The sequence below is a fragment of the Limnohabitans sp. 15K genome (assembly GCF_002778285.1).
GTDB lineage: Bacteria > Pseudomonadota > Gammaproteobacteria > Burkholderiales > Burkholderiaceae_C > Limnohabitans_A.
The window spans coordinates 1,320,172-1,542,658 of the sequence record NZ_NESM01000001.1 but is presented as its reverse complement, the minus strand read 5'-3'; the positions used below and the strand labels follow the sequence as shown (position 1 = coordinate 1,542,658).

Here is a 222,487-nt window from a genome sequence, read left to right as displayed (position 1 = left end):
CGAACACGGCGTCGTCGATGCCCGAACGGCGTGCGCATGCGGCAGCTTCGGCCAGCAGCGTGACCGAACCGAGCGAGACAAAGTTGTGCAGCAGTTTCATGCGGTGGCCCGCACTCACAGACCCCGCGTGAACGATGTTTTCGGCAAAGGTAGACAGCAGCGGGCGGCAGGCTTCCAGCAAGGAGGCATCGCCCCCGACCAGCAGGTTCAACCGGCCTTGCATCGCCTCATTGGGGGTTCGGGTCATGGCCGCGTCCATGAAGCGCACGCCGCGCTGCGCCAATTGCGCGGCCACTTGCAATGTGGACTCGGGCATGCTGGTGGAGCAGTCGATCACGGTCATGCCTTCGCGCAGACCGGCCAGCAAACCGGTGTCGCCCGCCAAAATGGCCTCGACCTGGGCCGAGCCGTTGACGCACAAAATCACCACGTCGCTGGCTTGCGCCACCGCCTGGGGCGTCTCGGCGGTTTGGGCACCCGCTTCGATCAATGCCCCTAAAGGCTGATTGCCAGGATGCGTCAAGGCGGTCAGGGCATAGCCCTTTTTGACAATGTTGGTGGCGATGCCCAGACCCATGAGGCCCAGACCGATCATGCCGATGCGAGGGTTTTGCATGTGCGTTCTTGGTAAGTGGTTGACGGTGGTGAATTCAGTTTACAGCTTGCACGCGCGCGAGCTGAAGCTGTTGCAGAATCCACGGCAATGGACAAACTCGATGCAATGCAAACCTTTGTGCGTGTGGCGGAGGCCGGCAGCTTCACCGCCGTGGCCGACCAACTGCAGGTGGCCCGCTCGGCAGTCACGCGCCAAATTGCGGCGCTGGAAAAAGGACTGCACGTCAAACTCATCACGCGCAGCACACGCCGCTTGGCCCTCACGCCAGCGGGTGCGGCCTACCTTGAAAAGTGCCGCGTCATTCTGAACATGGTGGACGCCGCAGAGGTCAGTCTGAACGAAGAAAAAGCCGAAGCCCGGGGGCGCATCCGATTGGGTTTACCGATCAGCTTTGGACTCCAAAGGCTCATGCCTGCCTTGCTCGAATTTGCGAAGGCCCAGCCCCATGTCGAGCTGATGATGGATTTCTCGGACCAACGGGCCAACCTGATTGAAGAAGGCATTGACCTGTCGATCCGCATCACCGGCAATTTGCAGCCCGGCGACATCGTGCGCCAATTGGGGCAGGTGCGCTTGCTCACGCTCGCTTCACCGGCCTATTTGTCAGCCCATGGCCAGCCGCGGGAGCCCCAGGATCTGACCCAGCACACATGCCTGCTGTATGGCATGACCTTGAATGCTGCGTCCTGGGGCTACAGGGTCAATGGCCATTTGCAAACGGTGGCCGTGCGTGGCCGAATACACGCCAACAATGGCTTGGCCTTGACGCAGGCTGCAGCCCAGGGCATGGGCATCACCTTGCAGCCAGACTTCATTGCCGAGCCCTTTTTGGCGACGGGTGAAGTGGTGGAGGTTTTGCAGGATTTCAGACAAGACCCCATCGGCATTTATGCGGTGTTGCCCAGCAATCGGTACATCCCACACCGTGTGAATGTGCTGCTGGAGCATTTGGCCGCACGTTTGCGTTCATCGTGAGCCAAAGACGCTGTCCCGAGGTTGACGGGGCTGTCGTGAAATCAGGCCACAATTTGCCTGCGCTGTGACCAACGGACTTATTGCTTTTCCCTTTTCTCTCTCAAGACCCTCTTTTCAGGACCTCGCCATGACTTATCCCAACACCCAACTCTTCATCGATGGCCAGTGGTGCGATGCCGAAGGCGGCCGCACACTGCCCGTGTTCAACCCCTCTACCGGCACCGAAATCGGTCGCCTGGCCCACGCGGGCATTCCCGATTTGGAGCGTGCCGCACAAGCCGCACAAAAGGGCTTTGAGATTTGGCGCGACACACCCGCCAACGAGCGCAGCGTCATTTTGCGCAAAGCTGCCGTATTGATGCGTGAACGTGCCCCGCAAATTGCCGAGCTGCTCACGCAAGAACAAGGCAAGCCCTTGGGTGAAGCCAAAGTCGAGGCCATGTCGGCGGCCGACATCATCGAGTGGTTTGCCGAAGAAGGCCGCCGCGTCTATGGCCGCATCGTGCCGCCACGCAACGTGAATGTGCAGCAGCAGGTTTTGAAATTACCGGTCGGCCCCGTGGCTGCCTTCACGCCCTGGAACTTCCCCATCAACCAAGCGGTGCGCAAGATGTCTGCCGCATTGGCCACCGGTTGCTCGATCATCGTCAAGGCCCCGGAAGAAACCCCTGCCGCCCCAGCCGAATTGATTCGCGCTTTCCATGATGCGGGTGTGCCCGCTGGCGTGATCGGTTTGGTCTATGGCACGCCCGCCGAAATCTCGAACTACCTGATCGCCCACCCGCTGATCCGCAAGATCACCTTCACGGGTTCGACCCCCGTGGGCAAGCAATTGGCCGCCTTGGCGGGCCAGCACATGAAGCGCGCGACCATGGAGTTGGGCGGCCACGCCCCCGTCATCTTGGCCGAAGATGCCGACATCGGTCTGGCCTTGAAGACCGCCGGTGCCGCCAAGTTCCGCAACGCGGGCCAGGTGTGCATCTCGCCCACCCGCTTTCTGGTGCACCACAAGATTGCCGACGAGTTCGCCCAGCGCTTTGCCGAGCAAGCCCAAGCGCTGAAGGTGGGTGATGGCCTGACTGCAGGGACCCAAATGGGGCCGCTGGCCAACGAGCGCCGCTTGGCGGCCATGCAGGCCATCGTGCAAGATGCCCGCGCCAAAGGCGCCAAGGTGCTCACCGGTGGTGAGCGCATTGGCACACAAGGCAACTACTTTGCGCCCACAGTGCTGTCACACGTACCGCTCGACGCCGATGTGGTGAACAACGAGCCGTTTGGCCCCATTGCCGCGATCCGCAGTTTCGAGAACATCGATGATGCGATTGCCGAGGCCAACCGCCTGCCCTTTGGTTTGGCCGGCTATGCCTTCACCAACAGCATGAAAACCATGCACCAGCTGAACCAACGTTTGGACGTGGGCATGTTGTGGGTCAACCAGCCCGCAGCGCCTTGGCCAGAGTTGCCATTTGGCGGCATGAAGGACTCGGGCTACGGCTCCGAAGGTGGCCCAGAGGCGCTGGAGGCCTACCTGAACACCAAGACGGTGTCGATCTTCCACGCTTGATGGCAAAGGCGCGCGTCTGGGCGCGACAGCGCACAGACGTGGCCAAAGAACAAGCCGATGATGGGCCGATGGACAAACACCGGAGCCCTTCATGACCCAGCACAACATGTGTCAATGTGTGATCGCCAGCATGCTGAGCACCACGGCCACGGCTTGGGCGCAAAAACCGGTGGATTTCCCGCCATTGGAGAACACCGAGCACAGCGTGCCGGCGAGACTGCAAGGCGCGGTCAAGTTTTCGGACTCAATTTTTTCGATCCGATTCAGCCACGTCGAATTTGGCTGCCATGCGTTGCTTGGCCCGCGCTGCTACCCCAGTGTCGGCAAAAGCCCAGGCGAGTGACGCACCCATACCTTGCAAGGCCGTGCGCACAGCGGCTTGCTCCACAGCGCAAGCACGCTCGCGCTCCAGCAGCGACAGCGCCCAGTCGGGCAGTTGGTGAAAGGCGGCTTTCACGATCAGGCTGACCAAGGGGCGGTCCAGCGGTGAGCAAGGGTAGTTCTCGATCAAGTGCAAAGTCTCGCGTGTGCGCTCGTCCACCCGCAAATCAGAGCGGTAATCTTGCAATTGCATCAGCGCTTGGTGTTGGGTCTGCGACAGGTCGTGCGCGCCTAAAAGCTGCCCCACTTGCGCCATTTCAGCAAAGTACTGGTCTTGCTGAGCAGAGGCCAAAGGCTGCAGTGACAAAGCTTGGTAAGCCCGCAAAAAACTGGTCGTCTCGCCCAGGTGCACCCAGCGGATCAGTTCGGGGTCATTGGCCACATAAGGCGTGCCGTCAGGCAGCGTGCCGCGAATGTGTGCATGGATGCGGTTGACCCGCTCAATCGTTTGCATGGCCGCTGCTTTGCCGCCATAGGTGGTGGTGGCCACAAACAGCGCAGTGCGCCCCAACCGCGCCTGCAACTGGGTTCGAAACTTGGAATGGTCCCAGACCGCGGCCAAAGCCCTGGGGTGCAGGGCTTGCAGCATGAGCGAGGACAAGCCGCCGGTCATCATGGCCACAAAATGGGCGTGGACTTGCCAGGCCACCGAGTTGGGACCAAACAAGCCGGGGTCGCCAGCGGGCTCCAAAAAGTCACGCGCATCGCCCGTGGCCCCGGTCATGGCCCGCACGCGCTCACCCAGCTGTGCTTTGAGCTGAGCGCTCAACGCAGTCTGGATCGGTTCAAGCCAAGCTGGGCAGGGCGGCAAAAAGGCAGGGTGTGTGAACATGGTTCAAACAAAGTGCTTTGGTGGCGGTTTGAAGCAATGCGTAGAGGCCGGTGACGATACCTAGGACCGACCGCATGTCGAATTTGCGTTTTTTCAGGGTGGGGAGGCTTCGATTTTTTTCAGATCAAACCCCAGCACTTCCAACTTGCCCAGCAAGGCTTGGTAAGTGGCTGCAGGCATTTGGGGTGTGCGCGACAAAATCCACAGGTACTCCCGTCGGGGTTCGCTGACCATCACCCATTGGTATTGCGGGTCCAGATCAATGATCCAGTAATCGCCCCAGACCATGGGAATGAACGACAGCCACTCCGGTGCAAAACGCACCTTCAGCTTGGCCGATGTGGGTCCGTCAATCTGACGCGCTGCACCCAGTGCCTCGGTCCACTCGCCCTTGTCGGTTTTGCAGCGGTTGAGCACCTGCACCCGGCTGTCGGCTTGCAGGCTGTAGGTGGCCTGCGTGCTGCTGGCGCATTTTCTTTGAAACCAATTGGGGTACTTGGCGATTTCGTGCCAGGTGCCCATGTAGCGAGGCACATCGACCGAGGGTATGGCTTGTAAAGAGGCGGTTTCCGCCTGAGCCGAAACAAAGCTGGCCAAGACAAAAAGGGTCGCCCACAACAGGCGAAATTGACAGGTGAGTTTCATACAACGATCGGGTTGAGTGCGCCGTCCATGCTCATGCATATGCCGGTCACGTAACTGGCTTTGGACGAGGCCAAAAACAACACGGCGTTAGCGATTTCTTCGGGCTCTGCCATGCGGCCCAGCGGTATTTTGGCCACGGCCTGTGCCATGGCCTCTGCGCTGTCGACCCCTTTGAGGCGGGCGTCGGCGGCCAGGCCCTCTTGCAATCGATCTGTGAGTGTCAGACCCGGGTTGATGGCATTGACCCGAATGCCTTGCGGCCCATAAGCGGCTGCCAAGCCTGCGCTCACAAGCATCAACGCCGCGTTGGCCGCACCGCCAGGCAAGTGGATGGGGCTGGCCACTTTGCCGCCATTGCCCACCACGTTGACCACGGCCCCCGCACCGCGCGCGGCCATGCGCTGGATGGTGGGCGTGATCATGTGGACATAGGTGAAGTACTTGGCCTGCATCGCATCGGCAAAAGCCTCTGGGGTCAGTTCAGGGGCGGGTGTGCGTTTGGCCGCACCCGCCGAGTTGACCAAAACATCCACCGCACCGAAGGCGGCTTCGGCCGAGTCGAGTGCGGCCAAGGCGGCCGTGGCATCCCGCAAATTGGCGGCCACCGTGTGGATACGGTCGGCTGAGAAGGTCGCTTGCAGCGTTTGCCGCGCAGCGTTGAGGTTGGCCGTGTCGCGTGAAACCAGGGTCACTTTGGCCCCCTCTTCAAGAAAGGCTTGTGCGCAAGCCAGGCCAATGCCTTTGCTGCCGCCAGTGATCAAAACATGCTTGTCGCGAAGGTGCAGGTCCATGGTGTTCTCTTCTGCTGAAATGACGAAATTGATTCTCACGATTTAAACACCCTTCACCCCTTTTTGCTCCATGAATCCGAAAACCTCTGCTTTGCGTGCGCGTTTGAACCAACCCGGCCTGGTGGTCGCCCCTGGTGTCTTTGACATGGTCTCCTTGCGTTTGGCCGACAGCTTTGGCTTTGACGCCCTCTACATGACCGGCTATGGCACGGTGGCCTCGCACATGGGTCTGCCCGATGCCGGTTTGGCCACTTATTCCGACATGGTGGGGCGCGTCACAGCCATGGCGGGCATGGCCCGCACACCGCTGATTGCCGATGCCGACACGGGCTACGGCGGCTTGCTCAACATGCGCCACACCATTCGGGGTTATGAGGCGGCTGGCGCTTGCGCCATCCAGCTCGAAGACCAAGAGTTCCCCAAGAAATGTGGCCACACCCCCGGCCGCCGCGTGATCCCCACCGCCGACATGGTGCGCAAGATCCAAGTGGCGGTCGATTCGCGCGCGTCCAAAGACTTTTTGATCATCGCCCGCACCGATGCGCGCACCACCTTGGGACTGGACGAGGCGCTGCGCCGGGCCGAGGCCTATGCCAAAGCGGGCGCCGATATTTTGTTTGTCGAGTCCCCCGAGTCCGAAGAAGAAATGCGCCGCATTGGCCAAAGCTTTGACCTGCCACTGGTGGCCAACATGGTCGAGAAAGGCCGCACGCCCGTGCTGACCCGCCCTGAGTTGGAAGCGCTGGGCTACAAAATCGCCATCTTCCCGGTGACGGCCTTGCTGGCCGGGGTCCAGGCCATGACGCAGGTGTACCAGCAGTTCAAGGACACGGGCTCGTCGGCCAACAGCCCAACGCCTTTGTACGACTTTGCCGACTTGACCCAGCTCATGGGTTTTGAAGACGTGTGGGCTTTTGAAAAGCGCTACGCCGAGACCGAATGACTTTTCTGAAGAGCTGACAAACACTGTTCAAACAAGGAGGAGACCACGATGAAAACCCCGAAACCCCTGTCACGACGCCCATGGCTGCAAACCGTCCTGAGCACAGGCCTGCTGCTGGGCGCCTTGGGCACTGTGGCTTTGAGCCCCAACACGGCTGCTGCGCAATCGGCCTACCCCAACAAGCCGATTCGCTTGGTGGTGCCCTTTGCGGTCGGTGGCGTGACCGACACCAGTGGCCGTCTGATCGCCGAGCAACTGTCCAAGCGGCTGGGCCAACAGGTGATCGTCGACAACAAGCCCGGTGCTTCAGGCAACATCGGCACCCAAATGGTGGCCGCGGCCGCGCCCGATGGCTACACCCTGCTGCTGGGTTTTGACGGCACCTTGGTCATCAACCCGCATGTGTTTCCCAAAGTGGGTTTTGACGCGGCCAATGACTTTGCACCGATCGGCAAAATTGGCGATGCGATTTTGATTTTGGTGTCGCACCCCAGCGTGCCGGCCAAAACGCTCAAAGAAGTGATTGCCCTGTCCAAAACCCAAGCGGGCGGTTTGTCGTATGGCACCTCGGGCACGGGCGGCACCCCGCACATCGCGGGCGAGTTGCTCAAGCAGCGCACCGGGGCCAACCTCACCCACATCCCCTACAAAGGCGGTGGCCAGGCTTTGACCGATGTGTTGGGCGGCAACATTCCGCTGGTCTACACCGCTGTGGCAGGGGCGATTTCGCACGTCAAGTCGGGCAAGTTGCACGCGGTGGCGGTGTCCAGCGCGCAGCGGGCCCCATCCATGCCCGACGTGCCCACCTTCATTGAAAACGGCGTGGCGGATTTCGACATCAATTCTTGGGTGGGGCTGCTGGCCCCAGCCAAAACGCCCCGAGCGATCGTGGACAAACTCAACACCGAACTGAACGCGGTGCTGAACGACCCGGCTGTGCGCGAGCGCCTGAACATTTTGGGCATCACCGCCAGCCCCGGCGGCTCAGAAAAATTTGGCCGCGACATGGCGCGCGATTTGGCGCGTTACGCCGCTGTGGTCAAGGCGGCCGACATCAAGGCCGAATAAATCAGCGTTTGCGCCTGACGCGGGACTTCAACCGCGCAGGCCTTTGACCAGCGGCTGGGCCAGTCGCTCGCCTTCTTGTAGCCAAAAGTCGGGGGGGGCGCGCTGAATGCGCACGATGGCATTGCCCATGTGCGCAGCTGCTGCTTGCCTTGCGGCTTCGGCATCACCTGCCTCTACGGCTTGCAAGATGGCCTGGTGCTCCGTTTGCACTTCGGCCGCAAAGTCCACCCGCCGGGCTTCGTTCGCCCGCGTGACTTGGGTAGCGCCGTGAAGAAACTGGCCCAGGTATTCCAGCGTCTGAATCAAAAAGGGGTTGCGCGTCGCGTCGGCGATGGCGCGGTGAAATTTCACGTCCTCAGCCACGCCGTTGCCGCCCGTTTCAACCGCAGCATTCAGTGCTTTCACGGCTTGTTGGATGGCGCGGATGTCGTCCGCACTGCGCCGCTCGGCCGCCAACGCCGCCACTTCCGCCTCCAGCGCCCGGCGCACTTCGACCATCTGCACCACGGCTTCTTGGGATGCTGCTTGCCGCACCTCAAAGTGCAAAGGTGCAAAGGGCAGTTTCTGGCTCACAAATACCCCGCTGCCTTGGCGGGAGTCGACCAAGCCCAAGGACTTGAGGCGCGAGACTGCCTCGCGCACCACGGTTCGGCTGACCTCAAACTGTTCAACCAATCGGGCCTCGGTGGGCAACTTGTCGCCGGGCATCAGCCGGCCTTGCTTGATTTCGGCCGTCAGTTGTTCGGCAACTTGGTCCGACAAGCGCGCACCACTGGAGACGGGGGTGAAGTTTTGGGGCATGAAGTTGTCATACAAAAGACGGGCCTTGAGCATAGCGCGACTTGCCTGCACCTGCTGAACCCGGTGGTTTTTGATACGGGGCTGGTGTCCGCCGCTGCGTTCAAAAATTACGGATAAGTAAACTGATTTATCTATAGTAAATTACGCCCTGTCACACCCGAGGGTGTTCTTTGATCTGACCGGAGTCCAAACATGGGTGCTTACGTCAACCCGATTTATCCCTACAAGTCGCCTGCCGACCTGATGTCGACGCCCCCGCAGCGCAAGCCTTTGATCGTCATTGGCGCAGGGCCTGTGGGCTTGGCCGCCGCGATCGACGCGCGTTTGCAGGGGCTCGACGTCCTGGTGTTGGACGACGACAAGACCGTTTCGGTCGGATCGCGGGCCGTTTGTTACGCCAAACGTTCGCTCGAAATTCTGGATCGCTTGGGCATCGCCGAGCAGGCCTGCAACATGGGTGTGAGCTGGAACATCGGACGCACCTTCTTGGAAGAGGACGAGGTTTACCAATTCAACCTGGTGCCCGACGCCGGCCACAAGCGCCCTGGCATGATCAATTTGCAGCAGTACCACGTCGAAGAAATGCTGATCGCCCGTGCATTGGCGTTGGGCGCTGACATCCGCTGGCAGCACAAGGTGACCGCGGTCACGCGCCACGACGCGTACGCCACGCTGACGGTGGAAACACCCGAAGGCACGTTTGACATCGAGGCCGACTGGCTGGTGGTGGCCGACGGCGCTCGCAGCCCGATCCGCCGCCACTTGGGGCTGGACATCGAAGGCCGCGTCTTCCAGGACCGCTTTTTGATCGCCGATGTGATCATGAAGGCCGACTACCCGGCCGAGCGCTGGTTCTGGTTCGACCCGCCGTTTCACCCCAACCAGAGCGTATTGCTGCACAAGCAGAGCAACAACGTCTGGCGCATCGACTTTCAGCTCGGCTGGGACGCCGACCCCGAAGAAGAAAAGAAGCCCGAAAAAGTCATCCCGCGTCTGCAGGCCATGCTGGGCGACGACAGGCCTTTTGAGCTGGAGTGGGTCAGCATCTACACCTTCCAGTGCCGCCGCATGACGGACTTCCGCCACGGCCGCGTGCTGTTTGCGGGCGACGCGGCGCACCAGGTCTCGCCCTTTGGCGCACGCGGGGCCAACTCGGGCTTTCAGGATGCGGACGATCTGATGTGGAAACTGGGTTTGGTGATCAAAGGCCAAGCCAACGAGAAGTTGCTGGACACCTACGCGCACGACCGCCAGTTTGCGGCCGACGAGAACATCATGAACTCGACGCGCTCGACCGACTTCATCACGCCCAAGAGCCGCACCAGCCGCACCTTCCGCAACCAGGTGCTGGCGCTGGCCAAGCACCACCCGTTTGCGCGCAAGCTGGTCAACTCGGGGCGCCTGTCCATGCCGTCCTTCTTGACCGAATCGGTGCTCAACACGCCCGACACCGACGCGTTTGAAGGCCAGATGGTGCCCGGCGCACCGATGGACGATGCGCCCGTGCAAGTGAATGGTCAAGACGCTTGGTTGCTCGACCAAGTGGGCAAGGGATTTCAGGTCATGCTGTTCGCCGAGGCCCCGCCTTCGCCCGAAGTGTTGGCGCAACTCGCATCCTGTGGGAGCTTGCCCCTGCAAGCGAATGAGCCCGTCCAAGTGACTCCCCTCATCGTTGCGTCCAGCCCCATGAACATCCCCGGCATGAACGTCATCGTCGACAGCCAAGGCCTGGTCGCGAAACGATACGACGCCAAAAACGGCACCACTTACCTGCTGCGCCCCGACCAGCATGTGGTGGCCCGCTGGCGCACCTTGGGCACCGTCCAGCTGCAAGCCGCATTGGCTCGCGCCTTGGGCGCTCAAATTGGCCAAGCCTGAAATGCACAAAGGACTGACATGAGCAACGACACACAAACAGCCCTGAAAACAGACCCTCACTTTCACGAAACTGGCCGCCGATTTTTCCGTGACTTTTCACCGGGTGATGAGTTTTACGAAAACTTGATCGACGCGCACAGTGGTCTGAGTGACGAGCAAAGTGAAGCGTTCAACGCGCGCTTGATCTTGCTGCTGGCCAACCACATCGGCGATTTGAAGGTGTTGCGCGAGGCCTTGCAACACGCGCGTGCGAGTGCTTAAAAGCCGGGTTGCATGCGCAGCGCCAGCATGAAAAACAGGGCGGTTTTACACACGGTCTGTGACCTGTCTTCACGCCACTACGTAATGTCCCTATTGACAGTTTTTCTGACGCACCGAGAATCACGCGCAAAGCTGAATGAAGAAAAATCAGCGCTTCTGAGCACCCTTCAAACCTTGAGATTTCAATGAATTTTCGATCCTCTATTTGCTTGCTGGCGGCCACCTTGCCGATCGCCTTGGCACCCTTGACCGTTTTTGCCCAAGACGCCGCTTGGCCCACCAAGCCGGTCAAAATCATTGTGCCGTTTGCTGCGGGTGGCAGCTCGGATGCCTTGGGTCGATTGGTGGCCAATGGCTTGGGTGACATCTTCAAGCAGACCTTCATCATCGAAAACAAAGGTGGCGCTGGCGGGGTCCTCGGATCCCAAATGGTGTCAAAGTCAGCCCCAGATGGCTACACCTTGGTGGTGTCTGGCGTGGCCTCGCACGTCATTGCGCCCCTTGAAAACCCCAAAGTCTTTGATCCCATCAAAGACTTCACCCACATTGCGATTTTGGGTGGCCCGCCGATCGCATTGGCGGTCAATGCCAGTGTCAGCGCGACCGACGTCAAAAGCTTTATCAGCATGGCCAAGGCCACACCCAAAGGCATCAGCTGGGGATCACCCGGCCAAGGCACCCACGGCTATCTGATCGGCGAGGCCTTCGAAGTCTTGACCAAGACACCCATGCAGCACATTTCCTACAAAGGTGCGGCGCCTGCGGTGGCGGACTTGGTGGCAGGTCACATTCCCGCTTCTTTCACCACTTTGAGCACCGCGGCCACCCAGGTCAAGTCCGGCAAAGTGCGTTTGCTTGCCGCATCTTCTTCCAAGCGCTTGCCCGCATTCCCCGATGTGCCGACATTCACGGAGCTGGGTTACCCCTCGCTCACCGGTGTCACTTGGTTCTCGTTGTCCGGCCCTCCTGGCATGCCGCCCGAGTTGGTGGCGCGCCTGAACACCGCCGTGCGAAAGGTCATGAGCTCCCCTCAAGCACAAGAGCAACTGAACAAAACCTCGATGGAAACATTTGATTTTGATGTGCCACGTTTTAACCAGTTCATTGCCTCTGAGATGAAGCAGTGGGCGCCCATGGTGAAACAAGTCAAAACCGATTGATGGGTTTTGATGCGACAAAGCAAAACGGCCCTGTCAGGGCCGTTTTGGTGTAGCGGGATTGTGCTTTCAGCTCTCGATTTCTACAGCGCCATCATTGAGGCGCGCTTTGTAGGTCTTCAGCGGAATCATGCAAGGTGGGGACACCACTTCACCTGTTTTGATGTTAAACGAACCGTTGTGAAAATCGCACTCCACCACGTCGCCGTCGATTTCACCTTCAGACAAAGAACCCGGACCGTGTGTGCAAACGTCGTCGGTGACGAAGAACTCACCTTCAATATTGAACACGGCCAGCGTCAGTCCATCCTTCTCAATCTTGATGGCTTTGCCCGGTGCCACTTCCGATGATTTGCAGAGTGAGAGATATTTGCATGGACCTGTCATAGTGAATCTCCGGTTGACAACAACAAGTTTGCAATGATAACCTTGTTTCGAATGAAAGAACCATGTTCCTTCATGAAGAACGATTTTTTATCCCGCCCGGGCACCCCATCAGGGTGCTGTTTTTTAAGTACCCGTATTCAGTATCAGGAGATACAAGCATGTTGAAAAAAGAACAAAACGACTTGGTCACGCAAACTGGCCCCGGCACGCCGATGGGCGAAGTTTTCCGCCGTTATTGGTTGCCCGCTCTCTTGTCCGAGCAGCTGCCAAGCCCTGATTGCGAGCCCGTGCGACTGGAGTTGTTGTCCGAAAAAATGCTGGCTTTCCGCGACACAGAGGGCCGCCTGGGTTTGGTCGATGAGTTTTGTGCACACCGTGGTGTGTCACTTTGGTTTGGCCGCAACGAACAAGGCGGTATCCGTTGCCCTTACCACGGCTGGAAATACGACATCACGGGCCAGTGCATAGAAGTGCCTTCCGAGCCCAACAGCGGTTATGCCGATCGCATCAAGCTCAAGTCCTATCCCATGGTCGAGCGGGGTGGCGTGATTTGGGTTTACATGGGCCCACCCGAGCGTCAACCTGCATTGCCTGAGTGGGAGTTCGCCACCTTGCCTTTGTCTCACTCCTACATGTCCAAGCGTTTGCAGGCCACCAACTGGTTGCAAGCCTTGGAAGGCGGCATCGACTCCAGCCATGTGTCCTTCTTGCACAGCGCCTCGCTCAGCCGTGACCCCTTGTTCAAGGGCGCCAAGGGCAACCAGTACAACTTGAACGATTTGAGCCCAGTCTTTGAGGTGGTGGAAGCCGATGGCGGTTTGCTGGTGGGTGCGCGCCGCAATGCCGAGGACGACCAGTACTACTGGCGAGTGACGCCATGGATCATGCCTTGCTTCACCATGGTGCCTCCCCGCGGTGATCACCCGGTGCACGGCCACTTTTGGGTGCCCATCAACGACACCACCTGCTGGACATGGAGCTTTGACTACCACCCCACACGTCCGCTGACCGACGCCGAGCGCCAAGCCATGATTGGCGGCGCCAGCATCCACGTTTTGGTTGACAAAAACTACGTGCCTTTGCAGCGCGCAGAAAACGATTACCTCATGGACCGCCAAGCGCAACGCGAAGGCAGCTTGTACAGCGGCATCGAAGGCATTGGCATGCAAGACGCCTCTTTGCAGGAAAGCATGGGCGCCATTCAAGACCGAACCAAAGAGAACTTGGTGTCCACAGACAACGGCATCATCATGACCCGCCAACGCCTGATGAAAGCCGCCAAAGCGCTGGCCGCTGATCCGGATTTCAAATTGCCAGGGCTCGATCCTGAGCATCAAAAAATCCGTTCCGTGGCTGTTTTGCTCAAGCGCGATTTGGTCTTCAAAGAGGCTGCCAAAGACGCATTCCGTGCGGAACCTGGCAAACCACACGCCACCGTTTGAAGCCATTTTCTGAACTGGAGCTCTCCCATGGGTCTTAGCTTTAAAGCCGCTGTTGCGCTGCAAGACAGTCGCATCGACATTCGCAACTTCGAAACCCCCGAACCACAGCCCAATGCGGGCTTGCTCAAGGTGGCGATCACCGGCGTCTGCGGCAGTGACTGGATGTTTTTCCAAGACCTGCCCAAGATGAAAGGCCCCACCATTTTGGGTCACGAAACCGTGGGCTATGTGCAAGAGGTGGGCGCCATTGCCGGCCCGAAGTGGGGCGTCAAAGAAGGCGACTTGGTGGCTTTGGAGGAATACCTGCCTTGCGGACATTGCGACTTTTGTCGCAGTGGTGATTTCCGCTTGTGCAACGCCACCGACTGGCGTTTGGGCGGCCCACGGTATGGCGCGACAGGTTTGAGCGTGGGCTCTGGTTTGTGGGGTGGTTTTGCGCAGTACCAAGAGCTGCACATGAACACGGTCTTTCACAAAGTGCCGCAAGGCGTTGATCCCAAGTACGCCGCACTGGCTTTGCCCATGTCGAACGGCATCGAGTGGACCTATCTGCAAGGCGGCGCAGGACCCGGCCAAACCGTGCTGATCCAAGGCCCGGGTCAACAAGGCTTGTCGTGTGTGATTGCGGCGCGCGAAGCCGGTGTGGCCAACATCATCGTGACCGGTTTGAACAACCCCACCGACCTCAAGCGTCTGGCATTGGCCAAGCGTTTGGGTGCACACCATACCGTGGCGATTGGTGAGCAGGACCTGCTGGAGACCGTGGCGGACATCACGGGGGGTCAGATGGCCGATCTGGTCATTGACTGCGCTTCAGGGGGCACCGCCTCTGTGGTCAGTGCTTTGCAATTGGCCCGTAAAAAAGGCACCGTGATTTTGGGCGGCATCAAACGACAAAAAGTGCCCATGTTCGACAGCGACATGATCATTGCGAAGTTCCTGAACGTCAAAGGCATGCGGGGCCACAGCTACGAGTCGGTCGAGTTGGCTTTGCAACTGATTGCGGGCAACCGACACAACGTCAAAGAAATGAGCACCCACACCTTTGGTTTGGACCAGACCGAATACGCCTTGCGCACGCTGGTGGGCGAAGGTGCGTCCGATGCGATTCACATGACCATTGACCCTTGGCTTTGACCGCTGTCAAACTGAAAAAATTAAAAACCAGGTTGTCGGACCTGGTTTTTTTTCGCTGAAAATTTCAGGAACCCAGCAGTGCCGTCAAGCGCTGCTGTTGAGCGGGGCTCAAAGGCAAAGCCACGATCAAGGTCAGCCCTTTGGGCTCTTGTGGTGCCGTGGACAAGTCATCGGCTGTGATGCAGGCCAAGGGTTCGAAGGGTGCGAGCTGAACCAAGCGAGGACCCTCAGAGGTTTCAATCCTGCCTTTTAAGCGCAACAAACGATCGCCAAGGCATTGCTGCAATTCAGCGATCCGTGATGGCAAAGTGAGTGGCGTCAGGGCTTCGGGCATGGGCCAAAAATAGGCTTCAGCCGAGTGTTGGTGATCATGCGTGTGACCATGGTCGTGGTCGTGGTCGTGGTCGTGATCATGTTCATGTTCATGTTCATGTTCATGTTCATGTTCATGTTCATTTTTGGCCGATCCCTTGCTCAGAGCGTGCAGCATCTGATCGGCACTGAAGTTGGCATGGGCGGATGTGGCGACCTGTGTGCGTCCCGCCTCATGGCCATTCAAGTGCACCAGCTGGTGCTCAATTTTCAGCGTCAATTGGCGCAGTGCTTCTGGGCTGACTGTGTCGGTTTTGGTGATCACCAACAGGTCGGCACCTTGCAGCTGTGCGCGTGCTTCAGCATGGCGTTCCAGGACTTGGTGTGCCGTGGAAGCACTCAAACAGGTGATCACGCCTGCCAAGCGGTAACGCTCTTGCAGCAAATCGTTGTCCAGCAAAACCTGGCTGACGGGCCCGGGTTCTGCCAATCCTGTGGTCTCGATGACCAAGTTGGGAAAGCGTGGAATGCGCCGTTCTAGGCGCGCCCAAAACAAATCCTCGAGGGATTGCGCCAAGCCAGGCAAACCGGTGCAACATACACAGGCATTGGCGATCAAGGCGGCGGAGCTTTCGCTGGCGCTGCTCAGCAATTGGTGGTCCAAACCCACCTCGCCCAGCTCATTGATCACCAGTGCAGCATCTTGCAACAATGGCGAGGTCATCCAAGACTTCAACAAACTGGTTTTGCCACTGCCCAAATAGCCGGTGAGCAAGTAAACAGGGATTCTCCGGTCAGTCTGCGTATCATTCATCAAAAACAGATCCTGAAGATGGGCGACGGTCGCCGCACAAGGGGTTTGTCAAAAGGGAAAGCACCTGCATGGAACGCATCACCATCTCCATTGAGCCTGAGTTGGCCACTATTTTGGATGAACTGACGCAGCGACACGGTTACGCCTCCCGCTCTGAAGCCATGCGCGATTTGATTCGAGGATGGCATTCACAAGACGCGGTGCAAAAAAACGAAACGCTCCATTGCGTGGCCTATATGGGTTATGTGTACAACCACCACGACCGAACCGTGGCCGAGCGTTTGTCACACATTCAGCACGACCAGCACGACTTGAGCATTTCCAGCATGCACATGCACCTGGACCATGACCATTGCTTGGAAGTGGCATTTTTAAAAGGCCGCACCCAAGAAGTCCGTCAATTTGCACACAAGGTGATCGCTCAAACGGGTGTACGCCATGGCCAGGTCCAAATTTTGCCGATGCACCGAAGTGAAACCGATGCGGGGCACGACCATGGCGATGGTGTTCACCATGCCCATTTGCAGCCAACGAGTTGAACGGCCATTCGCCAAGCATTGGCCAGGTCCAAGGTGTTCAATGGGCGCTCAGTGCGGGCGATTTGTGCTGGAAGTGCCAACGGCCAAGGGCATAAGCCAGCAGCAGGGTCAAAGTCAAACCTGCGCCAATGTAGCCACCCCAGGCATCCCAAATGCTGTCCAGCGTAGGAAGGTAAGCGCTGGTGTGGCCAACAAAAACCACCATCAAGGACATGACACCCACCAGGCCGCTCATCCAACGGCCCACCTGATTGGCCATTTGATCGCTTCGCTGGACCAGCCAGTGCATGAGCAAACCGTTGCCGGTATCGGCCAGCATCATGCCCAGACCAAAGCTGACCGACAGCAAGACGATCATCCACAAGCCACCCAGCTCATGCCCTTTGGCCGCCATCAAACCCGCTTGGGCCAAGGAGTCAAATGAGATGGCGAACGCAAAGCCAACCCCCATGGGGTGCGCAAACGGACCCAAGGCTTTCAAGATGATGCGTTGCACGGGGCTGCTGATGTGTTGATGTGGATGAGGCGAGAAAAAGTTGCGCAAATTGGCCAAGCCCAGCCAGACCAAAAATACCGTCGACACCCAGAGACCCACTTGGTCCAGCCACTGTGGCAACTGCAGACCTTGCCAATAAAAGATCAAGGTGGCCAGCAAAATCGTCAAGCTGTGACCACAAGCGAACTGGAATCCCGTCAGGCGAGCCGACCAATAAGCGTTGGCCTTGTAACGCATGCGTGTCAGACCATCCACCGTGGCAATGTGGTCGGGGTCCAGGCCATGTCGAAAGCCCAAAGCCATCAACAAACTCAATGTCACCCAAAGAGAAGCTGTTGTGTCCATGATGTGATGATCCTTTAATTTGTCACACTTCAAGTGAAAAAAACGCCCGGCCAATCCCGCCGGGCTGAAGCGTTTGTTTATGTCTTGGGCTTGTGATCGTGCGCATGGTCATGGTCATGGCTGTGGTCATGGCCGTGTTCATGCGCGTGCGGGTGGTGGTGGTCATGCCCGTGGTCATCATGACCGTGTGCGTGCTCATGACCGTGTGCATGGGAGTGACCGTGATCGTGTCCGTGGTCATGTGTGTGCGCCTTGGCATGGCGGTGCATGTGGCCATCTTCGTGGGCATGCCATTCACCAGCGTCCGACTTGCCATGGGCTCTGGGGTCTTCATTAAAAACCAGCGACTTGACCGTCACGGGCACAGTCCATGAGGGCATGCGGATGCGGCCCAGGTCCACAAAGTCAAAGCCCCACAAGGTCACGCCGTCAATGACCAAGACTTCGCTTTGCATGCGCTCGTCTTCTTTGAGCAAATGCCCCAAATTGTGCGCAATGTCGCCATCCGCCACCACATAAATGGGTCGCTTTTGAGCCAATGACTCAGGCAAGGCATCCAGAAGACCTCGCGCCAACGCCGACAGGCGGTCAAACGATGGGGCGCCCGCCCAGCGCAGAGACACCGCAACGTCTTGTGCACCTTCAACCAAGTCGTGTCTGCGGAAAGATTGACGCAAAGCCGTGGCGATCTCGTCACTGGAAATCACAGGGCCCAGCGCGAGATTGAGCGGGATCACCTGCAGGTTTTTGCGGGGCAGCAAGATGGCGGGTTCAGAAATGTAGGTCGTGTTGCCACTGAGCTGCACACTGTATTCAGAGGCCCCCAAAACCGTCGCGCGAATGCACTCACCCGCTGGCAGCAAAGGCGCAGACAAGGCCGATTGGTCAATCCGGTTTCGCACCGATTCGCCAAACAATTTGCCCAGGTCGCCGAAGTCGCGCATTTCGCGGCGGTACACGTATTCACCGACACCGCCAGAGAACATGATGCCGTCCAACTGGCCCCAGTCTTCCACCGGGTCGGTCAAGAACAGGTGTTCCAGATCTTCGCGTGTGAAGCGTTGGGTCAAGACGCGCATCAAGGCGTCTGCCATCCAGCCTGCCACTTGGGCCAGTTGGTTTCGGCTGACCTGTTGGCCGACCGCCCAATCAAAGCCCGCCTGTTTGGCCAAATATTGACCCGCCGGGTCCAAGCGGGTGAGGGTATTTTTTTCGTCCACCACCATCAGACGGCCGCCCAAGTGAACCGCTGCAGTGGCCACCAATTCACCGTTTTGAACCAAACCCAACTTGGTGGTGCCACCGCCAATGTCGATGTTCAAAATACGTTGCTTGTCGTCGTAACTGCGTTTGGCTGCGCCTGAACCGTAAACCGCCAGCATGGACTCCATGTGGTGACCGGCTGTCGCGCACACAAACTCCCCACCTTGTTCTGCCAGCACGGCCGCAATCGACTCGCTGTTTTCGCGGCGCAAGGCTTCACCGGTGAGGATCACCGCACCCGCGTCCACTTCGTCCGGGTGCAAACCCGATTCTTGGTAAGCCTTGTCGATGATGGCGCCCAAGGCCTTGGCGTCCATCAAGGTGTCGCTTTGGTAAGGCGTCAGGGAAATGGGTGACTGGTAAATCGGTGTGCGTTCGACCACCGTGTAACGGCTCGACAAATCTTCGGCGATGCGGCGCAGGTGGATGCGTGAAAACACCACCTGCGTGCCCGAAGAGCCCACGTCGATGCCCACACTGTGCAAGATCACATTGTCTTGACGCCACAAGGATTCTTGAGAGGGGTCATCGCCCGCGAAATCGTGGTCATGGTCGTGGTCTGACTCACCATCGTGCGTATGGCTATAGTCCTGCCCATATTGATGGTCCTGCACAGAATGGACGTTGGGCTTGGGGGTGTCTTGTGAACTCATGGGAAAACGTGTTGGGCGGTAAAAAGAAGATTCAAGAATCAATAAAACTGGTCGAAGTGCACTTGGTCCATCGGCACTTTCCGGTCCACCAACACCTTGATCAAAGATTGCGCCATCAAAGGCGGTCCAGCAAAATAAATTTCCATGTCGGCCAGGCGGTCCCCCCAGATGTCATTGACGGCATCGTGGGCGAACCCTTGCAATTGACCTGCTTGCAGGGGCGCATCTGCCGTGGCACCTGAAATGACCGCTTGGTAATGGCCGCGTGTTGACCAAGCGTCCAGTGTTTCCAGCATGTCCAGGCCGCAGACGTCGCGAGTGGTGCGCGCACCATAGACAAAATGCAACCGTTGATTTTCCAATTGGGGGCTGTTCAACGCACCGCGCGCCACAGACACCATGGGCGCCAAGCCCGAACCGCCCGCAATGCACAAAATATCCCGTGGTGCATCTTCTCGGAGGTAAGCCATGCCATAAGGCCCATCGATCTCAACGCGTTCACCCAAAGGCAAGTTAAAGAGTGCTGAAGAGCCCACACCCTCAGGGGTGCGGCGCACCTGGAAGTCGATGACCTTCGCGTTGCCGCCTTGTGTGCTCATGGAGTAAGCACGCGGCCCCTGAATGCCGGCCATCTGAAGCAGTGCGTATTGCCCAGATGAGAATGCCATGGGCTCGGCCAGCTCAAAACGGAACTCGGACAGGTCGTGGGTGATGGGGCGTGAACCTCTGAGCCAGCCCTCGGTTTTCAAGGGCGTGTGCACCGGTTTGTATTTGTCGGCCGTGCGCAGCTTGATTTGCAAATCACCCAAGGCGTGGGTTTGGCAACCCAGCCATTTGTTTTTGAGTTTGTCCTTTTCACTCAAGCCGGGCGCTTCAGCCCAAGAAGACTTGACTTCACCTTCCAGCAATTCGAATTTGCAATTGCCACACGAGCCCACATTGCATTCGTAGGGAAACGCCAAGCCTTCGCGCAAAGCCGCACGCAAAATCGTGTCGCCGGGTTGGCAAGAAAAAGACAGGTCACTGCCTGCAATGTGGACGCGTTGAGAACAATTGGACATGGCTTGTAACGGTGGCTGTGGCGGTGGAGAAAAAGCCCTCAAGGGCGATAACCCAGTTGCGTAGAAATGGCGTCGGCGGTGTTGATCAATTCGGTCGACAGGCTGCGCAGCTTTTTAAGGGTCAAACGCTGGCTGGGCCCACCAATGCCAATGGCCGCGACCACATTGCCTGAAACGTCACGGATCGGTGCCCCGATTCCCCGCATGCCTTGCTCAGATTCTTCGTCGTCGATGGCATAACCGTTGTGCCGCACGGCGTCGAGCATCTTGGACAACTTGACCGGGTCAATCTCTGTACCCGGGGTTCGCTGAACCAAGGGACCCGACAAAATCTTGCCAATCATGGCCCCGCCCGAAAAAGCCACAATGGCGCGGCCTTCACAGGTCACGATGGCGGGCTTGATGGTGCCGATGTAGCTTTTCATGCGAATCGCTTGACGGCTTTCGAGGTTGTAGAGGTAAATGATGTTGGTGTCGGTCATGACCGCCAAGTGCACCGTCTCGCCCGTGCGCTCCCTCAAAACATTCAAAAACGGCTGTGCCGTGTTCGACACATCGAGCCTGCGGCGAACCAAAGCGCCCATCACGAACAAATTGATGCCGAGTCGGTACTTGCCGGATTCTGGGTTTTGCTCGAGCAGGCCTTCGCTGGTCAAAGTAACGGCCAAGCGGTGAACCGTGCTTTTGGCCAAATCCAGGCGCTTGGCCAAGCTGCTGATGCCGATTTCTGTTTCTACCTCTGAAAAGCATTTCAGAACGCGTACGGCCGCTGTCACAGAAGACAGGCGGGGGCTTTGAGAAATTTTGGGTTCCATGGGGCAATAAAAACTCGTTTTAACCATCATACTCAAGTTCCACTTTAAAGAACATCGTTCTTCATGAAAGAATTCAAGAGAGTGTTATTTTTTTGCACTCAAGGTCCATGTGGGTCTCAAAAACAGAAATTCATACAAGGGAAAACCCGGAATTAAACGTGTTGACTTCAAGCGGGAGATCAAGCTTAATTGAGAATGTCCCTGTATGTGGATCTTGGTTCCGCATACAAGAACATTCAATTTCAGTTGTTGAAACTCAAAAATGCAGTCGTTACTGCGAGGAGAGCAATTCGTGCAAAGCTTTGAAGCGGGAACTGCGCCGCCGCCCTGGTGGCAAAGGTTCGATGCCAAGTGGTTGGTGATTGGTGGGTGTTTGGCCGTTGTCGCCGTGTTGGCCTTGGTGCCATTCGGGTTCATGATTTGGCAAAGCTTTCACACGCCTGAAACCAATTCAGCACCGTCGGTTTTCACCTTGGGCAACTATGCCACCGCCTATTCGAATCCCGAAACGGTGGCCATTTTTTGGAATTCCGTTCAATTTGCATTTGGGGCCTCGCTGGTGGCTTTCGTTTTGGGCACCACATTGGCTTGGATCAATGAGCGAACCAACACGCCCATGCGGCGTTTGTTTTATGCCCTGTCCATCGTTCCGCTGATCATTCCGGGCATTTTGTTCACCATCGCTTGGATCATGTTGGCCAGCCCCAAGATTGGCTTGATCAACTTGGTCCTCCAGTCATGGTTTGGTTTGGACACGCCACCTTTCAACATCTACTCCATGTGGGGCATGATCTGGGTCGACGGTTTGCACTACTCGCCCATGGCGTTTTTGTTGATGTCATCGGCCTTTCGTGCCATGGATCCTTCGCTCGAAGAGTCCGCGACCATGAGCGGCTCCAGCGTCCTCAATACCTTGTATCGAATCACGCTGAAGCTCGCCTTCCCTGCGATTTTGGCCACCGTGCTGACACTGTTCATCCGCGCCATTGAATCGTTCGAAGTCCCAGCCCTGCTGGGTTTGCCTGCCGGCATTCAGGTCTTCACCTCCGCCATTTACCAGGCGATCCACCAGTACCCGAGTCAAATCGGTTTGGCAGCAGCGTATTCCGTCATTCTCTTGTTGATGACCACAGGCGGCATTTATGTGCAGGCCCGTATTTCGTCGAGTGGTAACAAGTACTCCACTGTGACGGGTAAAGGCTTTAGACCCCGGACGATTGATCTGGGCCCATGGCGCTACCTGACACTGGGCATTTTCATCGTCTACTTTTTGTTGATTGTGGTTTTGCCCTTCTTGGTTTTGTTGTGGTCATCGCTTCAAAAGTTTTATGCACCGCCCTCCATGGAGGCGATGAAAAACATCACCTTGGACGGTTACCGCTACGTGCTGGGCTCTGACAACATCCGGGCAGCCGCTCTGAACAGTTTGTGGATGTCCGTGACAACGGCCACAGTGGTCATGCTGATTGCATCGGTCATCAGCTGGATCGTGGTGAAAACCAAAATTCCAGGCCGTTGGTTGCTGGACAACATGGCTTCATTGCCCATGGTGTTCCCGGGCTTGGTCTTGGGTGTCTCGATCATGATTTTTTATCTGACCTTTGACATCGGCATTTACGGCACGTTCTGGATCATTTTGTTGGCGTACATCACGCGGTTCATGCCCTACGGCATGCGCTACACCACAACCTCCATGATCCAAATCCACAAAGACCTCGAAGAGTCGGCAGGCATGAGTGGTGCCAGTTGGCTCACCGTGTTCCGCCGCATCATTTTGCCGCTGCTCAAACCGGGCCTCATTGCGGGTTGGATCTACGTGATGATTGTGTCGATTCGCGAACTGTCCACGTCCATCTTGCTTTACAGCCCTGGCAATGAAGTGATCTCCATCAGCATTTGGGAGCTGTGGGAAAACGGTCAATACGTCGAGTTGTCTGCGCTCAGCGTGTTGTTCATCTTAATTTTGCTGGTGTTGGTGGGCCTGGCTCAGGCCGCAGGTAAACGCTTTGGCGTCAAAGAGGGCTGAGCCCTTTTCGCAACAGACTTGAATAGGAAAAAAACGTGTTAACAGTTAACAGCCTTTTTACAGAATACGTCAGCGACAAGGGTGCCATCGTCAAAGCCGCACAAGATGTGAGCTTTGAGGTCCCTGAAGGCAAATTGTTCACCCTGCTTGGCCCCAGTGGTTGCGGCAAAACCACCACCCTGCGCTCGATTGCCGGTTTGGAAAAGCCCACAGCGGGTCAGATTGAGGTCGCAGGGGTAGCGGTCTACAGTTCCCAAAAAAATGTGTTTGTACAGCCCAACAAACGCGGCTTTGGCATGGTCTTTCAGTCCTACGCCATTTGGCCGCACATGACGGTGTTCCAAAACGCCAGTTTCCCGCTGGAGGTGGGCAACAAAAATTACACGGCCAAAGAAATTGAAACCAAGGTCATGCGCACCTTGGAGGCCGTGGAGTTGGCGCAATACCGCGACCGTGATGCCACCCGTTTGTCCGGTGGCCAACAACAACGTCTGGCTTTGGCGCGCGCTTTGGTCATGGAGCCCAAACTCTTGTTGCTCGACGAACCCTTGTCTAACCTGGATGCCAAGTTGCGCGAAAAAATGCGCTTTGAGCTGAAAAAAATCCAGCGCGAGATGGGTATCACCACCATCTATGTCACACACGACCAGTCGGAAGCCTTGGCGCTTTCGCACGAAATCGCTGTGATGCGCGATGGCCGCATCGTCCAGCGCGGCACACCCCGAGAAATTTACGAAACACCCAACAGCGAGTTTGTGGCCGACTTTGTGGGCAGCATCAACTTCGTCAAGGGCACGGTCAAAGACCTGAACGCCCCCAACAGCATGATGGTGATCGACACCGAAATTGGTGTCTTGCAAGCGCCATTGCGCAGCGGTTTTGTGGTGGGTGAGCAAGTCCAGGTTTGCGTTCGGCCGGAGGACGTCTTCTTGAGTGAAGAGGTGCCACAACTGGCGCACAACAACCATTGCCACGGCACCGTATTTGCCAAGATTTTCTTGGGCGAAGTGCTGGATTTCCAGGTCAAAGTCGGTGAAAAAGTCATGATGGCGCGCGTACACCCCAGCCAGATGACACCGGTTGATCACCCCATCCACATTGTGCTGGACCCCAAAGATTGCATCGTGATCAAGGGCCATGCCTGAGGCATTATTTTTTGAAAAGGAGAATCACCATGAGTGATGACAAGCAACAAGCGGCTTCCGCGGAATTCGTTCCCAATGAATCGCATTACCACAGCAAAAAAGACCGCACGTTTGTGCGCGCGATTGCGGGCCCTTACAACCTGAACGATGAGCTCAAGCGCTTGCGCGCCATGCCACGGGTTCGCAAAGGCAAAGACATCAAATTCAACGATGGTCCTCAAGCTTTCAGCCGTCACTATGTGGAACCCAAGGATGGCATCACCCAGACTTTCCACATGCACTTGGAAGAGTACGGCCCCGGTGGCAATTCTCAAAAGCACGGCCATGTGAACGAAGCCGCGTTTTACATTTTGGATGGCACGGGCTACGAAATCCACGACGGCATCCGTTACGACTGGAAAGCCGGTGACATTGCTGTGGTTCACAACAACTGCGTGCACCAGCACTTCAACGCCAGCAGCGAGCGCCCTGCCCGTGCCCTGGTGATCAAAACCAAGCCGATGTACATGTTCATGAACATGTTGTTCCAGCACCAAGTGGAACCACGCCCCAGCGAACCCGCACCAGGCGGCGAGGGCTTCAAAGCCCGCAATGACGAAGATGACTTCAATCACCCAAAGGGAGGTTACTGAAATGGCTTGGGACGAATCAAAATCATGGCTCAAAGGCAATGAGCAGGGACAGTATTACCAAGGTCTGCTCAACGATGCAGAGCAAATGCCAGCGCGCAACTCGAAGCGTCACAAAGTGGTGCACCCCGAGAACATGCCTTGGGAAATGGCCCGTCAAGGCCTGCTCAAGCACTTGCTCAACGAGTCGATGAACACGCGCATTGAGACGGTTGACGCTTACATGCAAATCATTCCGCCAGGCAGCAAGTCCGGTAAGCACCGCCACTTGGCCGAAGAGTGTGTGTACATCTTGGAAGGCCGTGGTTATGACCTGCACCAAGATTGCGATGTGGAAATCACTGACACGTACCACTGGAAACCTCAGGACGAGATCAAGCGCTACGAATGGGAAGCCGGTGATGTGGTCTACATCCCACCAAACACCATTCACCAGCACTTCAATGCCGACCCAGACCGCCCAGTGCGCATGATTTCATCTATCAACCGCATCTTCAAGTATTGCGGCTTGAACGACTTGGAGCAACTCGAAAATGCACCCGAGTTCGACCCCTCGGTGGTGTTGGATGGCGAAAAAATCCTGAAATATCTGCGCAAGTAAACAGGTCTGGCAGGGATCTCCTTTTAAATAATAAATTCACGATATGGCAAAAGACGCTCTCGTATCCGAAGACTTGGCTTCGAAGTTCGCTACTGAAAAAGAAACGCCTTACACCCGTTGGGTGAAAGACGAGGGGCTGGACATCATCAGCGCCCACTATGTGCGAAACCTCAACACGGTGGACCTCAAGCCCTGGGCTCGCCGTGGTGGTAAAGGTGTTTACATCAACCACGAGGCTTCACGCACATCCAACGATTGTTATGTGGTTGAAATCGCCCCCGGAAAACAACTGGAGCCACAGCGCCAGATTTTCGAGGAAATGATTTATGTGCTTTCAGGCCGTGGCTCCACCACAGTCTGGAATGACCAAGGTCACCGCATCACTTTCGAATGGCAAGCGGGCGCTTTGTTCGCCATCCCGCTCAACTGCTCGCACCAGCACTTCAACGGTTCTGGCAAAGATGCGGCACGGTTTGTGGCCGTGACCAATGGCCCACCCGTGATCAACTTGTACGAAGACCTGAACTTTGTCTTCAACACCAAGCACGACTTTGACAACCGCTTCAGCGGCGAGCCCGACTACTTCAGTGGCAAGGGTGAGCAAAAAGGTTTGTTGCTCGAGACCAACTTCGTGGCGGATGCCGTGAATTTGCCTTTGATCAGCGCCAAAGAGCGTGGCGCAGGGGGCGGTCACATCCGCTTCAACATGGCGCGCGGCTCCATGAACAGCCACATTTCGCAGTTCCCCATTGGCACCTACAAAAAAGCCCATTGCCACGGACCCGGCGCTCACGTCATCATTTTGAGTGGTGAGGGTTACAGCTTGATGTGGCCAGAGGGCGAAGAGCCTCGCCAATACGACTGGGAAGTCGGCTCCATGATCGTGCCGCCCAACATGTGGTTCCACCAGCACTTCAACACGGGTGCCACGCCTGCGCGCTATTTGGCGTTCAAGCACGAAGTCGTCTCGGTGCGCAATGCACAAGGTGTTCCCAAGGCCTGGATCAGCCGCCGAATTGGGGGTGATCAAATCGATTACGCCGACGAAAGCCAAGCTGTGCGCACGCGTTTTGCCGACGCATTGACCAAGCACGGGATGACACCGCGCATGGACGAGGCCTACCAAGCCGAATTGCCCACATTGCCCCCGAAGAACTGAAGCAGCCGACGGACAGGAAACACCATGAACGCATTCAATTTGACGCGCAGGCAGTTGGTTCAAGCGGGCGCTTTGGCGCTGGGAACCGGTGCTTTCGCTTCGGCGCAAGCCCAACCATCACCCGCTTTGTTGGCCCGTTTGGCCAGCTTGACGGGCCAAGACCGCCTGAACAAACTGGTGGAAGGTGCGCGCAAAGAAGGTCAAGTGAGCATCTACACCTCGATGCCTGTGGACGACATCGGTGCTTTGACCAGCGCGTTTGAGCAGCGCTATGGTGTCAAGGCCAAAGTCTGGCGCAGCGGTTCTGAAAAAATCCTGCAACGCGGATTGTTGGAAGCACGAGCCAAACGGTATGAGGTGGATGTTTTCGAAACCAACGGTCCTGAGTTGGAAGTTCTGTCCCGTGAAAAGTTGTTGCAAGAGTGCAAGTCACCTCACCTGGTCGACCTCATTCCGCAAGCCATCCGCCCCCACAAGGAGTGGATTGCCACGCGTCTCAACATCTTCACCTGTGCCTACAACACCAAGCTGGTCAAAAAAGAAGACCTGCCCAAGACCTACGCCGATTTGCTGGACCCCAAATGGAAAGGCAAGTTGGCGGTTGAGGCCGAAGACAGCGACTGGTTGGCCGAAACCGTCATGAAAATGGGCGAAGAAAAAGGCATCGCCTTGTTCAAAGAAATCGCACGTAAAAATGCGATTTCGGTGCGCAAAGGCCATACCCTGCTGGCCAACTTGGTGGCTTCGGGTGAGGTGCCGCTCGGCTTGACGCTGTACAACTACAAAATCGAGCAGATGAAAAATACGGGAGCACCCGTGGAGTGGTTCTCTTTAGATCCAACCGTTGCGCGCCCGAACGGCAACGGCGTGGCGAAGAACGCCCCCAACCCCCATGCGGCGATCTTGTTCCATGATTTTGAGCTGTCTGAAGGCCAAGCCATTTTGGGCAAGCGGGACTTCATTCCCGTCAGCACCAAAGTGCCCTCCACATTGAACAGAATGCCTTTGACATTTGCCGACCCCAAAGTCACGTTGGACGACGGCAACAAATGGAGCCGTATTTACGAAGAGGTGTTCAGCCGTAAAGGTTGATTCACCGAACTTGAATTGGGAAAGAAACCTCTGGCTTCTTTCCCTTTTTTCATTGGACTGGAGACACAGATGAGCCAAGCACAATCTTTCAAGCAACGCGCCAAAAAATGGGCCATCTGGAGCCTCTTCGCCTTGCCCATGTGGGCACAGGCGCAGGCCTTTGATCCGGCCTTGCTGACCAGCACCGCCCCGGACCGTGCAGCCAAGCTGCTTGCAGCGGCCAAAGCCGAGGGCTCCTTGACGATGTACACATCGATCGCCGAAAAAGACCTCAAGCCGATCATTGAGCCGTTTGAGAAAAAATACGGCATCAAGGTCAACACTTGGCGTGCCAGTGGCGACAGCGTGCTCAACCGCACGCTCAATGAAAACAGAGCCAGGCGCTACACGGCCGATTTGGTGCACGCGGGTGCTGTCGAGCTGGAAGCCTTGTCGCGAGAAAAAGTGCTGCAAAAAGTGTCTTCGCCACACTTCGCAGACCTGATGCCAGGCAGTGTGCCGGAGCACCGTGAGTGGGCGTCCACCATTTACTCACTGTGGGTGCAAGCCTACAACACCAACGCGGTCAAAAAAGCCGACGCACCCAAGACCTATGCCGATTTGCTCGACCCCAAGTGGAAAGGCAAATTGGGTTATGAGGTTGAAAACATCGATTGGTTTGTCACGGTGGTGAAGTCCATGGGCGAAGCCAACGGTTTGAAGTATTTTCGCGATTTGGCCACCGTGAACGGCATCTCGGTGCGCAAAGGCCACACCAACCTGACCAACATGGTGGGCGCCGGTGAGGTGCCCTTGGCCATGACGGTTTACAACTACATGCCTGAGCAACTGAAGAAAAAAGGCGCGCCCATTGACTGGGTGGTCTTGCAACCCGCTGTGGCACGGGCCAATGCGGTGGGCATGATGCGCAACGCACCCAAGCCAGCTTCTGCAGCCCTCTTCATGGACTACCTGTTGGGCGAGGGTCAACAAGCCTTTGCCGATTTGGAGTACTTGCCCAGCAACACCAAGGTCACATCGGACCTGCGCAAATTCAAGATCAACTTTGTTGACCCGGTGGAAAGCTTGGACAACCGGGAAAAATGGCGCAAGCTTTACGATGAAATCGTCATGCGTGGAGGCAAATCATGAGCACTGCTTTATTGACCGGGATGACGCGACTCGAATCGCGCAACATGGGTTTGATCATTTTGGGTCACGCACTGACCCACTGGTACCCCGCCACCTTTTACATGCTGCTGCCCTTGATTGGCAGTGAGATGGGTTTGAGCTACAGCCAAATTGGTTTCATCATGACTTGCCAATACGCGGCGGGTGCCATCTCGAATGTGCCAGGCGGCATGTTGGTGGATGTGTGGGGCAAAAAAGGGCAGCTCATGGCCTTGTCCCTTTTCTGGGTCGGCTTTCCCTATTTGCTGATGGGTTTCACGACCGCTTACTGGATGCTCTTGCTGTGTGTCATGTTGGTCGGCATTGGCAACAACCTCTGGCACCCGACCGCTATTCCGTTGCTGGGCCGCATGTTCCCTAGCCGCAAAGGCTTTGTTTTGTCTCTGCATGGCATGGGCGGTAATGTGGGTGATGCCTTGGCGCCCTTGGCGGTTGGTGTGCTGTTGACCACGCTCACCTGGCGAGAGATTGTGGTGCTGAACGTGCTGCCTGGTGCTGCGATGGCCTTTTTGATCCTGTACTTTTTGGGAGCGCTGACCCTGGCACCCAAAAACAAGCCCTTGTCTGAACCTGTTGCCAGCAAAGGTGCTGTCGAGCCTCGCTCAACCCCACCCTTGAATGAAGCCAAAGACGGTCAGAGCATGACGAGTTACGTTGCCGGCTTGAAAAGCCTGATGCGTACGCCGGGCTTGTTCATGTTGACCCTGAGCTCTTCGTTCCGCTCCATGACGCAAGGCACTTTGCTCACCTTTTTGCCCTTGTATTTGGCCAAAGAGATGAACTACGACATCTTTTGGGTTGGCGTGATTTTGGCCATGCTGCAATTGGCCGGTTTCATCGCAGCGCCCATTGCAGGGCACTTATCAGACACCATGGGGCGTAAAACGATTTTGGTGTCTTGTTTTGGCGTCAGTGGCGTGGTGTTGTTGCTCATGACCTTTGCTGGCGGCACCCCTCTGTTTGTGTTCTTGATTGCGGTGTTGGGTTTCTTCTTGTACGCGGCCAGGCCCATCATGCAAGCTTGGATGTTGGAAGCCACGCCCAAGAACATGGGTGGCACCGCCATTGGCTTGATGTTTGGCATGCAATCCGGTGCACAAGCCATCGCCCCCGTCTTGGGGGGCATCGTGGCCGACCAATATGGCTTGCTGGCCGCTTTTTACCTTTTGGCCGCCACCATCATCTTGGCCAACATCATGGTGATCTGGATCCCTGCGCAAGGCGAAAAAACCGTTTGATCGGACTGTCTGCGGCATCAACGCATTAAGAGGTGGAGTGCCTCTTGATGAAGTAAGGGATACCCAGTTCAAACCTTTAAACGATCTCTACGCGTTGACCGTTTCGCCAAGCTGACGTGGCATCAAATCTGACATCGACATAAAAAAACGGATGCCCTGTGAGGAGCATCCGTGTCAATTGAACTTTGGAGTTGCTAGATCAGAACTTGAACTGTACGCCGACAGCCAAGTCGGTCAAAGAACCGCCGAACATGGTTGCAGCTGAACTGTTGTAGGAGGCATTGGCATTCGCTTTTTTCTTGCCGTAGAGCATGAAGATGCCAATGTCTTTGTCGTAGTTGTAACGTGCACCCAAGCTGACCATGTTGCCGCCCAAACCATCGGTCAAGCAAGAAGCGTTGCTGACCAATGTGCAGCTACCTTTATTGCCCTTGGCATAGTTCGCCGCAACGACCCATTGCTCAGTCAGAGAGTATTCACCAGTAACTTGCCAAGTGGTGGTCTTGTAGTTGCTGACGGTGGCGCTGGGATTGTCATACGAGAGGTTTGAAAAATCCATACCGATGCGCACTTTGCCAGCGTTGTAGCCCAAGCTCAAACGATTGCCCGTGTCTTTGTCGTTGCCGGCAGCAAGGTAAGCTTTGTGTGTCTCTTGTGCCAAACCTACGTAATATGTGCCGTTGGTCCAGTTGGCGCCCACCGAAGACAATTTTTTCGAGGGGACTGCAGCACCTGCATTCCATGGCTTAGCTTCTGAAAAACCAGCTTGGAAACCGTTCAGGCGTGGTGTTTCATAGGCCAGCTGTTGACCAATGCGGGTATTGAAGTTGGCAGTACTTTTCCAACTCACATCCGAGGCAACCGTACTTGTTGATACAAAGTTGGAAGAGCTGACGCCCAGCATGCGGACACGGTCGCCGTACTTTTTGTAAATGGTGTCCATTTGACCCATGGAGACCGTACCGAGTTTTTCGTGCTGTACAAACGCAAAAGCATCGCGGGGTTTGGTCGTGAAGCCAGCATCTTTGGCATTTTCGTCGATGCTGATGTTGCCTTGAAGGTCAAAACCTGCACGAACTTCGCCAAACTTGCGTGAAGCCTTGAAGCCGATGTAGGAGTTCACAGGTGTGACTTGGGTTTTGTCGACCAATGCGGTTGATTTACTCGCTTTGGGCAAAGCGCTGGTTGCAGTGCTTGTGCCACCATCATATGAACTGCTTTGGTACTGGGGGTACAGGTTACCGTAGACCTCAAAATCAGCGCCAACTTTGGCAGCATGTGCAGTTGTAACGATGCCGAGAGCAGCCAACGATGCGATGGCCAAGGCGTGATGTTTCAATTTCATGATGTCTCCAATGCTTTGCAATAAATGAACCCATAAAGGGATCGGGTGGACCGCCTGGCGTTCTTTTATTTGGAACAGTGTTCCTTCAAACGCGACAGTCTTGATATTAAGCAAAAAAAAGTGAGCGAATCGTATCGGTGATAACCCGCAAAATGTGGCGTGCTTGCATCACAGTGCGCCATTTGCACATTTTTCTCACACACAGATTTCAAGAAATTAAAGAGACTCCGGGCTTTACCTGTTGACGCTTCACGTTCGCTTGATCTAACATGAAAAGAACGCCGTTCCATATGAGGGAACGATAAACAGGAGCCAATATGCCGCACGACAAAGACAACTCTCACTGGCACGAGCCAGCAGGTCACAAAAAAGCCGGCTACGGCGTTTTTAAAAAACAACCCACACCTTATGACGCTTTCATGGAGCAAGAAGGTTTGCCGGTGTTCCGTGACGTGGGCATCGACAAAGTACAAAACTTGCCTTTGGTGGATTGGAAACGAACCGGCGGTAAAGGCCACTTCATTCAACTCTACGGCACAGAAACCAAGTGGGGTTGCTATGTGGTCGAGGTGCCTGGCGCAGGCGCGTTGCACCCCGAAAAGCACATGTACGAAGAGATTTACTTGGTTGTCGAGGGGCGTGGAACCACCGAGGTTTGGCAAGAGGGTGACACCAAAAAGCATGTGTTCGAGTGGCAAAAGGGCTCGATGTTTTCGATCCCAATCAATGCTTGGCACCGCATTGTCAATGCCACCTCCAGTGGTGCGTTGTTGTTGGCGGGCACCACCGCCCCCAACGTGCTGAACATGCTGCAAAGCAAAGAAGCCGTGTTCAACAACCCCTTTGTTTTCCGCGATCGCTTCAATGGTGCCGATGATTTTTACAAGGCCAGTGATGAGATCGAGGCGGATCCAGTTCGTGGCTTGGCCATGCGTCGGACCAACTTTATTCCGGATGTGATGACCTGTGATTTGCCGCTGGACAACCGGCGCTCACCGGGTTACCGCCGCATTGAACCGTTCATGACCAACAATTGTTTTTACTTTTGGATTGGGCAACACGAAAACGGGCGTTATTCGCGTGCGCACGCCCACACCTCTGCTGCAGTGCTCATTTGCTTGAACGGCAAAGGCTACACCTACACCTGGCCGGAAGATGAAGGCGAAACACCCTGGAAAGATGGCAAAGAGCATTTGGTTCGCCGAATCGACTATGAGCCGGTCGGCTTGGTGTCCGCAGCGCCAGGAGGGGCTCGCTGGTACCACCAGCACTTCAGCTCGGGATCGGAGGCCTTGCGTTTGACAGCCTGGTTTGGCCCGCACAACCCAGGACGAGACCCCGGCGCACCAGGATCTAAACACACCGACTACACCGCACAAGATGTGACGGAGGGCGGTACCACCATTCCTTATTGGTTAGAAGACCCACACATCCGAAGCGAATACCAGGCCTTGCTCAAGCGAAACAGCGTGCCCGATCGCATGGATCCAGACTGGTACAACATACCGGCAGAATTCATGGAAAAGTTCGGCCCCAAAAAGTGAGCCGGAGACCATGAGCGAAGTGCCAGAAGGCGGTCGGATCTTTTTCAGCCATGTTCGGCGAAGCCTGGAACAAGAGGATGAAATCGAGCTGACCAGTGTGGGTGTGGACATTGGATCGTCCACATCTCATCTGGTGTTTTCAAAATTGCTCATGGAGCGCTTGGACAACCGCTACATCGTCAGTGAGCGGACGGTGTTGCACGAATCGGCGGTGTTGTTGACACCCTATACCGCCGATCAGAGCATCGATGCGCAGGCGCTGAAAGTCTTCATCGATGCGCAATACGCAGGAGCGGGTCTGCGACCGGAAGACATCGACTCGGGCGCCTTGATTCTCACAGGCGTTGCTGTTCGCAGAAAAAATTCCCGTGCCATCGCCGACTTGTTTGCAGGTCAGGCTGGTAAGTTTGTGTCGGTCAGTGCCGGAGATGCGCTCGAAACAACTCTGGCCGCTTTTGGCTCTGGCGCTGCAGCGCGCTCCATTCGCGAAACCGCACGGGTGATGAACATCGACATCGGTGGCGGCACCACCAAAATTGCTGTTTGCGAGGCCGGGGAGTTGGTGGATCTGACCGCCATTGACATCGGTGCTCGCCTCTTGGCTTTAGACGCAGAGTCACGGGTGGTCCGCATGGAAGAAGCGGGACGCCATTTTCTACAAGAAGCTGGTTTGGGCGTAGCCCTTGGTCAAACTTTGACCGATGCAGATTTGCAACGTGTCACCGATTTGATGGCAGGCAAAATTTTGGAAGCTTGCGGTCAGGGCACCATGTCGATAGAAACGGCGCAGTTGCTTCGCTTGCCAGAATTGACAAGCCGCAGCTTGCCAGATGTGTTGACATTTTCGGGCGGCGTCTCTGAATACATTTATGGCCGAGAGCCGCAGGCCTATGGCGACTTGGGGCCTTACTTGGCGAAAGCTGTTTTAGCCAAAGCAAAGGCTTGGGGTGCCAACATTGGCCAACCTGACCAAGGCATTCGCGCCACGGTGATTGGTGCGTCACAGTACACCGTTCAAATCAGCGGCAGCACCATTTACGTTGAACCCGCAGGACAGTTGCCTTTGCGCAATGTGCCCGTCATCGCACCGGCGCTGGACTTGCAGGCCGAGGTGCTCGACGTGCCCACCATCTCGCAGGCGATACAAGATGCCCTGAGAAAAGTTGATTTGCACCATGGCGAGCAAGCGGTAGGCCTGTGTTACCGCTGGCAGGGATCGGCCACATTTGCAAGGTTGGATGCGTTTTGCCGTGCGGTGGCACTCGGTATGAAGGCCATCACCGACCAAGGCCACGCCTTGTTGTTGGTGGGTGATGCTGACTGCGGTGGTTTGATCGGCATCCATTGTCACGAAGAATCGCACATGACGTGCCCGGTGATATCCATCGATGGTGTCCATTTGAAAGCACTGGATTTCATTGATGTGGGGGCCATGTTGGAAACTTCAGGCGCTGTGCCCGTGGTCATCAAATCATTGGTTTTCCCTGCCACGGCGGCATTGGGTCAGGTGAGCAAAGTTTGAACCATGGGCATGCTTTACCCTCCGATTGAACCCCGCAGTCAAGGCTTACTTGATGTGGGAGATGGTCACCACCTTTATTGGGAAGAGTGTGGCAATCCGCAAGGTCAACCGGTGGTGTTCCTGCACGGCGGACCTGGTGCTGGTTGCTCGGTTCAGTCCAGGCGATTCTTTAACCCCGAGAAATACAGAGCCATTCTTTTCGATCAAAGAGGGTGTGGGCGTTCAACGCCGCACGGCAGCACTGAGCACAACGACTTGGCCCACCTGGTAAAAGACCTGGAGCGGTTGCGACAGCATTGTTCGGTGGAGGCTTGGGTTCTGTTTGGTGGCTCTTGGGGCAGCACCTTGGCTTTGGCCTATGCCCAAGCGCATGCCGATCGGGTGACAGGCTTGCTGCTGCGGGGGGTGTTCACAGGCAGTGCTGCGGAGTTGGACTGGTTGTACGCCGAAGGGGGTGCCAGCCGTTTGTTTCCTGAGGCGTGGGCCAAATTTTCCACCGCATTGGGTGATGACCATTCAGGTGATTTGTTGGCCACTTATGCGAACCACTTGAGCCGTGGTGATCGCGCCGACCAAGTGCAGGCCGCGTTGGCTTGGTGCGCTTGGGAAGACAGTTTGTGCAGCATTGAATCCGAGGTGCCCAGCCGCTTGGACCCTGATGCTTGCTGGGCCATGGCGCGCATTTCGGCGCACATGTTTGTCCATGATGCCGATTTGAAAACAGGTTTGGCGTGGCAAAAGCCACATGGACAAGCTTCACCACCTTGCAGCACTGTGCCTTGCACCGTGGTCCAAGGGCGGTTTGATGTGGTCACACCCATGGCCACGGCCTGGGGCTTGCATCAAGCATGGCCTGGAAGCAAGCTTCGTGTCGTGCACAACGCAGGGCACAGCAGCTCAGACCCAGCCTTGCAACAAGCCTTGGTTGAAGCCCTGGACGGTTTGGTATTTCATTGAATTTCAATTCACAAGGAGACAAGATGGCAGTCACACAATTTCAGGTGGATGGTAAAAAAGTCAAAATTGACAGCGATCCGCAAATGCCCTTGTTGTATGCGTTGCGCGACGATTTGAAACTCAACAATCCCAAATTTGGTTGCGGCTTGGCGCAATGTGGTGCTTGCACGGTGCATCTGGACGGGCAAGCTGTCCGCTCTTGTGTGATCCCTGTGTCGCTGGTCAAGGACAAAAAGGTCACGACCTTGGCAGGCTTGGGGACACCCGAGAAGCCGCACCCCATTCAGGTGGCCTTTGTCGAAGAGCAAGTGCCTCAATGTGGCCATTGCATCAATGGTTGGGTCATGACAGCGGCGGCGTTCTTGAAGAAAAACCCCAAGGCCAACGATGCCCAGATTCGCGATGCGCTGCAAGGACTGAAGTGCCGTTGCGGCACCCATGTCTCCATTTTGCGTGCCATCAAGCGTGCCCAAACCCAGATGGCCTGAAGGAGACAACATGACACATGAATCCAAAAACCAAACAACGGCATCTACTGAGTGGGGCACTTCGCGCCGAGACTTTCTTTCAGCTGCAGGCGCCTTGGTCGTTTCGGTCACGGGCGCTTTGCCCGGCCTGGCAGCAGCCCAATCTGCAACAGCGCCCGCTGCAGCGGGTGCTGCTGGTGCATCAGGTGCCGCGTTGGCCGCAGCCATCGGCGCAGTCAAGCCCGCGCTGAAAGCCGACGAGCTCGACTCGTGGGTGGCCATTGGAACCGATGGCAAAGTGACCGCTTATTACGGCAAGGTTGACTTGGGCCAAAGTCTAGACGTGGCCATTGGCCAGATCGTTGCCGAAGAATTGGATGTGGCTTACAGCAAGGTCAAAGTGGTGATGGGCGATTCGGCCAGCTCGATGAACCAAGGCGGTGCCTCCAGTGCCTTGGGGATTCAGGCCGGTGCCAAGCCCTTGCGCAGCGCCGCAGCAGAAGCCCGTCGCATTTTGGTTGAGTTGGCGGCCTTGAAATTGAACGTGCCCGCTGACCAACTGAGGGTCAACAACGGCGTGGTGGCGCATGCCACAGACGCCAGCAAATCGGTCAGCTATGCCGATTTGATCGGTGGCAAATACTTCAACAGCAAGGTCGAGTGGAACAAGCGGATTGGCAACCCACTCGACATCAAGGTGCAAGCCAAACTCAAGCCAGTTTCTGAGTACAAGGTGGTTGGCCAGTCGATTCCGCGCAACGATGTGGCCTGGAAGCTCTATGGCACCGAGGGCAACATCGGCGATGTGCGTGTGCCTGGCATGTTGCATGCGCGGGTGGTGCGGACCCCTGTGGCGGGCAGTACGCCCGAGAAAGTCGATGTGGCCTCGATTGCGCACATCAAGGGTGCACAAGTCGTTCAGGAGAAACACTTCATTGCCGTGGTGGCTGAAAAAGAATGGGATGCGGTGCGGGCAGCCCGCGAGTTGAAGGTGACATGGTCAGCCTCAACCCGGCCTTTTCCGGAGTACAGCCAACTGTTTGACCACATCCGCCAGGCGCCCACGGTTAAACAAGACCTGTCTGAAAAGAACGGTGACCTGGATGTCGCCTTCAAAAATGCAGCGCGAGTGGTGGAGGCCGAGTATTACTGGCCGTTCCAGTCGCACGCCAGCATGGGCCCAGCCAGTGCGGTGGCCGATGTCAAGGCCGATGGCATCACCCTGTGGACGGGCAGCCAAAAACCACATTACGCACGCGATGGTGTAGCCGCTCTCTTGAAGGTGCCGGTCGACAAGGTGCACGCCATTTGGGTTCAAGGCCCTGGATCGTATGGTCGAAACGACGCGGGTGACGCGGTGATGGACGCTGCGATGATTTCGAAGATGACGGGCCGTCCTGTGCGTGTGCAGGGCATGCGCCATGACGCCACAGCGTGGGACCCGAAAGCCCCTGCGTCGATCCACCGTGCCCGCGCGGCCTTGGATGCCAATGGCAAAGTCACCGGTTACGAGTTCATTTCTCGGGCCTTTTCACGGGCCACCATTGAGAGCAACGAGTCGGACCCTCGCGACAGCTTGGTCGGTATGCAGCTGGGTTTGCCCCCTAAGGCAGGGGTGGGTTTTGGCACACCCGCAGAGAGTTATGGCTTTGACGGCAAGCTTCTGGGTTGGGAGGTCATCCCGGATTTGATCGCCAGTGCTTCGCCCATGCGCACCTCGCACATGCGTGATCCGGTGGGTTTGCAGATCCAGTTCGCCAGCGAACAATTCATGGATGAATTGGCTTACGCCACAGGCGATGACCCGGTGGCGTTCCGACTCAAATACGCCAAAGCCCCACGCGACTTGGCCGTGCTGAAAGCTGCGGCCGACAAGTCAGGCTGGCAAGCGCGGGGCAACACACCACGCGACCGAACGGGCAATGTGTTGACCGGTCGCGGCATTGCCTATGCGCAGCGCGCAGGCACCATCGTGGCCGTGGTGGCAGAAATCGAGGTCAATCGCCAAACGGGCCGCATCTGGGGTCGCAAGTTCACCGTGGCGCACGACTGCGGTTTGATCGTTAACCCACAAGGCCTTCGTTACACCATCGAGGGGGCTTTGGTGCAGGCTTTGTCACGCTCTTTGTTTGAAGAGGTGCAGTTTGCCCCTGACAAGGTGGTCAGTACGGACTGGAACACCTACCCGATTTTGGACATGCAAGATGCACCCGAAAAAATCGAGGTGGTGCTGATCAACCGTCCTGAGGCAGCGCCCACCGGTGCAGGTGAAGCCACCTGCCGCGTCGTGCCAGCCGCCATGGCCAATGCATTCTTCGATGCCACAGGCGTTCGGGTGCGACAAGCTCCCCTGTCGCCTTCCCGTGTTCGCACTTTGCTGGCCAAGGCCTGAGAAAAGGGGTTGCCATGTTGAACTTGTTCAATCTGTCGCGGCCATGGGCGCGGCGTCAAATGGTGCGTGCTTCGATCTTGGCGATGGCTTTGTCGGGCCTGTCATCGATGCCCACCTTGTCTTTGGCGCAAACAGGATCCGCGGCCAACCCGCATGAAGCCATTTACATGTACAAAGGCGCTGACCGTGAGGCCTGGCTTTTGGAGCGGGCGCGCAAGGAAGGCGGGGTGGTGACTTTCTACTCATCTCTGTCACCCACCGAGGCCGCGCCATTGATGCGTGAGTTTGAGAAGAAATATGGCATCAAGGTGGAGGTCTGGCGAGGCCTGAGTGAAGGGGTCGTCCAGCGGGTGGTCAACGAGGGCCGAGCAAGGCGGCATGTGGTGGATGTGATCGAGACCAATGGCCCCGAGATGGAGATGATGGCGCGTGAGCGCATGTTCAGCGAGTTTCACAGCCCGCACATTGAAGATTTGCCGCAGGGCATGATTCCCAAGCACCGCCTGTGGATGCCTGACCGTGTGAACTTTTTTGTGGTGGCTTACAACACGCAAAAAATCAAAGCTTCTGATTTGCCCAAACACTACGAAGGCTTTCTGGAGCCCAAGTGGAAGGGTTTGCTGGGCATTGAGTCCACCGATGCCGAGTGGATGGGCGGCCTCGTCAACACCTTGGGTGAAGAGCGTGGGATGAGCTTTTTCAAGAAATTGGCCGAGCAAAAGCCGGACGTGCGCAAGGGCCATATTTTGTTGGCGCAAATGGTGGCGGCTGGTGAGGTGCCTGTGGGCCTGACGATTTACAACGCCAATGCCCAATCCATCAAGCAACGCGGTGCGGCCATCGATTGGGTGGCCATAGAGCCCACATTGGCCAGACCCCAGGGTGTGGCGGTGGCCAGAAATGCACCGCGTCCCCACTCGGCCGCTTTGCTGGCGGACTTCATGATTTCGCCAGAGGCGCAAGCACTCTTCAACAGTTTGGGCCGACCACCCGCGAACATGAAGGTCCGATCCACGTTGAACAATTTCAAATTTGTGATGACCGACCCCAGCCTCGTGGTGGATGAAGCCGAAAAATGGCACAAACTTTGGATGCAGCTTTTCTTGGTGAAATGACGGTTTTAAATGAAAGTGAACACGATGTTGAATGTCTCGAAGGGTTTGTTGGACGACTTGGTCAGTGCCAACCATATTTTGGTGAACGAAGGTGTCTTTGATGGTTTTGGCCATGTCTCAGTTCGGCATGAAAGCCGCCCTGACCGTTTCTTGATTTCGCGCAGCTTGCCGCCTTCCATGGTGCAGGCAGAAGACATTTTGGAATGCGATTTGGATGGGAATGTGCACGATGCACAAGACCGCAAGTCTTATCTGGAGCGCTTCATCCACAGTGCGGTTTACAAGGCGCGGCCAGATGTGGTGGCGGTGATTCACAGCCACTCTCCGGCCATCATTCCCTTTGGTGTGACAGGGGCACGTTTGCGCCCGATCTGTCACATGAGTGGTTTCTTGGGAAGCGTCACGCCCGTTTTTGAAATCCGCAATGCGGCAGGTGAATCGAGTGACATGTTGATCCGCAACCAAGCCTTGGGTGAATCTTTGGCTGCAACCTTGGGCCAAAGCGCCGTGGCTTTGATGCGTGGTCATGGCAGTGTCACGGTGGGCAAATCATTGCCGCAAGCGGTGTTTCGTGCCATTTACACAGAGTCGAATGCGCGCTTGCAAGCCCAGTCGATGATGCTGGGTGAAGTGACGTACTTGACCGACGATGAGGCCTTCAATTCTTCGGAAATCAACGATCTGCAAATCGAACGCCCATGGCAACTGTGGAAACAAAAACTCAAGGCCGTTGAGCTTTGACCGAAAGAACGCCATGAAAAAAATCCATGCATTGGCCCTGTCGACCGCCTTATTGACAGCTTTTTGCCTGCCCGCTTGGTCGCAGGCACCGGCTGCTGGCGCGGCTTATCCATCGCGGAATGTGACATTCTTGGTGCCGTTCTCGACAGGCACGGGGGCTGACTTGTTGGCCCGCCTGTTGGGTCCTAAATTGGCAGAGCGCTGGAAAGTCTCGGTGATCACCGACAACCGTGTGGGCGCGAGTGGGGCCATTGGCACCGAGTTCGCTGCCAAAGCTGCCCCGAACGGCTTGACCGTTTTGTTCACGGCCACAGCGCACGGCACGGTGCCTGCCCTGAACCGCAAATTGGCTTACGCGCCTTTGCAGGCGTTTGATCCGGTGGTGTTGTTGGGAACCAGCGCCATGGGGGTGGTCACCTCGGGTAAATCGCCTCTGACGAATTTCAAAGACTTTGTGGACGCATCCAAAAAGAATCCGGGGCAGCTGAACTATGCTTCGCCGGGTTTGGGGTCGCCTCAACATTTGGCCATGGAATTTCTGACCCAAGAAACGCACATCAAGCTTCTGCATGTGCCTTACAAAGGCACCTCGGGTGCTTTGACCGATTTGATGGGCAACCATGTGCAAGCGAGTGTGGTGGCCTTGCAAACCGCAGCACCCCATTTGCAATCGGGTGCCTTGCGCATGCTGGCCATCATGAGTCCTGAGCGCACGCCTGCTTTCCCCAATGTGCCCACACTCAAGGAACTTGGTCTGCCCAATGCTGTGGTGGAAACTTGGTACGGCGTTTTTGTGCCGGCCGGAACCCCTGCCGATTTGGTTCAAAAGCTCAATGCCGACATCAACAGTTTGTTGCAGACCGCCGATGTCAAAGACGCCATGAACCGCCAAGGCTTGGTGGTGGCGGGCGGCAAGCCAGAGCGGCTGCAAGTGCTGGTCAAAGACGAGCTGGCCCGCTGGGTGCGCGTGGTGGACACTGCGGGCATTCAAGCCGACAAATGATTTTTAAAATCCACATGCTGACAAGCATTCATCCCTGAGAAAGAAAAACATGTCTCTTTTAAAACTGTCGATCGCCACCACCGATTACGACCACTTTCGCGACTTGCGCATGGGTTTTGTGCAAGCCGAAGGCATCGATCTGAATTGGCTCAACCTGGGTCACCACGAGTGTTTTGCGCGCTTCACGGCCAACCGTGAATTTGACATTTCCGAGCTCTCATTTGCGAAATTCTCGACCCAAGTGACCCGGCCTGACAGCGACATCATAGGGCTGCCCGTGGTGTGCTCTCGTTTGTTCAGGTTCAGCTCTTTTTATGTGAACCGCAAAAGTGGCATCAAGACCGTCAAAGACCTGATTGGCAAGAAGGTGGGCTCGCCCGAGTGGGCGCACTCTGCGGCGGTGTACATGCGCGGTTGGTTGCACAACGAAATGGGCGTCAAACTCACCGATGTGCATTGGTACCAAGCCGGTGCCAACGCGCCTGGGCGCGAAGAAAAGGTGGAAATCACTTTGCCCGAAGGCGTCAACTTGACGCGGGTGTCTGACAAGTCTTTGAGTGAAATGCTGGCTTCTGGTGAGATCGATTGCGCGATCATTGCGCGGCCTCCAACGTGTTTCTTGGAAGGCAACCCGGACATCGTTCGCCTGTTCCCCGATTACCTGGAAATGGAAGAGGCGTACTACACGCGCACCAAAGTCTGGCCGATCATGCACATCATCGCGATGAAGAAAAGTGTGGTCGAAGAGCACCCTTGGGTGCCGCGCAATTTGTACAACGGTTTCCTGGAGTCCAAGCGTCGCAGCATTGAACGCCTGATGGACCCGGCGGTGTCACGTTACCCCCTGCCCTGGTTGGCAACCTATGCCCGCAAGATGCGTGACATGTTTGACGGCGACACTTTCCCCTTTGGCATCGAAGAAAACCGCGCCACTTGGGAGCAGATGGCGCTGTACACTTTCCAACAAGGCATTGCCCACAAGCAGTTCACCCCCGAAGAAATTTTCCCCAACGGCATGATGACCAAGGTGGTGATATGAGCCAAGCACTCAAGCAACAACTGGTCGATTGCATCCGCATGCTGGAGCAATCGGACATCATCGACTACAACGGACACGCCAGCATCTTGTTGGACACGGGTCACATGCTGATCAATGCGGGCTCGTGCCAGCGCAGCTGTCTGACAGTGGACGACATTTGCACCATTGACATGGAAGGCCAGGTGGTGGACGGTGGTTCGTTCAAGCCACCCCTCGAATTCCATCTGCATGCTGGCATTTACCGTGCCAGGACCGATGTTAAGGCGGTGGTGCATGCGCACCCCAAATGGTCGACCTTCTTGAGCATGGCCGGAAAACCCTACTTGCCGGTTTATGGCCAAGGCTCTCTGGTGTACCCCATGCCGGTTTTGGATTCGCCCAACTCCATCAACAACAAGGTGATGGCCGACCGTTTGGCCGCCACTTTAGGCGACCGTTCAGCCGCCATGATGAAAGCCCACGGTGCTGTGACGGTGGGCCCGAACATTGTGGAGGCGTTTGTGTTGGCCAACTACATGGAAGAAAACGCGTACCGCCAATACATGGCCATGCAAATTGGTGAGCCTTACGTGTTCAATGACCATGAACTGGCCATGTGCCGCGAGAAACTTTGGAATGAAACCTTGTTCAAGCGGGCCTGGGACCACTTCAAGGCAAAGCTGAAGTGATGCTGTTTTCCAGCAAGCTGCGCAAAGCGGGTGTGACGGCGGGTTCCATCCCACACCACGCTTTCCAGGCCAGCGGGCCTTGGTGCAGCAGCATCCCCAGCCCATTGACCGTCGCGTTGCCGCGCAGCCTGGCTTCGGTCAAAAACGGGGTCTCCAGCGGGATGTAAACAATGTCGGCGACCAAAGCCGACGTGGGCAGCTCATGGAGTTGGACGTCCAGCGCGGTCTGACCGACCATGCCTTGGCTGGTGGTGTTCACGACCAGCGCGGCATCGGCCAAGATGTCGTGGCGTTGTGACCAGGGGTAGGCTTGGATAGGCCCGCCAAAGTCAGCCGCCAATTGCTCTGCCCTTTCAAAGTGCCGGTTGACCAATCGGATTTCTCGGGCGCCTTCTTGCATGAGGCCGTAGCAAACGGCTCTGGAGCCGCCGCCGGCACCGATGACCACAATCGGCCCCTTGTCTGCCCGCCAGTCAGGCTGTGCTTCCTTGAGGTTGCGGATGAAACCTGCTGCATCGTTGTTGCTGCCGGCCAAAGAGCCATCGGCGCGAACGGTGACACAGCTGATGGCACCAATGCGTTGGGCTGCATCGTCCACCTCATCAACGATCAGCATGGCAGTTTGTTTGTGCGGGATGGTGAGGTTGCAGCCTGCAAAACCCAAGGGTTTGAGGGATTGCAGTGCCGCCGCCAAGCCTTCTGGCGCAATGGCCAAAGGCACATAAGCCCCCGCCATGTGGTGTTGCTGCATCCAGTGGTTGTGCATCAGCGGCGAGCGCGAGTGCATCACGGGCCAGCCCATGACGCCAGCCAATAAAAACGGGGGATTGTGTGACATAAATTTTGGAGTAAGAGGGCCAAACCCAGAAGATTCAGCGGCAGCACAAGTGCACAGGATAAATCAGGTTTTGATCCAATGGAGGCGGATGAGCCAACGCCCCAAAACTTGTGTGAAGAGCAAAGCAAACACCATGCGCAACAGGTGGAAGGTGATCACCGTTGGCACCGCCAAACCGAAGAGTTTGGCAATCAGGCCCATTTCGGTCATGCCACCGGGGGCCATGGCCAAAAATGCAGTGATCAAGGGGATGTTGATCTGTTGCGACAAAACCCAGGCCATGCCCATGCACCCGGCCATCAGCAGCAGGGTGGACCCTGCCATGGCGAGCATGGCCAGGGGTGCACGCGTAAAAAATGAACGGGTCATGTTCTGACCCAAGCCCCAGCCAATCACCATCTGTGCGACCACAACCCCTTCTTGGGGCCAGCGTCCTTGCAAGCCTGACAGGGCAAACAAAGCACCGACCAGCAATGCGCCGAGCTTCCAGGCACTGCCTATGTGCAGCCTGACAAACAACATGCCCATCAGGTAAGAGCCGACCAGCAGAATGGCGGCGTTGTTCAGCGACAAGTGATGCGCCGTTGTGTTGGGCAGGGGCATCGCACCACCACTGGTGCCTGCGATCAGTGAGGTGGTCAGCATGACCAGCACGATGCGAACGGTGTGCGACAGGGCCACCATGGGGGCGTCTGCACCTGCCTCCTGGGCTTGTGCACTCATCTCGGAAGCACCACCCAAAGCGATGGCATAAAGGGTGGTGGCCCCATCCAAACCAGCCATCTTTTGCAACAGGGGTGCGACCAGCAAAGACATCAGGATGACCGATGCAGCGCCGACGGTGATCCAGGGCAAAAGCCCCCAAAGTTGCTGAAAAATCAAGGGGGTGAAGAACAGACCCAGCGCACTGCCAATGAACACTTGTGCGCTTCTTCGTGCCCATTTGGGTTGGGGGTACACCTGACCGGCCAAGGTGATGCAGGCCACGCCAAACATGGAGCCGAGCATCCAGGGCAAGGGAATGTGCATGAGATAAGCCGCTTCCGCACCGCAGAAAGCGGCCAGTGCAGTCAGCACAGGGCGTAGCCATACGGCCGGTTTCAGCAGGCTTGAACCCATGGATCTGGCTTAACGCAAGGGCGTGAACACTTCAGAGGCCCGTTTGGCGGGCAAACCCATCTCTTGGGCCAAACGTTCAATGCCGATCATCATGTCGTCGCTCAAGCCCTGTGGGTGGTGGTAGACCTCCATCCAAGTTTCAATGCCCTCGGGTGTGGCTTGTGGGCGTTGTAAGAGCTCGCAGCGCAGCTCTGGCCATTCCAGCTGAACCTGTTGCTGAAATTTTTCAGCCAAAGGGCGAAGGATGGCGTGTTGATCGATCGCCACTTTGTAATAAACGAACAGTGATTTCATGGTGCTTGGCGATTACAAATCAGGTTTTGTCGACACTCTTGCCCATGCCAGACCAGCGTTTGACCAGCTCAGTTTCAATGTCAAACAAGTCCAGGCAGCGCCCCACGGTGTGGTTGACCATGTCATCCAGTGATTGAGGGCGTGCATAGAGTGCAGGAACGGGGGGCATCAAAATGGCACCATTTTCGGCTGCCTGCAGCATCGACTTCAGATGCCCTGTGTGCAATGGCGTTTCGCGCACCATGAGCACCAAGCGCCGACGTTCCTTCAGGACCACATCGGCGGCTCGGGTGAGCAAGCCGCCGGTCATGCCATAGGCAATTTCAGACAGTGAACGGATCGAACAGGGTGCAACCACCATGCCCATGGTCTTGAACGAGCCAGAAGAAATCGTCGCGCCAATGTTTTTGGCGTTGTGCACTTCGGTGGCAAGGGCTTCGACCTCTTTGAAGCTCATGTCTGTTTCCGTGGCCAAAGTGAGCTTGGCCGAATCGCTCATCACCAAATGGGTTTCGATGCCGGACCCTTGCAACACCTGCAAAATTCGGATGCCGTAAATGATGCCGGAGGCGCCGCTGATACCGACAATCAGGCGGCGCGGTGGGGCGATGGTGGCGTTTTCCATGGGCGGCCTCAAACTTGATCTGGACGGAATTTGGATTCGGCCTTGACGTCATTGCGTTGTTGGCCAAGACTGATTTTGCCGTTTTCCAAGTACCGACCTGTGGCTGCCCGCAAGGCTGATTCGTCCCATTGGGGTAACCAATCGCCCAGCGAGTAGCCAAACCAAGGTGCTTGCGGCCGCAGTTTGGGCAAGCCGAGTTGCTCCCATATGGCTTTGGAGCGTTCCATGTAATCTTTGGTGGGCAAAGCCAAGGGCGGCATGTCCCCTTTCATGGTGGCATCCATCAACAAGGTGGAGTCTTCTTCACCATCGTTTTCTCGTTTAGGACCATGCCCTTGACCCCGATGGTCCAGGGTGCGCACATCGGCCACCGGGTTCATGCGGTAGGCCATGGCCCACAGCAGTGCGTCGGCGTTGTCTGGATCGATGTCCTCGTTGACCGCAATGCAGATCTTGCCGCAGTCGCCTTTGAAAAAGGCCGAACCATACAAAGCGCGCCAGATTTCCGTCTTGGGTGTGTTCTTTTCAAACGTGATGATGGTCACGCGCAGCAAACCCGTCAACGGCTCGTGCAGCGACACCCGCTTGACGCCTTTGATCCCCAGTGCATTGCGCAGGTGGGCCAAGAACAAGGGCTCATAAGCCACGCGTTTGATCACGCTCGACTCGCTGGGTGCCACTTGGCTGATGTAGGAGGGGATCACCGGCTTGAAGCGATGGGTGATGGCCGTGATCTTCATGGGCAGGTTGAACTCTTCCAGTGCAACGTGTCCGTGGGACTCGCCAAATGGCGCTTCTGGCTCCAGAAATTCAAGGTCAATCAAGCCTTCGAGAACGATTTCGGCTTGCGCGGGTACGCGCAAGTTCACGGTGCGTGCCTGGGTCACTTCGATGGGCACACCTGCGAGACCGCCTGCCACATCGAACTCGTCCATGCCGATGGGTAATTTTTGAGGACCCATGAAGGCCACGAAGGGCGGGCAGCCTAAAACGATGGCGCACGGCATGGTTTTGTGCCCCGCTTTTTTCCAGGCTTGGTAGTGCAGGTAACCCCCGGCACCCCCCACGCGTGTGGCCATGCGAACCACCAGCCGGTCTGGGGCTTTGAGTGCGCAGCGGTAAGTGCCCATGTTTTGCACCCCCGTTTCGGGGTCCATGGTGATCACATTGGTGGCCGTGAGCGTGGGCGCGCTGTCAAAGCCCGGTGTTGAAATCGGAATGGGCAGCATGTCCAGGCCATGGCCTTCGCCTTGCAAAGCGTCACCTTCGTGGATGACCTCTTGGCATTCGGCTTGGGTCACCATCTTGGGGGCAATGGGGTGTGCAATGGCATGGTCCCAACGGGCTTGGATTTCTTCTACGCTGGAGCCCATGCCGACGCTGTAGATTTCGCGGTTGGCGGCCAGAGCGCCGACCACCACAGGCATGTCGTATTTGCGCCCTTGCGCATTGACGATGTTGGTGAACAAAAAGGCTTTGCGCTCTGCCTCATCCATGCCACCCACAAATTGCCAGCGCACCAGGGGATGGAGCTCGGAATCCTTGTCGATGGGGTGGTCAATGACTTGGAGTAGGCCGCGCTCTTTCAGCTGGGCCAAATGGTCGTGCAAGTCGGGGTAGCCGGTTTTGTTTTTGCTCATGGTGATCGAAACAATGGGTTGAACGTCGGATGATGCCCGCAAGTTAATTTTTGCGCATCAGGATGCCGTTGCAGGTTGGAGGAAATTTCACAAATCGGAACTCAGGTTTGCCATCCCATGGTGTGGGACAGCAGCTCAATGGATTGTTCGGTGTCTCGACCCTCGCGCAGCAGCCACTCCACAAAACTGGTCATGGCGGGGTTTGAATGGGCTGTTGCCGGGGTGTTGGCAAAGTATTGGCGCTTGCGTGCGCCGGTCAAACCAAAAGGCGCGCACAAACGCCCGGCAATGATGTCGTCGGCCACCAAGAACAAGGGCACCAACACCACACCCAAACCTTCGGCGGCGGCTTGCAAGGCAAAAAACATTTGCTCCAACTCCAGCTGCTGAGTCTGTAGGGGGGCCTTCAGGCCGGCCTCGGGCAACCACTCAGCCCAAGACAGGGGTTCCGTGGAGTAGCTGATCAGTGTCTGACCTGCCAAATCTGCCGGGGATTGAAGCCGCCCATTTTCCAGAAGGTCAAGGTGACAGATGGGCACGATGATTTCGGTCATGAACGGGACCGACGTCAGACCTGGTAAGGGATGGTGTCCAGCACGTATGGCGACATCGTAGGCGTGCTCTTCAAAATTCACCGGTGCTGTGGAAGTGGTCAGTTTCACCTCAATGCCGGTTTGTTTTCTTTGAAAAGCCGAGATGCGAGGAATCAACCAACGCATGGTGAAGGTCGGTGGCGCATTGATGCGCAAGGCGGTGGGGTCGCTTTGCTCCAGCAGTTGCATGGAGGTCACGGCGATGCGGTCCAGCGCAGGGGTGACGGCGGCGAAAAATGTGCGTCCCGCCTCGGTCAATGTGACTTGTGATTGCGAGCGGTTGAACAAAGGCGTGGCCAGCCAGCTTTCCAGTGTGGCGACTTGTTTGCTCACAGCACCGTGGGTCACGCACAACTCTTTGGCCGCCTTGGTGAAGCTGACGTGACGGGCCGCGACTTCAAAAGCGCGAACAGCGTTGAGTGGAGGAAGTTTTCTCATGACTGGCCCACATTTTGTCCTTAAATAGTCGGTAATTATGTGAGAAAAACTCTTGGTATGTGAGTTAACTTGGATTGCGTGGAGTTTCGGGCAGCATCAAAATTAAAACGATAAAAAAGGAGTTCGGCGTGATAAATGATCCCACTTTGAGGCGGGAAACCCGATGAAGGCGGCACCATTCGACTATGTGCGCGTGGACCATCTTGATGCGGCATTGACCCTGCTTGACGCGCATGGTGGCGACGCCAAACTGATCGCCGGCGGCCAAAGTTTGGTGCCCATGATGGCCATGCGCTTGGCGCGTCCGGCCTTTTTGGTGGACATCCACCGGTTAACCGACTTGCAAGGTCTTGTTCGCCACACCGATGGCATCTCAACCGGTGCGGGTGTGCGGCAAGCGCAAATGGAAAGCCATGCCGATGTGATCACGGGCTTGCCCTTGGTGAAACAGGCGCTTCGTTGGGTGGGGCATCAGCAAACACGCAACCGTGGCACGGTCGGTGGCAGTTTGGCTTATGCCGATCCTTCTGCCGAACTGCCCTTGGCGGCCATGGTGCTGGACGCACAAATCCACATTCAAAGCCTGGCTGAAAAAAGGGTGGTGCCTGCGGCCGATTTCTTTCTCGGTCCCATGTTCACAGCGGTGGGTGATGCCGAATGCCTCACCCGCATTGATTGGCCTGTGTGGTCGGGTGGGCGCGTGGGCTGTGCGTTTGAAGAGACGGCCATTCGGCACGGCGATTTCGCCATGGCTTCTGCGGCGTGTCAGATCCAGCTCAACGCGGAAGGTCAAATTTTGCGTTTGAGCCTGGGTGCGGGGGGTGTCTCGGGAACCCCCTTGGTCTTTGGCGCATTGACGGATGCCATGATCGGAAAAACCCTGACCTCAGACATGGCGAAAGATTTGGCCCAAGCGGCGGCACGCTTGTGTGACCCCGGCAGCGACATGCATGCTGGAGCAGCTTACCGGACACATTTGGTCGGTGTTTTGCTGGAACGTGTATTGATTCAGTCTGCACAACAGGCGTCTTTGAACGCCGCGTGACCAGACATGAGAGTGAAAAAATGACAACTCAACATGACATCGAGATTCGGGTGAATGGCGTGCTGCAACAGCGCCGGGTCGAACCTCGGACCACGCTGGTCGACTTTTTGCGCGATGAACTGGGCTTGACGGGCACCCATGTGGGCTGTGAGCACGGGGTGTGTGGCGCCTGTACCGTCATGCTCGACGATCAGCCTGTGCGCTCTTGTTGCATGTTCGCGGTGCAAGCGGACGCATTGAGTGTGACCACGGTGGAGGGCCTGGCGCCCGAGCGCGGCCAGTTGTCCAAAATTCAAGATGCTTTTTGCGAAAAACATGCTTTGCAATGCGGCTATTGCACGCCCGGGATGCTGATCGCCTGCCAGTCCCTGATCAACCGTCATCCCCATCCCACCGAAGCGCAGGTGCGAGAGGCCATCAGCAGCAATCTGTGCCGCTGTACCGGATACCAGCAAATTGTGGATGCTGTGATGCACGCCACTTCGCCACAAGGACACACCCATGGCTGAGCCCTCGAGCAATTTCCGTTTTATTGGCAAGCACCGCCGGGCTGTTGAGCACAAACGTTTTGTGGTGGGCAAAGGCCAGTACGCCGCTGACATTCAAAAAGTGGGCATGCTCCATGTGGCCTTGGTGGCCAGTCCTTACGCCAGCGCCAAAATCGTGTCCATCGATGCCAGCCGCGCATTGGCCATGCCGGGGGTGCACGCTGTGCTCACGGGGGAAGAGCTGCGCCAAGGCACCGAGCCCACCTTGCCGGGCGTGGACGCGCCACAGGTCACGCGTTACCCCATGGCCTTCGATGTGACCCGTTACGCGGGTGAATGGGTGGCTGCTGTGGTGGCCGAAACCCGTGCCTTGGCAGAAGACGCAGCGGAGCTCGTCGCCGTTCGGTACGAAACCTTGCCTTTTATCGTCGACCCCGAGGCCGCGATGGCACCAGGTGCGCATTTGGTGCATCCGGCGCACGGCTCGAATGTGATTTTTCAACGCAAATTCTTGTGGGGTCCGGTGGACGAAGATTTTGCGAAATGTGACCACCAGTTGAGTTATCGCGTTCGCTGGGCGCGCAATTCGACCGTGCCCATTGAGACCTTTGCGGTGATGTGCGACTGGAACGATGCCACAGGTGTTTTGGATGTGTGGGCGTCGATTCAGATGCCCAAATTCCCAGATCAGTTGGCCAAGGCCTTGCGCTTGCCGGGCAATGCCGTTCGGGTGCATTTCGATGTGGATGTGGGCGGAAGTTATGGCGTCAAGCGCGGACTCAAGCATTCGGTGCTGGTGGGGTTTTTGGCCCGCAAGCTGGGTCGACCCGTGCGCCTCATCGAGGACCGCATTGAGAACATGCGCGGTGGTGACATGCAAGGCCCGGACCGCATTTTTGATGTGACTTTGGGATTCCAAAAAGATGGCACTTTGCGCAGCATGCGCATGCGGGCCTTGGACGACATCGGGGCGTATTCGGGCCGCTCACCTTTGCAGCTGGGCAAGCCTGTGGGCGCGATCGTGGGTCCGTATCGGATTCAAAGTGTGGAGTACGACGCCATTGCCGTCATGACCAACAAAACCCCGCAGGAAGCGGTGCGTGGTTTTGGCCAAGCCCCCACCAATTACGCCATTGAAACCGGGCTGGACAAAGTGGCGCGCTTTTTGAACATGGACCGGATTGAATTGCGCCGTCGCAACATGATTGGGAAAGACGAGTTCCCTTACCTGATCCCCAGCGGGACCCATTACGACTCGGGTGATTACGATACGGTGATGACCAAGGCCTTGAATGCGGCCCCTTTTGACAAAATTGTGGCCGAGCGCGATGCCTTGCGCAGCCAGGGCTGGTTGGCCGGGATTGGCATTGCCACTTGCCTTGAGCCATCGGGTGGCAATTCGTCTTTCGAGCCGCTTTTTAACCCCAAGAATCAAACCACCACTTGGATGGATTCGTGCCTGGTGCGGGTGGACTTGGCGGGCACTGTCACGGCACTGATGGGGACTTCGACGTCGGGGCAAGCCCATGAAACCATGGTGTCCACGGTGGTGGCTGAAATCTTGCACCGCGAACCCGACAGCATCCGTGTTTTGCACGCCGATTCGCTCAATGCCTTGCCCTCCAACAGCCCGGTGGGCAGCCGGATGGCCATCATGCTGGGCGGTGCTGCGGCCGGTGCGGCCAAAAAAATCAGGTCAAAACTGCTCCACATTGCTGCTTTCAACTTGGGCGTTGCGCAGGAAGACTTGGTCTATGAGGGCGGACATGTGGCCGCCCGAAACGATGAGAAAAAGTGCTTGAGTTGGGATGCCTTGATCGAGATCGCGCACCGCAAGTTCCATCTTTTGCCCGAGGGCATGGAGCCTGGTCTGCAAGAGAAGTTTGTGTGGGAGGTGCCCACGGGCGGCATGTTGCCTACAGAGGATGGTCGGGTGCAAATGTACCCCTGTCATTCGTTCGAAGCCCATGTGATTTTGGCCAGCATCGATCCGGGGACCTGCAAGGTCAGCATTCGGCGCTATGTCTGCGGCCACGATTGCGGCGTGATGATCAGTCCGGATGTGGTGCACGGCATGACCTATGGTGGCATTGCCCACGGACTGGGGGCAGCGCTGATGGAAAAGTTTGCCTTCTCAGAAGAGGGGCAGTTGATGTCGGGCACCTTCATGGATTACCTGTTGCCCAGTTCGGCCGAAGTCCCGGCCATCACCATCGTGGACCATTGCACGCCCTCACCTTTGACCGAATTTGGTCAAAAAGGCTCAGGTGAAGCGGGTTATTTGGGTAGCCCCGCCGCCATTGCCAGCGCCGTCAATGATGCGCTCGCGCCTTTGGGGGCTTCGATCGATCACCTGCCCATGACGCCCCAAGCCATTTGGACAGCATTGCAAAAAACACAAGGAGCGATCGCATGAAGTTTGCCGTTGAACACCTGCGCGTGCGGGGGGCAGCCGGAGATATCGCAGTCCATGTACAGGGCCCTGATGCCGGTACCCCGGTCTTGATGACCCACTCCATTTTGTCCTCGAGCATGATGTGGGAGGCGCAAGCCCAACTGCTGGCCGATCGGGGGATGCGTGTCATTCGTGCCGATACGAGAGGCCATGGGATGTCTCAAGCCTCTGTTGCGCCTTACACCATGCAGGACCTGGTGGATGACAGCTTGGCCGTGCTGGATGGCCTACACATCACGCGCGCGCATTACGTGGGCCTGTCTTTGGGCGGCATGAGTGGATTTGGCTTGGGCTGTCTGCATCCGGATCGTTTGTTGAGTTTGTGTTTGTGCGATGCACGGGCAGACATGACGCCTGCGATGGCAGTGCCTTGGGATGAGCGCATTGCCCTCGCTCAGGCTGCAGGTTGCCAAGCTTTGGCCAGTGCCACTGCCGAACGTTGGTTTGGGCGCGCATTTTTGGATGCACACCCTGCCATTGAGCAGCAATTCCTGCAGGCGATTGGCATCACATCGGTGGCCGGCTTTGAAGGCTGTGCCCGAGCCATCCAAGGCCTCGATTATTTAGGCCAGGTGGGCTCGATTCGAGTGCCCACCACCCTGATTGTGGGCGCCAACGACGGCCCCTTGCCACAAGCCATGCAAGGACTGAAAGACCTGATCCCCTCGGCTGTGCTGGAGATCATTGCCGATGCCGGACACCTTCCCAACATCGATCAGCCTGCTGCTTTCAATGCAGCTTTGCTGCGGCATTTTGCCGCCTTCTTTTGAACATCAAACCCTGAAAGGAATCCACCATGAACCCTCAAATCCTGATTGAACAAGATGGCCGCATTCTGCGTGTCAAATTCAACAGAACACAAGACAATGGTGTCTCGGACAGCATGGCCGGCGCACTCGCTGAGGCTGTGCTCAAGGCACACGAAACCTCCGATTGCGTGGTGCTTTCGAGTGTGGGCCCAGATTTTTGTACCGGCCGCATTCGCGATGCTGCCAACCCACCTTCGCCAGAAGCTTACTCGCGTCGCCCAGAGTACGACCATATTTTCAACAGTTACAAAGCCTTGCGCAGCTGCCAAGTGCCGGTGATTGGCGTGATTGAGGGGCGTTGCATGGGTTTTGGTACGGCGATCGCGTCCTTGTGTGATGTGTCCTTTGCCAGTGACCAGGCCACCTTCAACATTCCTGAAATCGCGCACAACGTCATGCCCACCATGGTCATGTCCGCGATTTATGACCGGATGAACCGGAACGCCATTTTGTGGATGGCCTATTCCGCCGACTTCATCGATGCCAAGCAGGCTCAAAATTTTGGCATTGTGAGCAACGTGGTGGCGGCGGACAAACTGCATGCAGAAGTCGACCGATTCACGGGTTTGTTGCTCAGCCGACCCCGCCCAGCGATCTTGGGCCTCAAGGAGTATTTGCGCGTAGCGCCACGCATGGACGAGCAAGGCGCTATCGATTACGCACGCAGCATGCATTCCATGGTGAATACGGCTGCTGAAATGAAGAAAAAAGCGCACTGAGCAGGCCATGGACATCATTGGTCAACAAGTCATTCCAGCATCGCGTGAGGTGGTCTGGACCGCACTCAACGATCCTGTCGTTCTGAAGGCCTGCTTGCCAGGTTGCGAATCGGTGGAGCAAGTCAGTCCCGATGCGTTTCAGGTGGTCATCAAGACCGCTATCGGCCCCTTGAGGGCGCGCTTTGAGGGCAGTTTGAAAATGACGGACGTCATGGCTCCTGAGTCATGCGTCATGCATTTTGAAGGCCAAGGTGGCGCTGTGGGTTTTGGCAAGGGCACATCGGTTGTGCGTTTGCGAGAGACGGCCGATGGCACCGAACTCTCTTACGAGGCCAAAGCGCAAATTGGTGGCAAATTGGCGCAAGTCGGATCGAGACTGATCGACAGTGTGGCCAAAAAAATGGCCGATGATTTTTTCAAAGCTTTGCGGAAACAGCTGTTGCCACCTGAGCCCGAGGCGCAGGTCCATGCGGTGCCCGCTTTGAAGGCCGGTCCCGCATTGCTCGAACCCTCGTCACCGGTTCAAGGCGATGCGCCCGCAGCTGCCGTTCAAACTGTGAATCCGTACCCGTCTTCGGGTCATGGTCCTGCCATGGTTCCTGCTTGGTGGTTGGCACCCGCCGCTGTTTTGGGTGCTGCGCTGGCCATTGCCGGTGCCAACCTCATTCGCTGATTCCCCTCATTAGGATGCGCCATGAATGCTTTCCACTTTTCCAGACGGACACTGTTGGCTGCTGCGGCCAGCACAGCCTTGAGTCCCCTGGCTTTTGCCCAGACATCCGGTTCTGGCAAGGTTGTGAAAATGATCGTGGGCTTTCCCGCTGGGCAAGCCACAGACATGGTGACACGCGTGCTCGCTGAGCGCTTGCGCGCTCTGACCGGGGACAGTTACATCGTTGAAAACCGGCCGGGCCAGGGGGGCAGTTTGGCACTGAGCCAATTGGCCAAGTCACCCGCCAACAGCTTGACACTGATGGTGGCCCACATGTCTGCGGCAGCCACCAATCCGCACATTTATGGCTCGGTGGGCTACGACACATCCAAAGATTTTGAGGCCTCAGGGCTGGTCGGTGACCTGCCCTTTGTGCTGGTGTGCCACCCCTCTTTGCCGGTCCAAAATTTGCAAGAGTTGGTGGCGTATGCCAGAGCCAACCCTGACAAACTCAACAACGCTTCTTCTGGCAATGGCACGGTGTCGCATCTGGCGATGGAGGAAATCAAGCGCAAGGCGGGTTTGAAAATCATGCACATTCCTTACAAGGGCAGCGTCGCCGGGCTCACCGACGTGATTTCTGGCAACGTGTCCATGGCCTTAGAGACCGCCTCGGCTGTGCGCAGCCATGTGGAGTCTGGCCGCCTGAGGGCGCTGGCGGCGGGCAGTGCCAAGCGTTTGGGTGGTGTATTGGCGAATGTGCCCACCCTCATGGAACAGGGCTTTCAAGACTTCACGGCCACCACTTGGTTGATGGTCCTTTACCCGGCAGGAACGCCCAAAGCCGTGGTTGAAGCCACCCATGCCGCGTTGAATGCGGTCGTGTCTCAGCCCGAGGTAGAGCAAAAGTTGGTGTCTTTGGGGCTGCAACCGCGCTTAAGCAAAACCACGGATGAAGCTGCGGCCTACCTGCGCAGCGAATACAAAAACTGGGGCGAGATCGTCAAACGAAGTGGCGTGCCGAAGGAGATGTGATCGTTCTGTGCTCAGTGGGCTGGGGTTGTATACAGAGGAGACAAAAATGAAAACTTTTCAACACGCCAAAAAGCTTCGTTTGGGCTTGTACGTCACAGGCCTTTTCTGGGCGTTGCAGTCGGTGTCTTGGGCGCAAACCGCCACACCTTCTGCGCTGATGCAATATGACAAGCCGGATCGCCAACAAAAGTTGCTGGATGCGGCCAAAGCTGAAGGCAATTTGACCGTTTATACGGCTTTCAGACCCTCTGATCTGCCGTTGATCTTGGCCCCTTTTGAAGCCAAATATGGCATCAAGGTGAAGGCTTGGCGGTCCGGCAGCAACAACGTGACGCAGCGTGTGCTCCGTGAAGGGACGAGTAAGAAGTCTGAGGTCGACTTGATCATGATGCCAGCGAGTGAGATGGCTTATGTTTGGAGCGAGAAGTTGCTTCAGCCCGTGAGCTCGCCTTTTCACAAGGACATGATGGCCTCCACCTTGCCTGCACACAACGGTTGGGCCGTCCCATTTTTGAACGTCACGGTGCACTCGTACAACACCAATTTGTACAAAAAAGAGGACCTGCCGAAAACTTACCAAGATTTGTTGCACCCGAAATGGAAGGGCAATCTGGGCGTGGAGGCCAAAGCTGAGGAATGGTTCACGCGTGTCGTGGCCAGTTATGGCGAAGAGCAGGGCTTGAAATTGTTCAAAGACATTGTGGCGCGCAATGGCATCACCCCCCGCGTTGGGGCCTCGCTCTTGCACAACATGGTCATTGCAGGCGAGGTGCCTTTGGCACTGACAACCTACATTGACCTGCCTGCCAAAGACAAACGTGCCGGCAAACCGGTGGACTGGTTCGCCATGTCGCCCGTGGTGGCTCAGGGTTTTGCAGTGGCGGTGGCCCAGAGAGCACCAAATCCTCATGCGGCTTTGCTTTTCTATGACTACATGCTGTCACCAGAAACCCAAAAACTGTTGGCGAGTTTGCACTTCTTACCGACCAACACGCAGGTGCCATCGCCCTACCCTGAATTGAAGGTGGACATCGTGGATCCGGTGGCGACACTGGCCAACTTCACCAAGTGGAGCAAGTTGTTCGAAGACACGGTGACCAAACCGATCAAGTAATACCCATTGACCGCTGAACAAGGTCTGAAAGCGTTTTGCCATGAAAAAAAATCCATCTCCAACATCTACCGCAGCCAAAAAGCCAAGTGCCAAGAAAACAACGGCCACGACGAGCCAGCACCCTGCGCGCGCTTATCGCGATTTGCATGAACACATCAAAGCGCTGGATGAGGCCGGCCTTCTGGTGACCATAGACCGGCCGATCAACAAAGACACCGAACTGCATCCGCTGGTCCGTTGGCAGTTCAGAGGGGGCATTGCCGAGCCTGATCGCAAAGCCTTCTTGTTCACCAACGTGGTGAATGGCAAAGGAAAAAAATACGATATTCCCGTGGTGGTCGGGGCCTTGGCCGCCAATCGAGAAATCTACAGTGTGGGCATGGGTTGCAAGATTGAGGACATCGGTAAAACATGGACCCATGCCATCAACAACCCGATCCTTCCCAACGTGGTGACCAGCGCGCCCTGTCAAGAGATCGTGGTGCAAGGCAAGGACTTGCTCAAGCCGGGTCAGGGCGTGGACAGCTTGCCCATCCCGATTTCCACGCCAGGTTGGGACAATGCGCCCTATACAACCTTGTCGCAGTACATCTCCAAAGATCCGGAGACCGGCATTCAGAACATGGGCATTTACCGTGGCCAGGTCAAGTCACCCACACGCCTGGGCATGAACCCTTCTCTTGAAAACCAACCGGGCATTTACACCCATTGGGAGAAGGCCAAGGCCAAGGGGCAAAAACTGGCGGCTGCTGTGATTTTGGGTTGCCCGCCCAGCGTGGCTTTTACCTCTGCACAAAAGTTGGCAGAAGACACCGATGAGCTGCATGTCGCGGGCGGGCTGGCCGGCTCACCCATCAATGTGGTGAAGTGCAAAACGGTGGATTTGCTGGTGCCCGCCGAAGCTGAAATCGTGATTGAGGGTTACATCAATACCGAGTGGCTGGAGCCTGAGGCCCCCTTTGGTGAGTCCCATGGGCATGTGAATTTGCAAGAGTTCAATGCGTACATGGAGGTCACGGCGATCACCCGCCGAAAAGATGCTATTTTGACCTCCATCATTTCTCAGGTCACGCCCTCAGAGTCCAGTTTGATCAAACGCGTTGCACTCGAGCCGGTGTTTTTGAACCACTTGAAAAAGCAGTTGGGTATCAAAGGCGTGGTCAAGGTGTCGATGCATGAGCCTTTGACCAATTTGCGCAAAGTGCTGGTGGTGGTGGTGAGCCGAAAAACACCACCCACCGAGGTTTGGCGTGCCTTGTATGGCGCAGCCGCTTTGCTGCGCTCAGGCGGCAAGATGGTGGTGGCCGTGAACGAGGACATTGATCCAGACAATGCCGATGCCTTGTTGTGGGCCATGAGTTACCGGGCGAACTTTGCGCTTGACCTGCAGGTTCTGCAAGGGCGAGACCCGGGACACGGTCCACGCAGTCCACGCAACAACGGGGTTGATGGCTCTTTGTTGATTGACGCGACTTTGAAAGACGATTTCCCACCCATCGCTTTGCCCAAACGGGAGTTCATGGAAAACGCCAAAGCCATTTGGGAAGAGTTGGGCTTGCCCAAACTCAAGCCGGAAGCGCCATGGTTTGGCTACTCCCTGGGCGACTGGAGCGAGCGCAATGAGCAAATGGCACAGCGTGCCGTCAAAGGCGATTACTTCATCACGGGTGAAGAAATCGCTTTGCAGCGCCGCCGGGATGTGGCGATGAACACGGAGATCAAACACCTCATGGAAGATGGCAGCAGTTTGGGGCAATTGGTGACCCCAGCTGCCGCCAAGCGGCGCAGACCAACAGCTTCTGGGGTGGTGCCGAAAAAAGCGAAGGTCGAGGTCAAGGCCAAGGCCGCCAAGACCGAGAAGACCGTGAAAACCTCTAAAGCGGTCAAACCTGCTGCCCGAGTCAAAACAAAATGAACCGAAGGCTGATGTTTTAAGCACAGCGCTACAGGCCAGTCAAATGAATAGGAGTTCGTGTGGAAAGCCCTGAACAAAACCAAATATTGACCCAAGTCGGTCGGGGAACGCCCATGGGCGAATTGATGCGGCGTTATTGGCAGCCGATCGCCGCCGCGGTAGAGATGCAGGACAAGTGGACCAAGCGCGTGCGGTTGTTGGGAGAGAACCTGGTCTTGTTCAAGGACCGGCAGGGGCGCTTGGGGCTGATTGCCGAACAATGCCCCCACCGCAGGGCTTCGTTTGCCCATGGCATTCCAACGCAAAACGGCATCCGTTGCCCTTACCACGGTTGGGAGTTTGGACCCCAAGGCGAGTGTCTGAACCAGCCCAACGAGAAGGAAAATCCGGCTTTTCGTGCCACGGTTTCGACCGATGCCTATCCGGTGCAGGAGTTGGGGGGATTGCTGTTTGCTTATATGGGCCCTCAGCCCCAACCTTTGCTGCCGCGTTTTGACGGTTTTGTGGCCGAGGGCACGATCCGCATGATGGGCCGTGTCATCTTGCCGGTGAACTGGTTGCAGGTGATGGAAAACTCACTCGATCCCATTCACACCGAATGGCTGCATGGCCATCACTACGAGTTCCTCAAAGAGCAAGAGGGGGTCAAAGTGGCGATCAGTGCGCACCACGAAAAAATCGACTTCAAAGAGTTTGAATACGGCATCACCAAACACCGTTTGCTGGCAGGCCATTCGGAGGACGATGACGATTGGAAAATCGGTCATCCCATTGTTTTTCCGAACATGCTGGCGGTGGGCAACGGTGATGAGAAATCCCGCTATTACTCCTTCCAAATTCGCGTGCCGGTCGATGATGAGCACACCATGCACCTTTGGTACAACGCCTATGTCCCCCCAGCGGGTAAGGCTGTGCCACCGCATTTGCTGGAGAAGGTGCACATCTATGACGTGCCCTATTTGGATGCCGACGGTGAATTCATCGTCGACAACGTCGATGGTCAAGACATGATGGCTTGGGTGTCACAAGGCGCGATTGCTGACCGCAGTCGTGAGAACCTGGGGGCCACAGACAAAGGCATCGCCTTGTACCGCCGGACACTGCGGCGTGAAATGAAAAAGGTGGAGGCCGGTCAAGACCCGATGGGTTTGGTGCGCGATCCTTTGCGCAACGCGCGCATCGACTTGCCCAACGAGAAAAAGAAGCACCACAACAGTGACGGTTTTTCGAGTTTCATGATGCGCACGCACGCGAAATATTCACCGATCGCCAAAGACTTGTCTCAACTTTTTGATTGAACTGGAAATGCCCCTCATGGACAGCACTGTTGCCAAACAAAAAGTGATCGATTCGGGTTTGATCCTGGATGCCGAGGGCTTGGGTGATTTGACCCGTGGCCATATGAGCATCAGGGTGCCGGGTGATCCCACGCATTTCTTCATGAAGCCTCACAGCATGGGCTTTGACGAAATCACCATGGACAACATGGTCCTGTGCGACCTGGACGGCGAAAAGGTGGGTGGTGGCGGACGCAAGCACAGCGAGGTGTACATCCACTCTGAAATTTTCAAATGCAGACCGGATGTCAACAGCGTCATTCACACCCACCCCAGCCATGCCGTGGCTTTGTCAGCAACTGGGCAAAACCTGCAACCCATCAGCCAGCCCGCTGTGGCTTTTTCAGATGGCTTGCCCTATTTCCGCGACACGATCGATCTGATCCGGTCTCAGGCGATGGGTGCCGGCGTGGCCAAAGCTCTGGGCATGCACAAGGCGGTGCTCATGCGCAACCATGGCGTGGCTGTTGTGGGCGCCAGCATTGAAGAGGCCACCATTTTGACCATCATGCTGGAAAACGCGTGCCAGATTCAGTTGGCTGCGCAATCTGGGGGGGGCATTGGTGAACAGTTTGATGCCCAAAGCATCGAGCGCTTGCACTTCAACATCACCCGGTCGGAGCAGTACATCGTGAACTTCGAGTACCTCAAACGCAAAGCGTACCGCGCGTTGGGACGTGCCAGAACATCCTAAGAAGGGAAATGAAATGGCTTCTAATTTTCGCCAAATTCACAAGACTTTTTGCCTGGTCTTCTTGGCTGTTTTGAGTTTGAGTGGCGCGCCAACGCTGTGGGCGCAGAGCACTGAAGGCTCCAAAGCCGCTGCATCTGTGGCTGAATTGGCCACTTACACTGGCGCAGACCGACAGGCGCGCTTGATCGCCGGGGCCAAAAAAGAAGGCACGCTCACGGTCTACCATGTGTACCCGGCGCTGTCCAAGGTGATGGCCGCATTCACCCAGAAATACGACATCAAAACCAAGGCTTGGCGAGCGGGGTCTGAGGCTGTTCTGCAGCGGGTCATTTCCGAGGCCAGGGGCAACAAGTTCGAAGTGGACATCGTGCAAAACAATGCACCAGAAAATGAAGCCGCTTCGCGTGAAAAATTGTTGCAAGAAGTGCGCTCGGTATTTCACCAAGACTTGATCCCCCAAGCTGTTCCTGCACACAAAGAGTGGGTCGGCATCACCGTTGACGTTTGGATGGCCGCCTACAACACGGGCAAGATCAAGAAGGAAGATTTGCCAAAGACTTACGAGGATTTGCTCTCGCCCAAATGGAAGGGGCAACTGGGCATTGAAGGCAACAACCATGCATGGTTTGGCGCCTTGATGGCTCAGATGGGTGAAGACAAGGGGTTGGCACTCTTTAACAACATGGCGGCCAACAACGGGATTTCAGTGCGCAAAGGGCATTCGCTCCTGACCATGTTGGTCTCTTCAGGAGAGGTGCCTTTGGCGCTCACGGTTTACAGCTGGAATCCGGAGCAAGTCAAAGCCAAGGGGGCCCCCGTCGAAGGCCTGGCACTGCAGCCTTTGATGGCGCAACCCAGTACCATTGCCCTGCTCAAAAAATCACCCAACCCGCATGCAGCCTTGCTGTTTTACGAGTTCTTGTTGAGTGATGGACAAAAGCTGTTGGCCGATGACAAATTTGTACCCACCAGCAAAAAGATTGAACACCCTTTCACCCAAACCCCTGTCAAATACATCGACCCTGCCATGGCCATTGACATGCAAGCCAAGTGGACCAAGATGTTTGAGGACACCGTGACCAAACGGGCCAAGTGACCGACAAGACAAGGCCATGATGGACCACCCTGTTGTACGCATTGGCTTGGTCGGTTTCGGGGCCGCTGGGCAGGCTTTTTTGCCGGCGCTTGACAAGCATCCGGGGTTCAAACTGGTGGCCATTGCTGAGCCTGTGGCGCATGTGCGTGAAGGCTTGCAAAACCGCTTCCAGGTGGCGCTTTACGACAGCCTGGATGCGTTGTTGGCGCATTCAGGCTTGGACGCGGTTTACTTGGCAACACCCACCGAGTTGCACGCCAGTCAGGTGGTGATGTGCGCTCAACACGGCAAGCATGTGCTGGTGGAAAAACCCATGGCCACTGGCCTGTCGGACGCGCGCACCATGGTGAGCGCTGCTGAAGAAGCCAAGGTGGTCTTGTTGGTGGGACATTCCCACAGCTTTGACCGACCTGTTCAGGCCATGAGGAACATCATTGATTCTGGCGAGCTGGGGCTTGTCCGCATGGTCAATACCTGGTGCTTTACCGATTGGATGTACCGGCCCAGACGATCTGACGAGTTGGATGTTGCCAAAGGCGGTGGTGTCACCTTTCGCCAAGGCGCACACCAGTTCGACATTTTGAGATGGTTGTGTGCGGGTCAAGTGAGCTGTGTGAAGGCGCGTGCTTTTGACTTTGATCCAGACAGGTCCTCCGTAGGGGCGCACACGGTGTTCCTTGACTTTGACAACGGCGCAGCGGCCACAGCCGTCTACAGTGGCTATGCAGGTCTTTCGAGCATGGACCTGGGGTTTTCAATCTCGGAGTGGGGATTTGCGCAAAGCCCTGAAGACCGCCCTTGGGCACGCAAACTGCAAGTCGCACTGGACCCTCAGCAGGAGCGTTTGGCTAAAGAAAAACGGGCGGTTCACGCCATTCCTGACCGTGCGCCCTTTCAGCCCTTTTTTGGTTTGACGGTGGTGCATTGTGAAAAAGGCGACATCCGGCAAACGCCAACAGGCTTGAGAATTTCAACGGCGATGGGTTCGCGTGAGGTTCTGCTGCCCAATGACCTCAGCCCCAGAGATCTGGTCTTGATGGAGTTTCATGACGCCATCTCAGGTCGTGCAGCGGCTGTGCACGATGGCCGATGGGGCTTGGCCACTTTAGAAGTGTGCGAGGCCGTGATGGCCTCCAGCGTTTCGGGCCGTGAAGTGGTTTTGCAACCTTCTGATTGAAGGTTTAGCCCAATTTAAATTGGGTGGCTTTGATGGCCGCAGACCAACGCTTGACTTCCTCGGCCATGAACTGATCGGGGTCCGTCAGGTTCATGGCTTCCGAACCGGAGCGCTCCAACTCCTGCGTGAAAGCCGGCGTGGCGTGGACTTTGGCGTGGGCTGTTTTCAAATAATCCAGCACGTCTCGCGGGGTATTGGCGGGGGCAAAAATCGCGTTGAAGACCTGAACACGCATTTCGGGGAAGCCTGCTTCTACCGAGGTCGGAATGTCGGGTGCCACTTTCAACCGGTTGTCACTGTTCACACTCAAGATCTTGATTTTGCCGGCACGGTGTTGGGCCAGGACGGCCGAGGACATGATGGTCGTGATCAGTGGAATGTGACCAGCAATCACGTCTTGCAAGGCAGGGCCACCGCCTTTGTAGGGCACATGCTGCACATCCAGTTTGCCGCCCAATAACTTGAACAGCTCACCGGTCAGATTGGTGATCGTCCCTGGACCGGCCGAGCCGTAGGCGTATTTGCCGGGATTGGCTTTGAACAGGGCCACCAGCTCACGCGTGTTGTTCACAGGCAAATTGGGGTTGACGATGATGCAGGTCGGATTTTGGCTGATGGTGCCGACCATCACGAAATCCTTGACGGGATCATAAGTCGGCGATGAAGAAGCCAGTGGGTTGATGATTTGCGTTGTCGATGTGCCCAGCAGCAGGGTGTAGCCATCGCTCTTGGCGCGTGCAACGTCACTGGCACCAATGGCGCCGCCTGCCCCTGCTTTGTTGTCCACGACCAGGCTGGCCCCACTCGCGGCCGTGATGTGTTTGGTCCAGATGCGGCCAATGATGTCGCCGTCACCACCAGGTGCAAATGGCACCACCAATCGAATCGGGCGGTCTGGGTATTTGCTTTGGGCCTGCAAAGCGGTGGTGGAGAGCAGGCATGCGCCACCCCAAGCCAAGAACGTGCGTTTTTTCATAGGGCGAATATAAAAACAGAACGTCCTTGTAGGCAATGGCGATTACACCAGTTGTGAACTTATCTCATGCCGTAGGCCGACTGATTCATGTCCAGCAAACCTCAAGAGGTGACATGGGCGACCGAACGTTTGAAAACCAGCGGTTTGGCGTCGTATTTGATTTTGCACATCCAGTGCGACAAAGCCGAATCCAGGTGGTCTGCGTGCGACGGGAACCAGCGCGCCAATTCATTGGCCAAAGGCAGGCATTTTTCGGGGGCACCTTGGATGGCCAGTTCGCGCACGCCCGTGATGGAGGCCAGTACAGCGGCATGCTCGTCCATGTGGCAAGTACGGGGTGGAAATTCGGTGGCCATCATCCAATCGTCTTCTTGCTGGAAATGTGCGGTGGCGTGTTCCAGCAATTGGTCCATCAAAACCAGACAGTCTTGGGGTGCAGCGTTTTGAATGGCTGCAATGCAGGAGACAAATTCTTGATGGGTTTCGTCCATGGGACCAAAGCCCAAAAGAAAGTCATCTGACCAGTGGATGCTTGTCGTTGAGGTGTTCATGGTGGTTTATTTCAAGGTCAGCACAATGGCCAACACAAACAGGTAAATCAAAAGGAGTTTGCGAAACGTGTCTTCGGACAGTCGGTGACGCAGCGCTTTGCCTATTTTGAGCCCTAAAAACATGGGAATCAGGCCTAAGGCGGAAAGTCCTACCTCGACCCATCCAAAGCGTTCGTACCAGAGCATGGCCCCGTACATGGGGATGCTGCCCGCCAAGTAAATGATGCTGATGCTGCCAATGAACTGTTCACGGCTCAGCTTGAGGGCCATCAACAAGGTGATGATGAAGGGCCCCGTGAGTGAGGAGATGCCCCCCATCAAACCCGCCAAAGCACCGACCACAATGCAGGCCAAGTTTTCGAAGCGGGCTGGAACTTGCACGTTGGGTTTCAGACCCATCCAAGCCACTGCCACCAGCAAGCTGATGCCGATCAACAGGTTGAGGTGGCCCACACTCAAGCCAGAGCTGAATTTGACCGTCAGCAAGGTGATCACCATTTGCACCAAGATCAAACGACCAAAGCGTCGAATGCTGTAGCGGATGTTGCCGCCTTCGATGGCTTGCCACAAATTCGAGACCAGCACGGGCACCACCAGCAGGCCCATGGCTTGAGGGGCCGGTATGAGAAGGCTGAGTGTAGGGACCACCACGAGGGGCAAGCCGACCCCCATCGTGCCTTTGACGAAGCCGCCCATCGTGAAAAACAAGGCACAAAGCGACCACAGCACGACTTGTGCTGTGCTGAACTCCACGTTCATTGATCGGCTTTGAGGTCCGCTGCTTTCCCGGCCTTGGCCATGGCAGCGTTTTCAAGCTCAATGACTTTGGCATAGGCCTCGGGGGTAGAGCCCACCGGGTCGATGCCCGCGGTGGTGAGTTTCTCAATCACCTCCGGTGCTTTGACGGCCTGGGCAATTTCATCGCTGAGTTTTTTAACGATGTCGGGCGGTGTGCCTGCACGGGCCAAAACACCAATGGCGACAGAGAAGTCAAATTTGGGCACGGCTTCGGCAATGGCCGGGACATCCGGGGCCTGGTTGGAACGTTTGGCGTCGTTGCTGGCAATCAGTGTGACTTGGTTGGTTTTGACAAAACCGAGCATGGAGGGCAAAGCGGAGAACAAAAAGTCCACTTGCCCACCTACCAAAGCCGGGACCGATTGGCCCGATCCTCTGAACGGGATGTGGCGCAAGTCGAGTTTCATTTCGGCTTTCAAAGCCTCCATGGTCAAGTGGTGTGAGCTGCCAATCCCGGAAGAACCATAGGTGTAGTGGCCCGGCTTTTCCTTGACCTTGGCAAAGAAGTCTTGCAAATTTTTGACGCCACTTTTGGGGTGTGCCACCAAAAACAAAGGCGAGCGAGCAATCAAGGAAACCGGCATCAGTTCTTTGCCGGCGGTGTACTGCGCGCTTTTGTTGATTTGTGGCGTGATGGACAGCATGGAGCCGTCCGACACGATGAAGGTGTAGCCGTCGTTGGGTGCGCTCACCAGGTTTTGGTAAGACACAACACCGTTGCCGCCTGGTTTGTTGTCGACCACAAACGATTGCCCCAAGCGCTCCGTGAGCTTCTGGGCCACGATGCGGGCGACCGAGTCGGGCAGGCCACCGGCTGCGTAGGGAACAATGAACTTGACAGGCTTGTTCGGAAAAGTTTGACCTTGTGCGAGGGCCCATGAGGGCGAGAAGGCCAAGCCCACTGCCAGTGCAGCGAGTGCGCGACGGTTCATATCCATATCCTTGAAGCAGGTGAAAAGGTTCAGGGTGAGTGCGGTCTATTTTTTCTTAGCAATCTAAGATAAACTGATTTCATGAAATCATTGGCACTTTGTCAATGGTGTTTACCCACCTTGGTTGAAAGGCTTGAGACATGGACCCCACATCCGGCTGGATGCGACTCAAAATCACGGAGAAACGCGTGATCGCCAAGGACACCTATTGGTTGGCTTTGGCACACCCTGAAGGTTCAGCCTTGCCTGGGTTCGAAGCGGGTGCGCATGTGACCATGAAGATGCCCAATGGGGTCAACCGCCCCTATTCTTTGTGCGGAGACCCAGCGGACACGGGCCATTACGAAGTGGCCATCAAGCGTGAAGCGAACGGGCGCGGGGGCTCCATCAGCCTTGCCGATGGCACACAGGTCGGTGATTGGATGGATGTCTCTGCCCCCGTCAATGCGTTCAGCTTGGATGCAAAAGCCAAAAGCTTTTTGCTGGTGGCCGGCGGCATTGGCATCACGCCGATGCGCGCCATGTTGCAGCAATTGCAAGCCGAGGGTTTACGGGCATTCAAGCTGGTTTACCTGACGCGAGATGCAGACAGCACGGCGTTTTTGGATGAATTGAATTCCGAGGCCTGGGCCGGCAAAGTGATGGTTCACCATGACCAAGGGGATGCCCAGAAGGCATTTGATTTGTGGAAGTTGTTTGATAAGCCTGTTACAGGATGTCATGTGTATTGCTGCGGCCCCCAGCGGCTGATGGACGAGGTCAAAGACATGACGGGCCACTGGCCCAGCAGCTCGGTGCATTTCGAAAGTTTTGGCTCAGGCAACGCACTGCAGACGGATGACCGTGAGTTCACAGTGGAGTTGGCGCGCACTGGCAAGACAGTCCGGGTGGGCGCAGGCCAAAGTTTGCTCGACGCCTTGCGAGGCGAACGCGTGCTGGTGCCCAGTTCTTGCGAAAGCGGCACCTGTGGTTCTTGCAAAGTCACCTTGCTCGAGGGTGAGGCCGATCACCGCGACTTTGTGTTGATGGACGACGAAAAGAGCCAGCACATCATGGTGTGTGTTTCCCGGGCTTGCAGTGCGCATTTGGTGCTGGATCTATGAGTGTTGAACAGCCATTGAGGGTGGGTGTTCTGGGTCTGGGCCGTGCCTTTACTTTGATGCTGCCCACTTGGGCCGCAGATCCGCGCATTCAACTGGTGGCTTGTTGTGACCCCCACGACAATGCCACCGCACTTTTCCGTGAACAATTTGGCGCGCAGGCGCATGAAAGTGCGCAGGCCTTGTGCGCAGACCCGAACGTGGAGTGGGTTTACATTGCGACGCCGCATCCATGGCACGAGGCACATGCGGCCTTGGCGGCGGCGCATGGCAAACACGTCTTGGTTGAAAAACCGATGGCCTTGAGCTTGGCCGAATGTGATCGCATGATCCATGCGGCCAAGCAAGCGGGGACGCACTTGGTGGTGGGGCACAGCCACAGTTTTGACCGTCCAGTGGGCTTGGCTTTGGACCTGATTCGAAGTGGTCGTTACGGGCAGGTGCAATCGGTGCTGGCATTCAATTTCACCGATTTTTTGTACCGCCCACGCCGACCGGAAGAACTGAACACGGCGCAAGGCGGCGGTGTGGTCTTCAGTCAAGCGGCCCATCAAATTGACGTGGTCCGTTTGTTGGCCGGTGGCTTGGTGACTTCTGTGTATGCCCGAACGGGTGCATGGGACAAGGCTCGAGCCACAGAAGGTGCGTATGGCGCATTGTTGAATTTTGAGTCCGGCGCTTTTGCACAGGTTCATTACAACGGTTATGGTTTTTTCGATTCGGACGTTTGGATGGACCAGGTGGGGGAATTGGGCCAAATCAAAAAGCCCTTGACGCACCAAGCCACGCGGCAAAAGCGCATCGGCGCGAGCGATGAAATGCGGGAGGTCGCACAAAAGGCAGAGCGCAATTACGGCGGGCCTGCTTACACTCCGAGCGCTTCGCATGACACCGCAGGATTTCAGCACTTCGGGCCTGTGCTGGTGTCATGCAGCCAGGCCGATTTGCGCCTCACCCCACAAGGTGTGGAGGTGCATGATGTGCACGGCGTGCAGTTGGTGCCTTGCGCTGCCATGGACATCCCGCGTCAAGAGGTGGTGGATGAGCTGTGGTCGATTGCACGCCACGGCGCTTCGCCTGTGCATGGTGGCGCTTGGTCCAAAGCCACCATGGAGGTGTGCCTGGGTATCTTGGCGTCCGCCCAACAAGGTCAGCCGATCACCATGCAACACCAGACGGCTTCCTATTCACCCGTTTAAGCCATGTCTTCACGATCCAACGAAACCCAAAAACTGTTGCAGCATTGGCGCGAGTCTGTCCCCAATGACCGCTTGGCCCACTTGATCCGAGATGTGGGGCGTGCTCAGATGCGCGCCTTGCAATTGAGGCTGAGTGCTCACGGTGTTTCTTTTGGCCATTGGACGTTTTTGCGCATCCTTTGGATCAAGGACGGGTTGACACAAAAAGAGTTGAGCGATTTGGCCGGGGTGATGGAGCCCACAACCTTCAGTGCGGTCAAGGCCATGGAAGGCATGGGCCTGATTGAGCGTCGCCAGATGTCGGGCAACCGCAAAAACATGCATGTGTTCTTGACGGTTTCAGGCCGCGCGCTCGAAAAGGACTTGGTGCCCTTGGCCGAAGAGGTCAACCGCATCAGCGTGGAGGGCATCAGCGAAGCATCGATCGCCGAATTGAGGAGCACCCTGCTGACCATGATTGAAAATCTGGTCAAGGCAGAGGCTCAAGCGATGCTGGCGGATGCCGGCACTTCAGATGCTGTATGACTCGTAAGTCGAGGGGTCAAACAGCTCTTCGATGGCCATGCGTTTGCTGGACAGGCCTTGAGCATGGTGGTGGTGCAAAAAGGCATCCAAAGTCTTGCGGTTGCCTTCGACGCCATAGGACCAGAAATCATGGCCGAGGGTGTCGCGCGCCGCTTTGAGTTGCTCCTCCACAAAGGGCAGCGTGACTTTGGTGGCCGAGGTGTCTTCCAGCAACTCCAGTGCTTTTTGTTTGGATTGACTGAAGGCCTTGAATACCGCGCCCGGCAACCAGCGGTGCTGCGCAGCCAGTTCTTTGCGAATGCCCACCACATGCATGATCGGGAAAATGCCTGTGCGGCGGTAGTAATCTTTGGCCACAGCGGTCGGGTCATCAAACAACCAACCCACGTTGGGGTTGCTCATGGCCGCACCACTGGGTGGACGAGGCGCAATGAAGCCATCGATCTCGCCTTCGTTGAGCAAATCCGAAATGGTTTTGCCTTCTGGGGCGCTTTCAATTTTCACGCCGGGCGGCAAGTCGAGTTTGATTTTCTCAGGCCGTCCGGGCGTGTCGATGCCGCCGCGCACCCAGGTCACATCTTCCGGGCTGATGCCGTAGTCGTCTTGCAAAATCGAGCGTGCCCAAACGATGGCAGTGAGCTGGTATTCAGGGATACCAATGCGCTTGCCTTTGAGGTCTGAGGCTTGGCGAATCCTGTCTTTGCGGACGTAGATCGAGGTGTGGCGAAACGCGCGCGACAGGAAAACCGGCACTGCAATGTACGGACATTCTCCGCGTGAGTGTTTGACCAGATAGCTGGAAAAAGACAGCTCTGTGATGTCAAAGTCGCGGCTGCGCATGGCCCGGAAAAACATCTCTTCAGGACTCAAGAGCATGTAGACGGGGTCGCAGCCGTCGATCTGCACGCGCCCGTCGTACAGCGCACGGTTGCGGTCGTAATCGCCCATGGCGATCGAAATTTGAAGTTGGTTGGTGGTCATCATTTCCTCACAGAGTAAGCGGTGTCGAGTTCCGGATTGACGGGGCTGTCTTTCCAGATGTAATGGGCTTCGTATTCCCGCCAATCGGTCGTTTTGGGAATCACGTTTTGAAAAGAGCAGACCGACTCAGGGATGTGTTGATCGCCTGTGCCCATGGCCGGTGCACCTTGTTGAAAGTCTTTCACGGCTTGCACCATCAGCTTGCGGAACTCCACAATGGCCAAATCGCTGGCGCCCAAGCGGTCTTGGGTTCTGTCGGCAATCGGACCCATCGTGATCCACATGGCCATGTCTTGGTTGGGGATGCCCTGGATGCCCGTGAAGTTGCCGGCCTTCATGGCTTGGCGGTCTTGCCAAAAGCGGTTGCCGTAGTTGCGCAGCGGTTGGTAATAAGCGTCCAGGTCGACGCCCAGGGACATGCCCAAAAACTTACGCCAAGTTTCCGTTTCGGGGGTTTGGCTGGCATCCCCCCAAGCGATGAAATAAAAGCAGGTGTGCGTGTCGTCCATCGGAATGTTGACGTTCGCCACGTTGTAGAGATTGTTGGGCGGGATCAACACCGTCCAAGGAGCGACAAACACGGTGGTCCGGATGTAGTCGTGTGTCTGTGCATCAAAAATCGGGCGGCGAATCGCTGCATAGCGAAAACCGTAAGCGGTTTTTTGCACCTGCATGCGGGGCGCTTTGTCTGTGGAGGGGCGTAGCCAATTTTTATCGGTGGCCTGCGCGCCATGCACTCTGGCGGGCACCATGTCGGAGCTGTGCAAGCTGGAGCTGTGCGCCGAGTCGATGGCCCCTTCCAAAATCTGCGCCCAATTGACCGGCAAGATGGCTTTGCCCACACTCACGCGCGTTTGTGCTGTGGGTGCCCAGCGCGGTGGCACGAACTCGGGGATGTTCTCTTGGGGTCCTAAAAACGCCCAAACAAAAGAACCCCACTCTTTCACCGGATACGCTTTGTGTTTGATTTTTTCAGCCATGTTGCTGGCTTGAGGTTCGGACACCATCTCCAGCACGTTGCCCTCCACGTCCATTTTCCAGCCGTGGTACAGACAGCGCAGGCCGCCTTCTTCATTGCGGCCAAAAAGCAAGGAAGCCCCGCGGTGCGGGCATTTCTCGTCCACCACACCCACACGACCATCCGTGTCACGAAACACCACCAAATTTTCCCCAAGGATTCGGGCTTTGACGGGCGTGCCATCGGCTTCGCTCACTTCCTCTGACAGGCAGATCGGGATCCAATGACGTCGCATCATCTGCCCAGCGGGTGCTTGGCCTTCAACCTGGCAAAGCAGCAGATTGTCCTCGTGCGTGATCATTCAAGAATCCTCAGTGAAGCGTGGAATGGACCGTAATATACTTTGGTATCTAAGAATATTTGCATGGGGTAAACCCTTGCCTTGACTGGTGTGTGACCGCCCGACGGGCGTGACCGGCAGCGTTGCGTTGTTCAGCGCCTGCGTAGGAAAAACTGCGCTGTCGCGCCAGTCAGGGCAAAGCCCAGCATCATCCAGCCCAGATTCACGGCGCCTTCGTGTGGCACCAAGCCCACCAGGTAGCCGCCCGTGGCACCGGTGAGTTGCTGCATCAGCCCGGCCACGGCAGCGGCCGATCCGGCCAAGGCGGGCAACACACCCACGGTGCCCGCCAGCGCAGGGGGGTTCAACAAACCGTGTCCAAAACCCAGCAAGAGCAGCGGCAAAGCCACGGCCAGCGCCGTCTGCACACCCCCTAACCCCAGCGCCAGCATCACCACCAGGCCACCCAGCGTCATGGCCTGGCCCCAGGCCATCACGCGCGATTCGCCCGCCTGCGCGATGAGCCGTGAGGTCATGAAATTGCCCAAGATGTAAGACACGGGCACGGCCATGATGAACCAGCCAATACCGTCTGGTCCGATGCCATAACCTTTGAGCACGATGGGTGCCCCGGCCAGGAAGGCATAGAACGTGGCCGTGGTTGCGGCGAGGATGGCGACATAGAGCAAAAAGCGAGGCTCACCCAGCAAACGGGCATAAGCGCTCAGCATGGCCCGCAGCCAGTGGCCATCAGCGGGTATGGGTTTGACCACACGCGGCAAGCCCAGCCAAGCTGCCACCAAGAGCAGTACCGCCAATAGGGCCAGCAACACGAAGTTGGTTTGCCAGCCCAAGCGCACATGGATCTGACCGCCGATGAGTGTGGCCAGCGGTGGGCACATGCCCAGCGCCATGCCGATGTAGGCCATGACGCGGGTGCGTTGCGGCCCACTGAACAGGTCTTGCACCATGGAGCGGCCGACCACCATGCTGGCGGCGCTGCCAGCGCCTTGCAGCACCCGTGCCGCGGTGAGGGTGGTGATGTCGCTGGCCAGTGCGGCCATGACCGACGCCAGCCCCGCCACCACCAGACCCAGCATCAAAATGGGTTTGCGCCCGTGCCGATCGGACAGGGGGCCATAGACCAGTTGCAAAACACCATAGGCCACCACGTAGCCGCTGAAGGTCAACTGAACATCGGCTTGGTTCGTGTCAAAAATAGCGCCCCACTCTTGCATGGACGGCAGGCACAAGGTCATGGCCAAGAGACCAAAAGAAATTTGGGCCAGCAAGTTGGCGATCAGCCAGGGGCCATGGGGTGGGTGCGCGCTCACCTTGGCGGGTGTGTGCGGCATGTCAGCCGCGTTGCAATTTATAAACCGCCGTGCCCGCCATCAGGTTGGGCAAAAAGCGCACTTCTTGGCCTTGTTGCAAGCCAAAGGCATCCATCACGCGCAGGTCGTTTTTGCGAGCCAGGTCGCCAAAGTCGGCAAAGGTGCCCACGCGGATGTTGGGCGTGTCGTACCACTGGTAGGGCAGGCGCTTGGTCACGGGCATGCGCCCACGCAACACGCTCAGGCGGTTGAACCAATGGCCGAAGTTGGGGAAGGCGACGATGCCAATCTTGCCCACGCGGGCGGTCTCGCGCAGCATGACCTCGGCGTTGCGCAGGTGTTGCAGCGTGTCGATCTGCAGCACCACATCAAAAGACTGGTCAGCAAAAACCTTCAGGCCTTGGTCGAGGTTGAGCTGCAGCACGTTCACGCCGCGTTTGGCGCAAGCCAATACGTTGGCATCGTCCAGCTCCACGCCGTAGCCCGTGCAGCCCTTGTGCTCTTGCAGGTGGGCCAGCAGGGCACCATCACCGCAGCCCAAGTCGAGCACGCGCGCGCCTTGCGGCACCAAGCGGGCAATGGCTTGCATGATCAAGGGGTCGCTCATGCGGCACCTCCGCTGGTGGTCGTCAAGGTTTGGGCGATTTGTTCAAAGTAGGCACGAACGAGGTTCATGTAACGTGCATCGTCGAGCAAGAAGGCGTCGTGCCCGTGGGGCGCGTCGATCTCGGCGTAACTCACATCGCGGCGGTTGTCGATCAGGCCTTTGACCATTTCGCGGCTGCGCGCAGGTGAAAAACGCCAGTCGGTGGTGAAGCTCACCAGCAGGAATTTGCAGATGGCGCGTTCCAGCGCTTTGGACAAGTCGCCGCCAAAGGCTTGGGCCGGGTCGAAGTAGTCGAGCGCTCGGGTGATCAGCAAATAGGTGTTGGCGTCAAAGTACTCGCTGAACTTGTCACCCTGATAACGCAAGTAGCTCTCGATCTGAAACTCGACATCTTGTGTGGAGTATTTGTAGCCGGTCGCGCTGTTCACGGCATTGCGCAGCTCGCGTCCGAACTTCTCGTTCATCACGTCGTCGCTCAGGTAGGTGATGTGGCCGATCATGCGGGCGATGCGCAGGCCGCGCTTGGGCACCACGCCATGCTCGTAAAAGTGGCCGTTGTGAAAGTCCGGGTCGGTCACGATGGCGCGGCGCGCCACCTCGTTGAAGGCGATGTTCTCGGCGTTCAGGTTGGGGGCGCTGGCCACCACCACCGCGTGCTTCATGCGCTCGGGGTACTGCAGCGTCCAGCTCAGCGCCTGCATGCCACCTAGACTCCCGCCCATCACGGCGGCCAGTTGTTCGATGCCCAGTGCGTCCAACAAGCGGGCTTGGGCGTTGACCCAGTCTTCCACCGTGACCACCGGGAAGTCGGCACCGTACACACGGCCGGTGTCCGGATTCACATGCATGGGGCCGGTCGAGCCAAAGCACGAGCCCAGGTTGTTCACGCCAATGACAAAAAACCGGTCGGTGTCCAGCGGTTTGCCGGGGCCAATCATGTTGTCCCACCAGCCCACGTTGTTCGGTTGGTCGGCGTAAACGCCCGCCACATGGTGCGATGCGTTGAGCGCGTGGCAGATCAGGACCGCGTTCGACCTGTCGGCGTTGAGCGTGCCGTAGGTTTCGTAACTGAGCGAATAACCACGGATGGACGCGCCGCTTTGCAAAGGCAAGGCTGCTTCAAAGGTCATCGACTGTGGCGTGGCGATCAAACTCATGGCGAAAATGAAAAAACCCGATAACGCTGAAGAAGCGATACCGGGTTGGGCTCTGCCTCTTTAGCTGCATTTTGGAATCTGAGATTCCTGCGCCCGCAAGCTGGAGCAAATCGGCGCAGCGCAAGTATAAATCAGCCCCAGCCCAGCAATGCCAGCGTCCCCAACACGGCAAAAATGCCTGCCGAGATCAGGTGCACCAGACGCAGCGGCACGCGCTGGGTGATGGCATCGCCCAGCCACACGACAGGCGCGTTGGCCAGCATCATGCCCAGCGTGGTGCCCGCCACCACGGCGAACCAAGCGTTGTATTGGGCAGCCAACATCACGGTGGCGATTTGTGTTTTGTCACCCATTTCGGCCAAGAAGAAAGCCACCACCGTGGTCAAGAAAACGCCCATGCGCGGGGCGCTGTCGCCCTCATCGTCGTCCAGTTTGTCGGGGATCAGCATCCACACCGCCATGGCGATGAACGAGGCGCCCAGCACCCAGCGCAAGACATCCGGGCCCACCATGGTGGTGACCCAGCTGCCGACCGCACCCGCCAAGCCGTGGTTGGCCAGTGTGGCCACCAAAATGCCCAAAACGATGGGCCAGGGTTTGCGAAAACGGGCCGCCAGCACCAGCGACAAGAGCTGGGTTTTGTCACCCATTTCGGCCAGAGCCACGATGCCGGTAGAGACGAGGAATGCTTCCATGGGGAATGAGTGGTTCGGAGTTCAAAGAGGATGCATCTTACGGGAGCGTTTTGGCGCACGGGTTTGATGCGCATCAATTTGGGCTTATTTCTTGCTTGCAATTGGTGCGTGCAGGGTTTTCATGCCCTTGATGCACCAATTTGATCCATAAATCACCAAGAGACCTTCATGGAAGCACTGAAACAGGGCGCGGACGCGCTATTTATATTGTTGGGCGGCATCATGGTGCTGGCCATGCACGCGGGTTTTGCCTTTTTAGAGTTGGGCACAGTTCGTAAAAAGAACCAGGTCAATGCCTTGGTCAAGATCTTGGTCGACTTCTCGGTCTCCACTGTGGTGTACTTTGTAGTCGGCTACAGCGTGGCCTATGGCACGACTTTCTTTGTGGGTGCCGAGCAATTGGCCGCCAAGAATGGCTATGAGCTGGTGAAGTTCTTCTTCTTGCTGACCTTTGCAGCGGCCATTCCAGCCATCATTTCGGGCGGCATTGCCGAGCGCGCCAAATTCTGGCCTCAGCTCATTGCCACAGCGGTGATTGTTGGCTTTGTTTACCCCTTCTTTGAAGGCATCGCCTGGAACCAGCACTTTGGCGTGCAGGCTTGGATCAAAGCGTTCACGGGCGACGAGTTCCACGACTTCGCAGGCTCGGTGGTGGTGCACGCCATGGGCGGCTGGATCGCTTTGCCGGCCGTGGTGTTGCTGGGTGCCCGTTACAACCGTTACCGCAAAAACGGTGAAGTTTCGGCCCATCCGCCTTCCAGCATTCCGTTTTTGGCCTTGGGCTCTTGGATCTTGATCGTGGGCTGGTTTGGCTTCAACGTGATGAGTGCCCAAACACTCGACAAGATCTCGGGTTTGGTGGCGGTTAACTCCTTGATGGCCATGGTTGGCGGCACGTTGGTGGCTTTGTTGATGGGCAAAAATGACCCCGGCTTTGTGCACAACGGCCCCTTGGCGGGCTTGGTCGCCGTGTGCGCGGGCTCTGACTTGATGCACCCGTTTGGTGCATTGGTGGTGGGCGCAGTGGCCGGTGGCTTGTTTGTGGTCATGTTCACCCTGACCCAGAACAAATGGAAGATCGACGATGTGTTGGGTGTTTGGCCCTTGCACGGTGTTTGTGGTGCTTGGGGCGGAATCGCAGCGGGTATTTTCGGATCGGCCAGTTTGGGTGGTCTGGGCGGGGTCAATGTATCAGCCCAGCTCATCGGTACGGCCATGGGCGTGGTTTGGGCCCTTTTGGGTGGTTTCGTGATTTATGGCATTTTGAAAATCACCTTGGGTTTGAAACTCAGCCAAGAAGAAGAATACGACGGTGCTGATTTGAGTATCCACAAAATCAGCGCTTCACCCGACCGTGAGGTGAGTTGGTAAAACAACACATGTTCTATGCAAGTCCTGCTTTATCAGGGAAAAGGGGATTCCCCTCTTGCATTTTGGTTTGTTTTCTCACTCATAATTAATTGACCTCGGTGCAACAAGCGCCGAGGCCATGTTTGCGGTGACCCCATCAGTTTCGCTTTTCATGAGATGTTTTCAGGTATATCGAATGCGTTGTCGGAGCTCCATCGCTTTTATCTCTGTGTTTTGAGGAGTCCCTTTCATGGGCAATAAACTTTACGTCGGCAACCTGCCTTATTCGGTTCGTGACAGCGACCTGGAACAAGCCTTCGGTGAATTTGGTGTTGTCACCAGCGCCAAAGTCATGATGGAACGTGACACGGGCCGCTCGAAAGGCTTTGGCTTTGTGGAAATGGGCAGCGATGCTGAAGCACAAGCAGCCATCAATGGCATGAATGGCCAGCCTTTGGGTGGCCGCAATGCGGTGGTGAACGAAGCGCGTCCCATGGAAGCACGCCCTCCCCGTACCGGTGGCTTTGGTGGTGGCGGTTTTGGTGGCGGTGGTCGTCGTGAAGGTGGCGGCGGCTATGGCGGCGCTGGCCGTGAAGGCGGCGGCGGTTACGGTGGTGCCCGCGAGGGCGGTGGTGGTTATGGCGGCGGCCGCGAAGGCGGTGGCGGCTATGGCGGTGCCCGTGAAGGCGGCGGCGGTTACGGCGGTCGCCGTGAAGGCGGCGGCGAAGGTGGTGGCGGCGGTTTCCGCAGCCCCTATGGCGCTGGCCCCCGTGGTGGCGGACGCCGTGAAGGTGGTGGGGGTGGTGGTTATGGCGGTGGCAACAGCTACTGATCTGTGCCCAAGCCGCTCTTTGAGAGCGGCCCTTGCTTGAAAACAAAGCCCTGCCCGCAGGGCTTTGTTGTTTCTGACGAGAATGACTGGTCTTTAAGGCTTCGGGGGTTTCGCAACCAAGCTGCCTCGCACGCGGCCTTGCAAGGCGTATTCGCCGGTCTTGCTGCTGAAATCCATGCTGTTTGCCGTAAAAACGTCGCGGCCACGGGTGATGTGAACCGGGTCGTCTGACACCACCCGGTCTTCGTCGGGCAAAGCCACCAAGCGCTCGCCACGCAGTTCAATCTGTGGACTGTCTGCTTGCGGGTGCTTGATGGCCTGCGCTTGACCGATCAATGTGACCTTTGCGCCATCGTCACTTGAAACGCCCTGCTGGGCTTGCGCATTCATGGTGCCGCCACTTTCATTTTGGGCAAAGATGCGGATCTCTTCGATGTGAAGTTCTTCTGTCGCGGGGAAATGCTTCGCGGTCTGGCCGGTCACCTCGCGCGTCATTTGTCCCTTGGCGTTGAAAGATTTGACTGAGAAATCACGCAGCCGGTAATCCGGGTCTTGGCGCACGGGTTTGTTGGCTTGAGGGTTACTCAAAGTGGGCATGCTGCGCACCAACCACCAGCTGCCGCATGCCAACAAGGCCAACACAATCAAGGGCAGGTAAGCGCTCAGGACATCCAACAGGCGTCGCAGTTTCATGCAGACGGTCCGGTGTGGGCGCTGACGCCGACCTGTGCCAACAGCTTGGCGTAATGGCCCGTGGCGACCAGCAGCAAATCACACAAGGCGCGTGCAGCACCTTCTCCGCCGCGTTCGGCCGTGATGTGGTGGGCCAAGGCTTTGGCTTGGGCATGGCCGTTGGCTGGCGAGCAAGCAAAGGCCACCCGCTGCAGGACCGGCAAGTCGGGCCAGTCATCGCCCATGGCGGCCGCTTGTGACCAGTCGAGCCCCAGTGCCTGCAAAAATTCTTCGGCGGCGGGGCGCTTGTCTTCGGTGCCAAAACGCGCGTGGGTGATGCCCAGGGCTATGAGGCGCAAGCGCAGCGCGGGCGAGTCGCGCCCGGTGATGACCACTGGGGTGATGCCTACCTGCTGCAGCAATTTAAGGCCTTGCCCGTCCAGCACATGAAAACGTTTGAGCGCTTCACCGGATTCGGAAAAGTAAAGCCCACCGTCGGTGAGCACACCGTCCACGTCAAAGAACACCACACGGATGCCTTGTGCTTGCAGCAGCAACTCGGGCGGGAAGTTCAAAGCGGGGGTCAGTGTTTGCATGTCAGATCACTTTGGCCCGCATCAGGTCGTTGGTGTTGAGGGCGCCGCACAGCACGCCTTCATCGTCCACCACCAGTATGCTGGTGATGCGGCGTTGCTCCATCATCTCGGCGGCTTCGACGGCCAATGCGCCTACGCGGATGGTGTGCGGGTTGGCGTGCATCACATCGCAGGCTTTGAGGCTGCGCAGATCCGCGCCTTTTTCAATGAGGCGGCGCAAGTCGCCGTCGGTGAACACGCCCAACACGCGCCCATCGGCATCGGTGACCGATGTGGCACCCAAGCCTTTGCTGCTCATCTCGCGCATGAGCGCGGTGAATTCGGCATCTAGGCCGACCTGGGGTACGGCGTCGCCTTGGCGCATCACGTCGGCCACATGGGTCAGTAGGCGGCGACCCAAGGCACCACCGGGGTGTGAGCGGGCAAAGTCTTCGGGTTTAAAGCCCCGTGCATCCAGCAGGGCCACCGCCAAGGCATCGCCCATGGCCAGTTGTACCGTGGTGCTGGCGGTGGGGGCCAAGTTCAGGGGGCAGGCTTCTTTGTCCACCGAGCAATCGAGCACGATGTCGGCGTGGCGAGCCAGTGAAGAGGTCAGTCCGCCGGTCATGGCCAACAAGGGCACGCCCAAGCGTTTGAGGACCGGCAAGATGGCCACCAGCTCGTCGCTCTCGCCACTGTTGGAGATGGCCAGCACCACATCGATGGCTTGGATCATGCCCAGATCACCGTGGCTGGCTTCGCCGGGATGCACAAACATGGCCGGGGTGCCGGTGGAGGCCAAAGTGGCCGCAATTTTGTTGCCAATGTGTCCGCTCTTACCCATCCCCGTCACAACCACTCGGCCTTGCACGCCCAGCACCAGATTCACGGCCTTGACAAAACGATCGTCCAACCGGCTTTTGGCTTGCAGCAAAGCGGCCGCTTCGATGTCCAGGGTCTCGCGTGCGAGTTGAAGGGTGTGGGCGGAATTGACTGGCATGTGTGCATTTTATCGGGCGCTGTGTGCTTGTTACCATCAAGGCATGGGCGCTTTGGAATTGACCTTGTTGTATTTGCTGGCCGCCGTCCTTGGCGTGGTCGGCTGCCGCATGCTCAAGTTGCCACCCATGCTGGGTTATTTGGCGGTCGGCGTGGTCATTGGCCCCAATGCTTTGGCCTTGGCACAAAACTCCGAAGGCGTGAAGCACTTGGCCGAGTTCGGTGTGGTGTTTTTGATGTTTGTGATCGGGCTGGAATTCAACCTGCCCAAGCTGCGCTCCATGCGCAAACATGTGTTTGGTTTGGGCCTGTTGCAAGTGTTGTTGACCTTGGTCATCGTGACCGTGTTGTCTTTGTTTGTGGCCACACTGGCCCCCACGCTCTGGAAGATGGAGTGGCAAACCGCCTTGGCTTTGTCGAGCGCCATGGCCATGAGCAGCACGGCGATCGTGATCAAGCTGGTGGCCGACCGGCTCGAGTTGGAGTCCGAGCACGGCAAGCGCGTGGTCGGCGTTTTGTTGTTCCAAGATTTGGCGGTGGTGCCGTTGATCGTCATGATCCCGGCCTTGAGTGCGCCAGCAGAAGAGATGTTTTCGGCCCTGCTGCTGGCGGCCGCCAAGGCCACGGTGTTGATCACCGTGTTGATGACTGGAGGCCAAAGGGTCATGCGTTGGTGGCTGACGCTGGTGGCTCGGCGCAAAAGCGAAGAGCTGTTTGTGCTGAACTTGCTGTTGGTGACGCTGGGCCTGGCTTGGATCACCGAGCTGGCAGGCCTGAGTTTGGCGCTCGGCGCCTTTGTGGCGGGCATGCTGATCTCAGAGACCGAATACAAGCACCAGGTGGAGCTGGATATTCGGCCATTCCACGATGTGTTGCTGGGGCTGTTCTTCATCACCATCGGCATGATGCTGGACTGGCACATCGTCGTGGACCGGTGGCCACTTCTGCTGCTTCTGACCACCTTGCCTGTGCTGTTCAAGTTGATTTTGGTGACAGCCTTGGCCAAGATGACCGGGGCCAGCAACGGGGTGGCGCTGCGCACGGGTTTGTACTTGGCGCAAGCTGGTGAGTTCGGGTTTGTGTTGCTCACCTTGGGCGCGCAAAGCCAAATCATCCCTCCCGCTTTGCTCAACCCCGTGTTGGCCAGCATGGTGTTGTCGATGATGGCCACGCCCTTCATCATCATGCACAGCGACCGGATCGTGCTCAAAGTGGTGGCCAGTGAGTGGTTGCAACAGTCCCTGCAGATGACCACCATCGCCCGCAAGTCGATCAACACCAGCAAGCACGTCATCATTTGCGGCTATGGGCGTTGCGGCCAAAACCTGGCCCGCATGCTGGAAAAAGAAAACATTCCCTACATGGCGCTCGATCTGGACCCGGACCGGGTGCGTCAGGCTGCAGCGGCCGGTGATTCGGTGGTGTTTGGCGATGCCGGGCGTTTGCAGGCGCTCATGGCCGCAGGCCTGGCCCGCGCCAGTGCCGTGGTCATCACTTACTTGGATGTGCCCGCCGCCATGAAGGTGCTCGACCACACCCACAGCCATGCGCCCCAAGTGCCGGTGATCGTGCGCACACAAGACGACCTGGACCTTGAAAAGCTTCAATTGGCTGGAGCGACCGAGGTGGTGCCCGAGGCCCTGGAAGGCTCGCTCATGCTGGCCAGCCATGCGTTGGCGCTGGTCGGCGTGCCCATGCGGCGCGTGATCCGCATCGTGCAAGACCAGCGCGATGCCCGATACAACCTGCTGCGCGGTTACTTTCACGGCGCAGACGACGACACGCTGGATGAAATTGACCATGAGCGTTTGACCACGGTGGGGCTGCCGCAGGCATCGCCTTGGTTGGGCAAACAAGTGAAAGACTTGGCATTTCACGCCATCGGCGTGCGCGTGGTGAACTTGCGCCGTGCCAACGGTCAGCCTGAAAAAGTGACCGATGACACCGAACTTTTTTCAGGCGACACGCTGGTGCTGTCCGGCAAATCACAAACACTGGCTGTGGCCGAAGAAAAACTTTTACGCGGTTAAAAAGTGACATCCGCACCGTGCCCCAATGGCACGCGGCGGGTGCGCCTTCTCTCGACCGTTGCCGCGTGCTTCAGCAACCGAGTTGATCGGCCAGGGCGTTCAAATCCATCGCATGCAGGTCATTGCCCGCTTGGGGTGAGACATCTTTGGGGTGAGCTGGGCCAAACTCCAAGGCTCGTTCAATGTAGGCGGTGCGCAAGCCGCAGGCACGAGCGCCTGCCAAGTCATCATGGTGCGCGGCCACCAGCATGACCTGCTCAGGGGCCAGGTTGAACACCTTGGCCAAGCCGAGGTAGGTGGCTGGGTCTGGCTTGTAGGCGCGAAACACTTCTGCGCTCAGCACACAGTCCCAAGGCAAGCCGGCCTGCTTGGCCATGTTGGTGAGCAATCCGATGTTGCCATTCGACAAGCTGGTGATGGTGAATCGGCGCTTTAACCGCGTGAGCCCCGCCACACTGTCGGGCCATGCATGCAAACGATGCCAGACGCGGTTGAGGTGTTGGCGTTCGGCCTCACTCAAATGCGACAAGCCAAATTCGGGCAGCAAGCTGTCCAGAATCATGCGGTTCAAATCATCGATCAAGGTCCAGCCGAGTTCGCCGCTCATCACCCGCTGCATGGCCGGTTTGTAGCCCGCCCGCCAGGCCAGTGCAAAGGCATCGCCATCCACTTGGGGGTGCAGGGCCTGCATCTCGCGCACGATGCTGCCATGCCAGTCGACGACGGTGCCGAAAATGTCAAACGCCAGAACCTGGACGCTGTCGGGGGAGAAGTGATGTGTTTGCATGACGCCATTGTTCCATGCACCGCAGGAGTGGCTGTCACCCAAAGTGCAGGCACGCGGCCTTGTGGGCATTAAGCTGAGGGAATGTTGAATGGAGATTTACCCATGAGCGACGCTGACGACCGCCAGCCCTATGCCAAACCGCAGCCTTGGGGCATGTCCCCGGACATGGTCATCCCCGATGTGGACACCGACGATGAGCGCCTGTGGGCGCCGATTGCCCCGGGCATCTGGTCACGCCCTTTGCATTTGAATACCTCGGGTGGTTTTTACGTTCACCTGCTCAAGGTCAAGCGTTCGGGTTTGCTGCAGCGGCACCGCCACTCCGGCATGGTCCACGCCTATGTGTTGCGTGGCAAATGGCTGTATTTAGAGCACGACTGGGTGGCCGAAACCGGTGGCTATGTCTTTGAGCCCCCGGGTGAAACCCACACCCTGGTGGTGCCCGATGATTGCCAGGACATGGTCACCATGTTCACGGTGCATGGTGCACTCATGTATGTGGACACGCAGGGCAACGCGACGGGCTACGACGACGTCTTTACCCGCATCGAAAAATACCGCGCACACTTTGAAAACGTGGGCTTGGGCGCAGATTACGTGAAAAACTTCATGCGCTGATGCGTCGGTTGCAGCAAACTGCTGACCATGAAAAAACCGCCCTTTGAGGCGGTTTTTTCGTGGAGCCCTGAAGCTCGATGCGGCAAGTCAAAGACTCACAAGGGCTTTTTGATCCAGTTGGCGATCTCGCCAATGATGCCGCGACGGAAGGCCAGCACGCAGATCACAAAAATCGCACCTTGGATGATGGTGACCCATGCCCCAAATTGGGCCAAGTAGTTTTGCATGCTCACAATCACAGCCGCGCCCAACACGGGCCCAAACAAAGTGCCCAAGCCGCCCAGCAGCGTCATCAAGACCACCTCACCCGACATGGACCAATGCACATCGGTCAGCGAGGCCAACTGGAACACCAGCGACTTGGTGGCCCCGGCAGTGCCTGCCAAAGCGCCCGAAATCACAAAGGCAATGAGTTTGAACATGTCGGTGTCGTAACCCAGCGAAATCGCGCGGTCTTGGTTTTCACGGATGGCCTTGAGGATCTGACCGAAAGGCGAATAAATGATGCGCCAGATGAGGGCGAAACCGCTCAGGAAAATGGCCAGTACAAACATGTACATGGCTGTGTTGTCGTTCAGGTCGAAGACGCCAAACAACTTGCCGCGTGGCACCGACTGGATGCCATCTTCACCGCCTGTGAAAGGCGCTTGCAGGTAGAAAAAGAACACCATCTGCGAAAACGCCAGGGTGATCATCGCAAAGTAAATGCCTTGACGGCGGATGGCCAGCATGCCGGTCACCAGCGCCAACAAGGCCGAGCAGCCGGTTGCAAAGAGCACAGCCAACTCAGGGTTCCAGCCCCAAACTTTGGCCGCATGTGCCGCGGCATAGCCGGCGGTGCCCAAAAACATGGCGTGGCCAAAAGACAGCAGACCACCAAAACCGATCAGCAAGTTGAAGGCGCAAGCAAACAAGGCAAAGCACATGACCTTCATGAGGAAGATCGGATAAACCCAGATGGGCGCGATGGCCAGGACCAGCACCATGATGGCAAAGGCCACCCACTGGTGCGTGAAAGACTGGGTCTTGAAGGAGGGTGTCGAGACAGTGGTCATGGTCTTACTTCTGCGTGCCGAACAACCCGGCGGGCTTGATCAAGAGAACAATGGTCATGATGATGAAAATCACCGTGCTGGAAGCTTCGGGGTAGAACACTTTGGTCAGACCTTCGATCAAGCCCAGACCAAAACCCGTCAGGATGGCACCCATGATGGAGCCCATGCCACCAATCACGACCACGGCAAACACCACAATGATGATGTCGGCGCCCATGGTCGGATTCACCTGGTAAATGGGGGCGGCCATGACGCCGGCAAAAGCAGCCAAGCCCACGCCGAAGCCATAGGTCAGGGTGATCATGCGGGGCACGTTGATGCCGAAAGCCTGAACCAGGCTCGGGTTTTCGGTGGCGGCGCGCAAATAGGCACCCAATTTGGTGCGCTCAATGACATACCAGGTGGTCAAACACACCACCAGCGAGGCCACAATGACCCAGGCCCGGTACTTGGGCAGGAACATGAAGCCGGTGTTGTAAGCACCCTTGAAGACTTCGGGCACCGGATAAGGCATGCCCGAAGAACCGAATTCGTGTCGGAACAAACCCTGAATGATCAAGGCCAGACCGAAGGTGAGCAGCAGGCCATACAGGTGGTCCAACTTGTACAGCTGCTTGAGCATGGTGCGCTCAATCAGCATGCCGGTGGCGCCCACCAGTATGGGCGTCAGGATGAGTGACGCCCAATAGTTGATGCCCAGCTTTGTCAATGACAAATAGGCCACAAAGGCGCCCAGCATGTACTGGGCGCCATGGGTGAAGTTGATGATGTTCAGCAAGCCGAAAATCACGGCCAGGCCCAGCGAGAGCAATGCGTAAAAAGAGCCGTTGATCAGCCCGATCAGCAATTGCCCGAACAGGGCTTGCGAGGGTATGCCAAAGATTTCCATGATGATTCGACTTGCTTGAACAAAGGGGTGTGATTACTTCTTGACCAATGGGCAATCGCTCTCAGCCAATGGGCGGAATGCCTCGTTGGCTGGGATGGTAGCCACCAGCTTGTAGTAGTCGTATGGGCCCTTGGACTCGGCAGGCTTTTTGACTTCGAACAGATAGGCTGGGTGGATCTTGCGACCATCAGCGCGCACGGTGCCTTTGCCAAACAAAGGATCGTCTGTGGGCAGCTCTTTCATTTTGGCGGCGACTTTGGTGCCGTCATCGGTTTTGGCTGCGTCCACGGCCTTCAGGTAGTGGATCACGCTGGAGTAAACGCCCGCTTGCACCATGGATGGGTGCTTGCCGCCCTGAGCTGCTGCAAAACGCTTGGTGAAAGCGCGGGTGTTGTCGTTCAGGTCCCAATAGAAGGTTTCGGTCAACTTCAAACCTTGCGCGATGTTCAGACCCAGCGAGTGCACGTCGGGCAGGAACACCAACATGCCTGCCAGGTTCTGGCCACCTTTGGTGATGCCGAATTCGGCGGCTTGCTTGATCGAGTTGGTGGTGTCACCGCCTGCGTTGGCCAGACCAATGATCTTGGCTTTGGAAGCTTGCGCTTGCAGCAAGAAAGAAGAGAAGTCTTGTGTTGGGAAGGGCGTGCGCACCTTACCGACCACCTTTCCGCCGTTTTTCACCACCACAGCTTCGGTGTCGCGCTCCAGGGCTTGGCCGAAAGCGTAGTCAGCGGTCAAGAAGAACCAGGTGTCACCACCGCTTTTCACAATGGCTTTGCCTGTGCCATTGGCCAGCATCCAGGTGTCATAAGCCCAGTGGATGGTGTTGGCGTTGCAGGCCTTGCCAGTCAGGTCGGCTGTGGCCGAACCGGAGTTGACGTGCAGCTTGCCCTTGTCGGCAGACAGTTTGGCAATGGCCAAACCCACGGACGATGTGGGCACGTCAGCGATCATGTCGACCTTGTCGGTGTCGTACCACTGGCGCGCCACGTTGGAGCCCACATCGGGTTTGTTCTGGTGGTCAGCACTGACGATTTCCACTTTGAGCGTGCTCTTGGTGGCTTTGATGTAGTCCTCGACAGCCATCTTGGCGGCTGTCACCGAGCCGGGACCGGTGATGTCGGAGTACAGGCCTGACATGTCGTTGAGCACGCCGATCTTGACGATGCCGTCAGAGATCTGGGCTTGTGCACCACCAGCAAAGGCGCAGGCGGCCATGGCAGCGAGGGAAAGAAGTTTGCGTTTCATCGTGTTGTCTCCAGTTAGAAAAAAATCAGACGCCCAGGTACTCGTTCAACATGCCCATCTTGGAGGACAGCTCTTGCGAGCTGAAGGTTTCCACCATCTGACCATGTTCCATCACATAAAACCGGTCCGCCAAGGGCGCGGCAAACCGGAAGTTCTGCTCCACCATGATGATCGTGAAGCCCTTGGCTTTCAGGGCCGTGATCATGCGCGCCAGCGTCTGCACGATCACAGGGGCCAGGCCCTCGGAAATTTCGTCGAGCAGCAAGAACCGTGCACCTGTGCGCAGAATTCGGCCGACCGCCAGCATTTGCTGCTCGCCGCCTGACAGCCGTGTGCCGGGGCTGTTGCGGCGCTCCAGCAGGTTGGGGAACATGTCGTAAATTTCTTCGACCGACATGCCGTTGGGGGCAATCACGGGCGGCAGCATCAGGTTTTCTTCGCAGGTCAATGCCGAGAAAATACCGCGCTCTTCAGGGCAATAACCCAGGCCGAGTTTGGCGATCTGGTGAGGTGCCCAGTTCACTGTTTCTTGGCCATTGATGGTGATGGAGCCGGTGCGTCGGCCCACCAGACCCAGTATGGATTTGACGGTGGTGGTGCGCCCGGCACCGTTGCGTCCCAGCAGTGTGACCACTTCGCCTTGGTTGACGGTCATGTCCACCCCGTGCAGGATGTGCGATTCGCCATACCAAGACTGGAGGTTGCTGATGCGCAGGAATTCTTTGGACTCAGCCATGGGCGCCCTCCAGTTGGTTGTCGGCGGTGCCCATGTAGGCTTCAAGCACTTGAGGGTTTTGTGAGACCACGGCGTAAGGTCCTTCTGCAATCACTTGTCCACGTTGCAAGACACTGATGGTGTCTGCAATTTTGGACACCACATTCATGTTGTGCTCCACCATCAAAATGGTGCGGTTGGCACCGACTTTTTTGATCAGTTGCGTCACGCGGTCCACGTCTTCGTGGCCCATGCCTTGTGTGGGCTCGTCCAGCAGCATCAGCTCAGGGTCCATCGCCAGCGTGGTGGCGATCTCCAGGGCGCGCTTGCGGCCGTAGGGCAATTCCACCGCCGTCAGGTCGGCCATGTTGCCCAGATCGACCTGGTCGAGCAATGACATTGCCTTGTCGTTGAGTTGGTTCAAACTGCGCTCGGAGCGCCAAAAGTGCATGGAGGTCCCCGTGGCACGCTGCAGACCAATGCGCACGTTTTCCATGACGGTCAAATTGGGAAAGGTCGCCGAAATCTGGAAGGACCGAACAATGCCCCTTCTGGCCACTTGCGAGGGCTTTTCTGCGGTGATGTCTTGGCCATTGAACATGATCTGTCCCTGTGTGGGGATCAGAAATTTGGTCAACAGGTTGAAGACCGTGGTTTTGCCCGCGCCGTTGGGCCCGATCAGAGCGTGAATTTGTCCTCGCTTGACGCGAAGGTCCACACCGTTGACGGCAACAAAACCCTTGAACTCTTTGATGAGACCCCGGGTTTCCAGAATGATTTCGTCAGCCATTGAATTTTGTACCAGGACAAAAAAAGAAAATTACCTTGCTATTCTTTGTTTAAAAGATGAACTGCGGATACATGGTTATCCCGATGTCATGTCTCTTGCGTGACGATGGAAGTCGCCTAACCGATTCGCTGCGCTCAGCTGAGCACCATGCCGCCGTCGACGTGGATACTCTGGCCGGTCATACCGCTCGATTCGGATGAGCCCAAGTAAACGGCTAAGCCCGCAATTTCCGAAGGGTTTAATACCCGTCCCAAGGGCACTCTGGTCAGCGCCGCCTTGACCATGTCGTCGCCGCTCATGCCTGTACTCTGCGCCACCTGCGCCTTGAGTTCTTCGACCATGTCGGTCTGGATGAAGCCAGGGCAGATTGCGTTCACGGTCACCTTGTACGGGCTGGCTTCCAGTGCTACGCAGCGCGTGAGGCCCACCACCGCATGTTTGCTCACGTTGTAGGCGCTTTGGTTGCGCGAGCCCCATTTGCCTGCGGTGGACGCCATGTTGATGATGCGGCCGTGCTGGCGTTGTTGCATGCCCGGCAGGCACGCTTGTGTGAAGTGCAGCACGCCAAACAGGTTGACATCAAGCATGTCCTGAAAGTCCTGTGGGACGTATTCCATGAAAGGCTTGGCCCGGTAGACCCCGGCGTTGTTGACCAGCACGTCCACACGCCCGAAGCGTTTTTCTGCCGCTGACACGGCGGCAAAACAAGCGTCCCGGTCGGTCACATTCAGGCCCACGGTCATGACGCGGTCCTCGGGCAGGCCCAGTGCATCCTTGACCTCTTTGAGGCGAGCCTCATCGGTGGCGATCAGGCACAGGCTGGCGCCCTCGGCTGCATAAGCTTCGGCGATGGCGCGGCCAATGCCACGGCTGGCGCCGGTGATGATGGCCGCTTGTTGGCTCAGGCGGTTGGCCATGTTCAGTCCTTGTGTGGTTGATTCAGATGAGTGCAGCGCTTTTGCGTTGCCCTTTGGGTGTGCCGTGGTGGCTGTCATCGTGCGGTTTGGAGACCGCTTTGCGCAGCACCTGCAGGTAGCCGTCTGCCAGCTCCATGCGTGGCCTGAAACCTTGCGCCATCAGCAAGCGGTGCGCGGCAGGCAGCTTCCAGCAGGGTGTGAACACAAACAAGTGGTGCTCTAGGTGGTAGTTGACCCAGTAAGGTGCCAACACCATGCGCATGCCCCAATTCGTCAGTGTCGTGCGCGTGTTGCGCAAGCGGTCATCGTTGTCGCCTACCACCGCATGCTCGGCGATGTTGCGGACACGGCTGATGACTTGGTACCAAGTCAATAGAGGCAACAACCACAGCGCAAAGTAAGCCCACCAAACGCCCGTTGCAGTGGTGATGGCAAAGATGGCCAAGTTACTCAGAGCGAAATATTTTTCCGCGGCGAACAGATTTTTCCAACGTTGCCAAGGGCTGGGGTCTTGGCCCATCTCCATGCGGAAAAATTCCATGCGACGTTGGTAGCCGGTGATGCCCAGAATGTCGCGCCGCATCTTGCGCCAAAAGCTCCCCTTGCTGATCGGAAAAGGCGCCGACAAAATCAGGTCGGGGTCTTCTTTTTGCTGTGTGTGCCGGTGGTGGCTCAGGTGATAAGGGCGGTACAAGGCGAGGCTTGCGCCCACTGGCCAGCCGCACAAAAAAGCCCCCAGCGTGTCGTTGAGCCGGGTGTTTTTGAACAAGGCACGGTGGGCAGCGTCGTGCATCAAGATGGCCAGCCCCAACTGCCGCCCGCCAATGATGACCACGGCCACGACAAAGCTCAAGGGGTTGGGCCAAGCGATGAAAAACGCCATGGCCAGTGCAATCACACCCCAAGCGTGCAGCACCAGATAAGCGCCCATCCAGTCCGAGCGCTCACGCAAATAGCTGTCTTGCTCGGGGCTGAGGGTGGGTTGTGTGGCTGTGGCCATGGTCTGAAATGAAAAAAAGCAAAGGAATCATCTTGTGATGAAACCTCTGCCCTATCAGTCTCTGAAGTGACCTGTTTTGAGGCGATCAGCGTTGCCCGTCGTGGACCGAAACCTTGTCCTTGGTCAATCCGCCCAACCGAGAGTGGACACGGGCCCCTGTGCCCATGACCAGGGCAAACAGGATTTCATTGGGTCGAGGGGCGTCCTGGATGCCCACTTCCATGCTGTTGAAGTGGCTGCGCACATAACTGGCATGGATGTAATGCACCGGCACCATCAGGCGATAACCGGTGTGCGCCACCGCCTTGCTGGCAGGCACCATGGCTTTGGGCTCGCCCAGAACTGTGCGCATGGCCCAACCGCCCGCTTCGTGCCACACTGCGCCGTGTTCCATTTCGCCGTTGACGCCCACGATGGCTGCCTTGCTGTACACCTCGATTTGGTCTTTGCCCAGCGTGTCCACCAACTCCTGCGCTAGCAGTGTGCCCAAGGACCGCAACTCCGCCATGAAGGGCATCAGATCAGGCTCGTAACGCCCAGCGTAAGGATTTTTGATCACTGCGCATGCCGCAGCAAGCTTCAGGGGGGTGTCCGTCACCGGCCCCCCTTCGTGGTAGGTGGTTTCGATCGTCAGGCTGCGTTTGCGAATTTCAATCAATGACATGCGGGATCCTTGTTTCAGATGGGTTTATTGCTTGGGAATTTTGGCTTCGTTGACGATCTGAATCCACTTTTGGGTCTGACCGGCCACCATGGTTTTCATGTCTTCAGGGGTGCTCCCTCTCACCTCGCCGCCCATGTCTTCCAGGCGCGTTTTCACGCCGGGCACCAGCAGGGCTTTTTGCAGTTCGGCATTGAGGCGGTCGATCACAGGTCGGGGTGTGCCTGCGGGCGCCATCAGGCCAGCCCACGAGCGTACGTCATAAGCGGCCACGCCTTGCTCAGCCACAGTGGGCACCTCGGGGAGGCCCGGCCAGCGCTGTGGCCCTGTGGTTGCGATGGCGCGCAATTTTCCAGCTTTGATGTTGGCCATCACCGCAGTGGGTGGCGCAATGATCATCGGGATGTCACCTGCCAGCAAAGCCGTGAGAGAGCCCGAATCGCCTTTGTAGGGCACATGCAGCAATTGCGTTTTGGACATGCTGGCGAGCAGTTCGCCCGCCAAATGGTGGGTGGAGCCAATGCCTGCTGTGCCGTAAGTGATTTGCTCGGGGTTCGCTTTGGCCGTGGCCAACAAAGCCGACAAATTGGCGAACTTGCTGTTGGTCGGCACCACGATCAAGAATGGGAAATACGTGATGGTGCTGACCATCTCGAAGTCTTGCACAGTGCGGTAGGCCAGGTTGTTGTAAAGCGCCCCAGCTACCGCGTGTCCACCCGTTGCCAAGAGCAAGGTGTAGCCATCGGGCTTGGCTTTGGACACAGTGGTCGCCGCAATCGTGCCACCTGCCCCGGCTTGCGCCTCGACCACCATGGACTGGCCCAAGCCCTTGATCATTTCCTGACTGACCGATCTGGCGATGGCATCGGCATTGCCACCAGGTGCAAAGCCCTGCAGAATTTTGATGGGGCGTTCTGGATAGGTTTGAGCCAGAACTGTCATGGGCAAGGCCAATGACCCAGCACTCAAAGCGATGACTAAATGTCGACGAAGCATGTTTGTCTCCTCAAAAATGAACAAAGCATGCAGCACCTTCTTCGGACGCTTGCATGCACGAACTTCACGGTTGCATCACCAACTTGCCGCTGACGCTGCCTTGATCGAGCAAGGCATGGGTTTGGCGGACTTCGCTGAGTTTGAATATCTGGTGAACAGGTGCCTTGACATGCCCTTGAGCCATCAATTCGATGGCCTCGTGCATCAGTGCACGCCGCGCCTTTGGGTCTTCATCGAAGGTGTGCATCGAAAAACACCGCACGGCCAGGCTCTTGCCCAGAAAGTTACGAAGTACTTGAAATACGTCTTCAGTGGGCATGCCTTGAACGATGTTGTAAGACACCAAGGTACCCAGTGGCGCCAAGCTGTGCAAGCCATCGACCAAGCTTTGCCCACCCAGGTGATCGAACACAAAGTCCACACCACGGCCTTGCGTGAGGGTTTGAATTCGGGTCTTCAGATCGTCTTGTCCAGTGCAGACCATATGGTCAAAGCCATGGCCGAGTGCATAAGCGCTTTTGTCGGCTGTCCGGCTGGTCCCGATGGTGCCGAAGCCCCGGTATCGGGCGACCTGAGCCAGCATGCCGGCCACGCCGCCAGAGGCACCCGTGATGAGCACATTTGGCTGTGGGCGATGGCTTGGCTCAGCCACTCGCATGAGCGCTAAAGCCAGTTGCAAGTTGGGCAGGCTGACCGCGTCTTCAAAAGCCACGGCGGGCGGCAATCGGTAGGGCGCGTCTTGTGGCACCACGATGGCCTCGGCGTAGCATCCACCCCGCTGTGACAGTTCGCGTGCGCTCACCAGCACTCGGTCACCCAGTCGCCATTGCGTCACGCCTTCACCGATGGCGTCGACTACGCCGGCCAATTCTGCGCCTGGTATGGCAGGCAGAGGTGGCATCCATTTGTAGGTGCCTTGGCGAATCAGCACATCGGGTCGACCCACACCAATCGCACGGGCTTTCACGCGCACCTGTCCAGGGCCGGGCTGTGGATCGGGCAGATCCACATGCATCAAGCGCTCGGGCCCGCCGGGCACCTGGACTTGGATGGCTTTCATGTTCAGACTTGCGCGACGATCGGGTTGACCAAAGTGCCGATGCCTTCGATTTCCACTTCACACACATCGCCCGGCTTCATGAACCATTGCGGCTTGCGGCTCCAGCCCACACCAGCCGGCGTGCCGGTGGCGATCACGTCGCCGGGCACCAAGGTGAAGATGGTCGATGCGTAGCTGATCAGCTTGGCGATCGGGAAAATCATGTGCCCGGTGTGGCTGGACTGCACCACTTCGCCATTCAAGCGTGTGATCAGCTTCAGCTCTTGGTTGGGTGCAATTTCATCAGCCGTCACCATCCAGGGGCCAAAGCCGCCGGTGGACTCGAAGTTTTTGCCCGAAGCAATTTGCTTGGCGTGGAATTGCCATTCGCGGATGCTGCCATCGTTGTAGCAAGAGTAGCCCGCCACATGGTCAAACGCATCGGCTTCCGAAATATTGCGGCCTTCTTTGCCAATGATCACGGCCAATTCGCCTTCCCAGTCGAGCGAACCCGAGACCTTGGGGCAAATGATGGGTTGGCCATGCGCGACCTGTGAGCGCCAAACGCGCAGAAAAATCGGCGGCTCTTCGGACAGTTCGCGGTGCATGCCCGCAGCCAAAACCTCTTGGTGGTGGTCCATGTAGTTGCGAACAGCACACACGATCTTTTCCGGTTTAGGGATGACCGGCAAGAAGGTGATGTCGCCCATGGCGATGGACGTCTTTTGTTGGGTTGCATCGTGCTGCGCTTGGAGGTAAGCACCGGTGGCAATGTAGTCGGTGAGCGTAGCGAATTGCGGCATCGCTTGGCCCAGATCCACCACGGTGTCTGGGCCTGTCACGGCGCCCCATGTTTCGCGGCCTTGGTGAACGAAGGAGAGTAATTTCATGAAAGTTCCTAGGGTGAAATGGGTTTAGATTTTTTGAACGAATTGCGCTTGCCATTGGTCAATCGGCATGAAGCTGGGGTCACTGCGGCAGATCGCTTCGGTTTCGCGCAGGATGGTGGCATCGTCTAGGCTCAGGTCAAGCGGATCACCGTGTGGCTGTGAAATGTAGAAAGGCATGTCGATGTAGGTCTCCACCGTGTTGCCTTCTGGATCCGCAAAGTAAACTGACAGCGCATTGCCGTGGTTCATGGGCATCACCTTGGTCGCGCCCAAGGCCATGGCTTTGTCACGCAAATCGCGCAGCGACTGAATGGACGGCACAGCAAAGGACAGTTGCATCACCGTGCTGAAGGTTGCCTCTGGCGGACGTCCACCCGCGATGACCAACTGATGGTGCTGGTCGGGTGTCGAACTTAAAAAAACCAAGGGGGCTTTGAAGGTTTTGCCTACCCCTCGGTCATTGACCACCATGCCAAAAACCGAGGTGTAGAAGTTCACCATTTTGTCAACATCCCAAACATAGATGCCGAAATGAGAAGGGGTGGGTTTGCTAACTTTCAGCATGTGGTCTTTGGGTTGAATGTTAAAAAAATTAGGTGCGATTTTTTTGCATCAGCGCAAAAGCAGCCAAAACATTCGTTTGTGTCCCCGCAATGTGTTCGGTCAGCATTTGGGCAGCGGTCGCTGCATCGCGCCTCACCACGGCTTTCATCAGAGCGCGGTGCTCGGCGTCTTTCTTTTTGAGCACAGTTCGGTTGCGTGCGGCGAAATGGCGATAGCGCTCGGCCTGGTCAAACAAGCTCATGCTCCAAGCCAGTTGGCGTTCAGAGGGGCAGGCCGCGATCAGGGACATGTGAAAGTCCCGGTGGCGCTGGCTCCACTCGGCGTCGAGGACGACGGGGCCTTGTGGCAAGCGGGACTCTATTTTTTCGAGTCGGTGAAAGGCCGCCACAATGTTGGCTTCCCAAGCGTCATCACCGTGTTGGATCGATTCGTGCAGGGCGGTCACGTCGAGCAGCAGGCGCATTTTGGTGATATCGGCCAGATCGTCTGGCGAAATGGCGGCGACTCTGAAGCCGCGACGCTCATCCGCCTTGACCATTCCCTCTTGCACCAAACGGTTCAGTGCTTCGCGAAGCGGGCTGCTGGAAAACCCATATTGTTGCTGCAGTGCTTCAACTTTGAGTTTGGTTTCTGGCACATGGCGGCCGGACAAAACGTCCAGCCTTAAAGCTTGGAACGCTTGCTCAGAGACGGTGGTGCTGGAGGCTATTTCTTGCATGATTTTCAAATTGTGCACAAAAATAAGCGCGGACGCACCCACGAAAACCCTAACTCAATGGGTTGCCGAGTGAACATGGAAAGTCTAAAGGGGCGTTGATGTCGAGCGTTACAAGCTCGGTAGGCGAAAACCGAAGAGGCTCACTTGCCGATGCAAAAACTCGAGAAGATCACGCCGAGCAAGTCGTCTGCGCTGAACTCGCCGGTGATCTCGTTCAGCGCGTTTTGGCCCAAGCGCAGTTCTTCGGCCAGCAGGTCCAGGTTTTGCGCTTGCGCGGCCAAGTGGGCATCGGCCATTTCCAAATGCTCGCGCACGCGATGCAGCGCCTGCACATGGCGCTCGCGGGCAATGAAGAGGCCTTCGCTGGCTTGTTGCCAGCCTGCTTGTTGCAGCAGTTGCTGGCGGAGGGCTTGCAGGCCTTCGCCCGTTCGGGCCGACAAGGTCAGTCCTGTGCGTTCGCCTTCGGTACTGGCTGCATCGGCTTTGTTCCAGACATCGATCACGCTCACGCTGGCGGGCAAACGTTGTTTCAATGCTGCGGCAATGTCGGCATCGGCGCTGTCGTAATCGGTCTGGCCTGTGCGTGTCAGGTCGTGCAAAAACAGCACTGCGTCGGCGTTGTCGATCTGGCCCCAAGCGCGGGCAATGCCAATTTGCTCGACTTCGTCCACACCTTCGCCCTCGCGCAGCCCGGCGGTGTCGATCACATGCAGCGGTACACCTTCGATTTGGATGGTTTGCTGCACCACATCACGGGTGGTCCCTGCAATGGGCGTGACGATGGCCAACTCGGCCCCAGCCAGCGCGTTGAGCAGCGAACTTTTGCCCGCATTGGGTTGGCCCGCGATCACCACCTTGATGCCTTCGCGCAGCAACGCGCCTTGTTTGGCCTTGCCCAGCACGGTCACCAAGGCCGCTTGCAGGCGTGTCAATTGCCCCTGTGCATCGGCTTTTTGCAAAAAATCGATTTCTTCTTCCGGGAAATCCAGCGTGGCCTCGACCAACATGCGCAGGTGTATCAAGGCGTCGCGCAGCACATGGATTTCTTTGGAAAAGTCGCCCGCCAAAGAGCGGCTGGCGCTGCGCGCAGCGGCTTCGGTACTGGCGTCAATGAGGTCGGCAATCGCTTCGGCTTGTGTCAGGTCGATCTTGTCATTCAAGAACGCACGCTCAGAAAACTCACCTGGTTGCGCCACACGCAAGCCTGCCAGACGTGGCAGTCCAGTGCTTGGGTTCACTTCTGCCGCCGCCTGCAGGCAACGCGTCACCAGCAGTTGCAACACCACCGGTCCGCCGTGCGCTTGCAGCTCCAGCACGTCTTCGCCTGTGAAGGAGTGCGGCGCTACAAAGTGCAGCGCCAGGCCGTGGTCAATGGGGCTGCCATCGGCATCGGCAAAGGGCAGGTAAGTGGCTTCACGCGGCTTGAGGGGCCGCCCGCACAGCGCATCGATCAGCGAGGCCAAGTTGGGGCCCGAGACCCGCACAATGCCCACCGCGCCGCGTCCCGGTGCGGTGGCGATGGCGACGATGGGCTCTTGGTGTCTGGCAAGCATGGGCAGTGTCAAATGGGGTGAATGAAGAGGGGTTATTGACGCGTGGGTAAGCCAAAAAAAGGCCGCTTGCGCGGCCCTTTGGATTTACTTGAACGATGGCAGATTGAACTGCGGTGGAACGCCCATTCGGGTGTTGATCATCCACTGCTGGGCAATCGACAAGATGTTGTTGGTGATCCAGTACAAGACCAAGCCGGCAGGGAAGAAGAAGAACATCACTGAGAAGATCAGCGGCATGAACCACATCAATTTGGCTTGCATCGGGTCTGGTGGTGCGGGGTTAAGCGCAGTCTGCAGCAAGGTGGTCAATGTCATGACTATGGGCAAGATGAAGAACGGATCGGGCGCTGAAAGGTCTTTGATCCACAAGATCCAAGGCGCGTTGCGCATTTCCACACTGGAGAGCAGCACCCAGTAAAGGGCAATGAACACGGGAATCTGAATCATGATCGGGAAGCAGCCACCCATGGGGTTGACCTTTTCTTCGCGGTAGATCTTCATCATCTCTTGTTGCATCTTTTGCGGATCACTCTTCAAGCGTTCACGCATTTCCATGATCTTGGGGTTGATGGCTTTCATTTTGGCCATGCTGGCGTAAGCCTTGGCGTTGAGCCAGTAGAAAGCAATCTTGAGCAAGAGCACCAAGGCCACGATGGACCAGCCCCAGTTCTGAATGAAGCTGAACAACTTGTCCAGCAACCAATACAAAGGCTTGGACAACATGGCCAACCAGCCGTAATCCTTCACCAAGTCCAAGCCTGGGGCCAAAGCCTCCAGCACTTTTTCTTCTTGGGGGCCGCTGAACAGTTGCGTGCTCACGCTCTTGGACTGGCCAGGGGCCACATCGGCCAAGGGCGTGATCATGCCCACGGCATACAGATTGGTGTCCACCTTGCGCACGAAGTTTTCGCGTTGAATGCCGTCGGCCAGCAACCAAGCGGATGCGAAGTAGTGCTGCACCATGGCCACGTAACCATTGGGTGAGGTCTTGTCGATTTCAGCTTTGTTTTTCTCGATGTCGCTGAACTCGACCTTGTGGTACTTCTTGGCTTCTGTGTAAACAGCAGGGCCTGTAAAGGTTGAATAGAACGACGATTCGCCCGCAGGCTTGTTGCCGTCACGCACCAATTGCAAATACAGCTGAGGCGACACGTTGGTGGTGCCGGAGTTGACCACTTCGTGTTTCACGTCAATGGCGTAGCTGCCGCGCTTCAGCGAGTAGGTCTTGACCAGTTTCACGCCATTTTGTGCATCGGACTCGAAGCGCAAAGTCAGCTCATTTTGGCCGTCTTTGAGGCTTCGCTCACCGCTGAACTTCATCGGCGATTTGTGTGTGGGAAAGTCGCCGCCAATCAGACCGGTTTGTGCCATGTAAACACGGTTGCTGCTCTGGTCGAGCAAAACCAGCGGCTTGGTGCTGTCAACAAAATCGGCGTGTTGGGTGAACTCTGTGCGCACCAAAGAGCCACCTTCGGTGTCAAAGCTGAGCTTGAGCACATCGGTGGTCACTTCGATTTTTTCGCGAGCGGCAGCCGCTGCTGCAGGCACAGATGAGGGCACCTGACCGGGTGTGGCGGCCACGGCAGCGGTGGCCGCTGTGGGCACTGCGCTGGCGCTGGCCGCAGGTGCTGCCGACGTTTTGGCAGGTGCTGCAACTTCCGGTTTCGGAAAGAAAGTGGCCTTCTGGCCGTTGGACAGTTGCCACTGGTCCCACAACAGGACCATGGAAAAACCAAAAATCACCCAAAGGATGGTGCGACGGATATCGTTCATGGGGTCTTCTTTGACGAAGTAGGGGAAAACAAAGCAGAGAACAAGCGGGGTGCTTGAGGTGGAACAGGGTCGTGACCACCGCTGCACCAAGGGCCGCACCGCACCAGGCGGTGAGCCGTCAGATAAGCGCCATGAGCAGCACCATGCTGCTCCAGCGCTTGCAAAGCGTAGGCCGAGCAAGTGGGCTCAAAACGGCAGGACGATCCAAGCCATGGGCTCAGCAGCAAGCGGTAACCGCGCACTACACCCAACAACAAACGCTGGATGATCATGCGCGAACCTCTGGTGTTTGTGACCGAACGGCACGCTCGAACAGTTGCTCGAGCTCCTGCCTCACGGCCAGCTTCAGGTGCTCGGAGGTGGCGCTGATGAATTGCTTGCGGTCAAACGTGCTGCGCAGACGAACCACATGGGCAGCCACAGGCAGGCGATCACCGAAATGCTCGCTCACGTTGTAGATCTGGCGTTTGATGGCGTTGCGCGTCACAGCCCGTTTTGCCCAGCGTTTGGGCACCATCGCGCCCAGCCAAATGTCAAACAAGTCAAAAAGGGCCTGCTCCGATGAGGGTGCAGGCCCAGTGTGTTCAGCAGGTGCCAAGGGAGTGTCTGCGGGTCGGGTCAGTGTCAGGCGGTGCAATGCAAAGTGCGTTGTGCGCGAGACTGTTCCACCCGCCAGGGCGGCCTGAAACTGTGGGCGTGTTTTCAAACGCTGCACGATGGCCAAACCCTGAGATCAACCGAATGCTGTGGCAACGGGCCACAGCCACACGGTCGAAAAGGCATTAGACAGCCAGACGCTTGCGGCCTTTGGCGCGACGTGCATTGATCACAGCGCGACCGCCACGGGTTTTCATGCGAACCAGAAAGCCGTGGGTACGGGCGCGACGTGTCTTGGATGGTTGGTAGGTGCGTTTCATAACTCTTCCTTTGTGCCCAAGGCCATGAATCAGCTTTGGGCGAAACCCAAGATTATCGCAAACTTTCGGGCACTCGGCAAATAAACCGTCATTTAGGTTTCGGGTGTTCCCTGATCCCAACCAGAACCGATGTGGTTTATGATGGGCTTTAGAACTCGTATCGGCATGTGGATAAGCTCTTGATAAGCCTTATTTCCTTGCTGCATCCTCTCACAACTGTCCACAAAAAATAAATACAACATGCCCGAGGGACTCACCCCAGAATTTTCGATGGATGCCGGCCAAGCCTTGTGGCAGGCGTGCGTGGACGAGCTCTCACGCGAGCTGCCAGAGCAGCAGTTCAATACCTGGATCAAACCGCTCACTGCGCAGATGTCGGAAGACCAATTGCGCATGACTTTGTTTGTGGCCAATCGGTTCAAACTCGACTGGATTCGCGCGCAATATGCAGGCCGTTTGGCTGCGATGCTTGAAAGTTTGCAAGGTCACCCAGTTCAAATAGAGTTAGTGATTACTCCGCGTGACAGCGGCATCAGAACTGTGCGTCAGTCCACGCCATCGTCGATGGAAAACGGGCCTGAGCCCATCGATTTGCCCGAAGAGCCGGCCACCAATAGCTTCCGCAGCCGACTCAACACCGCTCTGACTTTTGACAACCTGGTCGAAGGCACCGCTAACCGCATGGCGCGTGCCGCGGCCATGCATGTGTCGGGCTCGCCGGGCCACCTGTACAACCCCTTGTTCATCTATGGCGGCGTGGGTTTGGGCAAGACCCACCTGATGCACGCCATCGGCAACAAGCTGTTGGCCGACCGGCCCGAAGCCAAAGTTTTGTACATCCACGCCGAACAGTTTGTGTCGGATGTGGTTAAAGCCTACCAGCGCAAGACGTTTGACGAGTTCAAGCACCATTACCACTCGCTCGATTTGTTGCTGATCGACGATGTGCAGTTCTTTGCCAACAAAGACCGCACGCAAGAAGAATTCTTCAACGCCTTTGAGGCTTTGCTGGCCAAAAAGTCGCACATTGTGATGACCAGCGACACCTATCCCAAGGGCCTGGCCGATATCCACGAGCGACTGGTCTCGCGATTCGATTCGGGCCTGACGGTGGCCATGGAGCCGCCCGAGCTGGAAATGCGGGTGGCGATCCTGATCAACAAAGCCATCAGCGAAGGCAGCGAAATGCCCGAGGAGGTGGCGTTTTTTGTGGCCAAAAACGTGCGCTCCAACGTGCGTGAGCTCGAAGGCGCGCTGCGCAAAATCCTGGCTTATTCGCGCTTCAACCAGAAGGAAATTTCCATCCAGTTGGCCCGTGACGCCCTGCGCGATTTGTTGTCGATTCAAAACCGCCAGATCAGTGTCGAAAACATCCAGAAAACGGTGGCCGACTACTACAAGATCAAGGTCGCCGACATGTACAGCAAGAAGCGCCCGGCCAGCATCGCTCGGCCGCGCCAGATCGCCATGTACCTGGCCAAGGAAATGACCCAAAAGAGCCTGCCCGAGATCGGCGAGCTGTTTGGCGGGCGCGACCACACCACGGTGTTGCATGCCGTGCGCAAAATCAACGCTGAACGCCTGCAAATGACCGAGTTGAACCAGCAGCTGCACGTCTTGGAGCAAACCCTCAAGGGATGATGTCAGACCATTTCTCACTTGTGGGAGGCTGCCCCTGCAGCCGAATGCCGGCACCCCGGTTGTGCGGGCATTCGCGAGCGGGGGCTCGCTCCCACAAGGCCCCTGGCCGATCCCCGGCAAAAGAATGCCCAATCGGGGGTTTTGGACAAAAAAACAGCCGAAAAACGGCGAAAATGTACCCTGTTTGCATCCATCTGCCCATCTTGGGCTGATGCCTGAAAAGAACCACCAAAGGTAGACAAATGATCGTCCTGAAGGCCACCCAAGACAAATTGCTGTCGGTCCTGCAATCCGTGTCCGGCATTGTCGAGCGCCGCCACACCTTGCCCGTGCTGGCCAACGTGTTGATCCGCAAAACTGGCCACGCCGTGCAGCTGACCACCAGCGACCTCGAAATTCAAATCCGCACCACCGCCGAGATGGACGGTGACCCAGGCGACTTCACCACCACCGTGGGTGCGCGCAAACTCATCGACATCCTGCGCACCATGCCCGCTGACCAAACCGTCAGCCTTGAATCGTCACAAGCCAAGCTGATCTTGAAGGGCGGCAAGTCCAAGTTCACCTTGCAGACTTTGCCCGCAGAAGACTTCCCGCTGGTGCAAGAAGCCGCCAGCTTCGGCCCCGTATTCAGCGTGCCGCAAAAAACCCTTAAAACATTGCTCAGCCAGGTTTCGTTCGCCATGGCCGTGCACGACATCCGTTATTACCTGAACGGCATCTTGTTTGTGGCCGAAGGTAACCGCCTGAGCTTGGTCGCCACCGACGGTCACCGCTTGGCCTTCACCGCCGCCACGCTCGACGTCGAAGTGCCTACCAAACAAGAAGTCATCTTGCCGCGCAAAACCGTGCTCGAGCTGCAGCGCTTGCTCTCGGACGCCGACGGCGCGATCGAGATGCAATTTGCGAACAACCAGGCCAAGTTCAGCTTTGACGGCATGGAGTTCGTGACCAAGCTGGTCGAGGGCAAGTTCCCCGACTACAACCGCGTGATCCCCAAAGGCCACAGCAACAACCTGACCCTGGGCCGCCAAGCCCTGCTGTCTTGCTTGCAGCGCACCGCCATCCTGACCAGCGACAAGTTCAAGGGCGTGCGCCTGAACCTTGACCCGGGCAGCCTGCGCGTAGCCTCGACCAACGCCGAACAAGAAGAAGCCGTGGACGAACTCGACATCGATTACGGTGGCGACAGCATCGAAATCGGCTTCAACGTCACCTACATCATCGATGTGCTCAGCAACATGGGCCAAGACATGGTCCGCATCGATTTGGCCGACGCCAACAGCTCGGCGCTGATCACGATCCCCGAGAACGACAACTTCAAATATGTGGTGATGCCCATGCGCATTTAAGGCGAAAGCCCTTGATGCCCACTTAAGGCCCCATATCGAAACCCGCGACCCCTCGCGGGTTTCGGCCATTCAAGCGACAGAGAAAATTGAACATGACCGACGAAATCAACCCCAGCGAAGACGCTTTCACCACCGCTCAACCCAAGATCGACGCCAACCAGGCGGGCGCATCTGAAGGCTACGGCGAAGGCTCCATCCAGATTCTGGAAGGCCTGGAGGCCGTGCGCAAGCGCCCCGGCATGTACATTGGTGACACCTCTGACGGCACGGGCCTGCACCACTTAGTGTTCGAGGTCGTGGACAACTCGATTGACGAAGCGCTGGCGGGCCACTGCGACGACATCGTGGTCACCATTCACAGTGACAACTCCATCAGCGTGACCGACAACGGCCGCGGCATCCCCACGGGCGTGAAGATGGACGACAAGCACGAGCCCAAGCGCAGTGCCTCCGAAATCGCTTTGACCGAACTGCACGCAGGCGGCAAGTTCAACCAAAACAGCTACAAGGTCTCTGGCGGTTTGCACGGCGTGGGTGTGTCTTGCGTCAACGCTCTGAGCAAATGGCTGCGCCTCACGGTGCGTCGCGAAGGCAAAGTGCACCAGATCGACTTTGCCAAAGGTTTTGTGCAAAACCGTTTGCTCGAAACCGTGGATGGCGTCGAAATTTCGCCCATGCGCGTCACGGGTGCCACCGACAAGCGCGGCACCGAAGTGCACTTCTTGCCCGACGTTGAAATCTTCACGCAGAACACCGATTTCCATTACGAAATTCTGGCCAAGCGTTTGCGTGAACTCTCATTCCTCAACAACGGTGTGCGCATTCGTCTGAAGGACGAGCGCAGCGGCAAAGAAGACGACTTCTCTGGCGCAGGTGGCGTCAAGGGTTTTGTGGACTTCATCAACGCCAACAAAAAGGTGCTGCACCCCAACGCTTTTCATGCCAACGGCGAGCGCCCAGCGGACAGCTATGGCGGCATCCCCGGCACCAGCATCGGTGTCGAAGTGGCCATGCAGTGGAACGACGGCTACAACGAGAGCGTGCTGTGCTTCACCAACAACATTCCCCAGCGTGACGGTGGCACCCACCTCACCGGTCTGCGCGCCGCGATGACCCGCGTGATTGGCAAGTACATCGAGAAAAACGAGATCGCCAAAAAGCAAAAAGTCGAAGTCAGCGGCGACGACTTGCGCGAAGGCCTGTGCTGCGTGCTGAGCGTCAAAGTGCCCGAGCCCAAGTTCTCCAGCCAGACCAAAGACAAGCTGGTGTCGAGCGAAGTGCGCGCCCCGGTGGAAGACATCGTGGCCAAAGCCCTGAACGACTACCTCGAAGAGCGCCCCAACGACGCCAAGATCATTTGCGGCAAGATTGTCGAAGCCGCCCGTGCCCGCGAAGCCGCCCGCAAAGCCCGCGAAATGACACGCCGCAAAGGCGTGCTGGACGGCATGGGCTTGCCCGGCAAACTGGCCGACTGCCAGGAAAAAGATCCGGCCCTGTGCGAAATCTACATCGTCGAGGGTGACTCCGCTGGTGGCTCGGCCAAGCAAGGTCGCGACCGTAAATTCCAGGCCATCCTGCCCCTGCGCGGCAAGATCCTGAACGTCGAAAAAGCCCGCTACGAAAAGCTGCTGACCAGCAACGAAATCGTCACGCTGATTACCGCCTTGGGCACCGGCATCGGCAAAGCCACTGCCGAATCCGGCAAGAGCGGCACCGACGACTTCAACGTCGACAAACTGCGTTACCACCGCATCATCATCATGACCGACGCCGACGTAGACGGCGCGCACATCCGCACCCTGTTGCTGACCTTCTTCTACCGCCAGATGCCTGATCTGGTCGAGCGTGGCCACATCTACATTGCCCAGCCGCCGCTCTACAAAGTCAAGGCCGGCAAAGAAGAGCTGTACCTCAAAGACGGTCCGGCGCTCGACGGCTTCTTGCTGCGCATCGCGCTCAAAGACGCCAGCATCAGCACGGGCGGCGCTGCCCCACAAGTGCTGTCAGGCGAAACGCTCGAAGCCTTGGCCCGCAAACACCAAGTGGCCGAACACGTCATTGCACGCTTGTCCAACTTCATGGACGCCGAAGCCCTGCGCGCCATGGCCGACGGCGTGTCCCTGAACCTGGACACGCTGGAGCAAGCCGCCGAATGCGCCCCCGCGCTGCAAGCCAAGCTGCGCGAACTCAACACCACCGGTATCCCTGCCGAAGTGGCAGCCGAGTTTGACGTGCGTACCGACAAACCGATTCTGCGCATCAGCCGTCGCCACCACGGCAACATCAAGAGCAGCATCATCACGCAAGACTTTGTGCACGGTGCCGATTACGGTGCATTGGCCGAAGCCGCCAATACTTTCCGCGGGCTCCTTTCCGAAGGCGCCAAAGCTCTGCGCGGTGAAGGCGAGCGACAGAAAGAAGAAAAAGTGGGCGACTTCCGCCAGGCCATGCATTGGCTCATCAGCGAAGCCGAACGCACCACCAGCCGCCAGCGTTACAAGGGTCTGGGCGAGATGAACCCCGCCCAGCTGTGGGAAACCACCATGGACCCCACTGTGCGCCGCCTGCTGCGCGTGCAGATCGACGACGCCATCGAAGCCGACCGCGTGTTCACCATGCTCATGGGCGACGAGGTCGAGCCACGCCGCCATTTCATCGAAAGCAACGCGCTGCGGGCGGGGAACATTGATATTTGATCGATAAAAGCCATCATGTCGTCAAAATGATATTCTGGCGACATGACTGGGCTGACGTGTACTCGCCAAGAACATGAGGCTGCTCTCATGTTCGAAAAATTGAATTATTGCAACACGTTTGCTTGACGTGTCGCTCTTGAGAACATATTCTTCGAACATGTTTCAATAATTTAATTTCAAGTACATGTACGACATCGAACCCGTTTGGCAGCCAGACCGGGCGCATAACCAGTTACCGACACTGCCTCCGGGGCACGACCTGGAAAGCAAAGCAGTGCTGCGTGCCTGCATTACGGCGCGCGCTGCATTGGCCGAGCTGAAACAAGCCGCCGAGCTGATCCCCAACCAGACCATGCTCATCAACACCATTCCGTTGTTGGAAGCCAAAGACAGCTCGGAAATCGAGAACATCGTCACCACCACCGACCAGCTGTTCCAACACGTGGATGGTGATGGGCAAGCGGATCACGCAACAAAAGAAGCCTTGCGTTACCGAACTGCACTCCACCAAGGCTATCGGTCACTCCGATCCAGGCCCCTGTGCACGGCCACTGCGGTCGAGGTGTGTCGCACCCTCAAAGGTGCGGACATGGATATCCGACGAACACCCGGCACCCAACTGGCCAACGACCGGACGGGCGAAGTGATCTACACACCGCCGGAAGGGGAAGACCGGTTGCGGACCTTGCTGGCCAACTGGGAACGGTTTCTGCACAACGAAACCGAACTGGACCCATTGATACGCATGGCTGTTGGGCATTACCAATTTGAAGCCATTCACCCCTTCACGGACGGAAACGGACGCACAGGCCGTGTCGTCAACATCCTGTTTCTGATCCAGCAAGAGCTGCTGAACCTGCCCATCCTCTATTTGAGTCGGCACATCATCGCGAACAAAGCCGACTATTACCGCCTTTTGCTGGAAGTCACACGGGACCAGGCTTGGGAGCCTTGGGTCTTGTTCATGCTCAAAGCGGTAGAAGAAACATCGCGATGGACCACCGGAAAGATCGCGGCCATCCGGCAATTGGCCGAGCACACTACCGAACACGTACGGCTGAGCTTGCCCAAAATCTACAGCCGCGAACTGGTGGATGTGATCTTTGAACAGCCTTACTGCAGAATTGGCAACCTCGTGGACAAGAGGATTGGGCAACGGCAAGCCGCATCACGGTATTTGAAAGAGCTCGTGGCCTTGGGTGTGCTGCGCGAAATGACCTATGGGAAAGAAAAGCTCTTCATCCACCCCAAACTGATGCAATTGATCAGCCGCGATAGCAACGAATTTCAAGCGTACTAGGCGGTCAGCCCAAACACGATGCTCATGGGCCTGCTGCCCTGGTGCAACTGGTAGCGCACCCGGCCGTGGTACGTGAACGGTGCGGCCTTGCCAGCGGCCAGCTTGGTGTCGCGCACAAAGAGGTGGATGTCGATGCCTAAAGCGGCGTGGCGGATGATTTCGTCGCCGCGTCTGCTGCTCGGGTCGGTGGCGTTTTGGCTTTGCCAGTGAAAGTGCGTGTCATCGATCCAGTGGTCCATGTACTTGTGCTCGTCAGCCCGGCCTTGTTTGTTGAGCGTGACCAGCAGGATGTGCGCCTTTTTCTGGGCCAGCACCACATGGCCAATTGAGAACATTGCGTTGCTAACTCAGGTGGTTGAGTATCAAGCTGGCATCCCTGAATCATCATCAATCCGTTTAAGATCATCTCAATTTAGAAATAAGTACTTTAGGTAACGCGTGCAATATTCCAATCGTTCCTTCTATTCGGCAGACATCAAGCAATTTGTGACATCAGACCCCAACTTGGTGCTGGGTGTCTTGACTGAGAACAGTGGTTTTTCCATCGAGATGACCCAGCGCGATGCATGGCGGTCACAGATACAAATTCTTCAGAAAGAACTGAAATCGTTCACAGGCCGCGGCGCAGTTTTCTTTGAGTTCATCGTGCCGCGTTTGGGCAAACGCATCGACGTGTTGGCGTTGATCGACCACGCCATTTTTGTTATCGAGTTCAAGGTGGGTGAAGCGCTTTTCAACCGTGCTGCGGTGGATCAGGTTTGGGACTACGCGCTCGCCCTCAAAAACTTCCACGAGACCAGTCACCACTGCGTGATCGCACCCATCTTGATCGCCACCCAAACACAAGGCACCCGCGGTCAGATCGTCACCAGTCACCATAACGACGGTTTACTTTTCCCCATCAACACATCATCTGCCTTCTTGGCCTCCACCATCGAAGATGTGTTGGCCTTTTCGTCGGGTGCCCAACTGGACTCCGCCGCTTGGGCCAACGGGCGTTACCGTCCCACCCCCACCATCATCGAGGCCGCGTCAGCGCTATACGGCAACCACTCGGTGGCCGAACTCTCGCGCAACGATGCGGGTGAAAAGAACTTGGCGCAAACCTCGGTTGCCATTGCGCAGCTGATCCAAGACTCAAAACAACGGAAGCAAAAGGTCATCTGTTTTGTGACAGGTGTTCCCGGTGCGGGCAAAACCTTGGTGGGTTTGGACATCGCCACCAAGCACATGGACGCTGAGAGCGATTTGCACAGCGTGTACCTATCGGGCAATGGCCCTTTGGTGGCCATTCTGCGTGAAGCCTTGGTCCGGGACGAGGTGGCACGAAAAAAAGCCGTGGGTCAAAAGTTGCGCAAAGGCGAAGCCAGAAAAGCCGTTGAAGCCTTCATTCAAAACGTTCACCATTTCCGCGATGCGTATTTGTCGGACGAGCGGCCGCCAGTGGACCACGTGGTGATCTTTGATGAAGCGCAGCGCGCTTGGACGCTGGAACAAACCACCCAGTTCATGGCCCGCAAAAAGGGCTACCCAGACTTCAACCGCTCCGAGCCCGACTTCTTGATTTCTTGTCTTGACCGTCACCCCGACTGGGCGGTGGTCGTGTGTTTGGTGGGCGGTGGTCAAGAGATCAACACGGGTGAGGCGGGCATTGGCGAGTGGCTCAAGGCCATTCACGAGCACTACCCCGATTGGGCGGTGCACATCTCGCCGCACCTTCAAGACTCAGAGTACGGTGCAAACGAAGCGCTGACGCAGCTGAAGTCGCGGGACAACGTTCACCACAACGACGATCTGCATTTGTCGGTGTCCATGCGCTCCTTCCGCGCAGAACATGTGTCCACCTTCGTGAAGCACTTGTTGGACCGTCGTATCGATTTGGCCCAAGCCATGTTCCAAGACGTTCAGGCGCGCTACCCGATCGTGGTGACCCGCGATTTGGATAAGGCCAAGCGCTGGCTGCGCGAAAAAGCTCGGGGCAGCGAGCGCTTCGGCATGGTGGTTTCTTCGCAAGCCGTTCGCCTGCGCCCACACGCCATCGACGTTCGTTCACCCATGGACCCCATCCATTGGTTTTTGGACGACCGCGATGACGTTCGGTCTTCTTTTTACTTGGAAGACGTGGCCACCGAGTTTCATGTTCAAGGTTTAGAGCTCGACTGGGCTTGTGTGGTCTGGGATGCCGACTTGCGCTTTGGCGAAGCCGAATGGGAATACCGTTCGTTTGTGGGCAACAAATGGCAAAAAATACACCTGGCGCATCGCCAGATGTATTTGAAGAATGCCTATCGGGTCTTGCTCACCCGCGCTCGGCAAGGCATGGTGATCGTGATCCCCCCCGGCGATCCCGAGGATCCCACCAGAGATCCGGCTTTTTACGACCCTATTTTTGGTTATTTGACCTCTCTTGGAATTCAAGTTATCTAACGAGTTCATGGACTGCACTCGCCGCTAAAGGGTTCCTTGAGTTTGGCTTGTCTGCGCAAATCGTTGGGGCGGGTGTTTTGCCGGAAGGTGTCGGGTGGCCTGAAGCATTCTTCAGGCGAGACCCAATACACCGTCCAATCGCCGTACAGCTTGCCGTCAAAGCAAAGCAGGTCACCGTTGATGGCCAAGTCCATGAGCGTGTCGTGGGTGCCTGTGAACAGTTGGGCGTCTGTGGGGCTGACGAATTCCACATTCACCGAGCAGGCGTAGGTGGTGTGAAAGTACCTGAGCGGCCCGATGGCCGGACCATCAAAGCCCCAGCCGTTCATGACTTGGTTGGGCGTGTCGCGGCCATGAAACAAGCCCAAATACAAGCCGGGCTTGCTGGGGCGAACGCCATAAACAGGCGTGGTGCTTGGGTCTGTTGCGGGGTGCATGTTGCCTCCATGTGAGTGAGGCAGTCAGCTTAAGAAAAGGGTGTGGCTTTGTGTACCAGGGCTTTGCCTGGGTTACCTTGCAAAAATCAAAAGACCGAGATGGGCTTTGAAAGGATGTCTGCATGGGCCTAAGACGCACTTGCGTCAAAAGGCAGGATTCTTTGCTCTAGGCCAAGGTGCAGGGTTTCTTTTCTTTCGCCCACAGGCAGCTTAAGCGACTCAGAGATGACGCTGGTTTCGAACAGGATCATTCAAATACGATGTGTTTTGCTGGTGTCTTGTCTCGCTCAATGACCAACTCAAAGCCGCCTGCTTCTTGGCCAATTTCGGCCAGCAGCGATCCCAGTTGGATGCGGCCTTCCGGGCGGGCAGCTTGCTCCAGAATGGCTCGCACTTCGGCTTCTGTGCTGCGCCCGGCCAATGCGGCACGCACGCGCAGTGCCCTGAGGGTTTCTTCGGGCAAGTTGCGGATGGTGATGGACGACATGGCAAAGTCTCCTTGGGCAAGGTGTGAATGATATGAAAATGAAAATTTCATATCAATCAATCCACCACCATCACCCCCCGCAGACCCACCCCATAACTTTCAAACCCTTGCTCAGCCCAGCGCGCGCTGCTGTCGATGTTGTCGTGTTGGTGTCCGTGCACCGTCATGCGCACGCCCATGCGGCGGGCCAGTGTGTCCAGCTCTTTGAATCCGTGGTCGTGGTAGCCGGGCGCTTCGTGGGTGATGAGGATGTCGGCTTGCAGCGTGGCCAGTTGTTCCACCTCGTCGGGGTAGATGGTGGACCAGTGTTTGAGGTGCACGCTGCCTTGCCAGCGGTCTTGGCGCGGCGTCACGCGGGCGTGGTCTTCGCGGTTGCGAAACTTGGGCGCTTGCTGGTCTTTGGGGTACCACACCGCACCGCGAAACACGCCGCCCAGCCCGGCGATGCGCGTGCCGCAGGGCAGCGTGACGACGCGGCCGTGCAGTTGCCGCTCGCTCACCTCTGGGTGCCAGACGTTGCCAAAGTTGCCCGCGTGGTCGGTGTCGTGGTTGCCGTGGATGAACCAGACGCGCTCCCAAATCGGTTCCAGCTCGATGTGCAGCGGGCGTGCAGGCTCCAAGTCGCCGAGCAAGATCACGGCGCGGGCGTGGGTTTGCTCAGCCGCATCAATGATTTGCTGCCACTGGCCGTGGGGGTCGCCGCAGAAGAGGATGGGGCCGGGTTGCATGGGTTGATCAAGTGCTCAGCAATTCCACATAGGCTTGGTAGCTGTAATGACGGTTCTTTTTTTGCCCAGTCTGCTCGACCACGATGCCGAGCTTTTCCAGTGTTTTGACCGCTGCATTGGCTGTGGGGAACGTGGTTCCCAGTTTTTCGCAGACTTGATCGATGGAAAAAATGGGCATCAGTGGCAAGAGTTCAAACAGACGAAGACTGGCTGGCGTGATTCTGGGCTCTTGGAGCAGGCGACGCCGGTCGGTGTTGATCAGGCTGGCCAATGCGACGATGCCACGCTCTGCGGTGTCTGCTGCGCGGGCAACACCTTCCAGGAAAAAAGCCACCCAGCCTTCCCAGTCGCCATCCGTGCGGACTGCAGAAAGTCGTCGGTAGTATTCGCTTTGATGCTGCTTGAGGTAGGCGCTCACGTAGACCAAGGGCTCTGACAACAAGCCCCATTGCTCCATGAGTGCGGCAATCAGCAATCGCCCAATGCGTCCGTTGCCATCCAAAAAGGGGTGAATGGTTTCAAACTGAACGTGCACTAGCCCAATGCGCACCAGAGGGGGTAGGGTGGGCCGTGTGTCGTGGATGAAGCGTTCAAGATCGGCCAGCAGGGCGGGTACTTGCGTGGGCGGCGGGGGGACAAACACAGCGTTACCGGGCCGAGTGCCGCCGATCCAGTTTTGAGACTGGCGCAACTCGCCCGGTTGGCGACCTGAGCCACGGGCACCGTCCATGAGCAGGCGGTGGGCTTGCCGCATCAGGCGCACGCTCATGGGCAGGCCGTTGGGGGCCCGCAATGTTTGTTCTGTCCAGCGAAAGGCACGCAGGTAATTGGTGACCTCCTCCACATCGTCTGTGTTGCTGACGACCAACCCCGCCTCTTTGTCAAACAGGTCGACCAGTGTCGCCTGGGTCCCCTCAATCTGGGATGTGAGCAGGGCCTCTTTGCGGATGGCGCTGTAGAGTAACCAGTCGATCGAAGGTACCAAGCCTGCCACCCCTGCCAGACGTGCTAAGGCCAGTTCAGCCGTGCGGTTGAGTCCGGCATAGCAAGCAGCGTCCAGTTCGGGCTCAGCAGGTGGCAGCGCATGGGGCACAAAAGCGCGCACGCTTTCACCGAGAGTGGTTGAGGTGACGTAAGTACCGGTGACGCGCATGGCCAGATATTAAAGATCGCTTGAATACAGGTTCATCATATTAAAGCCATCTTTAATATGGTGCAAGCCTGTGAAAGCAGGTTTTAATCTGAGACCCGTTTGTGCATCAGCCTTCACTCCATGTCCTCCATCGCCATCATCGACTTTGAAACCACAGGCATGTCGCCCACCATGGGCGACCGCGCCACCGAGGTGGCCATCGTCATGCTCGAAGACGGCCAAGTGGTGGACCGCTACCAAAGCCTGATGAACGCCGGGGTGCGGGTGAACAGTTTCATCACCCAGCTCACGGGCATCACCAACGAGATGGTGCAGGCCGCGCCAGCGGCCGAGCAGGTGATGCGCGAGGCAGCGCGCTTTGTGGGCGGGCGGCCCATGGTGGCGCACAACGCGGCCTTTGACAAAAAGTTTTGGCAGGCCGAGCTGGCGCGTTGCGGGCAAGACGGCTCGCATGCCTTTGCCTGCACTTTGTTGCTGTCGCGCCGCCTGTACCCGCAAGCGCCCAACCACAAGCTGGGCACGCTGGCCGCTCTGCACCATTTGCCATCGTCAGGCCGCGCCCACCGGGCCCTGGCCGATGCCGAGATGGCCGCGCATTTGCTGGCGCAGATGCAGCAGGACCTGAAAACCCGTTACGGCTGCCAGCATGCCGACCACGCTTTGCTGATGGGCCTGCAACGCACCAGCCGCCACATGGTGGGGCCCTATTTGAAGAAGCATGCGCAGGGCTGAAAGTGCCTTACCCCAAACCCAGCGGCAATGCCGTCTTGTAGCGCACCTGCTTGAGCGCAAAACTGGAGCGGATTTTTTCCACGCCGGGAATGGGTGAGAGCTGCTCCAGGATGAAGCGCTCCAGCGCCGCCATGTCGCGCACGGCCACGCGCAGCAGGTAGTCGCTGTCGCCGGTCATCAAATAGCACTCCATCACTTCGTCGTGCCGCGCGATGTGGGCCTCAAAGTCCGCCAGCGTTTCCTTGCTTTGGGTTTTGAGGCTGATCGAGATGAACACCGTCAGGCCCAGCCCCAGCGCAGCCGCGCTGGCCAGCGCCACGTAGCGCTGGATCACGCCGCCTGACTCCAGCGACTTCACGCGGGCCAGGCACGGCGAGGGCGACAGGCCAATCCGTTTGGCCAGCGTCACATTGGACAGCGAACCGTCGCGCTGCAGCTCGTCGAGTATCTTCAAATCCACGTTGTCCAGAATCATGTGCTGAATTCCTATCAATTACGGCATATTGTGCTTTAAATACTGGTCTAAGAGGCGCAAATACGCAGCACATGCGCCGCTTGCATCTGTAGAGTAAAGGGCATGAATGCACCCATAGAACCCCATTTGCAAGCGATGTTGTCCGCCCACGACATTGACCCCGAAGAAACCGCCGAGTGGCGCGAGGCTTTGCTGTCGCTGATCGGCTCGCAAGGCCCTGAGCGTGCCCGCCAGATTCTTGACGAGCTGGCCATCGTGGCGCGCCAGCAGCGCACGGGCTGGCAGCCCGAACTGAACACGCCCTACATGAACACCATCGCGGTCGATGACCAGCCCGTGTTCCCCGGCGACTTGGCCACCGAAGAGCGGCTGGTGGCCATCATGCGTTGGAACGCGCTGGCCATGGTGGTGCGGGCCAACCAGGCCTATGGCGAGTTGGGTGGGCACATCGCCAGTTACGCCAGCGTGGCCGATTTGTTCGAGACCGGGTTTCACCACTTCTTTCATGCGCGCACCGAGCAGCACAAAGGCGACTTGGTGTTCTTCCAGCCGCACAGCGCACCCGGCGTCTACGCCCGCGCCTTTCTGGAAGGGCGCTTGAGCGAAGCCGACTTGCTGCACTACCGCCAAGAGATCACCGCGCCCGACAGCGGCGCGCGCGGTTTGTCGAGCTACCCACACCCTTGGCTGATGCCCGACTTTTGGCAGTTCCCCACGGGCTCCATGGGCTTGGGGCCGATCAGCTCGATCTACCACGCGCGCTTCATGCGCTACCTGACGCACCGCCAGCTGCAAGACTGTAGCGCCCGCAAGGTGTGGGGCGTGTTTGGTGACGGCGAGATGGACGAGCCCGAGAGCATGAGTGCTCTGACCTTGGCCGCGCGAGAAAAACTCGACAACCTGGTCTGGGTGGTCAACTGCAATTTGCAGCGCCTGGACGGCCCGGTGCGTGGCAATGGCCGCATCATCGACGAGCTGGAAAAGCTGTTTGCGGGTGCGGGCTGGAACGTGATCAAGCTGGTCTGGGGCAGCGACTGGGACGGCCTGCTGGCCCGCGACACCTCGGGCGCTTTGTTGCGCGCTTTTGCCAACACGGTCGACGGCCAGATGCAGACCTTTGCCGCCAAAGATGGTCGATTCAACCGCGACAATTTTTTCGGCCAAAACGAAGAGCTGGCACGGCTGGCGCAGGGCATGACCGACGAGCAGATCGACCGGCTCAAGCGCGGTGGGCACGACATCGTGAAAATCCACGCCGCTTATGCGGCAGCGGCTGCGCACCGTGGCCAACCCACGGTGATCCTGGCGCACACCAAAAAAGGCTTTGGCATGGGCAGCGCGGGCCAAGGCAAGATGACCACGCACAGCCAAAAGAAGTTCGACGAGCAAGACCTGATTGACTACCGCAACCGCTTTGACCTGCCGCTGAGTGACGAGCAGGCCAAGGGCTTGGCCTTTTACAAGCCCGCCGACGACAGCGCCGAGATGCGTTACCTGCGCGAGCACCGCGCCCGCTTGGGTGGCAGCTTGCCCAAGCGCGAGACGGTGTGTGACCGTTTGCCTGTGCCCGCACTCGCCAGTTACGGGCAGTTTGCGCTGCAGGCCGATAGCAAAGAGATGAGCACCACCATGGCCTTTGTGCGCATGTTGGGCAACCTGCTCAAAGACAGCACCTTGGGCCCGCGGATCGTGCCCATCGTGGCCGACGAGGCGCGCACCTTCGGCATGGCCAACCTGTTCAAACAGGTTGGCATTTACAGCAGCGTGGGCCAGCGCTACGCGCCCGAAGATATCGGCTCGGTGCTGAGCTACCGCGAAGCCACCGATGGCCAGATTCTGGAAGAAGGCATCAGCGAAGCGGGCGCGATCGCCAGCTGGACGGCCGCGGCCACCAGCTACAGCGTGCACGGCCTGGCCATGCTGCCCTTTTATATTTATTACTCGATGTTTGGTTTTCAGCGCGTGGGCGACGCCATCTGGGCCGCCGCCGATCAGCGGGCGCGCGGCTTTTTGCTCGGCGCGACCTCAGGCCGCACCACCTTGGGCGGCGAGGGCCTGCAGCACCAGGACGGCAGCAGCCATTTGGTGGCGGCCACCATCCCCAACTGCAAGGCCTACGACCCGGCCTTCGCAGGTGAGCTGGCTGTCATCGTCGATGCAGGCATGCGCGAGATGGTCGAGCAGCAAGCCGATGTGTTTTATTACGTCACCTTGATGAACGAGAACTACGCGCAGCCCGACTTGCCTGCGGGTGTCGAGGGCGACGTGCTGCGCGGGGGTTATCGATTTGGCGCGTACGGCCCGAGCGATGCCGCCCAGCGTGTGACCTTGCTCGGCTCGGGTGCGATCTTGACCGAAGTGGTCAAAGCCGCGCAGCAAATGGCCGCGCAAGGTTTGGGCGTGGAGGTGCTGAGCATCACCAGCTGGAGTGAGCTGGCCCGAGACGGCATGGCGCAGGAAGCCAGTGGAAGTGTGGGTGCCGGACATCTGGCGCAACTGCTGGCCAGCACGCAAGGCCCGGTCATCGCCGCCACCGACTACGTGCGCGCCGTGCCCGAGAGCGTGCGCGCTTTCGTGCCCGAAGGCCGCCGCTACCGCACGCTGGGCACCGACGGCTTCGGCCGCAGCGACACGCGGGCTGCGCTGCGCCGCTTCTTTGCGGTGGATGCTGAGAGCATCGCGCAGGCGGCGCTGCAATCGCTGGAGCGGTGAGGTGTGACGCTGAGCGTTCGCAGGGGCTTCAGCCCTGTACCACGCTGAAATAAGCCTGTCGTGTTTCTGGGCTCGCGGCGTCGAGCGCTTGCTCGTAGCGGGTTTGGTGCTGGGCCAACATGCGTGCCGAGGCAATGGTTTTGGATTTGCAAAACCAGTGGCAGCTGTGCTGCATCAAAAACATCTCGCCCATCATCTGGAAAGAGCGCTCTTTGGGGTTCAGTCCGTGCAGGTTGCTCACGGTGCGCCCAATGCCTTGGGCGTGCACTTCCAGCAGGCGGCGCATGTCGAAGGTGAATTTGGGCGAGAGTTGGTCGATGTGGGGAATGGCCAGCTTGAAACCCCGTGTGGGCGGCGCGCTCAGCTTGGCAAATTCCCGCGCCAGGTTTTGGAACTCGTTGGCCAGTTGTTGCTCGGCTTGTTCTTGCAGCTGCAAGATTTGCTGCTGTCGCTCCGGGTCCGTTTCGCCCAGCGCCCGCATGTAGGCGCTGGTCAGTTGTTCCATGTGTTTTTCTATTTGGTAAGGACGCAATTGCTCGGCCAGCAAGATGGTGCGTTGGCGCTGGCCTTGGGTGTTGAGCCAGTGGATGCCCGTGGCCAACAGGAAAAGCAAACTGAGAAATTCCATAAATAAAGGGGTGTCTTGACCGGAATGGCCGTTGTGCCAAGTGTAGTGAGTTGCCAATGGACAGGACCAAGACAAGCCAATTGGAGAGGGGACTCTAAAGTGCGGGTTTTCCCTTGCTTGTGGTCCGGCATGCTGTTCAAATTGCTGCATTGCAACAAACCTTTCCAAGGAACACACCATGAACTTCAACGCTGACCAATTCGCCGCCACCCAAAAAGCCAACCTGACCGCTGCTGCCGACCTGTCGCAAACCGCATTTGCCGGTTTCGAGCGCTTGGTTGAGCTGAACATGGCCGCTGGCAAAGCCGCTGTGGGCGAGTCTTTCGCCAACATGCAAGCTTTGATGGGCGCCAAGACTCCTCAAGACATGATGGCCGTACAAGCCGCTTTGGTGCAGCCTGCCTTCGAAAAGTCGGTGTCTTATGGCCGTCACTTGGCTGACATCGCCAACAGCACCAGCGCCGTGTTCACCAAAACCGTCGAGGGCAAAATGGCCGAGTCCGAGCAAGCTGTCAAAAGCCTGGTTGAAAACAGCCTGAAAAACGCACCAGCTGGCTCTGACGCCGCTGTGGCCGCCATCAAGACCGCTTTCGAAGCTGGCCAAACTGCTGCTGAAACCCTGAAAAAAGTCGCCAAGCAAGCCGCTGACACCGCCGAGTCCAACATCAAAGCCGCAACAGCCCAAGCAGAAGCTTCGGTCAAGGCCGCCATGACCAAGGCCAAAGCCAAGGCTTAAGCCTCGCCCCCATGAGCCGGCTCTGAAATGGGTCAGCTTCCTACAATCAGGGTGTCTTCGGGCACCCTTTTTGTTTTTGGATTCCACCCATGTCTTCAGCCTTTGCGCAAGCTTCAGCCCCCGTCTTGGACATCGAGGAGGGTGTGGCCACGATCACCCTGAACCGCCCCGCCCAGCGCAACCGCTTGGAAAACGGCGACCTCAAAGCCTTGCTGGCGCACTTTGAACACATCGAGCGCGACCCCACCGTGCGTGTGCTGGTGTTGACCGCCAACACCGCAGGCCAACCCAAGCCGGTGTTTTGTGCGGGCTACGACATTGGTGGTTTTGACGAGCCAGGCCATGGCGCAACCTTTTTTGAGGAAATCCCCGATGCCTTGGCCAAGCTGCGGCCGGTGACGATTTGTGCCCTGAACGGCAGCGTGTATGGCGGGGCCACCGACGTGGTGTTGGCGTGTGATCTGCGCATCGGTCTGCAAGGCATCGAGTGGCGCATGCCCGCCACGGCGCTGGGACTGCATTACTACCCCAGTGGCTTGCAGCGTTATGTGAATCTTTTTGGTTTGGTGGCAGCCAAGCGGGCGTTTTTGACCGCGCGGCCTTTCACGGCCCAACAACTGGATGCGCTGGGTTTGTTCGAGGCATTGGTGGGGCCTGACAGCTGGGCGCAGACCTTGCAGACTTTGGTGCGCGAAATTCTGGCCTTGGCCCCTTTGGCGGTGCAAGAAACCAAAAAATCTTTGAACGAGATTGCAGGCGGGGACATGGACGAGGACCGACTGCGCGAGCGCGAGCACATGACCAGCCGCAGCGCCGACTTTGCCGAAGGGCGTGCAGCGTTTGCTGAGCGGCGAAGGCCGTTATTTGTCGGACGGTAATCAAACGGATAGCCCCGCCCAAGTTCTGTGCCCCAATGGGAGGGCTGCATGACCTCCGATCTGAGGGTACTATTTGCGCTGGTATCACAACATTTACTTTTATCTACTCTTCGAGCCATGTTGTTGCGAATCCCATTTTTCATGCTCTGGATCTGCTGCATTTTGTTGCACAGTTCGTGGGCAGCTGCGCCCGCTGATTCGCGGTCTGCTGATGCGTCTGCCAGTGCTTTGCAATGGGTTTTGCCCTTGGACGCCAGTCCCGACAAGCCCCTGTTTCAGAAGAAGTTTTCTGGCCCCAGACCCGGACTGTGGCTGGAGGTTAATGCCTTGCAAAAAGTGCTGGTTCCAGCGAATGGCACCCTGCTGTACGCGGGGGGCTTTTCATCGTCACAAACGGGATTTGTTATCGGGCACCCGAACGGCTGGATATCCCTGATTATGTCTTCCATGTCTTGGGAGCGAACTACTGCTATCTCGGTGGGCGCTGAGGTCCGCCAAGGCCAGGAATTGGCCGTGGTGCGTGGCGGACGTGTAGAAATTTTGCGACAGTTGAGTTGGTCGGTTCACAAGTTGGGGTACGCGTCGTTGCGTCAAGAATTGATGGCCTTTGTACCTGAAGAGGGTGAAGCAGGTGCAGCGATTCGAGACCAGTTGTTCGCTCGTTTGGTGCAATTACCGCAGGTGAATGCGAAGGGCCTGCTGGGTTTGGGAAGCTTGCAATTTGGTTTGAATGCTAGAAATAATCTTGAAGATTGTGCCGTTCGATTTATGGGTTTGCAGATGCCTTGTCGGTCCGCCGAACAACAAGATTTTTTGATACCCGTGGGACTTCATAAACTCGAAGTGCTAAGCGGTCGTGTTTTCAAAAGCTCCAACACTACGGTACATTTCATTTCCAAAACAGACACCATCGTCCAGAACATTGAAAAGGACGATCGCAGCAACTATCTCGCGACTGCTTATTCCATAGATTTGAGCGAACTTAGCGCGGATGCCTCTGAAATCCAGGCACAAGCTATCAAACTGGATCAAGACATGCAATTGGCTGTAGCCGAGAGCTTGAAGAGCACAAAGGAGGCCGAGGCTTTGGCCCAGGCCCAGGCCCAGGCTCTCAAACTGGAACAAGACAGGCAATTGGCCGCTGCCGAGAGCTTGAAGAGTCAAAAGGACGCCGAAGCCTTGGCTCAGGCGCAGGCAATCAAATTGGAACAAGACAAGAAATTAGCCGCAGCCGAAAGCCTGAAGCGCCAGAAGGAGGTCGAGGCTTTGGCCCAGGCCCAGGCGCTCAAATTGGAACAAGACAGGCAATTGGCCGCAGCCGAGAGCCTGAAGCGTCAAAAGGAGGCCGAAGCCTTGGCCCAGGCGCAGGCCCTCAAATTAGAGCAAGACAAGAAGTTGGCCGCAGCCGAGAGCTTGAAGCGCCAAAAGGAAGCCGAATCTTTGGCCCAAGAACGTTTGGTGCAAGAGGCGCGGCAACGTGATGCTCAGGAAATCCTGCGTGTGAATGCCGAACTGTCCAAACTCAAAGAGCAACTGAGCCAGATCCAAGCGCAGAAGGCGCCTGCGATTGATGCGCCAGTGTCGTCCAACGATACACGCACAGGCATGCGCAGAGCACTCATCATGGGCAATGATGCCTACAAAGAGGTCGCTGTCTTGCAAAACGCACGCTCAGATGCCCGTGCCATGAGCAAAACCTTGGGGCGCTTGGGCTTTGAGGTGTCTACCCATCTTGATTTGACCGAGCGTGGCATGAAAGAGGCCATTCGCACCTTTAAGTCACAAATTCGCGGTGGTGATGAGGTCGTCGTCTTCTTTGCGGGACACGGCGTGCAATTGGGGGCCACCAATTACCTGTTGCCCGTCGACATCCGTGGTCAGTCAGAAGACCAGGTGCGTGACGAAGCCATTCCTCTGCAACGACTTCTGGATGACTTTCAGGATACCAAGGCGCGGTTTGCCTTGGCCATCATTGATGCGTGCAGGGATAACCCTTTCAAAACAGCAGGGCGAACCATTGGCGGACGGGGACTGGCGTCCACCTCCGCCGCAACGGGGCAGATGGTGATGTTTTCAGCAGGAACAGGGCAGCAAGCGCTGGATCGTCTGGGGCCACAAGACCGTGAGCCCCATGGTTTGTTCACCCGGGTGCTGCTCAAGGAAATTGACAAACCCGGTGTTTCTATCGAGCGATTGGTGCGAAACGTGCGTAACGAAGTGGCCCGCTTGTCAAAAACAGTGGGGCATGAACAAGTGCCCGCGGTCTATGACCAAACCCTGGGTGATTTCTTTTTTCGACCCTGAGGCTCGATGGCTTTTTGTCTTCAACTGCAGTCGTTCAACCCGTTAACCACTCTATGCCCTGATGCGATGTGCTTGTTTGAGGCTTTTGTGACTGCCTAGGAACGGTCCGCCTCGGTGCAGTTGCTTAAGCAAGCCGGTTTTTGTAGGGCGCTGAGCCTGGCCTATCAAGAATCTGGGTTTCGAGCCGATTCACCTCAGTCATGCAATCACATTTCACTTTCCGCTGCGCTTTGAAAGCCGCTGGCTTGGCCGGCCTGTTGTCTTGTGGGCTGGTCTTTGTGGGTCTGGCGCAGGCTGGGCAATACCGTTTGTTGGCCGAACAGCCCAACACGGTGGTGGTGGCGGCGCGTGTGCAAAACGCCGAGCAGCAGTGTAATCTGGAAATTTCAATCCAGGGCCAAGCCACCATTGAGCGAGAAGTGCGCGCCCCTTACTTTGAGGCCCGCATCGACATCACCCCGCAAGACCTCGAGTCCGTCACCGTCACTTGGCGCGGCAAGTCCAAGCGGGTCAACGATGAGATTGTCAACGCATGCCCTACTCAAGGCCGCACACAGTTTCAAGTGGTCGATGACAACGTGGCTTTGCGTGCTGCTTGGCTCAGTGGCTTTGCCGCCATGGGACAGGCCAAGGCCGAATGCGTGCGCACGGCCTTGCGAATGGACCGGGTGCGTTACGAGTGGTTCGAAGTCAACGACAAAGAATCCAGCCCCGAGGATTGGAAAATCCAGCGTGCCATGGGTCAATGCGATGCATTCTTGGCGCAGAAAAAAGCGTGGGGCGAGCAAAACCCCAAGAGCTTTCCATGTGTCCAATCTGGTGTGAAGACCCAGTGCGAGGGCTTTTACAGCGTGACTGAAAACGGCAAAACCAGGCCCATCAGCGCGGATGAGGCCATTCGCCGCCAGTTGGACAAGCTGCCTTGGGGCACAGGGGTGAGGGAAACTGCGGGCGCCAGAGTGGGACGTCAAAAACTGGAACAAGCCCGGCAGGAACAGCTCTTGGCCGAGGAGCAAGCCAAAGTGAAGGCGGCCATCGAGGCCCGGCAGCGTGAAGAGCAAATGGCCATCGAAGCCATTGCCGCCCAAGCCCGTGAGCGCAAAGCCAAGGCCGAAGCTGAGTACGCACGTCGGATCAAAGAGTTGGAGCGCCTGGAGCAAGAGCGGCTGGAAAAACGCAGCTGGATGCTCAAGCAACTGGAAAAGCTCAAGAGCGACCCGAAGGCCGACGCCAAGTCAGATGGCAAGGGCGATGGGAAGGGCGATGGGAAGGGCGATGGCAAGGGCGATGCAAAGGGTGATTCAAAGGCAGAAGATGCCAAGCCGAAAGCGGCCTCTGCCAACGAAGCCAAACCCGAAGAGCCCAAGCCCAAGTAAGGCGAACGTTTTGTAGGAGCGAGCCCCTGCTCGCGAATGAAGCCTATCCAGGGCTCGAGGCCGAGCGCCCGGCCGACCAAGCGGTGCCCATGGACGCGGCCATCACCATGGCAATCGCCAGCCCCTGAAAAAGTGTCAAGCTTTCGGCCAGCACCAGCCACCCCGCCAAGGCACCCACGGCGGGCTCCAAGCTGAGCAAAATACTGAAGGTGTTTTTGGGCAGGTGCTTGAGCGCGAACATTTCGAGCGCATAAGGCACGGCACTCGACAACAGCGCCACGGCCAAACCAGCGGCCAGCCATTGTGGGTCGAGCAAGGTGCTGCCTGCGTGTGCAATGCCAATGGGGGCCACCACCAAGGCGGCGGCCAACATGCCCAGCGGGGTGGCCATGGCGCCGTAGCGCTGGGCTACACGTTGGCCAAACACGATGTAAAGCGCCCAGCAAACGCCCGCTGCCAAGGCGAAAGCCATGCCGCGCGGGTCGAGTGCTGCAGCGGCGTCTGCGCCCGGCAAGGGCAACAACAAGCCCAGGCCCAAAGCGGCCATCGCCACCCACAGCCAGTCACTGGCTTTTTTCGAAGTCCAGACCGCTACCGCGAGCGGCCCGGTGAACTCGATGGCGATCGCCACGCCAAAGGGAATGGTCTTGATGGCGCTGTAAAACAGCAAATTCATGATGCCCAGCGTCACGCCGTACAGGCCCAATGGGATCGCATCGGCCCACACCCAACGTCGACGCCAAGGCCGAAACACCGCCATCAGCATCGCGGTGGCAAAGACCAAGCGGTAAGCGGTGGTGCCTTCCGGCCCCAATGCGGGAAACAGACTTTTGGCAAACGAAGTGCCGATGGCCAGAGAAGTCAAGCTGCTCACCAAGGCCAGCATGGCCCACAAACGCAAGTTCAAACGGAACCCCTGTCTGTGACTTCCAGCACGATGGGCTGGCCGTGTGGCGTGCGTGCGGCGGCATCTGCCCAGGCGTGTTCCAGGTCGTGGATTTGCTCGGGCGTGCCCAGTTGGCGCTCGATCACCAGCTGTTCCAGTGCGTTGAGCCAGTGGGTGTAATACAGGCTGCCGTCGTTGGCTTCGCCACGCGTTTGGCCCGCACGGATTTCGTGGGTCAAGGCGGTGGCCCACTCGGGCCAAGTAAAGACGCCTTTGTCGTGCAGCTGCAAGGTCATGGCAAAGGCGTGGGCTTGCCAGGGTTCTTCAAAAACGGCACCGTTGTTGGCCGTGGCGGGCATGGGAAAGCCGTCGCCGCAGGCGCGGGCCAGGTCGTTCAGGTCTTGGATGGCGTTGTTCATGGGGTGGTGATCAGTTGGGGGCCGCTTCCAGATAAGACTCCCAGGCGTCCACGCTCACTTGGTGCCCTGCTTCGGCTTGCGGGCCCCACAGCTCGGTGCCGTCAAAAACGACGGTGTACAGGTGCTCGGCCGTGCCGTCAAAAGGCGGCAGCATTTTGTTCACATGCTGGTCGGGCAAAACGTGGTTGCCGTGGTGCAGCACCACGGTGCCCACATGGCCGCGCACATAGCGGGGCAAGCGGGTGTGGCCTTGCGGGTTGAGGTTCAGGGCGCGCACGCGTTGACCCGGGGCAAAGCGCGGTGCTTGTGTGCTGGGCCGATCGGTGGGGCTGCCCTTGGCCAGGGCGGCGTCAACCGCGGCGGCTTGCAGCACGCGAACACCGGTCACCGGGGTTGTGATGGGCTTGCCCTGGGCCAACTCGTCGGTGGTGATCAAACCGCGTTCGAGCAGCAATTTTTGCAGCGCTTTGATCCAGATGGCGTAGTAGGGCCCTTGCACATAGTCCAGTGGGGGCAGCGATTCGCGGGCAGAGCGTGCCAAGTCGATGTTCCACAGGCCACTGGCGCCCATGGCCACCGTCATGCCCAGAGCGCGGCGTTCCCATTCGCCATGAAACAAAGGCTCGTTGGCCTCGATGGGCACCGGGCCGTAGCCTTGCAGGCCGCCCATGTCGTGCACGCCGTTCATGGGGCCACCTCTGAGTTCACTTGGGGGTTCAGGGGCAAACCAGTGCCAATCATGGCGTCGCGGGTGACCAGTTGGGCCAGTTGTTCTTCGCTCCAACCCTCGGTGCCTGCGGGGCGTTCGGGCAGCACCAAATAACGCACTTCGGCAGTGGAGTCCCACACGCGGATGTTTTGCCCTTCGGGCAAGGTGACGCCGAAATCCGCCAGCACGGCGCGTGGCTCGATCACGGCACGCGAACGGTAAGCCGCGCTTTTGTACCAAACCGGGGGCAAGCCCAGCACCGGCCAGGGGTAGCAGCTGCACAGGGTGCAAACCACCATATTGTGTGTGTCGGGGGTGTTGGGCACGGCCACCATGTGCTCGCCTTGGCGACCGGTGTAGTCCATCGAGGAGATGGCGGCGGTGGCGTCCGTCAAAAGCCAGTCCCGAAAAACCGGATTGACCCAGGCGCGGGCCACCACTTTGGCCCCGTTGTGCGGGCCCACATGCACCTCGTAGGTTTCGATGATGCGGTCCACGGCGGCCGGGTCCAGGTAGCCTTTTTGCGTCAGCAGGGTTTCCAAGGCCCGCACCCGCAGGTCCATCTCGCCCAAGGTGCTGTGTTCATGGTCGTGGCCGTGCTCATGATCGTGGCCGTGCTCATGATCGTGGTGTTGGCCGTGGCCATGAGGGGCTGTTGATTCGGGGTGCATGGCGTGTCCTGATGGGTGGTTCAAGGCCTGCTGGCGCAGTGCTGATCGGTGATGCGCAGCCAATTTGGCGTGCCAACCGTGCCGGAAAAGGGCTTTCAAAAGACATCATAGCGCCGCATACAATGGCGGCTTCGTTCGCGTGGTGCAGACTTTGTGCCTCGATAAATCCAGATTCATTCCCCTTTGTGGAGTTTCCATGTTCATTTCTTCCGCTTTCGCCCAAACCGCTCCTGCCGCTGCTGCAGGTGGCGACATGCAGTCCACCTTGATGAGCATGCTGCCTTTGTTGCTGATGTTTGCGGTTTTGTACTTTGTGATGATTCGTCCTCAGATGAAAAAGCAAAAAGAGCACCGCGCCATGATCGACGCCTTGGCCAAGGGCGACGAAGTCGTGACGGCCGGCGGTTTCTTGGGCAAAGTCAGCAAGTTGGGTGAGGCCTATGTGGGCGTGGAGTTGGCCACGGGCGTGGAAGTGCAAATGCAGCGCAGTGCTGTGGTGCAAGTGTTGCCCAAAGGCACGATCAAGTAAGTTGTCGCTGATTCACCCTGTAAGTCACCCTGCACGCGAGTCACTATGAACCGTTACCCGGTATGGAAGTACGCGATCCTCGTGATCGCCATGTTGCTGGGGGTGGTCTACACCCTGCCCAACTTTTTTGGTGAAGCCCCTGCGGTGCAGGTGTCTTCGAGCAAGGCGACCATCAAGGTGGACACTTCGACGCTGCAAAAGGTCGAAGATGCGCTCAAAACGGCAGCGGTGAATGCCCAAACGGTCTCGCTGGAGGGGGGCTCGATCCGGGCGCGCTTTCAAAGCACCGACGAACAGCTGAAAGCCAAAGATGCCATCCAGAAGGCGCTGACGCCCGAAGGTGCTGACCCACAGTTTGTGGTGGCACTCAATTTGGTGTCGCGCTCACCCGCTTGGTTGACCGCTTTGCACGCCTCCCCCATGTATTTGGGTTTGGACTTGCGCGGTGGCGTCCACTTCATGTTGCAAGTGGACATGCAAGCGGCGCTGACGCAAAAGGTGGAGTCCATCACGGGTGACCTGCGCAGCTTGCTGCGCGAAAAAGATGTGCGCCATGGCGGTATCAGCCGCAATGGCCAAAGCATCGAGATTCGCCTGCGCGATGCCAAACAACTCGAAGCGGCCAAACGCGTGTTGTCTGACCAGTTCGCCGACTTGCAAGCGCAAGAAGCAGCCGATGGCAGCGAGTTCCGCCTGACGGCCAGCATCAAGCCCGAAGCCGCACGCAAAGTGCAAGAGCAGGCTTTGAAGCAAAACATCACCACGCTGCACAACCGAATCAACGAACTCGGCGTGGCCGAGCCGGTGATTCAGCAGCAAGGTTTGGACCGCATCGTGGTGCAGTTGCCCGGCGTACAAGACACAGCCAAGGCCAAAGATATTTTGGGCCGAACCGCCACCCTGGAGGTGCGCATGGTCGACGAGAGCACCGAAGCGCGTGCGGCTGAACAAGCAGGCGGTATCGTGCCTTTTGGCGCCGAGCGCTACCTGGAGCGCGAGGGCCGCCCCTTGATCGTCAAGAAACAAGTGGTTTTGACGGGCGACAACCTGACCGACGCCCAGCCAGGCTTTGACGGCCAGACGCAGGAACCCGTGGTCAACCTGACACTGGACGCCAAGGGCGCCCGCATCTTCAAGGATGTGACGCGCGACAACGTGGGCAAGCGCATGGCCATCATCTTGTTCGAAAAGGGCAAGGGCGAAGTGGTCACGGCCCCCGTCATTCGCGCCGAGATCGGTGGCGGACGCGTGCAAATTTCTGGCCGCATGACCACGGCCGAGGCCAACGACACCGCGCTGTTGCTGCGCGCAGGTTCCCTGGCGGCACCCATGGAGATCATCGAAGAGCGCACCATTGGCCCGAGCCTGGGTGCAGAAAACATCGCCAAGGGCTTCAACAGCGTGACCTGGGGTTTCCTGGTGATCGTGGCCTTCATGGTCATTTACTACGCCATGTTCGGTTTGTTCTCGGGCATCGCCTTGGGTGTGAACCTGTTGTTCTTGGTGGCCATTTTGTCGATGCTGCAAGCGACCTTGACCTTGCCCGGCATGGCCGCGATGGCGCTGGCGTTGGGTATGGCGATTGACTCGAACGTGCTGATCAACGAGCGCGTGCGTGAAGAGCTGCGCAACGGGGTTAGCCCACAGGCTGCCATTCATGCCGGTTACGACCGCGCCTGGGCAACCATCTTTGACTCCAACATCACCACCTTGATCGCGGGCGTGGCCTTGCTGGCGTTCGGCTCTGGCCCGGTGCGTGGTTTTGCGGTGGTGCACTGCATTGGCATTTTGACGAGCATGTTCTCGGCCGTGTTCTTCTCACGCGGCTTGGTCAACCTTTGGTACGGCGGTCAGAAGAAACTCAAATCGGTATCGATCGGCACCGTCTGGCGCCCAGAGGCTGGCACTGCGGTGAAAGCCGACTAAGGGGAAAAGACCATGGAATTGTTCAAAATCAGAAAAGACATCCCGTTCATGAAGAACGCGTTGGTCTTCAACGTGATCTCCTTCATCACGTTTGCACTGGCGGTCTTCTTCCTGTTCAGCCGTGGCCTGCACCTGTCGGTGGAGTTCACGGGCGGCACCTTGATGGAGGTGAGCTACAGCCAGCCCGCCGACCTGCAAAAGGTGCGCGGCACGGTGAGCACGCTGGGCTTTTCAGAAGTGCAGGTGCAGAACTTCGGCTCTGCGCGTGACGTGATGATCCGATTGCCCGCGCAAAAAGGCGTGAGCTCGGCCCAGCAAAGCGAAAAAGTCTTGTCGGCCCTCAAGGCCAATGACCCCGATGTCACCTTGCGCCGCACCGAGTTTGTCGGCCCACAAGTGGGCGACGAGCTGGCGGAGGACGGCCTCAAAGCTTTGGCCTTTGTGGTGGTGGGCATCATGATTTACTTGGCGATCCGCTTCGAGTGGAAGTTTGCCGTCTCGGCCATCATTGCCAACTTGCACGATGTGATCATCATCTTGGGCTTCTTTGCCTTCTTCCAGTGGGAGTTTTCATTGGCGGTGTTGGCCGCGGTGCTGGCCGTGCTGGGTTACTCGGTCAACGAATCGGTGGTGATTTTTGACCGAATTCGCGAGAACTTCCGTCGTTACCGCAAGATGAACACGGTGGAGATCATCGACAACGCCATCACCTCCACCATCAGCCGCACCATCATCACCCACGGCTCGACCCAGATCATGGTGTTGTCCATGTTGCTGTTTGGCGGTGAGACCCTGCACTACTTCGCCATGGCACTGACCATCGGTATTTGCTTTGGCATTTACTCGTCGGTGTTTGTGGCCGCAGCCATTGCCATGTGGTTGGGTTTGCAGCGCGAAGACCTGATCAAGCCGCTCAAGAAAGACAACGACCCGAACGACGAAAATTCGGGTGCGGTCGTCTGACCGACCTTGACTTGAAAAAGGGCCACTTGTGGCCCTTTTTTACGTCAACGCGCCTTGTGGGAGGCTGCCCCTGCAGCCGAAGGGTGGTGACCATTCAAGCGCTAAGCAGACCCCACCCGCTGAAACAGCCCGCCCGGCAAGCGACCCACCTGCCCCATCAGCTCCAACTCCAGCAACTGGGCTTGCAGATTTGCAGTGGGCCAACCGCAGCGTGCTTGCAGCGCGTCCAGGCTCACCGGATCGTGGCCCATGGCGCGTAGCAAGGCGTCTTCTGACTTGTTGTCGCCATGGTGCGGGTCATCGTTGGCAGATGATGGCTGCAGCGCCAGCGTACCTTGTGCCTGCTCCACGGGCAGGTTCAACTCCTCCAGCACGTCTTGTGACGACTCCACCAGCTTGGCCCCTTGCTTGATCAGCAAATGGCAGCCTTTGGATTGGGCCGAGTGGATCGAGCCAGGGATGGCCATCACGTCACGCCCTTGCTCCAGTGCTTGTTTGGCGGTGATGAGCGAGCCCGACTGCAAGGCGGCCTCGACCACCAGCGTGCCTTGTGACAGGCCCGAAATGAGCCGATTGCGGCGTGGGAAATTGGGCGCCAGCGGCGGCGTGCCCAACGGGTATTCGCTGAGGATGACCCCCCGCTTGGCAATTTGGTGTGCCAGATCGCGGTGCTGACGCGGGTAGACCCGGTCCAGCCCCGTGCCCACCACGGCGATGGTGGGCGGCATCCCATTCTTCACTTCGGGCAATGCCCCCAGCAATGCCCCTTCATGGGCCGCACCATCCACCCCCAGCGCCAAACCCGAGACGATGGTCAGTCCACTCGCTGCCAAGCTGCGTGCGAATTCACGGGCGTTGATTTGACCTTGTGGTGTGGGGTTGCGGCTGCCCACCATGGCGACGCAGTGGCCGATTTCCAGCCCGTGCAGCGCACCGATTTGGCCCAAGGCATAAAGCATGAGCGGCGGGTCGGGAATTTCAAGCAAGGCGGCGGGATAGTCGGGATCGCCCAAGGTGATCAGGGCCCGCGCAATGCCCGGTTCGGGTGAGGTCTGCAGCCAGCGCCAAGTCTCGTCGGTCAATTCGCGCCAGCCCTGCGGTGCTTCACGCAGCGCGTGGGCTTGCAGGACCGAAACCACTTGTTGTAAGGCGGTGTCGGTTTGCTCAAAGATGGCGCCGGGTTGCCCCCAGGTGGCCAGCAGTCGCCGTGCCGTTTCGGGCCCCACGCCGGGGGTGAGCGCCAAGCGCAACCAAGACGCCAGCTCTTCGGGTGTGTTCACCATCATGTCTCCCTGTGCAGCCTTTGCGGCTGTCTGTAGGGGCATTGTGGGCCAAATGGCGGGCCTTGCCTAGCGGTGCAACCGATGCGAAATCGTCGGGTTTTGGCCTCAGGGTACTAGTGGGTTGTGCGCCGCTGGGCCAGCCACCCAAACAGCAAGTGGTTGGCCAACACCACGGTCCAACAAATGAAGCCCGTCCACAAAGTGTGGCTGGGGTAATGCGCGCCTCTGAGCGTTTGGGTCAGACCCAGCACCCCACCTACTAACACCACCATGAACAAAATCCGCAGGCCTGTGGCGCGTTGTGATGCCGAATCAGAGACCAGCCAAGGCAAGGCCAAGCCCAGAAAGGCGAAAGCGGAAGACACATGTCCCCCGGGGAAGCAGCGCCCAGAGCCCCCGTCTGGCAAGCCCCACAGCCAGTGCGAGACGTACAAAGCTTGTCCGCCAAAGGCCTGTAATTCCCAGGGGCAACTCGTCAAACTGAAACTTTTGAGGGTGCTGATGGTGATCAGGCTCAGAGTGATGCCCACCATGATTTCTGAACGTTGCCAGCGCGTCCGTTGGCGAAGCACCCCTTGGGGCCACCACACCATGACCAGCAATGCCAAATAAACCACGATGGCCAACTGTTTGGCCCGGGTGTGCAAAACGGTCTCAAACCACCAGTTGTCTCGCAGTGGGAATCCATGGCTGTCGGCTATCGCACTCATCAAGCCCACGTCCAACCCGGAAAAGTCCCAGGCCAGCAAACACATCAGGGTGACCCAGGTGATGAGCCCCAAGCGACGAGTCGGAGACAAATCGCGCATGTGGGCGTAGTGGTGAGCAGGTTTCATGGGGCAAATCAATCAAAGGAGTCATGTGCACTGTCTAGAATCAAGCCCATTGGTATCTTGAGACACACACTTCATGACGATTCTTGCTTCGCGCTCTGCATGGCACCCCACGAGTTTACTGGCGGCTGTGGCCTTGTGGCTGGCAACAGTCGGCAACTTGCCATTCTGGATGGCGATCTGGCAATTGCCCGAAACCCAAGGCGTGCGTGCCCTGACCACCTTGGGCAGCTTGTGGGTGATCTTGTTGGCTTTGCTGGCTTGTTTTTTGTGTTTGTGGGTGTGGCCGCGCTGGCTCAAGCTGGCGGGCGTGGCGATGCTGGTCACTGTGACGTCCAGCAGCTACTTCATGCTGACCTACGGCGTGGTCATCGACACCAGCATGCTGGCCAACGTGGCGCAGACCGATGTGCGCGAGGTGCGCGATTTGCTGTCGTGGCCCATGTTGGCGGCGGCGTTGATCGGCGTGGTTTTGCCGGGGGTGTGGCTTTGGCAGCAGCCGATTCGCGCGGTGCCCGCCAAGACCTTGATCGCGCGACAACTGGGCGTGGCCGTGTTGGCGTTTGTGGTGGCCATGGGGGTGTTCTGGATGTCGTTCCAAGACATCGCTTCGCTCACCCGCAACCACAAACAGTTGCGCTACATGATCAACCCATTCAACAGCCTGTACGCGGTGACCCTCTTGACCGTGGGACAGGCGACGCAGGCCACCAAGCCTTTGCAAACCATTGGCGAAGACGCGACCTTACACAAGACCCCTGCCAACGAAGCTGCTGCGCCCTTGGTGCTCTTGATTTTGGGCGAGACCGCCCGCGCAGCCAATTTCGGTTTGGGCGGTTATGACCGCGACACCACGCCGCAGTTGCGCCAACTTCAAGCGCAGGGCGATCTGGTTTATTTTTCAGACGTCAAGTCTTGTGGCACCAGCACCCAAGCATCGGTGCCATGCATGTTTTCTCATTTGGGCAAAACGGCTTACGAGGGCAGCAAGGACCGTTACGAGAGCGTGTTGGATGTGCTGCAGCGTGCCGGGTTGGCGGTGCTGTGGCTCGACAACCAGTCGGGTTGCAAAGGCGTGTGTGACCGTGTGCCCAACTTTGCCACCACGGCCCTGAAAGTGCCTGAGTTTTGCAGCAGCGGCGAATGCTTGGACGAGGTCATGCTCAATGAGTTGCCCAAGCAACTGGCCGCACTGGACCCGGCCAAACGTGCCAAAGGCACGGTGGTGGTGATGCACCAGATGGGCAGCCACGGCCCAGCTTATTACAAACGCTCGCCCACGGCCATGAAGCCATTCCAGCCCGAATGCAGCAGCCATGCCTTACAAAACTGCCCGCCAGAGCAAATCGTCAATGCTTACGACAACTCGATCGTCTACACCGACCACTTCATCGCCAAAACCGTGAAATGGCTGCAAGCCCAGCAGCGTCCCACAGCGCTCATGTATGTGTCAGACCATGGCGAATCGCTGGGTGAAAAAGGCCTGTACCTGCACGGCATGCCCTACAGCATCGCCCCCAAAGAGCAAACCCATGTGCCCATGGTGGTGTGGCTGTCCAAACCGCTGCAGCGCGAGCGCGATTGGCGCATGGCGTGTTTGAAAGACCAAAGTGCCAAGCCCTTGTCGCACGACCATGTTTTTCACTCGGTGTTGGGCTTGAACCAAGTCACCACCCGTCTGGCCAAGCCCGAATTGAACCTCTTTGCCGCCTGTGCTGCGGGGCGCTGAACACCTGCGCCACCACCCTGCGCCCTGCCTGCGGCAGGCGCATTGGAAATTGGGGACAATACGTCTTTGATTGAGCCCCCGATTTCTTCATTGTTTTGACTATGGCCCTGCTTCCCATCCTTTGCTACCCCGACCCTCGCCTGCACAAGGTGGCCAAACCCGTGCAAGCGGTGGATGCCCGCATCCATGCCTTGATCGACGACATGCTGGAAACCATGTACGAGGCCAGTGGCATTGGCTTGGCTGCATCGCAGATTGACGTGCATGAGCGACTGGTGGTGATCGACACCTCGGAAGAGCGCAACCAGCCCTTGGTGCTGATCAACCCCGAGATTTCTTGGATGGGCGATGAGCGTGTGAAGGGCGAGGAAGGTTGCCTGTCGGTGCCCGGCATTTACGACGGCGTTGAACGTGCAACCAAAGTCAAGGTCACGGCCTTGGACCGCGACGGCAAAAGCCGAAGCATCGACGCTGAAGGCATGTTGGCCATTTGCATTCAGCACGAGCTGGACCACCTGATGGGCAAGGTGTTTGTGGAGTACCTGTCCCCTCTCAAGCAAGGCCGCATCAAGACCAAGATGGTCAAAGCCCAAAAAGCCGAGCGCTGAACCGGATGCGTTTGATTTTTGCGGGCACGCCCGAATTTGCCCAAGTGGCCATGGCGGCCCTGCACGCGGCAGGCCACGAGATCGTGCTGGTGTTGACCCAGCCTGACCGACCTGCAGGGCGCGGCATGAAGCTGCAACCCTCGCCTGTCAAGCAATGGGCCTTGGACCACGCCGTGCCCGTGGCCCAGCCGCGCAGCTTGCGGCTGGATGGCAAATACCCCGAAGACGCGGCATTGGCCCGTGAGGCGCTGTTGGCCGCACAAGCGGACGCCATGATCGTGGCCGCCTATGGTTTGATCCTGCCGCAGTGGACGCTCGATTTGCCGCCCAAGGGTTGCCTGAACATCCATGCGTCACTCTTGCCGCGCTGGCGCGGGGCTGCCCCCATTCACCGTGCCATCGAGGCGGGTGACACCCAAACCGGCATCACCATCATGCAGATGGACGCGGGTCTGGACACGGGCGACATGCTGCTGGTGCGCACCGAGGCCATCTTGCCAAGCGACACCACTGCCGTGCTGCACGACCGCTTGGCCGCGCTCGGAGGCGAGGCGATTGTGCAGGCCTTGGCCTCGCTCGATGCCTTGCCGCACCTGCCTCAACCGGCCGAAGGCGTGAACTACGCCCATAAAATCGAAAAAACCGAAGCCGCGCTGGACTGGGCATTGCCAGCCGAAGTGTTGGCCCGCCGTATCCGTGCGTTTGACCCCTTCCCCGGGATGACCGTGCCTTTGACGACCTCTGCGGGCAGCGAAACCCTCAAGCTTTGGCAAGCCGTGGCTGAGCCTTTGCAGGCTGCGGCCCAGCCGGGCACCGTGCTCAGCGCCGATGACTCGGGTGTGCGTGTCGCCTGTGGCGAAGGCCAGTTGTGCCTGACGCAATTGCAACGCCCCGGTGGCAAGCGTTTGAGTGCGGCCGACTTTTTGCGCGGATGTCCCTTGCAACTGGGTCAAGGGTTGGTGGCCTGATGTTTTTCCTCCCCCGTTTGCACCGTCACCCCGCCTTTTTGGAGGGCATGCGCGAGGTTTCGCCTCAAGCACCAGGCATTGCCGCCTGGGGCCTGATGACCGGGGTGGCCATGGTCAAGTCGGGCATGAGCGTGTTCGATGCCAGTGCCATGACCTTGCTGGTGTTTGCCGGCAGCTCGCAACTGGCGGCCATTCCCTTGCTGGTGGCGGGCGCACCCGCTTGGGTGATTTTGGCCACCGGCTTTTGTGTGAACCTGCGCTTTGTGGTGTTCAGTCTGCATTTGCGACAGTTCTTGATCCATTTGCCGCGTTGGCAGCGGCTGTGCCATGCGTACCTGACCACCGACATCAGTTACGTCTTGTTCACCCGAAAGTACGCCCAGCCTGCGCAGACCGATGAGGGTCGCCTGGCGCAAGAGGCGTATCTGGCGGGCAATGACTTTCTCAACTGGTTGTCCTGGATGGTGGCCAGTTTTGCGGGCATCGCGCTGGCGAACATGATTCCGACCAGTTGGGGCTTGGGCTTTGCGGGCATTTTGTGTTTGCTGGGCATCCAATGTTCACTGGCCAGCTCGCGCATGCGCATGTTGTCGGCTGCGGTGGCGGGGGCCACGGCGGTGGTGGCTTACAACTTGCCGCTCAAGCTCAACATCGTCGTGGCCATTGGTGTTGCGGTGATCTTGTGCATGACGGTTGAAAAAATCCGCCCTGCGGCGAAGGCGGCGGCATGAACAGCAGTGATTTTTGGTCTTTGGCGGTCATCGTGGGGCTGGCGCTGGTGACGGTGGTCACCCGCAGCTTCTTTTTCATTTCGAGCAAAAGCTGGCAACTGCCCCGCTGGGCTGAGCGCGGCTTGCAATACGCCCCGATTGCGGCCTTGTCGGCCGTGGTGGTGCCCGACATCGTCACCGTTCAAGGCGTGTTGGTCACCACTTGGCAAGATGCGCGTTTGTTTGCGGCTTGTGCGGGCATGGCGGTGTATTTTTGGCGCAAAAATGTGCTGTTGACCATCTTGGGCGGCATGGCCGTGTATTTGCCTTTGCACTTGGGCCTTGGCTGGTAAGCCAGCGTGTTCTTCTCTGTGGGAGCGAGCCCCTGCTAGCGAATGTGCGTGCCCTACTGCTTTTAAAATAGACCCCAAATTTTCCGATACAGGACCTGCTCTCTCATGAACGTCATCCGCTTTTCTGATTTGTGTGCCCAAGGCAAAGTCGCAGGTCAACGTGTTTTCATCCGCGCCGACTTGAACGTGCCACAAGCCGATGACGGCAGCATCACCGAGGACACCCGCGTGCGCGCCAGCGTGCCTTGCATTCAGATGGCACTGGACGCTGGTGCAGCCGTGATGGTGACCAGCCACTTGGGCCGCCCGACCGAAGGCGCTTTCAAACCCGAAGACTCGCTGGCCCCGGTGGCCAAGCGCCTGGGCGAACTGCTGGGCCGAGATGTGGCGCTTGTTGCCAATTGGGTGGAGGGCGTGGAGCTTGCACCCGGTCAGGTTGTGTTGCTCGAAAACTGCCGCGTCAACAAAGGCGAGAAAAAGAACAACGAAGCGCTGGCCCGCAAGATGGCCGCCTTGTGCGACATCTATGTGAACGACGCCTTTGGCACCGCCCACCGCGCCGAGGGCACGACCTATGGCATCGCCCAGTTCGCCCCCATCGCCTGTGCGGGCCCTTTGTTGGCGGCCGAGATCGACGCGATTGGCAAAGCCCTGGCCAACCCGAAACGCCCGCTGGCGGCCATCGTGGCGGGCTCGAAGGTGTCCACCAAGTTGACCATCCTCAAAAGCTTGTCACAAAACGTGGACCAGCTCATCGTGGGCGGCGGCATCGCCAACACCTTCATGCTGGCGGCAGGTTTGAAGATCGGCAAAAGTCTGGCCGAGGCAGATTTGGTGAACGAGGCCAAAGCCGTGATCGAGGCCATGAAAGCCCGGGGTGCCGAAGTGCCGATCCCGACCGATGTGGTTACCGCCAAGACTTTTGCCGCCGACGCGGTCGCGACGGTGAAAAAAGCCACCGACGTGGCCGACGACGATCTGATTTTGGACATCGGCCCCGAGACTGCCGCCAAATTGGCGAACCAGCTCAAACAGGCAGGCACCATCGTCTGGAATGGCCCGGTGGGTGTGTTCGAGTTTGCGGCCTTTGAAAACGGCACCAAAGTGATTGCACAGGCGATTGCCGAGTCCAGTGCCTTCAGCATTGCAGGCGGTGGCGACACCTTGGCCGCGATCGCCAAATACGGCATCGAAAAGCAGATCGGCTACATCTCGACGGGCGGCGGCGCTTTCCTGGAGATCTTGGAAGGCAAAACCTTGCCCGCCTTCGAAATTTTGGCCAAACGCGCTGCAGGCTGAACGCGTTCCCCTCCCTTGTGGGAGCGAGCCCCTGCTCGCGAATGCCAGCCGGAGCCACAGCATGCATTCGGCCGCAGGGGCAGCCTCTTACAAACGATCACCCAACAAAAAACCCCGCATCGCGGGGTTTTTTGTTGTTGGAGGCGAAGGCCTGATCAGGCTTGGGCCGAAGTGGGCAGGTTGCCGCGCACCGGGCTGGTCATGTTGCCCTTGAAGTCGGTCCAGCATTCGCGGCTGAAGTCGTACATCTTGCAGTTCTTGGCAGTCTCGAAGTACCACTTCCAAGAGAAAGCTTGGACGATGATGCGGCCTGGCAGCATTTCTTCGAGCTTGCTTTGGGCTTGCTTCAAACGGTAAAGCGGGATGCTCATGTCCACATGGTGGGCGGTGTGCTCCATGATGTGGTGCATCATCGCGCCGATGTTGAACGGGAAGGTCAGGTGCACTGTGGTCGACACGAACGGCGCGGCCTTGGTCCAGGCGGCCTTGTTGTCGTGCCAAGACACCTTGACGTGGGTGTGGTGCACATAGACCACAAAACCGATCATGGTGTTCCAAAAGAAGAAGGGCACCACAAAACCCAACAGCAAGGACAACACGACCGACTGGCCTGTGTAAATGGCAGCGGCAGCGATGGTGGCGATCCAAAACGCGGCAAACAGGCTCACCAACAAGCTGTCTTTGAAAAAGATGGGTCGGCGGGTGGGCATGTGGGTTTTGTTGGGGAAGAACTCACGCTTCCACCAAATTTCGACCATGTAATACAGGCCAGGTGCCCAGCCGCTGCGGTAGGCCCGCTCCAGCAGTTTTTGCATGGGGTTCAGGGCTTCAAACTCGGTCGCTGTGAGGGGGGTCCAGACAAAATCCACGCCTTTGAGGTTGGTGTAGCCGTGGTGCACCACGTTGTGGCCGGTGTCCCACAAGCTGTACGGGGTCAGCGATGGCAAAAATGCGATGCGGCCCAGCACCTTGTTCAATTCGCGGTGGGGCGTCAGGCTTTGGTGGCAGGCATCGTGGCCAATGATGAACAGTCGGCCAATCACAAAGCCCGCCGCCAAGGCGCACAGCACTTTGCCCAAAATCGCGTCCAGCGCGATCGTGCCAGTGATCAAGGCAAAAAACAAAGCGTAATCCAGCACCAAAAGCGCGAAGGCTCTGACGGTGCTGCGCCCGGACAAGGGCACCAACCATTCACGCAATGTCTTGCGGTGCGGCAGAGGCTGGTCCAGTCCAATGGGTTGTTCGGTGGTCGTTGTGTGCATGGCAGTCATGGTGCTTCTGTTTGAACAAGCGAGACCTGAGTTTAGTCGCCCCGCTCCCTCGGTGAACTGACAAGGCTCAATTGAGGGTCAGAAGTGCAGGGGAATCGAGGGCCAAGCACGTCTTGCACTGGGGTGGAGGTCGTCAAATTGGGGTTTCCCAGCAGGGGAAAGTGGCCGAAAGAACCCGACATGTAACCTATTCCGTGTGAGAATTGAAATTAAATTACATGGAGAGCTTTGAATGTCCCGTCGCGCTACCAAGATTGTTGCCACCTTAGGCCCTGCTTCCAGCGATCCTGCGCTGCTCGAAGCCATGATTCGGGCCGGTGTGAATGTGGTCCGGCTCAATTTCAGCCACGGCAAGGCGCAAGACCATGTGGACCGTGCCCGCTTGGTGCGAGAAGCCTCGCAACGTGCGGGCCGCGAAGTGGCCATCATGGCCGACCTGCAAGGCCCCAAAATCCGCGTGGGCAAGTTTGCCGAGGGCAAAGTCCTGCTCGAGCCAGGTCAGCCTTTTGTTCTGGACGCCTCACGCACCGAACCCGGTGACCTGCAGGGTGTGGGCTTGGATTACAAGGAATTGCCCCGCGACGTTAAGGCGGGCGATGTGCTGCTGCTGAACGACGGCCTGATCGTGCTCACCATCAACGCCGTCAAGGGCGAGCAGGTGCACACCACCGTCAAGTTGGGTGGCGAACTGTCCAACAACAAGGGCATCAACAAACAAGGCGGCGGCCTCACAGCCCCTGCCTTGACCGCCAAGGACATGGACGACATCAAAACCGCCATGAGCTTGCGTGCCGATTACGTGGCCGTGAGCTTTCCTAAAAATGCCACCGACATGGAAATGGCCCGCCAGCTGTGCAATGTGGCGGGTGCCGAATACGGCCACAAACCGGGCTTGATTGCCAAGATCGAACGCGCTGAAGCCATTCCTCACCTCGAAAGCATCTTGTTGGCCAGCGACGGCATCATGGTTGCTCGGGGCGATTTGGCGGTGGAAGTGGGCAACGCGGCCGTGCCCGCCTTGCAAAAACGCATGATCAAGCTGGCCAAGGTGCATGACAAGGTCGTCATCACCGCGACCCAGATGATGGAAAGCATGATCACCAACCCTGTGCCCACCCGCGCCGAGGTCTCCGATGTGGCCAACGCCGTGCTGGACGGCACCGACGCCGTGATGCTGAGCGCTGAAACTGCAGCAGGCAAATACCCGCTGGAGACGGTCGAAGAGATGGCCAAGATTTGCCTGGCCGCTGAGGGCGCGGAAGATGTGGAAATCGACGCCGATTTCAAAGGCCAGACCTTCAGCCGCATCGACCAGTCCATCGCCATGGGCGCTTTGTTCACCGCCAGCCATTTGGGTGCCAAAGCCATCGTGGCCATGACCGAGTCCGGCTCCACTGCCTTGTGGATGAGCCGTCGCCGGGTGCACATCCCGATTTACGCCCTGACCACCAAACTGTCGTCACAGCGCAAGATGGCCTTGTTCCGCAACGTCAGCCCTTTGCTGATGGACACCAGTGCCGACCGCGACACGGCTTTGGCCGAGGCTGAAAACCATTTGAAGAGCCGCGGCATTGTGAGTTCGGGCGACGTGTACGCCATCACCTGCGGCGAGCCCATGGGTTCTCCTGGCGGCACCAACATGCTGAAAATCTGCAAGGTTGATTGAGGGTGATTCGCCCTTCCGGGAGGGGGCGGTCCTGAGGTGTGTCAGGCCGAACCCTATAAAATCCTGATCAGTTAAGGGCCGGGCACACCTCGGCGCCTCTGAATTTTCAACTTCCCCGGGAAATCACCACCATGGCACTCGTTTCATTGCGCGAGCTGCTGGACCATGCCGCCGTCAACGGTTATGGCATTCCAGCTTTCAACGTCAACAACCTAGAGCAAGTTCAGGCTGTGATGACCGCTGCCGACGAAGTCGGCGCACCGGTCATTCTGCAAGCCAGCGCAGGTGCCCGCAAATACGCAGGTGAACCCTTCATCAAGCACTTGGTTCAAGCCGCGACCGAACAGTGGCCCCACATCCCGCTGGTCATGCACCAAGACCATGGCCAAAGCCCGGCGGTTTGCCAGGGCGCGATCGATCTGGGTTTTTCTTCCGTGATGATGGACGGCTCTTTGATGGAAGACGGCAAAACACCCGCCGACTTCGCTTACAACGTCGACGTCACCCGCCGGGTGGTGGACATGGCCCACAAAATGGGCGTGTCGGTCGAGGGCGAATTGGGCTGTCTGGGCAATCTGGAAACCGGCGAAGCCGGCGAGGAAGATGGCATCGGCGCCGAAGGCAAGCTGGACCACAGCCAAATGCTGACCGATCCCGAAGAAGCGGCCCAGTTCGTCAAGGCCACGGGCCTGGACGCGTTGGCCATTGCCATTGGAACCAGCCACGGCGCTTACAAGTTCAGCCGCAAGCCCACGGGCGACATTTTGGCGATCTACCGTGTCAAGGAAATCCACCAGCGCATTCCCAACACCCATTTGGTGATGCACGGCTCGTCCAGCGTGCCGCAAGAGTTGTTGGCCATGATCAACCAATATGGCGGCAACATGAAGGAGACCTATGGCGTGCCCGTCGAGGAAATCCAAGAAGCCATCAAGCACGGCGTGCGCAAAATCAACATCGACACCGACATCCGTTTGGCCATGACCGCAGCTTGCCGCAAGTTCTTGGCAGAAAACCCCGACAAGTTCGACGCGCGTGAATGGCTCAAACCCGCTCGCGAAGCGGCCAAACAACTGTGCAAGCTTCGTTACCTGCAGTTCGGTTGCGAAGGCCAAGCGTCCAAAATCAAGGGCGAAACTTTGCAAGTATTTGCGGGCCGATACGCCAAGGGCGAACTGGCGCAAGTCGTCCACTGAGGCTGCGATAATTTCGCCGAATGGCCCGTTGCCTGTTCAACGGGCCTTTTTCTTTTTTGCTGTTGCCTGATTGTTTTTGCCATGACTTCTGCCCTCCACACTTCGGCCCTGACCTCCTTGCCCCTGCTGGCGCGTGGCAAGGTGCGCGACAACTACGCGGTGGGCGATGACCGCATCTTGATGGTGGCGTCTGACCGCATCAGCGCGTTCGACGTGATCATGGGCGAGCCGATTCCAGGCAAAGGCGTTTTGCTCACAAAAATGGCCTTGTTCTGGTTTGACCAGCTTGGCCCTAAAGGCCTGAACATCTGCCCGATTCACCTGACGGGCGATGCCCCCGAAAGTGTGGTCAGCGCCGAAGAAGTGCCTCAGGTCACCGGCCGCTCCATGCTGGTCAAGCGCTTGAAACCCCTTCCGGTTGAGGCGGTGGTGCGTGGTTATTTGGCAGGCAGTGGCTGGAAGGAATACCAAGACAACCAAGCCGTGTGTGGCGTTCAGTTGCCTGCAGGCCTCAAAAACGCCAGCCGTTTGCCCGAGCCCATCTACACCCCTGCGGCCAAAGCCGCCGTGGGTGAGCACGATGAAAACATCACCTTCGAGCAAACCGTGGCCATGATCGGCGCCGATCTGGCCACCCGCATCCGCGACATCAGCATTCAGCTTTACAAGGCGGCCCGCGACATCGCTGCGACCAAAGGCATCATCATTGCCGACACCAAGTTCGAGTTTGGTCTGGACGCCGACGGCACCTTGGTGCTGATGGACGAGGTGCTGACGCCCGATTCTTCGCGCTACTGGCCCGCCGCCAGCTATGTGGAAGGGTCCAATCCACCCAGTTACGACAAACAGTTTTTACGCGACTGGCTGGAGACCGCTCAGGTCAATGGCAAGCTTTGGGACAAAACAGCGCCAGCGCCGCGTCTGCCCCGCGAGGTGATTGAGAACACCGCTGCCAAATACGAAGAGGCCATGAAAAAGCTGATGGCCTGAAGCGCACGGCATGTCGGGCACAAAAAAGGCGCTGCAATGCAGCGCCTTTGTCTTGGGGCTTGCGAAATCAGCTGGGCAACGCCAGCAGCGTCATGGCATCGAGCAGCAAGGTGGTACCGGCCACCAGCAAGCTGGCGCGTGCGACCGTTGGGCCGCGTGGGTGCAGGGATGCGCCCCAAAATGCAGCCAGGCATACCAGCTCTAGGCTTCCGCGCATCCACAGGTAGCGGCTGCTGCCCACCAGGTTGGCGGCATCGGGGCTCATGAGCACGGCATACAGGAAAACACCCTTGACCAGCCAGAGTGCAGCGCCAAAATGCAAAGATGGCATTTGAGCCAGTAGATTGCGTGTGGGGACGTTCACGCGCACAGACGCACCGCCGAGCAGGCATTGCAGCTCTTCAGGGGTGATCAGGGGCTCGGTGCGTGGCATGGTTTGAAAATGAGTCCAAAAGTGATGGTTAAATTCTAGGTTGTTACCGTTTGAAAAAGCGCAGGCAGTGATGGTGCACCTGAGCAAAACCCGTAAATTTCTGTAACGACAAGTATTACATTGGGCGCTTTGAGCGCCAGAACAAGAGGATCGAATGACACTTTTCCGCCCTGCGACCGCCTTGATGGTGCAGTACGCCCATTACCACCGCGATCGCCGCAACATCGCCACCCATTTGGCGGGCATTCCCTTGATTTTCATGTCCGTCGGTGTCTTGGTGCTGGGTCCGGCCTGGTCTGTGGCCGGTCACACGCTGACGCTGGCTTGGGCCTTGTGGGCGCTCACCAGCCTTTGGTACCTGAGCCGGGGCGATGTGTTGCTGGGCGTGGCCACCTCCTTGGTCAATGGCGTGCTGATCGCGGCCGCCCACGAGGTGCCACCCCTGGCGCAATCTCTGGGTTTGGCGGTTTGGCAGGCGGGCTTGGGCCTGTTTTTCATCGGCTGGGTGCTCCAGTTCATTGGCCACTATTTCGAGGGACGCAAACCGGCCTTTGTCGATGACCTGGTGGGCCTGCTGGTGGGGCCCATGTTTGTGGTAGGCGAGGTGCTCATGTCGCTGGGGATGCTGCAGCGCATGCGCATGGACATCGAGCGCCAGGCAGGGGCGCTGCGCTGAGGCGTTTGGCGGTGCGCTCGTTAAAAAGCCCGATCCGTCTGCACCACTGCAGCCGGACCGGGCTTTTGTTTGAGGACTGAGCTGTGCTCAGTTGAGCATCATGCTCAGCTTGCGCCGGTAGCTGGAGATCATGGCCAGGTGGGGGTCTTCTTGCATGGCGGCTTTGCCCATCAGCTCGATGCCACCCGCCGACTTGCCTGTCGCGTCTTGCGTTTTGGGCTTGGGCGGGGTCATCAACTCCAGCAGGGCGACAAAGGTTTTGCGGGGGGCTTCGTCTTCCCACTTTTTGTCGCGCATGATGATTTCGAGCAATTCGTCCATCGCCGCCTCCCATTGGCCGATCGCGATCAGCAGACGGCTTTTGGCAAAACGGGCGTCAAAGTCACGTTTGTTTTGGGCAATCAAGGCGTCAAATTGGTCCAACTCCCATTCGCCGCGGGGGTCGGTGGTCACAAACTCCAAGGCTTTGAGCCATTGGGTTTGTGCCTCAAAGCGCAGCGGCACCGGAATGCGGGCCATGGTCGGGGCCAGCAATGCGGAAGCTTCGGCCAACTCCCCTTGGCCGATCAGCAGCTTGACCAAGTCAAAACGCGCATCGTCGTTGCCCGGGTCGGTGGCCAAAGCCTGCTCCAGGGCGGCACGGGCGCTGTCGGCGTCACCCGCTTGCAGATGTTCATGGGCTTCTTGGGCAGCGGCTTGTGCTTGCAGTTCGCTCTCTGCGGGCAGGTGTTTGTCTAGAAACTGCTTGACCTGGCCTTCGGGCAATGCGCCCATGAAACCGTCGACCGGTTGGCCGTTGATGAGCAAAACGCAAGTGGGCAGGCTTTTGATGCCAAAGGCCTGGGCCAGTTGCTGCTCGTCGTCGGAGTTGATTTTGACCAGTTTGAAACGGCCTTCGTAGGCGGTCTCGACTTTTTCGAGCACGGGGCCCAGCGACTTGCACGGGGCGCACCAGGGGGCCCAAAAGTCCACCAACACGGGCGTGGCCATCGAAGCGGCGATCACCTCGGTTTCAAAGTTTTGTATCGTGACGTCCATCATGGCGGGGAGGGTTCCGGGTTGTGTTTCCGCTCCGGGTGGAGCGAAACCTTAAAATTCAACATTGATCACAAAAAGCACCCAATGACTCAAGCGCTCATCGGCGTCGTCATGGGTTCCAGCTCCGACTGGGACACCATGCAGCACGCAGTCCAGATTCTCCAACAGTTTGGCATCGCTCACGACGCCCGTGTGGTTTCAGCCCACAGAATGCCGGACGATATGTTCACTTATGCAGAGACCGCCGCTGCACGAGGCTTGCAAGCCATCATCGCGGGCGCAGGCGGCGCAGCCCACCTGCCTGGCATGCTGGCGGCCAAAACCGTGGTGCCGGTGCTGGGCGTGCCGGTCCAAACCAAGGCTTTGTCGGGCGTCGACTCGCTGCACAGCATCGTGCAAATGCCCAAGGGCGTGCCTGTGGCCACCTTCGCCATTGGCGCGGCGGGTGCGGCCAATGCGGCATTGTTTGCGGTGGCCATGCTGGCCAACAACGACCCAGCCTTGCGCCAAAAGCTCGAAGCCTTCCGCGCCGAGCAAACCGCTGCGGCCCGTGCCATGACATTGCCCCCCGTGGGGGCCGCATGAGCCGCCCCATCTTGCCGGGGTCCATGGTCAATGGCCAGCCCACCACCCTGGGGGTAATGGGCGGCGGCCAGTTGGGCCGCATGTTCGCTCACGCTGCGCAGGCCATGGGCTACTTCACGGCGGTGCTCGACCCCGACGCCACAAGCCCAGCTGGTCTGGTGAGCCACCACCACATCCAGACCGACTACTTGGACGAGCAGGGCCTGAAGCAACTGTTGGCGTGCTGCGCCGCAGTGACCACCGAATTTGAAAACGTACCCGCCCCAGCGCTCCGTACCTTGGGCGCGCAGTGCCCCGTGGCGCCCGGTGCCGACGCGGTCGCCATTGCGCAAGACCGTGCTGCCGAAAAAGCCCACTTTGTGCGCTGTGGCGTGCCGGTGGCCCCGCATGCCGTCATCGATACAGCCGATCAGATGGCTGCTGTGACCGACGATTTGCTGCCCGGCATCTTGAAGACCACCCGCATGGGCTACGACGGCAAAGGCCAGATCCGCGTCAAGACCCGTGCCGAGCTGGTGGCCGCTTGGATCGAGCTCAAAAGCGTGCCCTGCGTGCTTGAAAAAATGCTGCCGCTCAAGGCCGAGTGTTCGGTCATCGTGGCGCGTGGCGCAGACGGGCAGATGGTGAATTTTCCGGTCCAACTCAATGAGCACCGCGATGGCATTCTGGCCGTGACCAGCGTGTACGAAGGCGCTGTGCCTGCCGACCTCGCAGCACAGGCCGTGGCCGCCACCCGTGCCATTGCCGAAGGCATCCACTATGTGGGCGTGCTGTGTGTGGAATTCTTCATCCTGGAAGGCGGCCAGTTGGTGGTCAACGAGATGGCGCCGCGCCCGCACAACAGCGGCCACTACACCATGAACGCCTGCGACCAGTCGCAGTTTGAGCTGCAGGTGCGCACTTTGGCGGGCCTGCCACTCACGCAGCCGCGCCAGCACTCGCCGTCGATCATGCTCAATTTGCTGGGTGATTTGTGGCCCGAGGGTACTAGCCCCGCCTGGGACAAAGTGCTGGCGTTACCCGGCACGCATTTGCACCTTTATGGCAAGGTCTCGGCCCGACCCGGCCGAAAGATGGGGCACCTGAACATCACCGGCACAACGTCTGAGGCGGTTCGTTCCACCGCCTTGCAAGCTGCGGCTTTGCTTGGCATTGCAGCGTTTTAAAGGCCACCATGATCCTGAATGCCTCGGATGCTGCTGTTGCGCAGGCTGCACAAGCTTTGCGTGACGGCCATTTGGTCGGTTTGCCCACCGAGACGGTTTATGGCTTGGCGGCCAACGCCACCGACGGCGATGCTGTGGCGAAAATTTTTGTGGCCAAGGGCCGCCCGGCCGATCATCCCTTGATCGTGCATGTGGCCAGCGCGGACCAGGTTCCGCTGTTTGCGGGGCAAGTGCCCGAGTTTGCGCAGCGCTTGATGCAGGCTTTTTGGCCTGGTCCCTTGACCTTGATCCTGCCGCGCAGAAGCGGCGTGGCCAGTGCGTCCGCCGGAGGGCAAGATTCCATTGGCTTGCGTTGCCCTTCGCACCCGCTGGCCCAGCAGCTCCTTCGCGCTTGCGCGGCCATGGGTGTGGACGGCCTGTCTGCCCCCAGCGCCAATCGATTTGGCCGCGTCAGCCCCACCACCGCAGCGCATGTGCAGTCCGAGTTGGGCCCTGATTTGTTGATTTTGGACGGTGGCGAATGCGATGTGGGCATCGAGTCCACCATCATCGACTGCACCCGCGGCGAGCCGGTGCTGCTGCGCCCAGGGCACATCACACGGGCGCACATTGAAGCGGCTTGTGGCCGAGCCGTTTTGGACAAAGATACGCCGCAAGAGGTGCTTGGACAATCCGCCCCACGCGCTTCGGGCACGCTCGAGTCGCACTATGCGCCCCGCGCCAAAGTGCGGCTCATGATCGCCGCCGACATCGCGCACAAGCTGCAAGCTTTGGGACCACACGCCAACAACTTAGGCGTGTGGTCGACCGAGCGCCCCATGGACGAACAGGGTTGGGGTGCAGGGGTGCTGTGGCGACAGCAAGCAGCGACGGCCGAACAAGCTGCGCACGACTTGTTCAGCGTGTTGCGAGACTTGGACGCCCGGGGTGTGACTCAGATTTGGGTGCAACTGCCGCCCGACACGCCCGAATGGGAAGGCGTGCGGGACAGGTTGCAGCGGGCCGCGGCTTAAGCGGGCTTATTTCACCAAATCGAACAGGCCTTTGGCTTGTGCGTGGCAGAACGGTGGTTCATAAGTGCCGTGGTAATTGCCGTAGTAGGTCGCAGCATTGGCCAAAGTCACCGGACCGTAAGTGGCTGCAATGTAAGGGTCCACATCCACAGAAGTCACGTTTTTCAGACCCTTGTCATCAAAAGCCTTTTTCATGACAGCCTGGTGCACGGCAGGCGGCACGGTGGGGTCACCACTGCCGCCACACAACATGAGTTGCGACTTGGGTGTCCAATCGAGCAAGTCGTTCTTTTTGGCGGCCAGGAATGTGGCGTTGTTGGCGTTGGTCAGGATGTCGCTGCTGAACGCTGACTGGAACAAAGCATCGCGGGCTTGGTTCGGTGTTTCGCCGTTGATGCCCGGCAGCTTGCCGCTGGTGACCAGTGTGGTGTAGTTCAATGTAGGGCTGGGCAGCAAGGACTCAATGCCGTCAGCATAAGGCGCTTTGAAGGCGGTTTTGACATCGCTGTACAAGTTGCCATAAATCTTCTGCCACGCGGTGACCAGGTAGGGCACAAAGAATTGGTAACCTGCAATGGCCTCTGTCAGTTTCATCGAGCCCGACAGGTTGTAAGGCCCAGCCAAGTGAGCGCCCGCCACCACGTTGATCTCAGATGACAAGTTCTTTTCGATCTCACGGTGAGCCGCCATGGAAGCGTGACCACCTTGAGAGTAGCCAGTCAGCATGACCTTGCCGTTGAGGCTGGCGCCTTGAGACAGCACCGCTTTGCGTGCGGCGCGAATCGAGTCGATGACCGATGTGGCTTCAGAGTCTGCGTGCAGATAGGGGTGATAGCTGTAGTTGGACTTGGCAAAGCCCAGATAGTCGGTGGCCACCACGGCATAACCCTGACTGGCGTACATGGCCGCCAGCAAGTATGTTTCGCCATCTGCAGGGTTGGCCAGTGTGCGGGGTTTTTGCACATCGGTGCCTTTGGCATACGCGACCAAAGGTGCGGCGGCAGTGCAGTCGGCGCCCGAGGGCAGCAACAAAACGCCTGAGGCATTGGAGCTCTCACCCTTGGCACCTGGCGTCACATAGTTGAGGGAAACGACTTTGACGTCACATTTGGCTTTGCCGCTCAATGCCGTCAGCGGACCACCGTCAAACTGTGCTTTGGTCAGGGTGGCCAGCAAAACTGGGCTATCGATCAGAGTGCCATTCGCTGTGTCACCGCCGCCGCAAGCAGCGAGAAGGGCTGCGCCAAGCATCGGAATGCCGTACTTCAATGTTTTCATGGTTTGTCTCCATTGGATTAAAAAGAACACTCGTTCTTTTTCACTTTAGTCGAGTGAAACGATTCAAGCCATGGGGTATTCACTGATTTGTCATCGATTTCAGCCGGGCAGATACTCAGCGGTAACGCAACTTCATCATCAAAATCATCAATGCCAAGCTGGTGGTGATGGTGTTAGCGATGATGATGGGCCAGGCCATCATGAGCACGCCATAAACCAACCACAAGGCCACACCCACGGTGAACAGGCTGTACATGCCAAGCGAGATGCCGCTGACATCGCGGGTCCGAAAGGTTTGCCAAACTTGCGGAATAAAGCTGGCGGTCGTGAGGAAGGCGGCCAAAGAGCCCACCCAGTCGATCAAGGTCATGGTTCAGGGTCTCGGGGTTTTGGCTGCAGGGCGTGCACTGTCGGTGTTGTTCGTGTCACGCACCGTCCATTCCAGCAATTGGTCAAGCGCGGGCCGCGCCAGGTTCGCATTGGCGTGGTTGATGATGGCGACCACGCTGTAGCGCTGGCCGCTTTGTCCTTGCACATAGCCCGCGACCGATGCCACGTCGCGCAACGAGCCGGTTTTCAGCCAGGCGTTTCCAATGACTGGTGATTGTGGGTTCCGGTCTTTCAGCCGTGCGGTGGTGCCATCGATGCCTGCCAGTGAGAGAGAGTTGACAAAGTACTTGGCGTGCGGGCCTGCGTTGGCGGCTTGCAGCAATGCCGTCAAAGCATTGGCGGTGCTGCGCTCGCTGCGCGAAAGGCCCGAGCCGTTTTCCAATTCGGGTTCGGGGTGTCCTGCAAAGTGGGTGCGCCACCACTGCGACAAGCGCAGTCGCGAAGCTTCAAAGCGCCCCGGTGATCCCAATTCACTCGACAGTGTCAGGAAAAGCTGTTGGGCCATCACGTTGTTCGAGAACTTGTTGATGTCCTGGATGATGTCGGCCAAAGGCATGGACGGCGCTTCGAGCAGCAAGCGAGCAGATGTGGGTCTCGTGCCATAACGAACTTGCCCGGTGAGTTGCCCGCCCGCGCCCAGCCAAAGGGCGCGCACCACACGCGGCGCATAGGCTTCTGGATCGGGATAAGCCACAGGCCATTCTCGCTCGCCACAGCGAACGGGGTAGCTGCCTGCAAAGCGCACCTGCAAGGGCTGGCTGAAGTCGGCTTGCAGTTGGCGTCGCCAGTCGTTGCAAGGCACTTGTGTGGCGGGCAGTTGGGCGGTGACTGACAAGCCGGCCAGCGGCGGCTCAAAGCGCACTTGCACGGGCCCGCCTGCGGCATCGGGCGTGAACTTGAAAACCACCGCCTTGAAGTTGACCAGCAGGCCGTCGGGTGAGACGTTGTAAGGGCGCAGGGGCTCGTCGTCAAAGGGCTCGCTGCGTTCACGCACGTCAAACACACTGCGGTCCAAAACGATGTCGCCCCGCACCTCGCGCACGCCTGCGGCTTGTACTTGGGCCAGCAGGTCTTGCAGGCGCTCAACGACCAGCTTGGGGTCGCCGCTGCCGCGCACGATCAGGTTGCCCGATAAAACACCATCGCGCAGCAGGCCATCGGTGTAGATGCGGTTGCGCCAGACATGATCAGGCCCCAGCAAGCTCAGCCCCGCATAGGTGGTGAACAGCTTCATGACCGAAGCAGGGTTGACAGGGGCTTGCGCTTGGTAGGACAACTGGCGAGGGGCTTTGCCCGAGAGCGGGCTGTCTGGCAAGGGGGTGATCTGGACGCTCAAGGCCGATGGCGGGACTTGCGCTTGTTGAAGGGCCTGCAGCACCTGGCGAGGCAATGGGTTGTGAGCCGGTGAATGGGGTGCTGTTGTGGTGGCGTTTTGGGCGTGGGCAGGCCAAGCCAAAGCGGCGCTCACGGTCAGTGCCAGCAACAGCAACCCGCCGAAGGTGCCATGGGGTTTGCGGCGAACCCACAAGGGCTGACTCCAAAGGCCATGGGCCAGCGTGTCGACATGGGGGCGCAAGGCGCGGGTAAAAAGCATCGGTCGAGTCTAACGGGCAGGGGTGACGTTCATCAGGTCAAGCCAGAAAGAGGGCGGCGGCCCCGTATGATTCGGGCCATGCGATTTTCTTCAAAAACCGTGGGTCTGGCTTCTGCGGTCATCACGGTGTTCATCTGGACCGGTTTCATTGTCATTGCGCGCGCTTCCGCTTCAAGGGGTTTGCTGCCTTTGGACATTGCGCTCGCCCGCATTTTGGGGGCCAGCGCCGTCTTGTTGCCCTGGGCATGGTGGTTGATGCGCCCGGCGCGTCTTGCAGGGCAATCGGTGGGTTCTTTGGGTGGGCTGTCTCCTTTGCCTTTGGCGCCCACAGTGCAGGCGGGGTTTTTGGGCGGCTTGCTTTACGCGGTCTTGGCCTACAACGGTTTCTTTTTTGCGCCCGCCGCCCATGCTTCTGTTCTGATGCCTGGCAGCTTGCCCCTGTGGACCACGCTGCTGGCTTGGCTGGTGCTGCGCGAAAAAGTCTCGTCGGCCCGCGCGGTGGGTCTGGGCTTCATTGTGTTGGGCGATGTGTTGGTGGGTGGCGCGAGCTTGCTCATGGCTTTTGACGGCGGTGAGGTTTGGAAGGGCGATTTGCTTTTCATGACCGCTGCCTGCTGTTGGGCGGCTTACAGCGTCACGGTGCGTCGGCATGGACTGGACGCGGTGCGAGCCACCATGGCCATCACCGCGTTTGCTTTCGTCACTTTTGTACCGGTCTATCTGGGCTTGATCGGGATGGGCGTCTTGCCCACCCATTTGACGCAAGTGCCTTGGACAGAAATCGTTTTTCAGGCGGTGTTTCAGGGCGTGGGCTCGGTGGTCATTTCCGGCATCACCTTCACGCAAATGGTTCGCCACTATGGGCCGGTGCGCTCGACCATGATCACGGCGCTGGTGCCCGGTTTGTCGGCGCTGGGCGCGGTCTGGTTTTTGGGTGAGCCCATGCACTGGAATTTGCTGGCCGGGCTGGCGCTGGTCACCAGCGGCATTTTGTTTGGCGTGCGCCAAGCCAAGCCTGCTGTGGTCACCCCCACGTTGGCGGTTGGAGGCAAGGCATGAGCGCCACCACCCAAGCAGGGCGTTGGCTGGCCTTTGACACCAGTACCGATGTGCTGTCCTTGGCCGTGGCCCGTGGCGACCAAGTCTGGACACAAACCCTGCCCGGTGGCGCACAAGCTTCCAGCGGCTTGATCCCGGCGGTGCTGGCCATGCTGGCCGAGGCCGACATGCCGCTGGCCTCGCTTGACGCCATCGTGTTTGGCCGAGGGCCGGGCTCATTCACAGGCTTGCGCACCGCGTGCGCCGTGGCGCAAGGTTTGGCTTTTGGGGCCGATGTGCTTGTGTTGCCCGTGGATACCTTGCTGGCTGTGGCCGAAGAAGCCCGCTGGGCTCAGGTGCAAGCGGGTCTGCTGGCACCCGATGCCCACTTGACCGTGCTGGCGCTGCTGGATGCGCGAATGGACGAGGTTTACAGCGCGGCCTACCAATGGCAGCCAGCACATGGCCAGGGACATTGGCAAGCAGCCACGCCCTTGCAAGTCAGTGCCCCCGAAAACATCCCCAGCCCAGCGTCACTGGCCTTGCCCGAGGGCGGCACGGTGCTGTTGGCGGGCAACGCGTTTGCAGCTTATGGCGAGCGATTGTTGCCGGGCCAACTCACAGTTTCCCGGTGCACAGCCCTGCCTACTGCCGCTGCCTTGCTGCGCCTGGCGCCTGGCCTGTGGGCTCAGGGCTTGGCCGTGCCGGCCGATCAGGCCATGCCGCTGTACATCCGCGACAAAGTGGCCAACACCACCGCCGAGCGCGAAGTCATGAAGGCCCAAGCTTTGCACGACAAAGCCGTCTTGGCCGGGGCCGCTTTGCCCCCTGCGTCAGGCGCCGCTTGATTTTGGCCATGACGCCCGTCCAGCCCGCCGCCCGCACGCAGCCTTCCGAGGCCACGCGCAACCGCGTCACGCTGTCGCCGATGACGCAGGACGACCTGGATGCGGTGATCGCCATCGAGCAGATGGCGTACAGCCATCCTTGGACGCGGGGCAATTTCCGCGATTCGATCAACCCCCTGTTTGAGGCCCAGTGCCTGTGGCTGGAGGGTGAGTTGCTGGGCTACTTTTTGGCCATGCGTGGCTTTGAAGAAATGCACTTGCTCAACATCACTGTGGCCCCTGCGCATCAGGGCCAAGGCTGGGCCCACATGATGCTGGACGCTTTGTCGCTGTGGTCGCGCCACGCAGGCGCGCAATGGCTGTGGCTGGAGGTGCGCCAAAGCAACCAGCGCGCTTTGCATGTGTATGAGCGTTACGGCTTCAAGCAAGTGAGCATCCGCAAGGATTACTATCCTGCAGGCCGCCAGCAGCGTGAGCATGCGGTGGTGATGAGTTTGAAACTGTGAGCCCCAACATGAGCGACCCCACCCGATTCGACCTGGACGACCGCCAACGCGCCATGCTGGCCGAGATGGGCGTGCGCGTGTGGTGGCCGCAACGCACCAGTGAGGGCACTGCCGATGATCAGCCGCAAGCTCAGGCTCAAACACCAGCCCAAGCTCCAGCCCAAGCCACTTCTATCTCGCCTTCGGTGACCGCCCCGGTGACCGCCCCGGTGGCAGCCTTGGCAACGCCAGCACCGCGACCTGCGGCCCCAGCACCTGCGCCTGCCCTTGTGCCAAAGCCGACAGCCGAGGTCATGGTGGGCAAACCCTTGGCCGACGGCGTGGACCAGATGGACTGGGCCACACTTCAAACCACCGTCGCCACTTGCCAAGCCTGTGATTTGTGCTCGCACCGCCAGCAAGCGGTGTTTGGCGTGGGCAATGTGCAAGCCGACTGGATGTTCATTGGTGATCCGCAAGTCGAAGCCGAAGGCCAACACGGTGAGCCCTTTGTGGGCCAAGCCAAGCAGCTGCTGGACAACATGCTCAAGGCCGTCGGTTTGAGCCGCGAAGCAACCACGGAAGGGCAAGGCGGCGTGTACCTCACCAGCAGCCTCAAGTGCCGCCTGCCTGGCAGCCGCAACCCCAGTCCGCAAGAGCTGGCCACTTGCGCCCCCTTTTTGGCCCGCCAAGTGGCTTTGGTCAAGCCCAAAGTCATCGTGGTGATGGGGCGGTTTTCCATTCAAGCGGTGCTGCAGTCGACCGAGCCATTGGGCAAGTTGCGCGGCCAAGTCCACACCTTCCAGGGCGTGCCCGTGGTGGTGACCTACCACCCCGATGCGCTTCTGCGCAACTTGCCGGATAAAGCCAAAGCTTGGGCCGACTTGGTGTTGGCCCTCAAGACAGTGCAGGGATAAACAGCCATTCAAACCGCGCTGCGCTTGGGCCAAAGCACCGCCGCAATCGACAGCATCATCAAACCCACGGCCGCCCAGTCCTGCCAGTGCAGCACCTCACCCAGCCACAGCGCACCGCTGAACACACCCAACACCGGGATCAGCATCACGCTCAGCGTGGAAGCCACAGGCGGCAAACTGCGGGCCAGGTAGAACCAAGCAGCCTGAGCAAAACCAAAGACCAGCACCGCATTGAAAACGATGGCGCCCCAGGTGGCGTCAGACGGCGCATGCCACTGGTCGCGCTCCAACACCATGGCCAACAACGTCATGACGCCGGTCGTTAGAAAAGCCATCCAAAAAGAAATGGTCAAAGTGGGCACGGGCATTGAGGTCCTGCGCAGAAGTTGGGTGCCCAAAGCCCAAGTACTGGCAGCGCCCAAAGCCAGCAAGACGCCCACAGGTTTGCCACTCAGATTTGACAGCTCGTGCCAGAGCAGCAAGACCACCCCGAGCGAGGCCGCAGCCACGCCGCCCCAAGCCCGCTTGTCCAGACGGTCGCCAAACACCCACGCCCCCAGAACAGCCGAGAACATGGGCATGGTGTAGCCCAAAATTGCGGCCCGTCCGCTGGACAGCGACTGCACCGCCACGATGATCAGGCCATGCCAAAAAAACATGTTGAAGGTGGACAGAAGCAACAACTCTCGCCAATGCTCACGGCCTATGCGAAACGGTACCCGCTGCACCACCAGAACCAAAGCCAACACGGGTGTGCCCAGCCACATGCACAGGGCGCGAAAGCTCAGCGGTGGAAACCCTGTGACCCCGATTTTCATGATCGGCCAGTTGATGCCCCAGACCAGGGTCAGCAAGACCAGAACCGTCCATTGCCGCGATGAGAGTTTGTGCATGCTGCCATCTTAGCCTTGGGCCGCGAGCAAGGCTGTCGCCATCAGCGCCACAAGACCGCCCTTTAAAATACCCGCATGACCTTTCTTGACATGCTGCGCGCCGCCGAGCGCCAAAACGGCTCCATGCTCTGCGTGGGCCTGGACCCCGAACCCACCAAGTTCCCTGAGCGCTACAAAGGCGACGCCAACAAGATCTACGACTTTTGCGCCGCCATCGTGGACGCCACCGCCGATCTGGTCAGCAGCTTCAAGCCCCAAATCGCCTACTTTGCCGCGCACCGCGCCGAAGGCCAGCTTGAACGCCTGATGGAACACATGCGACGCGTGGCCCCCAATGTGCCGATCATTCTGGACGCCAAGCGCGGCGACATCGGCAGCACGGCCGAGCAATACGCCAAAGAGGCTTTTGAGCGCTACGGTGCCGACGCCGTGACCCTCTCGCCCTTCATGGGCTGGGACTCGGTGGCCCCGTACCTCAAGTACCACGGCAAAGGCGCGTTTTTGCTGTGTCGCACTTCCAACCCTGGCGGCGACGATCTGCAAAACCAGCGTTTGGCTTCGGTTGATGGCCAGCCTTTGTTGTACGAGCACATCGCCCAATTGGCCCAAGGCCCTTGGAACCTGAACGGCCAACTTGGCTTGGTGGTCGGTGCGACCTACCCCGCAGAAATCGAACGTGTGCGCGAACTTGCCCCCACCGTGCCCTTGCTGATTCCCGGTGTGGGCGCACAAGGCGGCGATGCCGTGGCCACCGTCAAGGCTGGCTGGCGCGCCAACGCCGATGGTTCAAGCGCCAGTTCGGTCATCGTCAACTCATCGCGCGCGGTGCTTTACGCATCGAGTGGTGACGACTTTGCAGCGGCGGCCCGTCAAGTGGCCCTGCAGACGCGCGACACGCTCGAAGCGGCCAAGGCTTGAAGGCCCCTAAGGACCTTCAGGCCCTGACGACCACCGCCGTCAAGTACACACCCGAGGGCGTGCGGTGGATAGCCCTGCTGTCCCTGCTGACCGCTGTCTTTCTCGGCTCGCTCGATCAATCGGTCGCCAACACGGCATTGCCTGCGATCGGCGCGGCCATGCAGCGCACGCCTGCCGAATCGGTCTGGGTGGTCCATGCTTATCAGCTGGCCGTGGTGGCTGTGTTGTTGCCGCTGGCCGCGTTGGGAGACCGCTGGGGCGCACGCAAGGTGTTTTTGCTGGGCATGTTGCTGTTCAATTTGGCGGCGCTGGGCAGCGCTTGTGCCACGAGCTTGGAGTGGTTGGCCTTTTTTCGTGCCATCCAGGGCGTGGGTGCGGCAGGGGTCATGAGTGTCAATTTGGCCCTGATTCAGCGCATCTTCCCGCCCGAAAAGTTGGGGCGCGGTGCGGGCATGAACGCTTTGATTGTGGGTTTGGGCTTCAGCTTGGGGCCGACAGTGGCCTCCGTCTTGCTGGCCTTTTTGCCATGGCCCTGGTTGTTTGGCTTGCAGGCCCCGCTGGGCTTGATGGGGCTGTTGTTTGCGCGGCGTTACCTGCCCCGCACGGAAGCTGCAAAGACCGACGCGCCCTATGACCGTGTTCTGGCGCTGTTGTCGGCCGTTTGTTTTGCGTCGCTGGTATTCACGCTCAGTGCCATTGCGCAGCAACAAGGGGTTGTCGTGGTGGTCGGCTCACTGGTGCTCATGTTGGGCAGCGGCTTCTGCTTGCTGCGCCGCCAGCGCGGGCATGCGGCACCTGTGCTACCCGTGGATTTGATGCGCAGGCCTTTGTTCAGCTTGTCGGTGTTCACCTCGTTCAGCTCTTTCACGACCCAAGGCTTGGCGTTCGTGGCTTTGCCTTTCTTTTTTCAGCAGCAGCTGGGGCGTCCTCCCCTGGAAACGGGGGTGCTCATGTCGGTCTGGGCGCTGGTGGTGGCTGTGATGGCGCCCGTCGCAGGCACGCTGTCTGACCGATACCCACCCGCCATTTTGGGCGGTGTGGGCTTGAGCATTCTGAGCTTGGGCATGGCCGGGCTGGGCATTATGGGCGTAATGGGCGCTGAGGTTTCATTCGGCCTGATGGCGTTGTGCATGGCGCTGTGCGGTATGGGATTTGGTTTGTTCCAGTCACCGAATTTGCGCGCCATCATGACCAGTGCACCTGCCCACCGCACCAGTGGTGCCAGCGGCATGGTGGCCTTGGCGCGGCTGATCGGGCAGGCCAGCGGTGCCGCTTTGGTGGCCCTGTGTTTCAACTTGTTTGGGCCGCTGGGCGCTGGTCGGGCGATCATGTTGGGCGCCGTGACGGCAGGCCTGGGGGCGGCGCTCAGCTTGGCCCGACTGCGCGCTCGCTAAGACGCTGGCCGGGGTGCTTACGCCTTTGCCGCCTGCTGCGCCTTGTAAACGATCTTGCGCGCCATGCTCCATCGGTGCACTTCGCTCGGGCCGTCATAAATCCGGAAAGCCCGCATGTCCATGAAGATCCGCATCACGGGCGTTTCGGCGGTCACGCCTTGGCCACCCAGAATTTGCACGCAGCGGTCCACCACGCGCCATTCGGCTTCTGAGCAGGCCACTTTGGCGCGGCTCGATTCAAAGCCGCCTTTTTGGCCTTGGTCGAGCAGCCAGGCGGTGTGCCAGATGTGCAGGCGGGCGGTGTGCAGGTCGATGTCGTTGTCGGCCAGCATGAAGCCCACGCCTTCGTGTTCGGCTAGGGGCTTGCCAAAGGCTTTGCGGCGGCTGGCGTAGTCCACGGCGATGTCGTGCGCGCGGCGAGCCTGGCCCAGCCAGCGCATGCAGTGGGTCAGGCGTGCTGGTGCCAGCCGAATTTGTGCGTAGCGAAAGCCCTGGCCCACTTCGCCCAACACATCGGCGGCGGGCACGCGCACGTTGTCAAAGCGCAGCACGCCGTGGCCACCGGTGAAGCAGTTGTCCATCGCGTCCATGCTGCGTTCCAGCGTGATGCCCGCTTTGTCCATGTCGGTCAAAAACATGGTGGCCGTGCCGTCTTCCATGCGCGCCATGACGATGGCGTAGTCGGCCCCTTCGGCCCCTGTGATGAACCATTTGCGGCCGTTGATCAGGTAGTCGTTACCCTCTTGCACGGCGGTGGTTGTGAGCATCGACGGGTCGGCCCCCGCGCCCGGGTCGGGTTCGGTCATGGCAAAGCACGAGCGCGTGAGGCCCGCTACTTGGGGCCGCAGCCAGCGCTCTTTTTGTGCGGGTGTGGCCACTTCTTCCATGAGGTGGATGTTGCCTTCGTCGGGCGCGTGGATGTTCAGCGCGGTGGGCCCCAAGTTGGAGTAACCGGCTTCTTCAAACACCACCGCTTTCGCGATATGGCTCAGGCCCAAGCCGCCCATCTCGACCGAGGCGTGGGGCGTGAGCAAGCCTGCAGCGCGCGCGCGGGCCACCAGTTCTTCGCGCAGTTCTTTGGACGGACCGTGCAGGCCGTGGCGCGGATCACCCTCCAGTGGGATCACTTGTTCGGCAATGAACTGCCGCGTGCGGTCACGCAGCGCTGCTATGTCCGGAGGGATGTCGAAGTTCATGGTCTGGTTTCTTCATTCGTTGATCTGTGTTCCAGACGATTGGAATGCCTGGATTCTTTCTGTGCTGTCCGGCTTGTGACTGGCTGTCGCCGCTGTGTCTTGTGGCGTGGTGCGGCGATCGCTTGTCATCTGTGTGGCATGCCATCGTTCAGGCGGGTGATAGTCTGCACAAAACGCACGGGAGACTGTGCACATTGCCCCTGCCGAAAAAGGACACCCCATGAAGCTTTACACCGCCCACCGCGCCCCCAGTCCCCGCCGGGTGCTGATGTTTTTGGTCGAGAAAAACATCACCGGCATCGAGATGATCAACATGGACCTGAACGGCGGCGAGCACCGCCAGCCTGAATATTTGGCCAAAAGCCCGCTGGCCAAAGTGCCCGCACTGGAGTTGGATGACGGCCGCGTGATCACCGAGACACGGGCGATTTGCACCTTGCTCGAAGGCCGCTTTCCTGAGCCCAACCTGATGGGTGTGGACGGTGACGAGCGCGGCTTCATCGAGATGGCCGACCGGCAGGTGGAGCTGTATTTGCTGGGCGGCATCGCCAACGCGATCCGCCACAGCCATCCAGGCTTGGCCGCTTTGGAAAAACCGCAGTTTCCGGAGTTTGGCCGCTCTCAGGCCGAAAAGGTGCGTGAGGTGGCGCGGGGTTTTGACCAGCGCCTGCAAAGCCAGCCTTTCATCGCGGGCGAGCGTTTCACCATCGCCGACATCACCGCGTTTTGCGCGCTGGAGTTTGCGCGCGGCCTGATGAAGTTTGTGCCCGGCGACGAGGGCATGAACGCTTTGCAAGCTTGGCGCGACCGCATGAACGAGCGGCCCAGCGCCAAGGTTTGAGCCGCAGTCGGAGGCTACATGAAGAGGGTTGTTTCAGGAGCGCCTCTGTAGGAGCGGCGCCCTCGCCGCGATCAAGCCCCTGAGACCACCAATGATCGCCCCGAGGGCGGGGCTCCCACAGGTCAAAATCTTGCTCAGCAAGACGTGATCAGCTGAACACGCCGCCGTACTCTTTGCGCAGGTCGTTCTTTTGCACCTTGCCTGTGCCGCCCACGGGCAGCGATTCGAGGAAGACCACATCGTCGGGCACCCACCACTTGGCCACTTGCGTGGTCAGGTAGTCGAGGATCTCTTGCTTTTCCAGCGCCTGCCCCGGCTTGCGCACGATGAACAGCAGCGGGCGCTCGTCCCACTTGGGGTGCTTGACGCCAATGACCGCAGCCATGGCCACGGCGGGGTGACCGATGGCGGCGTTTTCCAGGTCGATCGAGCTGATCCATTCGCCACCGGTTTTGATGACGTCTTTGGTGCGGTCGCGGATCTGCATGGTGCCGTGCGCATCGATGGTGGCGATGTCGCCTGTGGGGAACCAGCCGTCCACCAGCGCGGTTTTGTCGGACTTGAAGTAGCGCTCCATGATCCACTGGCCGCGCACCATCAGCTCGCCTTGCGATGTGCCGTCGCGGGGCAACATGGCGCCGTTTTCATCCACGATTTTGATCTCGATGCCTGAGACAGTTTTGCCTTGCTTGGCCACGATGGCGTGTTGCTCGGCGGCCGGGCGCAAGCGGTCGGCGCGGCTCAGGTTGCTCATGGTGGCGACAGCCGTGGTCTCTGTCATGCCCCAGCCGTGGCGCACTTCCACACCGTAGTTGTCCATGAACTTGGCTATCAACGCCATCGGCATGGCCGAGCCGCCCACGCAGGTGCGCTTCATGTGGGCAAAGCGCAAGTTGTTTTGCTCGACGTGCTGGATCAAGCCCATCCAGATGGTGGGCACACCCGCGCTGATGGTGACTTGCTCGGCGTCCATCAGTTCATACAAACTGGCGCCGTCGAGCTTGGGGCCAGGCAAGACCAGTTTGGTGCCCGCCACCAACGCGGCATAGGGGATGCACCAAGCGTTGATGTGGAACATGGGCACCACGGGCAGAACAGTCTCTTGCGTGGAAAAGCCCAGTACATCGGGCAGGCAGGCGGTGGTGGCGTCCAGCACGATGGCGCGGTGCGTGTACAGCACGCCCTTGGGGTTGCCGGTGGTGCCCGAGGTGTAGCAAAGTGCAGCGCCGGTTTGGTCGTCCAGCTCGGGCCAAGCGAAAGTGTCGCTTTGGCCGGTGATCAAACCTTCGTAATTCATCACATTGGCCACTCCCTCGATGGCGGGCGTGTTGGCCGCGTCGGCCAAACAGACCCAGGCGCGCACCTTGGGGCAATGTGCGGCGATGCCTTTGACCAGCGGCGCGAAGGTCGCGTCAAACAACACCACTTCGTCTTCGGCGTGGTTGATCACATAGATCAACTGCTGCGGGTGCAGGCGCGGGTTGCAGGTGTGCATGACCATGCCGCTGCCCGAGACGGCGTAATACGCTTCCAGGTGACGGTGGTTGTTCCAAGCGATCGAGCCGACCGCACTGCCTGCTTTGAGGCCGATGTGCGCCAGTGCGTTGGCGAGCTGACGTGCGCGTTGGGCGGTTTCGGCGTAGGTGGTGCGGTGCAGCGGGCCGTGCGTCTCACGCGAAACGATTTCTTGGTCGCCGAATTGCGCAGCGCCGTGTTCGAGGATGCCCGAAATGAGCAAGGGGCGGTTCATCATGAGGCCGGATGTGGTCATGGTTTTGTCTCTAGTAGGGGGAATTTTGAGTGGGCCAGCGCCGGTGTTTCGGCACTGACTCTGGGGTCGGTATGGATCATACCGACCCCATGAGGGATCAATGGGCTTGACGAATCAGGTCCACGGCTTTTTCGGCCATCGCGATCACTGTGGCGTTGGTGTTGGCACCAATCAGCGTTGGCATGACGGAGGCGTCGACCACGCGCAGCCCTTCGAGGCCATGCACTTGCAGGGTGGGGTTGACCACCGCCATGGCGTCGGTGCCCATCTTGCAGGTGCCCACCGGGTGGTACACGGTGTCGGAGCGTTCGCGCAAGAGGTGTCGGATTTCATCGTCTGTCTGCACCCCTCCTGTGAACACATCTTTGTGCCGCACGCGGGCCAAGGCGGGGGCGTTCATCAGTTGCTGGGTGAGTTTGTAGCCTTTGAGCAAGGTTTCAAGATCATCGTCGTGTGCCAAAAAAGCCGGATCGATGAGCGGTGCTTGGCGCGCATCGGCATGGGCCAGCGTGACTTGTCCACGGCTTTTGGGGCGCAAGACGCACACATGGCACGAATAGCCATGGGCTGCATGCAACTTGCGTGCGTGGTCTTCCACCAAACCCACAACGAAGTGCAGTTGCACATCTGGCGCCGCCAACGATGGGTCTGTTTTCAAGAAACCACCGGCTTCGGCGTAGTTGGTGCCGATGAAGCCTTGCCGTGTGCGGATGTATTGCAAGGCTTCTTTGGCCAAGTGAGCGGTGCCGCCCAGCGAGATGCCCATCAAATCCAAGCTTTTGGCGGCGTAGCCAAAAATGAAGTCCGGGTGGTCTTGCAGGTTTTGGCCCACCCCGGGCAAGTTGTGCAGCACCTCGATGCCGTGCTGCTGCAAATGCACACCAGGCCCCACGCCCGAGGCCATCAGCAACTGTGGTGACTGGAAAGCGCCTGCGCACAAGAGCACTTCACGGCGGGCGCGGATGACGCGCTTGGTGCCGGACTGGATGCACTCAACACCTACAGCACGGCGGCCTTCAAACAGGATGCGCGTGACCTGCACGCCGGTTTCGACATGCAGATTTTGGCGCTGTCCCATGTACGGGTGCAAGTAGCCACGCGCGGCGCTCCAGCGTTCGCCGTTGCGCTGCGTGACTTGGTAAACCCCTAAGCCTTCTTGCGTGGCCCCGTTGAAGTCGTCGTTGATCGGGAAACCCGCTTCACGCGCCGCGTTCAGGTAGATCTGCTGGAATGGGTTGTGCGTCTGCAGGTCAGACACATGCATGGGGCCATCGCTGCCATGAAATTCATCCTGGATGCGGCTGTTGTTTTCGCTGCGTTTGAAATAAGGCAAGAGCTCGTCGTAAGACCAGCCCACATTGCCAAGTTCTGACCAGTGGTCATAGTCGGAGCGGTGCCCACGGGTGTAGACCATGGCGTTGATGGCGGATGATCCCCCCAGCCCTTTGCCGCGTGGCTGGTATCCCTTGCGACCGTTCAAGCCTGCCTGTGACACGGTTTCAAAAGCGTAATTGTTGATGCGGGTCGGCAGCATCGCCACCGCTACTGCAGGTGTGTTGACCAGCCAGCTGTCGCCTCGGCCGCCAGCTTCCAGCAGCATGACTTGCACTTCGGCGTTTTCGCTCAGTCGGCCCGCCATCACGCTGCCGCCCGAGCCGCCACCGATCACGATGTAATCCATGTCCATGCGTGTCTCCAATTGTTTGAGCCATGCCACAAGGCGGCATGGCCATTTCTTGTCATTTGGGCAGCATGGCCCAGAGTTTGGATTTGTCTACAGGGCACCCCAGTGCTTCAAATCGATCTTTCGCCTTGAGGTTGAGCACATAGGGCAGGTACTCGCCCATGGCTTGCTTTTCGGTACCAGGTTGGGTGACCGCGAACCAGCTGTGTTTGAAGTCCGCATGAACTTGTGTGTGGCGGTTGATGAGCGATGCAAATTGTGGCGACCCGCTGACCATGCCGTCGCCATTGCCCATGTCTATCCAGGCCACGCCGCACGCTACTGTGGCATTGGACGGGCGGTCATCTTGGCGCGAAACCACCAGTGCATAGCGGCCACTGGCGTCTGCACTGGCCGCCAGTTGTTCGTCATAGATGCAGTCCGGCGTGCTGGCGGCCGTCAAGGACCCACCTGTGCAGACCGAGGCATAGCGCATGTCGTAATCAGAAGGGTTGTCTTTTTCGCCATGCCAGTTTTTAGGGGTGCGCGGCAGCTTGGCCGTCATGACATAGACCTGACCGTAATTTCGGCTCAGGTAGGTGTAGCCATAACGCGTGACCTTGTTGCTCCACCAGCCGCCCACTTGTTCGGGTGTTTTGGCCGTGAGCATGGGGAAGAACAAATCGGTCACCACCTGCTTGCGGTTGAAGAAGGCTTGCAACGGGCGCGCCTCCACATCCTTGGCGCCCACATTGGCCGTGTCCACCCAAGGCAGATGGGTCAGCAAGACCCAGGCACGGCCATCGACCGAACTGGGCAATTGTTTGCCGCGCATGGCGGTGCTGCTGGCTTCGCAGGCGGCATCACCCTCCAGGCGTTGGCCATCGGCTTTGACCATGGCTACGGCCGGCAGGGCCACGCTGCCCAGGTAATCGGTGCTGTGGTCGGGCACGTAGTTGCGCATCCACATGAACACTTCTGCGCCTGCATCCGCGTTGGTGTACAGCGTATTGGCCGGGCGTGGCGAGACCGGCTTGCCGTTCACGATGGTGAAGGTGTAGCGGCGGTTCTTGGCATCCCGAGGCACACCGGGTACGAATGGATTGACCGAGCCTGCATCGGGTGTGATTTCCACGTCATTGAGTGCATCCTGCGGCTCGCCACGGGGGTTGTAAGTGTTGAAGTTCCAATGGCGCATGTGCGGGAATTCGCCCTGTACGACCAGTTTGGCGCCCTCTGGCAATTTGAATGCCGTAGGGATGTAAGTGGTGGCGGTGTCTGGGAACTGGTTTTCCAATGAAAAGGAGTTGGCGTCGTTGGTGAAGACGCCGTTTCGTGCGCGGGGACCAGGCCAAAAACATGAGCGCAGGCTCAGGTTGTGTTTCTGGTTGGCCTGGGTGTGGATGTCCATCGGCTTTTCAGGCGGCATCGGCGGCACGATGCGGCCACGACCTGCGCTGTCGACCACATAGCCCACATCGTTGGGCTTGGGGGTGCCGTCGGCAGCGCCTTGGCCCATTTCATATTGCTTGTAAGTGGGGCGGTTGATGCTCGGGTCGTCTTTGGCCAGACGAGATGTGGCCCACAGCACTGCTGCGGCGACGAGTGCGATCAGGGTGATCAGCACAGCAGCGACGATTTTGAGAAATTTTTTCATGCACTTGTCTCCTTGTTTTTCTGAGCTATCAGACTTGTGTCAGTCTTCGATCAGGTGGTAGTCCGATTTCATGGCGCCGCACTCCAAGCAGCACCAGTCTTCGGGCAAGTCCTCAAACGGGGTGCCCGGCGGGATGCCCGTGTCCGGGTCGCCTTCGGCTTCGTCGTACACATGGGCGCAATACGCGCAGCGGTATTTCTTCATGTCAGCCTTTCAGTGCAATGGGGTCAGTGCGATCCGATGGCGGTGGTGCCACCGGGGTGGAAGGTGGGGATGAGCGCCAAGCCATGTTGGATGCGCAGATCGCGAGCGCGCAACTCGGGCTCCATCAACTGCCAGACCTTGCGGTGGTTGTAGGAGGGTGTGGTGGGCCACAGGTGGTGTATCAGGTGGTAGTTGTGCCATTGCATGAGCGCGTCCATCACCGGTTCGTTCCCCATGCGCATGGTGGTGCCTGCGGTCAGGTTGTTCTGGGTGGATGCCGCCGTGGTGATGTGTTGCAGTTGCCCATGTTCATCGCCGTCCAGGTGCGGCAGCCACAAGAACACAAAGCCGATCAGTGCCGTTGTGATGCGAGCGGGAATCAGCCACAACATCACCACTTCCCAGCCGTACCCGAAATAGACCAAGGCGGCGACCAGCGCTACGGTCATGGCGGCCAGTGGCAGGGTGTCCTTGAGTGTTTTGACACCCCGTGGGTCGCCCGAGCGCCAGTTGTAGACCGCATACGACAAGTCGAAGGTCATCCAGCGAAAAACAATGTTCCACCAGGGCCCGTGTGCGTAATGGTCGGGGTCTTTGGCCTCGTTGGTGAAGCGGTGGTGGATCATGTGCGAGTAGCGGAAGGTGCTCAAAGACACCTGTGGCGCGATCATCAGCAAGGCGATGCGGCCCATCCAGTCGTTGAGTTGCACATTCGACGAAGCACTTCGGTGTGTGGCGTCATGCGCCACATGGAAGATGGGGTACATGAACAGCACATTGAGCATGGCTGCGACCCACATCGGCACATGTCCGTTCAAAGCCAGTGTGTCGGTGCCCACAATGCCCACCAGGATGAACACCAAGATGGCCAAGGTGGGCCAGGCAATCAACGGTGGGTTGGTTAGTCGGTAGTGCTCGGCTTTTTTATCCGGCGAGACCAGGATTGGATTTTTCGAAGACGCGTTCGACGACATGTTTTTGTCTCTCTCGTTGGCCTGGTGGTGCATGCCGCCAAGCGTTTGTGTGATCAGTCATTGTCTGGAGTGGTCGCATTTCGGACAGCTCAGCAAGTGACAATATTTCCTCATTAAGTGACAATCTCTTTGCATGAATGAACCCACCTCCCCTGCAGCCTGGCGCGAAGGCGTCATCCATCCGGCCTATGTGCGGATCGCCATCGCCCTGGCCGAACGCATGGGCCTGGCGGTAGAACTGCGTTTGCCCGAAGGGGGGCGCATGGTGTCGGTCCTCGATGTGCTGCCCTTGCTTGAAAAACTGGATGTGGCCCACAAACCCTATTTGGGCATCGACCTGGGCAGTCTGATCCCGGCATCGGCCCATGGCGCCATGGGTTATGCGGTGGTGTCCAGCGCCACCGTGGGCGAGGCCATGCACACGCTGGCGCGCTATGCCTCGATGCGCAACCGATTCTTCAAGTACCGCTGCGAAAGCGATGATGAAGAAATGCGCTTGGTTTTGGAGCCGCGCATGCCCCTGGGGCCGCTGCGCACCTTTTGCGAAATCGGCACCGCCGTCTCGGTGTTCAAGATGATCCAGGGTGTGGCGGGAGACGAGGCTGCCGCGCACATGCACTTTGACGCGCATTGGAGCGGAGAAGTGCCTTTGAATGTTCCCATGCAGATGCGCTATGCCCAAGCGCAAACACTTCTGCGGGTTCCGCATGCGATTGCCCGCAAGGCCACGCCAACGGTCGACGCCAAGCTCTATGCCAGCGCGTGCCGAAGCTGCGAAGAAGAACTCGCTGCCATCGACGGCAGCCTGGTGTCACGTTTGCGCGCCATGATGCCCAGTGAACAGCAAGACTGGCCCAGCCTGAAGGAGGCGGCCGAGCGTTTGGCCATGTCACCGCGTACCTTGATTCGCCGACTGGTGGCCGAAGGGGTGACTTACCAGTCTTTGCTGGACGAGGCCAAAAGCGAGATGGCCTGTTGGTTGCTGAAAAACACCCAGCTGCCCATGAGCGCCATCGCAGAGCGACTGGGCTTTGTGGACGACACCAATTTCAGTCGCGGCTTCAGGCGCTGGCGTGGCTGTACGCCGCTGGAATACCGCAAAAGCCTTTGACTGGCCTGAGGCGTATGGCCTCAGAGCAAGGCTGCGTAGACCAGGTCGCGAAACAGGGGCCTGTAATAGTCCCGCTGATTGGGCGCCTGGACCATCAGCATCGCGTACATGTCCAGCGCTGGGTCCACAAAGAAGGTGGTGCCGGCGATGCCGCCCCAGTAATACAGGCCAACCGAGCCGGGCACGGGCGACAAGCCCAGCTGCGTGCGTACCGCAAACCCGAGACCAAAGCCGTGACCGGGCGGCAGCAAGGTGCCATCTGACGGCATGCCGCCCAGATGATCGGCGGTCATGTAGTCCACCGTGTGCGGGCCCAGCAGTCGCATACCGTTCAGCTCGCCCCGGTTGCGCAGGCACTGCAAAAAGCGGGTGTAGTCCATCATGGTGGACATCAACCCGCCTCCGCCGCCTTCCATGGCGGGCACTTGGCGGGGTTCGAGCACCTTCATGGGTACGCCGCCATCAGGGTCGTGCGCGAAGGGTTCGGCAATGCGGTGCTGCTGATCGGGCGGCACGGCAAAGCCGGTGTCCACCATGCCCAGCGGGCCAAAGATTTCTGCTTGCAAAAATGCGCCCAAGCCTTGCCCGCTGACCACCTCGACCAGCCGCCCCAGTACATCCGTGGCGCGGCTGTAGGCCCACACGGTACCGGGCTGGAACTGCAAGGGCATCGCCGCCAGCGTTTGCGAGAACTCGGCGTTGGTGCGCTCACGCGAAGCGATCTTGACTTGCCCGTACTGCTGCTGCACGGGCGAGGTGCCGAGAAATTCATAGGTCAGCCCTGCCGTGTGGCGCAGCAGGTCTTGCACCGTGGCTTCTTGCTTGACCGGTTCCAACCCGTTGCCTGTTGCCACCTGTTGGTTCGCGTACTCGGGCATCCATCGGCTGACCGGGTCGGAGAGCAGCAATTGCCCACGCTCAACCAGCATCATCACCGCCACCGACACGACCGGCTTGGTCATCGAATAGATGCGGAAGATGCTGTCGGTTTTCATCGGTGCGCCCGTGCCGGGGTCTTGCTGGCCCACGGCCTCGAACAAGGCGATCTGACCTTTACGGGCCACCATGGCCACCGCGCCCGGCAGTCGGCCGCTGTCCACTTCGCGGCGCAGCACGTCCATCAGGCGCTGCGTGCGTTCGGGGCAGAGGCCCACATCAGCGGGTTGGGCGTGGGGCAAAGCTTTATGTGCAGTCATCGGGGGCTCCGGTTGAGGGGTGTTTTGTACACCAGCATCGCGCAACCGGGTATCACCTGCGGCGCAGATGCTTGTTTGGCTTGTCGCTCATGCGTCAAGGCACAGAACCTTGGCGTTGTGCGAGCGTTGCTAGACTGAATCCATGCGCATTTCAGAACTCTCTGCCAAGACCCAGGTGTCGGTGCACCGCTTGCGGCGGTATGAAGCTGACGGACTCATTGAAAGCCAGAGATTGCCCAACGGCTACCGCGATTACGACGAGAAAACCGTCAAGCACGTCATCTTCATCGCCATGTCGCGTGAGATGGGTTTCTCGCTCTCCTTCATCGCTGAGTATTTGCCGCGCTTCAAAACGGGCAAGCTGTCAGCGCAAGAGATGATCGACGCGATCCTGGCGCGTGTGGCCGAGATCGACCAGCTCTTGACCGAGCAGAAAGCACTTCGCAAAAAACTGATGGACCACATCGGGTGGTTCAAAACCCAAGCCAGGAGAACCCTATGAGCCCACTTGAGATGCTGAAAAAAATCAACGCCATGGCCGAGTTCAACCGCTGGTGCGGCATCGAAGTCACCGTGGCCGAACCCGGATTTGTCGAGATCCAGATGCCTTGGCGGCCAGAGGTCGGGCAGTATTCGGGGTTTTTGCATGCAGGCTTGATCGGCACACTCATCGACACCGCGTGCGGCTTTGCAGCAGGTACCGTGGCCGGCCCCAATTTGTTGGCCGCCAACTTTTCGGTCAACTGCCTGCGCCCTGCCGTCGGTCAAAAGTTCATTGCCCGAGCAAGGGTGGTCAAACCGGGCAAAGCGCAGATTTTCACAAGCTGCGACTTGTTTGCGGTGGATGCTGAAGGCGAAAAGCTGGTCGCGAATGGTCAAACCTTGCTGACGGTGGTCGCTGCGTAATCTGCGCAGCGCGCAAATGCCCTTGAGCGGCCATCGCCGCCAAGGGCTGGAAAAGCTACAATACTTGTTCAATATATTGAACAAGTCACGATCATGCGAATCATCAGTTATTCCGAAGCACGCAACGGACTGAAGTCTGTTCTGGACGGCGTGGAAGACGATGCCGACATCACCATCATCACCCGCCGTGATGGCGGTGACGCGGTGGTGATGTCCATGGCGCACTACCAGAGCATGGCCGAAACCCTGTACTTGCTTTCGAGTCCCGCCAACGCAGCGCACTTGGCGGCATCCATTGCCGAGCACAAAGCCGGCAAAGCCAAGCGCCGTGAACTGATCACCCCATGAGCCGGGGGATTGCCTTCACATCGCCTGCCTGGGCCGATTATGTGTATTGGCAAGGGCAGGATAAAAAGACCCTCAAGCGAATCAATCTGTTGATCGATGCGGCCCGGCGCGACCCGTTTGAAGGCATTGGCAAGCCCGAGCCCTTGTTAGGCAATTTGTCAGGTTATTGGTCTAGGCGCATCGATGATGTTCATCGACTGGTTTATGCCGTGGACGATGTGGAGCTGACCGTGATTGCCTGTCGGGGGCATTACCAATAAGTGTTTTTCAACTTGTAGCTATGGCCCTAGCGCACAAGGCCATCCCCCGCTGTGCTTTGCTCGCATCGCTGGGCACCAGCATCACTGCACCTAGCGGTGTCTGGCGCAGCACATCGGCCAACGCCATCAGGGCATCTTCCGGCCCACTGAGCAGTTCCAATTCCAGCTCCAGCAGCGGCTCGCTCAGGTCGGTGCCGGGCACATGGATGCGGCCCTGATCGATGGCAACTTCGATGCGCGCGCCATCATGGGTGATGACCCAGCGCTGACGCTCAAAGTCGGTACAAAACAAGGCGCGTAAATCGGGGCGAAGGGTCATCAGATCTTGCGCCAGTGCGGCGTCATCTACCAGCGCATCGAATTGCAGCGCACCCGGCGTGGTCGGACCTTCCCATTCTTGCCTGCGCGACAAGCCATTTTGGCTGTGGCCTACAACCATTGATCACCCGCCAGCCGCTCGCGCACCGCCATGCGGCGCTTTTGCAGTGCCAAGTCGGGCGTGTCGAAATAGGTGTTGAGCAGGCGCTGCATGTCTGCGCCTGTGGCCAGCAGTGGGTGGGCCAGCAGGCGAGGCAGCTCAGGCGCCGACAGGCTGAGTTTGAGTTCGGTTTCCATGGACGAAGGGTGGGGTCAGGGGGCATGTCGGAGCTGAAGCCACCGACCTGCCTGCGTTTGATGTCTTGCAGGCGGAAGTTCAGGCAAATCGCTCGCGCAAATACGCCACGATCTCGGTCGAGTCTTGCAGCCACCGGGTCTGGCCATTGGCTTCGGTGATTTGGAGGCAAGGGACCTTGGTGGCCCCACTGCCTTGCAACAAGGCGTCGCGGTTGGCGGCGTGGTGCTGCGCATCGCGCTTTTCAATGGGCAAGGACAGGCGGCGCATTTCCTGGCGCACCTTGATGCAAAACGGGCAGGTGCTGAATTGGTACAGCGCCAGGCTTTGGCACTGTTGGTCGATCGCTGCTTGTGCGGCTTGTGGGCGTTGCACACCCGCCGGTTGGGTCAGGCGTTCTTTCAGCAGCATGACGGGGCCCAGCACTACGCGCAGGGTTCTGAAAAATGTACGGATCACGATTTTCATAGTGGTTTGAAATTTCAAAAGTGGTTGGATGAAAAGGTGTGGGTAGAGTGTTTAAAGCAAGCGCGCCAAATAGTGGCCGGTGAAACTCGCCTTGTTTTTGGCCAGTTGCTCGGGGGTGCCTTCGCCCAGTACCGTGCCACCGCCCGCACCACCTTCCGGCCCCATGTCGATCAGCCAGTCGGCGGTTTTGATCACGTCGAGGTTGTGCTCGATGATGACGATGGTGTTGCCCGCGTCACGCAGCTGGTGAAGCACCTTGAGCAGCAGGTCGATGTCGGCAAAGTGCAGGCCTGTGGTGGGTTCGTCCAGGATGTAAAGCGTGCGGCCCGTATCGCGTTTGGACAATTCGAGCGCGAGCTTGACGCGTTGCGCCTCGCCACCTGAGAGTGTTGTGGCGCTTTGGCCGAGGCGGATGTAGGTCAGGCCGACGTCGAGCAAGGTTTGCAGCTTGCGGGCGATGTTGGGCACGGCGCTGAAGAACTGGTGTGCGGCTTCCACAGTCATGTTCAAAATCTGCGCGATGTTTTGGCCCTTGTATTGAACCTCCAGCGTTTCGCGGTTGTAGCGCATGCCGTGGCACACGTCGCAGGGCACGTACACATCGGGCAAAAAATGCATCTCCACTTTCACCATGCCGTCGCCCTGGCAGGCTTCGCAGCGGCCGCCGGTCACGTTGAAGCTGAAACGCCCCGGGCCGTAGCCGCGCTCACGGGCGGCTGGCACTTCGGCCATCAGCTCGCGGATGTGGGTGAACAGGCCCGTGTAGGTGGCGGGGTTGCTGCGCGGCGTGCGGCCAATGGGCGACTGGTCCACGTTGATGACTTTGTCGAAATGCTCCAGCCCTTTGATCTCTTCATGGGCGGCAGCCTCGTCATGGGCGCGGTGGATCTGGTGCGCCGCTGCGGTGTAAAGCGTGTCGTTCACCAAGGTCGATTTGCCCGAGCCTGAGACACCCGTCACGCAAGTGAGCAAGCCCACGGGAAACTTCACGTTCACGCTTTTCAAGTTGTTGCCCGAAGCGCCGACGATCTCGATGAAGTCCTTGCCCGCTTTGTGGCGTTTGGGAATCTCGATCTTTTTTCGGCCCGACATGTATTGGCCGGTGACCGAATCGGGCGCGGCCAATATGTCGGCGCAGGTGCCCTGCGCCATCACGCGCCCGCCGTGTACGCCCGCACCCGGCCCCATGTCGATCACATGGTCCGCCACGCGGATCATGTCTTCGTCGTGCTCGACCACCAGCACGCTGTTGCCGATGTCGCGCAGGTGTTGCAGCGTGCCGATCAGGCGGTCGTTGTCTCGTTGGTGCAGTCCGATGCTGGGCTCGTCCAGTACATACATCACGCCCGTGAGGCCGGAGCCGATCTGGCTGGCCAGGCGGATGCGTTGCGACTCGCCACCACTCAGGGTGTCGGCGCTGCGGTCCAGGCTCAAATAATTCAGACCCACGTCGTTCAAGAACTTCAGGCGCAGTGCGATCTCGCGCACCACCTTGTCGGCGATCTCGGCCTTGGCCCCATGCATGCTCAGGCCCTGAAAATACTGCTGCGACTCGCCCAGGGTGATGTGGCTGATTTCGTAAATAGCGCGGGCCTGTGCGCCTTCGCCAATGCGCACATGGCGCGCCTCGCGCCGCAAGCGCGTGCCTTGGCAATCGGTGCAGGCCTGCATGTTGCGGTAGCGCGCCAGGTCCTCGCGCACCACCGACGAGTCGGTCTCGCGGTAGCGCCGCGTCATGTTGGGGATGATGCCCTCAAACGGGTGCTTCTTGCTGACCTTCTTGCCCTGCGAGGCGCCGGACTCCATCGTGTAGCTGAACTTGATTTCTTCATCGCCCGAGCCGAACAGCAATACTTGTTGGTGGATGGGCGCGAGTTTTTCAAACGGCGCTTCGATGTCGAACTGGTAGTGCTTGGCCAGGCTCTCGAGCATGCTGAAGTAAAAGCCATTGCGCCGGTCCCATCCTTTGATGGCACCACTTGCCAGGCTGAGCGAGGGAAAAGCAACGACCCGCTCCGGGTCAAAAAACGCCATGCTGCCAATGCCGTCGCAAGTGGGGCAAGCGCCCATGGGCGAGTTGAACGAGAACAGGCGTGGTTCGAGCTCGCTGATGGAATAGGTGCACACGGGGCACGAGAACTTGGCGTTGAACAGGTGTTCTTTGCCTGTGTCCATCTCGAGTGCCACGGCGCGGTGTTCTGCCAGTTGCAGCGCGGCCTCAAAGCTTTCGGCCAGTCGCTGGCGCAGGGCGTCGCGGGCTTTGGCATCCTCCTCAGCGCGAACTTTGATGCGGTCCACCACCACGTCGATGTTGTGCTTCTCGGTTTTCTTGAGCGTGGGCAGGTTTTCGACTTCCACCGTCTGGCCATTGATGCGAAAGCGCACATAGCCCAGCGCCTGCATCTGCTCAAACACTTTCTCGAACTCGCCTTTTTTCTCGCGGGCAATCGGCGCGAGGATCATGAGCTTGGTGTCTTCGGGCAGGGCCAACACGGCGTCCACCATCTGGCTCACGGTTTGCGCTTGCAAAGGCAGGTTGTGGTCGGGGCAATAGGGCGTGCCTGCGCGGGCGTACAGCAGGCGCAGGTAGTCGTGGATCTCGGTCACCGTGCCCACGGTGGAGCGCGGGTTGTGACTGGTGGCTTTTTGCTCGATGGAAATGGCGGGCGACAGACCCTCGATCAGGTCCACATCGGGCTTGTCCATCAACTGCAGAAACTGCCGCGCATAGGCCGACAGGCTTTCCACATAGCGGCGCTGGCCTTCGGCGTACAGCGTGTCAAAGGCCAAACTCGACTTGCCCGAGCCCGACAAGCCAGTGATCACCACCAGTTGGTTGCGCGGGATGTCGAGGTCGATGTTTTTGAGGTTGTGCGTGCGGGCACCGCGCACGCTGATGTGGGTTTGCCGCAGCGCTGACGCCAAATACCGCGCTGCATCGGGTTCTTCGGGCAAGAGAGGGGAATCGGCAAGTTTCACGGTGGGTGGTCAGATCGGCAAAACCTTTGATTATCCCCGTCACGGCAAGTCTTGGCACCTTGGCTGCGCAATCAGGGACAATCCAGCCCCCCCTCTCACTTGAATTCTTGCCCTGGGCTGCTGTGTGTGACCGAAAACCCTGAAAAGCCATCTGCGACCACTTTTGCGGCCACTTCTGTGCCCATGAATCCGCTGGAGCGGCGTGCCAGCGCTTCTTTGTCTGCCATCTTTGCCCTGCGCATGCTCGGCTTGTTTTTGGTCTTGCCTGTTTTTGCTTTGGAGGCCCGCCAGTACCCTGGGGGTGACGACCCGGCCTTGTTGGGTTTGGCCCTGGGCATTTATGGCTTGACGCAAGCTTTTTTGCAGCTGCCTTTTGGCATGGCTTCGGACCATTTTGGCCGCAAGCGCGTGATTGTTGTGGGCCTGTTCATTTTTGCGCTGGGCAGTTTCTGGGCCGCAGCTGCCAATGATTTGACCCATTTGCTGGTGGGGAGAAGTTTGCAAGGTGCGGGTGCTGTTTCCGCGGCCGTCACAGCTTTGCTGGCCGATTTGACCCGTGACGAGGTTCGCACCAAAGCCATGGCCTTGGTGGGGACCAGCATCGGTTTGATGTTTGCTTTTTCTTTGGTGGTGGCCCCGGTGTTGGTGGGCTACGTCGGTTTGTCGGGTCTTTTTGGCTTGACCGGTGTGTTGGCTTTGCTGGGCGTGCTGGTGGTGGTTTGGGGGGCGCCCCCGGCGCCCCCTCAAATCAAGGTACCAGCCCGAGGGGGCCTGAAGGCTGTGCTGCGCCATGCGGGTTTGATGCGTCTGAATTTCGGTGTTTTTGTGCTGCATGCGGTCCAGTTGGCCATGTGGGTGGCTGTGCCGGCCCTGCTGGTTCAGGCGGGATTGGCCAAATCTGACCACTGGCAGGTTTATTTGGCCGCTGTGTTGGGTTCTTTTGTGTTGATTGGTGTCGTATTTGCGATGGAGCGCCGGGGACACCTGAAAAAAGCATTCCTGGGGGCGATTGCCTTGATCGCCTTGGTTCAGATCGGCTTGTTGGTCCAGTCTTCGGGCACCACCAGTTTGGGGGCCATGGCGGCGCTGTTATTCCTCTTTTTTTGCGGCTTCAATGCGCTCGAAGCCACACAGCCCAGCTTGGCCTCACGCATGGCGCCCATCCAAGTGCGCGGCACGGCATTAGGGGTGTACAACACCTTGCAATCCTTGGGTTTCTTTGTGGGTGGCTGGGGCGGCGGCTGGTTGGTCAAAAACTGGGGCAGTCCGGCCCTTTTTGCCTGTTGCGCTGTGGCAATGCTGGCGTGGCTGCTGTTGGCCTTGCCCATGCACCCTACAGCGCGTGCTGAACCGGTTCTGGACACGGCATAAAAGCCCCATAATTCGAACATCATCGAGGAGTTTTCATGGCATCCGTCAACAAAGTCATCATCGTCGGCAACTTGGGTGCCGACCCCGAAACCCGTTATTTGCCCTCAGGCGATGCGGTCACCAGCATCCGCGTGGCCACCACCGACCGCTACAAAGACAAGCAATCGGGTGAGATGAAAGAGGCCACCGAGTGGCACAGCATCAGCTTTTTTGCCAAATTGGCCGAGATCGCGGGCCAATACCTGCGCAAAGGCAGCCAGGTGTATGTCGAAGGCAGCCTGCGCACCCGCAAATACACCGACAAAAACGGCGTTGAAAAATACGCGACCGACATCCGCGCCGACAGCATGCAAATGCTGGGCAGCCGCCAAGGCATGGGCGGCCCTTCAGAAGACGGCGGTGGCGGTGGTGGGGGTTATGCGCCTCGCCAAGCGCCGGCACGTCCGGCGGCAGCACCTGCTCAGCGCCCAGCCGCAGCAGCGCCCAGGCCAGCTGCCAGCAGCTTTGACGACATGGACGACGATATTCCGTTTTGAGCGGTACGCCAGCGCTTTTAAAGCCTTTGGCTTGTCGATCAACCCGTGGCCCGCGTCACGGGTTTTTTTATTGGAAAATTGGCCATGAACGAAATCACTTCTCGGTTTTTGCCACCAGAAGACGCCCAGCGGCGTGAACTGCACAACGAAGTCCACGCCCGCCCCTCGGCCAGGGTGAGCTTGCCAGCGCTGATTGTGTATGTGGCGGTGCTCAACGAGGGTGTTTCGCGCGAACAAGAATTGGCCCATTTGCAGCTTTTGCCAGGGCATGCCGATTTGACCTTGGATCGCCTGCAAGGCAATTTTTTGCGTTTGCGTTGTGATCACTACACCGTCAAGTGGGAGCGCCATACCGAGTTCACGCGTTATTCCATTGTGCAAACCTTGCCTGCCCATGCAGGTTGGGGCACAGAGTTGCCCGAATTGGCCACGCATGTGGCCCCGGGTACCGACTGGCTTCGGGGTTTGCCAGGGCAAACCATGGCGGCTATACACATGGGCATGCTTGCCGCCGATTTGGACCAAGAAGGCCTGATCTCCACGGCGCAGGCATGGTTGGGTGAAGGGGCTTTGCTGGCGTCGCGCATGGGCAACACCACTGAGGGCGGGCCGCACTCGTGCATCCTGACGCACTTTCGCATTGGTGCCGATGGTTTTGAGCGCATGCTGGTCTTGGCCCCTGAGACAACAACAAAGGCGCGTGCTGGCCGTATTTCTCAGCGCCTGCTGGAGATGGAAACCTACAGACTGATGGCCTTGCGCGGCTTGCCAGTGGCCAAAAATCTGTCAGCCATGCTGTCGACCGCCGAGGCGCAGTTGGCCGATATCACGGGTTTGCTGGAGCGCAAAGGCCAGACCGATCAGGCTTTGCTCGATTTGTTGGTGTCTTTGGCGGCCCGCATCGAGCGGGCCACAGCCGAACACGGGTTCAGGTTTTCGGCCACGCGGGCTTACGACACGCTGGTCAGCCAGCGCCTGGCCGAGCTGCGAGAGCGGCCGATTTCGGGCACCCAAACCTTGGGCGAGTTCATGCAGCGGCGTTTGTCACCCGCTATGGCCACGGTGCAGGCCACCGAAAAGCGCCTGGCATCTTTGGCCGAACGTGTCTCGCGCACCAGTGCATTGCTGCGCACGCGGGTGGACATCGCGACAGAAGCGCAAAACCAAATGTTGCTCGAAAAACTGACCAAGGGCCAAGCTTTGCAATTGCGCTTGCAAAGCACGGTGGAAGGGCTGTCTATCGCGGCGATCTCTTATTACGTGGTGAGTTTGGTGTTGTACGGTGCAAAAGCCCTGAACAAATTGGGATTGCCGTTCAGTCCAGAAGTACTCGCGGGCCTGTCGATTCCGTTTGTACTTTTAGGAACATGGAAAACCGTGCAAAAAATTCACGCACGAATTCACCGCGACTAGTTTTTGAGCTGAAAATCAGTCAGGCTCAAATTTTTTCGGCTGTGCTAAGCTGATTTTTTAAGTCCGCTGCAAAGGGTGGCGGTTGATCAAAGAGGATGAAAAATGAACCTTCAACTCAGTGGGAAGACAGCGCTGGTGACGGGCGCCAGTGTAGGGATCGGACGTGGTATTGCCAAGGCTCTGGCGGCTGAAGGCGTGCGGGTTGCCGTATCGGCGCGACGTGTGGACAAACTCAAAGAGCTGGCCGACGAAATAGTCGCAGCGGGTGGCCATGCGCCCGTGATCATCGAATCAGATTTGTATGTCGAAGATGCTGCCAAGCGCCTGGCCGATGCGGCCCTGGCTGGTTTAGGCAGCGTGGACATTTTGGTGAACAACGCCGGGGGCTCGCGCAGCTTCAAAGAGCTGCATGTGAGTGAAGAGGCTTGGCAAGAGGCCATTACCCTGAACTTCCACCGTCCACGTCAAGTGGCCGACGCCTTGATCGACCAGATGATTGAGCGCAATTGGGGGCGCATCATCAACATCACGGGTAAGAGCGAGCCCGAGCACACCAACGGCGCGTTTTGCGCCAAGGCCGGCATGCACAGCTGGGCCAAAGGCCTGTCTCGCATGGTCGGAAAACATGGTGTGACAGTCAACTGCGTGCCACCCGGACGGATCCATTCAGAGCAGATCTTTCGCAACTACACCCCGGAATACCGTCAGTGGCAGTGCGAGAACGAGATCCCGATGGGTCGCTACGGTGAGCCCGAGGACATGGCCAATCTGGTGACCTTTTTGGCATCGCCTTTGGCCAGTTACATCACGGGTGCGGTCATTCCGGTCGATGGCGGCTTGCGTAAATATCAGTTCTAGTCCGCATTAGGGAAGCATTTCAGAGGCCACTGATTTTGCGCTTTTGGAGTGCTTCAAACAAATGGTCATGAAACATGGCCGCTGCAGGCCTGAGAGTGGACCCTTGTTTTCTCAGCAATCCCAAGCTGCGCGCAATGGATGGATTTTTCAAAGGCAAACCAATCACCACCGGGTGATTGGTCGGTAATGCCGTTCGAGGGACTGCCGCTATGCCCAGACCCGCCTCCACCATGCCCAGCAAAGTTCCGATGTGACTGACCTCAAAGGCGAAGTTGGGTAACAAGCCCATTTTGCTCATGACATCGTCGAGCAGTTGACGGTTGCCACTGCTGCGTGCCACTGAAATAAGTCGCTCGTTTTCAATGTGGGCCCAATTCACACTTTTGCGAGAGCTCAAGGCGTGGTCACGCCGCATGGCCACGACAAACGGATCGTTGTGAATGCCTTCGAACGTGATCTCCGGCATCAGGGTATTCATGAATCCGATGCCAAAGTCCGACTCTCCCGTCAACACACTTTGCAAAGTCTGGTTCATGGATTCATCAATCACCCGAATCCGTATGGACGGATATTTGACGGAAAAACTGCTGATGACATGAGGCAAAAAGTACAGCGCAGCGGATGGAACGCAGGCCACCGTGACGCGACCACTGCGTGTTGCTGCAATGTCTGAGATGCCCAGTATGGCGGACTCCAAATCGTCAATGGCCGCACGTGCCCTGTCGAGAAAAATCCGACCAATGCTGGTCAGTTCAACCTCCCGTGTTGTTCGATTGAAAAGCCGAGTCCCAATGATGGACTCCAGTTTTTCGATGCGCCGACTCAGTGCAGGGGGAGAAAGATGGATGTGATCAGCGGCGGCCCGAAAGCTACCGCGCTCTGCCACTGCGATAAAAGCCTGGAGTTGTTGCAAATCAAAATTGATGTGTCTCATGCATCAATCATATTAAAAATTGCAATTCAATAAAAGCTGAATTTCCTGCACCATTCGCCGACTTTGAAATCAAGTACGACACGTTGAAAGGTTCGGTATGAAATTGAATTTGGCATGGGTGGCTGGATTAGCCTTGGCAGCAACTTGCAATTTGGGTGTGGCGCAGTCAGAAAAACCGCTGACCATTGTTGTCCCGACAGCGGCAGGCGGAGGCAACGACGCCATGGCCAGGACCATTGGTCAAAAATTGGGGGTGTTGCTCAATCGGTCTGTGATTGTGGATAACAAGGCCGGTGCCAATGGCGCTTTGGCCGCTGAGTTTGTTGCCAAGGCAGCACCGGATGGCAATACCCTCATGTTCGGTTACATCGCGACACACGCCATGAATCCGGCCTTGCAGAAGTTGCGTTACGACCCCGTCAAGGATTTTGAGGCTGTCGGTTTGGTCGGCTATTCACCTACCCTCATGGTGGTCAATCCCTCGCTCAAAGTCAAAGATGTGAAGGACTTGGTGCGGGTTTTGAAGGAAAAACCGGACCAGTACAGCGTGGCATCGGCAGGCAACGGCACCGCACCCCATTTTGCCGCTGAACTTTTCAAAATGTCGACACAAACGTCCTTGCTCCATGTGCCTTACAAAGGTTCTGCACCGGCCGTCAATGACACCATTGGCGGACAAACACACGTCATGTTTCCCAGTTTGTTCACGGGTGTGCCTTTTGTGAAGTCGGGCCGCTTGCAAGCTTTGGCCATTGCGGGCAACAAACGCTCGGCTGTGTTGCCGGACGTACCGACCTTGAAGGAGCTGGGCATTGACGGCGTTGAGGTGGATCAGTGGTACGCGATTTTTGCGCCTGCCAAAACCTCGAAAGACGTCATTGTCAAACTCAATCAGGCTTTGAACAAGGTGCTCAATGACCCAGAGATCATCAAAAAAATTGAAGGGCATGGGGCAGATGTTGATACCAGTACGCCAGAACAACTGGGTGAGATGGTTCGCAAGGATTTGGTGAAGTGGCGTCAGGTTGTGCAGCGTGCCAAATTGCAGGCTGACTGAAATGTCCAAAGTAAATCGTCAAATTCCTTGTGTCTTGATGCGTGCGGGCACATCCCGTGGCCCTTTTTTCCTCAAGGATTGGTTGCCATCGGATCCGGCCGCGCGTGATCAGGCTTTGATTGGTGCGATTGGCGCATCGGATCCATTGCAGCTGGACGGATTGGGTGGCAACAGCACGCTCAACAGCAAGGTGGCGATTGTTTCACTGTCCACCTTGCCGGATTGTGATTTGGATTATTTGTTTGCCCAGGTGGGTGTGGGGCATCAATCGGTGGACACCCGGCCTAACTGCGGCAACATGCTTTCCGGTGTGGCCCCTTTTGCCATCGAGCAAGGTTTGATTGAGGCGCAAGACGGGACCACCACCGTGCGCATTCACAACGTCAACACCGGTGCCAAGATTGATGCGACGGTGCAAACCCCGGGGGGGCGTGTGACCTATGAAGGTTCGGCGCGAATTGATGGTGTGGCGGGGACGGCAGCTCCGGTCTTGTTGAATTTTCTGGACGCATGGGGCGCGGTGACTGGGCACTTGTTTCCCACAGGCCAGCGCACAGAAAGCATTGAAGGGGTCACGGTCACTTGCATTGATGCCGCCATGCCACTGATGATCCTGCGGGCGAGCGAGTTGGGGCTCACGGGCCGTGAACGTCCTGCAGAACTCGATGCCAATGCCGCTTTGTTGGAAAAGATCGAGGTCATGCGTCTGGAGGCGGGTCGCCGCATGGGGCTGGGTGATGTGTCGGGCAGTGTGGTGCCCAAACCGGTCATCGTCAGCCCGGGTGACAGCCCGGACAGCATTGTGTCGCGCTATTTCACGCCGCATCGTTGCCATTCTTCGCACGCGGTGACGGGTGCCATTGGCGTCAGCACCGCATTTGCTTTGCCAGGAACCGTGGCCTCAGGCTTGTCCCGCGCCAGTGGTCGTCATTTGTTATCGGTGGTGCACCCTCAAGGGCAAATCGACATCGATGTGGAGGTGGCGGGCGAAGGTGATGCTGCTGTTGTGCAAAAGGCTGCATTGGTGCGTACAGCGCGCAAGATCATGCAAGGCCAGTTGCACTTGCCTGATTATGTTTTCCCGCCAGAGCAGGCAGATACGCCGGTAGCCCTGGAAACTTACCCCAGCGAACCCATCACCATCATCGTGCCCACCAGTGCCGGCGGTGGCAATGACACCATGGCGCGGGTACTGTCGCGCAAGCTCGGGCCTCAACTTGGTCAGTCGATCGAGGTGGACAACCGTGCGGGTGCCAATGGCAGCGTGGCGGCGGAATACGTGGCGGCTGCGCGGCCGGATGGTTACACCTTGATGTTTGGCTACATTGCGACCCACGGTATCAATCCGGTCATGCAAGACGTGCGTTATGACCCGCAAGCGGACTTTGTGCCTGTCGGTTTGATTGGCCACTCGCCCAGTGTGCTGGTGGTGCGTGCTGGGCAGGGGCTGCGAACAGCCAAAGACTTGCTGGAACAGTTGCGCAGTCGACCCGAGGTGATGAACTATGCCTCGGCTGGCGAAGGCACGGTGCCGCATTTGGCGGCCGAAATCTTGCTCAAACGCCATGGTGTGGTCGCAGAAGGTGTCACACATTCGGGTGCAGCGCCCGCTTTGAACGCGTTGATGCGGGGTCAGGCGCAGTGGATGGTGCCCAGCTTGTTCAGTGCTTTGCCCTACCTCAAGTCAGGCAAGCTGGTGGCCCTCGCTGTGGCGGGGCAGGAGCGCTTGCCCTCATGGCCAGAATTGCCCACCTTCAGCGAGCTGGGTCTGAACGAGTTGGACTTGACCCAGTGGTACGGTCTGTTTGCACCCGCCGGCACGCCGTCTGCGGTGGTGGGCAGCTTGAACACTGCCTTGAACAAAGTATTGGTCGACCCTGAAACCGTGGCACGTTTGCTGGATGATGGTGTACAGGTTCAGCCCAGTTCGCCACAACAACTGGGATGGCACGTCAAATCTCAATTGCAGCACTGGGCCAACGTGACACAAGAGTTTCGATTGACTGAGCCTGCTGAATTGGTGTGAGGGCCTACTGTATGGTGTCCTCATAGGGGATGCCTGCAGGTGGAAATGCGTTTCGGACCACAATAGCGGCCATTTGATCCGTCACGCTTATGAAAATTGATTTCGATGGCTTGCAGGCATTTGTCACCGTTGCGGAGTTGGGGGCCTTCAACAAGGCCGCCGACAAACTCGGCCTGACTCAGGCTGCTTTGACCCGTCGAATCCAGAAGCTGGAGAATTACCTCGACCTCAAGCTGATGGATCGCACCACGCGCCACATGGCATTGACGCCTGTGGGTCGAGACTTGCTGCCCAAGGCGCGCGCCTTGGTCACGGACATGGCCAGTACCTTCACGCAACTGAAGGACGCATCCAAAACAGGAAAGGGCCATTTCACTTTGGCGTGCGTGCCAACACTGGCAACCTCGGTGTTGCCGCTCTGGATACGCCAGTACCGAGATCGGTTTCCTGCCAATCGAATCAGACTGGTGGATGCCAGTGCTTACGAAATACGCGAAGCCGTTTTGGGTCAGCAGGCTGAGTTGGGGGTGACGGTGCAAGGCACCAAGCATCCTGATTTGGATGAGACGGTGCTCTTCGATGATCCCCTGATGTTCTATTGCCGCAGCGAACATCCTTTGAGTAACAGGACCTCATTGACTTGGGCCGATATGAATGTGGATGACCTGATTGTGGTCAGCAGCTTCACAGGCACCCGCATCGTCATGAATTACCAACTGGCCAAGAAAGGCATCGAGCTTCAGGGGCATTACGAAGTTCAGCACCACGCCACAGCACTCAACTTGGTGACGGCGGGTGTGGGTTGCGCCATCATGCCGGCAACCACGTGTGCGGACGGTGACCGTCCAGGGGTGCTGCGCATTGCGCTCAAATCGCCTGTGGTGCGCCGAAAAATTGTGTTGGTGCGCAAGAAGGGTGTGACGCTTTCGCCAGGTGCTCAGGCCTTCAATGACATCGTGCTGTCGATGGCCCATGCGGGTTTCCGCCCTTGATGGGGTGGTCCGTGCGTTGGTGTGGTGATTGTTTCGATTTTCGCAATAATCAGCTTTATTTTTTCATTTGTTGTTCATTCGATCATCGACCATACTTGGCGACTTGAATTGAGGATTTGTCACGTGACTTTAGATGTTTTGGTGATCGGCGGCGGCAACGCGGCCCTGTGCGCGGCCCTGATGGCCCGCGAAGCGGGGTGCAGTGTGATGCTGCTGGAGTCGGCCCCGCGCGAGTGGCGCGGTGGCAACTCGGGCCACACGCGCAATTTGCGCTGCATGCACGATGCACCGCAGGATGTGCTGGTTGACGCCTACCCGGAAGAAGAGTTTTGGCAAGACCTGCTCAAGGTCACAGGCGGCTTGACCGACGAACACCTGGCCCGGCTGGCGATTCGCCACTCGGCCACTTGCAGGCCCTGGATGGTCAAGCACGGCGTGCGCTTTCAGCCTTCGCTGTCGGGCGCTTTGCACACGGCCCGCACCAACGCGTTTTTCATGGGCGGGGGCAAGGCACTGGTGAATGCCTATTACCGCAGCGCCGAGAAACTGGGCGTGCAGATCCACTACAACGCCGAGGTGGACGCGGTCGAATTGGACGAAGGCCGTTTTGTGGCCGCGTCGGTGATGCACAAGTTGGCCGATGGCCGCGTGCGGCGAGAGCGCATCGAGGCCCGCACTTGCGTGCTGGCCGCAGGTGGCTTCGAGTCCAACCGAGAGTGGCTGCGTGAAGCTTGGGGCCAAAACGAGCGCGGTGAATTCCCGGCCGACCAATTTCTGATCCGCGGCACGCGCTTTAACCAAGGTGTGTTGCTCAAATACATGTTGGCACAAGGGGCTGATCGCATTGGCGACCCCACCCAGGCGCATATGGTGGCGATCGACGCCCGTGCCCCTTTGTACGACGGCGGCATTTGCACCCGCATCGACTGTGTGTCTTTGGGCGTGGTGGTCAACCGCGAAGCCCGGCGTTTTTACGACGAAGGCGAAGATTTTTGGCCCAAGCGCTACGCGATCTGGGGCCGTTTGGTGGCGCAGCAGCCGGGGCAGGTGGCGTATTCCATCATCGACGCCAAAGCCGTGGGCCGTTTCATGCCGCCTGTGTTTGAAGGCACGCAGGCAGACAGCTTGCCCGAGTTGGCCCGTAAATTGGGCCTGGACGAAGCGACTTTCATGCAAACCCTGAACGATTACAACGCCGCTTGCCGCGAAGGCAAGTTTGACCACACGGCGCTGGACGATTGCCACACCGAGGGTGTGAGCCCCGCCAAAACCCATTGGGCGCGCCCATTAGACACCGCCCCCTATTACGCCTATGCCGTGCGGCCGGGCGTGACTTTCACCTATTTGGGCCTCAAAACCGATGACACCACCGCTGTGCGATTCAATGACCAGCCCAGCCCCAACTTGTTTGTGGCGGGCGAAATGATGGCGGGCAATGTGCTGGGCAAGGGCTATACCGCCGGGGTGGGCATGACGATTGGCACGGCTTTTGGCCGCATCGCAGGTGAACAGGCGGCCAAGGCCGTCATGGCCCAGAAAGAAGGAGCTTCCCATGCAAACGCTTGAAGCCCTGACCCAAGATGCTCGCGCATTGGCGCGTGGCGAGCTGACTGCACCCGAGGCCGAAGTGGCGCGGCAGATGCAAATTTGCAATGGCTGTCGCTATTGCGAGGGTTTTTGTGCGGTGTTCCCGGCCATGACGCGCCGCTTGAAGTTTGGCAAAGCCGATATCCATTACATGGCCAACCTGTGCCACAACTGCGGGGCGTGTTTGCACGCTTGCCAGTACGCGCCGCCGCACGACTTTGCCATCAACGTGCCCAAGGCCATGGCCCAGGTGCGCGGCCAGACCTATGCCGACTACGCTTGGCCGCCTGCTTTGGGCAGCCTGTACCAACGCAACGGCCTGACCTTGTCGGTCGCACTCGCTTTGGGATTGGCGCTGTTTTTGGCGCTGGCCATGTTGCGCCAGGGCACCTTGTGGTCAACCCCTGTGGCAGGTGGCTTTTATGCCGTGTTCCCGCATAACCTGATGGTGAGCTTGTTTGCGCCCATCTTCTTGTTTGCTGTGCTGGCGCTGGCGCTGGGCGTTCGCCGCTTTTGGCGCGATGTGACGCCCGCCACCAGTGGGGCCAATTTGACCTCCCCCGCTGCCGCCGAGGCTGCACACGCTGCGCTGAAATTGAAGTACCTGGACGGTGGCCACGGCGAAGGTTGCCACAACGAAGACGATGCGTGGACACATGCCCGCAGGCGGTTTCACCACTTGACGTTTTACGGCTTCATGTTGTGTTTTGCCGCCACCAGCGTGGCGACGCTTTACCACTACGTGCTGGGCTGGCCTGCACCTTATGACCTGACCAGCTTGCCCAAGTTTCTGGGGGTCATCGGTGGGGTGAGCCTCACGGTGGGCACGGCCGGATTGTGGCGCTTGAACCTGCGTCGCCACCCAGACCACGGCGACGCAGCGCAAAAACTCATGGACCGCGGCTTCATTGCCTTGTTGTTCTTGGTCAGCGTGACGGGTTTGCTCTTGTGGCTGGTGGGCCAAACAGCGGCCATGCCTTTGATGTTGGCGCTGCACTTGGGCGCGGTGATGGCCTTGTTCCTGACTTTGCCTTACGGCAAATTTGCGCACGGCATTTTCCGCACTGCGGCTTTGCTGCGCTTTGCCATCGAGAAGCGCCAACCCAACCAGTTGGGGCTGGGTGGGGAGTGAGTTAGACCGAGTTTGGGGGGCAGGCGCTGGCCGACTGGATCACGCCGCCGCCCAAACACACCTCGCCGTCGTACAGCACCGCGCTCTGCCCTGGGGTCACGGCCCATTGGTGCTCGCCGAACGACAGTTCAAAGCCCTTTGACCCATCGGGCATGCCCAGCGCTTGGAGGTCGCAAGGTGCATCGGCCTGCCGGTAACGCGTTTTGGCCGCATATGCGCCGGGCGTTGGGGCCTGGCCCGCGCACCAGCTCACGTCGGTGGCTTGCAGTTGGGGTGACAGCAGCCAAGGGTGGTCATGGCCTTGCACCACCCACAAGGTGTTGTTGGGGATGTCTTTGCGGGCCACAAACCAAGGGGTGTGCTCGCCTGCGCCGCGCAAACCGCGTGCTTGCAAGGCTTTCATGTCCGCGCCTTTGGCTTTGATGCCGCCAATCCCCAATCCTTGGCGTTGGCCCAATGTGTAGAAGCTCAGGCCCACATGTTGGCCAATGGTGCGCCCGGATGGGTCTTTGATCGGGCCGGGTTCTTTGCTGATGTAGCGGTTCAAGAACTCGCGGAAAGGCCGCTCGCCGATGAAGCAGATGCCGGTCGAGTCTTTTTTCCGGGCGTTAGGCAGGCCGATCTCTTCGGCAATGCGGCGCACCTCGGTTTTGTGCAGCTCACCGACCGGGAACAGGGTTTTGGACAACTGCGCCTGGTTCAGGCGGTGCAAAAAGTAACTTTGGTCTTTGCTGGGGTCGAGGCCCTTGAGCAGCTCGTGTCGGCCCGTCGCGGCATTCAACCGAACCCGTGCGTAATGGCCAGTGGCAATTTTTTCGGCCCCCAAGCGCATGGCGTGATCCAGAAACGACTTGAACTTGATCTCTGCATTGCACAAGATGTCCGGGTTGGGCGTGCGCCCAGCTTGGTATTCGCGCACAAACTCGGAAAAAACGCGGTCTTTGTAATCGGCCGCAAAATTGACATGTTCGATCTCGATGCCCAGCACATCGGCCACGGCCGCGGCATCGACGAAGTCAACATTGGATGAGCAGTACTCGCTGTCGTCGTCATCTTCCCAATTTTTCATGAAGATGCCGATCACCTCATAGCCTTGTTGCTTGAGCAGGTGAGCGGTGACAGCGGAATCGACGCCGCCGGACAAGCCGACGACCACACGGGTGGAATGGGACATGCCCCAATTATCCCGTGACCCTTGGGTGAGCCCGCCTGAGCCCCCAAATTTATAATGCGCTAGAAGCCAACATCCATGAACCCAACCTGCACTTGGTGCCAGTACGGCAGAACTTTCCTGCGCGATGTCGCGCAAGGCATGTTCATCATCACCCACAGTGGTTTGGCCACGGTGGGTTTGACCGCGCTCGCTTTGGTGCTGGCCTTGTGGCTGAACCCGCAATGGCTGCACTCGGCGGAAGGGGCTGTTTTTACTTGGTTGCGCGATCGCCAAGTGTTGTTGTCGTGGCTGCCCCAAGACACGACCGAGCGAGCGACGGCCTTGCGTGTGCAAGATCTGCCCAAGCCCCAAGCGGCCGTGGCCGAATGGCTGGCCCGCAAATACAAAGTGGCCCCCGAGCCCGTGGCCGCTTTGGTGGCCGAGTCTTACGCCTTGTCGAAAAAGACCAAGTTGGCTCCCCATTTCATCTTGGCGGTGATGGCCATCGAGTCGAACTTTCACCCGTATGTGCAAAGTCAGGCGGGGGCGCAAGGCTTGATGCAGGTGGTGACCGAGATCCATGCCAAACGCTATGAAGCCTATGGAGGTCGCCTCGCCGCCTTTGACCCGATTGCCAATGTGCGCGTGGGTGTGGCTGTCTTGGCCGATGCCATCAAGATGCGAGGCGGCTCTCTGGAAGACGGTCTCAAGTTCTATCTGGGGGGCTATGCCCTGACAGAAGACGGTGGGTATGTGGCCAAGGTGTTGGCCGAACAGGCGCAATTGGATTCGGTGGCTGCGGGGCAAAAGCCGGTGCTGCCTTAATTTGGCGTTTCACCTGCAGCGCACGCATGCGCCAGATGCCGTGCGGTCAAGCCCTGGAGAAAAACACGCCGCTCATAACCAGCCCTGTGCCGATGACCAGCCAGCGCACCCAGCGCACCGGCAGTCTCTTGGCCCAACGTGCACCCACCCAACCGCCTGCGGTGGCCAAGCACATCATCCATAACGCTTGGGGCCAAACGATGGCCCCAGCCACAGCGAAGGCCGCGACCGACAGCAAGGACAGCACAAAGGAGTTGAGGTTCTTCAGTGCGTTGACGGTGTTCAGACGGCTTTCGCCCGTCAGGGTGTACAGCGCCATCAGCAAAATGCCCAGACCCCCGTTGAAATAGCCACCGTAAATGGCCACACCCAGCAGGCCGGGCAAACGCCATGCCGGATGTCCATGGCCTGCGTTGCGCTTGGCCAACACTGGCCCTGCCGCAAACAAGGCCGTGGCCAAAAGCAGCAGCCAAGGCACCAGGCCCGAAAACACGCGGTCTGGGGTGACCAGCAACAAACCTGCGCCCATGAGACCGCCGATGGCCGCAATGAGAACTTCTCGTTTCAACAACGCGCTTGGCAAGGCACGCAGTTCGGACCGAAAGCCCAGCACGCTGCCCAAATACCCAGGGCTCACCGCCATGGCGCTGGTGGCGTTGGCCGCCAATGGCGGCACGCCGGCAAACACCAGGGCCGGAAACGTCAGGAAACTGCCGCCACCGGCAATGGCGTTGAGCACCCCCGCTGCAAACGCTGCTGCGCCCGTCAGCAGCCACAGGGCTTCGCTGGGCCAAACGGCGTTCATGGGGTCAATGGTGGCAAATTGGCCACAGCCGGATCGGTGTGGATCACGGTCAGTGGAAAGCGTTGCCCAGCCAAGTGGTCTTCGATGCAGCGCAGCACCAAGGGGCTGCGGTGCCGGTCGGCGCTGGCGCGCACCTCGTCCGGTGTCATCCAGAGGGTGCGCACAATGCCCACGTCCAGTTTCAGGTCGGCTTGCAAATCGCCGATCTCCCCGCAGAAGGCCATCCGCACATAGGTGATGTCTTCGCCTGATGCTGGGCGCTGAAAGCGTGACAAGTAAATGCCCACCAACGCTGTGGGCTTGAAGGGGTGGGCTGTTTCCTCGAGTGCCTCTCGGGCACAGCCGTCTGCAGGCGACTCGCCCGGGTCCAGGTGACCCGCCGGGTTGTTCAGGCGCAAGCCCTCTTGGGTGTGTTCTTCGATCAACAGGTAACGGCCATCTTTTTCAATGATGGCGGCCACGGTGACATTGGGTTTCCAGCGTGTGTCCATACTTGAGATTATCGACGCCCCCGCCTCAAAAAACCTTGACATCGGTTAAGCTGGAGGATTGGTTATCTTTTGTGGATTGAGCGAGGAGACAAACATGCAATCAGGCGATACCGTCGTCACGCCACAGCGCATTGGCGTGCCCAAAGAGATTTTTCCCGGAGAAAAACGGGTGGCCACGGTCCCTGATGCGGTGACCAAACTGGTCAAACTGGGCTTTGCTGTGGTCGTGGAACAAGGCGCGGGCGATCTCGCCGACCTGTCGGATGCGGCTTTTGTGGAGGCCGGCGCGACCATTGCCCCCAACGCTGCAGCGCTGTGGAGTGGCAGCGACATTGTCTTCAAAGTGCGTGCCCCCACGTCCGACGAAGTCGCCCTGATGCACGAAGGTCAGACCTTGATCGGCTTTTTATGGCCCGCCCAAAACCCCGATTTGATGCAGCAGCTGGCCGCCAAAAAGGTCACCGCGTTGTCGATTGACGCATTGCCCCGCACATTGAGCCGCGCCCAGAAGATGGACGCGTTGACCTCGATGGCCGGTGTGAGCGGCTACCGCGCTGTGGTCGAGTCGGCCAACGCTTTTGGCCGCTTCTTCAATGGCCAGATCACGGCCGCGGGCAAAGTGCCCCCCGCCAAAGTGTTCATTGCCGGTGCCGGTGTGGCCGGTTTGGCGGCCATTGGCGCGGCCGCCAGCTTGGGTGCCATCGTGCGTGCCAACGACACCCGCGCCGAAGTGGCCGACCAGGTCGTGTCGCTGGGCGGTGAATTCGTCAAAGTAGATTACGAAGAAGAAGGCTCGGGCGGCGGCGGTTACGCCAAGGTCATGAGCGAAGGCTTCCAGGCCGCGCAGCGCGAGATGTACGCCAAGCAAGCCAAAGAGTGCGACATCATCATCACCACTGCGTTGATCCCCGGCAAGCCCGCGCCCAAGCTGATCACCGCTGCGATGGTGCAAAGCATGAAGCCCGGCAGCGTGATCGTGGACATGGCCGCCGAGCAAGGCGGCAACTGCGAACTGACCGAACCCGGCAAGGCCGTGGTCAAGCACGGCGTGACCATCGTGGGTTACACCGACTTGGCTTCGCGGATGGCGCGTCAATCGTCCACGCTGTACGGCACCAACTTGTTCCGCCTGACCGAAGAGCTGTGCAAGACCAAAGACGGCGTGATCAACGTCAACATGGAAGACGACGCGATCCGCGGCCTGACGGTCATCAAGGACGGTGAAATCACCTGGCCTGCACCGCCTCTGGTGGTGGCGGCCAAGCCCGCCCCCAAGCCCGCCGCTGCGCCTGCGGCCAAAAAAGGCCACGGCCACGGCGAGCCCTCAGGCCCCATGCCCGTGGGTCAGTTGCTGATCGTGTCGGCCGTCGCTGCTGTGCTGCTGGTGCTGGTGGGCGCCTATGCGCCTGCGGCTTTCCTGTCGCACTTCACGGTCTTTGTGTTGGCCTGCTTTGTGGGTTACATGGTGGTCTGGAACGTCAAGCCCGCTTTGCACACCCCGCTCATGAGCGTGACCAACGCGATCAGCTCCATCATCGCCATCGGTGCGTTGGTGCAAATTTCGCCCATGGCCGCGGCCGGGCGCCCCAACACGCTGATCGGCATCTTGGCGGCTTTGGCTCTGGTGCTCACCGCCATCAACATGTTTGGCGGCTTTGCCGTCACCCAGCGCATGCTGGCGATGTTCCGAAAATAATGACTTCGGGGACAGATCTTTAGCTCTGTCCCCGACTGATTAAGACTTTGGGGACAGCTCTTTAGTGCTGTTCCCAACCGATTAAGAAAAGAGACACTCATGAACTCAAGTCTGGCCACGGTCGCCTACATCGGCGCGACCATTCTCTTCATCCTCAGCCTGGGTGGTTTGTCCAACCAAGAAACCGCACGGCGCGGCAACCTCTACGGCATGATCGGTATGAGCCTGGCCGTGCTGGCCACCATCTTTGGCCCGCAAGTCACAACCGAAGGCATCCCCATGATCGTGGGCTCCGTGCTGGTGGGCGCCATCATTGGTCTGTACGCTGCGCGCAAAGTGCAGATGACACAAATGCCCGAACTCGTGGCGCTCATGCACAGCATGGTCGGCATGGCGGCGGCGCTGGTGGGTTATGCCACCTATGTGGACCCCGAAGCCTCCAAAAATTTGGACGGCGCAGCGCATGCCATCCACGCGGGTGAAATCTACATTGGCATCTTCATTGGCGCGGTGACTTTCTCGGGTTCGGTGGCTGCGTTTGGCAAGTTGTCCGGACGCATCGGTGGAAGCCCCTTGCTCTTGCCTGCTCGCCATTGGCTCAACTTGCTGGGTTTGATCGCGGTGGTTTATTTTGGCCGTGAGTTCATGAACGCCCACACGGTGCAAGACGGCATGGTGCCCTTGGTCATCATGACCGCCATCGCTTTGCTGTTCGGCATCCACATGGTCATGGCCATTGGTGGCGCGGACATGCCGGTGGTGGTGTCCATGCTCAACAGTTACTCCGGTTGGGCCGCTGCGGCCACCGGCTTCATGCTGAGCAACGACTTGCTGATCGTGATCGGTGCCTTGGTGGGTTCGAGTGGCGCGATCTTGTCCTACATCATGTGCAACGCCATGAACCGCAGCTTCATCAGCGTGATCGCTGGGGGCTTTGGCACCACGGCCGCTGCGCCCAAGCCGACGGGTGAAGCGGCCGAGCCGGTGGGCGAGGTCAGCCCCATCTTGGCTGCAGAGACCGCGGAGTTGCTGCGCGACGCGAAAAACGTGATCGTGGTGCCCGGCTACGGCATGGCCGTGGCCCAAGCCCAGCACACGGTGTTTGAAATCACCAAGACATTGCGCGACAAAGGCGTGAACGTGCGCTTTGGCATCCACCCGGTGGCGGGTCGCATGCCTGGCCACATGAACGTCTTGCTGGCCGAAGCCAAAGTGCCTTACGACATCGTGTTCGAGATGGACGAACTCAACGACGACTTCCCCGAGACCGATGTGGCCATCGTGATCGGTGCCAACGACATCGTGAACCCCGCCGCGCAAGACGACCCGACCAGCCCGATCGCGGGCATGCCGGTGCTCGAAGTTTGGAAAGCCCGCACCAGCATCGTCATGAAGCGCTCCATGGCCAGCGGTTATGCCGGTGTGGACAACCCGCTCTTCTACAAAGACAACAACCGCATGCTGTTTGGCGATGCCAAGAAGATGCTGGACGAAGTACTTATTGCCTTGAAGTCTTAAGACTTCAGCGTATCGGTAGAAACGAGGGGGTGAACGGTGTTCACCCCCTTTTTTTTCGCGTAAACCCCGAGGCTTTTGGCGTCAGTTATCAGTCAGATCTACGGTAGACTGCCTCGCAGGAGAACCCCATATGAACGCGAATCCGATTTGGTTGAAGAGCTACCCCGAAGGTGTACCCGCCGACATTGATCCCACCCAATACACCTCTTTGGTGGGCTTGCTTGAAGAGAGTTTTTCCAAATACGCAGAACGCACCGCTTACAGCTTCATGGGCAAAGATGTCAGCTTTGCCCAAGTGAACCAAGAAAGCTTGGGCCTGGCCGCTTACCTGCAGTCTTTGGGCTTGAGCAAAGGCGACCGCGTCGCCATCATGATGCCCAACGTGCCCCAGTATCCCGTGGCTGTGGCGGCCATCTTGCGTGCGGGTTTTGTGGTGGTGAACGTCAACCCCTTGTACACGGCCCGTGAGCTGGAGCACCAGCTCAAAGACAGTGGCGCCAAGGCGATTGTGATCATCGAAAACTTTGCTGCGACGCTCGAAAAATGCATTGCCCAAACCCAAGTTCAGCATGTGGTGTTGGCGGCCATGGGCGACCGATTGGGCCTGCTCAAAGGCAGTTTGGTCAATTACGTGGTGCGCAATGTCAAAAAGATGGTGCCCCATTTCAATTTGCCACAAGGCGTTCGTTTCAATGACGCCTTGAGCAAGGGGCGACAGCAAGCGTTTCGCAAACCCGAACTCACCGCCGACGACATTGCTGTGTTGCAGTACACCGGCGGCACCACGGGCGTATCCAAAGGCGCCGTGCTGCTGCACCGCAACGTGATCGCCAACGTGCTGCAATCCGAGGCTTGGAACGAACCTGCGATGAGACGCATGCCAGCAGGGCAGCAGCCCACCTCGGTGTGCGCTTTGCCGCTGTACCACATCTTCGCTTTCACCGTGAACATGATGCTGGGCTTGCGCATGGGTGGTAAGACGATTTTGATTCCCAATCCGCGTGACTTGCCCGCGGTGCTCAAAGAGCTGTCCAAGCACACCTTCCACAGCTTTCCAGCCGTCAACACTTTGTTCAATGGCTTGGCCAACCACCCGGATTTCGGGACGGTGAATTGGTCGAATCTCTTGGTATCTTTGGGCGGTGGCACCGCCGTCACGCCCAACGTAGCCAAGCTGTGGCTGGAGAAAACGGGTTGCCCAATTTGTGAAGGTTATGGTCTGTCCGAGACCAGCCCTTCAGCCAGTTGCAACCCCACCATCAGCAAAGAGTTCACCGGCACGATCGGTGTGCCGATTCCCGGCACCTTCATGAAGCTGTTGGACGATGAGGGTCAAGAGGTGACAACACCGGGCATGCCTGGCGAGATCGCCATCAAAGGCCCACAGGTCATGGCGGGTTACTGGCAGCGCCCAGATGAAACCGCCAAGGTCATGACGGCCGATGGCTATTTCAAATCGGGCGATGTGGGCACCATAGACGAGCGTGGCTACTTCAAGATTGTGGACCGCAAGAAAGACATGATCTTGGTCAGCGGTTTCAACGTCTACCCCAACGAGGTGGAAGAAGTGGCTTCGGCTTGCCCCGGCGTGCTCGAATGCGCGGCCATTGGCATCCCCGACGAGAAAACCGGCGAGACGGTCAAGCTGGTGGTGGTCAAGAAAGACCCGGCCTTGACCGCCGAGCAAATCATGGCTTATTGCCGAGAGAACATGACCGCATACAAGCAGCCTCGTGTGATCGAATTCCGCGATGAGTTGCCCAAGACCCCTGTGGGCAAAATCTTGCGACGCGAGTTGCGCAACAAGGCTTGATCTTGACCCGGCGCGGACGCGCCGGGACTGAGCCTGGCGGCCACAAGTTTTCTTGTGGCCGTTTTCAATTTGTGGCCTGTGCTCAACGCACACAGAAAGGGGTGATCCATGGCGGTGATTGGCATCATGAGTGCCCTGCACGAAGAGCTCGCGGCTGTACTCGGTGACATGCCCGATGAGCAGCGCGTCAGGGTGGCGGGACGCGACTTTTGGGTGGGCCAGTGGCAAGGCCATGCGGTCGTGGCGGTGCTCTCACGCATTGGCAAAGTAGCCGCAGCTACCACTGCCACGGTCATGCTGGAACGTTTTGGGGTCGATGCACTGGTGTTCACTGGCGCGGCAGGCGGCTTGGGAAAGGACGTGCGTGTGGGCGATGTGGTGGTGGCCAGCGGCTTGGTGCAGCACGACATGGATGCCTCTCCGCTATTCCCCCGTCACGAGGTGCCGCTGTATGGCCGCGCCCTTTTTGAATCCGATGCCACTTTGTCAGCGCAACTGGCCGAGGCCGCGCAGCAGGTGCTGCAGGCCGCTGAGCTGCATTTGGGGCCTGACACGTTGACCCAGTTTCAATTGGCTTCGCCACAGGTGCACCGGGGCTTGATCGTCAGTGGCGACCGCTTTGTCGCGACCAACGCCGAAAGCCAGGCACTGTGCGAAGCCTTGCCAGAGGCTTTGGCGGTCGAGATGGAAGGCGCTGCAGTGGCGCAAGTGTGCTTTGACTATGGCGTGCCGTTTGCGGCTGTGCGCACCATCTCAGACCGCGCAGACGATGCAGCACACACCGACTTCAACCGGTTCATTCGAGAGGTGGCCAGCCGTTACAGCCGGGCCATTTTGTCGCAGTGGTTGGCCAAGCGCCAACCCGCTTGAGTGGGCTTTATTTGAGCCAACCGCGACGGCGGAAATACCACATGGGCACCACGGCGCTGGCGGCCATCAAGGCGATGGCCATGGGGTAGCCCCAAGTCTGGTTCAGCTCGGGCATGTACTGGAAGTTCATGCCATAGATGCTGGCGATCAGCGTGGGCGGCAGCAAGGCGACGCTGGCCACCGAGAAAATCTTAATGATCTTGTTCTGGTTGATGTTGATGAAACCCACCGTGGCGTCCATCAAGAAGTTGATCTTGTCGAACAAGAACGCGGTGTGCGAGTCGAGCGAGTCGATGTCGCGCATGATCTGGCGCGCGTCTTCAAACTGCTCGGCATTCAGCATTTTGGAGCGCATCATGAAACTCAGGGCGCGGCGCGTGTCCATCACGTTGCGTCGGATGCGGCCGTTCATGTCTTCTTGCCGTGCAATGGCGCCCAGCACTTCACTGGCCATGGCATCGGTCACATCGCCCGAGAGCACGGTGTTGCCCACTTTTTCGAGCTGGTCGTAAATGCCTTCCAGTGTGTCCGCCGAATACTCTGCATCGGCATCAAACAATTTCAGCAGCACCTCTTTGGCGTCTTCGATCAAGCCGGGTGCGCGGCGCGCGCGCATGCGCAGCAGGCGAAACACGGGCACGTCTTCGTCGTGGATGGAGAACAGCACGCCTTGGCTGCGCAGGTTGGCGTTGTGCAAATTCAAGATGAAAGCGCAGCGCACGGTGCGGGGCTCGTCATCGTCGGCGATCAAAAAGTCGGAGCGGATGTGCAGCTCGCCGTTGTCTTCTTCGTAAAAACGGGCCGATTCCTCGATGTCCTCGTCCATCGCATCTTCCGGGATGGACAGGCCAAAGTATTGTTTGATCCAGCGCTTTTCTTCCAGCGTGGGCGATTCCAGGTCAACCCAGATGGGCTGAAAGCGGGAGAGTTCTTCCAACGACTCGATCTCTTCTTGAAAGAGGCGACCGTTGACAAGGGTGAAGATGTTGAGCATGGCGAATCCAAAAATGGCCAGGTGCCAAAAGTTCAAAGGGGCGGCGAAGTGTTCTTTGCAGCTTTCGAACGATGGGCGAGGTGCTCAGCGCGTTCGAAAGCTACCGACTCGGGGTAGTTTCCACGGCAATGTGTCTCCAAAAATGAATGGCCGAATTATGGCACCGGATGCGTCTGTGTGGGCTGGCCAACATGGGGTGCCGTCGCGCTTGGCGACGGGTGTTAGATTCAAGCCATTCAACGGCATTGTTCCATGACCCCACATTTGACCCCTCGGCGTGAGCGCTGGCTGCTCTTCACGCTCGCAGGCATCCAGTTCACCCACATCCTCGATTTCATGATCATGATGCCTTTGGGGCCGCAATTCACGGCTTTGTTTGGCATCAGCAACGCCCAGTTTGGCCTCCTGGTCTCGGCTTACACCTTGTCAGCGGGCTTTTCGGGTTTGATGGCCGCCACCTACATTGACCGCTTCAGCCGCAAACAGTTGCTGTTGACCATGTACACCTTGTTTGGACTGGCCACGCTGTCGTGCGCTCTGGCGCCCGACTATGTGTGGTTGATGGTGGCGCGCGTGGCTGCAGGTTTGTTTGGTGGGGTGTTGTCGGCCTTGTCCCAGACCATCGTGGCCGATGTGATCCCCTTTGAGCGCCGGGGCCGCGCCATGAGCGTGGTCATGACCTCGTTCTCCGTGTCCACCGTGGCGGGCGTGCCCCTTGGCTTGTTTTTGGCAGCGCATTTCAACTGGCATGCACCTTTTGTGGGCATCGCTTTGCTGGTGGGTGTGCTGGCGCTGGGCGCTTGGCAAACTTTGCCAAGGCTGGACGCGCACTTGCACCACCCCGAAAGGGTGAGTGTTTGGCGCGGCATTGGCCTAGTGCTGGCCGAGCCCAACCACCTCCAAGCTTTTGCTGTGTCGGGCTTGATGATGTTCGCGTCGTTCACGGTCATTCCTTACATCACCATTTACCTGCAGTCCAACGCTGGCATGCTGCCGGCTGAGGTGCCCTGGATTTACCTGTGTGGCGGCTTGGCCACCTTGCTGAGTGCGCGCTATTTTGGCCGCTTGACGGACCGGGTCGGCAAGGTTCGGATGTTCCAGTGTTTGGCTTTGGCCGTGACCGTTCCCTTGATGGCCACCACGCTGTCTCAAGGCCTGCCCGTGTGGGGCTTGTTGGTCATATCCACCTTGTTGTTCACCGTCATGAGCGGGCGCATGATCCCTGGCATGGCGATGATTTCTTCGGCTGCCCTGCCTCGTTTGCGCGGTACGTTCATGACCCTGAACTCAGCCGTGCAGTCCGCTTCCATGGGCTTGGCTGCCTTGGTGGCGGGGCTGATCATCGGGCGTGATCCGCAAGGGCAGCTCACCGGTTACTGGATGGCGGGTTTGTTGGGGGTGGTGGCCAGTGGCCTGAGTGCGTGGCAGGCTGGGCGTTTGCGTTTGCATGGTGCGCCTGCGGCATCCATCAGCCCTTGAGCGGCATCGTTTGGTGATCCGCTTCATTCCGCACGATAGCACCAATAACGGCCCAGTGTGGCCATTTCGGCCCCCTTTTCAGGTTTAAATTCTGTTGGCTTGCTTTTCCATGTGACGCGGCGCATAGTGGGGTTGAACCACCCAGCAGGTGGTTTCCGAGCCCTGCTCCGGTGGGGCTTTTTCACCCTGAATCCATGGAGGCGACGACTATGAATTTGATCATCAGTGGGCATCATCTCGAAGTGACCCCGGCGCTGCGACAGTACGTCACGGGGAAACTCGACCGAATCACCCGGCATTTCGACCAGGTGGTGGATGTCAAAGTGCTTTTGACCGTCGAAAAACAAAAACAAAAAGAAAAGCGCCAGCGCGCCGAATGCAACATCCATGTCAAAGGCAGCGATCTGTTCGCTGAAAGTGCGCACGAGGACCTCTACGCGGCCGTGGATGAGCTGGTGGACAAGCTGGACCGCCAAGTGGTCAAGCACAAAGACCGCATCACCGATCACCACCACAGTGCCCCCAAACGCATGATGTAAAGGCCAACCCTTTGTCAAAACCGGGGCCACAATTTGTGGCCCTTTTTCATGGAGACTTGGCGCTGGGTCAAGACCGTTCATGTGACCTTGCACATGAGGCCCAAAGTCACGAGCGATCACGTAAAAGTGGGCTTCCTCCCGCAAGGTGCATAATCCGGCCTCGACCATGAATCGCCTGTCATCCATACTGCCTGTTGCCCAAGTTCTTGTCGGGGTGGAAGCCACCAGCAAGAAACGCGCATTCGAAGAAGCCGGACTTCTCTTTGAGAACCTGCATGGGTTGTCTCGTGCGCTGGTCACGGACAGCTTGTTTGCCCGTGAGCGATTGGGCTCAACGGGTTTGGGCCATGGCGTGGCCATCCCCCATGGCCGCATCAAGGGCCTTAAGGCACCGATGGCCGCGGTTTTTCAATTGGCGCAGCCGATTGGTTTCGATGCGCCCGATGAACAGCCGGTCAATTTGCTGATCTTCTTGTTGGTTCCCGAGGCGGCGACCCAAAAGCACCTGGAAATCCTCTCGGAAATCGCTGAGCTGCTCAGCGACACCGCCTTGCGTGAGAACATCAAGAACAGCACGGTTCAAGCCAATCTGCACCAATTGATTGCGCAGTGGCAGTCTGCACAAACCGTTTGATCCACTGAACTGGGTGTTTTGGCGATGAAACCAACCGTCATCAGCGCAGACCTTTTGTTTGAAGATCACCGCCGAAACCTCAAGTGGCAATGGGTGGCGGGTTTGGGGGCTTCAGAGCGCCGTTTTGACGAAGTGGCCGTGCGCGAAGCCCGGTCCGGTGCCGATTTGGTCGGTTACCTCAATTACATCCACCCTTACCGTGTCCAAATTCTGGGGCCACGCGAAGTGGCTTACCTGAGCAATTCCACGCCCGAAGACTGCGCGCGGCGCATTTCACGCATCGTCACCCTGGAGCCGCCGGTGCTGGTCTTGGCCGATGGCCAAGTTGCCCCCGAGGCCTTGCTTTCCACCTGTGAGCGTGCACAGATTCCGATGTTCTCGACCGAACAATCGTCGGCTTTTGTCATCGATGTTCTGCGCGCCTATTTGTCCAAGCACTTTGCCGACCGGTCCACCATGCACGGGGTGTTCATGGACATTTTGGGCATGGGTGTGTTGATCACAGGCGAGTCGGGCCTGGGCAAAAGTGAGTTGGGGCTGGAGCTGATTTCGCGCGGCAACGGCTTGGTGGCCGATGACGCGGTGGACTTGTACCGCATCAACCAAACCACCATTGAAGCCCGTTGTCCCGATTTGCTGCAAAACCTACTGGAAGTGCGTGGCATTGGTTTGCTGGACATTCGCGCCATTTTTGGCGAGACGGCGGTCCGCCGCAAAATGCGGCTGAAACTGATCGTTCACTTGGTGCGCAAAGAAACCTTGGAACGCGACTATGAACGCCTGCCTTCGGAACCCCTGATCCAGGATGTTTTGGGCATTCCGGTGCGCAAAGTGGTGATTCAGGTGGTGGCGGGCCGCAACATCGCGGTGTTGGTGGAAGCGGCTGTGCGCAACACGATTTTGCAAATGCGCGGCATTGACACCTACCAAGACTTCATTGAACGACAACGCCGCGCCATGGAGTGAGCGCAGATGCCTTCAGCGCTCGCGGTGGGGGCAGGGGTTTTGTGTGCAGTGCGCGTAAAGACTCAAAGCATGGTCGGCGATCACAAATCCTTTGGCCTGCGCGACGGCTTGTTGGCGTGACTCGATTTCCGGGTCGTAAAACTCTTCCACCCTGCCGCAATCGAGACACACCATGTGATCGTGGTGTTGGCCTTCGTTGAGTTCGTAAACCGCCTTGCCACCTTCAAAGTGGTTGCGGCTCAAAATACCGGCTTGCTCAAATTGCAGCAACACCCTGTAAACCGTGGCCAAGCCCACGTCGGTGTTGTCCAGCAGCAAGTGCCGAAAAACGTCTTCGGCCGTCATGTGGCGTTGCAAGCCACTTTGGAACACTTCCAGAATTTTCAGGCGGGGCAGCGTGGCTTTCAGACCATTGTTTTTCAGTTCGTCAATTTGGTTCATGGTCTAGGGCATCTGGGTGGTTGCGAACGGTGCAGGCTTGAAGCTGCCGCTACAATGAGTCGATCATATCGGCCAGCCATCAACCATGACAGCATCCCAGACTTTTCCTGCGACATGCACCAACTTGGCCATGCTCATCGTGTGCGCCTGTTTGGCCGGTTGTGGCAGCACCTCCAGCCTGTCCCAGGGCCTGTTCAAGCCCTACATACCCGAGGTGGTGCAGGGCAACTTCGTGTCCAAAGAGCAGCGGCAAGCGATCAGCCCTGGCATGGCGCGCGCCCAAGTCAAGGACATCTTGGGCACGCCTTTGGTGACCAGCCTGTTTCACGCTGACCGTTGGGATTACGCATTCAGCATTCGGCGTCAGGGCGTGCCGCCCCAGAGTTTTCAGCTCACGGTCTTTTTCAAGAACGATGTCGTCGCTTCGGTAGACGGTGGCGATTTGCCCAGCGAGTCCGAATTCGTTGAGCGCTTGATTGTTCAGCGCAAAGCGGCCACCGTGAGCAACTTGCAAGCCAGCGAAGAAGACTTGAAAAAATTCCCTGCGCCCAAAGCCGCCGAACGCGCCCAACCTGCAGCGGCATTGCCTGCCAGCTACCCCCCCTTGGAGCCCACGCCCCGTTGATGGGAAAAAACGACATGACTCAACTGACCCACTTGCCCGTCACCGTTGCGGGCGCCTCTGGCCGCATGGGGCACATGCTCATCGAAGCCATCATGGCCTCTGAAGACTGCCGCTTAGCAGGCGCACTCGACATCGCCGCCAGCCCGGCATTGGGGCAAGATGCCGCAGCCCCGCTGGGCAAATCCAGCGGTGTTTTGGTGACATCTGACTTGCATGCGGGTCTCAAAAGTGCGGGTTGTTTGATTGACTTCACACGGCCCGAAGGCACGCTGGCCCATTTGCAGGTTTGTCGCGAATTGGGCGTCAAAGCGGTGATCGGAACGACCGGCTTCACCGAGGCGCAAAAAGCCGAAATTGCTGAAATTGCCAAAGACATCGCCATCGTGATGGCCCCCAACATGAGTGTGGGCGTCAACGTCACGCTCAAGCTCTTGCAAATGGCCGCACAAGCCATGTCGACGGGCTACGACATCGAAATCATTGAGGCCCACCACCGTCACAAGGTGGACGCGCCCTCTGGCACTGCTCTCAAAATGGGCGAAGTCATTGCGGATGCCATTGGCCGGGACCTGAAAGAGTGCGCCGTTTACGAACGCTACGGCCACACCGGTGAGCGGGATCCTTCTACCATTGGTTTCTCCACCATCCGAGGTGGCGACATTGTGGGTGACCACACCGTTTTGTTTGCAGGCATTGGCGAGCGCATTGAAGTGACCCACAAGTCATCCAGCCGCTCCACCTACGCACAAGGCAGTTTGCGGGCTGTGCGTTACTTGGCCACCCAGCAGCGCGGTTTGTTTGACATGTTTGATGTGTTGAATTTGCGCTGACGTCTCCTGACCACGTCATGACCCTCAACGACTTTTTGCTGCACAGCGATTCGGTCAGCCGTTTGTTGGCGCTGCTGCTGTTGGTGCTGTCGGTGGGCAGTTGGGTGGTGATCTTCTGGAAGTGGCGTTTGCTCTCACGCGTGGGTGGCGACATGCGCCGCAGCATCGCGGCTTTTTGGCAGGCCACGGCTTTTGACGATGCACAGCAACGCGTCGCCCAGTTTGACCGCGACGTCTGCATCACCCCTTTGTTGGACGCGACTTTGTTGCCCATGGGCGGCACTTTGGCGTCGTCCGGCGACCGCCATCCCCAGCTGACCCGTGTTTTACGCGATGCCCTGCAAGCGGTGGTGAAACGCCTGCAGTGGGGTCAGGTTTGGTTGGCGACTGCCGGTGCCATCTCGCCTTTTGTGGGCCTGTTGGGCACTGTTTGGGGCATTTTCAACGCCCTCACGGGCATCGCCGATGGCGGCCAATTGACCATCGACAAGGTGGCAGGCCCTGTGGGCGAAGCCCTCATCATGACGGCAGCAGGCTTGGCTGTGGCGATACCGGCTGTGTTGGGCTACAACCTGCTCGGGCGTCAAATCAATCAGATAGAAGCCGAGCTGGAGGGTTTTGCCCACGACTTGCGTGCTTTGCTCGCCGACCCCCAGGACTGAGCCATGGCCTTCGGTCGCCTGGAATCTCGCAAGCCTGACGCCCCCATGAGCGAGATCAACGTCACCCCTATGGTGGACGTGATGCTGGTTTTGCTGGTGATCTTCATTTTGACGGCACCCCTGATGACCAGCGCCATTCGCTTGGACCTACCCCAGTCTGAGGGCGGTGAGGCCGGCGCATCGCCCCAAGTACTTTCCTTGGTGGTGGATGCCCAAAGTAACTTGTATTTGAACGACAAGCCCATCACTCCCGACGCCCTGCGCCTGCGCTTGGCCGAATCCGCCAAACGCAACCCCCATACCGAGCTGGAGCTGCGTGCCGACCAGTCGGTGCCCTACGGCCGGGTGGTTGAGGCCATGGGCCTGGCCCAAAAAGCCGGTTTGTCGCGCATCGGTTTTGTGGCGCAAACCACCCCGGCGCTCACGCGCTGAGTTGTCACACCCTTGGCCTGAATCTGTGGGAGGCCGCCCCTGCGGCCGAATGTCTGCAGTGGCAGGTCCGCCATTCGCGAGCGGGGGCTCGCTCCCAAAAGAGTTTGGGTGATGGTCTTCGCATGGGCAGGGGATGGCCCGGGTGACGATGTTGAGCTTGCGTCTGAGGAGCCCGGGCTATCCCCTGCCTATGCTTGCCAAGGTCCACGTTTGACCTGATCTGCCCCTCTACAATTGCAGGCTATGCAAGACAAGTACAACCACCTCGAAGTCGAACCCGCAGCGCAGTCCCGCTGGACGGCCCGCGATGCCTACCGCGTCACCGAAGACGCCAGCAAAAAGAAGTTCTACGCCTGCTCCATGCTGCCTTACCCCAGCGGCAAGCTGCACATGGGCCATGTGCGCAACTACACCATCAACGACATGCTCACGCGCAGCCTGCGCATGAAGGGCTACAACGTCTTGATGCCCATGGGCTGGGACGCTTTTGGCCTTCCCGCCGAAAACGCCGCTTTGAAGAATGGCGTGCCCCCGGCCAAGTGGACCCACGAAAACATCGCTTACATGAAAAAGCAGATGCAGGCCATGGGCCTGGCGGTCGACTGGTCGCGCGAAGTCGCCACCTGCGATCCGACCTATTACAAGTGGAACCAGTGGCTGTTCTTGAAGATGCTGGAAAAGGGCGTCGCCTACCGCAAGACCCAAGTCGTCAACTGGGACCCGGTGGACCAGACCGTGTTGGCCAACGAACAGGTCATCGACGGCAAAGGCTGGCGCACAGGCGCTCCGGTAGAAAAGCGTGAAATTCCGGGCTATTACCTGAACATCACGGCCTATGCCCAAGAGCTCTTGGACCATGTGCAGATCGGCAACGACAAGGCGACGCTCAACGGCTGGCCCGACAAAGTGCGCCTGATGCAGGAAAACTGGATCGGCAAATCGGAAGGTGTGCGCTTTGCTTTCCCGCACACCATCGCGGGCGCTGATGGCGCCTTGATTGGCGACGGCAAGATGTACGTGTTCACCACCCGCGCCGACACCATCATGGGTGTGACCTTTTGCGCGGTCGCAGCAGAGCACCTGCTGGCGCTGCACGCGGCTTCGTCCAATCCTGCATTGGCGGCGTTTTTGGAAGAGTGCAAGAGCGGCGGCACCACCGAAGCTGAGCTGGCCACGCAAGAGAAAAAGGGCATGGCCACGGGCCTGTTCGTCACGCATCCTTTGACGGGTGAGCAGGTTGAGGTTTGGGTCGGCAATTACGTGTTGATGTCTTATGGTGACGGCGCCGTGATGGGTGTGCCTGCGCACGATGAGCGTGACTTTGCGTTTGCGCTGAAGTACGCCTTGCCGATCAAGCAAGTTGTCTCTGCTCGTGCGCCGGCCTTGTCGTCGCCTGCGTCGGGCGCCTCAGACGCAAGCTCAACATCGTTGCCCGACGCAGGCAACGCCAAGGCCTCTGAGGTCTTTGATGCGACCGCATGGTCTGAGTGGTACGCCACCAAAAACGGTGTGTGCGTCAACTCCGGCGAACTCGATGGTCTGACCCAAAAAGCTGCCGTCACCCAAGTGGCTGAGCTGCTGGCTGCCAAAGGCTTGGGCGAGAAGAAAACCACCTGGCGTCTGCGCGACTGGGGCGTGAGCCGCCAGCGCTACTGGGGTACACCGATCCCGATCATCCATTGCGATGAGCATGGCGCTGTGCCGGTGCCCGAAAAAGACCTGCCCGTGGTGTTGCCGCAAGACTGCATCCCGGACGGTTCGGGCAATCCGCTGCACAAGCACGAAGGCTTTCACGCTGGGGTCACTTGCCCGGTGTGCGGCAAGCCCGCCCGCCGCGAGACCGACACCATGGACACCTTTGTGGATTCGTCCTGGTACTTCATGCGCTACTGCGACCCGACCAACGCCGAGGCGATGGTGGCAGGCGGCACCGATTACTGGATGCGCGATCAGAACCAAGCCACAGGTGGCAGCGGCATGGACCAGTACATCGGTGGCATTGAACACGCCATCTTGCACCTGCTTTATGCGCGGTTTTGGACCAAGGTCATGCGCGATCTGGGTTTGGTCAAGGTCGACGAGCCTTTCACCAAGCTGCTCACACAAGGCATGGTGCTGAACCACATTTATTCGCGCCGCACCGCCAAGGGTGGCAAAGACTACTTCTGGCCGCACGATGTGGAGCATGTGCTCGACGAGACGGGCAAAGTGGTGGGTGCGAAGCTGAAAAACGAAGCCGACAGCGGCGATGGCCGTCTGCCCGTGGGCACCGCCATCGACTACGAGGGTGTGGGCACCATGTCCAAGTCGAAAAACAACGGCGTTGACCCGCAGGACCTGATCGAGAAGTACGGTGCCGACACCGCGCGCTTGTACACCATGTTCACCGCACCGCCCGAGGTGACGCTGGAGTGGAACGACTCGGCCGTGGAAGGCAGCTACCGTTTCTTGCGCCGCGTGTGGAACTTCGCTTTCAAGCACCACGAATTGCTGCGTTCGGCCACGGGCCAGGATCTGAGCCAGGCCGCTTTGGGTGACTCGGCCAAAGCCTTGCGCCGCGAAATGCACCTGGTGCTCAAGCAAGTGGGTTACGACTACGAGCGCATGCAATACAACACGGTGGTGTCGGGTTGCATGAAGTTGCTTAATGCGCTGGAAGACTTCAAGCCCGATGGCAGCGCGGGTGACACCGCCGCTCTGTGCGAAGGCGTCTCCCTCTTGATGCGCATGCTTTACCCCGCTTGCCCGCACATCACCGACGAGGTTTGGCAGCAGCTGGGTTTTGCCAAGGCTGTGGGCGAGTTGCTCGATGCGCCTTGGCCTGCTGTGGACGAGTCGGCTTTGGAGCGCGACCAGATTGAGATGATGCTGCAGATCAACGGCAAGTTGCGCGGGTCCATTTGGGTGCCTGCGTCGGCCGACAAAGCACAGATCGAGGCGGCTGCGTTGGCCACAGAGGCCTTTGTCAAGCAAGCCGCTGGCGCTGCGCCCAAGAAAGTCATTGTGGTGCCAGGCCGCTTGGTCAACATCGTCGTTTAAGCCCCGCATGAAACCCACACGCCGATCTTTTTTGACCGTTTCAAGCGCCAGTCTTCTGACGGCGGGCTTGGCGGGCTGCGGGTTTCAGTTGAGACAAACCAATGATTTTGCGTTCAAGACCTTGTACGCAAACTTCTCGACCGCCTCACCTTTGGGTGTTGAACTGCGGCGCAATTTGTTGGGTTCGGGACGCATCGATCTGATGACCGACCCCAAGCAGATGCTCAAAGCGGACGCCATTTTGGACATCTTGAGCGAGACGCGCCAGCAAGTGCCAGTCGGTGTGAGTGCAACAGGGCAGATGCGTGAGTTGCAATTGCGCTTGCGCGTGAACTTTCGCTTGCGCACGCCGCAGGGCGTGGAACTGATCGAGCCTGTTGAGCTTTTCCAGCAGCGTGATTTGAGTTTCACCGAATCGGCGGCGCTGTCCAAAGAAATCGAGCAAGGCATTTTGTACCGCGACATGCAGACGGACATCGTGCAGCAGATCATGCGACGCTTGTCGGCGGTCAAGTCGCGCAGCGTGCCCTCGGCTGCCAAGCCTTGATGCGGCCGCACTGAGCAGTCTCATGCAATTGACCCTTCCACAATTGGCAGCGCACCTGCAAAAGGGTTTGCGCAGCCTGTATGTTTTGCATGGCGACGAACCCTTGCTCATCCAGGAAGCGGCCGATGCCATCCGCGCCAACGCCCGTGCCCAGGGCTACACCGAACGCAGTGTGCACACCGTGTCGGGAGCGCATTTTGACTGGAGCGAAGTGCTGGCTGCAGGCGGCTCGCTCAGCCTGTTTGCCGACAAGCAAATTGTGGAAGTGCGTGTGCCCTCCGGCAAACCGGGCAAAGAAGGCAGCACCGCTATTCAGCAATTGGTCGCTTCGGCCCAAGGCAACGACAGCACCCTGACCTTGTTCATCTTGCCTCGCCTGGATGCGGCGACCCGCAAAGGGGCCTGGTTTGGCGCACTCGAAAACGGTGGCGTGTCGATTCAGGTCGACCCCGTGGACCGCAGCGCATTGCCCCAGTGGATCGCGCAGCGCTTGCAGCAGCAAGGTCAGCGCGTGGTGGCGGGTGAAGAAGGTCAGCGAACCTTGCAGTTTTTCGCCGACCGTGTGGAGGGCAATTTGCTGGCCGCGCACCAAGAAATTCAAAAACTGGGCTTGCTGCACCCCGCGGGCGAACTCAGCCAAGAACAAGTCGAATCTGCAGTGGTCAATGTGGCCCGTTACGACGTGTTCAAGTTGTCCGAAGCCGTGTTGTCTGGTCAAGTGGAGCGGGTGCAGCGCATGCTCGACGGCCTGCAGGCCGAAGGCGAAGCGGCGGTGCTGGTCCACTACACGCTGGCCGAAGACATCCGAGCCTTGAAGCGGGTGAAAGACGCCATGGCCAGTGGCAAACCCTTGCCCATGGCGCTGCGAGAGCAGCGTGTGTGGGGCGCGCGTGAACGTTTGTTTGAGCGCGTGCTGCCTCGAATGACCGAGTCTCGTCTGAATGGCATGTTGCAATCGGCCCATCTGGTGGATGGCATTGTCAAAGGCCTGAAAGTGCCCGAGTGGCCGACCGACGGCTGGCAGGCTTTGAAGCGCTTGGCGATGCGCATGAGTTGGGTCTGCGCCCTGCGTTGACAACTTGTCGCCAATGTGAAACTCGCTCACAGGCCTTGCTCTAAACTGAGCCGTTTTGATCCCTACCAAGGTGGCTGCATGATCTTTCAACGCCGATTCATCCTCACCCTGTGCGCAGTATGGGGTGCCATCGTCAGCAATTCAGGGTGGGCGCAATCGGACAACTTTCCGACGCAGCCGATCAAACTGCTCATCGGATTCGCCCCGGGTGGCAGTTCGGACACCGTGGCCCGGATCATGGCGCCCAAGTTGGGTGAATTGCTCAAGCAAAGCATCGTCATCGACAACAAGCCGGGTGCAGGCGGCAACATTGCGACCGACCTGCTCATCAAGGCGCCCGCCGATGGCCACACCATCATGCTCGGCACCGTGGGATCGATTTCGGTGAACCAGCATTTGAACAAGCTGAGTTACAACCCCATCACCGACATGGCGCCTCTGAGCATGGCCGTGATTTTTTCCAATGTCTTGGTGGTCAATGCAGCCAGCGATGTCCGCAATTTTGACGATTACATCAAGCAGGGGCGTCAAGAAAACTCACGCTTGTCGTTCGGTTCATCGGGTGTGGGCAGCGGCGGGCACCTGGCCGGTGAGCTGATCAAGGCCGCAGCGGGGCTGAACACCCAGCATGTGGCGTATCGCGGCGGTGCGCCTGCGATGAACGATTTGCTCGGTGGCGTGCTGCCGTCTATTTTTTCCAGTCCCACCGATGCGGTTCAGCATATTCAAACGGGCAAACTTCGCCCTATCGCCACGACTGGTAGCAAGCGCTTAGAGGCACTGCCGAATGTGCCCACGATGGCCGAATCGGGTTACCCCGGCTTGGAGGCGGTGAACTGGTATGGGTTTGCCGCACCTTTGCGCACCCCACCCGAAGTGGTTAAAAAATTGAACACAGCCTTGGTCATGACCCTGAAAGACCCTGGTGTGGTGGCGCAGTTGCGCAAACTGGGCTTGGAGCCTTCACCTTCCACGCCGGACGAAGCCGCCAAATATTTCCGCAATGAAAGCGACAAATGGGGCGCTTTGATTCGCAAAGCCAAAATCAAGGCAGAGTAATGAAACAAACACACGCGGCCACCATGGCCGAAAAAATATTGGCCCGCCACGCCGGCTTGGACCATGTCAACGCTGGCGACATCGTGGTGGCCAAGGTGGATTTTGCGATGGTGCACGATGCGCGCGCACCCAACGCCATCCGCATGGTGGACAAGATGGGGTTGACGCGATTGCCCTTTGCAGGAAAGACCGCTTGGGTGCTCGACCATTTCTCGCCACCGCCCACATTGGAAGCAGCGCAAGGGCACACCGCCATGCGCCAATTTGCCGAGCAGCACGGCAGTGTGCTTTACGACATTGGCGATGGCATTTGCCATCAGGTGATGCCAGAAGGTGGCCACCTGACCTGTGGCGATTTGATTGTTGGCACCGACACGCATTCCGTCACCTATGGGGCTTTTAATGCCTTGGGGACAGGCATTGAGGGCACAGACGTCACAGCAGTGATGTCCACAGGCAAGATTTGGTTTCGGGTGCCCGAGTCGGTGCGGGTGAACATACAAGGACGCTTGCAGCCGGGTGTTTGGGCCAAAGACCTCACCTTGTACATGCTGGGCCGTTTTGGCGCCGAGGGCCTGAATTACCGCGCCATTGAGTACGTGGGTTCGGCCGTCAGTGCCATGGAAATCGACGACCGCATGACACTGGCCAACCATGCCGCCGAGTTGGGTGCCAAAGCGGCCATTCTGGAAGCCGATCAAAAAACATTCGATTGGCTGGCACGCCACGGCGCCAAACCGCCGCAAGCCGTGACGGCCGACGAAGGGGCTGTATATGCCGATCGGTTTGAGATCGACGCGTCGCAGCTGGCACCACAAGTGGCCCGCAAACACTCGGTGGATGACATCGTGGCGGCCTCAGAAGTGGTGGGTCAGAAAATCAACTTTGCCCTCATCGGTACCTGCACCAATGGCCGCTTGGACGACATCCGTCAAGCAGCGGCCATTTTGAAAGGCCGTCATGTGGCCAAAGGCGTGCGCATGATCATCACCCCTGCATCGCGTCAAATTTATTTGGCTGCGGCGCGCGAAGGCCTGATCGAGGCCTTGACCGAAGCGGGTGCTTCGGTGGAGGCAGCTGGCTGCGGTACTTGTGTGGGCATCACCAATCACCTGATTCCGGGTGATCGAGAGGTGGTGATCTCCAGTGCCAACCGCAATTTCCAAGGCCGTTTGGGCAACCACGAAGCCGACATCTGGTTGGGTTCTGCGGCCACGGTGGCGGCATCGGCCTTGACTGGGCGCATCACCGATCCCCGCACTGTGCCCGGTGGCCAATGGGAGGCTTCACATGTCCAATGACCTGATTGGCGGGCGCGTTTACTTGTTGGGTGACGACGTGAACACCGACTTGAATTGCTCTGGCAAATACCTGCCTGGCAAAGACGAGGCGTTCATTGCTGCACAAGCTTTTGAGGCCGTATCGCCTGGTTTTGCCAAGCGGTTTGTGCCCGGCGGTGTGATCGTTGCGGGCACCCATTTCGGCATCAACTCGTCGCGTGAGCAAGCCGTTCATATTTTGAGGCGCATGGGGGTGAGCGCCATTGTGGCCCCTTCATTTGGTCGTCAGTTCTTTCGCAATGCCATCAACAATGGCCTGCCCGTGGTGGAGTGCGACATCGATGGCTTGCTGGATGGCGACGAGATCACCATCGATTTGGCCGCGCCTTCCTTGTGCGTTCAAGCCAAACAGATCCAGCGGCCGCTGAGAGCTGTGCCCAAGGCCATCCGCGCGATTTTGCAAGAAGGTGGCTTGATTCCGTTTTTGAAGAAATACCCTGATTGGGAAGTGCCCGTATGACGACTGAGAATCCTGTCGGGCGCGTGACCCGATTGCGCCAAGCCTTGCGTGCCCGACTGTCGGCTGCCCGCACGGGCCCTGCACTGGTGGCACCGGGCGTCTATGACGGTTATGGCGCCCGCATGGTTGCACAACTCGGCTTCGAGGCCGTCTATATGACGGGCAACGGTGTGTCAGCCAGTTTGTTGGGACGGCCCGATGTCGGTTTGGTCGATTTGTCGCTGATCTCTGCGCACGCCCGTCGCGTGGCAGCCTGCATGGACCTGCCTGTGATTTGCGATGCCGATACCGGCTACGGCGGTGTGGTGGCTGTGCGTCGCACCATCGAGGAGTTTGAAGCTGCGGGTGTGGCGGCCATTCACATCGAAGACCAGATTTCACCCAAGCGCTGCGCCCAGTTGCCTGGCGCACGCACAGTGCTGCCGTTTCGGGAGGCCGTGGCCAAAATCGAAGCCGCTGTGGCCGCCCGCAACGACCCGTCTTTCATGGTCATTGCACGCACCGACAGCGTCGGTTCGGGCGGCTTGGCTGAAGGCATTTTGCGCGCCCAAGCCTTTGAAAAAGCGGGTGCGGACGCCGTGTTTGTCGAGCTCAAAGCCCACGACGGGATCTTGGCGGACATCCGTCAAATTGCCGATGCCATCTCCATTCCGTGTACCGTGAACATCGATGCAGGCGGGCCCTTGGCCACGCTGCACAGTCGCGATCTGCACACCCATGGCATTGGTTTGGCCATTTATCCGGCCTTGCTTCGCAATGCCCTGGGTTTTGCCATGCGCGATGCCTTGGATCACCTTCGCACCGATGGCCACACACAAGGGGTTCGACCGCGCATGCTGAGCAGTCAGGAGTACAACGCGTGCTTGGGGCTGCCCGAGGTGGAGGCTTGGGAGGCGCGTTTCCCGTTTTGATGGGCATGGGGTGCCTTGTGGCAGGGTGGCCAGACAATGCGAAAATGCAGCCATGAATTCCGCAACGACAGCCCACCCATCGCCCACACCTGTGCATGCCAGCCTGGAGGCCCATATCCAGGCCCTGGGCCAGCAGGCCAAAACAGCCTCGGCCCTGATGGCCAAGGCTTCGGCTGCCACCAAAAACCAGGCCTTGCGCCATTTGGCTGCTTTGCTGCGTGCCAACACCGATGCTTTGCAGTTGGACAACGCCAAAGATTTAGAGCGCGCCCGGGCCGCGGGCTTGGCCGAACCCATGGTGGACCGCCTCAAACTCACCCCCAAAGTGCTGGAGACCTGCGCTCAGGGCTGTGAGCAGTTGGCGGCCATGCCCGATGTGATCGGCGAGGTCCTTGGCATGAAGCAGATGCCCAGCGGCATCCGTGTGGGCCAGATGCGGGTACCTATTGGCGTGTTTGGCATGATTTTCGAGAGCCGCCCCAACGTGACGATTGAGGCGGCCAGCCTGTCGATCAAGAGCGGCAACGCCTGCATCTTGCGCGGCGGCTCCGAGGCGATTGAATCGAACAAGGCCTTGGCCAAGCTGGTGCAGCTGGCGCTGACCGAGAGCGGTTTGCCGCTGGACGCCGTGCAACTGGTGCAAACCACCGACCGCGCCGCTGTGGGACAGCTCATCACCATGCCACAGTATGTGGACGTGGTCATCCCGCGTGGCGGCAAGGGCTTGATCGAGCGGATCAGCGCCGAAGCCAAGGTGCCGGTCATCAAGCACCTGGACGGCAACTGCCACACCTATGTGGACGATCCGTGCGACACCGACATGGCCGTGAAGGTGACTGACAACGCCAAAACTCAAAAGTACAGCCCCTGCAACGCCAGCGAAAGCCTGTTGGTGGCGCGTGGTGTTGCGGCAGAATTTTTGCCCAAAATCGGTGCGGTCTATGCCGCCAAAGGTGTGGAGATGCGCTGCTGCCCCAAGGCCAAGGCCATCCTGAGCCAAGTTGCTGGTGCCAACCTCAAAGACGCGACCGAGCAGGACTGGTTTGAGGAATACCTCGCACCCATCATCAGCATCAAGGTGGTCGAAGGCGTGGATGAGGCGATTGCCCACATCAACCACTTCAGCAGCCACCACACCGATGCCATCCTGACCCGCGACCACCTGCATGCCCAGCGTTTTTTGCGCGAGGTGGATTCGGCCAGCGTCATGGTCAACACCAGCACCCGTTTTGCCGATGGTTTTGAGTATGGATTGGGGGCCGAAATCGGCATTTCCACCGACAAATTCCATGCCCGCGGTCCGGTTGGTATTGAAGGCCTGACCTCACTCAAATACGTCGTGCTGGGTGAGGGTGAAGTCCGCAGTTGATCGGACCACCTTGTGTGGTCCGGCCGACATGCCCTTTGTGACCTGTCCGGTAAGCGCTTGCAAAACAGCCAACCAGCCCCATATCATTTCTTAGTTTCAGCCCCATAAAGGTCGCCCATGGTTCCCCATCTCGTCACTGCCCTGACCGGCCCCATCAATGAGCTGGAGCAGCGCATTTTGGACTCCATGCCCGCGATCGAACGCTGGTTTCGTCTGGAATGGATGGAGCACACCCCCCCTTTCTACACTTCTGTCGACATCCGCAACGCCGGTTTTAAGCTCGCCCCCGTGGACACCAACCTCTACCCCGGTGGTTGGAACAACTTGACGCCCGAGATGCTGCCATTGGCCGTCCAGGCTGCGCAAGCAGCCATTGAAAAAATCTGCCCCGAAGCCAAAAACCTGCTGATCATCCCTGAGAACCACACGCGCAACACTTTCTATTTGGCCAACGTGGCGCAATTGCAGCGCATCTTCCACATGGCTGGACTGAACGTGCGCTTGGGCTCGATCAACCCTGAGATCAAAGAAGCCACCACCATCGAGTTGCCCAACGGCGAGAGCGTGACGTTGGAGCCGGTCGTGCGCAGCCAGCACCGCTTGGGCCTCAAAGACTTTGACCCTTGCACCATCTTGCTCAACAACGACTTGTCGGCCGGTGCCCCGGGCATATTGGAAGAGCTGCACGAGCAATTTTTGCTGCCACCCTTGCATGCCGGCTGGAGCGTGCGGCGCAAAACCAAGCATTTCGAATGCTACGAAGAAGTGGCCAAACGTTTTGGCAAGCTGCTGGGCATTGACCCGTGGCTCATTAACCCGATGTTCAGCCAGTGTGGCGATGTGAACTTTGCCGAAGGCACGGGCATGGACTGCTTGCGCAGCAACGTGGACGCGCTGCTGACCAAGATCAAGCGCAAGTACAAGGAATACGGCATCAACGAAAAGCCGTTTGTGGTCGTCAAGGCCGACAACGGCACTTACGGCATGGGCATCATGACGGTGCGCGATGTGGCGGACTTGGATGTCCTGAACCGCAAGACCCGCAACAAGATGAACGTCATCAAGGACGGCCAGACCGTCAACGACGTGATCATCCAAGAGGGCGTGCTGACCAACGAACGCATCAACGACGCGGTGGCCGAGCCGGTCGTTTACATGATGGACCGCTATGTGGTGGGCGGTTTTTACCGCGTGCATGCCGAGCGCGGTGTAGATGAAAACCTGAACGCGCCGGGCGCCAGCTTTGTGCCTTTGGCCTTTGCCGACACCCCCCATTTGCCTCAGCCTGGCGTCAAACCCGGGGCCAGTGTGCCCAACCGCTTTTACATGTATGGCGTGATTGGCCGTTTGGCCATGTTGGCGGCCAGTTACGAGCTGGAAGCCACCGATCCGGAGGCCGAGGTTTACGACTGAAGTTGTTGCACTGCAACAAAATCTTAGGATGAGCGGTGACACAGAGCCGCCATTGGGCGCAAAATAGCGAACTTCAAGACTAAGCGCCTGATCCCGGTCAGGCCATTTTTTGTGTCCTCAACAAAATCCTCTCTCGCCGCCCTGACACTGGGCGCCATTGGCGTGGTTTACGGCGATATCGGCACCAGCGTGCTGTACGCGATGAAAGAGGTGTTTGGCTCCGGCCATGTGCCGTTCACGCCCGAAAACGTCTACGGCATTCTCTCGATTTTCTTTTGGACGCTGACCACCATTGTGTCGGTCAAGTACGTGGTCTTGGTCCTTCGCGCCGACAACCATGGCGAAGGCGGACTGGTCGCCATGTTGGCGCTCGCTTCGCAATCGGTGAAGGACCGTCCTCGAACCCGCAAGGTGTTGCTGATCGTCGGTATTTTTGGCACTTGTCTGTTTTATGGTGACGGCGTCATCACACCCGCCATCTCCGTGCTGTCCGCCGTTGAAGGCCTGGAGATCATCTCCCCGAACTTCAAAAAGGCGGTGATCCCGCTCACCTTGGTCATCTTGTTCCTGCTGTTTTGGGTGCAAAAGCGCGGTACTGCGGGCATTGGCAAATTCTTTGGTCCGATCACGCTGGTCTGGTTTCTCGCCATTGCCGTCTTGGGTGTCTCGCACATCGTGCAGCGCCCCGAGATCCTTTTGGCCATTAGCCCACATTACGCGCTGGGCTTCATGTGGAATGAGCCAGGTATCACTTTCATCATTTTGGGCGCTGTGGTCCTGTGCGTGACTGGTGGTGAAGCCCTGTATGCCGACATGGGCCACTTTGGCAAAAAGCCGATCCGCCTGGCCTGGTTCAGCGTGGTCATGCCTTGCCTGACCCTGAACTACTTTGGCCAAGGTGCTTTGCTTCTGTCCAACCCTGAAGCTGTGAAAAACCCGTTTTACATGATGGCACCCGACTGGGCCCTGGTGCCTTTGGTGGGTCTGGCCACGATGGCCACGGTCATTGCCTCGCAAGCGCTGATTTCTGGCGCTTTCAGCGTGACCAAGCAGGTCATTCAGTTGGGCTATCTGCCCCGACTGGAAGTGCAGCACACCAGCGAAACCGACACGGGACAAATCTACATGCCCTTCGTCAACTGGGGCCTGTTTGTGGCCATTGTGTTGGCCGTGGTCATGTTCAAGTCATCGAGCAACCTGGCGGCGGCCTATGGCATCGCCGTGTGCACCGACATGCTGATCACCACCGTGCTGACCTTTTATGTGATCCGTTACGCATGGAAATTGCCCTTGGCCTTGTGCATTGGCGCGACGGGCTTTTTCTTTGTGGTCGATCTGGCGTTTTGGGCCTCCAACATGCTCAAGCTGTTGGACGGTGGTTGGTTCCCGCTGTTCATTGGCGCCGTCGTGTTCACGCTGATGTTGACTTGGCACGATGGCCGTCGCTTGCTCAACGAATCTTTGCGCTCAGACGCTTTGCGTTTGCCTGATTTCTTGGATGCCGTCTTCGTTTCGCCGCCCACCCGCGTCGAAGGCACGGCTGTGTTTCTGACGGCCGAGACCGGTACCGTGCCCAACGCTTTGCTGCACAACCTCAAGCACAACAAGGTGTTGCACGAGCGCAATTTGTTTGTCACGGTGCGCAGCCACGAGGTGCCGCGTGTGGACGTCGTTCAGCGCTTGGATGTGACGCCGCTCGGGCACGAATGCTGGCAAGTCATTGTCAACTATGGCTTCAAGGACAACCCCGACTTGCCGAGCGCCTTGGCCAGCATTGAAGGCGAGGGCTACAAGCTCGACCCGATGATGACCAGCTATTTCCTGTCACGCGACATCGTGATCCCCACGATTGGTGGTGGCATGGCCACTTGGCGTGAAAAACTCTTTGCCCAGATGCACCACAACGCCAGTGGTGCGGCTGCGTTCTTGAACCTGCCCACCAACGGCGTGGTCGAGCTGGGTTCCAAAATCGAGATTTAAACCAGCGAGCCCATCGCCTCGCCCATGACGATCGGGCGAGCGGGTGTCCAGTCGGCTTTGAACTGCATCATCCCTTCGGGGAAGAGCATCACCACAGTGGAGCCGAGCAAAAAGCGGCCCATCTCTTCGCCTTGGTCCAGGGTGATGCTACCCATCTCGTAAGTCCATTCGCGCACTGTGCCGGGGCGTGGCGGGTTGACCACGCCGTGCCACACGGTGGCCATGCTGCCCACAATCGTCGCGCCCACCAGCACCATCACAAAAGGGCCGTGCTCGCCTTCGAACACACACACCACGCGCTCGTTGCGGGCAAACAGCCCTGGCACGCCACGGGCTGTGGTTGGGTTCACTGAAAACAGATCGCCCGGCACGTAAATCATGCGCGTGAGCCGTCCCGCGCAAGGCATGTGGATGCGGTGGTAGTCGCGCGGGCTGAGGTAAAGCGTGGCAAATTCACCGTCCTGAAACTGAGCCGCCAATGCTGCATCGCCCCCTACCAAGGCGCGTGTGCTGTAGCTGTGGCCCTTGGCCTGAAACACCTGATCGCCCGCGATCGGGCCGCACTGGCTGATGGCGCCGTCCACCGGGCTGACAAAAGTTGCAGAGGCCAATGGCCTGGCATCGCCACGCAAAGGGCGTGTGAAAAACTCGTTGAAGCTGGTGTAGCTGGCCGTGTCCGGGTTGGCCGCTTCGCTCATGTTCACGTTGTAGCGGCGCACAAAGCGGTCGATGATGCCCGTGGTCACACCACCCCATTGGCTGCCGGCCACCCAGCCCGCGAAGGCGGTCAGGGCTTGCTTGGGAATCAGGTACTGCGGCAAAACCGCCAGGCGGTCAGAAAAGGAGCTGGACATGTGGTGGCCGCAGGGGCGGTTCAGAAGAATGCCTTGATTTTATCGGGCCGCCCGCAGGCACAATCTCGTCCATGAACACCCCTTTGCTTTCGGTCGAACACCTGGTCAAACGCTACGGCGACACCACGGTGGTCAATGACCTGTCTTTCCACATCAACCCCGGCGAATGCCTGGGCGTGATCGGCCCCAACGGCGCGGGCAAAACCACCACGCTGCGCATGTGCCTGGGCTTGTCCCACCCTGATGGTGGCGATATCCGCTATTTCGATGGTTTGCAAATGCCCCGCGACGCCTTGGACATCAAAGCCCGCTTGGGCGTGGTCGCGCAAATGGACACGCTCGACCCGGACTTCAACGCCGAAGAAAACCTGCTGGCATTTGGCCGTTACTTTGGCCTGCCCGACGCGGTCATTCGCGAGCGTATCCCCCAACTGCTGGAGTTTGGTGCCCTCAGCCACAAAGCCAAAGCCAAGCCCGGCGAGTTGTCGGGCGGCATGAAGCGGCGCTTGAGCCTCGCCCGTGCCCTGATCAACCACCCTCAACTGCTGATGCTGGACGAACCCACCACGGGCCTGGACCCGCAAGCGCGTCACCTGATGTGGGAGCGTCTGCAGGTGCTGCTGCAAGAAGGCAAGTCCATTTTGCTCACCACCCATTTCATGGACGAAGCCGAGCGTTTGTGCTCTCGCCTCTTGGTGCTGGACCAAGGCCGCAAGATTGCCGAGGGTGCGCCACGCGATTTGATCGCCGAACACCTGGAGCCTGAAGTGGTGGAGGTCTTTGGCCAAGGCGCGGTGCCATTGGCGCAAGAGGCCAGCTTGAAGGCGCTGGCAGGGCGGGTCGAAGTCAGCGGCGAGACGGTTTTCTTCTACACCCAAGACAGCCGCGCCTTGATGCACGCACTCGAGGCCTGGCCCGCGCTGCGCACGCTGCACCGACCTTCCAACCTGGAAGACCTGTTCCTGAAATTGACCGGACGCCAGATCCGAGAGGAAGGCTGATCATGAGTCAAATTCAAAACAACATCTGGGCCGCGCCCCGCCTGTCCATGCGCTGGTGGCCCGTGTTCCAGCGCAACTGGCTGGTCTGGAAAAAACTCGCCATCCCCAGCTTGGTGGGCAACATCGCCGAGCCGCTCATGTGGCTGGTGGCCTTTGGCTACGGCATGGGTGCGCTCATTGGGCAGGTTGAGATGGGCGGCGAAAAAGTGCCTTACATCTTGTTCTTGGCCAGCGGCAGCATCTGCATGAGCGCCATGAACGCGGCGACCTTTGAGGCACTGTACTCGGCGTTCTCGCGCATGCATGTGCAAAAAACCTGGGATGGCATCATGAACGCCCCGGTGCGGCTGGACGACGTGGTGATGGCCGAAATGCTGTGGGCCGCCTTCAAAGCGCTGTTCACCGTCACGGCCATTTTGGGTGTGATGCTGGTCCTGAACATCAGCCACAGTTGGAAGCTGCTGGTGGCTTGGCCCGTGCTGCTGGGCGTGGGTATTACCTTCAGCTGCATGGCGCTGATCTTCAACGCGCTGGCCAAAGGCTACGACTTCTTCACCTATTACTTCACCCTGTTCCTCACGCCCATGATGTTCCTCTCGGGCATCTTTTTTCCGCGTGAGCAACTGCCCGGCTTTGTGCGTGTGGTCGCCGACTGGCTCCCACTGTCGGTGGCGGTGGATTTGGTGCGCCCGCTGTTTTTGGACCGCTGGCCAGACCAGCCGCTGCGCCATGTGCTGGTGCTGGCGGGCTTTGCGGTGGTGTCGTTCTGGATTGCGCTGGCCTTGACGAGGAAGCGTTTCAGGAGTTGACGCCCGACCAAGTGCTTCGTCGGAAATTGCGTTGGTTTATTGCAACATTGGAAAGTTGAAATATCTAAACCCACAATCATCAGGTAAAACCCTAATATTGGAATTTTCGTAAAAACCAATTCTTTCAATCCCTTGGAGTTCTCCCTCATGAAAAAAATCCTCGTTCCATCCTTGATCGCTTTGGCCATCGGTTCTTTGACTTCTGTGGCCCAAGCCCAAACAGCACCTGCTGCACCAGAAAGCACTTTGTCCTACAACGTGGGCGCTGTGACTGACTACCGTTACCGCGGCATTTCGCAAACCCGCGCCCAGCCAACAGTTCAAGGTGGTGCGGACTATGCCGATAAAAGCGGTTTTTACATTGGCGCTTGGGCTTCTGGCATCCAGTGGATCAAGGACACAGGCACCACCGTGGGCGTGGGCGGCATCAAGGGCCCGGTTGAAATCGACCTGTACGGTGGATACAAAGGCGCTGTGGGCGATGCGGCCTACGACGTGGGTTTCCTACGTTATGAGTACTCGGGCAACAACTTGGCCAAGGTCAGTGGCTTTGCCAACGCCAACACCAACGAGGTGTACGGTGCGGTGACCTACGGTTTGGTCACGGCCAAGTACTCGCACGCGATCTCCAACTTGTTTGGTAACCCCAACAGCAAGAACAGCTACTACGTGGACCTGAGCGCCAACTTTGACTTGGGCAACGGCTTCACCTTGGTGCCGCACTACGGCTACCAGAAAGTCAAAAACGTGGTCAATGCTTCTTACAGCGATTACGCACTGACTCTGAACAAAGACTTGGGCAACGGTCTGACGGCCAGCGCTGCTTTGGTGGGCACCAACGCCAACGAGCCTTTCTACACCTTGCTCAACAAGTACAACGGCAAGTCCGGTGCGGTTCTCGGCCTGAAATACGCCTTCTAATCAGGCGCACATCAACACTTGTCACCGCGCGGTGCAAGTGTTGATGCTTTTCTCTCAGACGGTCTAATTTGAAATTTCACCCTCAGATTTGCTTTTGGCAGGCAGGTCCATGCAGTGGTTTGACAGTCATCCATGACTGCGCAGTCGGCAGTGGCGGCCCATCGCCGCACAGCTAATCCCCCCCTCAAAACAGCCCTCCGTGGGTATGCGCACATTCCGTGAATTGCGCATTGAGCTTTAGCCAATTCTTCATTTGTCAGTCGCCAGAGAGACTGAAGTCGCGTACTTTTATTGCGTGAAATTTGAAAATTTTTTCAATTAAAAACCGCTTTTTAAAAGGGTTTTTACCAAGGCTTCGCGCAAAGCTTTGACTTAAATTGAATGGGCCAACTCCCGCACAACCGGGGGTTTCTAATGGCGATAGCGGATTTGAATCAACCATTAAAAACAGGAGATGACCTTGAAATTGACCCAACTCAGTGCTGCATTGCTCGCAGCCACGCTGGCCACAGGGGCCTATGCCCAAGCCGGCAAAGACAACCTCAACACCATGAAGCAGATGAAGGTCGCCACGACCGATCTGAACATTCCGGTGGTGCCACAAACCGGCCGCAATGCCGATGCCATCCGCAACAACCTGAAAAAGATCAAGATGCCCGACGGCTTCAAGATTGAACTGTTTGCGGTGGTGCCCGATGCTCGTCACATGGCCATTGCACCTTCCACCAACATGCTGTTTGTGGGCACTCGCAAGACCACCGTTTGGGCTGTGACAGACCGCAACAGCGACGGCATTGCCGATGAGGTGAAGTCGTTTGCGCCATCGCTCAACTTCAAAGTCCCCAATGGCGTGTGCTGGACCAAGGATGGCTTCTTGGTTGTGGCCGAACACAACCGGGTGCTGAACTTCCCGGCCGCTGAATTCTTCTACGAAGGCCCGGATGTTGCGGTCATCGAGGTGGTGCCACAAGGCAAACTGATCCCGACCGAGCACGAGTCTTACAACCACGGTGCGCGCACTTGCCGCATCGGACCAGACAACAAGTTGTATGTCACGCTGGGTCAGCCTTTCAACGTGCAGCCTGCTGACAAAGTCGATGAGTTCAATCGCCTGGGCATCGGCGGCATCGTGCGCATGGACCCCTTTGACGGCAGCGGCCGCGAGGTGTACAGCATCGGCATGCGCAACTCGGTGGGTCAGGACTTCAACCCCAAGGACGGAACCCTGTGGTGGACCGACAACCAGACCGACGGTTTGGGCAATGAGATTCCACCGGGCGAGCTGAACCGCTCCACCAAAAAGGGCGAGCATTTCGGTTATCCCTACTGGAATGGCAAGTACAAGGTGGCCGGCTCCCCCGCTGCACCTGACCTGAAGGACATGAAAGAGCCCGCCAACGCGGTCTTCCCACAAATTGAGTTCCCCGCGCACCAAGCGCAGCTGGGCATGACCTTCTACACAGGCAAGCAGTTCCCCGCCAAGTACCGTGGTGGCATTTTTGTCGCCTCGCATGGCTCTTGGAACCGCAGCCCCGCCAGTGGTGCGCTCATCAACTTTGTTTCTCTCAAAGCCGATGGCACCGCCGACAAGTCTGAAGTGTTTGCCGAAGGCTGGTTGAGCCCAGAAACCGGCACTTACATTGGTCGTCCTGTTGACGTGGCGGTCATGAAAGACGGCTCCATGCTGATCTCGGACGATTACGCGGGTGCGATCTACCGCGTGACCTACGGCAACTGATGCTTTGAAAGCACCAAGCACCCGCTTTCTAAGCGGGTGCTTTTTCTTGGATGAAAAGGATCAAGATGTTTTTAACCCAATCATTTCAACTGAGGTCTTGGGGTGTCTTTCTGGGCATGTGGATCTGCGCTCTGTCGCAGGGTCACGCTGCCGATGTCAAAGCCGGTCAAGTCAAAGCCGGCATGTGCGCCACTTGTCATGGGGCCAATGGTTTGTCCACCATGCCCAATGCACCGCACCTCGCTGGGCAGCCTGCAATCTATATCGAAGAGCAGCTCAAGCAATACCGCAGCGGTAAGCGATCGAACGAGGTGATGGCCGTGATGGCCAAGCCGCTGACAGACAAAGAAATTGAAGATTTGGCGGCTTGGTATGCTTCCATTCCCATTGAGGTCGGTCAGCCACGTTGAGCGCAGCGGCCGTTCAATCCAAGCAAAGCTGGCTTTGGTCGATGGGCCCATTTTTTTCAAGATCAGTCAAGCAAATTCATGAATTTCTCAATCGCCGCACCATGGATGCCCGCATGGGCTCTTTCACCTCGTCCAATCGCTTTGGCCATTGGCTTGCTGTGCGCAGCCAACGCGCAGGCTCAAGCGGAGTCTCAAGAAGCGACGCTGGCTGATGCGGGTGCGCTCTCCCCCATGTTGGTCACTGCAGGGCGCTCTGGCAGCGGGGTTTGGCGCGGTGCGGCATCGGTCGATGTGGTCGATGGCGAGACGCTGCGAGACGGGCAAGCACAGGTCAATCTGTCCGAAAGTTTGGGTCGTGTGCCGGGTCTGGTGATCCGCAACCGCCAAAACTATGCCCAAGACCTGCAAATATCCGTGCGCGGCTACGGCGCAAGAGCCACCTTTGGTGTGCGTGGTGTGCGCCTGTTTGTCGATGGCATTCCTGCCAGTGCGCCCGATGGTTCGGGTCAGGCGGCCAACTTCCCGCTGGGCAGCGCCGACCGGGTCGAAGTGGTGCGCGGACCCATGGCCGCACTTTACGGTGCATCGTCAGGTGGCGCTTTGTTGCTGTACACCGAAGACGGCCAGCAGCCCGCGCAATGGCGCACGGGTGTGGTGGCGGGTTCGGACGGCTTGTGGCGTGCTTCCACGCAGGCCACAGGCCAGACCGGTACACCTCAGGCCCCTGGCTGGTCGTATGCGGTGGATGTGAGCGGTTTTGCCACCGATGGCACGCGACCTCAGTCGGCCGCTGACCGCAGCACGGTCAATATGAAACTCTCGCGTCCTCACGAGGGTGGGCGCACGGTGCTGGTGTTCAACCTGCACAGCAGTTCGGCTTTGGACCCGCAAGGTCTCAGTCGTGCCGAATTGGACGCTAATCCAGACCAAACCAATGCAGCAGCGCTCAGCTTTAACACACGCAAAACGGTTGCACAAACGCAGCTGGGTCTGGCCTTTGAGCAAGCATTGGGCAATGGTCACAAATTGGAGTTGATGGGCTATGGGGGGCAGCGCCAGGTGGTGCAGTACCAGTCCATCACCACGGGTGCACAAATGCCCCCGGGCAGCTCGGGCGGTGTGATCGATCTGGACCGCGACTATTGGGGCTGGAATGCTCGCTGGCGGCATGAAGGCGATTGGCAAGGCGGCCGACTGTCGCTCAGCGCGGGCGTGGCATCGGATCTGCAAAGCGACAAGCGCAAAGGCTATGAAAACTTCATTGGCAGCACTTGGGGTGTTCAAGGCAAGCTGCGCCGCGACGAGGTCAACCGCGCCCAAACGCTGGACCCTTACCTGCAGGCCGAATGGCGCACCCAAGACCTGACGCTCATGGGCGGGGTGCGTCAAACACGCACCCAATACGAATCCCTCGACAGTTATATCGTGGGTGCCAACCGGGACGACAGCGGCAGTAAAAATTACCACGCTACTTTGCCCGTGTTGGGGGTTCGTTGGCAGCTGAACCCCTCTTTGCAGGCCTTTGCCAGCATCGGCAAGGGCTACGAAATTCCCACGCTCAACGAGGTGGCTTACCGCAGCGGCGGTGTGTCGGGTTTCAACACCGCGCTCAATGCTGCGCGCAGCACCAGTGCCGAGCTGGGTTTGCGCGGACGTGCTGACAAGCTTCGCTGGAGCGCGACCGCCTTCGATATCCGCACCGACGATGAGATCGTGGTGCAAAACAACACGGGTGGCCGCACCACATTCCAAAACGCCGGACGCACACTGCGCCAAGGCTTGGAGTTGGCGGGGGAGTGGCGCACGGGGCCTGTCACGCTGACATCGGCTTACACCTGGATGCGGGCGAATTACCAAGACGCCTTCATGACTTGCACCACCACGGGCTGCCCCAGCCCAAGCCCACAAGTGCAAGTGCCTGCGGGTCATCGCATCCCCGGATTGCCCATGCAGCAACTGTTCGCGCAAGCCGCCTGGGACACGGGCTGGGCTGGCAGCCGGGTGATGCTGGAGACGATTCACACAGGCCGTGTGATGGTCAACGACCTTAACACCGATTCAGCAAGTGCTTACACCTTGTTCAATTTGGCCCTTCAGTTCAAGCAAGAACGGGGTGATTGGACACTTCGTGAATTTGTTCGCTTGGACAACCTGACCGATCGCAAGCACGCAGGGTCGGTGATCGTCAACGATGGCAACGGCCGCTTCTTTGAGCCTGGCCCCGGTCGCAAACTGCTCTTGGGCTTAGAGGCGCAACGCAAGTTCTGAGGGGGTATGGGGCCCGTTAAGATCATTCCTTTTTAAGTCTCCCCCACTTTGAAGGAATGAATAACATGAGCATCCAAACCGTAGGCATCATTGGCGCAGGCACCATGGGCAATGGCATTGCACAGGCTTGCGCCGTTTCGGGCATCCAAGTGGTGATGGTCGACATTTCGGACGCGGCCGTGGCCAAAGGCGTTGCCACCGTGGCCAGCAGCTTGGACCGTCTGGTCAAGAAAGAAAAGATCAGCGAAGCCGACAAGGCCGCTGCGCTGGCCCGCATCCAAGGCTCCAGCAGCTACGACGACCTCAAGGGCGCCCAGCTGGTCATCGAAGCCGCCACCGAAAACCACGAACTCAAGGTCAAGATCTTGAAGCAGCTCGACGGCATGCTGGCTCCCAATGTGCTGATCGCGTCCAACACCTCGTCGATCTCGATCACCCAGCTGGCCGCCGCCACGCAGCGTGCGGACCGCTTCATTGGCATGCACTTCTTCAACCCCGTGCCCATGATGGCGCTGGTCGAAATTATCCGTGGCCTGCAGACCAGCGACGCCACCCACGACGCGGTGCATGAGCTGGCGCTGGCGCTGGGCAAGACGCCCATCACCGTCAAGAACGCCCCCGGCTTTGTGGTCAACCGCATCCTGGTGCCCATGATCAACGAAGCTTTCTTTGTGCTCGGCGAAGGCCTGGCAGAAGCCGAGGCCATTGACGCTGGCATGAAGCTCGGCTGCAACCAGCCCATTGGCCCGCTGGCGCTGGCCGACATGATCGGTCTGGACGTGTGCCTGGCCGTGATGGAGGTCTACCTCAAGGAGTACGGCGACAGCAAATACCGCCCCAGCCCCTTGCTCAAAGAAATGGTGGCGGCAGGCCGTTTGGGCCGCAAGACCGGGCAGGGTGTTTACAGGTATTGATCAAACGTTGTGTTTGACTGGCCGCAGCAGCACGATGTTGCGGTAGCCTAGCCGGATCAGGCCCTTGTCCTGAAAATTTTGAAGCTGCTGGTTGACCCGTTGGCGCGAGGCCATGGCGGCCTGCGCCAAGTCAGATTGGCTCACGCGCAGCTGCACGCCGTCGGTCACTTGCACGCTGTTGAACTTGGCAATGCGCTCCAAAGTGGCCCACACGCGCTGTTCCAGCGTGTGCATGCCCTGGTCGGCCAGGGTGTCAAACAATTGGTTGATGCGCAAACCCAAAATGCGCAGCAGGTCCACTGCCACGGTGGCGTCCTGGCTGATCAGCCCCAGCAGTTTGGCCCGCTCGATGTGCAGTACCTGGCTGGGACCAGCCGAGACCAGATCGGCCGGGTAGGTGGTTTCTGCAAACACCGAACTCAAGCCTGAAATCTCGCCGGGCAGCATCCAGCGCAGCAGTTGTTCTTCGCCCTCGGGGGTGGTCACGCTCACGCGCAACCGTCCTTTCATGAGCAGCAGCGCGGTGGAGATCGACTGGCCCCGGCTCAACACGACTTGCCCCTCTTGCCAATGGCGCAGCACGCCAATGCCTTCCAGGGCTTGGGCTGAGCGTTGTGTCAATGCAGAGTTCACCGACCAATTCTGTGATAGGGCGTCGACATCCATGTTTTTAAAAGCCAGGCCACGGGCTGCAGGGGTTGCTGAATTCATACTGCAAATAAAGATGTTGTCATCGTGACGGGTAAACCGTCGGAGGTGATCCAGTGCTGGGGTGCTCGATATTGAGTGCTTTCCCCTAAATTGTCACATCAGAAACAATTTGCGGCATCCGAGGGGAATTAAATCGGGACCTGAGAATTTGACGGCGATCAAGCCAGTACCCCAACCCCATGGAGACGACATGACCTTATCTGCCCCTGCCT

General features: G+C 58.4%; 217 protein-coding genes (2 of these 217 running past the window's edge). 127 read left to right on the top strand and 90 right to left on the bottom strand.

Annotated elements, in window-relative coordinates; all coding sequences use genetic code 11:
• A protein-coding gene (locus B9Z40_RS07315; protein ID WP_100172554.1) for an NAD(P)-dependent oxidoreductase crosses the window boundary here: on the bottom strand, positions 1 to 616 show its 5' portion. 281 nt of this gene lie to the left of the window's left edge; 616 of the gene's 897 nt are visible here — the first part of the coding sequence; its start codon is at positions 614 to 616; its stop codon lies off the left edge, out of view.
• Between the two features lie 87 nt (positions 617 to 703).
• On the opposite strand from B9Z40_RS07315, the gene B9Z40_RS07310 reads away from it, so the two are divergent.
• Complete coding sequence (locus B9Z40_RS07310; RefSeq protein ID WP_100172553.1) at positions 704 to 1,591, top strand: LysR family transcriptional regulator; 888 nt, start codon at positions 704 to 706, stop codon at positions 1,589 to 1,591.
• A 127-nt stretch (positions 1,592 to 1,718) separates the two neighbouring features.
• Complete coding sequence (locus B9Z40_RS07305) at positions 1,719 to 3,155, top strand: NAD-dependent succinate-semialdehyde dehydrogenase (protein ID WP_100172552.1); 1,437 nt, start codon at positions 1,719 to 1,721, stop codon at positions 3,153 to 3,155.
• A 111-nt stretch (positions 3,156 to 3,266) separates the two neighbouring features.
• On the opposite strand, the gene B9Z40_RS17380 is transcribed toward B9Z40_RS07305, so the two are convergent.
• The 4 genes from B9Z40_RS17380 to B9Z40_RS07290 all read right to left on the bottom strand — a co-directional run bounded on the left by B9Z40_RS17380 (position 3,267) and on the right by B9Z40_RS07290 (position 5,804).
• Entirely contained in the window at positions 3,267 to 3,389 is a 123-nt protein-coding gene (locus tag B9Z40_RS17380) for a hypothetical protein (RefSeq protein WP_255408260.1), read from the bottom strand.
• Between the two features lie 10 nt (positions 3,390 to 3,399).
• Positions 3,400 to 4,368 (bottom strand): oxygenase MpaB family protein, encoded by a 969-nt coding sequence (locus tag B9Z40_RS07300; RefSeq protein WP_100172551.1) that lies wholly within the window; start codon positions 4,366 to 4,368, stop codon positions 3,400 to 3,402.
• A gap of 93 nt (positions 4,369 to 4,461) precedes the next feature.
• A complete protein-coding gene (locus tag B9Z40_RS07295) occupies positions 4,462 to 5,013 on the bottom strand; it encodes a lipocalin family protein (protein ID WP_100172550.1) in 552 nt (183 codons plus the stop codon).
• Positions 5,010 to 5,804 carry an SDR family oxidoreductase gene (locus tag B9Z40_RS07290; protein ID WP_100172549.1) on the bottom strand — a complete coding sequence of 265 codons (795 nt, stop codon included), beginning with the start codon at positions 5,802 to 5,804 and terminating at the stop codon, positions 5,010 to 5,012. The genes B9Z40_RS07295 and B9Z40_RS07290 overlap by 4 nt, the downstream gene beginning before the upstream one ends.
• A 70-nt stretch (positions 5,805 to 5,874) precedes the next feature.
• On the opposite strand from B9Z40_RS07290, the gene B9Z40_RS07285 reads away from it, so the two are divergent.
• The gene (locus tag B9Z40_RS07285) at positions 5,875 to 6,747 is read left to right on the top strand and encodes an oxaloacetate decarboxylase (protein ID WP_100172548.1); all 873 of its coding nucleotides are present in this window, start codon (positions 5,875 to 5,877) and stop codon (positions 6,745 to 6,747) included.
• Between the two features lie 48 nt (positions 6,748 to 6,795).
• Positions 6,796 to 7,815, top strand: coding sequence for a tripartite tricarboxylate transporter substrate binding protein (locus tag B9Z40_RS07280; RefSeq protein ID WP_100172547.1), 1,020 nt, complete (start codon positions 6,796 to 6,798; stop codon positions 7,813 to 7,815).
• Between the two features lie 27 nt (positions 7,816 to 7,842).
• On the opposite strand, the gene B9Z40_RS07275 is transcribed toward B9Z40_RS07280, so the two are convergent.
• Positions 7,843 to 8,616, bottom strand: coding sequence for a FadR/GntR family transcriptional regulator (locus B9Z40_RS07275; RefSeq protein ID WP_100172980.1), 774 nt, complete (start codon positions 8,614 to 8,616; stop codon positions 7,843 to 7,845).
• A 192-nt stretch (positions 8,617 to 8,808) separates the two neighbouring features.
• Between B9Z40_RS07275 and B9Z40_RS07270 the strand changes: the two genes are divergently transcribed.
• The 3 genes from B9Z40_RS07270 (at position 8,809) to B9Z40_RS07260 (ending at position 11,915) form a co-directional block, all read left to right on the top strand.
• Positions 8,809 to 10,494, top strand: a complete 1,686-nt coding sequence (locus tag B9Z40_RS07270) for an FAD-dependent oxidoreductase (RefSeq protein ID WP_100172546.1) — start codon at positions 8,809 to 8,811, stop codon at positions 10,492 to 10,494.
• An 18-nt stretch (positions 10,495 to 10,512) separates the two neighbouring features.
• Positions 10,513 to 10,755 carry a DUF2783 domain-containing protein gene (locus tag B9Z40_RS07265; protein ID WP_100172545.1) on the top strand — a complete coding sequence of 81 codons (243 nt, stop codon included), beginning with the start codon at positions 10,513 to 10,515 and terminating at the stop codon, positions 10,753 to 10,755.
• Between the two features lie 185 nt (positions 10,756 to 10,940).
• Positions 10,941 to 11,915, top strand: coding sequence for a tripartite tricarboxylate transporter substrate binding protein (locus tag B9Z40_RS07260; RefSeq protein ID WP_100172544.1), 975 nt, complete (start codon positions 10,941 to 10,943; stop codon positions 11,913 to 11,915).
• Positions 11,916 to 11,981: 66 nt separating this feature from the next.
• Here B9Z40_RS07260 and B9Z40_RS07255 read toward each other — a convergent pair whose 3' ends face one another.
• The gene (locus B9Z40_RS07255; protein ID WP_100172543.1) at positions 11,982 to 12,299 is read right to left on the bottom strand and encodes a non-heme iron oxygenase ferredoxin subunit; all 318 of its coding nucleotides are present in this window, start codon (positions 12,297 to 12,299) and stop codon (positions 11,982 to 11,984) included.
• 158 nt (positions 12,300 to 12,457) lie between these two features.
• Here B9Z40_RS07255 and B9Z40_RS07250 point away from each other — a divergent pair, with 158 nt between their 5' ends.
• Together B9Z40_RS07250 and B9Z40_RS07245 are read left to right on the top strand one after the other, a co-directional pair.
• Positions 12,458 to 13,741, top strand: coding sequence for an aromatic ring-hydroxylating dioxygenase subunit alpha (locus B9Z40_RS07250; protein WP_100172542.1), 1,284 nt, complete (start codon positions 12,458 to 12,460; stop codon positions 13,739 to 13,741).
• Positions 13,742 to 13,768: 27 nt separating this feature from the next.
• Entirely contained in the window at positions 13,769 to 14,878 is a 1,110-nt protein-coding gene (locus B9Z40_RS07245) for a zinc-binding dehydrogenase (RefSeq protein ID WP_100172541.1), read from the top strand.
• A gap of 64 nt (positions 14,879 to 14,942) precedes the next feature.
• Here the strand turns inward: B9Z40_RS07245 and B9Z40_RS07240 are convergent, their stop codons facing one another.
• The gene (locus tag B9Z40_RS07240; RefSeq protein WP_100172540.1) at positions 14,943 to 16,004 is read right to left on the bottom strand and encodes a GTP-binding protein; all 1,062 of its coding nucleotides are present in this window, start codon (positions 16,002 to 16,004) and stop codon (positions 14,943 to 14,945) included.
• A gap of 68 nt (positions 16,005 to 16,072) precedes the next feature.
• Between B9Z40_RS07240 and nikR the strand changes: the two genes are divergently transcribed.
• The gene (nikR, locus tag B9Z40_RS07235) at positions 16,073 to 16,543 is read left to right on the top strand and encodes a nickel-responsive transcriptional regulator NikR (protein ID WP_100172539.1); all 471 of its coding nucleotides are present in this window, start codon (positions 16,073 to 16,075) and stop codon (positions 16,541 to 16,543) included.
• Positions 16,544 to 16,580: 37 nt separating this feature from the next.
• Here the strand turns inward: nikR and B9Z40_RS07230 are convergent, their stop codons facing one another.
• From B9Z40_RS07230 to B9Z40_RS07215, 4 genes are all read right to left on the bottom strand, one after another.
• Positions 16,581 to 17,384 (bottom strand): hypothetical protein, encoded by an 804-nt coding sequence (locus B9Z40_RS07230; protein ID WP_100172538.1) that lies wholly within the window; start codon positions 17,382 to 17,384, stop codon positions 16,581 to 16,583.
• A gap of 77 nt (positions 17,385 to 17,461) precedes the next feature.
• Positions 17,462 to 19,300, bottom strand: coding sequence for an ethanolamine ammonia-lyase reactivating factor EutA (locus B9Z40_RS07225; RefSeq protein ID WP_100172537.1), 1,839 nt, complete (start codon positions 19,298 to 19,300; stop codon positions 17,462 to 17,464).
• A gap of 38 nt (positions 19,301 to 19,338) precedes the next feature.
• A complete protein-coding gene (locus tag B9Z40_RS07220) occupies positions 19,339 to 20,361 on the bottom strand; it encodes a 2Fe-2S iron-sulfur cluster-binding protein (RefSeq protein ID WP_100172536.1) in 1,023 nt (340 codons plus the stop codon).
• 38 nt (positions 20,362 to 20,399) lie between these two features.
• Entirely contained in the window at positions 20,400 to 21,176 is a 777-nt protein-coding gene (locus B9Z40_RS07215) for an IclR family transcriptional regulator (protein ID WP_100172535.1), read from the bottom strand.
• A 292-nt stretch (positions 21,177 to 21,468) separates the two neighbouring features.
• Between B9Z40_RS07215 and B9Z40_RS07210 the strand changes: the two genes are divergently transcribed.
• The 8 genes from B9Z40_RS07210 to B9Z40_RS07175 all read left to right on the top strand — a co-directional run bounded on the left by B9Z40_RS07210 (position 21,469) and on the right by B9Z40_RS07175 (position 30,236).
• Positions 21,469 to 23,202, top strand: coding sequence for an iron ABC transporter permease (locus B9Z40_RS07210; protein ID WP_233204818.1), 1,734 nt, complete (start codon positions 21,469 to 21,471; stop codon positions 23,200 to 23,202).
• Between the two features lie 35 nt (positions 23,203 to 23,237).
• Entirely contained in the window at positions 23,238 to 24,347 is a 1,110-nt protein-coding gene (locus B9Z40_RS07205) for an ABC transporter ATP-binding protein (RefSeq protein WP_100172533.1), read from the top strand.
• Positions 24,348 to 24,376: 29 nt separating this feature from the next.
• Entirely contained in the window at positions 24,377 to 24,979 is a 603-nt protein-coding gene (locus B9Z40_RS07200; protein ID WP_100172532.1) for a cupin domain-containing protein, read from the top strand.
• 1 nt (position 24,980) lies between these two features.
• Positions 24,981 to 25,577: a cupin domain-containing protein gene (locus B9Z40_RS07195; RefSeq protein ID WP_100172531.1), complete on the top strand. Its 597-nt coding sequence runs from the start codon at positions 24,981 to 24,983 to the stop codon at positions 25,575 to 25,577.
• A 43-nt stretch (positions 25,578 to 25,620) separates the two neighbouring features.
• Positions 25,621 to 26,736 carry a cupin domain-containing protein gene (locus B9Z40_RS07190; RefSeq protein ID WP_100172530.1) on the top strand — a complete coding sequence of 372 codons (1,116 nt, stop codon included), beginning with the start codon at positions 25,621 to 25,623 and terminating at the stop codon, positions 26,734 to 26,736.
• 24 nt (positions 26,737 to 26,760) lie between these two features.
• Complete coding sequence (locus B9Z40_RS07185; protein WP_100172529.1) at positions 26,761 to 27,828, top strand: ABC transporter substrate-binding protein; 1,068 nt, start codon at positions 26,761 to 26,763, stop codon at positions 27,826 to 27,828.
• Between the two features lie 69 nt (positions 27,829 to 27,897).
• Positions 27,898 to 28,959, top strand: coding sequence for an ABC transporter substrate-binding protein (locus B9Z40_RS07180; protein WP_100172528.1), 1,062 nt, complete (start codon positions 27,898 to 27,900; stop codon positions 28,957 to 28,959).
• The gene (locus tag B9Z40_RS07175; RefSeq protein ID WP_199172501.1) at positions 28,956 to 30,236 is read left to right on the top strand and encodes an MFS transporter; all 1,281 of its coding nucleotides are present in this window, start codon (positions 28,956 to 28,958) and stop codon (positions 30,234 to 30,236) included. Before B9Z40_RS07180 ends, B9Z40_RS07175 begins: the two co-directional genes overlap by 4 nt.
• 199 nt (positions 30,237 to 30,435) lie before the next feature.
• Here the strand turns inward: B9Z40_RS07175 and B9Z40_RS07170 are convergent, their stop codons facing one another.
• On the bottom strand, positions 30,436 to 31,581 hold the full coding sequence (locus B9Z40_RS07170) for a porin (RefSeq protein WP_100172527.1): 1,146 nt from the start codon (positions 31,579 to 31,581) through the stop codon (positions 30,436 to 30,438).
• A 317-nt stretch (positions 31,582 to 31,898) separates the two neighbouring features.
• Between B9Z40_RS07170 and B9Z40_RS07165 the strand changes: the two genes are divergently transcribed.
• Genes B9Z40_RS07165 through B9Z40_RS07120 form a run of 10 tightly spaced genes read left to right on the top strand, consistent with a single transcriptional unit; the run spans position 31,899 to position 43,029 of the window.
• Positions 31,899 to 33,125 (top strand): cupin domain-containing protein, encoded by a 1,227-nt coding sequence (locus B9Z40_RS07165; RefSeq protein ID WP_100172526.1) that lies wholly within the window; start codon positions 31,899 to 31,901, stop codon positions 33,123 to 33,125.
• 10 nt (positions 33,126 to 33,135) lie between these two features.
• Positions 33,136 to 34,647: an ethanolamine ammonia-lyase reactivating factor EutA gene (locus B9Z40_RS07160; RefSeq protein WP_100172525.1), complete on the top strand. Its 1,512-nt coding sequence runs from the start codon at positions 33,136 to 33,138 to the stop codon at positions 34,645 to 34,647.
• 9 nt (positions 34,648 to 34,656) lie between these two features.
• Positions 34,657 to 35,604, top strand: a complete 948-nt coding sequence (pip, locus tag B9Z40_RS07155) for a prolyl aminopeptidase (RefSeq protein ID WP_199172531.1) — start codon at positions 34,657 to 34,659, stop codon at positions 35,602 to 35,604.
• 23 nt (positions 35,605 to 35,627) lie between these two features.
• Positions 35,628 to 36,092: a (2Fe-2S)-binding protein gene (locus tag B9Z40_RS07150; RefSeq protein WP_100172523.1), complete on the top strand. Its 465-nt coding sequence runs from the start codon at positions 35,628 to 35,630 to the stop codon at positions 36,090 to 36,092.
• Between the two features lie 10 nt (positions 36,093 to 36,102).
• Positions 36,103 to 38,463, top strand: a complete 2,361-nt coding sequence (locus tag B9Z40_RS07145; RefSeq protein WP_158238066.1) for a molybdopterin cofactor-binding domain-containing protein — start codon at positions 36,103 to 36,105, stop codon at positions 38,461 to 38,463.
• Positions 38,464 to 38,477: 14 nt separating this feature from the next.
• Positions 38,478 to 39,578 carry an ABC transporter substrate-binding protein gene (locus B9Z40_RS07140; protein ID WP_233204817.1) on the top strand — a complete coding sequence of 367 codons (1,101 nt, stop codon included), beginning with the start codon at positions 38,478 to 38,480 and terminating at the stop codon, positions 39,576 to 39,578.
• 9 nt (positions 39,579 to 39,587) lie between these two features.
• Positions 39,588 to 40,319, top strand: a complete 732-nt coding sequence (locus B9Z40_RS07135; protein ID WP_233204816.1) for a class II aldolase/adducin family protein — start codon at positions 39,588 to 39,590, stop codon at positions 40,317 to 40,319.
• Positions 40,320 to 40,332: 13 nt separating this feature from the next.
• Positions 40,333 to 41,322: a tripartite tricarboxylate transporter substrate binding protein gene (locus B9Z40_RS07130; protein ID WP_158238065.1), complete on the top strand. Its 990-nt coding sequence runs from the start codon at positions 40,333 to 40,335 to the stop codon at positions 41,320 to 41,322.
• 49 nt (positions 41,323 to 41,371) lie between these two features.
• Positions 41,372 to 42,361, top strand: coding sequence for a hypothetical protein (locus B9Z40_RS07125; RefSeq protein WP_100172520.1), 990 nt, complete (start codon positions 41,372 to 41,374; stop codon positions 42,359 to 42,361).
• A complete protein-coding gene (locus B9Z40_RS07120) occupies positions 42,358 to 43,029 on the top strand; it encodes a class II aldolase/adducin family protein (protein WP_100172519.1) in 672 nt (223 codons plus the stop codon). The genes B9Z40_RS07125 and B9Z40_RS07120 overlap by 4 nt, the downstream gene beginning before the upstream one ends.
• Here the strand turns inward: B9Z40_RS07120 and B9Z40_RS07115 are convergent.
• From B9Z40_RS07115 to gcvA, 6 genes are all read right to left on the bottom strand, one after another.
• Positions 43,010 to 43,867 carry a shikimate dehydrogenase gene (locus B9Z40_RS07115; RefSeq protein ID WP_100172518.1) on the bottom strand — a complete coding sequence of 286 codons (858 nt, stop codon included), beginning with the start codon at positions 43,865 to 43,867 and terminating at the stop codon, positions 43,010 to 43,012. The two genes, B9Z40_RS07120 and B9Z40_RS07115, sit on opposite strands and share 20 nt — an antisense overlap.
• Before the next feature lie 63 nt (positions 43,868 to 43,930).
• Positions 43,931 to 44,986: an AbrB family transcriptional regulator gene (locus B9Z40_RS07110; RefSeq protein ID WP_100172517.1), complete on the bottom strand. Its 1,056-nt coding sequence runs from the start codon at positions 44,984 to 44,986 to the stop codon at positions 43,931 to 43,933.
• A 9-nt stretch (positions 44,987 to 44,995) separates the two neighbouring features.
• On the bottom strand, positions 44,996 to 45,280 hold the full coding sequence (locus tag B9Z40_RS07105; protein ID WP_100172516.1) for a DUF4936 family protein: 285 nt from the start codon (positions 45,278 to 45,280) through the stop codon (positions 44,996 to 44,998).
• 19 nt (positions 45,281 to 45,299) lie between these two features.
• Positions 45,300 to 45,905 (bottom strand): UbiX family flavin prenyltransferase, encoded by a 606-nt coding sequence (locus B9Z40_RS07100; protein WP_100172515.1) that lies wholly within the window; start codon positions 45,903 to 45,905, stop codon positions 45,300 to 45,302.
• Between the two features lie 8 nt (positions 45,906 to 45,913).
• On the bottom strand, positions 45,914 to 47,545 hold the full coding sequence (locus B9Z40_RS07095) for a UbiD family decarboxylase (protein ID WP_100172514.1): 1,632 nt from the start codon (positions 47,543 to 47,545) through the stop codon (positions 45,914 to 45,916).
• Positions 47,546 to 47,646: 101 nt separating this feature from the next.
• Positions 47,647 to 48,576 (bottom strand): transcriptional regulator GcvA, encoded by a 930-nt coding sequence (gcvA, locus tag B9Z40_RS07090; protein WP_100172513.1) that lies wholly within the window; start codon positions 48,574 to 48,576, stop codon positions 47,647 to 47,649.
• A 163-nt stretch (positions 48,577 to 48,739) separates the two neighbouring features.
• Between gcvA and B9Z40_RS07085 the strand changes: the two genes are divergently transcribed.
• The 13 genes from B9Z40_RS07085 to B9Z40_RS07025 are packed head-to-tail and all read left to right on the top strand — an operon-like array spanning position 48,740 to position 63,112.
• Positions 48,740 to 49,621: a xanthine dehydrogenase family protein subunit M gene (locus B9Z40_RS07085; protein ID WP_100172512.1), complete on the top strand. Its 882-nt coding sequence runs from the start codon at positions 48,740 to 48,742 to the stop codon at positions 49,619 to 49,621.
• A 20-nt stretch (positions 49,622 to 49,641) separates the two neighbouring features.
• Positions 49,642 to 50,130: a (2Fe-2S)-binding protein gene (locus tag B9Z40_RS07080; RefSeq protein ID WP_100172511.1), complete on the top strand. Its 489-nt coding sequence runs from the start codon at positions 49,642 to 49,644 to the stop codon at positions 50,128 to 50,130.
• Positions 50,123 to 52,525: a xanthine dehydrogenase family protein molybdopterin-binding subunit gene (locus B9Z40_RS07075; RefSeq protein ID WP_100172510.1), complete on the top strand. Its 2,403-nt coding sequence runs from the start codon at positions 50,123 to 50,125 to the stop codon at positions 52,523 to 52,525. Before B9Z40_RS07080 ends, B9Z40_RS07075 begins: the two co-directional genes overlap by 8 nt.
• Positions 52,522 to 53,334, top strand: a complete 813-nt coding sequence (locus B9Z40_RS07070) for an alpha/beta fold hydrolase (protein ID WP_100172509.1) — start codon at positions 52,522 to 52,524, stop codon at positions 53,332 to 53,334. The genes B9Z40_RS07075 and B9Z40_RS07070 overlap by 4 nt, the downstream gene beginning before the upstream one ends.
• A 26-nt stretch (positions 53,335 to 53,360) precedes the next feature.
• On the top strand, positions 53,361 to 54,092 hold the full coding sequence (locus B9Z40_RS07065; protein ID WP_100172508.1) for an enoyl-CoA hydratase/isomerase family protein: 732 nt from the start codon (positions 53,361 to 53,363) through the stop codon (positions 54,090 to 54,092).
• 7 nt (positions 54,093 to 54,099) lie between these two features.
• Positions 54,100 to 54,765, top strand: coding sequence for a carbon monoxide dehydrogenase subunit G (locus B9Z40_RS07060; RefSeq protein WP_100172507.1), 666 nt, complete (start codon positions 54,100 to 54,102; stop codon positions 54,763 to 54,765).
• 21 nt (positions 54,766 to 54,786) lie between these two features.
• Positions 54,787 to 55,779: a tripartite tricarboxylate transporter substrate binding protein gene (locus tag B9Z40_RS07055; RefSeq protein ID WP_100172506.1), complete on the top strand. Its 993-nt coding sequence runs from the start codon at positions 54,787 to 54,789 to the stop codon at positions 55,777 to 55,779.
• Positions 55,780 to 55,825: 46 nt separating this feature from the next.
• On the top strand, positions 55,826 to 56,893 hold the full coding sequence (locus tag B9Z40_RS07050) for an ABC transporter substrate-binding protein (protein ID WP_158238064.1): 1,068 nt from the start codon (positions 55,826 to 55,828) through the stop codon (positions 56,891 to 56,893).
• Positions 56,894 to 56,933: 40 nt separating this feature from the next.
• Positions 56,934 to 58,808, top strand: a complete 1,875-nt coding sequence (locus tag B9Z40_RS07045; protein WP_100172504.1) for a UbiD family decarboxylase — start codon at positions 56,934 to 56,936, stop codon at positions 58,806 to 58,808.
• 59 nt (positions 58,809 to 58,867) lie between these two features.
• Positions 58,868 to 60,106: a Rieske 2Fe-2S domain-containing protein gene (locus tag B9Z40_RS07040; protein WP_100172503.1), complete on the top strand. Its 1,239-nt coding sequence runs from the start codon at positions 58,868 to 58,870 to the stop codon at positions 60,104 to 60,106.
• Positions 60,107 to 60,122: 16 nt separating this feature from the next.
• Positions 60,123 to 60,839: a class II aldolase/adducin family protein gene (locus B9Z40_RS07035; protein ID WP_233204815.1), complete on the top strand. Its 717-nt coding sequence runs from the start codon at positions 60,123 to 60,125 to the stop codon at positions 60,837 to 60,839.
• A gap of 13 nt (positions 60,840 to 60,852) precedes the next feature.
• Positions 60,853 to 61,935: an ABC transporter substrate-binding protein gene (locus tag B9Z40_RS07030; protein WP_100172501.1), complete on the top strand. Its 1,083-nt coding sequence runs from the start codon at positions 60,853 to 60,855 to the stop codon at positions 61,933 to 61,935.
• A 19-nt stretch (positions 61,936 to 61,954) separates the two neighbouring features.
• On the top strand, positions 61,955 to 63,112 hold the full coding sequence (locus tag B9Z40_RS07025; RefSeq protein WP_233204814.1) for a Gfo/Idh/MocA family protein: 1,158 nt from the start codon (positions 61,955 to 61,957) through the stop codon (positions 63,110 to 63,112).
• 4 nt (positions 63,113 to 63,116) lie between these two features.
• Here B9Z40_RS07025 and B9Z40_RS07020 read toward each other — a convergent pair whose 3' ends face one another.
• The 4 genes from B9Z40_RS07020 to B9Z40_RS07005 all read right to left on the bottom strand — a co-directional run bounded on the left by B9Z40_RS07020 (position 63,117) and on the right by B9Z40_RS07005 (position 66,369).
• Entirely contained in the window at positions 63,117 to 64,088 is a 972-nt protein-coding gene (locus tag B9Z40_RS07020) for a tripartite tricarboxylate transporter substrate binding protein (RefSeq protein WP_100172499.1), read from the bottom strand.
• Between the two features lie 101 nt (positions 64,089 to 64,189).
• Positions 64,190 to 64,639 carry a hemerythrin domain-containing protein gene (locus tag B9Z40_RS07015; RefSeq protein ID WP_100172498.1) on the bottom strand — a complete coding sequence of 150 codons (450 nt, stop codon included), beginning with the start codon at positions 64,637 to 64,639 and terminating at the stop codon, positions 64,190 to 64,192.
• A 6-nt stretch (positions 64,640 to 64,645) separates the two neighbouring features.
• Complete coding sequence (locus B9Z40_RS07010) at positions 64,646 to 65,398, bottom strand: sulfite exporter TauE/SafE family protein (protein WP_100172497.1); 753 nt, start codon at positions 65,396 to 65,398, stop codon at positions 64,646 to 64,648.
• Positions 65,395 to 66,369 carry a tripartite tricarboxylate transporter substrate binding protein gene (locus B9Z40_RS07005; RefSeq protein WP_233204813.1) on the bottom strand — a complete coding sequence of 325 codons (975 nt, stop codon included), beginning with the start codon at positions 66,367 to 66,369 and terminating at the stop codon, positions 65,395 to 65,397. Before B9Z40_RS07005 ends, B9Z40_RS07010 begins: the two co-directional genes overlap by 4 nt.
• Before the next feature lie 140 nt (positions 66,370 to 66,509).
• On the opposite strand from B9Z40_RS07005, the gene B9Z40_RS07000 reads away from it, so the two are divergent.
• From B9Z40_RS07000 to B9Z40_RS06990, 3 genes are read left to right on the top strand one after another with little or no spacing between them, the layout of a single operon-like run.
• The gene (locus B9Z40_RS07000; RefSeq protein WP_100172495.1) at positions 66,510 to 67,472 is read left to right on the top strand and encodes a PDR/VanB family oxidoreductase; all 963 of its coding nucleotides are present in this window, start codon (positions 66,510 to 66,512) and stop codon (positions 67,470 to 67,472) included.
• Positions 67,469 to 68,668 carry a Gfo/Idh/MocA family protein gene (locus tag B9Z40_RS06995; RefSeq protein WP_100172494.1) on the top strand — a complete coding sequence of 400 codons (1,200 nt, stop codon included), beginning with the start codon at positions 67,469 to 67,471 and terminating at the stop codon, positions 68,666 to 68,668. Before B9Z40_RS07000 ends, B9Z40_RS06995 begins: the two co-directional genes overlap by 4 nt.
• 3 nt (positions 68,669 to 68,671) lie before the next feature.
• Complete coding sequence (locus B9Z40_RS06990; RefSeq protein ID WP_100172493.1) at positions 68,672 to 69,193, top strand: MarR family winged helix-turn-helix transcriptional regulator; 522 nt, start codon at positions 68,672 to 68,674, stop codon at positions 69,191 to 69,193.
• Here the strand turns inward: B9Z40_RS06990 and B9Z40_RS06985 are convergent.
• The 6 genes from B9Z40_RS06985 to B9Z40_RS06960 all read right to left on the bottom strand — a co-directional run bounded on the left by B9Z40_RS06985 (position 69,179) and on the right by B9Z40_RS06960 (position 75,265).
• Positions 69,179 to 70,174, bottom strand: a complete 996-nt coding sequence (locus B9Z40_RS06985) for a 4,5-dihydroxyphthalate decarboxylase (protein WP_100172492.1) — start codon at positions 70,172 to 70,174, stop codon at positions 69,179 to 69,181. The genes B9Z40_RS06990 and B9Z40_RS06985 overlap by 15 nt on opposite strands.
• Positions 70,174 to 71,493 (bottom strand): Rieske 2Fe-2S domain-containing protein, encoded by a 1,320-nt coding sequence (locus B9Z40_RS06980; RefSeq protein ID WP_100172491.1) that lies wholly within the window; start codon positions 71,491 to 71,493, stop codon positions 70,174 to 70,176. Before B9Z40_RS06980 ends, B9Z40_RS06985 begins: the two co-directional genes overlap by 1 nt.
• Positions 71,494 to 71,624: 131 nt before the next feature.
• The gene (locus tag B9Z40_RS06975) at positions 71,625 to 72,827 is read right to left on the bottom strand and encodes a Bcr/CflA family efflux MFS transporter (protein ID WP_100172490.1); all 1,203 of its coding nucleotides are present in this window, start codon (positions 72,825 to 72,827) and stop codon (positions 71,625 to 71,627) included.
• A gap of 1 nt (position 72,828) precedes the next feature.
• Positions 72,829 to 73,413, bottom strand: a complete 585-nt coding sequence (gene metW, locus B9Z40_RS06970) for a methionine biosynthesis protein MetW (protein WP_100172489.1) — start codon at positions 73,411 to 73,413, stop codon at positions 72,829 to 72,831.
• On the bottom strand, positions 73,410 to 74,570 hold the full coding sequence (locus B9Z40_RS06965) for a homoserine O-acetyltransferase (RefSeq protein ID WP_100172488.1): 1,161 nt from the start codon (positions 74,568 to 74,570) through the stop codon (positions 73,410 to 73,412). The genes metW and B9Z40_RS06965 overlap by 4 nt, the downstream gene beginning before the upstream one ends.
• Positions 74,571 to 74,701: 131 nt before the next feature.
• Positions 74,702 to 75,265, bottom strand: a complete 564-nt coding sequence (locus B9Z40_RS06960; protein ID WP_100172487.1) for a TMEM165/GDT1 family protein — start codon at positions 75,263 to 75,265, stop codon at positions 74,702 to 74,704.
• Positions 75,266 to 75,433: 168 nt separating this feature from the next.
• On the opposite strand from B9Z40_RS06960, the gene B9Z40_RS06955 reads away from it, so the two are divergent.
• Together B9Z40_RS06955 and B9Z40_RS06950 are read left to right on the top strand one after the other, a co-directional pair.
• Entirely contained in the window at positions 75,434 to 76,636 is a 1,203-nt protein-coding gene (locus B9Z40_RS06955; RefSeq protein WP_100172486.1) for an ammonium transporter, read from the top strand.
• A 229-nt stretch (positions 76,637 to 76,865) separates the two neighbouring features.
• Positions 76,866 to 77,447: an RNA-binding protein gene (locus tag B9Z40_RS06950; protein ID WP_100172485.1), complete on the top strand. Its 582-nt coding sequence runs from the start codon at positions 76,866 to 76,868 to the stop codon at positions 77,445 to 77,447.
• A 93-nt stretch (positions 77,448 to 77,540) separates the two neighbouring features.
• On the opposite strand, the gene lptC is transcribed toward B9Z40_RS06950, so the two are convergent.
• The 3 genes from lptC to B9Z40_RS06935 are packed head-to-tail and all read right to left on the bottom strand — an operon-like array spanning position 77,541 to position 79,694.
• On the bottom strand, positions 77,541 to 78,140 hold the full coding sequence (gene lptC / locus B9Z40_RS06945; protein WP_100172484.1) for an LPS export ABC transporter periplasmic protein LptC: 600 nt from the start codon (positions 78,138 to 78,140) through the stop codon (positions 77,541 to 77,543).
• A complete protein-coding gene (locus tag B9Z40_RS06940) occupies positions 78,137 to 78,715 on the bottom strand; it encodes an HAD family hydrolase (RefSeq protein ID WP_100172483.1) in 579 nt (192 codons plus the stop codon). The genes lptC and B9Z40_RS06940 overlap by 4 nt, the downstream gene beginning before the upstream one ends.
• 1 nt (position 78,716) lies before the next feature.
• Complete coding sequence (locus tag B9Z40_RS06935; protein ID WP_100172482.1) at positions 78,717 to 79,694, bottom strand: SIS domain-containing protein; 978 nt, start codon at positions 79,692 to 79,694, stop codon at positions 78,717 to 78,719.
• A gap of 43 nt (positions 79,695 to 79,737) precedes the next feature.
• On the opposite strand from B9Z40_RS06935, the gene B9Z40_RS06930 reads away from it, so the two are divergent.
• Positions 79,738 to 81,723 carry a monovalent cation:proton antiporter family protein gene (locus B9Z40_RS06930; protein WP_100172481.1) on the top strand — a complete coding sequence of 662 codons (1,986 nt, stop codon included), beginning with the start codon at positions 79,738 to 79,740 and terminating at the stop codon, positions 81,721 to 81,723.
• Between the two features lie 70 nt (positions 81,724 to 81,793).
• On the opposite strand, the gene B9Z40_RS06925 is transcribed toward B9Z40_RS06930, so the two are convergent.
• Positions 81,794 to 82,510 carry a haloacid dehalogenase type II gene (locus B9Z40_RS06925; protein ID WP_100172976.1) on the bottom strand — a complete coding sequence of 239 codons (717 nt, stop codon included), beginning with the start codon at positions 82,508 to 82,510 and terminating at the stop codon, positions 81,794 to 81,796.
• Positions 82,511 to 82,612: 102 nt separating this feature from the next.
• Between B9Z40_RS06925 and B9Z40_RS06920 the strand changes: the two genes are divergently transcribed.
• The gene (locus B9Z40_RS06920) at positions 82,613 to 83,128 is read left to right on the top strand and encodes a 2,4'-dihydroxyacetophenone dioxygenase family protein (protein WP_100172480.1); all 516 of its coding nucleotides are present in this window, start codon (positions 82,613 to 82,615) and stop codon (positions 83,126 to 83,128) included.
• 95 nt (positions 83,129 to 83,223) lie between these two features.
• Here B9Z40_RS06920 and B9Z40_RS06915 read toward each other — a convergent pair whose 3' ends face one another.
• The 18 genes from B9Z40_RS06915 to rpmH all read right to left on the bottom strand — a co-directional run bounded on the left by B9Z40_RS06915 (position 83,224) and on the right by rpmH (position 98,853).
• On the bottom strand, positions 83,224 to 84,183 hold the full coding sequence (locus tag B9Z40_RS06915) for a branched-chain amino acid ABC transporter permease (protein WP_100172479.1): 960 nt from the start codon (positions 84,181 to 84,183) through the stop codon (positions 83,224 to 83,226).
• Positions 84,184 to 84,187: 4 nt separating this feature from the next.
• The gene (locus B9Z40_RS06910; RefSeq protein WP_100172478.1) at positions 84,188 to 85,072 is read right to left on the bottom strand and encodes a branched-chain amino acid ABC transporter permease; all 885 of its coding nucleotides are present in this window, start codon (positions 85,070 to 85,072) and stop codon (positions 84,188 to 84,190) included.
• A 33-nt stretch (positions 85,073 to 85,105) separates the two neighbouring features.
• Positions 85,106 to 86,320, bottom strand: a complete 1,215-nt coding sequence (locus B9Z40_RS06905; RefSeq protein ID WP_100172477.1) for an ABC transporter substrate-binding protein — start codon at positions 86,318 to 86,320, stop codon at positions 85,106 to 85,108.
• Positions 86,321 to 86,345: 25 nt separating this feature from the next.
• Positions 86,346 to 87,056 (bottom strand): ABC transporter ATP-binding protein, encoded by a 711-nt coding sequence (locus B9Z40_RS06900; protein ID WP_100172476.1) that lies wholly within the window; start codon positions 87,054 to 87,056, stop codon positions 86,346 to 86,348.
• The gene (locus B9Z40_RS06895; protein WP_100172475.1) at positions 87,049 to 87,825 is read right to left on the bottom strand and encodes an ABC transporter ATP-binding protein; all 777 of its coding nucleotides are present in this window, start codon (positions 87,823 to 87,825) and stop codon (positions 87,049 to 87,051) included. Before B9Z40_RS06895 ends, B9Z40_RS06900 begins: the two co-directional genes overlap by 8 nt.
• Positions 87,826 to 87,959: 134 nt before the next feature.
• Positions 87,960 to 88,742, bottom strand: a complete 783-nt coding sequence (locus B9Z40_RS06890) for an SDR family NAD(P)-dependent oxidoreductase (RefSeq protein ID WP_158238063.1) — start codon at positions 88,740 to 88,742, stop codon at positions 87,960 to 87,962.
• Positions 88,743 to 88,764: 22 nt separating this feature from the next.
• Positions 88,765 to 89,742, bottom strand: coding sequence for a fatty acid desaturase family protein (locus B9Z40_RS06885; protein WP_100172473.1), 978 nt, complete (start codon positions 89,740 to 89,742; stop codon positions 88,765 to 88,767).
• Between the two features lie 85 nt (positions 89,743 to 89,827).
• Complete coding sequence (locus B9Z40_RS06880; RefSeq protein ID WP_100172472.1) at positions 89,828 to 90,406, bottom strand: amino acid synthesis family protein; 579 nt, start codon at positions 90,404 to 90,406, stop codon at positions 89,828 to 89,830.
• A 24-nt stretch (positions 90,407 to 90,430) separates the two neighbouring features.
• The gene (locus tag B9Z40_RS06875) at positions 90,431 to 91,399 is read right to left on the bottom strand and encodes a tripartite tricarboxylate transporter substrate binding protein (protein ID WP_100172471.1); all 969 of its coding nucleotides are present in this window, start codon (positions 91,397 to 91,399) and stop codon (positions 90,431 to 90,433) included.
• A gap of 64 nt (positions 91,400 to 91,463) precedes the next feature.
• Positions 91,464 to 92,459, bottom strand: a complete 996-nt coding sequence (locus B9Z40_RS06870) for a zinc-dependent alcohol dehydrogenase family protein (RefSeq protein WP_100172470.1) — start codon at positions 92,457 to 92,459, stop codon at positions 91,464 to 91,466.
• 2 nt (positions 92,460 to 92,461) lie between these two features.
• On the bottom strand, positions 92,462 to 93,328 hold the full coding sequence (locus tag B9Z40_RS06865; RefSeq protein WP_100172469.1) for a fumarylacetoacetate hydrolase family protein: 867 nt from the start codon (positions 93,326 to 93,328) through the stop codon (positions 92,462 to 92,464).
• A gap of 24 nt (positions 93,329 to 93,352) precedes the next feature.
• On the bottom strand, positions 93,353 to 93,892 hold the full coding sequence (locus tag B9Z40_RS06860) for a VOC family protein (RefSeq protein ID WP_100172468.1): 540 nt from the start codon (positions 93,890 to 93,892) through the stop codon (positions 93,353 to 93,355).
• A gap of 28 nt (positions 93,893 to 93,920) precedes the next feature.
• Complete coding sequence (locus tag B9Z40_RS06855; RefSeq protein WP_100172975.1) at positions 93,921 to 94,610, bottom strand: GntR family transcriptional regulator; 690 nt, start codon at positions 94,608 to 94,610, stop codon at positions 93,921 to 93,923.
• A 140-nt stretch (positions 94,611 to 94,750) separates the two neighbouring features.
• Positions 94,751 to 96,163, bottom strand: a complete 1,413-nt coding sequence (gene mnmE / locus B9Z40_RS06850) for a tRNA uridine-5-carboxymethylaminomethyl(34) synthesis GTPase MnmE (protein WP_100172467.1) — start codon at positions 96,161 to 96,163, stop codon at positions 94,751 to 94,753.
• An 84-nt stretch (positions 96,164 to 96,247) separates the two neighbouring features.
• Positions 96,248 to 97,936: a membrane protein insertase YidC gene (gene yidC, locus B9Z40_RS06845; RefSeq protein WP_100172466.1), complete on the bottom strand. Its 1,689-nt coding sequence runs from the start codon at positions 97,934 to 97,936 to the stop codon at positions 96,248 to 96,250.
• Positions 97,933 to 98,208, bottom strand: coding sequence for a membrane protein insertion efficiency factor YidD (yidD, locus tag B9Z40_RS06840; protein WP_100172465.1), 276 nt, complete (start codon positions 98,206 to 98,208; stop codon positions 97,933 to 97,935). The genes yidC and yidD overlap by 4 nt, the downstream gene beginning before the upstream one ends.
• Positions 98,205 to 98,651, bottom strand: coding sequence for a ribonuclease P protein component (locus tag B9Z40_RS06835; protein WP_100172974.1), 447 nt, complete (start codon positions 98,649 to 98,651; stop codon positions 98,205 to 98,207). The genes yidD and B9Z40_RS06835 overlap by 4 nt, the downstream gene beginning before the upstream one ends.
• A gap of 67 nt (positions 98,652 to 98,718) precedes the next feature.
• Complete coding sequence (rpmH, locus tag B9Z40_RS06830; RefSeq protein WP_005798102.1) at positions 98,719 to 98,853, bottom strand: 50S ribosomal protein L34; 135 nt, start codon at positions 98,851 to 98,853, stop codon at positions 98,719 to 98,721.
• A 240-nt stretch (positions 98,854 to 99,093) separates the two neighbouring features.
• Here rpmH and dnaA point away from each other — a divergent pair, with 240 nt between their 5' ends.
• The 4 genes from dnaA to fic all read left to right on the top strand — a co-directional run bounded on the left by dnaA (position 99,094) and on the right by fic (position 105,842).
• Positions 99,094 to 100,494 carry a chromosomal replication initiator protein DnaA gene (gene dnaA / locus B9Z40_RS06825; protein ID WP_233204812.1) on the top strand — a complete coding sequence of 467 codons (1,401 nt, stop codon included), beginning with the start codon at positions 99,094 to 99,096 and terminating at the stop codon, positions 100,492 to 100,494.
• A 242-nt stretch (positions 100,495 to 100,736) separates the two neighbouring features.
• On the top strand, positions 100,737 to 101,846 hold the full coding sequence (gene dnaN / locus B9Z40_RS06820) for a DNA polymerase III subunit beta (protein ID WP_100172463.1): 1,110 nt from the start codon (positions 100,737 to 100,739) through the stop codon (positions 101,844 to 101,846).
• 92 nt (positions 101,847 to 101,938) lie between these two features.
• The gene (gyrB, locus tag B9Z40_RS06815; RefSeq protein ID WP_100172462.1) at positions 101,939 to 104,542 is read left to right on the top strand and encodes a DNA topoisomerase (ATP-hydrolyzing) subunit B; all 2,604 of its coding nucleotides are present in this window, start codon (positions 101,939 to 101,941) and stop codon (positions 104,540 to 104,542) included.
• A 184-nt stretch (positions 104,543 to 104,726) separates the two neighbouring features.
• Positions 104,727 to 105,842 carry a protein adenylyltransferase Fic gene (fic, locus tag B9Z40_RS06810; protein ID WP_100172461.1) on the top strand — a complete coding sequence of 372 codons (1,116 nt, stop codon included), beginning with the start codon at positions 104,727 to 104,729 and terminating at the stop codon, positions 105,840 to 105,842.
• Here the strand turns inward: fic and B9Z40_RS06805 are convergent.
• On the bottom strand, positions 105,839 to 106,177 hold the full coding sequence (locus tag B9Z40_RS06805) for a DUF3427 domain-containing protein (protein WP_100172460.1): 339 nt from the start codon (positions 106,175 to 106,177) through the stop codon (positions 105,839 to 105,841). The two genes, fic and B9Z40_RS06805, sit on opposite strands and share 4 nt — an antisense overlap.
• Positions 106,178 to 106,328: 151 nt before the next feature.
• Between B9Z40_RS06805 and B9Z40_RS06800 the strand changes: the two genes are divergently transcribed.
• Positions 106,329 to 108,269: a DUF2075 domain-containing protein gene (locus B9Z40_RS06800; protein WP_233204811.1), complete on the top strand. Its 1,941-nt coding sequence runs from the start codon at positions 106,329 to 106,331 to the stop codon at positions 108,267 to 108,269.
• 5 nt (positions 108,270 to 108,274) lie between these two features.
• Here the strand turns inward: B9Z40_RS06800 and B9Z40_RS06795 are convergent, their stop codons facing one another.
• The 4 genes from B9Z40_RS06795 to B9Z40_RS06780 all read right to left on the bottom strand — a co-directional run bounded on the left by B9Z40_RS06795 (position 108,275) and on the right by B9Z40_RS06780 (position 111,074).
• Positions 108,275 to 108,706, bottom strand: a complete 432-nt coding sequence (locus B9Z40_RS06795; protein WP_100172458.1) for a hypothetical protein — start codon at positions 108,704 to 108,706, stop codon at positions 108,275 to 108,277.
• Between the two features lie 247 nt (positions 108,707 to 108,953).
• A complete protein-coding gene (locus tag B9Z40_RS06790; RefSeq protein WP_100172973.1) occupies positions 108,954 to 109,193 on the bottom strand; it encodes an Arc family DNA-binding protein in 240 nt (79 codons plus the stop codon).
• A gap of 56 nt (positions 109,194 to 109,249) precedes the next feature.
• A complete protein-coding gene (locus B9Z40_RS06785) occupies positions 109,250 to 109,921 on the bottom strand; it encodes a metallophosphoesterase (protein ID WP_100172457.1) in 672 nt (223 codons plus the stop codon).
• Between the two features lie 7 nt (positions 109,922 to 109,928).
• Positions 109,929 to 111,074 carry a Fic family protein gene (locus B9Z40_RS06780; RefSeq protein ID WP_100172456.1) on the bottom strand — a complete coding sequence of 382 codons (1,146 nt, stop codon included), beginning with the start codon at positions 111,072 to 111,074 and terminating at the stop codon, positions 109,929 to 109,931.
• Positions 111,075 to 111,194: 120 nt separating this feature from the next.
• Between B9Z40_RS06780 and B9Z40_RS06775 the strand changes: the two genes are divergently transcribed.
• Positions 111,195 to 111,806: a PolC-type DNA polymerase III gene (locus B9Z40_RS06775; protein WP_100172455.1), complete on the top strand. Its 612-nt coding sequence runs from the start codon at positions 111,195 to 111,197 to the stop codon at positions 111,804 to 111,806.
• 7 nt (positions 111,807 to 111,813) lie between these two features.
• Here the strand turns inward: B9Z40_RS06775 and B9Z40_RS06770 are convergent, their stop codons facing one another.
• Positions 111,814 to 112,281 (bottom strand): Lrp/AsnC family transcriptional regulator, encoded by a 468-nt coding sequence (locus B9Z40_RS06770; protein ID WP_100172454.1) that lies wholly within the window; start codon positions 112,279 to 112,281, stop codon positions 111,814 to 111,816.
• 102 nt (positions 112,282 to 112,383) lie between these two features.
• Between B9Z40_RS06770 and mdeB the strand changes: the two genes are divergently transcribed.
• Positions 112,384 to 114,993, top strand: coding sequence for an alpha-ketoglutarate dehydrogenase (mdeB, locus tag B9Z40_RS06765; protein ID WP_100172453.1), 2,610 nt, complete (start codon positions 112,384 to 112,386; stop codon positions 114,991 to 114,993).
• Positions 114,994 to 115,021: 28 nt separating this feature from the next.
• Here the strand turns inward: mdeB and B9Z40_RS06760 are convergent, their stop codons facing one another.
• Entirely contained in the window at positions 115,022 to 115,621 is a 600-nt protein-coding gene (locus tag B9Z40_RS06760; RefSeq protein ID WP_100172452.1) for a hypothetical protein, read from the bottom strand.
• A gap of 178 nt (positions 115,622 to 115,799) precedes the next feature.
• On the opposite strand from B9Z40_RS06760, the gene phaP reads away from it, so the two are divergent.
• The 4 genes from phaP to B9Z40_RS17075 all read left to right on the top strand — a co-directional run bounded on the left by phaP (position 115,800) and on the right by B9Z40_RS17075 (position 120,915).
• On the top strand, positions 115,800 to 116,357 hold the full coding sequence (gene phaP / locus B9Z40_RS06755) for a TIGR01841 family phasin (RefSeq protein ID WP_100172451.1): 558 nt from the start codon (positions 115,800 to 115,802) through the stop codon (positions 116,355 to 116,357).
• Between the two features lie 89 nt (positions 116,358 to 116,446).
• Entirely contained in the window at positions 116,447 to 117,235 is a 789-nt protein-coding gene (locus B9Z40_RS06750; RefSeq protein ID WP_100172450.1) for an enoyl-CoA hydratase/isomerase family protein, read from the top strand.
• A 438-nt stretch (positions 117,236 to 117,673) separates the two neighbouring features.
• The gene (locus B9Z40_RS06745; protein ID WP_158238062.1) at positions 117,674 to 119,539 is read left to right on the top strand and encodes a caspase family protein; all 1,866 of its coding nucleotides are present in this window, start codon (positions 117,674 to 117,676) and stop codon (positions 119,537 to 119,539) included.
• Between the two features lie 200 nt (positions 119,540 to 119,739).
• The gene (locus tag B9Z40_RS17075) at positions 119,740 to 120,915 is read left to right on the top strand and encodes a hypothetical protein (RefSeq protein WP_143473935.1); all 1,176 of its coding nucleotides are present in this window, start codon (positions 119,740 to 119,742) and stop codon (positions 120,913 to 120,915) included.
• Between the two features lie 43 nt (positions 120,916 to 120,958).
• On the opposite strand, the gene B9Z40_RS06735 is transcribed toward B9Z40_RS17075, so the two are convergent.
• Genes B9Z40_RS06735 through nthA form a run of 4 tightly spaced genes read right to left on the bottom strand, consistent with a single transcriptional unit; the run spans position 120,959 to position 123,600 of the window.
• A complete protein-coding gene (locus B9Z40_RS06735) occupies positions 120,959 to 121,801 on the bottom strand; it encodes a DMT family transporter (protein WP_100172972.1) in 843 nt (280 codons plus the stop codon).
• A 17-nt stretch (positions 121,802 to 121,818) separates the two neighbouring features.
• Positions 121,819 to 122,220 carry a nitrile hydratase accessory protein gene (locus B9Z40_RS06730; RefSeq protein ID WP_233204810.1) on the bottom strand — a complete coding sequence of 134 codons (402 nt, stop codon included), beginning with the start codon at positions 122,218 to 122,220 and terminating at the stop codon, positions 121,819 to 121,821.
• 10 nt (positions 122,221 to 122,230) lie between these two features.
• Positions 122,231 to 122,908: a nitrile hydratase subunit beta gene (nthB, locus tag B9Z40_RS06725; RefSeq protein WP_100172448.1), complete on the bottom strand. Its 678-nt coding sequence runs from the start codon at positions 122,906 to 122,908 to the stop codon at positions 122,231 to 122,233.
• Positions 122,905 to 123,600 (bottom strand): nitrile hydratase subunit alpha, encoded by a 696-nt coding sequence (gene nthA / locus B9Z40_RS06720; protein WP_100172970.1) that lies wholly within the window; start codon positions 123,598 to 123,600, stop codon positions 122,905 to 122,907. Before nthA ends, nthB begins: the two co-directional genes overlap by 4 nt.
• A 196-nt stretch (positions 123,601 to 123,796) precedes the next feature.
• Here nthA and yajC point away from each other — a divergent pair, with 196 nt between their 5' ends.
• Genes yajC through secF form a run of 3 tightly spaced genes read left to right on the top strand, consistent with a single transcriptional unit; the run spans position 123,797 to position 127,018 of the window.
• Positions 123,797 to 124,129, top strand: coding sequence for a preprotein translocase subunit YajC (gene yajC, locus B9Z40_RS06715; RefSeq protein ID WP_100118060.1), 333 nt, complete (start codon positions 123,797 to 123,799; stop codon positions 124,127 to 124,129).
• Positions 124,130 to 124,174: 45 nt separating this feature from the next.
• Positions 124,175 to 126,055: a protein translocase subunit SecD gene (gene secD, locus B9Z40_RS06710; protein ID WP_100172447.1), complete on the top strand. Its 1,881-nt coding sequence runs from the start codon at positions 124,175 to 124,177 to the stop codon at positions 126,053 to 126,055.
• A gap of 12 nt (positions 126,056 to 126,067) precedes the next feature.
• The gene (secF, locus tag B9Z40_RS06705; RefSeq protein ID WP_100172446.1) at positions 126,068 to 127,018 is read left to right on the top strand and encodes a protein translocase subunit SecF; all 951 of its coding nucleotides are present in this window, start codon (positions 126,068 to 126,070) and stop codon (positions 127,016 to 127,018) included.
• A 101-nt stretch (positions 127,019 to 127,119) separates the two neighbouring features.
• On the opposite strand, the gene dprA is transcribed toward secF, so the two are convergent.
• Positions 127,120 to 128,301: a DNA-processing protein DprA gene (gene dprA, locus B9Z40_RS06700; protein WP_233204809.1), complete on the bottom strand. Its 1,182-nt coding sequence runs from the start codon at positions 128,299 to 128,301 to the stop codon at positions 127,120 to 127,122.
• 113 nt (positions 128,302 to 128,414) lie between these two features.
• Positions 128,415 to 129,137, bottom strand: a complete 723-nt coding sequence (locus B9Z40_RS06695) for a phosphatase PAP2 family protein (protein ID WP_100172444.1) — start codon at positions 129,135 to 129,137, stop codon at positions 128,415 to 128,417.
• Between the two features lie 73 nt (positions 129,138 to 129,210).
• Between B9Z40_RS06695 and B9Z40_RS06690 the strand changes: the two genes are divergently transcribed.
• The 6 genes from B9Z40_RS06690 (at position 129,211) to B9Z40_RS06665 (ending at position 134,801) form a co-directional block, all read left to right on the top strand.
• Entirely contained in the window at positions 129,211 to 130,863 is a 1,653-nt protein-coding gene (locus tag B9Z40_RS06690) for a phosphoethanolamine transferase (RefSeq protein WP_100172443.1), read from the top strand.
• 101 nt (positions 130,864 to 130,964) lie between these two features.
• The gene (gene def, locus B9Z40_RS06685; protein WP_100172442.1) at positions 130,965 to 131,471 is read left to right on the top strand and encodes a peptide deformylase; all 507 of its coding nucleotides are present in this window, start codon (positions 130,965 to 130,967) and stop codon (positions 131,469 to 131,471) included.
• Between the two features lie 5 nt (positions 131,472 to 131,476).
• Entirely contained in the window at positions 131,477 to 132,439 is a 963-nt protein-coding gene (gene fmt, locus B9Z40_RS06680) for a methionyl-tRNA formyltransferase (RefSeq protein ID WP_100172441.1), read from the top strand.
• Complete coding sequence (locus B9Z40_RS06675) at positions 132,439 to 133,170, top strand: AzlC family ABC transporter permease (protein ID WP_100172440.1); 732 nt, start codon at positions 132,439 to 132,441, stop codon at positions 133,168 to 133,170. Before fmt ends, B9Z40_RS06675 begins: the two co-directional genes overlap by 1 nt.
• Complete coding sequence (locus B9Z40_RS06670) at positions 133,167 to 133,502, top strand: AzlD domain-containing protein (RefSeq protein ID WP_100172439.1); 336 nt, start codon at positions 133,167 to 133,169, stop codon at positions 133,500 to 133,502. The genes B9Z40_RS06675 and B9Z40_RS06670 overlap by 4 nt, the downstream gene beginning before the upstream one ends.
• Before the next feature lie 105 nt (positions 133,503 to 133,607).
• Complete coding sequence (locus B9Z40_RS06665; protein ID WP_100172438.1) at positions 133,608 to 134,801, top strand: phosphoglycerate kinase; 1,194 nt, start codon at positions 133,608 to 133,610, stop codon at positions 134,799 to 134,801.
• 155 nt (positions 134,802 to 134,956) lie between these two features.
• Here B9Z40_RS06665 and B9Z40_RS06660 read toward each other — a convergent pair whose 3' ends face one another.
• Entirely contained in the window at positions 134,957 to 136,072 is a 1,116-nt protein-coding gene (locus B9Z40_RS06660) for a fatty acid desaturase (protein ID WP_100172437.1), read from the bottom strand.
• 232 nt (positions 136,073 to 136,304) lie between these two features.
• Between B9Z40_RS06660 and pyk the strand changes: the two genes are divergently transcribed.
• From pyk to B9Z40_RS06645, 3 genes are all read left to right on the top strand, one after another.
• Positions 136,305 to 137,738 carry a pyruvate kinase gene (pyk, locus tag B9Z40_RS06655; RefSeq protein ID WP_100172436.1) on the top strand — a complete coding sequence of 478 codons (1,434 nt, stop codon included), beginning with the start codon at positions 136,305 to 136,307 and terminating at the stop codon, positions 137,736 to 137,738.
• 131 nt (positions 137,739 to 137,869) lie between these two features.
• Complete coding sequence (gene fba / locus B9Z40_RS06650; protein ID WP_100172435.1) at positions 137,870 to 138,934, top strand: class II fructose-bisphosphate aldolase; 1,065 nt, start codon at positions 137,870 to 137,872, stop codon at positions 138,932 to 138,934.
• An 81-nt stretch (positions 138,935 to 139,015) separates the two neighbouring features.
• Positions 139,016 to 139,924 (top strand): phosphoribosylaminoimidazolesuccinocarboxamide synthase, encoded by a 909-nt coding sequence (locus tag B9Z40_RS06645; RefSeq protein WP_100172434.1) that lies wholly within the window; start codon positions 139,016 to 139,018, stop codon positions 139,922 to 139,924.
• 67 nt (positions 139,925 to 139,991) lie between these two features.
• On the opposite strand, the gene B9Z40_RS06640 is transcribed toward B9Z40_RS06645, so the two are convergent.
• A complete protein-coding gene (locus tag B9Z40_RS06640; RefSeq protein ID WP_100172433.1) occupies positions 139,992 to 140,357 on the bottom strand; it encodes a hypothetical protein in 366 nt (121 codons plus the stop codon).
• Between the two features lie 154 nt (positions 140,358 to 140,511).
• Here B9Z40_RS06640 and B9Z40_RS06635 point away from each other — a divergent pair, with 154 nt between their 5' ends.
• Positions 140,512 to 141,033 (top strand): DUF962 domain-containing protein, encoded by a 522-nt coding sequence (locus tag B9Z40_RS06635; protein WP_100172432.1) that lies wholly within the window; start codon positions 140,512 to 140,514, stop codon positions 141,031 to 141,033.
• 87 nt (positions 141,034 to 141,120) lie between these two features.
• Here B9Z40_RS06635 and trxA read toward each other — a convergent pair whose 3' ends face one another.
• Positions 141,121 to 142,074, bottom strand: coding sequence for a thioredoxin (gene trxA, locus B9Z40_RS06630; protein ID WP_100172431.1), 954 nt, complete (start codon positions 142,072 to 142,074; stop codon positions 141,121 to 141,123).
• An 81-nt stretch (positions 142,075 to 142,155) separates the two neighbouring features.
• Here trxA and purE point away from each other — a divergent pair, with 81 nt between their 5' ends.
• The 3 genes from purE to B9Z40_RS06615 are packed head-to-tail and all read left to right on the top strand — an operon-like array spanning position 142,156 to position 144,835.
• A complete protein-coding gene (purE, locus tag B9Z40_RS06625; RefSeq protein ID WP_100172430.1) occupies positions 142,156 to 142,656 on the top strand; it encodes a 5-(carboxyamino)imidazole ribonucleotide mutase in 501 nt (166 codons plus the stop codon).
• Entirely contained in the window at positions 142,653 to 143,822 is a 1,170-nt protein-coding gene (locus B9Z40_RS06620) for a 5-(carboxyamino)imidazole ribonucleotide synthase (protein WP_100172429.1), read from the top strand. The genes purE and B9Z40_RS06620 overlap by 4 nt, the downstream gene beginning before the upstream one ends.
• Before the next feature lie 8 nt (positions 143,823 to 143,830).
• Positions 143,831 to 144,835 carry an L-threonylcarbamoyladenylate synthase gene (locus tag B9Z40_RS06615; RefSeq protein ID WP_100172428.1) on the top strand — a complete coding sequence of 335 codons (1,005 nt, stop codon included), beginning with the start codon at positions 143,831 to 143,833 and terminating at the stop codon, positions 144,833 to 144,835.
• A 6-nt stretch (positions 144,836 to 144,841) separates the two neighbouring features.
• On the opposite strand, the gene B9Z40_RS06610 is transcribed toward B9Z40_RS06615, so the two are convergent.
• The 3 genes from B9Z40_RS06610 to dacB all read right to left on the bottom strand — a co-directional run bounded on the left by B9Z40_RS06610 (position 144,842) and on the right by dacB (position 148,097).
• Complete coding sequence (locus tag B9Z40_RS06610) at positions 144,842 to 146,113, bottom strand: lipase family protein (protein WP_100172427.1); 1,272 nt, start codon at positions 146,111 to 146,113, stop codon at positions 144,842 to 144,844.
• A gap of 115 nt (positions 146,114 to 146,228) precedes the next feature.
• Complete coding sequence (locus tag B9Z40_RS06605; RefSeq protein ID WP_100172426.1) at positions 146,229 to 146,483, bottom strand: SemiSWEET transporter; 255 nt, start codon at positions 146,481 to 146,483, stop codon at positions 146,229 to 146,231.
• Between the two features lie 3 nt (positions 146,484 to 146,486).
• Positions 146,487 to 148,097 carry a D-alanyl-D-alanine carboxypeptidase/D-alanyl-D-alanine-endopeptidase gene (gene dacB, locus B9Z40_RS06600; protein WP_100172425.1) on the bottom strand — a complete coding sequence of 537 codons (1,611 nt, stop codon included), beginning with the start codon at positions 148,095 to 148,097 and terminating at the stop codon, positions 146,487 to 146,489.
• 78 nt (positions 148,098 to 148,175) lie between these two features.
• Between dacB and B9Z40_RS06595 the strand changes: the two genes are divergently transcribed.
• The 4 genes from B9Z40_RS06595 to B9Z40_RS06580 are packed head-to-tail and all read left to right on the top strand — an operon-like array spanning position 148,176 to position 151,385.
• Positions 148,176 to 149,156 carry a DMT family transporter gene (locus B9Z40_RS06595; RefSeq protein ID WP_100172969.1) on the top strand — a complete coding sequence of 327 codons (981 nt, stop codon included), beginning with the start codon at positions 148,176 to 148,178 and terminating at the stop codon, positions 149,154 to 149,156.
• Positions 149,153 to 149,983, top strand: coding sequence for a tRNA (adenosine(37)-N6)-threonylcarbamoyltransferase complex dimerization subunit type 1 TsaB (tsaB, locus tag B9Z40_RS06590; protein WP_100172424.1), 831 nt, complete (start codon positions 149,153 to 149,155; stop codon positions 149,981 to 149,983). The genes B9Z40_RS06595 and tsaB overlap by 4 nt, the downstream gene beginning before the upstream one ends.
• 8 nt (positions 149,984 to 149,991) lie before the next feature.
• Complete coding sequence (rimI, locus tag B9Z40_RS06585; protein WP_100172968.1) at positions 149,992 to 150,489, top strand: ribosomal protein S18-alanine N-acetyltransferase; 498 nt, start codon at positions 149,992 to 149,994, stop codon at positions 150,487 to 150,489.
• Between the two features lie 8 nt (positions 150,490 to 150,497).
• Complete coding sequence (locus B9Z40_RS06580; protein WP_100172423.1) at positions 150,498 to 151,385, top strand: uracil-DNA glycosylase; 888 nt, start codon at positions 150,498 to 150,500, stop codon at positions 151,383 to 151,385.
• Between the two features lie 8 nt (positions 151,386 to 151,393).
• Here the strand turns inward: B9Z40_RS06580 and B9Z40_RS06575 are convergent, their stop codons facing one another.
• Positions 151,394 to 152,278: a DMT family transporter gene (locus tag B9Z40_RS06575; RefSeq protein ID WP_100172422.1), complete on the bottom strand. Its 885-nt coding sequence runs from the start codon at positions 152,276 to 152,278 to the stop codon at positions 151,394 to 151,396.
• A gap of 75 nt (positions 152,279 to 152,353) precedes the next feature.
• Between B9Z40_RS06575 and pyrF the strand changes: the two genes are divergently transcribed.
• Positions 152,354 to 153,196 carry an orotidine-5'-phosphate decarboxylase gene (pyrF, locus tag B9Z40_RS06570; RefSeq protein WP_199172500.1) on the top strand — a complete coding sequence of 281 codons (843 nt, stop codon included), beginning with the start codon at positions 152,354 to 152,356 and terminating at the stop codon, positions 153,194 to 153,196.
• Positions 153,193 to 154,590 carry an MFS transporter gene (locus tag B9Z40_RS06565; RefSeq protein ID WP_233204808.1) on the top strand — a complete coding sequence of 466 codons (1,398 nt, stop codon included), beginning with the start codon at positions 153,193 to 153,195 and terminating at the stop codon, positions 154,588 to 154,590. Before pyrF ends, B9Z40_RS06565 begins: the two co-directional genes overlap by 4 nt.
• Positions 154,591 to 154,607: 17 nt before the next feature.
• Here the strand turns inward: B9Z40_RS06565 and B9Z40_RS06560 are convergent, their stop codons facing one another.
• Positions 154,608 to 155,786: an acyl-CoA dehydrogenase family protein gene (locus B9Z40_RS06560; RefSeq protein WP_100172421.1), complete on the bottom strand. Its 1,179-nt coding sequence runs from the start codon at positions 155,784 to 155,786 to the stop codon at positions 154,608 to 154,610.
• A 220-nt stretch (positions 155,787 to 156,006) separates the two neighbouring features.
• On the opposite strand from B9Z40_RS06560, the gene B9Z40_RS06555 reads away from it, so the two are divergent.
• A complete protein-coding gene (locus B9Z40_RS06555) occupies positions 156,007 to 156,627 on the top strand; it encodes a glutathione S-transferase family protein (protein ID WP_100172420.1) in 621 nt (206 codons plus the stop codon).
• A gap of 148 nt (positions 156,628 to 156,775) precedes the next feature.
• On the opposite strand, the gene B9Z40_RS06550 is transcribed toward B9Z40_RS06555, so the two are convergent.
• The 5 genes from B9Z40_RS06550 to B9Z40_RS06530 all read right to left on the bottom strand — a co-directional run bounded on the left by B9Z40_RS06550 (position 156,776) and on the right by B9Z40_RS06530 (position 162,896).
• On the bottom strand, positions 156,776 to 158,398 hold the full coding sequence (locus tag B9Z40_RS06550) for a long-chain-fatty-acid--CoA ligase (RefSeq protein WP_100172419.1): 1,623 nt from the start codon (positions 158,396 to 158,398) through the stop codon (positions 156,776 to 156,778).
• Positions 158,399 to 158,495: 97 nt separating this feature from the next.
• Positions 158,496 to 160,085 (bottom strand): GMC family oxidoreductase, encoded by a 1,590-nt coding sequence (locus tag B9Z40_RS06545; RefSeq protein WP_100172418.1) that lies wholly within the window; start codon positions 160,083 to 160,085, stop codon positions 158,496 to 158,498.
• A gap of 52 nt (positions 160,086 to 160,137) precedes the next feature.
• Complete coding sequence (locus tag B9Z40_RS06540; protein ID WP_100172417.1) at positions 160,138 to 161,718, bottom strand: hypothetical protein; 1,581 nt, start codon at positions 161,716 to 161,718, stop codon at positions 160,138 to 160,140.
• Between the two features lie 39 nt (positions 161,719 to 161,757).
• Positions 161,758 to 161,922, bottom strand: a complete 165-nt coding sequence (locus B9Z40_RS06535) for a rubredoxin (protein WP_100172416.1) — start codon at positions 161,920 to 161,922, stop codon at positions 161,758 to 161,760.
• A 23-nt stretch (positions 161,923 to 161,945) separates the two neighbouring features.
• Positions 161,946 to 162,896: a fatty acid desaturase gene (locus B9Z40_RS06530; protein ID WP_158238061.1), complete on the bottom strand. Its 951-nt coding sequence runs from the start codon at positions 162,894 to 162,896 to the stop codon at positions 161,946 to 161,948.
• 133 nt (positions 162,897 to 163,029) lie between these two features.
• On the opposite strand from B9Z40_RS06530, the gene B9Z40_RS06525 reads away from it, so the two are divergent.
• Positions 163,030 to 164,007: an AraC family transcriptional regulator gene (locus B9Z40_RS06525; RefSeq protein ID WP_100172414.1), complete on the top strand. Its 978-nt coding sequence runs from the start codon at positions 163,030 to 163,032 to the stop codon at positions 164,005 to 164,007.
• Between the two features lie 20 nt (positions 164,008 to 164,027).
• Here the strand turns inward: B9Z40_RS06525 and B9Z40_RS06520 are convergent, their stop codons facing one another.
• Entirely contained in the window at positions 164,028 to 165,203 is a 1,176-nt protein-coding gene (locus B9Z40_RS06520) for a serine hydrolase (protein WP_100172413.1), read from the bottom strand.
• A 142-nt stretch (positions 165,204 to 165,345) separates the two neighbouring features.
• Here B9Z40_RS06520 and B9Z40_RS06515 point away from each other — a divergent pair, with 142 nt between their 5' ends.
• From B9Z40_RS06515 to B9Z40_RS06500, 4 genes are all read left to right on the top strand, one after another.
• Entirely contained in the window at positions 165,346 to 165,705 is a 360-nt protein-coding gene (locus tag B9Z40_RS06515) for a MerR family transcriptional regulator (protein ID WP_100172412.1), read from the top strand.
• On the top strand, positions 165,702 to 166,109 hold the full coding sequence (locus tag B9Z40_RS06510) for a PaaI family thioesterase (protein WP_100172411.1): 408 nt from the start codon (positions 165,702 to 165,704) through the stop codon (positions 166,107 to 166,109). The genes B9Z40_RS06515 and B9Z40_RS06510 overlap by 4 nt, the downstream gene beginning before the upstream one ends.
• A 93-nt stretch (positions 166,110 to 166,202) precedes the next feature.
• On the top strand, positions 166,203 to 166,457 hold the full coding sequence (locus tag B9Z40_RS06505) for a type II toxin-antitoxin system Phd/YefM family antitoxin (protein ID WP_053171018.1): 255 nt from the start codon (positions 166,203 to 166,205) through the stop codon (positions 166,455 to 166,457).
• Positions 166,454 to 166,717 (top strand): Txe/YoeB family addiction module toxin, encoded by a 264-nt coding sequence (locus B9Z40_RS06500; RefSeq protein ID WP_100172410.1) that lies wholly within the window; start codon positions 166,454 to 166,456, stop codon positions 166,715 to 166,717. The genes B9Z40_RS06505 and B9Z40_RS06500 overlap by 4 nt, the downstream gene beginning before the upstream one ends.
• A gap of 7 nt (positions 166,718 to 166,724) precedes the next feature.
• Here the strand turns inward: B9Z40_RS06500 and B9Z40_RS06495 are convergent, their stop codons facing one another.
• From B9Z40_RS06495 to uvrA, 4 genes are all read right to left on the bottom strand, one after another.
• The gene (locus B9Z40_RS06495) at positions 166,725 to 167,156 is read right to left on the bottom strand and encodes a CYTH domain-containing protein (protein WP_100172409.1); all 432 of its coding nucleotides are present in this window, start codon (positions 167,154 to 167,156) and stop codon (positions 166,725 to 166,727) included.
• Positions 167,147 to 167,332, bottom strand: coding sequence for a CYTH domain-containing protein (locus B9Z40_RS06490; RefSeq protein WP_100172408.1), 186 nt, complete (start codon positions 167,330 to 167,332; stop codon positions 167,147 to 167,149). The genes B9Z40_RS06495 and B9Z40_RS06490 overlap by 10 nt, the downstream gene beginning before the upstream one ends.
• A 79-nt stretch (positions 167,333 to 167,411) precedes the next feature.
• A complete protein-coding gene (locus B9Z40_RS06485) occupies positions 167,412 to 167,798 on the bottom strand; it encodes a glutaredoxin (protein ID WP_100172407.1) in 387 nt (128 codons plus the stop codon).
• Between the two features lie 51 nt (positions 167,799 to 167,849).
• A complete protein-coding gene (uvrA, locus tag B9Z40_RS06480) occupies positions 167,850 to 170,777 on the bottom strand; it encodes an excinuclease ABC subunit UvrA (RefSeq protein ID WP_233204807.1) in 2,928 nt (975 codons plus the stop codon).
• 183 nt (positions 170,778 to 170,960) lie between these two features.
• On the opposite strand from uvrA, the gene B9Z40_RS06475 reads away from it, so the two are divergent.
• The 4 genes from B9Z40_RS06475 (at position 170,961) to B9Z40_RS06460 (ending at position 174,955) form a co-directional block, all read left to right on the top strand.
• Entirely contained in the window at positions 170,961 to 172,148 is a 1,188-nt protein-coding gene (locus tag B9Z40_RS06475; RefSeq protein WP_100172964.1) for an MFS transporter, read from the top strand.
• 35 nt (positions 172,149 to 172,183) lie between these two features.
• Positions 172,184 to 172,684 (top strand): single-stranded DNA-binding protein, encoded by a 501-nt coding sequence (gene ssb, locus B9Z40_RS06470; protein WP_100172406.1) that lies wholly within the window; start codon positions 172,184 to 172,186, stop codon positions 172,682 to 172,684.
• 84 nt (positions 172,685 to 172,768) lie between these two features.
• Positions 172,769 to 174,097, top strand: a complete 1,329-nt coding sequence (locus tag B9Z40_RS06465; RefSeq protein ID WP_100172963.1) for a DUF3422 family protein — start codon at positions 172,769 to 172,771, stop codon at positions 174,095 to 174,097.
• A 102-nt stretch (positions 174,098 to 174,199) separates the two neighbouring features.
• Entirely contained in the window at positions 174,200 to 174,955 is a 756-nt protein-coding gene (locus tag B9Z40_RS06460) for an SDR family NAD(P)-dependent oxidoreductase (RefSeq protein WP_100172405.1), read from the top strand.
• A 19-nt stretch (positions 174,956 to 174,974) separates the two neighbouring features.
• Here B9Z40_RS06460 and B9Z40_RS06455 read toward each other — a convergent pair whose 3' ends face one another.
• Positions 174,975 to 175,889: a LysR family transcriptional regulator gene (locus B9Z40_RS06455; protein ID WP_100172404.1), complete on the bottom strand. Its 915-nt coding sequence runs from the start codon at positions 175,887 to 175,889 to the stop codon at positions 174,975 to 174,977.
• Between the two features lie 97 nt (positions 175,890 to 175,986).
• Here B9Z40_RS06455 and B9Z40_RS06450 point away from each other — a divergent pair, with 97 nt between their 5' ends.
• From B9Z40_RS06450 to tcuB, 5 genes are all read left to right on the top strand, one after another.
• On the top strand, positions 175,987 to 176,946 hold the full coding sequence (locus tag B9Z40_RS06450) for a tripartite tricarboxylate transporter substrate binding protein (RefSeq protein ID WP_100172403.1): 960 nt from the start codon (positions 175,987 to 175,989) through the stop codon (positions 176,944 to 176,946).
• Position 176,947: 1 nt separating this feature from the next.
• Complete coding sequence (locus B9Z40_RS06445) at positions 176,948 to 178,972, top strand: 4-oxalomesaconate tautomerase (RefSeq protein WP_100172402.1); 2,025 nt, start codon at positions 176,948 to 176,950, stop codon at positions 178,970 to 178,972.
• Between the two features lie 89 nt (positions 178,973 to 179,061).
• Entirely contained in the window at positions 179,062 to 179,964 is a 903-nt protein-coding gene (locus tag B9Z40_RS06440; RefSeq protein WP_100172401.1) for a LysR family transcriptional regulator, read from the top strand.
• Positions 179,965 to 180,087: 123 nt separating this feature from the next.
• Positions 180,088 to 181,530, top strand: coding sequence for an FAD-dependent tricarballylate dehydrogenase TcuA (tcuA, locus tag B9Z40_RS06435; RefSeq protein WP_100172400.1), 1,443 nt, complete (start codon positions 180,088 to 180,090; stop codon positions 181,528 to 181,530).
• Positions 181,517 to 182,683, top strand: a complete 1,167-nt coding sequence (gene tcuB, locus B9Z40_RS06430; RefSeq protein WP_100172399.1) for a tricarballylate utilization 4Fe-4S protein TcuB — start codon at positions 181,517 to 181,519, stop codon at positions 182,681 to 182,683. Before tcuA ends, tcuB begins: the two co-directional genes overlap by 14 nt.
• A 1-nt stretch (position 182,684) precedes the next feature.
• Here the strand turns inward: tcuB and mnmA are convergent, their stop codons facing one another.
• The gene (mnmA, locus tag B9Z40_RS06425; protein WP_100172398.1) at positions 182,685 to 183,857 is read right to left on the bottom strand and encodes a tRNA 2-thiouridine(34) synthase MnmA; all 1,173 of its coding nucleotides are present in this window, start codon (positions 183,855 to 183,857) and stop codon (positions 182,685 to 182,687) included.
• 75 nt (positions 183,858 to 183,932) lie between these two features.
• On the opposite strand from mnmA, the gene B9Z40_RS06420 reads away from it, so the two are divergent.
• Entirely contained in the window at positions 183,933 to 184,661 is a 729-nt protein-coding gene (locus tag B9Z40_RS06420; RefSeq protein ID WP_100172397.1) for a lytic transglycosylase domain-containing protein, read from the top strand.
• A 46-nt stretch (positions 184,662 to 184,707) separates the two neighbouring features.
• On the opposite strand, the gene B9Z40_RS06415 is transcribed toward B9Z40_RS06420, so the two are convergent.
• Positions 184,708 to 185,466, bottom strand: a complete 759-nt coding sequence (locus B9Z40_RS06415; RefSeq protein WP_100172396.1) for a sulfite exporter TauE/SafE family protein — start codon at positions 185,464 to 185,466, stop codon at positions 184,708 to 184,710.
• A complete protein-coding gene (locus tag B9Z40_RS06410; RefSeq protein WP_100172395.1) occupies positions 185,463 to 185,957 on the bottom strand; it encodes an NUDIX hydrolase in 495 nt (164 codons plus the stop codon). The genes B9Z40_RS06415 and B9Z40_RS06410 overlap by 4 nt, the downstream gene beginning before the upstream one ends.
• A gap of 94 nt (positions 185,958 to 186,051) precedes the next feature.
• On the opposite strand from B9Z40_RS06410, the gene B9Z40_RS06405 reads away from it, so the two are divergent.
• The 4 genes from B9Z40_RS06405 (at position 186,052) to B9Z40_RS06390 (ending at position 191,854) form a co-directional block, all read left to right on the top strand.
• The gene (locus B9Z40_RS06405; protein ID WP_100172394.1) at positions 186,052 to 187,653 is read left to right on the top strand and encodes a Re/Si-specific NAD(P)(+) transhydrogenase subunit alpha; all 1,602 of its coding nucleotides are present in this window, start codon (positions 186,052 to 186,054) and stop codon (positions 187,651 to 187,653) included.
• 99 nt (positions 187,654 to 187,752) lie between these two features.
• Positions 187,753 to 189,171, top strand: a complete 1,419-nt coding sequence (gene pntB, locus B9Z40_RS06400) for a Re/Si-specific NAD(P)(+) transhydrogenase subunit beta (RefSeq protein WP_100172393.1) — start codon at positions 187,753 to 187,755, stop codon at positions 189,169 to 189,171.
• Between the two features lie 130 nt (positions 189,172 to 189,301).
• Positions 189,302 to 190,984, top strand: a complete 1,683-nt coding sequence (locus B9Z40_RS06395) for a long-chain-fatty-acid--CoA ligase (protein WP_100172392.1) — start codon at positions 189,302 to 189,304, stop codon at positions 190,982 to 190,984.
• Positions 190,985 to 191,092: 108 nt separating this feature from the next.
• The gene (locus tag B9Z40_RS06390; protein ID WP_100172391.1) at positions 191,093 to 191,854 is read left to right on the top strand and encodes a 5'-methylthioadenosine/adenosylhomocysteine nucleosidase; all 762 of its coding nucleotides are present in this window, start codon (positions 191,093 to 191,095) and stop codon (positions 191,852 to 191,854) included.
• Positions 191,855 to 191,861: 7 nt separating this feature from the next.
• Here the strand turns inward: B9Z40_RS06390 and corA are convergent, their stop codons facing one another.
• Positions 191,862 to 192,848, bottom strand: coding sequence for a magnesium/cobalt transporter CorA (gene corA, locus B9Z40_RS06385; protein ID WP_100172962.1), 987 nt, complete (start codon positions 192,846 to 192,848; stop codon positions 191,862 to 191,864).
• 252 nt (positions 192,849 to 193,100) lie between these two features.
• Here corA and B9Z40_RS06380 point away from each other — a divergent pair, with 252 nt between their 5' ends.
• The 4 genes from B9Z40_RS06380 (at position 193,101) to hprK (ending at position 196,466) form a co-directional block, all read left to right on the top strand.
• Positions 193,101 to 194,327 carry an MFS transporter gene (locus B9Z40_RS06380; RefSeq protein ID WP_100172390.1) on the top strand — a complete coding sequence of 409 codons (1,227 nt, stop codon included), beginning with the start codon at positions 193,101 to 193,103 and terminating at the stop codon, positions 194,325 to 194,327.
• A gap of 209 nt (positions 194,328 to 194,536) precedes the next feature.
• Positions 194,537 to 194,866, top strand: a complete 330-nt coding sequence (gene hpf / locus B9Z40_RS06375; protein WP_100172389.1) for a ribosome hibernation-promoting factor, HPF/YfiA family — start codon at positions 194,537 to 194,539, stop codon at positions 194,864 to 194,866.
• Between the two features lie 166 nt (positions 194,867 to 195,032).
• On the top strand, positions 195,033 to 195,500 hold the full coding sequence (locus B9Z40_RS06370) for a PTS sugar transporter subunit IIA (protein WP_100172388.1): 468 nt from the start codon (positions 195,033 to 195,035) through the stop codon (positions 195,498 to 195,500).
• Between the two features lie 24 nt (positions 195,501 to 195,524).
• Positions 195,525 to 196,466 carry an HPr(Ser) kinase/phosphatase gene (gene hprK, locus B9Z40_RS06365; protein WP_100172387.1) on the top strand — a complete coding sequence of 314 codons (942 nt, stop codon included), beginning with the start codon at positions 195,525 to 195,527 and terminating at the stop codon, positions 196,464 to 196,466.
• A gap of 12 nt (positions 196,467 to 196,478) precedes the next feature.
• Here hprK and fur read toward each other — a convergent pair whose 3' ends face one another.
• On the bottom strand, positions 196,479 to 196,907 hold the full coding sequence (gene fur / locus B9Z40_RS06360; protein ID WP_100172386.1) for a ferric iron uptake transcriptional regulator: 429 nt from the start codon (positions 196,905 to 196,907) through the stop codon (positions 196,479 to 196,481).
• A gap of 85 nt (positions 196,908 to 196,992) precedes the next feature.
• Here fur and B9Z40_RS06355 point away from each other — a divergent pair, with 85 nt between their 5' ends.
• From B9Z40_RS06355 to B9Z40_RS06290, 14 genes are all read left to right on the top strand, one after another.
• Entirely contained in the window at positions 196,993 to 197,532 is a 540-nt protein-coding gene (locus B9Z40_RS06355; protein ID WP_100172385.1) for an outer membrane protein assembly factor BamE, read from the top strand.
• A 14-nt stretch (positions 197,533 to 197,546) separates the two neighbouring features.
• Positions 197,547 to 198,362, top strand: coding sequence for a 4-hydroxy-tetrahydrodipicolinate reductase (gene dapB / locus B9Z40_RS06350; protein WP_100172961.1), 816 nt, complete (start codon positions 197,547 to 197,549; stop codon positions 198,360 to 198,362).
• 17 nt (positions 198,363 to 198,379) lie between these two features.
• Positions 198,380 to 199,024 (top strand): MotA/TolQ/ExbB proton channel family protein, encoded by a 645-nt coding sequence (locus B9Z40_RS06345; protein WP_100172384.1) that lies wholly within the window; start codon positions 198,380 to 198,382, stop codon positions 199,022 to 199,024.
• A gap of 3 nt (positions 199,025 to 199,027) precedes the next feature.
• A complete protein-coding gene (locus B9Z40_RS06340) occupies positions 199,028 to 199,456 on the top strand; it encodes a biopolymer transporter ExbD (protein ID WP_100172383.1) in 429 nt (142 codons plus the stop codon).
• A gap of 243 nt (positions 199,457 to 199,699) precedes the next feature.
• On the top strand, positions 199,700 to 202,495 hold the full coding sequence (leuS, locus tag B9Z40_RS06335) for a leucine--tRNA ligase (RefSeq protein ID WP_100172382.1): 2,796 nt from the start codon (positions 199,700 to 199,702) through the stop codon (positions 202,493 to 202,495).
• A gap of 7 nt (positions 202,496 to 202,502) precedes the next feature.
• Positions 202,503 to 203,042 (top strand): LPS assembly lipoprotein LptE, encoded by a 540-nt coding sequence (lptE, locus tag B9Z40_RS06330; protein ID WP_100172381.1) that lies wholly within the window; start codon positions 202,503 to 202,505, stop codon positions 203,040 to 203,042.
• A 22-nt stretch (positions 203,043 to 203,064) separates the two neighbouring features.
• Complete coding sequence (holA, locus tag B9Z40_RS06325; protein ID WP_100172380.1) at positions 203,065 to 204,117, top strand: DNA polymerase III subunit delta; 1,053 nt, start codon at positions 203,065 to 203,067, stop codon at positions 204,115 to 204,117.
• Between the two features lie 78 nt (positions 204,118 to 204,195).
• Positions 204,196 to 205,176, top strand: a complete 981-nt coding sequence (locus B9Z40_RS06320) for a tripartite tricarboxylate transporter substrate binding protein (RefSeq protein ID WP_100172379.1) — start codon at positions 204,196 to 204,198, stop codon at positions 205,174 to 205,176.
• Positions 205,176 to 206,477 (top strand): 3-isopropylmalate dehydratase large subunit, encoded by a 1,302-nt coding sequence (locus B9Z40_RS06315; protein ID WP_100172378.1) that lies wholly within the window; start codon positions 205,176 to 205,178, stop codon positions 206,475 to 206,477. The genes B9Z40_RS06320 and B9Z40_RS06315 overlap by 1 nt, the downstream gene beginning before the upstream one ends.
• Positions 206,467 to 206,976 (top strand): 3-isopropylmalate dehydratase, encoded by a 510-nt coding sequence (locus tag B9Z40_RS06310; RefSeq protein ID WP_100172377.1) that lies wholly within the window; start codon positions 206,467 to 206,469, stop codon positions 206,974 to 206,976. Before B9Z40_RS06315 ends, B9Z40_RS06310 begins: the two co-directional genes overlap by 11 nt.
• The gene (locus tag B9Z40_RS06305) at positions 206,973 to 207,887 is read left to right on the top strand and encodes an oxaloacetate decarboxylase (protein ID WP_100172376.1); all 915 of its coding nucleotides are present in this window, start codon (positions 206,973 to 206,975) and stop codon (positions 207,885 to 207,887) included. Before B9Z40_RS06310 ends, B9Z40_RS06305 begins: the two co-directional genes overlap by 4 nt.
• A 52-nt stretch (positions 207,888 to 207,939) precedes the next feature.
• The gene (locus B9Z40_RS06300; protein ID WP_369823414.1) at positions 207,940 to 209,256 is read left to right on the top strand and encodes a glutamate-5-semialdehyde dehydrogenase; all 1,317 of its coding nucleotides are present in this window, start codon (positions 207,940 to 207,942) and stop codon (positions 209,254 to 209,256) included.
• 117 nt (positions 209,257 to 209,373) lie between these two features.
• On the top strand, positions 209,374 to 210,669 hold the full coding sequence (gene gshA, locus B9Z40_RS06295) for a glutamate--cysteine ligase (protein ID WP_100172375.1): 1,296 nt from the start codon (positions 209,374 to 209,376) through the stop codon (positions 210,667 to 210,669).
• Between the two features lie 111 nt (positions 210,670 to 210,780).
• The gene (locus tag B9Z40_RS06290) at positions 210,781 to 212,649 is read left to right on the top strand and encodes a potassium transporter Kup (RefSeq protein ID WP_199172499.1); all 1,869 of its coding nucleotides are present in this window, start codon (positions 210,781 to 210,783) and stop codon (positions 212,647 to 212,649) included.
• Here B9Z40_RS06290 and asd read toward each other — a convergent pair.
• Complete coding sequence (asd, locus tag B9Z40_RS06285; RefSeq protein WP_100172374.1) at positions 212,646 to 213,503, bottom strand: archaetidylserine decarboxylase; 858 nt, start codon at positions 213,501 to 213,503, stop codon at positions 212,646 to 212,648. The genes B9Z40_RS06290 and asd overlap by 4 nt on opposite strands.
• A 71-nt stretch (positions 213,504 to 213,574) precedes the next feature.
• Between asd and B9Z40_RS06280 the strand changes: the two genes are divergently transcribed.
• The 7 genes from B9Z40_RS06280 to B9Z40_RS06250 all read left to right on the top strand — a co-directional run bounded on the left by B9Z40_RS06280 (position 213,575) and on the right by B9Z40_RS06250 (position 221,564).
• On the top strand, positions 213,575 to 214,504 hold the full coding sequence (locus B9Z40_RS06280; protein WP_100172373.1) for an ATP-binding cassette domain-containing protein: 930 nt from the start codon (positions 213,575 to 213,577) through the stop codon (positions 214,502 to 214,504).
• 2 nt (positions 214,505 to 214,506) lie between these two features.
• Positions 214,507 to 215,313, top strand: coding sequence for an ABC transporter permease (locus tag B9Z40_RS06275; protein WP_100172372.1), 807 nt, complete (start codon positions 214,507 to 214,509; stop codon positions 215,311 to 215,313).
• Between the two features lie 147 nt (positions 215,314 to 215,460).
• Complete coding sequence (locus B9Z40_RS06270) at positions 215,461 to 216,234, top strand: TorF family putative porin (protein ID WP_100172371.1); 774 nt, start codon at positions 215,461 to 215,463, stop codon at positions 216,232 to 216,234.
• 454 nt (positions 216,235 to 216,688) lie between these two features.
• The gene (locus B9Z40_RS06265; RefSeq protein WP_100172370.1) at positions 216,689 to 217,972 is read left to right on the top strand and encodes a sorbosone dehydrogenase family protein; all 1,284 of its coding nucleotides are present in this window, start codon (positions 216,689 to 216,691) and stop codon (positions 217,970 to 217,972) included.
• Between the two features lie 116 nt (positions 217,973 to 218,088).
• Positions 218,089 to 218,382, top strand: coding sequence for a cytochrome c (locus B9Z40_RS06260; RefSeq protein WP_233204806.1), 294 nt, complete (start codon positions 218,089 to 218,091; stop codon positions 218,380 to 218,382).
• A 78-nt stretch (positions 218,383 to 218,460) separates the two neighbouring features.
• The gene (locus B9Z40_RS06255) at positions 218,461 to 220,650 is read left to right on the top strand and encodes a TonB-dependent receptor domain-containing protein (RefSeq protein ID WP_100172369.1); all 2,190 of its coding nucleotides are present in this window, start codon (positions 218,461 to 218,463) and stop codon (positions 220,648 to 220,650) included.
• A gap of 65 nt (positions 220,651 to 220,715) precedes the next feature.
• Positions 220,716 to 221,564, top strand: a complete 849-nt coding sequence (locus B9Z40_RS06250) for a 3-hydroxybutyryl-CoA dehydrogenase (protein WP_100172368.1) — start codon at positions 220,716 to 220,718, stop codon at positions 221,562 to 221,564.
• Here B9Z40_RS06250 and B9Z40_RS06245 read toward each other — a convergent pair whose 3' ends face one another.
• Positions 221,565 to 222,197 (bottom strand): Crp/Fnr family transcriptional regulator, encoded by a 633-nt coding sequence (locus B9Z40_RS06245; RefSeq protein WP_158238060.1) that lies wholly within the window; start codon positions 222,195 to 222,197, stop codon positions 221,565 to 221,567.
• 268 nt (positions 222,198 to 222,465) lie between these two features.
• Here B9Z40_RS06245 and B9Z40_RS06240 point away from each other — a divergent pair, with 268 nt between their 5' ends.
• Positions 222,466 to 222,487: the 5' portion of an ABC transporter substrate-binding protein gene (locus tag B9Z40_RS06240; RefSeq protein WP_100172366.1), read on the top strand. It continues 983 nt past the right edge of the window; the window shows 22 of its 1,005 coding nt (coding positions 1-22); its start codon is at positions 222,466 to 222,468; the stop codon falls past the right edge of the window.

What these genes read in the sequence shown, in the direction of transcription:
- B9Z40_RS06345 (WP_100172384.1), top strand. Translation starts at nt 198,380, where the DNA reads ATGACCCTCAACGACTTTTTGCTGCACAGCGATTCGGTCAGCCGTTTG.
- phaP (WP_100172451.1), top strand. Translation starts at nt 115,800, where the DNA reads ATGAACTTCAACGCTGACCAATTCGCCGCCACCCAAAAAGCCAACCTG.
- B9Z40_RS06675 (WP_100172440.1), top strand. Translation starts at nt 132,439, where the DNA reads ATGTTTTTCCTCCCCCGTTTGCACCGTCACCCCGCCTTTTTGGAGGGC.
- purE (WP_100172430.1), top strand. Translation starts at nt 142,156, where the DNA reads ATGACTCAAGCGCTCATCGGCGTCGTCATGGGTTCCAGCTCCGACTGG.
- secD (WP_100172447.1), top strand. Translation starts at nt 124,175, where the DNA reads ATGAACCGTTACCCGGTATGGAAGTACGCGATCCTCGTGATCGCCATG.
- gshA (WP_100172375.1), top strand. Translation starts at nt 209,374, where the DNA reads ATGGTTCCCCATCTCGTCACTGCCCTGACCGGCCCCATCAATGAGCTG.
- B9Z40_RS06540 (WP_100172417.1), bottom strand. Translation starts at nt 161,718, where the DNA reads ATGAAAAAATTTCTCAAAATCGTCGCTGCTGTGCTGATCACCCTGATC.
- B9Z40_RS06915 (WP_100172479.1), bottom strand. Translation starts at nt 84,183, where the DNA reads ATGACCACTGTCTCGACACCCTCCTTCAAGACCCAGTCTTTCACGCAC.
- B9Z40_RS07020 (WP_100172499.1), bottom strand. Translation starts at nt 64,088, where the DNA reads ATGAAAAAACGCACGTTCTTGGCTTGGGGTGGCGCATGCCTGCTCTCC.
- gcvA (WP_100172513.1), bottom strand. Translation starts at nt 48,576, where the DNA reads ATGAGAAAACTTCCTCCACTCAACGCTGTTCGCGCTTTTGAAGTCGCG.
- B9Z40_RS06730 (WP_233204810.1), bottom strand. Translation starts at nt 122,220, where the DNA reads ATGAACAACGCCATCCAAGACCTGAACGACCTGGCCCGCGCCTGCGGC.
- B9Z40_RS07135 (WP_233204816.1), top strand. Translation starts at nt 39,588, where the DNA reads ATGAAAGTGAACACGATGTTGAATGTCTCGAAGGGTTTGTTGGACGAC.
- B9Z40_RS07105 (WP_100172516.1), bottom strand. Translation starts at nt 45,280, where the DNA reads ATGAAATCACTGTTCGTTTATTACAAAGTGGCGATCGATCAACACGCC.
- B9Z40_RS06750 (WP_100172450.1), top strand. Translation starts at nt 116,447, where the DNA reads ATGTCTTCAGCCTTTGCGCAAGCTTCAGCCCCCGTCTTGGACATCGAG.
- B9Z40_RS07150 (WP_100172523.1), top strand. Translation starts at nt 35,628, where the DNA reads ATGGCAGTCACACAATTTCAGGTGGATGGTAAAAAAGTCAAAATTGAC.
- B9Z40_RS06865 (WP_100172469.1), bottom strand. Translation starts at nt 93,328, where the DNA reads ATGAAATTACTCTCCTTCGTTCACCAAGGCCGCGAAACATGGGGCGCC.
- B9Z40_RS07215 (WP_100172535.1), bottom strand. Translation starts at nt 21,176, where the DNA reads ATGGAACCCAAAATTTCTCAAAGCCCCCGCCTGTCTTCTGTGACAGCG.
- yidD (WP_100172465.1), bottom strand. Translation starts at nt 98,208, where the DNA reads ATGATCATCCAGCGTTTGTTGTTGGGTGTAGTGCGCGGTTACCGCTTG.
- B9Z40_RS06990 (WP_100172493.1), top strand. Translation starts at nt 68,672, where the DNA reads ATGTCTTCACGATCCAACGAAACCCAAAAACTGTTGCAGCATTGGCGC.
- B9Z40_RS06965 (WP_100172488.1), bottom strand. Translation starts at nt 74,570, where the DNA reads ATGAGTTTGATCGCCACGCCACAGTCGATGACCTTTGAAGCAGCCTTG.
- B9Z40_RS06695 (WP_100172444.1), bottom strand. Translation starts at nt 129,137, where the DNA reads ATGAAACCTGCTCACCACTACGCCCACATGCGCGATTTGTCTCCGACT.
- B9Z40_RS07140 (WP_233204817.1), top strand. Translation starts at nt 38,478, where the DNA reads ATGTTGAACTTGTTCAATCTGTCGCGGCCATGGGCGCGGCGTCAAATG.
- B9Z40_RS07165 (WP_100172526.1), top strand. Translation starts at nt 31,899, where the DNA reads ATGCCGCACGACAAAGACAACTCTCACTGGCACGAGCCAGCAGGTCAC.
- ssb (WP_100172406.1), top strand. Translation starts at nt 172,184, where the DNA reads ATGGCATCCGTCAACAAAGTCATCATCGTCGGCAACTTGGGTGCCGAC.
- B9Z40_RS07190 (WP_100172530.1), top strand. Translation starts at nt 25,621, where the DNA reads ATGGCAAAAGACGCTCTCGTATCCGAAGACTTGGCTTCGAAGTTCGCT.
- B9Z40_RS06910 (WP_100172478.1), bottom strand. Translation starts at nt 85,072, where the DNA reads ATGGAAATCTTTGGCATACCCTCGCAAGCCCTGTTCGGGCAATTGCTG.
- B9Z40_RS06645 (WP_100172434.1), top strand. Translation starts at nt 139,016, where the DNA reads ATGACTTCTGCCCTCCACACTTCGGCCCTGACCTCCTTGCCCCTGCTG.
- B9Z40_RS06670 (WP_100172439.1), top strand. Translation starts at nt 133,167, where the DNA reads ATGAACAGCAGTGATTTTTGGTCTTTGGCGGTCATCGTGGGGCTGGCG.
- dapB (WP_100172961.1), top strand. Translation starts at nt 197,547, where the DNA reads ATGACTCAACTGACCCACTTGCCCGTCACCGTTGCGGGCGCCTCTGGC.
- B9Z40_RS07240 (WP_100172540.1), bottom strand. Translation starts at nt 16,004, where the DNA reads ATGAATGATACGCAGACTGACCGGAGAATCCCTGTTTACTTGCTCACC.
- leuS (WP_100172382.1), top strand. Translation starts at nt 199,700, where the DNA reads ATGCAAGACAAGTACAACCACCTCGAAGTCGAACCCGCAGCGCAGTCC.
- B9Z40_RS06940 (WP_100172483.1), bottom strand. Translation starts at nt 78,715, where the DNA reads ATGCAAACACTGACCCCCGCTTTGAACTTCCCGCCCGAGTTGCTGCTG.
- B9Z40_RS07290 (WP_100172549.1), bottom strand. Translation starts at nt 5,804, where the DNA reads ATGGACCTGCACCTTCGCGACAAGCATGTTTTGATCACTGGCGGCAGC.
- B9Z40_RS07200 (WP_100172532.1), top strand. Translation starts at nt 24,377, where the DNA reads ATGAGTGATGACAAGCAACAAGCGGCTTCCGCGGAATTCGTTCCCAAT.
- B9Z40_RS06420 (WP_100172397.1), top strand. Translation starts at nt 183,933, where the DNA reads ATGAACCCAACCTGCACTTGGTGCCAGTACGGCAGAACTTTCCTGCGC.
- B9Z40_RS07255 (WP_100172543.1), bottom strand. Translation starts at nt 12,299, where the DNA reads ATGACAGGTCCATGCAAATATCTCTCACTCTGCAAATCATCGGAAGTG.
- mdeB (WP_100172453.1), top strand. Translation starts at nt 112,384, where the DNA reads ATGAATGCACCCATAGAACCCCATTTGCAAGCGATGTTGTCCGCCCAC.
- B9Z40_RS07050 (WP_158238064.1), top strand. Translation starts at nt 55,826, where the DNA reads ATGAAAACTTTTCAACACGCCAAAAAGCTTCGTTTGGGCTTGTACGTC.
- yajC (WP_100118060.1), top strand. Translation starts at nt 123,797, where the DNA reads ATGTTCATTTCTTCCGCTTTCGCCCAAACCGCTCCTGCCGCTGCTGCA.
- B9Z40_RS06380 (WP_100172390.1), top strand. Translation starts at nt 193,101, where the DNA reads ATGACCCCACATTTGACCCCTCGGCGTGAGCGCTGGCTGCTCTTCACG.
- B9Z40_RS07220 (WP_100172536.1), bottom strand. Translation starts at nt 20,361, where the DNA reads ATGTCCAATTGTTCTCAACGCGTCCACATTGCAGGCAGTGACCTGTCT.
- B9Z40_RS06640 (WP_100172433.1), bottom strand. Translation starts at nt 140,357, where the DNA reads ATGCCACGCACCGAGCCCCTGATCACCCCTGAAGAGCTGCAATGCCTG.
- B9Z40_RS06880 (WP_100172472.1), bottom strand. Translation starts at nt 90,406, where the DNA reads ATGTCATTGATTGAAATTCGCAAACGCAGCCTGACGATCGAAACCACC.
- B9Z40_RS06410 (WP_100172395.1), bottom strand. Translation starts at nt 185,957, where the DNA reads ATGGACACACGCTGGAAACCCAATGTCACCGTGGCCGCCATCATTGAA.
- B9Z40_RS07250 (WP_100172542.1), top strand. Translation starts at nt 12,458, where the DNA reads ATGTTGAAAAAAGAACAAAACGACTTGGTCACGCAAACTGGCCCCGGC.
- lptC (WP_100172484.1), bottom strand. Translation starts at nt 78,140, where the DNA reads ATGAAACTGCGACGCCTGTTGGATGTCCTGAGCGCTTACCTGCCCTTG.
- B9Z40_RS06440 (WP_100172401.1), top strand. Translation starts at nt 179,062, where the DNA reads ATGAAAATTGATTTCGATGGCTTGCAGGCATTTGTCACCGTTGCGGAG.
- B9Z40_RS06495 (WP_100172409.1), bottom strand. Translation starts at nt 167,156, where the DNA reads ATGGTTGTAGGCCACAGCCAAAATGGCTTGTCGCGCAGGCAAGAATGG.
- B9Z40_RS06255 (WP_100172369.1), top strand. Translation starts at nt 218,461, where the DNA reads ATGAATTTCTCAATCGCCGCACCATGGATGCCCGCATGGGCTCTTTCA.
- B9Z40_RS06510 (WP_100172411.1), top strand. Translation starts at nt 165,702, where the DNA reads ATGAGCCCACTTGAGATGCTGAAAAAAATCAACGCCATGGCCGAGTTC.
- B9Z40_RS07065 (WP_100172508.1), top strand. Translation starts at nt 53,361, where the DNA reads ATGAACCCTCAAATCCTGATTGAACAAGATGGCCGCATTCTGCGTGTC.
- B9Z40_RS07225 (WP_100172537.1), bottom strand. Translation starts at nt 19,300, where the DNA reads ATGAGTTCACAAGACACCCCCAAGCCCAACGTCCATTCTGTGCAGGAC.
- B9Z40_RS17075 (WP_143473935.1), top strand. Translation starts at nt 119,740, where the DNA reads ATGCAATCACATTTCACTTTCCGCTGCGCTTTGAAAGCCGCTGGCTTG.
- B9Z40_RS06305 (WP_100172376.1), top strand. Translation starts at nt 206,973, where the DNA reads ATGACGACTGAGAATCCTGTCGGGCGCGTGACCCGATTGCGCCAAGCC.
- B9Z40_RS07075 (WP_100172510.1), top strand. Translation starts at nt 50,123, where the DNA reads ATGGCTGAGCCCTCGAGCAATTTCCGTTTTATTGGCAAGCACCGCCGG.
- dacB (WP_100172425.1), bottom strand. Translation starts at nt 148,097, where the DNA reads ATGCTTTTTACCCGCGCCTTGCGCCCCCATGTCGACACGCTGGCCCAT.
- B9Z40_RS07260 (WP_100172544.1), top strand. Translation starts at nt 10,941, where the DNA reads ATGAATTTTCGATCCTCTATTTGCTTGCTGGCGGCCACCTTGCCGATC.
- B9Z40_RS06995 (WP_100172494.1), top strand. Translation starts at nt 67,469, where the DNA reads ATGAGTGTTGAACAGCCATTGAGGGTGGGTGTTCTGGGTCTGGGCCGT.
- B9Z40_RS06460 (WP_100172405.1), top strand. Translation starts at nt 174,200, where the DNA reads ATGAACCTTCAACTCAGTGGGAAGACAGCGCTGGTGACGGGCGCCAGT.
- fba (WP_100172435.1), top strand. Translation starts at nt 137,870, where the DNA reads ATGGCACTCGTTTCATTGCGCGAGCTGCTGGACCATGCCGCCGTCAAC.
- B9Z40_RS07285 (WP_100172548.1), top strand. Translation starts at nt 5,875, where the DNA reads ATGAATCCGAAAACCTCTGCTTTGCGTGCGCGTTTGAACCAACCCGGC.
- B9Z40_RS06270 (WP_100172371.1), top strand. Translation starts at nt 215,461, where the DNA reads ATGAAAAAAATCCTCGTTCCATCCTTGATCGCTTTGGCCATCGGTTCT.
- B9Z40_RS06500 (WP_100172410.1), top strand. Translation starts at nt 166,454, where the DNA reads ATGAGCCGGGGGATTGCCTTCACATCGCCTGCCTGGGCCGATTATGTG.
- B9Z40_RS06310 (WP_100172377.1), top strand. Translation starts at nt 206,467, where the DNA reads ATGTCCAATGACCTGATTGGCGGGCGCGTTTACTTGTTGGGTGACGAC.
- B9Z40_RS07060 (WP_100172507.1), top strand. Translation starts at nt 54,100, where the DNA reads ATGGACATCATTGGTCAACAAGTCATTCCAGCATCGCGTGAGGTGGTC.
- B9Z40_RS07115 (WP_100172518.1), bottom strand. Translation starts at nt 43,867, where the DNA reads ATGTCACACAATCCCCCGTTTTTATTGGCTGGCGTCATGGGCTGGCCC.
- B9Z40_RS06280 (WP_100172373.1), top strand. Translation starts at nt 213,575, where the DNA reads ATGAACACCCCTTTGCTTTCGGTCGAACACCTGGTCAAACGCTACGGC.
- B9Z40_RS06885 (WP_100172473.1), bottom strand. Translation starts at nt 89,742, where the DNA reads ATGGCCACAGCCACACAACCCACCCTCAGCCCCGAGCAAGACAGCTAT.
- B9Z40_RS06955 (WP_100172486.1), top strand. Translation starts at nt 75,434, where the DNA reads ATGGAAGCACTGAAACAGGGCGCGGACGCGCTATTTATATTGTTGGGC.
- B9Z40_RS06455 (WP_100172404.1), bottom strand. Translation starts at nt 175,889, where the DNA reads ATGAGACACATCAATTTTGATTTGCAACAACTCCAGGCTTTTATCGCA.
- B9Z40_RS07125 (WP_100172520.1), top strand. Translation starts at nt 41,372, where the DNA reads ATGTCTCTTTTAAAACTGTCGATCGCCACCACCGATTACGACCACTTT.
- B9Z40_RS06635 (WP_100172432.1), top strand. Translation starts at nt 140,512, where the DNA reads ATGACACTTTTCCGCCCTGCGACCGCCTTGATGGTGCAGTACGCCCAT.
- B9Z40_RS06390 (WP_100172391.1), top strand. Translation starts at nt 191,093, where the DNA reads ATGGCGGTGATTGGCATCATGAGTGCCCTGCACGAAGAGCTCGCGGCT.
- B9Z40_RS06370 (WP_100172388.1), top strand. Translation starts at nt 195,033, where the DNA reads ATGAATCGCCTGTCATCCATACTGCCTGTTGCCCAAGTTCTTGTCGGG.
- B9Z40_RS06785 (WP_100172457.1), bottom strand. Translation starts at nt 109,921, where the DNA reads ATGCAACCCGGCCCCATCCTCTTCTGCGGCGACCCCCACGGCCAGTGG.
- B9Z40_RS06795 (WP_100172458.1), bottom strand. Translation starts at nt 108,706, where the DNA reads ATGCACCCCGCAACAGACCCAAGCACCACGCCTGTTTATGGCGTTCGC.
- B9Z40_RS07130 (WP_158238065.1), top strand. Translation starts at nt 40,333, where the DNA reads ATGAAAAAAATCCATGCATTGGCCCTGTCGACCGCCTTATTGACAGCT.
- B9Z40_RS06875 (WP_100172471.1), bottom strand. Translation starts at nt 91,399, where the DNA reads ATGCTTCGTCGACATTTAGTCATCGCTTTGAGTGCTGGGTCATTGGCC.
- B9Z40_RS07030 (WP_100172501.1), top strand. Translation starts at nt 60,853, where the DNA reads ATGGCTTCTAATTTTCGCCAAATTCACAAGACTTTTTGCCTGGTCTTC.
- B9Z40_RS06535 (WP_100172416.1), bottom strand. Translation starts at nt 161,922, where the DNA reads ATGAAGAAATACCGCTGCGCGTATTGCGCCCATGTGTACGACGAAGCC.
- rimI (WP_100172968.1), top strand. Translation starts at nt 149,992, where the DNA reads ATGACGCCCGTCCAGCCCGCCGCCCGCACGCAGCCTTCCGAGGCCACG.
- B9Z40_RS06315 (WP_100172378.1), top strand. Translation starts at nt 205,176, where the DNA reads ATGAAACAAACACACGCGGCCACCATGGCCGAAAAAATATTGGCCCGC.
- fic (WP_100172461.1), top strand. Translation starts at nt 104,727, where the DNA reads ATGTACGACATCGAACCCGTTTGGCAGCCAGACCGGGCGCATAACCAG.
- B9Z40_RS06780 (WP_100172456.1), bottom strand. Translation starts at nt 111,074, where the DNA reads ATGCGCGTCACCGGTACTTACGTCACCTCAACCACTCTCGGTGAAAGC.
- B9Z40_RS07015 (WP_100172498.1), bottom strand. Translation starts at nt 64,639, where the DNA reads ATGAACACCTCAACGACAAGCATCCACTGGTCAGATGACTTTCTTTTG.
- B9Z40_RS06485 (WP_100172407.1), bottom strand. Translation starts at nt 167,798, where the DNA reads ATGAAAATCGTGATCCGTACATTTTTCAGAACCCTGCGCGTAGTGCTG.
- nthB (WP_100172448.1), bottom strand. Translation starts at nt 122,908, where the DNA reads ATGAACGGCGTGCACGACATGGGCGGCCTGCAAGGCTACGGCCCGGTG.
- B9Z40_RS07265 (WP_100172545.1), top strand. Translation starts at nt 10,513, where the DNA reads ATGAGCAACGACACACAAACAGCCCTGAAAACAGACCCTCACTTTCAC.
- B9Z40_RS06560 (WP_100172421.1), bottom strand. Translation starts at nt 155,786, where the DNA reads ATGAACTTCGACATCCCTCCGGACATAGCAGCGCTGCGTGACCGCACG.
- B9Z40_RS07195 (WP_100172531.1), top strand. Translation starts at nt 24,981, where the DNA reads ATGGCTTGGGACGAATCAAAATCATGGCTCAAAGGCAATGAGCAGGGA.
- B9Z40_RS06690 (WP_100172443.1), top strand. Translation starts at nt 129,211, where the DNA reads ATGACGATTCTTGCTTCGCGCTCTGCATGGCACCCCACGAGTTTACTG.
- B9Z40_RS06905 (WP_100172477.1), bottom strand. Translation starts at nt 86,320, where the DNA reads ATGAAACGCAAACTTCTTTCCCTCGCTGCCATGGCCGCCTGCGCCTTT.
- B9Z40_RS07000 (WP_100172495.1), top strand. Translation starts at nt 66,510, where the DNA reads ATGGACCCCACATCCGGCTGGATGCGACTCAAAATCACGGAGAAACGC.
- fur (WP_100172386.1), bottom strand. Translation starts at nt 196,907, where the DNA reads ATGAACCAAATTGACGAACTGAAAAACAATGGTCTGAAAGCCACGCTG.
- B9Z40_RS06260 (WP_233204806.1), top strand. Translation starts at nt 218,089, where the DNA reads ATGTGGATCTGCGCTCTGTCGCAGGGTCACGCTGCCGATGTCAAAGCC.
- B9Z40_RS06920 (WP_100172480.1), top strand. Translation starts at nt 82,613, where the DNA reads ATGAGCGACGCTGACGACCGCCAGCCCTATGCCAAACCGCAGCCTTGG.
- B9Z40_RS06790 (WP_100172973.1), bottom strand. Translation starts at nt 109,193, where the DNA reads ATGTCGTCCATCACCATCCGCAACTTGCCCGAAGAAACCCTCAGGGCA.
- B9Z40_RS07245 (WP_100172541.1), top strand. Translation starts at nt 13,769, where the DNA reads ATGGGTCTTAGCTTTAAAGCCGCTGTTGCGCTGCAAGACAGTCGCATC.
- B9Z40_RS07110 (WP_100172517.1), bottom strand. Translation starts at nt 44,986, where the DNA reads ATGGGTTCAAGCCTGCTGAAACCGGCCGTATGGCTACGCCCTGTGCTG.
- hpf (WP_100172389.1), top strand. Translation starts at nt 194,537, where the DNA reads ATGAATTTGATCATCAGTGGGCATCATCTCGAAGTGACCCCGGCGCTG.
- B9Z40_RS06340 (WP_100172383.1), top strand. Translation starts at nt 199,028, where the DNA reads ATGGCCTTCGGTCGCCTGGAATCTCGCAAGCCTGACGCCCCCATGAGC.
- B9Z40_RS06870 (WP_100172470.1), bottom strand. Translation starts at nt 92,459, where the DNA reads ATGAAAGCCATCCAAGTCCAGGTGCCCGGCGGGCCCGAGCGCTTGATG.
- B9Z40_RS06530 (WP_158238061.1), bottom strand. Translation starts at nt 162,896, where the DNA reads ATGTCGTCGAACGCGTCTTCGAAAAATCCAATCCTGGTCTCGCCGGAT.
- tsaB (WP_100172424.1), top strand. Translation starts at nt 149,153, where the DNA reads ATGAGCGCCACCACCCAAGCAGGGCGTTGGCTGGCCTTTGACACCAGT.
- B9Z40_RS06615 (WP_100172428.1), top strand. Translation starts at nt 143,831, where the DNA reads ATGATCCTGAATGCCTCGGATGCTGCTGTTGCGCAGGCTGCACAAGCT.
- B9Z40_RS06775 (WP_100172455.1), top strand. Translation starts at nt 111,195, where the DNA reads ATGTCCTCCATCGCCATCATCGACTTTGAAACCACAGGCATGTCGCCC.
- B9Z40_RS07055 (WP_100172506.1), top strand. Translation starts at nt 54,787, where the DNA reads ATGAATGCTTTCCACTTTTCCAGACGGACACTGTTGGCTGCTGCGGCC.
- pip (WP_199172531.1), top strand. Translation starts at nt 34,657, where the DNA reads ATGCTTTACCCTCCGATTGAACCCCGCAGTCAAGGCTTACTTGATGTG.
- metW (WP_100172489.1), bottom strand. Translation starts at nt 73,413, where the DNA reads ATGAGCGACCCCTTGATCATGCAAGCCATTGCCCGCTTGGTGCCGCAA.
- nthA (WP_100172970.1), bottom strand. Translation starts at nt 123,600, where the DNA reads ATGCACCCCGAATCAACAGCCCCTCATGGCCACGGCCAACACCACGAT.
- B9Z40_RS06475 (WP_100172964.1), top strand. Translation starts at nt 170,961, where the DNA reads ATGAATCCGCTGGAGCGGCGTGCCAGCGCTTCTTTGTCTGCCATCTTT.
- B9Z40_RS06900 (WP_100172476.1), bottom strand. Translation starts at nt 87,056, where the DNA reads ATGGCTGAGTCCAAAGAATTCCTGCGCATCAGCAACCTCCAGTCTTGG.
- B9Z40_RS07085 (WP_100172512.1), top strand. Translation starts at nt 48,740, where the DNA reads ATGAAGGCGGCACCATTCGACTATGTGCGCGTGGACCATCTTGATGCG.
- B9Z40_RS06960 (WP_100172487.1), bottom strand. Translation starts at nt 75,265, where the DNA reads ATGGAAGCATTCCTCGTCTCTACCGGCATCGTGGCTCTGGCCGAAATG.
- B9Z40_RS07170 (WP_100172527.1), bottom strand. Translation starts at nt 31,581, where the DNA reads ATGAAATTGAAACATCACGCCTTGGCCATCGCATCGTTGGCTGCTCTC.
- B9Z40_RS07270 (WP_100172546.1), top strand. Translation starts at nt 8,809, where the DNA reads ATGGGTGCTTACGTCAACCCGATTTATCCCTACAAGTCGCCTGCCGAC.
- B9Z40_RS06405 (WP_100172394.1), top strand. Translation starts at nt 186,052, where the DNA reads ATGCAATCAGGCGATACCGTCGTCACGCCACAGCGCATTGGCGTGCCC.
- B9Z40_RS06860 (WP_100172468.1), bottom strand. Translation starts at nt 93,892, where the DNA reads ATGCTGAAAGTTAGCAAACCCACCCCTTCTCATTTCGGCATCTATGTT.
- B9Z40_RS06415 (WP_100172396.1), bottom strand. Translation starts at nt 185,466, where the DNA reads ATGAACGCCGTTTGGCCCAGCGAAGCCCTGTGGCTGCTGACGGGCGCA.
- B9Z40_RS06445 (WP_100172402.1), top strand. Translation starts at nt 176,948, where the DNA reads ATGTCCAAAGTAAATCGTCAAATTCCTTGTGTCTTGATGCGTGCGGGC.
- B9Z40_RS06975 (WP_100172490.1), bottom strand. Translation starts at nt 72,827, where the DNA reads ATGCCGCACACACCCGCCAAGGTGAGCGCGCACCCACCCCATGGCCCC.
- pyk (WP_100172436.1), top strand. Translation starts at nt 136,305, where the DNA reads ATGTCCCGTCGCGCTACCAAGATTGTTGCCACCTTAGGCCCTGCTTCC.
- B9Z40_RS06735 (WP_100172972.1), bottom strand. Translation starts at nt 121,801, where the DNA reads ATGCTGGCCTTGGTGAGCAGCTTGACTTCTCTGGCCATCGGCACTTCG.
- mnmE (WP_100172467.1), bottom strand. Translation starts at nt 96,163, where the DNA reads ATGCTTGCCAGACACCAAGAGCCCATCGTCGCCATCGCCACCGCACCG.
- B9Z40_RS06805 (WP_100172460.1), bottom strand. Translation starts at nt 106,177, where the DNA reads ATGTTCTCAATTGGCCATGTGGTGCTGGCCCAGAAAAAGGCGCACATC.
- B9Z40_RS06985 (WP_100172492.1), bottom strand. Translation starts at nt 70,174, where the DNA reads ATGACCACCAACCAACTTCAAATTTCGATCGCCATGGGCGATTACGAC.
- B9Z40_RS07100 (WP_100172515.1), bottom strand. Translation starts at nt 45,905, where the DNA reads ATGGAAAACGCCACCATCGCCCCACCGCGCCGCCTGATTGTCGGTATC.
- B9Z40_RS07095 (WP_100172514.1), bottom strand. Translation starts at nt 47,545, where the DNA reads ATGAGCAAAAACAAAACCGGCTACCCCGACTTGCACGACCATTTGGCC.
- B9Z40_RS07230 (WP_100172538.1), bottom strand. Translation starts at nt 17,384, where the DNA reads ATGGACACAACAGCTTCTCTTTGGGTGACATTGAGTTTGTTGATGGCT.
- B9Z40_RS07120 (WP_100172519.1), top strand. Translation starts at nt 42,358, where the DNA reads ATGAGCCAAGCACTCAAGCAACAACTGGTCGATTGCATCCGCATGCTG.
- B9Z40_RS07180 (WP_100172528.1), top strand. Translation starts at nt 27,898, where the DNA reads ATGAGCCAAGCACAATCTTTCAAGCAACGCGCCAAAAAATGGGCCATC.
- B9Z40_RS06525 (WP_100172414.1), top strand. Translation starts at nt 163,030, where the DNA reads ATGAATGAACCCACCTCCCCTGCAGCCTGGCGCGAAGGCGTCATCCAT.
- B9Z40_RS07300 (WP_100172551.1), bottom strand. Translation starts at nt 4,368, where the DNA reads ATGTTCACACACCCTGCCTTTTTGCCGCCCTGCCCAGCTTGGCTTGAA.
- B9Z40_RS06770 (WP_100172454.1), bottom strand. Translation starts at nt 112,281, where the DNA reads ATGATTCTGGACAACGTGGATTTGAAGATACTCGACGAGCTGCAGCGC.
- dnaA (WP_233204812.1), top strand. Translation starts at nt 99,094, where the DNA reads ATGCCCGAGGGACTCACCCCAGAATTTTCGATGGATGCCGGCCAAGCC.
- B9Z40_RS06265 (WP_100172370.1), top strand. Translation starts at nt 216,689, where the DNA reads ATGACCTTGAAATTGACCCAACTCAGTGCTGCATTGCTCGCAGCCACG.
- pyrF (WP_199172500.1), top strand. Translation starts at nt 152,354, where the DNA reads ATGACCTTTCTTGACATGCTGCGCGCCGCCGAGCGCCAAAACGGCTCC.
- rpmH (WP_005798102.1), bottom strand. Translation starts at nt 98,853, where the DNA reads ATGAAACGCACCTACCAACCATCCAAGACACGTCGCGCCCGTACCCAC.
- B9Z40_RS07010 (WP_100172497.1), bottom strand. Translation starts at nt 65,398, where the DNA reads ATGAACGTGGAGTTCAGCACAGCACAAGTCGTGCTGTGGTCGCTTTGT.
- B9Z40_RS06395 (WP_100172392.1), top strand. Translation starts at nt 189,302, where the DNA reads ATGAACGCGAATCCGATTTGGTTGAAGAGCTACCCCGAAGGTGTACCC.
- B9Z40_RS06545 (WP_100172418.1), bottom strand. Translation starts at nt 160,085, where the DNA reads ATGGACATGGATTACATCGTGATCGGTGGCGGCTCGGGCGGCAGCGTG.
- B9Z40_RS06555 (WP_100172420.1), top strand. Translation starts at nt 156,007, where the DNA reads ATGAAGCTTTACACCGCCCACCGCGCCCCCAGTCCCCGCCGGGTGCTG.
- B9Z40_RS06890 (WP_158238063.1), bottom strand. Translation starts at nt 88,742, where the DNA reads ATGGCCAACCGCCTGAGCCAACAAGCGGCCATCATCACCGGCGCCAGC.
- B9Z40_RS06950 (WP_100172485.1), top strand. Translation starts at nt 76,866, where the DNA reads ATGGGCAATAAACTTTACGTCGGCAACCTGCCTTATTCGGTTCGTGAC.
- B9Z40_RS06580 (WP_100172423.1), top strand. Translation starts at nt 150,498, where the DNA reads ATGAGCGACCCCACCCGATTCGACCTGGACGACCGCCAACGCGCCATG.
- holA (WP_100172380.1), top strand. Translation starts at nt 203,065, where the DNA reads ATGCAATTGACCCTTCCACAATTGGCAGCGCACCTGCAAAAGGGTTTG.
- B9Z40_RS07185 (WP_100172529.1), top strand. Translation starts at nt 26,761, where the DNA reads ATGAACGCATTCAATTTGACGCGCAGGCAGTTGGTTCAAGCGGGCGCT.
- B9Z40_RS06745 (WP_158238062.1), top strand. Translation starts at nt 117,674, where the DNA reads ATGTCTTCCATGTCTTGGGAGCGAACTACTGCTATCTCGGTGGGCGCT.
- B9Z40_RS06490 (WP_100172408.1), bottom strand. Translation starts at nt 167,332, where the DNA reads ATGGAAACCGAACTCAAACTCAGCCTGTCGGCGCCTGAGCTGCCTCGC.
- B9Z40_RS06760 (WP_100172452.1), bottom strand. Translation starts at nt 115,621, where the DNA reads ATGGAATTTCTCAGTTTGCTTTTCCTGTTGGCCACGGGCATCCACTGG.
- mnmA (WP_100172398.1), bottom strand. Translation starts at nt 183,857, where the DNA reads ATGTCCCATTCCACCCGTGTGGTCGTCGGCTTGTCCGGCGGCGTCGAT.
- B9Z40_RS06620 (WP_100172429.1), top strand. Translation starts at nt 142,653, where the DNA reads ATGAGCCGCCCCATCTTGCCGGGGTCCATGGTCAATGGCCAGCCCACC.
- B9Z40_RS07175 (WP_199172501.1), top strand. Translation starts at nt 28,956, where the DNA reads ATGAGCACTGCTTTATTGACCGGGATGACGCGACTCGAATCGCGCAAC.
- B9Z40_RS07035 (WP_233204815.1), top strand. Translation starts at nt 60,123, where the DNA reads ATGGACAGCACTGTTGCCAAACAAAAAGTGATCGATTCGGGTTTGATC.
- hprK (WP_100172387.1), top strand. Translation starts at nt 195,525, where the DNA reads ATGAAACCAACCGTCATCAGCGCAGACCTTTTGTTTGAAGATCACCGC.
- B9Z40_RS06515 (WP_100172412.1), top strand. Translation starts at nt 165,346, where the DNA reads ATGCGCATTTCAGAACTCTCTGCCAAGACCCAGGTGTCGGTGCACCGC.
- B9Z40_RS07005 (WP_233204813.1), bottom strand. Translation starts at nt 66,369, where the DNA reads ATGAACCGTCGCGCACTCGCTGCACTGGCAGTGGGCTTGGCCTTCTCG.
- B9Z40_RS06925 (WP_100172976.1), bottom strand. Translation starts at nt 82,510, where the DNA reads ATGCAAACACATCACTTCTCCCCCGACAGCGTCCAGGTTCTGGCGTTT.
- B9Z40_RS07080 (WP_100172511.1), top strand. Translation starts at nt 49,642, where the DNA reads ATGACAACTCAACATGACATCGAGATTCGGGTGAATGGCGTGCTGCAA.
- B9Z40_RS06505 (WP_053171018.1), top strand. Translation starts at nt 166,203, where the DNA reads ATGCGAATCATCAGTTATTCCGAAGCACGCAACGGACTGAAGTCTGTT.
- B9Z40_RS06355 (WP_100172385.1), top strand. Translation starts at nt 196,993, where the DNA reads ATGACAGCATCCCAGACTTTTCCTGCGACATGCACCAACTTGGCCATG.
- B9Z40_RS06320 (WP_100172379.1), top strand. Translation starts at nt 204,196, where the DNA reads ATGATCTTTCAACGCCGATTCATCCTCACCCTGTGCGCAGTATGGGGT.
- B9Z40_RS07280 (WP_100172547.1), top strand. Translation starts at nt 6,796, where the DNA reads ATGAAAACCCCGAAACCCCTGTCACGACGCCCATGGCTGCAAACCGTC.
- lptE (WP_100172381.1), top strand. Translation starts at nt 202,503, where the DNA reads ATGAAACCCACACGCCGATCTTTTTTGACCGTTTCAAGCGCCAGTCTT.
- B9Z40_RS06665 (WP_100172438.1), top strand. Translation starts at nt 133,608, where the DNA reads ATGAACGTCATCCGCTTTTCTGATTTGTGTGCCCAAGGCAAAGTCGCA.
- trxA (WP_100172431.1), bottom strand. Translation starts at nt 142,074, where the DNA reads ATGATGGACGTCACGATACAAAACTTTGAAACCGAGGTGATCGCCGCT.
- B9Z40_RS06605 (WP_100172426.1), bottom strand. Translation starts at nt 146,483, where the DNA reads ATGACCTTGATCGACTGGGTGGGCTCTTTGGCCGCCTTCCTCACGACC.
- pntB (WP_100172393.1), top strand. Translation starts at nt 187,753, where the DNA reads ATGAACTCAAGTCTGGCCACGGTCGCCTACATCGGCGCGACCATTCTC.
- corA (WP_100172962.1), bottom strand. Translation starts at nt 192,848, where the DNA reads ATGCTCAACATCTTCACCCTTGTCAACGGTCGCCTCTTTCAAGAAGAG.
- B9Z40_RS06275 (WP_100172372.1), top strand. Translation starts at nt 214,507, where the DNA reads ATGAGTCAAATTCAAAACAACATCTGGGCCGCGCCCCGCCTGTCCATG.
- B9Z40_RS07070 (WP_100172509.1), top strand. Translation starts at nt 52,522, where the DNA reads ATGAAGTTTGCCGTTGAACACCTGCGCGTGCGGGGGGCAGCCGGAGAT.
- B9Z40_RS06575 (WP_100172422.1), bottom strand. Translation starts at nt 152,278, where the DNA reads ATGCACAAACTCTCATCGCGGCAATGGACGGTTCTGGTCTTGCTGACC.
- def (WP_100172442.1), top strand. Translation starts at nt 130,965, where the DNA reads ATGGCCCTGCTTCCCATCCTTTGCTACCCCGACCCTCGCCTGCACAAG.
- B9Z40_RS06465 (WP_100172963.1), top strand. Translation starts at nt 172,769, where the DNA reads ATGAACGAAATCACTTCTCGGTTTTTGCCACCAGAAGACGCCCAGCGG.
- B9Z40_RS06855 (WP_100172975.1), bottom strand. Translation starts at nt 94,610, where the DNA reads ATGCAAGAAATAGCCTCCAGCACCACCGTCTCTGAGCAAGCGTTCCAA.
- B9Z40_RS07045 (WP_100172504.1), top strand. Translation starts at nt 56,934, where the DNA reads ATGAAAAAAAATCCATCTCCAACATCTACCGCAGCCAAAAAGCCAAGT.
- B9Z40_RS07025 (WP_233204814.1), top strand. Translation starts at nt 61,955, where the DNA reads ATGGACCACCCTGTTGTACGCATTGGCTTGGTCGGTTTCGGGGCCGCT.
- B9Z40_RS07145 (WP_158238066.1), top strand. Translation starts at nt 36,103, where the DNA reads ATGACACATGAATCCAAAAACCAAACAACGGCATCTACTGAGTGGGGC.
- dnaN (WP_100172463.1), top strand. Translation starts at nt 100,737, where the DNA reads ATGATCGTCCTGAAGGCCACCCAAGACAAATTGCTGTCGGTCCTGCAA.
- B9Z40_RS06250 (WP_100172368.1), top strand. Translation starts at nt 220,716, where the DNA reads ATGAGCATCCAAACCGTAGGCATCATTGGCGCAGGCACCATGGGCAAT.
- B9Z40_RS06895 (WP_100172475.1), bottom strand. Translation starts at nt 87,825, where the DNA reads ATGGCTGACGAAATCATTCTGGAAACCCGGGGTCTCATCAAAGAGTTC.
- B9Z40_RS06595 (WP_100172969.1), top strand. Translation starts at nt 148,176, where the DNA reads ATGCGATTTTCTTCAAAAACCGTGGGTCTGGCTTCTGCGGTCATCACG.
- tcuB (WP_100172399.1), top strand. Translation starts at nt 181,517, where the DNA reads ATGCAAACGCTTGAAGCCCTGACCCAAGATGCTCGCGCATTGGCGCGT.
- fmt (WP_100172441.1), top strand. Translation starts at nt 131,477, where the DNA reads ATGCGTTTGATTTTTGCGGGCACGCCCGAATTTGCCCAAGTGGCCATG.
- B9Z40_RS06520 (WP_100172413.1), bottom strand. Translation starts at nt 165,203, where the DNA reads ATGACTGCACATAAAGCTTTGCCCCACGCCCAACCCGCTGATGTGGGC.
- asd (WP_100172374.1), bottom strand. Translation starts at nt 213,503, where the DNA reads ATGTCCAGCTCCTTTTCTGACCGCCTGGCGGTTTTGCCGCAGTACCTG.
- B9Z40_RS07160 (WP_100172525.1), top strand. Translation starts at nt 33,136, where the DNA reads ATGAGCGAAGTGCCAGAAGGCGGTCGGATCTTTTTCAGCCATGTTCGG.
- B9Z40_RS07295 (WP_100172550.1), bottom strand. Translation starts at nt 5,013, where the DNA reads ATGAAACTCACCTGTCAATTTCGCCTGTTGTGGGCGACCCTTTTTGTC.
- B9Z40_RS07310 (WP_100172553.1), top strand. Translation starts at nt 704, where the DNA reads ATGGACAAACTCGATGCAATGCAAACCTTTGTGCGTGTGGCGGAGGCC.
- dprA (WP_233204809.1), bottom strand. Translation starts at nt 128,301, where the DNA reads ATGGTGAACACACCCGAAGAGCTGGCGTCTTGGTTGCGCTTGGCGCTC.
- nikR (WP_100172539.1), top strand. Translation starts at nt 16,073, where the DNA reads ATGGAACGCATCACCATCTCCATTGAGCCTGAGTTGGCCACTATTTTG.
- B9Z40_RS06550 (WP_100172419.1), bottom strand. Translation starts at nt 158,398, where the DNA reads ATGACCACATCCGGCCTCATGATGAACCGCCCCTTGCTCATTTCGGGC.
- B9Z40_RS06930 (WP_100172481.1), top strand. Translation starts at nt 79,738, where the DNA reads ATGGGCGCTTTGGAATTGACCTTGTTGTATTTGCTGGCCGCCGTCCTT.
- B9Z40_RS06450 (WP_100172403.1), top strand. Translation starts at nt 175,987, where the DNA reads ATGAAATTGAATTTGGCATGGGTGGCTGGATTAGCCTTGGCAGCAACT.
- yidC (WP_100172466.1), bottom strand. Translation starts at nt 97,936, where the DNA reads ATGAACGATATCCGTCGCACCATCCTTTGGGTGATTTTTGGTTTTTCC.
- B9Z40_RS06660 (WP_100172437.1), bottom strand. Translation starts at nt 136,072, where the DNA reads ATGACTGCCATGCACACAACGACCACCGAACAACCCATTGGACTGGAC.
- B9Z40_RS06980 (WP_100172491.1), bottom strand. Translation starts at nt 71,493, where the DNA reads ATGATCACGCACGAGGACAATCTGCTGCTTTGCCAGGTTGAAGGCCAA.
- B9Z40_RS07275 (WP_100172980.1), bottom strand. Translation starts at nt 8,616, where the DNA reads ATGCCCCAAAACTTCACCCCCGTCTCCAGTGGTGCGCGCTTGTCGGAC.
- B9Z40_RS06610 (WP_100172427.1), bottom strand. Translation starts at nt 146,113, where the DNA reads ATGAAAACATTGAAGTACGGCATTCCGATGCTTGGCGCAGCCCTTCTC.
- B9Z40_RS06935 (WP_100172482.1), bottom strand. Translation starts at nt 79,694, where the DNA reads ATGCCAGTCAATTCCGCCCACACCCTTCAACTCGCACGCGAGACCCTG.
- secF (WP_100172446.1), top strand. Translation starts at nt 126,068, where the DNA reads ATGGAATTGTTCAAAATCAGAAAAGACATCCCGTTCATGAAGAACGCG.
- B9Z40_RS07305 (WP_100172552.1), top strand. Translation starts at nt 1,719, where the DNA reads ATGACTTATCCCAACACCCAACTCTTCATCGATGGCCAGTGGTGCGAT.
- B9Z40_RS06300 (WP_369823414.1), top strand. Translation starts at nt 207,940, where the DNA reads ATGAATTCCGCAACGACAGCCCACCCATCGCCCACACCTGTGCATGCC.
- gyrB (WP_100172462.1), top strand. Translation starts at nt 101,939, where the DNA reads ATGACCGACGAAATCAACCCCAGCGAAGACGCTTTCACCACCGCTCAA.